This window comes from Cellulosilyticum sp. WCF-2 (assembly GCF_003990395.1).
GTDB classification, from domain to species: domain Bacteria; phylum Bacillota; class Clostridia; order Lachnospirales; family Cellulosilyticaceae; genus Cellulosilyticum; species Cellulosilyticum lentocellum.
This window is the reverse complement of record NZ_CP034675.1, coordinates 1,770,583-2,001,268: the sequence shown is the minus strand read 5'-3', so window position 1 is coordinate 2,001,268 and position 230,686 is coordinate 1,770,583. Positions and strand designations below refer to the sequence as shown.

Sequence of the window (230,686 nt, the reverse complement as noted above, 5' to 3'; positions counted from 1 at the left end):
AATCCATGACATAGCACTTGCATATCCCATCTTATAGTGTTTGAAGGTATTATCATAGATAAGCATTGGTAAGAGGTATGTTCCTTTTTGTGGATCCCCTGATGTAATTAAATATGGTGCATTGAATTCCTGGAAGGCGCTTACCAACTGCATGATAAAGTTAAAGAAGATGATTGGTGTAATCATTGGTATAGTAATCTGGAAGAAGTTTCTCCAAGGACCTGAACCATCCACAGCGGCTGCTTCATAAAGATCTCCTGGCACTTCTTTAAGTGCTGATAAGAAGATAACCATGGTTGAACCGAATTCCCATACACGAAGTAATACAATTGTAAATAGTGCTGGTGTTGCTTGACCGAACCAACTGATTGGGTCTACACCTACAACACCTAATACTTGGTTAACAAGACCATCTGTTGCAAATAAGAATTTCCAAAGAATGGCAATCGCTACGTTTGAACCTAAAATAGATGGAATGTAGTATGCTGTTCTAAAGAAATTAATCCCTTTAATATTCATATTAAGAATAAAAGCAACAAATAATGAGAATGCTAATTTAAGTGGCACTACTAATACCACGTATTTAGCTGTTACACCTAAAGCTTTAAGGAATTGTCTATTTCCAAAGAGCTTAGTAAAGTTATCAAAACCTATCCATGTTGGTGCATCCATTAGATTGTAATCTGTAAAACTTAAGTAAAAAGATGCTATAATTGGATATAATGTAAATACTAAAAATCCAATAAGCCAAGGCATAATATAGAGAAGTCCGATATAATTCTTCTTATTGAACTTCTTTTTAGCAGTACTTTTCATAAGTCCCCCCTCATTTTATACTGGGCAAGTTAAGCTTGCCCTATTTTTTTATTACTATTGTGCAATTGCATCTAAAATATCAGTCATTTCTTCAAACATTTCAGCTGCCGCTTCTTCAGTTGATTTGGTACCATAAGATACATGCTCAACTGCTGTTTTGTAAGCTTCTTTCATTTCTGAGTTTTCCATATAAATACTCATGATAATTGGATCACAGTTTTCAATTTGAGTTGTTCCTTCAAAAGCAACGCCATCAAGTTCTCCAGTTGATGCAAGTGCTTCTTTAGCAGCTGAAGATGCTGGTATACCTCTTGTTGTCCCAAGAATTTGTGCTGCTTCTGAGTCATTTAATAAATAATTTAAGAATGTTGCTGCATGAGCTGGATATTTTGTATCTTTATTAATTGCAAATAATAAAGATGGTTTCATAAACCAACCTGTTGACTTGGCATCATCCATCATTAAAAGATCACCAAGAACTAATTCTTGACCTTTTTCTTCTAATGCTTTTTCATATTTACCAATTGAACTACTCCACTCAAGTACACCTGCTACTTTTCCATCTAACCAAGATGGTGTTTGGTAAAGTGGTGTTGTACCAGCTTCGTTTGATCTTTCTTCTTGTGTTCTAATTACTTTTGCATCCTCTAAAGATTTATAGAAGTCAAGCGCTTCTTTAACATCTTCTTGTGTAAATCCAAGTGTGCCATCTTCATTAATGAAAAGACGACCTGTTTTTTGTTGCATATAGACAACACTCATATACCACCCTGGGAAACCTGCTCCTGTATCAAGGTCAAATGGATATAAGCCTTGCGCTGCAAATGCTGAACCTGATGCTAAAAGTTCATCCCATGTTTTAGGAATAGCTACACCAACTTTATCAAAAGTTGTTTTATTGTAATATGTACTTCTTCCTGTTGTAGAAACTGGAATAGCATTTAAAACGCCTTTTCTTCTACCAAATGCTAATACATTTTCATTGAATGTACTAAGGTCTAAATAATCACCTAAACTTTCAAGATTGTAGAAACCGGTTCCATCTGGAGAGAATTTTAATAACCAGTCATAGTTAACTTGAAGAATATCTGCTGCTGTACCACCTGTCATCTGTGTAGTGATTTTTTCAGCATGACCATCCCAACCACCGTATTCAGCTTCAATTGAAATATTGGGATATTTAGCTTTGAAAGCATCAATAGCGGCTAATGTTGCTGTGTGACGATCATCCCCGCCCCACCAGTTAAATCTAAGTGTAACAGAATCAGCTGTTACATCTACTTTTTCCACTGGTGTTTCTGTTTTTGGTGCTTCTGTTTTGGCATTATCACTTCCACAGCCAACTAATGAAGTTGCAAGTAAACATGTTGACATTACCATTGCAAGTGTTCTTTTCATCTTAAATCCTCCTAGTTGTCATTCATTTCGGTCAAGTTCTAGTCATTTCATCTAATGCTAATAACCTATATTGAAATTATATAGCGTTTTTTAACAGTAATCCATACTAAAATTTGTTCTTTTTCTACACTATAATACATATATTGCTATCAATCGACTATTTTTATAGTTACAATCAACAATTTAAAGAATATCTCCCCTATAGATAAATCTAAAGGGGAGCATTGTAAATACTATTGAGCAATTGACTCTAATGTGTCTACTAATTCTTCATACATTGTAGCTGCTGCTTCCTCTGTTGTTGCTGTTCCATAAGAAACGGCTTCTACAGCTTCTTTGTAAATTTCTTTCATTATAGAGTTTTCTAAGTATGGGCTCATAATGATTGGTTGACAGTCTTCGATTTGTTTTGTACCTTCATAAGCAAGACCTTCAAGCTCACCTGCAGCTTGTAATGCTTCTTTTGCTGCTGAAGAAGCTGGAATACCTCTTGTTGTCCCAAGAATAACTGCTGCTTCTGGATCATTTAAGATGTAGTTTAATAATACTGCTGCTGCTTCTGGAGATTTTGTATCTTTATTGATTGCAAATAATAAAGAAGGTTTCATGAACCAACCTGTTGATTGTGCACCATCAAGTGTTAAAAGATTACCAAGAACTAATTCTTGACCTTTTTCTTCTAATGCAGATTCAAATTTACCAATTGAACTTGACCATTCAAGAACACCAGCTACTTTTCCATCTAACCAAGATGGTGTTTGGTAAAGTGGTGTTGTACCAGCTTCATTTGATCTTTGTTCTTGTGTTCTAATTACTTTTGCATCTTCTAAAGATTTGTAGAAATCAAGACCTTCTTTGATATCTTCTTGTGTAAATCCAAGTGTGCCATCTTCATTAATGAAAAGACGACCTGTTTTTTGTTGCATATATACAATTGAGTTATACCATCCTGGGAAACCAGAACCTGTATCTAAGTCATATGGATATAAACCTTGAGCTGAGAATTTCTCACCTAACGCAAGAAGGTCATCCCAAGTTTTTGGAAGTTCTGCTCCAACTTTATCAAATGTTGTTTTGTTGAAGTACATACTTCTACCTGTTGTAGAAACAGGAATTGCATTTAAAATACCTTTTCTTCTACCAAATGTTAATACATCCTCTGAGAATGTACTAAGATCTAAGTAAGAACCCATAGATTCAAGATCTAAGAAACCTGTTCCATCTGGAGAGAATTTGCTTAACCAGTCATAGTTAACTTGAAGAACGTCTGCTGCTGTACCACCTGTCATTTGAGTAGTAATTTTTTCAGCATGGCCATCCCAACCGCCGTATTCACTTTCTACTTTGATGTTTGGATATTTTGCTTCGAATGCTTTAACTGCTTCAAGAGTAGCTGTGTGTCTGTCATCGCCACCCCACCAGTTAAATCTGAGTGTTCCACTTACTGCAGATGGGTCTGCAGCTTCTGCAGATGCTTCTGGACTTGCAGCTGCTTCTGTGCTTGGTGCTGGAGTACTTGATGCCTCTGGTTGTTTTGACTCGTTACTACCACAACCAACTAGTGAAGTTGCTAATAAACAAGTTGACATTGCCATTGCTAATGCTTTTTTCATACTAAATCCTCCTAAAAAATGAATTATTAGTGTGAAAGGTTTTGTGTCCTTTCATTTCAGCTTTTACTACACATGCTTATTTATGTATTCAAAGTACGTACCTTAAGTAAGTAGCTTTGGAGCTGACATATAAACTTAAGTCTTTTTCTAGTTAACTCATTCTGATCTTCACTCTAGTTTCTTGATGTCTTATCTAACTTTTTTTGTTAATTATATAATTATTATATATTTAAAATTATATATCTTATTAAATAAATAACCATACATAATATTGTTCTCTTTGGCATGTTTTTTACATATCTTGTTCTCAAAGTATGATTTTTATGGTGATTTTAAACAACTAACTTCCTTCTATGCTATAATCCTATTGTTAAATACTATGATGACAAGGATGTGTAAACATGATTGTAGCAAAGAATAACCAAGGAGATTTTGATTCAGTGCAAGCTGCTATTGATAGTATTCCAAGCTCTAATACAACTTGGTGTACAATATACGTCAAAAATGGCGTTTACAAGGAAAAAATTCACATTACTTCTCCTTACATTAGACTTATTGGCGAAAGTGCTGATAAAACAATTATTACTTATGATGATTATGCCTATAAGCTTTTTCCTACTGGCGAAAGCTATGGTACCTTCAACTCCTATACCATGTTTGTAGGTACATCTAATTTTCATGCAGAAAATCTTTGTATTGAAAATAGTAGTGGCATAGGTGACAAAGTAGGACAAGCTATTGCTGCTTATGTGGATGGCGATCGTGTGTGTTTTAAAAATTGCCGCTTTATAGGCTATCAAGATACCCTCTTTACAGGCCCATTACCACCCAAGCCTATTGTACCTGGTTCATTTAGAGGTCCCCGTGAAAATGCACCTCTCATTAATGGTAGACAATACTATGAAAACTGTTACATCCAAGGAGATATCGATTTTATCTTCGGCTCTGCTACCGCTTTCTTTTATAGCTGTACCATTTTTTCTAATGATATAGGCAAAAAAGTAAACGGCTATATTACTGCTCCTTCCACACCTGAAGGCCAAGCTTATGGTTATGTCTTTGAAGATTGTAAGATTACTAGTCATTGTCCAAAACACACCGTTTATCTAGGACGACCTTGGAGGCATTTTGCCAAAAGCGTATTTATTAATTGTGATTTAGGAGCTCATATTATCCCTGCAGGTTGGCATAACTGGGATAAGCCTGACAGTGAGAAAGTAAACTTCTTTGGTGAATATAACAACAAAGGCCCAGGATATACTCCTACAGAACGTGTTAATTGGTCTCATTTATTAAGTGACATAGAGGCTAAACATTACTCTCGTCAAAATGTACTAAATGGCAGTGATAATTGGACTCCTTGGAGTTAATTTTAACAAAGTCAAAATTTACTAAAACAATAGAGTGGGACAAACTTTTTTTTATAAATCATAAAAAAAATTTGTCTCACTCTATTGCTTTACTTTCTAAATTATTTAATAAGTTCGGCCATAAAAGCTCTATCTATTTTCGCTTCTATTGGTTTAATTTCTTCTCTTAACACAGTTGTTTCAGGTTTATTCGTTTTTACCCAATCAATGATACGCTTAAAATTCGCTGCATTATCTTGAAGATTCGTTTTTTCTAGTTCGCCTGTTTCATTTAAGCGTGTTCCTTTCATATGAAGCGCGGCTATTTTATCACCAAAGCAGTCAAATGCACGATTCCACAATTTTTCTTGTTCCCCTATATTTTTTGCTGTTAAAAGGTTAACAGGATCGAATATGATTTTTAGACGTTCTGAAGGAATTCTTTCTAATAACTCTTTTGTCAGTTCTGGTGTATTTAAAGTATGAAGTGCAACTGGCTCAATAGCTACATCAAGCCCTATTTCTTCTCCTTTTTTTACAATCTGCTCAACAGAATCTACAAGTCCTTCAAAAGCAATTCTTCTTTCCTCATCTGTACTATCCATGCTAAAGTGAGTTGTTTCTGAACCTATACACCTTGCACCTAAATATTTTGCAAAATCCATGCCTAGTAGGAAACGTTCTACATGTTTCTGCCTTTCTATAGAATCTAAATGACCCAATTCTACATAACAACCAAATACAGGAATAGCTATATCATATTTTTCCATAGCTAATTTAATATCTTTTAATAAACTTTCATCTACATCCTCTAAACTATTAACGCCTTCAATTGCTTTTGGAATAGCTAATTGAATCTCATGAAAACCATCATCACTTATTCTTTTAAAAAGTTCTTCTAATGGTTTCTTACCATAGTCATGTGCTCTCAAACCTATATTCATCTATGCATCCATCCTTTTATATTTCATTAATAAAAAAGCATTACTTTATTTCAGGATTAAGTAATGCTTTTTTTGAGGGTAATTTTTGAGTATAATATGTTAATTTATTTTTAGCCACTTTTAAGCTATGCTTAGGCCATGGCATTTCCTATCCGTTTTATAAAATATAACAAAAATGATTTCTACAAAAATAAACGAGTGAACTAATCTTATCTTAAATCTTTAGTTTGGATGTGGTCCATGTCATCAAAGTTTTGATTTTCACCAACCATTCCCCAAATAAAACTATATGCTTTTGTACCTACACCACTATGGATGCTCCAGCTTGGCGAAATAACCGCATCTTCGTTGTGCATAACGAGATGTCTTGTTTCTTGTGGCTGTCCCATCATATGGAATACGATATCATTTTCTTCCATATTGAAGTATAAGTAAACTTCCATTCTTCTTTCATGTGTATGTGATGGCATAGTATTCCATAAACTACCACTTTGAAGTTCTGTAAGACCCATTGAAAGTTGACAGCTCTTACATACTGCTGGATGAATATATTGATTAAGCGTTCTTACGTTCGCTTCTTCTGGCGTACCTAAATATCTCTTATTAGCATCTTCATAACCAATTTTGTGTAATGGATATACTGCATGTGCTGGTGCGCTGTTGATGTAGAATCTAGCAGGTTTATTGCCATCTACACTTTCAAAAGAAACTTCTTTTGTTTCTTTCCCAATATAAAGACCATCCTTATAATCCATTTCAATACGATTGCCATCTACTACAATAATACCTTTACCACCAATATTGATAACACCCATTTCTCTTCTTTCTAAGAAATAATCGCTACCAAGTTCTTTTGAACCTTCGATAACAAGGGCTTTATTTGTAGGAACAGCTGCACCTACAATAATACGATCTACATGACTATAAAGGAATTTAAGTTCTCCTGGCATGAATAAGTTTTCAATGAGGAAATTTTCTCTCATTTCCTCTGTAGTCATTCTTTTTGCTTCATTAGGACTAATACTATATCTTACTTCCATGTTAAACCTTCCTTTCCTTCTCATCAACTATAGCGTCCTCATCTAAGATGAGGACACTTATTTATTATTAACAAATAACTTCTTCATTCTTAAAACTTACATAGATTATCTAGCTAACCAACCACCATCAACTGCTACTGTGTAGCCATTTACGTAGTTTGATGCTTCTGATGCTAAAAATACTGCTGGACCTTGCATATCTGCTGGTGTTCCCCAACGTCCTGCAGGAATACGATCTAAGATTGCTTCACTTCTATCTTGGTCTGCTCTAAGAGCCGCTGTATTGTTTGTAGCCATATAGCCTGGTGCAATAGCATTTACATTAATGTTGTGCACAGCAAACTCATTTGCCATAGCTCTTGTAATACCCATTACAGCTGATTTAGAAGCTGTGTAAGATGGTACACGAATACCGCCTTGGAATGAAAGCATAGATGCGATGTTAATGATTTTACCGCCATTACCTTGTTCAATGAATTTTCTAGCTACTGCTTGTGAGAAGAAGAATACCGTTTTTAAGTTAATGTTAATAACATCATCCCAGTTTTTCTCAGAGAAATCGATGCAGTCTTCTCTTCTAATAATACCAGCATTATTGACTAAGATATCTACTTTACCGAATTTTTCTACTGCAGTATTAATAATACCTTCGATTGGATCTGTTGACATTAAGTTAGCAACAACACCTACAAATTCTCCACCTTTTTCTTCAATAGCTTTTTGTGTTTCTGGCATTTCTACATAGTCAACACCTACTACTTTTGCACCTGCTTCTGCATATGCAAGAGATATTCCTTGACCTAAACCTGTTGATGCACCTGTTACGATTGCTACTTTTCCTGCTAAGCTAAATTGATCTAAAATCATTTGACTTACCTCCTAAATATGTATTTATTTTTTATAATAAAAGCTTACTTTATAATGTAACACCATCTTTGAAGATAGCTAAATCACGAATACCATTTTCTTCTGTCTTACACTGAATTTCTCCAGACGCTAATGCTAAAATATAGGCATAAAATTCTGTTGAAACCTCTTCCATTGTTCTGCCAAGTAAAAGCTGACCTGCATTAAAGTCAATCCAGTTTTTCTTCTTAGCATATAATTCATTATTACTTGAAATTTTCACAGTTGGTACTGGTGATCCAAATGGTGTCCCTCTACCTGTTGTAAAAAGAACAATATGAGCACCTGAAACAGCAAGGGCTGTTGATGCAACCAGGTCATTACCAGGAGCTTGAAGTAGATTAAGTCCCTTAGTAACAACCGGCTGACCATAAGTAAGAACATCCTCTACCGGTGCACTTCCACCTTTTTGGGTACATCCTAAAGACTTATCTTCAAGTGTTGAAATACCACCTTTTTTATTACCTGGAGATGGATTTTCATAAACCACTTGATCATGTTTAATAAAGTAATTTTTGAAATTGTTAATGAGTGAAACAGTTTTGTCAAACACTTCTTCATTAACACAACGTTTCATAAGAAGCGTTTCAGCCCCAAACATTTCAGGTACTTCAGTAAGAATGGTAGTGCCACCCTCGCTGATTAATTTATCAGATACAGCGCCTACTAATGGATTAGCTGTGATGCCAGAGAATCCATCTGACCCACCACATTTTAATCCGATAACAAGCTCTGAAGCAGGTACATCTTCTCTAGTAAATCCAGAGGCATAATTTACAAGTTCACCAAGGACTTCTAGTGCTACTGCTACTTCATCTTCATGCTCTTGAGAAACAACAAATTTAACACGTTTCTCATCGTAGTCACCAATTACTGCTTTGAGGCCGTCTATGGTGTTGTTTTCACAACCAAGCCCGAGTACTAGTACCGCCCCAGCATTAGGATGATTAATTAAACCAGCTAATGCTTTTTGTGTATTTAAAAGGTCATCACCTAACTGTGAACATCCATAAGGGTGTGTGAAAGTATAAATACCATCAATATTTTCTTTAATTAAACTTTGTGCCTTTTTTTCAATCATTTTAGCAATATCATTCACACAGCCAACTGTTGGAATAATCCATACTTCATTACGAATTCCCACTTTACCATTTGGTCTTTTATAACCTTTGAATGTAGCTGGTGCATGAGCTTCTAATAATTTAACTTCAGGCTCATAGGTATATTCAAGTAAATCACCAAGACCAGTTTTTAGGTTATGGGTATGTACCCATTCCCCCTCACTAATATCAGCTGTTGCTATACCAATTGGATTACCATATTTAATAATTGCTTCACCTTTTTTGATAGGTACAATGGCTTTTTTATGACCAGCTGGAATACCTTCCGCTTCTTTAAGAGCTACCATCACATTATCTTTTTCATTAATTTTAATAAAATCTAACATAGGTTTATTCTCCTATCCTATTAACTCTTCGAGTGCTTTTCTCATACCCACTGCTGCAATTCTTTCTAAGTGAGCTGTAACTGTATCATTGAAGTTTTTATACTCACCTAAATCTTTACCCCAGAATTTTGTATGGGAAGTAAATTCTTTTACAAGCTGTGCTGTTTCTAATTTGCCAACACGGCTAGCAAAGAATTCAAGTACATCAGCATCGTCCATGATACGATATTCTTCTTCACCACGTTTACCAATTAAAGCACCATCTACAAGTTTATTTGAATTGTAGAATGCCATAAGTGCAGCAAATGAGAATGTTAAATATTTAGGAATGCTACCTTTAGCTTCGTAATGATCATGGAAGCTTACAAGGTTTCTAGCTTTCCATTTTGATACCGAATTAAGTGAAATAGCTAGTACACTGTGATCGATAAATGGATTTTCAAAACGCTCAATAACTGAGTTTGTAAAATCTACTACTTCGTCATGTGGAAGATCTACTGTTGGAACAATTTCATCAAATAATAAATGCTCCATATAAGTACGAATGGTTTTATCTTCCATACAACCTCTTACAATATTTTCACCTGCAAGATAACCTGCAAGTACGGTGCCTGTATGACCACCATTTAAGATACGAACTTTACGATCTCTATATGGTTTTAAGTTATTTGTAAATACGACATTGCAGCCTGCTTTATCTAGTGCAAAGCTTTCTGAAATGTCTTTATCACTTTCAATAACCCAAAGACCAAATGGCTCTGCTACGTCTAATAAATCATCTTGATAACCAAGTTCTTCGCAAAGTACTGCTGCTTCTTCTCTTGGATAGCCTGTTACAATACGGTCTACCAAAGTGTTACAGAAAATATTGGCTTCTTTTACCCAAGTGGCAAACGCTTCACCAAGATTCCAAAGTGCAATATAGTTTAAAATACATTCTTTTAATTTTTCTCCGTTTTTCTCAATAAGCTCTACTGGAAGAATTTTTAATCCTTTTGAAAGATCTCCATTAAAGTGTTTGTAGCGATCAAAGAGAAACTTAGTGAGCTTACCTGGATATGTATTAGGAGGTGTTAATTCAAATTCGTCACTCTCGTCATATACAATACCTGCTTCAGTTGTATTAGATACGATAAATTCAAGTGTTTCTACTTTTGATAACGCTTCGTATGCTGCATAATCTTCATTAGCTGCTACACTCTGGCTTACGCAAGTGATAATTCTTTTCTCATTAACTGTTTCACCATTAGCTTTTCCTCTAAGAATAACTGTGTAAACATTATCTTGTGCTTTGAAACGTTCTAAGTTACCAAATGTAATAGGTTTTACAAGGGCAACTGAGCCATCGAAACAACCTTTTTCATTAGCTACATCTATCATTTGTTCTACGAATGCTCTTAAGAAATTACCTTCACCAAATTGAAGTACTTTAAGAGGACGTTCTTTTTTAACAATGCCTTCATTTACTTTTTTCATTTTATACCTCCGTTTTGTAAGCCATTTTGTAAGCTCTTACATTTTTGATTGTAATAATAAATTCCTTAAAAGTCAACAATTAATTAATAATTTATTTATTAGACATTGACTTTGATTTTTAGAGAAACTATAATATTTTTGAAAGCACTTACAGAAAGCAAAGGAGTGATGAAATTTTGAATATTTATGATATTGCCGAACGTGCTGGTGTATCCATTGCCACTGTTTCAAGAGTGCTTAATGGTAGTCCTAATGTAAGCACAAAAACGAAAGCTAAGGTATTAGGTGTTATTGAGGAAGCAGGTTATACACCTAACGTCTTCGCCAGAGGCTTGGGACTTAATACAATGAAAATGATAGGTGTGCTTTGCACTGATGTAGCTGATATCTTCTATGCAAAAGCAGTTTCTGTCATTGAAAACGCACTAAGACAATATGGTTATGATTCCCTTCTTTGTTCTACTGGCAAAAACTTAGAAGATAAACAAAAATACATTGATTTACTTTTAGCAAAACGTGTAGATGCCCTTATTTTAATTGGTTCTATTTTCAAAGAAGAAACCGACAACTCTCATATTGAAAAAGCTGCTGCCAAGGTACCTACTGTTATTATTAATGGTCTTATTGATGTACCTAATACTTATTGCGTGACCTGTGATGAATATCAAGCTATGTATGATCAAGTCATTCACCTAAACAAAAAAGGGTGCCATGATATTCTCTACCTTTATGACGTAGAAAGTTATAGCGGACTTCAAAAGCTAAACGGCTTTAAGGATGCTCTTAAGCACTGTGGTTTTGGTGTAAATCCTAAGCTTATTGCAAAGGTAGATAAAGATATGTCCCAAATTGAAGCCACTGTTATAGAGCTATTAGATGCAGACATCCATTTCTCAGCTATCATTGCTTCAGAAGACCAATTAGCCATAGGTGCTATGCATGCCTTACAAAAGAAAGGTCTTCATATTCCAGAAGATATACCTGTTATTGGTTTTAATAACTCCTTACTTTGCGAGTGCTCTATGCCTAAATTAAGCAGCGTAGATAACATGGTAGAAACCCTATGCAATACCGCAGTTAATGTACTTACTGATGTCTTTGATGGAAAAACTGTTACGAATAAAATGACTCTTTCCGCTAAATTAGTTGAAAGAGATACTTTTAAATTATAAAACCCAATTGTTAAAGGAGACCTATTCATGAAAAACTTTATGGACAAAGATTTTTTACTTTCTAATGAAACAGCAAAAACACTTTATCATGAGGCTGCTGCTTCAATGCCTATTATCGATTACCACTGTCATATCAATCCTCAAGAAATCGCTGAAAACAGAAGCTTCAAAAACATCACTGAAGTATGGCTTGGTGGAGATCACTATAAATGGAGAGCTATGCGTTCAAATGGTGTAGATGAAAAATATATTACTGGCGATGCATCAGATAGAGAAAAGTTCCAAAAATGGGCTGAAACACTTCCAAAAGCTATTGGGAATCCTCTTTATCATTGGACACACCTTGAACTTCGTAAATACTTCGGTTATGAAGGTGTATTAAATGGTGATACTGCTGAAGAAGTTTGGAATCTTTGCAACGAAAAACTTCAATCTGGTTCAATGAACGTAAGAGATATTATCGCTGCTTCTGACGTTAAACTCATCTGTACAACTGATGATCCTGTTGATTCCCTCGAATACCACAAACAAATTGCAGCAGATTCTACTTGCAAAGTTAAAGTCCTTCCAGCTTGGAGACCAGATAAAGCTGTTAATATTGAAAAGGATACTTTTGTATCTTATATTCGCCACCTTGCAGAAGTAAGTGAAATTGCGATTACAAATCTAGAAAGTTTATTTGTTGCATTAAATGTACGTTTAGATTTCTTCCACAAAATGGGTTGCCGCGCTTCTGACCACGGTCTTGATTATGTAGTTTATAACTCTGCTTCTTACGATGAAGTAGATGCTATTCTCAAAAAAGCTTTAGCTGGCGAAAAAGTTACATATGATGAAATGGAAAAATACAAAACAGCACTTTTACTTTTCTTAGGCGAAGCTTATGAAAAACGCGGTTGGGTAATGCAACTTCACTACGGTGCTATTCGTGATAATAACAAAGCTATGTTTGCTAAACTTGGCCCAGATACAGGCTTTGATTGCATCAATACTCGTAACTGTGCTGAAGGAACAGCTGCTTTCCTGAATGCCTTACAAATTCAAAATAAATTACCAAAAACAATCATTTACTCATTAAATCCTAATGACAATGCTTCTATTGGTACTATTCTTGGTTGTTTCCAAGGCTCAGAAGTAGCTGGTAAAATTCAACAAGGTTCTGCTTGGTGGTTCAATGATACAAAACAAGGTATGATTGATCAAATGACAAGCCTTGCTAACCTTTCAGTACTTGGTAACTTCGTTGGTATGCTTACAGACTCAAGAAGCTTCTTATCTTATACAAGACACGATTACTTCAGACGTATCCTTTGTAACTTAATTGGTACATGGGTTGAAAACGGAGAATATCCAGCTGATATGAAAGTCCTTAAAGAAATGGTTCAAGATATTTCATTTAACAATACAAATAAATACTTTGGTTTTAATGCTTAAGAGCTAGTAAACTCCAAGTTTCAACCAACAAAAAAAGTGTTGCGAAAATGCAACGCTTTTTTGTTGGTTGAAACTTGGAGTATCTATGTCACGTGTACAAAAAAATTCCTAATGCATTCTATCGCTTATTTCTCATACAAATAATAATCGTTAATGTTGAATCATTAGATTGTCTATATCACCCTTTAAACAGTTACAACATTTGAATGACATTCTTTATTTCAATTATCTTTTTTATTAGCTAAATGAATAGCATAGCTAATAAGGTTTTTCTCCATACCAACCTTTCCAAATAAACTGGGTGGATAACCAGGCCTTCCATTAATTTCATAAAGCCAAAACCGTTTTTGTTCATCAATACCCACATCAATTCCTAGTTGATCAAATTCTTTATGGGCCTGTTTTTCAAAATGTGCTGCAAGTTCTAGACCAAAGGTTTTAAGTTTCTTTGTCAATTCTTCAACATCTTGCGGAAATTCTTGTTGTAAGAACGTATCAAGAGGAACTCGCTTTCCACCATGATGAATATTGGAAATAATACTTTCACTAGAAGAAATCCTAGCATAAGTGGTAGTATTAACCCATTTGTTATCTCCATTTTTTATGAGATGTATTCTAAGATCAAATGATCGTCCATCACGTGTTTTAGAGTTGATATACGGCTGAACTAAGTACTGTTTTTCTTTAAGTTTCTCAGAAATAATTTGTGATATTTGCTCATAATCATACCTTCGCTTTTTATTATCTATTTCTATAATGTAACTATTAGTTGTTTTTTCAATATAATATACATTTTTGCCTTGACGGCTATTTAAAGGTTTAATAACAACTTTTGGATATTGCTCAAGAAAATGAAATACATCTTTAACAGAAGCTATTTTTTTAGATGGGATAATATATTTCTCGAATAATCCCCCTTTTTTTAATTGATTGTTAATCATCATTTTATCTCCTACCCAAAAAGTAGTATGAGGTATTTCTAGTCTTAACAGCTCGTATAATGCTCTTAAGCTGTGATGTCTCTTAGGAACGTAAGCATTAATCATAACATTTGGAAATGGTCTATTTGCTCTTTTCCATTTTCCATCAACAAGTATATAACCATGAATTTGCCTTTTTTCATAATTAACATCATTAAGTGTGAAATACATAAAATCTGCTCCCAATTCCTTAGCAGCACAAGCATAGTGATATGCTCTTAATAACTTTCTAGGGTGCCTTCTCACATACAAATATCCTATTAAAACCATTATCCTCTCTCCTTTACATATAAAAACTAAAATAATAAGCTTCTAGTCCCATCATATGCCAGACAACCATTCCGTGATATTCACTTTCAACAAATTTACCCACAAAACTAGTAAAAAGGCTGCCTTATCAGTTTTGTGGATAACCATTGAAGATTTTTTAATGAAATCATATTAAATCCTTTTTTTGCGGGGGATAAAGAATAAACTGTATTTTGGAGGTCGCATATTTTGCATTTACTCTGGCTTCCTCTTCTGTACTGCCAGTAGCAATAATATAGGCATAGCGATAACCCATGGACATAGGAGGTTGTACTGTCATACCTTTTTTTGCTCTAATATAAACATGCTGCACTCCAGGACACCTAGTCGCTCTATTTCTACCTATGACTTTTTCTAAAATTCCTTTTTCAGATAAAACGATATAATCGGCAAATACATGTTTTTTAAACCTATAGCTAATATCTGGATCTTGACCAATAGCAAACTTTATGGTTTCTTTCACTACATTAATACCAAAAGCACTGTCTAGTAATTTATTCATTGCACCTCCAGAAATACGAGGATTGATTTCTATAACCTTCCAGTTATTATTTACATAACGCATTTCTAAATGACAGGTACCATTTTTCATGCCATGAAGCTGAAGAATAGTTTCTATAGAAGTATAAAGACTTTCATAGAAATCATGGGTAGGATGAAGTAGTAAATTATAGCCTGTAATAATAAAACGTTTGAAAAAGGTGATTTCTTGTTCAATAATAGCAATAATATGCAGTTTGCCTTCAATCATAAAACATTCCGTTAAATATTGAGGACCATCAATAAATTCCTCAACTAACACTGGAATATCTGGATATTTATCAAATAAACTTTTACTAAACTCTTTAAATTCTAAGATGTTATTAGCTTTAATAACATCTTTTGAGCCTGAAGATAGTGGAGATTTAATGATAGCTGGTAAGATACTTTCTATTTCATCATCCGAGACTGAAGAAGGATTATCAATACATAGAAAATGAGGAGAATAGCTGGTATTAGCAAGGACCTTTCTTGATAGAATTTTATCTTCCATATTTTTGATAGCTTCAGTTGAAAAATGATTAACTCCAAACTCAGTAGCCAACTGACTAGCAAGATGGCAATAAGGATCAACAAAACTAATAATTCCACAAATGTCTAATGATTTGAAACGAAGTAATTTGAGTGCTTTCCTGATATCATCTATATTAGCTAAATCCACCAATCTTATTAAATGTATATCTGGATTGGATTTACGTTCTTTGATAAATTTAATTCTATTTGTTAATAATACTGTATAATATCCTAATTGTTCTGCTGCTTTAATTGCTTCACGACTAGAGCCTGATTTTTGAGAATCTAAAAACACAACTGTTTTCATTGTAATAGGCCTCCTTTTCATATTTATATCTACTAAATACTCTTAAATCATTTAAATTTACAAGCATAAGCCAGTCCTACATTTGTAATACTGGAGGTATTTAGTTGAATCTATGGGTACTGCTGAGTTATTCCTATTCTATATTCTAAAACTACCCCCTGATGAATCCTGTTAATTTGCTTAATATGATTAAGTGTATTTACAACACATCAATACGTCTTTCTACCCCAGCCCTTTATACCTATATTCTCTCTATTTTTAACGAACAGATAAAAATTCTCCAAGAATCAATGATTATAATTTACCTCTTTTAGCTAAGAATATAGCATAGTGAATAAGATTCTTGACAACATCCAATTCTAAATAAAAGGTAGGAGGACAGCCTGGGAGCCAGTTAACTTCATAAATCCAAATTTTTTGCCTATCATCAAGTGCTACATCGATACCAAGTTCATCTAACGATTCACCAAAATACTTTTCTTGAATGGAATCTAAGTGTTCTGCTAATTGAAGAGCAAAGTGTTCGAGATAACATTTAATATCATAGTATGAATCAGGAAACTCTTGCTCTAAGAAAGGAAGAAGATAGTTAGTAGAACCATTACTATTGATATTAGTGACTATCGTTCCATGGGGTGCAAAACGAGGATAAATCGAAGTAATATGCCATTGGTCATTATAATTTTTTTGAACATGTAATCGAATGTCATACACGACATTATCTTTAGTTCTACAATTAATATAGGGCTGGGCTATATAGGCTTTTTCATGAATCTTCGTAGAAATTATTTGGCAAAGCTCATCCAATTCGTATATTGAACTTTCTTTATTCTCTATTACATGATACTCATTACCTTTTGTTTCTATAAACATAATCTCTTGTCCTTTTCGACCATTTACCGGTTTAAACACTATCCTTTCATAAAATTCCAGAAATTCTAAGAAAATTTCAGTAGACTCCATATTTTCTTGTGGAATAAGATAATCACTAAATTCTTTTTCATTCTTTAGCCGCTCATAAACCTTCTTTTTACGTCCAACTGAATAGGAAGTAAAGGGAATCTTCTCTTTGAGTTTATTGATAACTTCTTTTGAGTGATTCAATTTTTCAGGGCATCCTGTGTTGTAAATAACATCTGGGAAGCGACTTTCAGTTTGTAACCATGTTCCATCTTCGTAAATATATCCATTTATTTTTTCATTTACAAAGTCTACACATTTAGGTGAAAAATAAAGTAATGTAGCTCCTTCAGCTTTAGCAACTGCTGCATATGCAAAGGCTTTTTTTACTGCTTCAGGATTCTTACGTTGATGAAGAAAGCCAATCAATATCACTCAGATCATTCCTTTCGTTAATTTGTTAATGTATAGTAATATATTATTCGTTTTATAGACAATCGGTGAGAGAAATATGTTGCTTTTTGTAATAAACCCTAAAATTGTAATCAAACTGTATCACCTTGTTACTAACTGAAAATGCATTCGTAATTTAACACAGAACGAGTACATTAATAAATATCTTATAGAAATTTGAATCCAAGTTCTTTGAATAAAATTTTGACCTCGTAGAATAATAAACATAATAAAACAATGAAAGGCGTGAATATAATGAGTCAATTTAACTTTACTGTATCCTACTTAGATGCTAACGGTCAAAAACATGATCAAGAAATTTATCTAGATAGTCAAGATTACAAAAAACATTATGAACAAAACTATTCAACTCTCATGCAAAACTATCCTCCTGATCAAGCAGAGAAACATATTTTAGCTACTAAAAAGCATTATATAGAGGAAAACCTTGCTCATCAATTTGGCAGCCATACTGCGTTAGAATATGATGTTGCTGAAATGATTGATACATTAGACCGAGATATAAAAGGTGCTTTGTAAAAAACTAGACCCTTTAAACTATCTTTATAGATAGCTTAAAGGGCCTAGTTTTTTGCTCTTTTATATTCAACAGTTCTCATAACAACCTATTTATCTATTAACTACTCTATTTCTTTAATCTTTCAATCTCTAGTCTCTGTTCTTCTATAATTCTTTGATAAGCGACTTCCTTCTCACACCACTCTTTACTAAGTATATTAATAAGAGAGGCCATTTCATCTGCACTGCCTATAATACGATTAAACAAAAGTAAGTTGGATTTAAGAATCTCCGGAATTTCTATATGAGAATATCGTAATCTATGGTCAATTTCTCCATACCCCTCCTCAAAAATAGTTCTTACTTGAATTTCTGCAATCACTCTTTGATTGGTTGGGTAGAACTCCACTAGATAATGTACCGACCTATATCCCGAGGCTCTTGACCTTACTTCTATATCGAGGTTTTTAAAGACATCCACATTGTCTCCCTCTCTTACATTGGCAGTAATTTCAATGACATTCCAAGTACTAACGATGTATTCATGAATTTCCTGCCACTGTTCCTTGAAGATATGAATAACTCTTATACCTATCAAATCATTAATTTCGTCTTTGTAATTCTCTACTGTAAACTGAAATTCTTCTCCATACTTCAGCTTCCTGTCTGCCACTTTTCTAATCACTTTTTCAATCAGTCTATCAGGTTCTTTCATTCTTGATTTAACCGTATGAATACTTTCTTGGGAGCGAAGAATATTAGCAATAAAATCACCATGATTCTGATAAGCATCCATATGAGTAATATAATCTTCATAAATAGACGATAGAGTGGCTATATCTATTTTATTCTCTTCAATCAATTTCAAAGTATAAGGATACTTCAGTAAAAATTCATCTAGATTAAAATCTGTTATCATGGTTATACTCCTTATCATCTTAAGTTATGTAAGCCATAGTATATCCTCTTTTTGTTGATCCTTACAGTGGTTATACTTTTTCTACTATTACTTATATTATATACTTATCAACTCATCTTAATCAAATAGTTTAGAGCTCATTTGTCATTGATATCTATTGATTTTCTCTAAAAGTGAATAGATACACATTTTAACGCTCTTCCCTAATAGCAATTGGCCACGCCAAGCTAATAGCCAATAATTCTTGACCAACATAGTAGGTTAATGAATTTAAGAAATCCCCATATCGAAGCCCCTCTACTCCAAATATCTTAAATAATAAAATACCATCAGAAATTAAAAATAATAAAGCTCCCACTATTGTTAATGTAACAGCCACTTTACTATCTTTATAATATCGCTTAAGAGAAATAGCTTTTACTACCATAAATCCTATAATAAACATATAACCCATTACCAATGGCAACATTCCTTTAAATTCAAATTTACCTATCAATAGGATCATTATCAAAGGTATAAGTAGGATTCCAAAGCACAAAAAATCTTCTTTGCTTATTCCTCTCAAACAAGAAAATGCTATGATATAGCATATATGAGCTACAATAAAACAAGCTACTCCTAATAAAAAATAGTTTCTCCCAGAAAAGGCCAAAAATACATCTCCAAACGTTGAAAGTACAAGACCACCTATTATCCAATAGTGATATACTTTATGATCCAAGTTTCTTTTACTACTTACCATTGCTGTGCCTATAAATAATAAACTCGTAAGTACCTTAAAAATTCTTCTACAAAGTACAGTTCCCATATAAGTGGATATAATGAGTCCACCTAATGATATAATCATGGTACAAAATAAAATATAATGCATAAATATCCCCCATTTGATAATAAAACTTTTTATACTAGCCTATTATTTCTATATCAATTTCTATGCACAGTAGGTAAAATTCATTCAACGATATGCTATACTTTTCTAAAGTTCTTTACATCTATAAACATCTTTACATCATTTGCTTGTTTTGTTCCCCTGTTGTCATATTCTTTACCACCATTTCTCCTGTACTTACTTCATCTTCACCTATAATAACCACATACGGCATCCCCTGTACGTTCGCATAATTAAGCTGTTTTTTAAGATTTCCCTCTTCTAAATAAATTTCTACTACCTTAATGAATTTACGTATCATTTCATTAAAAATTAGTTGATTCTTTGGAGTAAGCTCCATAAAGTCTGGTAAAATAGATGATTAATTTTATTTTTCATAACCTTTCTCTCCTTATATTCAATATTTTTATTAAAAAAGCACCTAGGCTTTTACCTAAGTGCTTTGATGTCCCTTTCATAGGGGTAGAAATTATGAATTTTCCATCTTCACTGCAGATACAAGCCTAACGCAAAATAGACCTGTATCTACCAAATGTATTATTTTAACATTCTTCTTGAGGATAGGAAACACCCCATTCTTTTCTAAGCTGATCCATAATTTCTAATACACGTAGTGTATCTATATGTGGCATTTCTTCACATTCTAGCTTGCCTTCTTTAATTGCTTTAATACAAGCTCTTACCTCATATTCATAGCCTGAAATTTGTTTTGGCATAATAAAGTTCTCAATTTCTTTTCGATCATGAGAAAAAATGCGGATACGTTCACAGTTATTGATATTTTCGACTACCATATAACCTTTATCTCCAGAAATAATACCCTCTCGATTGGTCAAGGCTAAAGTTGTACTATTTAAAATAGCCATTTTACCATCCTTGTATTTAAAAGTAATACTATTTTGCAAATCGACACCTGTATTTGATAAAACTACTGCTGAACTTATACTTTCTATGTCATCACCAAAGGCCATTAGTGCAAAGTTTATAGGATAAATACCAATATCTAATAAAGCACCACCTGCTAAGCTTGGTTCAATAATTCTTGGTTTATCTGCAATGACATAACCTAAATTAGCAGTAAGTGTATGTGGTGTTCCAATGATGCCACTTGCTAATACTTCATTAATACGTTTTCTAGATGGCATATATCTGGTCCAAATAGCTTCTGCTAAAAGTAGCTTCTTTTCTCTTGCTAGACTTATAAGCGCCCTAGCTTCTTTTTCATTAACTGTAAAAGCCTTTTCACATAATACATGCTTGCCATGTTCTAAACAAAGCTTAGCATGCTCATAGTGGTGTGAATGAGGTGTAGCAATATAAACAAGTTCTACTTCTTGATCTTGTACCATTTCTTCATAGGAACCATAAGCTTTTTTAAAGCCATATTCCTCCGCAAACTCTTTGGCACGTGTATAATTTCTGGCTGCTACTGCATAACAGCTTGCCTCTTCCATTTGACCTATTGTTTTAGCCATAACACTTGCAATATTCCCTGCCCCTAAAATAGCAATCTTCATCTCAATCCCTCTTTTCCTGTGTCTTTATTACCGTTTTGGGTGTCACCCTGTTTTTACTATATCGTCTTTTTATCTGTTAAACAATATCCTAAAGATTATATATTTCTTTTTTACGCAAAAGAAGAGATAGATTAAAAATCTACCTCTTCCTCAGCTCCATTAGAATATTGAAGCTTTATTTTACTTTGCTCACCCTTTTTTTCTAACTTTAAACAGCCTAGCTGAGGATAAGTCTGTTTGCTAGTCGTTAAATAATCAAAGCCAAAATTAAGCCACTTATATAAAGAAACTTGATAGGTCCCTGCTGGTGTTTTTTCTAAAACCGCAACTTCATCAGCACCATCTCCTGTTAGATCAATGAACACTAAATCCATTAATTCATTATGAGATAAATAAGAACCAGTCCACTTACGTTCTATAAACTCACCATTCCATGAAAAGAAAAACGGCCTATTCATTACTTCTTTATAATATTTTGTATTTTTATAAACACCTACAAATATGTTCGTATACGCCTCACCTGGTTCTAATTTGCCTGCTCTTAAACTAAAAGGATTTACACTACTTATATCATTTTTGTAAATTAAATACGGAGTTAATAGTTCATTCTCTACCTCTAATGTATAAAACTGCAACTCTCTTCCAAAACTTCTCCCCTTAACCTTAAAAGACTCCTTATTCAGAGTTAATACTAAAAGTTCTTTTTTTCCATCTTGATTCATATCGTAGCAGGTCATATCTAACAAAGGCTCTTCTAGCAAAGTGCTTATAACTTTAGTCGTTGAATTTTCTACATACAACTGATGATTTTTCAAAGTAAGTGTATAACCCTGACCTTCTATATCCACTACTCCGGTTTTTAATATCTCTTTTATTGTAAGACTCTTTACAATAAGCCCAATCGTTACCACTAAAATGATTCCTATCATCAAACAGCTTACCATCTGTTTTTTACTTAACTGTTTTTTACTTAACTGTTTTTTACTTAACTGTTTTTTACTTAACTGTTTTTTCTTATGTAGCTTAATAATCATATAACCCATCTGGTCCTGGTGTTGGATTATCAGGTAACATAGCATCATCCCAAATGACTTCTACACTGGTAGTCGTTACCTTGTTAGGCTCTGTAGATACAAAAGATTTTGTCCATTCAGGTACTAAATCTTTAAGTCCTTCTGTTGGGGTAGTCATTGTAATACTTTCAAAGCCATATTCCTTGTTAATGCTTTTTTCAATTCCTAATAACTTATGCCACTCTTCATCTGTTAATCTTGTATCTGATAGGAATTCATAGTAACTAAAGGTAGCTCCTTGTGCTAAAAAGAGTTTTCCTTTATAAGGACAAATAACATAAATTTCATAAGGCAAACCCGAACCTAATTCTAGATAATTTCCGGCATCTAGAATTGTAGCTACATCAGAAATCACAGCAGATGTATAATTCTCAGTAGTAGCTGCATCAATAGACATATTCATACTTGCTAGCTGAGTACTTACTGAATCTACCATACCTCCAAAAGAACTTAAACGATCATATTCTTCAGCTGTAAAGGTTTCATTTGTTAATTCTTTTTGGGAACAACTTAAAATAATTTTTAAATCTTTCTGGATACGTTCAAGAACTTCTTTCGTCTCATCTCTTAAGAGATTTCTTGAAGATAAGCTAGTCATTGTATTTTCTGTAAGACTTAAAAGCTTAGCATAAACTTCAATATTGGGTTCTACATAAATATAAGGCATATTCTCTGGTGGTCCACCCATTTCTGCTACAGGTTGTTTTGAATAAAGGACTGTATCATGCTTTAACTCAGCGTAGCTACCTAAAGCCGTATGAATACTCTTATCAGTCCACGCTTCATTCCTCATAAAGCACGGCATACCTTCTATCTTTTCAAAAGACTTTGTAGCAGAGGAAATCGCCCATACCCATCCTGAATATAAGTTTGCTTCCCATGCTTTGTTTGAAAGTACTTTACATCTGTCTTGTAGGTTCTTTAGAGTAGGTAAATAATTCTCCCATTTTTCATTTGGCTTATAGTATTTTAATACTAATTCTTCAGAACGTTCACTACCTAATGCTGCTGTCACATCTAAACCTGAAGGTACAGGTCTTAAAAGTGGCTCCATTAAATTTTGCATAATATCAGCATCTATGGTATAACGTTGCCCCATAACACGGAACTGCATCCCTGTAGCTACTCCCTGAGTTATTACTAATTTATTTTGGATCTCAGGGGTCCTTAGACCTTCTATTTCTTTTCTTAATGAAGTTTCCTTTGATGAATCCATAAAACTCAGTAGACCCACCTTTTCACCATACACCTTTTTGATAACTGGCTGTATATCGTATAAGGTTAAATCATCAGCTGCCCCTACATAAATAGAAGTTGCCGTATAAATACGGTCCCAACTTGCAGTAGCTTCTTTTGAATTAAGAATAAGTAAACTCATCATTAAAGAAAGTTGGGTGTTTTCTAAATTAAATTTTCTATTACTGTCAATCATTTCAAAGCCTGCTTGCCCATACCACATCATTGCTTTAAAATAACGAGTTAATCTCTCTGTATTTGTATAATGACCTCTTACTGTATACTGGGTATAATCCAACTTTTTACCTGTAATAGGAGAAGTAGTTAGTTCTTTAGCTGTATTTATTAAATTTACTTCTTCATGTACAAGACTTTGTACTTCATCGGGAAGCTTGGTATTTTCTCCCAAAAGCTTATTAGCTACTCCATAGCAAGCTGTAATCCTCAAAAGCTGTTTCTTAATACTAGCATTCTCCGGATTCTCATATGCAGCCAAACTTTCTTTGAGCATAATACCGGTAAATCGATTAAGTTCCTCATTAAGCTCAGAAGCTTCTAACCCCTTTAGACTTTCGCTATAAAAAATATGATATAAGTTAAGTACCGCATCAGTTGTAATAAATAAGGGTGTCTTGGTATACTGTCCTGCTTCATACACTTGATGCAATTTTAAGTATGGATATTCAGCCTGAGGCTGCATCACTACAAAGCCATTTTCTTTAAGCATTTGTAATTGATTAGAGGTAAAGCCTTCAAATTGATCAAAGTTGATGACATTAGAAAAATCATCTGCTACAGGCATTTGTTCCACCTGTGGTACACACGTAATATCTTTATAATTGTAATCCGCTATGTATTTCTCTGGTAAAGCTGAAAGCTGCATAATTGAACCTGTTTCCGTTACCTTCAAAGCCTCTTTGTTACTCGTACTGGAGTTAACTAGCTCCGAAAACGTTTGAGGTTCCTCCCTAGTGCAACCTAATAGGGATAGAAGCTGTATACTTGTTAAAACTATAGCTCCTATCCGCAAAAGCCAGCGCCTTTTCATAAAAATACCTCCTCATAAAATGCATGATAATTAATTATAACAAATCTTCAAATAATTTGTGTTAATTTTTTATTACATTTATACGAGAATTCATTCATAATATTGAAATAAATATTTACTTATCCTAATCGCATCTCTACCCAATTTTCAGTCACATGTTTAATATACTTCCACCCTCTAGCTTCTAACCATTCCTTTGATACTTTGTTTAAGTCCCATTGCACTACAATCATCCTTTTTCACCTCATCTAGAGGATATCCATTTTTGTCTCTTTTATACGAAGATAAAAGACAAAAAGTGCTAGGAACCCTATTGGTTACACTAGCACTTTTCTTTCATTAGTTCTTTTATTAATTCTTTTATGCGTTTACTTTAGCTACTTCTTTCTCTTTTTTATTTGAAGAGAAAACTCTAATCACAGCTTTACCAATTTCATTGATTACTACTATAAGTGCTGCTGTTAAAATAACCTTGCCCCACATTACAGCACTTAGTGGTACAGCATTAAAGAAATCTGTAAATACTTGTGTGAAGATTAATTGCGCTACTGCTGTAATACTAATTACTTTTAATGCAATTGTATTTGCAAAGAAATGAGGTATAATACTTCCTGAACCAATTTCCCTACAGTTAAAAGCATTAAACAATGCAAAGAATGCAAAAAGACCAAATAATACTGTTTCCATTTCAGATGCACCATTAGGCATTACTGTTGTATCTGCTCCTAATGGATTAAAGATCATTTGAACTAAGATAATAGCAGAGATGATGACTGCATTAGTAATAATTGACTTAAGCATGGTCTTGGTAATAATACTACTGTTTCTGTTAACTGGTTTTCTGCTAAGAACAGAACGTCTTACTGGCTCTAGCCCTAATGCTAATGCAGGAGGTCCATCCATGATAATATTTACCCATAAAAGTTGAATCGTTGTAAATGGCATTGGTTGATCTAAGATTTGAGATATAACGGCAATTAGGAATGCAACAACGTTAACTGTAAGCTGGAACTGAATAAAACGTTGGAAGTTTTCATAAATACCACGTCCCCATTGTATTCCTCTTACAATCGTGCTAAAGCTATCATCTGTTAAAATAATATCTGCAGCATTTTTACTTACTTCAGTACCAGCAATACCCATAGCAATACCTACGTCTGCTTTATGAAGTGCTGGTGCATCATTAATACCATCACCCGTTACACCAACAACTTCTCCATTTTCTTGAAGCGCTGTTACAATTCTCATTTTGGTATCTGGTTTAGAACGTGCTACTATATTAATATTTTTAATTTCTTCACGTAATTCTTCATCTGTTAAAGTATCAATATAAGAAGATTCAACGGCAATTTTGCCACCTTCTAAGAGACCAAGCTCTGCACCAATAGCTTTTGCTGTATTGATATTATCACCTGTAAGCATTTTAGTTGTAATTCCTGCTTTAGCTGCTGTTTTAACAGCTTCAATAACATCCTCTCTAAGTGGATCACGAATACCTACAAAGGCATTGAATACTAACTGCTCTTCCAATAATTTTGGTTCATTAATGGTACCATCTTCTGCAATAGCTCTGCTTACTTCTTCCTCTGTTAAATATTTAAAAGCAAAACCAAGGGCACGCATAGCTTTTACTTGTAATTTTTCAATTCCAGCTAATAATGCTTTTTTCTTTTCTTCTGTAAGTGGTACAATTTCTGTCCCTTCTTGAACAAAAGCACAAGACTCAAGAAGTACTTCTGGTGCACCTTTTACAAGTACTGCACTTTTACCTTCATGCTTAATAACGGTAGACATACGTTTAAGCTTAGAATCAAAAGGTATTTGTGAGTGAATATGTGCATTTTTTCTTTCTTCACGGTAGTCTCTATCACGATAATATAAAAGAAGCGCACACTCTGTAGCACTACCTAAGTATTTAAATTCTTTACCATCTTGCTCAATATCAGCTGTTCCATTTAATAAGCAGTTAAGGTCAAATAAACATGGTGTTCCTTTTGGAGGCTCTGTTACATAAGAACCACCCACATACACTGTTTCTACTGTCATTCGGTTTTGTGTAAGTGTACCTGTTTTATCTGAACAAATAACAGAAATAGAACCTATTGTTTCACAAGCTTCTTTTTTAGTTACTAATGCATTAATCTTAGCCATCTTTTGCATAGTAATAGCAAGTGTCATATTAATCATCGTTGGTAAACCTTCTGGTACAGCTGCTACAATAAGAGCAATACATACAATGAAGGCTGTTTTAATACCATCTACTGAACTTAAGAAACCGGTAATGCTTGAAGTATCAGGTTGCACTGAACCATCCATAATCATTCTTACAGTCATGAAGATGAAGAGTAGACCAGCAATTGCACTTGACACCTTAGAAATCGTAGTCCCTAAATTACCAAGCTTAATTTGAAGTGGTGTTTCACCTGCATCTTCATTAAGGTTTTGTGCAATACGTCCCATCTCAGTATCATCACCAATAGAGGTTACAACAAAGCTCCCTGTACCTTGTGCTACGAAAGTACCACCAAATACCATGTTTCTTTGTTTAGCTGGCACTGGATCTTGAATAATGGTTTCACCTTTATTATTTTGAATACTTTCAAGTTCTACTACAAGGTCTGCTTTTTTACTAACATCGTCGGCTTCACCTGTTAACATATCTTCTCTTACTTTTAAGTTAACATTTTCAATCATACGCCCATCAGCTGGAATCATGTCCCCTGTTGTAATATGAACAATATCACCTGGTACAATATCTGATTTTAAAATAGTGGTGACTTTACCATCTCTAACTACTTTTACTTGAATGTCTTCAGTTAGTTTAGAAAGCGCTTTAGCTGCTTTTTTAGATTTACCTTCTGTTACAATACCAATTGTAATACCCAAAGCTACAGCCACTACGATACCAATAGTATCTGCAAATTCTCCTACAAGGGCACTTATAGCAGCTGCTACAAGCAAGATAATAATCATAGGTTCTGTCAAACTATCTTTAATATTATCCCATAGTGTTTCTTCTTCCCCTGGAGTAAATTCATTTTTGCCATATTTTTCTTGGCGCGCTCTGGCTTCCCCACTGGCAAGCCCATGCTCCGAGTCTACCTTGAGCTCTTCTAATACTCTTTCTGATGTTTCATTGAAGTATTTCATTTGTTTGTGCTCACTCCTTTTAATCCATTGAATTTTTAGATACTTCTATATTTATAGCTTATTCTTATAAAGTTATAATGAAAATGGCGAGACTTATACACTTTTTGAAGTATATAAGTCTCGCCATTCAAGATTAAACCAGAATAAAATTCATGATGTTGATTTAATCACACATTCAGTGCCGACTACTCCCTTATGGAATACGCTATAAATTTCCTTTATTATAGCATTAGTCAAATTCATTCGCAACAACTTTTTATTATTTGTCTATTTATGTTCAAATATTCGTTATCTCAGCTTTCTTTTACATAAGAACAACAATAGTCGCTTACTTCTTTAATAATAAGATCAAAACTACTATTTTTCTCAACTTCAAAGCTAGTACCTTCTCCATAGGTAACAAAACAATCACTATTTGGTAATTTCACATCCATAGAGCCACCTAAAACCTCCATGATTTCTTTATCGCCTGTAGAAAAAGTGTAGTTACCTGGAAGCATTATACCTAATGTCTTTCTCTCTCCATTGGATAAAATAACGGTACGGCTTGTCACTCTCCCTTTGAAATAAACATTTGCTTTCTTAATAATAGTTGTATTTTCAAATTGGCTCATCTTGAATCTCCTTAGTTATTTAAAATAATAAGGCTATTCTAAATTATTATTATCATTTTTTCAATCTAATATTTTCCTTACTCAATTATAGGTAGTTTCTTTATCCATGACTTTAAGCCTTTTTACAGCCACAAAAAAAGCTGCTACGCTTTATGCATAACAGCTCTTTTTGTACTTGATTCTATATTTGTTTAATTACAACAGCTTCTTTGGCACCTGCTTCTACATCACCTATTTTTACAATCTCAACTATTTCATTCTCTTTAAGATTTGGGAAAACAATTGGTGTAATAACAGATGGTACTTTTGCCTTAACATTTTCAAGGTCTACTGTTAAAATCAAGTCACCAGCCTTTACTTCTTGCCCTTGTTCGATATGAGACTCGAAGCCTTCACCGCCTAATTTTACAGTATCTAATCCAAAGTGAATAAGTACCTCATGACCTGTTTCTGTCTCAAAAGTAGCTGCATGTTTTGTTGGAAATACGTTTGTCACTTTACCACTCACTGGTGAGTAAACTTTTCCATCTGTTGGTTCAATGGCAAAACCATCGCCCATCATTTTTTCTGCAAATACTGGATCCGGTACTTCTGTAATAGGCATTAAACGCCCTGTTAATGGCATTTTAATTTCCACTGAAGCACTAGTTCCTTGTGTTTTTTCTTTTACTTCTGCTTTTGTTTCTACTTTTTCATCTTCTTTAGTAGCTATAGCTTCTTTTGCTGCTGCAAGTGCTTCAGCACTTACTTTACCTTCAATAATATCTAGAATATCATTTTTGATAACATCTGATTTTCCACCAAAGATAACTTGAACATTGTCTCCAACTTCCATGACACCTGCCGCACCTAAACTTCTAAGTGCTGCTTTATTTACCTTCTTAATGTCACTAAGACCTACACGAAGACGTGTGATACATGCATCTAAGTTTGTAATATTTTCCTTGCCACCTAAGTATTCAAGTACTTGAATCGCAAGAGCAATTCCTTTTTGATCTCCTGATGCTGTATTCCCATCTTCTTCATCTTCTTCGCGACCAGGTGTTTTAAGATTGAATTTCTTAATACAGAAGTTAAATACTACATAGTAAAGAACAAAGAATACAAGACCTACTAATACAATGTATATCCAGTTAGTTGGTACACCTGCTCCTGCTGGAAGAAGTCCAAATAGTGTAAAGTCAATAAGACCACCAGAGAAAGTCATACCCACAAATACATTAAAGATATCCATTAACATGAATGATAAACCTGCTAAAACAGCATGAGCTGCATATAATACTGGTGCTACGAATAAGAAAGTGAACTCAAGAGGTTCTGTAATCCCTGTAATCATTGCTGTTAATGCACCTGATAAAAGTAAACCACCCACTAATTTTTTCTTAGAAGGAAGGGCATTTTTGTACATTGCTAAAGCTGCACCACTAAGACCGAACATCATGAATGGGAATTTACCAGCCATGAAACGTGAAGTACCTTTTACAACTTCAGCCATAGTTGCTGCATCTGCACCCACTAAACCTGACATATTAGAAAGTTGTGCAAAGTATGCTGTGTTTGCACCATTAACTAACATTGTTGTACCGTCTGCAAGATGCACTGTACCTTCCACGAATCCTGTATACCAGAATGGTGTATAGAATACATGATGAAGACCTACTGGAATAAGGCTTCGTTCAATTGTTCCATATAGGAATGTTCCCATGGCACCTGAATTATTAACAAGATCTGCAATAACTGCAATACCATTTTGAACGACTGGCCATACAAATGATAAAAGTACACCAACGAATAACATGACTACTGAAGTTACAATTGGAACAAATCTAGAACCACCAAAGAAGCCTAGAACTTGTGGTAATTGAATCTTATGATATTTGTTATGTAGCGTCGATGCAATAATACCTGCAATCATACCACCAAATACAGAAAGATTAAGTGTAAATATACCAAGTGTTGTTGTTACATATGAGCTATACTCTGCTGGTATATTGTCTGGAGTTAACACACCTAATGGTGTTACCCCTAAAGATAACATAGTTGAAACAGCTGTATTCATAATTAAGAAACCAACAGCTCCTGCAAGACCAGCTGTTCCTTTATCTGACTTAGCTAATCCTACAGCAATACCAATCGCAAATAACAATGGTAAATTGTCAAATACTGCTCCACCTACTTTTTGCATAACTGTTAATATAGCTGTTACAGCTTCTATATTAACAAAGCTAATAAGACCTTGATAAATAGCTGGTGGATTTTCAAGAGATGCTACGTTAAGTAACGCACCACCTACACCAAGTAAGATCCCTGCTGCTGGTAAAAGTGCAATCGGTAACATGAATGCCTTACCTACACGTTGTAAAAGGCCGAAAACTTTACTTATACCTTTATTTTTCATGTTTGTCTCCTTACTTTTGCTAAGTAACCGTTTTCATGGTCACTTTGCACATGCTTATTTTTATTTTTACCTATTAATTTTATCATTAGCTTCGATTATGTCAACTATTTTTATCTATTTAAACATTATATAGTGCAATTTATACATTGTTTGTTTTATATTTTAGTATGTTATGTACATATAATATTATTTGATTTTTATTTTTTATTTAGCAATATTGCTTATTTTTTCACTTTACCTGTTTGTTTTTTCTAATGCAAACTTACTTTTTTATAAGCCTATTTTTTACTTAATAAAGATGTGAAATATTACATTTAAAAGACGAAATCCTTCATTATTTGTTTTTACTTTTCCTATATTGTATAATATTTTTACCTTGATTTAACTTAAGGTTAACTACATAAGACCTGTTATCTTATTAAGCTAAAGGAGACTATCATTATGAAAAAATTAGGGGTATTTTTTATAACTACCTTATTATCCGCAACTACAATTTTGGCTACTCCTATTAAAATTCAAGTTAATGGAAAAGAAATTCAAAGTAAAGTAGCACCTATTACACAAAATGGTACAACCTTAGTACCTCTTCGTATCATTAGTGAAGAATTAGGAGCCTTCGTGGAATGGTCCCCTGCTACTAATACCATTACCATTTATAGTGACCTGGCTAATTTACAATTAAGCATGGGATCCTTAGAAATGACTAAATTAGACTTCGCTTCTAATTCAGAAACACAAATCACCTTAGCCCTAGCACCTATTCAAATTAATAGCACTACTATGGTTCCCTTGCGTGCTATTTCTGAAGGATTAGGTTGCAATATCAATTATGCTAGTGGTGTCATTGATATCAACTCACCTACTACAACTGTGCAACCTGGAAGCCCTCAATTTACTGAAGAAACAAAGCTTATCATCCAAAACGATTTAACCAATAAATATGGTATCTGCCAAACTGTAGCTGGTGACATTCCTCTCACTTTCAGCCTCACAGTTAATGAAAATAAGCTTAAATACTATCCTTGTGATTTTGAAATAGCCGCCAAGCTTTCAGAACAAGATATAGCACACTTAAAAAACTTAACACTTACAGCTCCAGATACAGCCGTATATGTAAAAAAACAACTACAAAGTCATATGGGGCAGCTTGCTTTAGAATTAATAACTACTTATCCTGAAGCAAAGTTTTGGGGATATTACGATCTATCTCACTACGAAACAACTGATACAAAACAAAAACTTATTACAAGTTTTGCTTGTACTTGGATGAATTATATGCCTGATAAAGATCTTACTTATGCAGGTAGTAAAAAAGGGTTATTTACATGGTTTACAAGTTATGATACGGAAATTTGGTAAAAAAGGGGCTGTCGCGCAATTAATCAATTAGATTAGTTGCACGGCAGTCCCTACTTTTATATAAAATTATAAGGCAGGGGATAATCCCCTGCCTCTGTTGTTATACTAAGTTTATGTGTAACATTGTAAAACAACACAAACAGTATACTGAACTTAGAGGAGCTTATCAACTCCCCCTCCCTATAGATTTTGAAACTGCGATTGCACCAGATGATTCTGTTCGACTCCTTAGCCACATACTGGAGGAATTAAATTATACAAAACTATATCAGGCTTACTCTCACAAAGGGAGAAAACCCGGTGTCGAACCTAGAATTCTCTTTAAAGTAATCGTTTATGCCTTTATGGAAGGCATTTATTCCACACGTGAAATTGAAAAAGCATGTAAAAGAGATATTAACTTTAAGTGGCTTTTACAAGGCTATCCTGCATTAGATCATTCTAACATCGCTAGATTTATCAAAGATTACTTAAGTGATTGTTTGGAAGATCTTTTTTATCAAATGACTCTCCTTTTACACGATATTCATGAGATAAATTTTGAACATCTTTTTATAGATGGCACAAAGATTGAAGCTAATGCTAATAAATATACTTTTGTATGGAAAAAAGTCATTCGCAAAAACGAAGATAAAATGCATGTTAAAATAGTAGACCTTTTTAATCAAATAAATGCTAATTACTTGGTAGATATAGCATTTGATCCTAAAAATGTAGCGACATCCTTATCTAAAGCATTATCATTTCTAAAAACAAAACAATCTGATGAAGGCATTAACTTTGTTCACGGCATAGGCAAAAGAAAAACCCTTTTACAAAAACTTACCGAACAAGCTCAATCATTTTTAGAGAGACAAGAAAAGTATGATAGCTGCAACGCACTGTTTAAAGGCAGAAATAGCTATTCAAAAACAGATACAGATGCGACTTTTATGCATATGAAAGATGACCATATGAGAAATGCACAACTCAAACCTGGTTATAACGTTCAGATTGGTGTTGAAAGTGAGTATATTATCGGCCTGGATATTTATGCTGATCGTAGTGATGTTGCAACATTAATTACTTTTCTAGAAAATCTCCACAGTCATTTAGATGTTCGCTACAAAAATATTATTGCAGATGCAGGTTATGAAAGCGAAGAAAACTATCTTTATCTTGAAGCAAATCATCAAGAGCCTTATATCAAACCTTTGATGTATGAAAAGTGGAAAAAGAAAAGCTTTAAGAATGATATAAGTAAACGAGAAAACATGAGATACATTGAAGATGGAGATTATTATATTTGTGCTGCAAACAAACAGTTAAAAGCACAAGGTGTTATTCACAAAACTTCGACGAATGGCTATGTATCAGAAATAACAACTTATGAGTGTAAAGACTGCACTGGTTGTAGATGTAAAGAAAAATGCACAAAAGCAAAAGGAAATAGACGGTTACAAGTATCTAAAAAGTTTGTGGAAAAACGAGCTATTTCATATGAAAATATAAAATCAGATGTGGGTATTGCACTAAGAATGAATCGTTCTATTCAAGTTGAAGGGGCCTTTGGTGTACTCAAGTGGGATCATAATTTCACTAGATTTTTAAGACGTGGTAAAAATAACGTCAAAACTGAGTTTATGCTCTTATGTTTTGCCTATAACATCAGAAAACTTCACTCGAAAATTCAAAATGAACGATGTGAAAAGCATCTATATCCATTAAAAACAGCCTAAATTTTAGAAGTAATAATTGTAGGTTTATTAAGATGCGCTAAAATAAGAAATATTCATGTACATAGATATAAAATTCCAGTTATATACATAAAAAAGAGTGCCACGAAACTATTTTATAGTTTCGCGACACTCCCTTTTTTGGGGTATTATGATTTAAGTACTATAAGAATTCTACTGCCTCCAATAGCCTTGTACCTGTATGCTTTAATAACCGAATAAAATGAATACTCTTTTATCATATTATATTTCTATTTAGTTAAAATTATAAGCTGTCATAATGGGTTTTCTTTGCTCTACTTGATCCTTAAAATACTCATAAAAGCTTAGTCCTAGAAAGCCCCCTGTTACATTAACTACATTAGTATAACCTAGGTTTTGCAGTGCTAATACTGCATTGTAGCTTCTTTGGCCTGTACGGCAATGAATATAAACTGGCTTGTCTTTAGGAATTTCTTGAGTTCGTTGTCTTAGTTCACTCAGTGGTATATTTTTAGCTTTTTCAAGATGACCTCTTTCATATTCACCTACTTCTCTCACATCGATAAAGATTTGATTTTGTTCTAGCAGTGGTCTTACTTGATCTACTGTTACCTGTTTAAAGTCACCTGCTAATAAATTACTAGCAATATATCCTGCATAATTCACAATATCTTTTGCTGTTCCAAAAGGTGGTGCATAACAAAGCTCTAAATCCTTTAAATCATAAACTGTGGCATTAAACTTCATAGCTGTGGCAATCACATCAATTCGCTTATCTACGTCCCCTTTTCCAATAGCCTGTGCACCTAATATTCTACCTGTTGGCACTTCAAAAAGAAGTTTAAAGTGAAGTGGATTGCTGTCTGGCATAATGCCTACTTTATCATTTAAAATAAAGTGAACTTTATCATAATGAAGCCCTAACTTTTGAGCTTTAATTATGTTTTCATTTAGACCTGTAGAAGCTCCATTATACTCAAAAACCTTAATAGCTGAACTCCCCATATAAGCGCTAGCTTTAATTTCTATGCCATTGATATTATCTGCTACTGCCCTTGCTGCTTTTTGGGCAGGGCCTGCTAAAGTTAAACGTGCTTTTTCACCTGTTAATAGATGATTGACATCAATAGCATCTCCTATGGCATAAATATCATCATCTATGGTTTGATAGCTCTCATTAACTGCAATAGCACCTGTTGGACTCATTTCTAAACCAGCTTCCTGGGCTAACTTACTTTCAGGCCTAACGCCTATTGCCATTACTACCATTTCTGTTGGTATCTTTTCTCCAGAAGCCAATATGACTGTTCTAGCTTCAAAGTGACTTACAGGACTACCTAGTAAAAGCTGAACACCATGGTCCGTAAGCACCTTGTGAAAAACTTGTACCATCTCTTCATCAAAGGGGCGTAAGATTTGTTTTTCTCCTTCTACTAAGGTAATATCATAACCTGCTTCTCTTAGATTTTCTGCTACTTCAATACCTATATAGCCACCACCAATAACTGTTATTGTTTTGACCTTATTTTGCTCTATATGTGATCTGAGTTTTATAATATCTGCTACATTTCTTACTGTAAAAGTAGGAATAGTATCTAATCCCTCAAGCTGCGGAACGATAGGTTTAGCACCTGGTGACAAAATCAATTTATCATAACTTTCTTCATAAGTTTTACCTGTTGAGTGCTGATAAACCTTAACTTTCTTATTAGTTCTATCGATAGCTACAACTTCTTCATTAACCCTCGCTATAATATTATATTGCTTTAAAAACTTTTCCGGATTCATTAAAACCAGCTTACCTGCTGGCTCGACAGTTCTGCTTAAATGATACGGTAAAGCACAGTTTGAAAATGATACATGAGGTCCCTTTTCAAACATAATAATTTGATCCGTTTCACTATGTCTTCTGAGTCTAGCTGCTGCTGAAGCTCCTCCTGCTACACCACCTACAATGACTATTTTTTTACCCATAACATTCACTTCCTTTTCTTATTCTAATAGGTAATTTATTATAAAACTCTACCTAAATTCTATTTCTTCCTTTATAAGCAGCCATACCACCTTTTACATTCACTACGTTATAGCCTTTTTCTTGAAGTGCTTTAACCGTTCTCATACTTCTCATACCGGATTGACACATAATATAATACTTTTCATCTTTATTCAAATAGCGTTCAGGTGTACTTAATAAACTGCCCATTGGAATATGCTGAGCTGTTTTTACCTTACCTGATAACAGTTCGTAACCTTCTCGTATATCTATTAAATGGATATCATCTAACATATCATCCAAATCTTCTGCCCAAATAGTTTCTTTATTATTATTTCTATTAAAAACGGAAAACATATAATCTCCTCCTCATAATCAAATGATATTTTTAACCTTTTCGGTTATTCTATTCTTATTATAAGAATTTCTATTCTTTTTGTATGTAACTAACTCACATAGAAAAAAGCTCTAAGATGTTTTTTAAAGGAAGATACATTTCTCCTTCTTGAATATGTGCTGGCACAACTATTTCTAATGGTTCTTCATTATATAATGCTATTTTTTCACCCTGTTTAAAGCTTAGAATATTGTTCCCACCTGTTAAACTAATTTGTTTTTGTTCTGGCATATAGCTATAATTCAAATTCAGTGCTTGGCAGATTCCCTTAACAGGTACTACCCCTCTACCCAAAATAATTTTTCCTTTTATTTGCTCTTCGTTTATAGTCACTTGCCACTCATGAGAGTTTAAATTAATCATTTCTTTAGCTAACAAAAATGGTATCTCCTTATTAGCCTTCCAAATCTGGTCGTATTCCATTAAAGAAAGCCTTTTACCATTTGCATTTTTTCCTACTTCCAAGGTAAAAGAAGGCTTCTTTAAACTCTGAATAAACCAATCTGTAAATCCACGTCCTCCTCTTGATTGGCTAATAGGCACTAAGCTATACTGTGTTGCATGAGAAAGCATGCGTCCTATTACTAAAGAATGTTTATACAGCTCACCTGTCTGATGATACCACCAATAAATCACTTCCCCAGCACTATGATAAGCTATAGCTGCTTCGAAATCTTGTACTTTACATAGATCTCTCAGTGCTTGTGTTTCCAATTCAGAGAAAGCTTCTGTCCCTGCATATCCGCTAGATCCCGGTGTAGGCTTAGTGGCTATGGTAGCATAGAGGGTTGGATAATTACGATTTAAATCTACACCTCTTCCATTCGCTTTCCATTCTGGTCTAGTACTTAAAGCAATTGTTGCACCATCAGGGTTCACCAAGGGAACAAACCAAATAGATACTGTATTCAACACCGTTCGTACATCTTGCCCATTGATTGTTTGCTTCTCTACGTACGCTTCTGCTAAATAGCTTATTTGATTTAAAATAAGCACTGTTGTTAGAGCCTCTCTTCCATGATGCGTCCCATTAATAAGAATACTCTTTTCTCCTTTTCCTAATTTAAGTGCTTTAATCTCAGTTTGCTTAGTTGTAGAATATCCAATAGTTATTATCTCGGTTATTTCTTCATAATCCTGTGCTATTTGATCTAGTGCCTTATTCGTTTCTGTAGTAATTTGTTCCGAATAAATGGCTTTTAAATCTAATGGATTCCCCTTTAGTGATTGTATTAATAAAAGCATTACCATACAACTTTGCCATAACCTATACTTTTTTCTTCTCATTACTATCCCCCACATAGTCAATAACATTTAATGATTAAGGCACTTTTTAAGAGCTTCTATATCTAATAATTTAAAACTATTTTTATAGAAATCAATTAAATTGTCCTCCTTCATTCTAGCTAATTCTCTACACATAGAAGGACGTGACACATTAAGAAATTCAGCTAGTGCCTCTCTATTAGGTGTAATATTAAAAGCCAGCTTGCCACTCCTTTGTGCTTCTTTTAAAAGATAAGTGGCTAGTTTTTCTCTCATCCCTTTTAATAGTAGGAGTTCCATTTTTATATTAAGCATTTCGTTTTTGTCCCCTAGTACCCTTAACATGTTATGAATGAGTTGTGTGTGAAAAGAACATCCGTTACTACAATTTTCAATCACATATTTATATGGAATTAATATAACAGTTGTTTTTTCTCTTGCTTTAGTAGATACAGGGGCAATTCTTTTAGAAGTACATACGATGGATTCACCAAACATATGCGAAGCTTCTAAGAAAGCTATAATATGACGCTCTCCTGCTATGTTTTCCTTGATAATCTCTATGCAGCCTTCTAGAACAATGCCTATATGACCTACTTCATCTCCTGCATGAAAGAGATATTCTTCTGCTTCATAGGTTACCATTTTAAATGCCAAACAAGATAATAGTTTTTCCAGCTCCTCTTCTTTGATTTGACGGAACAGGGCTGATTGTAATAAACACTCTGCATAGCGCTTAATCATTTTGACTCGTTCTCCTTTAATTCATTATAAATCTATCTTATTACTTTCTTCTTTTTCTTGCACTATCTATTTTAAATTACTCTCAAAAGAACTTTTTACTAGACTGTCCTTAAACTATAACATTTTTCTAATGCTTATAGGGCTTCTTCCTATTCGCTTTAATCACCCTTTTCTTATTATGCTAAAAATCAATAAAAGCTAGTCTTCAACCCTTTATAAGCCGAAGACTAGCTTTTTATATTAACGTAATTTTTCTATTAATGCTTCTACATCTAAACCATGTACTTGACAAGCTTCTTCTAAAGTTTCCATTTGAGAAGATGGGCATCCAAGGCAGTGCATACCAGCTTCCATTAATACCCTTGCATTTTCAGGATTAATCTTTAAGATGTCGCCAATCACCATGTCTTTTGTAATCATCCCTTGAGAAGTCTCAGCCATTTTTGCTTCTTCACCAAAGAACATCTCCATATCTTCTTCTACTGTAGAAATACCACCAATACCAAAGTTTTCTACTAATACTTTAGCTACATTTGGAGAAAGAAAAGCTGGAAGTGTTGGTCCTAAGTGAATTTCTTTTACTCCAAGATAAAGTAATGATAATAATACAATAACTGCTTTTTGTTCATACCAAGCAATGTTATAGATGATTGGTAATTCATTGATATCTGCTAAACCAAATACCTCTTTTAATTTAAGTGCAATAAGAGCTAAAGAATAAGAATCGTTACATTGTCCTGCATCTAATACTCTTGGAATGCCTCCGATATCGCCTAAATCAAGTTTATTATATTTGTATTTTGCACAGCCTGCTGTTAAGATAACTGTATCTTTTGAAAGTGCCTTTGCAAAATCTGTATAGTAATTTCTTTTAGAAGCTCTACCATCACACCCTGCCATTACTACGAACTTTTTAATAGCACCAGATTTTACAGCTTCTACTACTGTATCTGCTAATGCAAATACTTGTTCATGAGCAAAACCACCAATGATTTCTCCTGTTTCAATTTCTGTTGGCGCTTTACATGTTTTTGCTAAAGCAATGATTTCTGAGAAATCTTTTTGGCTACCTGCTTCACCTTCTATATGCTTACAGCCTACATAGCCAGCTGCACCAGTTGTAAACATTCTATCTTTATAAGATGCTTTTGGAGGTACAATACAGTTTGTAGTCATTAAGATAGGTCCATTAAAAGCTTCAAACTCTTCTTTTTGTTTCCACCAAGCATTTCCATAGTTCCCTACTAAGTGGCTATACTTCTTAAGCTGTGGATAATAGTGTGCTGGTAACATTTCAGAGTGAGTATAGACATCTACCCCAGTACCTTCTGTTTGAATTAATAATTGTTCGATATCTGCAAGGTCATGACCCGATACTAAAATACCAGGATTCTTACCTACACCAATATTAACTTTTGTGATTTCTGGGTTACCGTAAGTTGATGTATTAGCTTTATCAAGTAATGCCATTCCATCAACACCTACTTTACCTGTTTCTAATGTTAAAGCTACAAGATCGTCTGCTGTTAATGAATCATCTAGTAATTTCATTAATGTTTCTTGCATAAACGCATCGATTGCTTCATTATCATACCCTAAGGCATTAGCATGTTTAGAATAAGCAGATAAGCCTTTTAAGCCATAAGTAATTAACTCTCTTAATGAACGAATATCTTCATTTTCCGTGGCTAAAACACCTACTTCATCTGATTCAGCTTTTGCTTTTAAAATTTGATTAACTTCACTAGCTTCTTTATTTCCAGATACTAAATTCTTAAGAGAAGCTAAAATGCCTGTTTTGTTTTCCAAGGCAATATCCCAAGTGGCTGCTTCAGATAAATGATCTTTGTTAGTTAACTGCTGCATTAATTCATTTTTCTTTGCTAAAGTTTCTTTTACTCTCGCATAAAATACTTCATCATCAAAGTTTGCATTTGTAATCGTTGTAAATAAGTTAAGTGTGATATAGTGATTTAACTCTTTACTTACTTTTTTTCCTTCTTGACGTAATCTTGTTGTCACTTCAGATATCCCTTTTGTTACATAGATTAGTAAGTCTTGCATATTAGCTAGTTCTGCACTTTTACCACATACCCCTACCTTTGTACATGCTTTGTTTCCTGCTGTCTCTTGACATTGCATACAATACATTTGATTATTCATATTTCTCTCTCCTTTATTTTAACGGATTTTAGCCATTTCTTCGCTGCTGATAACTGTATTATATCTAAAAGCAACATCAAATTACGTAGCTATGGCTACAAATTAAAAATAAAGAAATAAATAATCACCCTCATCGTAACCTCTGCATCTTCTGGACTAAATACACTTACAATAGCTAGTATTGCAAACCACTCATACCATCTCTCTATTACTTTTAACACGTGTCTTGTACCACTAAGCATGTTACTTTTCCTCTCTGTTCAATATCTCTCTCCATTCCACCATTTTCCCAATATAAGTATGATATAAAAATTGAGTTCTCTAAACTATGATTCATATCGAAAAAATCATGTTTCATGCATCGGTCGGTTTTTGCGACGAATTTATGATAACTTGAAGATGTGAAGCAAAAATTCGTAAAGGAGGAACATGATTATGAAAAAACGATTTAGAGCAAGCTTATCACCGATATATCCTTTATTCCCTAGGGCAATGGGATGCTCAGTAACCATAGGATGAAATATCTTTGAATCGTTTGCTGAAGTGGGCTCTACAAAACCACATACATAATAGAATTACCTAGATTAAATTTATGGAAAAGATACTAAGGAGAATTAAGAAATGAGAAAACGTATTTTTAGTGTATTTCTCACGCTATGTATGGTGTGTACCTTGCTGCCAGCCCAGCTTACCTTTGCGGCATGGACTGGATCATGGAATGGAAGTTGGTATGGAACATGGGATGGACAAGCTGCGGAACTTAGTGACAATATTGGCTTTAATTATGGGGTAGGTGGACACTTATTAGTCACCATGCCTACCACTACATCTAGCTGCTATACTTTTGGAACAACCTCGTCAGACGGACTGACCATTACAGAAACTGCCGCAAATACTGACACATTACCTAATTCAGGATGGAACTGGGCGGTTAAAAAAGATGCTGATCAGGGAGGACTTCCTACCTATACCTTAATCCTTAGCGGTGCCAACATTACATCAAAAAGTGGGGATGCTGTAATGATAGGAAAATCCAGCGGTAATACTAAGGTTATGAATTTAAACCTTGTTATAAAGGGAAATAACGAGGTGACAGCTCCCACAACTGCTATTGCCATCTATAACAACAAACGTGTTACTGTTAGTGGGAATGGAAGTCTAACGGTGAATGGAGGAAGTTTAGGCTTTTTTGCAGACTTGACAGATGCCCTTGAGATAGGGGATCAGGTTAAGCTCAATGCCACAGGAGGTACAGGTGCTGGACTTCAGGCTTTGAAAGGTACATTAACTATTTCGACCCGTGGTGAGGGGCAAGCAGTAACAAGGTCCGATACAAAAGATGCAAGAGCAATTAAGGCAAAGACTATTGTAATTGACCCTAATGTAGAACTTTATGAAGGAGATATCGGCTCTTATGATAATTGGGGTGAGTCAATAAAAGCAGCAGATTCACCAGCTAAATGGAAAAGAAAGTATAACTTAGCAACAGACTCTGACAGCTATATCCTTCCCGCTGCACAGGTGGGTTATGGTGCACAATCACCAGTTACAGTGACAATAAGTAATGGCGATGATAAAGTAGCAACAGGGGAGCTCTTAGTTCAGTTTGAGAATGGCGGTGCAAGCAACTTTGAATTAAATAAAACAACTATAAGTGATATTGCAGAAAGTGGAAATACGACAGTGGAAGTAACACCTAAAACAGGACTAGCTGTAGGCACTTATACGGATACACTTCAAATAAAATCTGATGGACGCATAGTCAAAGAGATTCCATTAAACTTCAGTGTGACGCAACAGCTTACCTATACGATTACGGCAACAGCAGGTGTAGGTGGAAGTATTTCACCAGCTGGGAATACTGAAGTTAATAAAGGAGAAAATCAAATCTATAGCATTACGCCAAACAGTGGTTATGCTACTGAGGATGTAAAGGTGGATGGTGTAAGCAAAGGAGCTCTTTCAAGCCATACCTTTAGTGATGTACAAACAAATCATACCATTGAAGCAACCTTTAGTGTGGTACCACAACCTACCTATACGATTACGGCAACAGCAGGTGTAGGTGGAAGTATTTCACCTACTGGGAATACTGAAGTTAATAAAGGAGAAAATCAAATCTATAGCATTACGCCAAACAGTGGTTATGCTACTGAGGATGTAAAGGTGGATGGTGTAAGCAAAGGAGCTCTTTCAAGCCATACCTTTAGTGATGTACAAACAAATCATACCATTGAAGCAACCTTTAGTGTGATACCACAACCTACCTATACGATTACGGCAATAGCAGGTGTAGGTGGAAGTATTTCACCTGCTGGGAATACTGAAGTTAATAAAGGAGCCGATCAAAGCTATAACATTACGCCAAACAGTGGTTATGCTACTGAGGATGTAAAGGTGGATGGTGTAAGCAAAGGAGCTCTTTCAAGCCATACCTTTAGTGATGTACAAGCAAATCATACCATTGAAGCGACCTTTAGTGTGGTACCACAACCCACCTATACGATTACGGCAACAGCAGGTGTAGGTGGAAGTATTTCACCAGCTGGGAATACTGAAGTTAATAAAGGAGAAAATCAAATCTATAGCGTTACGCCAAACAGTGGATTTGCTACTGAGGATGTAAAGGTGGATGGTGTAAGCAAAGGAGCTCTTTCAAGCCATACCTTTAGTGATGTACAAGCAAATCATACCATTGAAGCAACCTTTAAGGCTGTTAGCAGTGGGGGTTCTTCTTCAGGTGGAGGCGGAGGTAGTGCCTATACCCCTAGCTATACGGTCACCACTGATACTTCTAAAACAGAGCATGGTCAACTGGTGTTAGAAAAAGGAAAAGCGACTGCAGGTGAAATAGTAAAACTTACCCCTAAGGCAGAAGCAGGCTATGAAATAGATACACTAGTAGTAAAGGATGAAAAAGGCAACATCATTGAAGTTACTAAAAATGCAGATGGCACCTATTCCTTTAAGATGCCTAGCGGTAATGTAACCGTAGAAACCACCTTTAAGGAAAGTCAAAAGAAACCTGTTGTACCTCCTATGAATGAACAACCTGTAACATGGGTAAATACCTTTAACGATGTTGCAGAAACAAATTGGTATTATGATGCGGTGAAGTTTGTAAATGACAAGAATCTTTTTGAAGGAAACAGTGAAAATAGCTTCGCACCTAAACAATTATTGACAAGAGCTATGGTTTGGACCGTAATAGGCCGTTTAGAAGGTGCAGAGTTATCCGGAATTAATGTATTTGAGGATGCACGTACTTGGGCAATAAAAAGTGAAATCTCAGACGCTAGCAACCCAAGTGGTAATGTGCCAAGAGAGCAATTTGTGACCATGCTTTGGAGGTACTGCGGCTCACCAAAAGCAAATGCTACGTTAGTAGGCTTTAATGATGCCAATGAAATTGACGATTATGCGAAAGAAGCCATGGCATGGGCAGTGGAAAAAGGTATTATAATAGGTAAAGGTAATGGGCTGCTTGCTCCTAATGACAATGTTACAAGAGCAGAAGCTGCTACTATTCTCATGGCTTATTATAAAAAGTATGAAAATAAAAAGCATTCATCTTAAACAACTTAAATTCTAATTTACTTAGATTATTAAAAACTTCTCATGTGTTAACAGAAACAGTGACTTAAAATCACTTTTAGGTCAAACAAAACTTTTACCTTATGTCCCCTAGGGGCATAAGGTTTTTTTGTAAGCATTACAACAAATAAATAATTGCATCTGATTAGAGACTATACTCATCTTCAGAGTATAAAGTGTATTTACGAAAAGACGTATCATAAAAATATCTCCAACCACAAACTATGGATGGAGATGTAAAAGTTTTTATGGTTTCACCAGACTATTTGACAGGAGGCGGTTCAAACTTCAAACTGACCCGAAAGTCCTCGCATAAAATAACAAAACCCCTCTAAAAACATGCTAATAAGCACGCTAGAGGGGCTTTCCTATGTAAGAATTTGAAAAACATTGAGATTACGTACAGAGAAGGGGACTCGAACCCCCACGCCCTTGCGGGCACTAGAACCTGAATCTAGCGCGTCTGCCATTCCGCCACCTCTGCTTAAAAATAGATGATTTGTCCATCTCTTATTGTAATCACTTTATCTTTATTTTTCAATATAAATTTATACTAGCTAAATAGCTATCTGGTATGGTGCCTAGGCGCCAATAAGAAATGCCCCTGATGCCTAGTAGCTTTGCTAAATCTTCTTTAGCTTCGATACTTCTTGTATTTTCATACCAAATGATATTTCTAACGCCATCTGCTTCATAAATAGCATAAGGATTTTGAGCTATTTCATCATAATAGCTGACTGTTCCTGGTGTATTTAAACGTGTTTCAATCTGAGTATATGTAGGTGTATAGGCAAATGTGTGAATAACCTCTTGATTTTTCATTTGCCACTGCGTACTGGCAAAACTAATTTGAAGTACTAGCTTACTTTTATCTGCAACTGCTGTAGTTGCTTCCCTTAAGGTAGCATAAACTTCATCAATAGGTGTCATAGGTGTCATTACTATTCCTTGCTTTTGTTCATTAACATTTAAGCTTTTAGCTCCATAATCATGTGCCATTAAAATGACACGATCTGCTACTTCTCCAATGCCTTTATAATCATAGCCTTTAAAATAAGTAGTGGGCTGAACAGCCACCATTAAACTTTTTCCTTCTGCTGCTAATGCTATTTTTAGCTCTTTTAAGAAAGTCACATAAGGTGCTTTTAAATCTGCACTTCGTAGCTGTTCAAAGTCAATAGTTAAACCATCAAAACCTCTTTCTACACCATCTTTTTCAATCTTCTTTGTTAAGTTAACTAATGACCTAATCATTTCAGCTCTTTGGGTAGAATCATTAAGTAATTCTCTTATTTGTCCACCTTGGTCTTCGTAATAAACCATTAAGTAGGTCGCTACACCATTAGCTTTTGCTTCGTCTAAAGGTACTTCAAATCCTAAAGGGACTTTAAAATCACCTATTCCATCCGTTACTACAGAAATTTGCTTGTTGGCATCTACAATAACTTCTGACCATCCAAAACTAATCGCATCATAATTTTTAATAAGTGCCATTTGACTGCTAGAACTAATGGCATAAAAAGCATGTTCAAACTGCATATCTGCTTTAATAAGTGCTTCTAAACGGCTTAATATACTTTCAGCTGCTGAGACGCTTAATCCTATTTTAGGCCCGAAGGTCTCACTTCCTGTTCCATTCATTAGACCTAGTGTCTTAACTAAATTAATTTCTCCTTGATGAGTTGTAACATCCTTAAATAACTTTTGCTCTTCATAGTCTTTAGCAACACCCGATAGGCCTAAAGCTTTTACAAGATATACAGCTGCTTCTTCTCTTGTTAGATTTCCTTTTATCTGAGCTGTTTCTTTATAATTAACCTCTAACGTTTGTAAGTGGTTTATAAAAGACTCCTTCTGCATCACAGGATTTTGGATAACAGTACCACCATAGCTTGTTGTTACCAAAAATGTGCCTAATAAAAAACTCACTAGCCATTTCTTATATTTTCTCATTAGTTATCCCCTTTCTCTTCTTCTACCTTTACTATTTTCTTTTTTATTGTATCACGCTTTGACTTATCTAAATATTAAAATTTTATAACTTTAAAAGTTAATGTAAAACTTATCCATTTTTCATCAAATATTAATTTTAATTTTCTGGAAACATGTTATAATAATTTTAACTATTATATAGAAGGAGAAATGTTTTATGTCTAAAGGAAGTTATAGTCCTCATCAATCAAGTATTGCCAACATGGATGCTAACATAATGGCCATTCTTACTTATGCTCTCCCTGTAATTGCTGCTTACTTACCAATCGTTTGGAGAATAGCTTGGCTCATTCCTATCCTTATTTTCTTTATGGAAAAGAAAAGTAACCTTGTTAAATTCCACGCTATGCAATCTGTTGTCCTTTATGTGGTTAGGGTGATTGTCATCAGCATCTTACATGTTATTCCACTCTTGGGTGGTTTAGCTAGTTTTATCGTAGGCATTATCTTTACTTTAATTGCCATCGTTGCCGTTATTGGGGCTTTCAATTATGAAGAGTTCCGTATTCCTTTTATCGGGGATTTTGTGGCACGATTAATTAAATAACCCATTTATCGTATCAATCAAAAACATCAGTTTAATCGTAATCTAAAAAAGGATTGCCCAAAATGGCAATCCTTTTTTAGATTATTTTTCTGTAACCTTGAAGGCTTGTATGGTATGATTAAGCTTTTCCATACGTTCTATTAAGGCTTCTGAGAAAACAGTTAACTGATTCATACTTTCTTGCTGATGTATACTTAGGCTATTCACTTCTTGTGTAGTGGCTGCTGCTTCCTGAGTAACATCCCTAATACGTCCTACCTGCTGCATCACATTTACTTTTGTGCCTTCCATACTATCTACTTGGGTACCAACTTGTAAAAGTTCATTACTCATATGTTGTAAAATATCAATAATACTATAGAATACCTCATAGGTTTCTTTAACCACCTTTTCCTGCGTATTAAAGGTAACTCTGGATTCCTCTACTAAGCTTAAAGTCTCTGACATATGATTTTCCATAGTTGTTAGTGTCTGTCTTACTTCACCTACAGATTGCTTAGACTGATCTGCTAATCTTCTTACTTCCTTCGCCACTACAGAAAAACCTTTTCCAGCTTCTCCGGCTCTAGCTGCTTCAATAGAAGCATTTAAAGCAAGTAAATTAGTTTCCTCACTAATATTTTCTACCATCTGCATAATATGATTAATATTTTTATTAAGTATATTAAGTGCATTCATACTAAGCCCAATTTCTTCTGCCACATTTAATGAATCTGACATCGTAGTATTTAGAGCTTTCATAGTGTCAGAGGCTTTTTCTATCATGGTAGTTGCCCCTGCTGTACTAGCTATAATGTCTGATGTTTTCTGCTTAACCGTATAGATATGCTGAGCTAATTCATTCATAGAACCATTGGTTTTTTGAGTATCTTGAGCTTGTTTCATAGTCCCTTCTGCTAAATCTGAAATGCCTATTGTAAGCTGCTCAATGTTATTAACTGTCTCAAAGATTGTATTTTGTAAAGAATGACTACTTCCTAGGGTATCTGTTACAACATGCTGCGTTTGCTTTAAAAGTTCGCCAGTCTGACGCATCATTTCATTAAAACTATGACATAGTTGTCCTACTTCATCCTTCTTATAACCACTCATTTGTACAGTAAAATCACCTTTCTCGGCTTTCTGCATTAAATTAACAAGCTTAAGGATTGGCTTTGAAAAACTTCTAGCAAAAATATTACCTATGATAAAAGTTAATATAATAATGCCTATTATAAGTAATGCTAATAAAATATTAGCTGACTCTAACTCTGAAGTAAGCGAATTCATAGGAACTTCTACAATGAATTGCCAACCATTATTAATCGGTGCACAAGTTACTAAACGACCATTAATCGGCTCACTCATGGCCTCTGTTATACCCGATGCTATCTGAGCAATATCTTCAGGAATGATGATCTGTTCTTCCTTACTACAAAATAAGATTTTTTGACTTTGATCGGCTAAATAAATAGTCGCACCATCTATCATTTTCATCTCTTGTATAGCAGCTTTAATATTGGCAAGATTAACAACTACAGCTAATGTATAGGTATTAGCACCTTTTTTAGGAATCTTATAGTTATTTGTAAGTAACACCTTATCTTCTGGTAAATTCATATGAGTTATCCATGAAAATGTATTCACCTTATCTTCTTCAATAAAACTGCTGAACTCTTCTGTTGAAAAGTAATCGCTTCTTTTGGTAACGTTTCCATTTTGGGACAAAAATAAAATCTCATCTAAATCACTATTTAGGGCATTTATTCTAAGCAATTGTGCTTGAATCTCATTTTTTGCTTTTACTTGTGTCCCTAGGTCTGTGCTAAAATAATTTTCCACTAACCCACTGTCACTTAACTGAGTTACTGCTATCCCATCTACTGCTTGCTCTATGCTTGACACAAAGTTCTCTACATTTAAAACTGATTGTTTAACGAGTTCTGTACTAAGCTGTATACTATTATGTCTTAAAGCTGATTTCGCCACATTGCTGTATATACCCCCAAGTATAAATACTGCCATTAAAGATATACACAAGCAAAATACTATGAGCCTCGTTTTAATAGATAAGTTTCTTCTTATTGTACTAGTTGGCTTAAATGATTGTTTCTTTCTAGTTTGAAAGGTTAACTGCCTTTTTTTTGAATTAGTTCCTAACCTCTGACCTCTTCTCATTAAATACCCCCTCTTAAAACCACTTCACCTCATTATAGCATATCTTTAATCTTTTTTAAATAATCCAAATATTATTAGCAGTAATCTCTACTCTAAATACAAAAATAAGAGCCTATTATGTTAATTCTAGGCTCTTATCTTGTGTACTTATTTTTCTATCGCCGCTGCAATTTCATTGACCATAGTCATTGTCGATGTAAAGCCACCACCAGCTGTATACCATACAGTTGGATCAAGATAAATGATACGGTCATTTTCACTTGCTGCTGTTTTTTTAATAAGTTCATTATCAAATAGTGCTGGGGCTGACCCTTCTCCTGCTACAACAGCACTACGGTCTACTACAAATAAGTAGTCTGGATTTTGCTCTAAAATATATTCGAAGGAAGCATTTTGACCATGAGTAGATACTTCAATTGTTTCATCTACTGGTTTAATACCAAATTCATTATGAATGATACCAAATCTAGAACCTTTTCCATAAACACTAAAAGCATCACCATTAGCTAAAGCTATTAAAGCATTAACATCTTTTTCTGCCGCTTTGGCTGATACTTCTGCCACTGCATCTTTAATTTCTTTAACCTTTGCTGTTACTTCTTCTTCCTTACCGAAGATTTCACCTAAATAATTCATATTTGTTTCAAAAGAAGTCAGGTAATCTGCATTGTCTACTGCCAAATTAACAGTTGGTGCAATTTTACTAAGCTCTTCATAGTAATCTGCTTGTCTGCCACCAATAATAATAAGCTCTGGTTCTATTTCATAAATCTTTTCCATATCTAATTCTTTAAGTGAACCTACATTTGTATAAAGACTTTCATCTTCTAGGTGTGCTAAGTAGCTTGGTAAACTTCCACTTAGAGGTAGACCTGCTGGTGTAATCTCTAGAGCATCTAATGCATCTAAAATCCCTAATTCAAGTACCACAATATTTTTTGGATTCTTTGGTACTTCTGTTTCACCTAAAGCATGAACCACCTTAACTGTTGTTGCTTCTTGGCCTTCTTCTGGCGTTGCTGATGCTTCTGTGTTCACTGGTACTTCTGTATTGACTGCTCCAGTACCTTCATTTGTAGTAGTTTGGCCACACCCTGTTATAGTAATAGCTGCTGCTGTCATTAGTGTTAATAATAATTTCTTGCTCATTATTGATTCTCCTTTTATTTGATTTGTAATTATTTAGCTAGCTAATTTTATATGTCATCGCTGATAGAAATGAAAGGGATACCCGTCCTCACTATGTACCTATGAAAATGGGAGGGGTACTTATCCTCAGTGTATTGCTACTAAGATGAGAAGCAGAACGCCAGAGGGCAGGCATCCCTTTCATCTCTTTCAACAAATGTAGTTTAAATAATTTTCATTCTCATTTATATCTCATAAATGTTCCTCTACTTTTTAGTAGAGGGCATCCTTTTTTATTTATTAAAAATACACACAGATATTCTGATTATTAATGCTTTGTACATGAAATGGCATGTCATAAATTCCTTCTAAAACACCTGCCCTAATAATATCTTCTGTGTAACCTTCTTTTTCTACTATCCCATTTTTAAGTGCCACAATATAATCTGAGTAGCAAGAAGCAAAGTTAATATCATGAATAACAATGATAACAGTTTTCCCCAACTCATCAACTAGCTTTCTTAAGATCTTCATGATCTCTGCAGAATGTTTCATATCTAAATTGTTAAGTGGTTCATCTAGTAATATATATTCACTATTTTGTGCTATAACCATGGCAATGTATGCTCTCTGTCTTTGACCACCACTTAGCTCATCTAAATAACGGTGCTGAAGATCAGTGAGCTGCATATATCCTAGTGCTTCATCAATTTGTCTTTCATCTTCTTCGTTTAGATTTCCTCCCGAATGTGGAAATCTACCAAAGCTCACAAGCTCACGAATAGTAAGACGCATATTAATATGGTTAGTTTGTTTTAAGATAGCTAGCTTTTTTGCTAGTTCTTTTTGATCCCATTCTAAAACATCTTTACCATCTATCATAACTAAGCCGCTATCTCTCTTCATCAGTCTACTCATAATAGAAAGAACTGTACTTTTTCCAGCTCCATTTGGACCAATGAAAGAGGTAATCTTACCTTGTGGAATATTAATAGATACATCATCTACTACCTTTTTCCCACTATAGGCTTTTGAAATATTCTTTACATGAATCATCTCGCACGTCCTTTCATTAATAAATAGATAAAATAAACACCGCCAACAAAGTTAATAATAATTCCTACGCTTACACCAAAGTTTAAAACACGCTCCGCTATCAGTTGTCCACCTACAAGAGCGACAATACTTAAGAGCCAAATAGCTATTGTTAAGTGTTTATGCTGGTAGGACTTAATAAAATACCTAGCAATATTAACAACCAATAAACCTAGGAAAGTAATGGGACCTACTAATGCTGTTGCTGCTGCTGTCAAGAGTACCACTACAACGAGCATTCGCCTTACTGTTTTTTCATAATCTACACCTAAGTTAATTGCTTGATCTCTACCAAGTGCCATAACGTCTAATACTTTTAGAAACTTAAAACTGTAAAGGAAAGCACCTCCTATTAAAAGTGTTGCTGCTCCTAATACTGCTGTATTAATTTGATTAAAACTAGCCTGTGATTTATCTTGAATAGTTAAAAAGTCTGTTGGATCTGTTAAAACTTGCATGAAGGTCGTAAAGCTTTCAAACAAAGTCCCTACTACAACACCTACTAAGAGCAAGTAAAAAATATTACCACTTTTATTTTTAAATACAATTTTATAGAATAAAACAGAAACAATTAACATTAAAACAAGTGTCAATCCAAAATGAAGTTTTGCATTAGTAATCCATTTGCTAGTTGCTCCTAACGCAAAAACAATAACGGTATTAACTAACATATATAAAGAATCTAATCCTAATATACTAGGTGTTAAAATATGATTGTTTGTTACTGTTTGAAAAATAAGAGAAGAAAAACCAATGGCACCACCTACTAACACAATGGCATAAAGCTTAGGAATTCTTCTACCTAGTGCATAAGAAAAACTTTTTGGAGAAAGTCCTATCAATAAAAAGGCAGCCATCAAAATGATACTTAAAATCACTAGAAGCAGTATTCTTCTTCGGTCTGCTTTGATCATCTTACCCTGCATATTCTGCCCTCCTTAAAATCATCACCAAGAAGATCACACCACCAATAACCCCTACCATCATGCCAATGGAAACTTCAAATGGATAAATAATAAGTCGTCCTAATATATCACATATTAGCAAAAAGATAGGTCCTATAAGTGCGGTATGATAAAGTGCATTTTTTAAGTGATCTCCCATATATAAGGTAACTAAGTTGGGAATAATAAGTCCTAGAAAAGGGATATTCCCAACCGTAATCAAAGTGACTGCCGTAATCATCGCTACAATACCAAGTCCAATATTCATAACCGCCTTATAATTAAGACCTAAATTAGCAGCAAAATCTTCACCCATACCTACAATAGTAAATTGATTGGCATAAAGAAAACCTATTATTACCACCGGAATGCTTAAATATAGCATCTCATAGTTACCTGACATAATCACAGATAAATTACCTTCCATAAAAGAAGTGATATTTTGTACTAAATCATATTTATATGAAAAATAAGCTGTAATAGAGCCTATTACTTTACCTAGCATCATTCCAACTAAAGGTACAAAAATGATGTTTTTAAGTTGAATACGTCTCATCATCGTCATAAAAACTAACGTACCACCTAATGCAAATATAAAAGCAACTATCATCCTGGTCATTTGGCTCGTACTACCTAGCCACATCATACTAACAAGCACTCCTAATTTAGCAAAGTCCGTAGTAGCTGCTGTAGTAGGTGATACAAATTTATTTCTACTAATCTGTTGCATAATAAGCCCACTTACACTTAATCCCACTCCAGCTACAATAATAGCAATGAGTCTAGGCAATCGACTTATAAGCAAGAGCTGTACTTTATCTGGTTTTAATGCTAATAAATCATTTATATGAAGACTACTTACCCCTACAAATAATGAACCTATTGAAAGTCCAATAAGTAGCACAGTCAAATAGCGTTTCTTAATATACTTCTCCACTTTCTGTCTCCTTTGACACTATATAAACCCTGTGTTATACTAAATAAATATCTGCTTTTGATAAACATTATCATTTATTAATTAATCTTATCAACTATATGATTAGTTGTCTTACACGATATTTAGGTTTATTTAAAAATATTAATATGAATTGTAAACGTACTTGAAAGGAGACTCATGTGCTATATACCGAACTTGAAAATGTAATGGAAAATTTTTATTTATGTAGTCATTTAGCTTTATGTGCCATCAATAAGAATAATCATGTATTTCTGAGTATGGGGCATACTATTCCTCATCCTTTAGAACAAAGTCTTTCAAAAGAAACTCTGGCCACTTTACAAGAACGCTTATCTCAAGATTCTCTGATTCATCATGTTCTAGAAGATGGCAGAACCTTTACCATCTGTGCTATTAACCCCAAGTATTTAGAACTTGGATGCTTTGTAATTGGCCCTTATACAACGGATATTCATTTAAAAAATGTCCTTCCCTTTAAACCTGCTCATTGTATGGTGCATCTTATTGATTTACTCTATGCCATTGGTAGTTCGTTTACCCAAACCCACGAAGAAGTGGAAGAAGAATATAACTATCATGTTTCTAAAGCTAAAGACTATATTGAAATACATTATGCTGAACCTATTACGCTAGATGCCTTAGCATCTTATCTAGGTCTTCACAAAAGTTATTTTTGTACTATTTTTAAAAAAGCTACCAAGCAATCTTTTTGTAGCTACACTAATATGGTACGAGTAGAAAAAAGTAAAGACCTTTTAAAAGAAGGAACAGATTCAATCTTAGAAATTGCTTTATCTGTGGGTTTTAGTAGTGCGAGCTATTTCAATACTACTTTTAAGAAACTAGTGGGCATGACACCCATTGAATACCGTAATCAAAATATATAAACAAGTAACTCCTGTTGATTAATCACTCCCTTTAAAATATAAAAATTAGACTACTAAAGTAGCATCTCAATTCATATATAAAATCGCAGAGGATACTTTGATTTAAAGCATCCTCTGCGATTCTGTGCACATCCTTAACAATACCAATTAATTTTAGCTGGATTTTTCTCATTTTCTACAGCAATAGCACGCAATGCTGCTTCCATTTTAGTACATTCCTCAGATGCAATTTGCTCATAAACCTCTGCCTTCTCATCAATACCAACACGATCATATGCAATAGCCGCACAACCATAAAATGCAAGACTCAATGACTGAGTCGTTGTATGTATTGTAGTTGCTGCCTGTGCAACAGCCCTAGCAGCTGCTTGTGCCGCTTGATTTTCTTCTGCTTCTCTTGCTGCTGCACGAGCCTCTAAGATTAGTTTCTTAACCATGGGTAATTTAACTTTACCATCAAGCCAGTCATTTGAGGCATTTATCGCATCTCGTAAACGATTATCGTTTGGGTAAGCTTTTTCATAAATAGAAAGTATATGTTCTTCAGCATAATCGATACACCACTTGGCAATAGTGGTCTTACTTTGTGTTTCAATGAGATGCATAAGAGAAATAATATAGGGTGAATCCACACTTCCAAGCATTTTTCGTGGTTTAGGCATTTCATGACTCCTTCTCTTTTTTATCTTATTTTTGTATATGAATATGCTTAGTCTAGCATACTCATATATAATGCTACAATCACTAAAAACAATAACAATATCAAACCATCTTCTCTTTAAAATGGTTAAAGCGTGGCTCTGCCTTTTATTGATATATTTTCATATAATGGCATTAGTCAAGGCGTTATAACGCTATAATTAATTTTTTTAATAGGAAGGTGACAAAATGAAAGTCGGCATTATAATGGGCGGAATCTCTTCAGAGAAGGAAGTCTCCCTTAAAAGTGGTGAAGAAGTATTAAAACATATTAATAAAACTAAATATGAGGCTATTCCTATTGTACTTCATTCAAAAAAAGAGGCTATAGATAAGCTCAGTGGCATCGATTTTGCCTTTTTAGCACTACATGGTCGCTTTGGAGAAGATGGCACTATTCAAGCGCTTTTAGAAACCTTAGATATTCCTTATAGTGGCTGCCGCGTCTTAACGAGTGCACTATGTATGAATAAACATTTAACTAAAAAACTTCTTGCTTCAGAAAATATCACTACACCTAAAGGTATACTCATTAAAGCCAGTGAACCATTAAATTCAAGTATAGCGAGCACCTTAAACTACCCGCTTATTGTTAAACCTAATACTGGCGGTTCTAGCATTGGAACCTGTAAAGTAGAAAATAAAACTGATTTATTGTCAGCTATTGATGAAGCCTTCAAATATGATGAAGAACTATTGATTGAAGAATATATAGCCGGTGAAGAAATTACTTCTTTTGTCTTAGATGGTGAAGTCTTTCCTACGGTTTGTATTAAACCTCGGTTTGGTCAGTTTTTTGATTATAATTCTAAATATACTATTAATGGTGCTCTTGAAGAAATTGCGCTCCTACCTTCAATCCTTCAAGATAAGGTGACACAGATTTCAGAAAAAATATGGGCTTTATTTAGCTGTAAAAGCTATTGCCGAATTGATTTCATTATTAAAAACGAAACTATCTATGTGTTAGAAATTAACACACTTCCCGGTCTCACAGAAACAAGCTTAATTCCTCAAAGTGCTAAGGCTAAAGGAATAGATTTTACCACGCTTATTGACGCTATCATTAGAACTTCTATGATTTAGTAATAGGATTAAAATTCTTTATTAGAAATTCTACTTCTTACCTTCATATATTAAGGTTAAAAATAAGATGTTAAATAAGAGTCTACAACAAAGAAGTAGCTTATCTAGCGAATGAAATGAAGTGCCTACGTCAAGTACATGTAGCAATAATGAAAATCTGTATGTCGTCAATCTCAATATATGATTGGCGATATTTCTATACCATTTTATTTTTTACGTAATCTCTATATTCAAGTGGCGACATACAGCTTATTCATAGTGAACCACCTGATCCTATAAATATTAGTCATGACAAAAATATCCTTTTAGCTTCACACTAAAAGGATATTTTTCAGTTTATTTATTTAAATCAATTTCAAAACTAGTTTTAAAGAGCTGAATAGCTTCACCACTAATATAAACCTTGTCTTCTTTTAGCTCACAATAAAAAGTTCCTACCCTTTTAGATAGCTGCTTATCTAGTAACTGATTTTTCCCCAATATTTTAGCCCAATAAGGTACTAAAGTACAATGAGAAGAGCCTGTTGCCGGATCTTCAAATACACCACACCCTGGTGCAAAATATCTGGATACAAAGTCTACTTCATTCCCCTTTGCCGTTACTATGATACCAAAAACATCTAAACGATTAACAAGACCTACATCTGGTTTTAAGTTCGTAATCTCCTCCTCTGTTTCATAAACGACCATCACGTCTCTTGATTCATAAAAAGCTATAGGATTACCCCCTAAGGCTTTGATAATATCTGTTCTTGGAGTGATCGCCCTTCCCTCTCTTACTGGAAAACTTAAAGTAAAGCGTTCCTTATTCCTTGTGACAATAATCTCACCACTTTGTGACTTAAAAGTAATTTGTTTCTTTCCTTGTTCTACTTCATTAAATAAAACATACGCTGTTCCTAAAGTAGCATGTCCACATAAGTCGATTTCTACCTCTGGCGTAAACCAACGAATCTGATAGCACTCACCTTCCTTATAACAAAATGCGGTCTCTGACAAATTATTTTCCATTGCTATTTTTTGCATTAATGCTTCTTTTAAGGGCTTTTCCGTCAGGCAAACTGCAACAGGATTTCCTTTAAAAAGCTCATTAGTAAACGTATCTACTTGATACATGGTAATCTTCATACGAACACCTTTCTTTATCCTCATTTTGGTAATTATTTTATTTCTTATTAGGGAATCGGATTTTTGACTACATATACATAAGTGTAAAAACAAAATAAATAACTTCCCACGGCATAATTACCACAGCTTCAACTTGAGGAACTGACCGGGTCAGCCAAGTCTCAATCTATTGTTATAGGTACCTCTGGACTTAAGGAAAATGTTCACTTGTGCGCTGCAAGGAAGGCGCCATTTATAAGTTGTTTTTAATGTTTTTATACCTCGCATTACCCAAAATAAAGTTTTAAACCAGAGTCTTAAGGTCTTAGCTTCCTAGCATAGGGTGCACCGGCCAAGACTTTTAGGAGCTCCTCACTCATTGGTTTGGCTTTCATAGCTAGTCTTAGTAGGCACTACGCTATAGCGCATACGTGCTGAGGAGCCATTTTGCGCTTTGCCTAAGGTCTACTTAGCTAGTCACGAAAGTTCATTTCAAGAGTCTGGAATCCAAAATAGCTTTTCAAGTATTGATACTACTTGGAGAGCTATTTTTGTTGTCTTTAACTACTATCAATAAAATGAAGTCATCATTCTATTTTAAATTTCCATTCCTTCCCGTCTATCTTCTTCTCTTTTTAGCTTCCTCTGCACCTTACTAAGCATACCGATTCTTTTAAGTGCTCCTAAGAAGATAAATGCCACTGTGCCTCCAATCAGTGTTCCTCCAATAAAAGAGGGAACATAAAACAGCCAAGTCAGCCCTGTCCTACCCCAAATATAAGTCATAACCGGATAAGATACTATGGCCCCAATGATACCTGTTCCAACAACTTCTCCAATAACAGCTGCTAATACTTTACCTTTTGAAAGTTTATAAAAAACACCTGATAAAGCAGCCCCAAATACAGCTCCTGTTAAAGCTAAAGGTGGAATTCCCATAAAAAGCATACGAATGATTCCTATAAGTAAAGCACATAGAAAAGCATCTGTTGGCCCCAATAACACAGCACATACCACATTAATAAAGTGAGCCATTGGACACATACCCTCTACTCTTAAAATCGGTGAAATGACTACGCCAACAGCAATTAATATAGCAAGCATCACCATTCTTAATATAGCATTTTTTGTTTTCATTTTTTTACCTCTTTCTTTTGATTTATTTAAGTGCTAGAGACCTTATACCTTCTTTGGCTATTGTCCTAACTCTCTAAACCTCAAAAAACCAAGATAATCTTAGGTACAATTAAACAGCCTCTATGCAGCACTAGCTTCATTTAGTCGGTCGAAACTTAAAAGCTTCCTCTCACCTCGAAACACGAGTTCCCTAGCTATTTAATTGTCCTTCTGAAAACAAATGCAAGGTGCTCCCCTTCCATTTGCTAGTCTTCCTCATCTTTTCAGACCTATTTCCCTATATAAAAATTTAAAATGAATAATAAGTTATGCACTGATTATTTGTTTCTTCACTCTCAACACCTAATATTTCATTATTCATTCTTACTCTTCATGTAATTCCACTGTTTTACCTTCTATGATGCGATTGGTTGTTCTAACAGCACACATTTTACCGCACATAGAACAACTGTGTTTTTCAGCTGGTGGCATACTTTCAAAGTAATCCCTAGCCTTATCTCCATCAAAAGCTACTTCGAACATTTCTTCCCAATCTAACTTTTGTCTTGCTTCTGCCATCTTGTTATCTAAATCTCTTGCATGTGGTAAGCCCTTAGCAATATCTGCTGCATGCGCTGCAATTTTACTTGCTATGATTCCTTCTTTAACATCACTTACATCCGGTAATCTTAGGTGTTCAGCTGGTGTCACATAACACAAGAAATCAGCACCACTGGCTGCTGCTATAGCACCACCGATGGCTGAAGTAATATGGTCATAACCGGGGAAGATATCTGTTACTAATGGTCCTAATACATAAAAAGGTGCATTATGACATAGACGTTTTTGTAGTTTCATATTGGCCTCTATTTCGTTCATTGCCATATGACCTGGGCCTTCTACCATAACCTGCACGTCTTTTGCCCATGCTCTCTTAGTTAGATAGCCAAGTTCAATAAGCTCTCCGATTTGTCCTGCATCTGAACTATCTTCTAGACATCCTGGCCTTAAGGCATCTCCAAGACTAATGGTAACATCATAACGTCTTAAAATTTCTAATACGTCATCATAATATTCATAAAATGGATTTTCATTTCCTGTCATCTCCATCCAAGCAAACAAGAGAGAACCACCTCTAGAAACAATATTCATCTTACGTCCTTCACGTTTAAAAGCTTCTACTGTACGTCTATTAATCCCTGCATGAATCGTCATAAAGTCAACACCCTCTTTGGCATGAGCTTCTACGACCTTTAAGAAATCCTGTGGTGTAATATGTACTAAATCTTTTTCCAAGTACCCAATAGCATCATACATAGGTACTGTACCAATCATAGCTGTAGACATCTCAATAAGTTGCTTACGAAAGGTATTTGTTTTCCCATAATTACTAAGATCCATAATAGCTTCCACACCAAACTTAAGTGCCACCTTCACCTTTTCAAATTCTACTTCATAGTTTTTGCAATCTCCTGATATCCCCAAATTGACATTGATCTTGGTTTTAAGACCCGTACCAATTCCCTCTGGAGAAAGAGATTTGTGATAAATGTTGCATGGGATAGCCACTTCACCTTTTGCTACTAAGGCCCTAAGCTTTTCTACTTCCATATACTCTTTTTTAGCTACAATCTCCATTTCCTTAGTGATTATACCTTTTTTTGCGGCTTCCATTTGTGTATGATATTTCATGTAATCTCTCCTTTTTAAAGGGAGTTTCTCTGTAACCTTACATATCCATTTGAAACTTTATTTGTAGAGCTAATAGCCCTTTAACTAAAAAATGTTTCACCTTCTTAGCTTAAAATAAAGACAGGATATGCTGGCTTCGGCATATCCTGTTACTTACACTTCTTTCGAAGTGCTATCCTCGAATATTTCCCTACGTCAGCATGATCTGAATCAGGTTATGGGTCGAAACTTTAGTTTCCTCTCAGCCTGTCGCACAGACTCCCCTTTTTCTTATTTTATGTATTATTTAAATATTAATTTCATACAAGCAAATCATATCAGAATATTTCTTCTAAATCAACCTTTATTTCTTAAGATAAATATAATCTGAAAGCCTTACGCTCCCTAGACGTATACTCATTACTATAAGCGCTTCTTCAATAATGGTTTCTATACTTGTTAGGCGTTCTATTTCTAACACATCCACATATTCTAGCTGAATACGATAATAGCGCTTTATTTCTGTCTCTAAAAGTAATTTAAGCTTATAACTACTAATATTTCCTCTTTGATAAGCTAACTCTGCTTTTTTAAGCGTATGATAAAGAAGCGGTGCTAATCGCCTTTCTTCTGGCTCTAATAAAGTATTTCTACTTCCTATAATAAGTCCATCTGCTTCTCTCTCGGTAGGTAAGACTCTTATTTCACAAACATAGTGAAAATCACGTATAAGCTGACTAAGTAGGGCTTTTTTTTGAAAATCCTTTTCACTGATATAGTAACGCTGTGGTCTAATACAACTTAGTAGTAAATTTGCCGTAGTTAAAAAGCTTTGATAATACTTAGGATGTATTTGACCCTCAAGACGATTCATAAGTGGTGTATAGATACTTACATAAGTACTACTACCATTAGGATAAAGTCCTTCATAACTTGGACAAAAGAAAAAGTCTACTCCTGCTTTACTAGCTATTTCCTGATCTTCCTCCACCTGTCTAGGATAGAGCTTATAAGCTTCTTCAGAAGAAAACTCATGTGAATGCAAGAAACTACTTACTATAATATATTCATTTTCAGCTCTTGCTGCTTTTATCAAAGCTATATGCCCTTCATGTAAAGCACCCTTTGTCATAATAAGGCCTATAGACCTCCTACCTATGCGATCGAGCTTAGCTGTCATAGCTTCTAATGATGTCATAATATCCATGGTCCATCCTCCTTACCTCATAAGTATTCGCCCTCATTATAACACAACTCACCTATTAGTTTGTATTTCACTTCTATTACAAGTTTCTAAAAAGATTATTTATTGTTATAAACAATCTTTTTAATCGTTTCTACTGAAAGATTATATTCCTCTGCTAATACGTCAATAGCTATTTTACTAGCGAATTTTATACGAATTTCTTCATTTCGCTTATCATAAAAAGCTTTAGCACCTGAACCTTCTCCCCACTTTTTGCGAGCTTTGTATTTAGGTATATAAAGAGCTTCTCCTGAAGTATACTTTTGTACTTCTCTCAGAAGTTGATCAGGCAAAATATCAGCGGCATTTTTGTATTTCACTGCACATCGCCCTTTCTTAATTCATATGATTTAAAAATGCCTCTAAGGTATCATAAATTCGTATTTTTACTCCATGTGCTTTTATTTCAGATACAATATATGCTTCAATCTCATCTAACCTTTCTTTAAAAATGGATAGGTCATTTGGATTAAATACCCCTAGCAAATCCATTTCCTTAAGTCCAAAATCCTTTTGAATACAATCAAATTCACGCTGAAAATGATATCCCCAAGAAAAACTATTAAATGGGTCATTTTTTTCACAATAATAGCCAATACGTCTAAAAGTATAACGCCCTTCTTCATACCATGCAGCCAAATCCTGAAACTCACACTCTTCTTCTTTTATTACTCTTGTATCTTTACTTGAAAAAAAGTCCCTTGTCATCTTGATGAGCTCATAACTTAATGTTTTTATTACCTCTACTTGTTCAGCTTTAATCAACTGCTCATATAACCCTATGAAATGCACAGGTACTTGCTTAAAATCTTTTAATGTTGAAATGATATCTTGTGGGCCATTTTTCATATAAGTCCCATTGCTTGTTGCTATCGCTTCGACTAAATATTGGCTTATAAAACCTGCTCCCTTTCTCACATGGCATAAGGACTCCTCAAATGCCATAGTTTTATAAAGTTCCATGGCACTATTAATCTTTTCTAAAGCCTTATTAAAAGTAAAACTGTGGTCTGCTAAGTGGTCTTTTAATGCCTGTTGTAATTGAATAAAGCGTGCTTTGTCTTTCTCATTCCTGGCATATAAAATAATACCATCAGCAAGGCAAGTGGTTAAACTTTCATTTACTTCAGCGAGGCCTTCTACTCTTTCCCATGACATAGGAAATAAATCATAGCCAATTTCATTAATGATGAAGGTTTGTGCTAAAGAATAGCCTTTATCGGTAGCTGGAATGAAAAAGTTAAAAGCCACCTCTTCCCCATCTTCTGGTATACGCCATCCTTTATGACCTACTAATATACTGATATCTTCTGGGTACTTGGTTTCAATTTCATGAATCGCCCAATCTATTAATGGTCTAGATAAATATTTCATTTTCTTCCTCCCTGTTATTTATTAAATCAAATCAGTCGACTGCTTATATACTGATTATAAAGTCAGACTAATTTGTATTCCATCCCCAGTATTTTTCTAATTATTTTATACCTATTGGTAGTATTTTAATGAGGCCTACCTACCAAGTAAGAAAATGAAAATGTACCTCTCTATTGGCTAAGAAAGGTTTCTTATATAAAAGCACTAACTTTTCTAAAAAAGTTAGTGCTTTTATATGAGCCCCTATGTATCAACTATTATCATTTATTTATATTCTTCTAAAAGCTCTTCTAAAATGATGCATGCATCTTTTACATAATCACTACACATATCATAATGGCTACCTGATTTATTTTCTAATAAATCACGACATACTGTACTTCCTTGTTTTTCTTTGAAGCGTTTTGCAAAATCTTTTACCATGGTAAAGGTCTTAAGTCTTGCTTCTCCATCTTCAGCTTTAGTTCTACCATATAAAAGGCTAATCACCATGTAGGCACCTGTTACAGCTCCACATTCACCTCTCATACCACCCATACCACCACCAAAAGCTTGTGATACTTTAAGGGCCATTTCATAATCCATACCTAAATCTTTAGCATAAGCTGCAAATACAGCTTGTGAACAAGAAAAACCTTCTTTAAAAAGGGCTAATGCTTCATCTACCTTACTGTTCATGATCTATCTCCTTTATTTATGTACTTTATTTGCTTTCTATAATAGCCTAAGTATTTATAAAGCTATTATATACTAACTCTCTTTAGTTTTGAATCTTTAATTCCTATTGCAGTACACAGCATTTCCTCTATAGAGATATCAATTTTAAATTTTTTTATTTAAATTGATTGTTTAACCTACTCACTATATAATAATCTTAATATTCTATATATTTTTATCATTTATAAGGAGACTACTTATGAAAACTAAAGCTCAAAAGGAATTTCTAAAGCAACGTCGCCAATATGAAAAACACCTTAAAGAAAAAGCAAAAAATGATGAACTTTCTTTACCTGAAAAATTAGAGTGGCAACAAATGTCACGAAATAACTATAGAGAGAAACTCTTTAGGGATTCTAAAATTGATATTCCTTCCTTAGTTATTTGGAGATTTTGGCCACATATTTTTATTGTACTTACTATTATTGTAGGAATTATTGGTCGTTGGATTTCCGGACTTATTAGTCCTGCTTCTGATTCAACAAAATACCCTGATTATAGCTATGAGGTTATTCAAGAAGGCAGAAGTACTTATGTGGTTAATTCTAGCTACAATAAGGTTTATCATGCCATCTTAGAAATTTCTGATTCAGGAAATTACCTTTATGATACCTATAATGAAGCCCAATCTACTTATGAAACAACTGATTCTTTTGATATTGATACCCTCTATGAGATTGAAACCTTTTACTATGAACCCTATGACTTTCTCAGAGATAGTCTCTTTAGTGATTTAGATGAGCTACATCAAAACATCTTAAAACTTGCTAAAACTGAATATAGCGATATCCCCTTAGACTCTGCTGATTTAAAAACACTAAAAGCCGCTATCGAGACTTCCAAGACTAACTTTGATGAAGAAATCACCCTTGCCATGGCTGATTTAATGAAAACTACTTTGAACGAAACAAAATAGGATATAGGTTATGGAGTTTATTTTTCCATAGCCTATATCCTATTTTACTCTTTAAATGAGCCTATTACTTAACCTAATAAAATCTTATCAATTGCTTGAAGTTCCTCTGCTGTAAAGTCTAATTTTTGAATAGCCCCTACATTTTCTTTAATCTGAGAAAGCTTGCTAGCTCCTATAATAACAGAAGTCACATGACCTCTAAGTGTCCATGCTAAAGCCATCTGAGATAAACTTTGACCACGGCTTTCTGCTAAGTCATTAAGTGCTTTTGTTTTCTTTAAAAGCTCATCTGTAATCCCCTCTTTATTTAAGAAAGGACTTGTTCCTGCTGCTCTTGAATCCGCTGGAATACCATTAAAATATTTATTAGTTAAACGGCCTTGTGCTAAAGGTGAAAATGCAATAGCACCCACTTGCTCTTGTTCTAACACATCTATAACCTTTTCATTATGACGTTCTAACATATTATAAAACATCTGATGAATCAGGCACCTTACCCCTGCCTCTTTCATAAGTTTAATCATTGTTCTAGTATCTTCTGCATTGTAATTAGAAATCCCTACATATAAGGCTTTCCCTTGATCTAAAATACTTTTTAATGCTTCTACTGTTTCTTCCATTGGTGTTTCTGGATCTCTTCTATGATGATAGAAAATATCTACATAATCTAAGTTCATTCGTTTTAAGCTTTGATCTAAAGAAGAAATTAAATATTTCTTTGAACCACCATCTCCATATGGTCCTTCCCACATACCATAGCCTGCTTTAGTAGAAATCACAAGTTCATCTCTGTATGGCTTAAGGTCTGTACGCATCACCTCTCCAAAGTTGCTTTCTGCCGAGCCTGCACTTGGACCATAATTATTTGCTAGATCAAAATGCGTAATACCCATATCAAAAGCTCCAAAAAGCATTTCCTTTACATTGGCTAAACTATTTTCATCTCCAAAATTATGCCATAACCCTAAAGTAATAGCCGGAAGTAACAAGCCACTTTTCCCACAACGATTATATTTCATTTCTTGGTATCTATTTTTATCTGCTACATAACTCATAAAATGCCTCCTTATATGTACTCCTTATTTATTACTCTTTTATGATAACATAATTTTTGAACTACATATTAAATATAGCAAAATATAATAAAAACCACATGAATTTTATAAGAATCTACAAGATTAATTCCACTATCTTTAAACACATCTATACACATACTTCTCCCATCTCTTTCGATCTCATACGCATCTAAGAAAATAGGTTTAAAATATTACTTTGTATCATTTTACGTCACTTTTTTATACATCTTAGTCATTTTTTTGCATTCTCATTGTGTTTTTATTATTTAAATTAGATAATAAAAGTGTAAATTTTTTGTCCTTATTGGTCATTATTTTGTGCTTGTTATTATTAGTTAATGAAAGGAGGATTTATTTACTGTTAAGCGCAAAAAATTTATCTATATTAATAAGGGGGTTAGTTATAATGATTCATTCCAAAAAAGCAGTTCTTAAGTTTTTACTTTCTATTCTTATCTCACTTACTATGATTTTTCCTAACTTATTTGCAGCCAGCTTATCTACTTCATTGGTTGGTAACGTTCCCATTACTTCTACTGATGATGATCCCTATTTTACTTGGGATAATGCTACTGTTTATTTTACCATGACAGACCGTTTCTATAATGGTAATACCTCTAATGATACTAGCTATGGGCGTGTCAAAGTAGATGCTACTGGTAAAAATATCGGTACTTTTCATGGTGGAGATGTTGCAGGACTTACTAAGAAACTAAAAGAAGGCTACTTCAAAAATCTAGGTGTTAATGCTATTTGGATGACTGCACCTTATGAGCAAATGCATGGCTACGTCGGTGGTGGTAATAGTGGTGACTTTGCACACTATGCTTATCATGGGTACTATGCACTTGACTATACCATGATGGATAAAAATATGGGAACAGTTGCTGAAATGAGAGAATTCGTTGATGAAGCGCACTCACAAGGTATTCGTGTTATCTTAGACATTGTTATGAATCACCCTGGTTATCTAAGCATGAAAGATATGACAGAGTATGATATTATGCCAACCAATCATAGTAAATCTGAGCTACTTAATTGGTCACCTAGTAATGGGCAAACTTGGCATAGCTATCATGACCTATTCCTTGATTACACTGGACACAATGACGCCTGGGCAAAATGGTGGAGTTCTGGTTGGATTCGTGCTGGTGTAGCTGGCTATACTGCTGGAGATAATTCAGAGCTTCGTATGAACCTGGCAGGTTTACCAGACTTTAAAACAGAAGTAACTAGCAATCAAGGTTTAGCACCTATTTTAAAAACAAAATGGTCACAAGAAACTTCTGGTTATGATAACTGGATTGTTCCTGCTGCTAAAAGCTTAAGAACTGATTTAGGCGTTGCTCCTACTGAGTATAATATTAAATGGTTAGCTGCTTGGGTGCGTGAATTTGGTATTGATGGATTCAGAGTTGATACAGCAAAACACGTAGAACCATTCCGCTGGGGACAATTAAAGGATGCTTGTAATACAGCACTTAAAGAGTGGCGTGTTGCTAATCCAACTAAAGCTGGTGCTAATTGGGATGATGATTTCTGGATGACTGGTGAAGTATATAATACTGGTGTAGAATATAAAGCTGAATACTTCGAAACCGGTAAATTTGACTCACTTATTAACTTCTTCTTCCCTAAAGATGGCAATCTAAATACTATTAATAATACTTATCAAGATATTGCAAGTAAAGTTAATACAAAGGATAATTGGAATGTCCTTAGTTATATTTCATCTCATGACGAAGGCTTAACTAGGGCTAATATGACTAATTTAGGTACAGCTTTACTTTTATCTCCTGGAGGTGTTCAAATCTTTTATGGTGATGAAACCAATAGACCTGGCAGCGAAACGTGCTCTGATAAGGATCAACCAAGTCGTTCTGACATGAACTGGTCAAGTGTGAATCAATCAACACTTAATCACTGGCAAATCATTGGTACCTTTAGAAAGAACCACCCTTCTATAGGCGCTGGTACTCATACTGTTATTAGTTCTTCTCCTTATGTATTTAGTCGCACCTATAATAAAGAAGGTATCTCTGATAAAGTCGTTGTAGCATTAAATGCAACTGGTAGTACAACAATTAATGTATCTTCTATCTTTAAAGATGGAACACCAGTAAGAGATGCTTATACCGGCGCAAAAGCAACTGTAGCTAATGGCTCTGTTACCTTTACTGCTGGCTCAGCAGGTGTTATCCTGATTGAACAAAATGGCGAAGAACCACTTACACCAGTTGTTACATTAACTCCTGGAAACGTTGCCGACACAACTAAATATTATACGGATACTTTAGATGTAAAGGTAGCTTTACAAAATGTCACTGAAGCTACTTGCATGATTAATGGTAATGAAGTTTATACTGTTAAGAATGGGGATATCATTACTATTGGTAAGGGAGAAGCCCTAGAGACAACAACTAAAATTACTGTTTCAGCTATTAATGCACTAGGTACTTACTCACAAACTTATTCTTATTTAAAAACTGAACGTAAACCAGTCACGGTTCATTTTTATAAGCCAGCTGATTGGTCTACCCCATCCCTCTACTATTATAATGATGTACTTTCATTAACTGGACCTAAATGGCCTGGTGTTACTATGAATAGCGAAGGAGATAACTGGTATAGTTATACACTTCCAGCCGAATACGAAACAGCTCAGGTTATATTTAATACGAATAATGGTACTACACAAATTCCAGATAAAGAAAAACCTGGTTTTGTCGTAGAAGGCGAAATGTGGTATAAAGATGGTGTCTGGACCTCAACCAATCCGGATGGCAAGCCTTCTGTTACGTTAACGCCTGGAAACAGTAGTACAACTACAACTTATACAAGTAGTACACTTTCCATTAAAGTAATACTTAAAAATGTAATAAGTGCTACCTGCCAAATCGATAATGGTGAAGCTTTTTCAGTAGCTTCTGGTGAAAGCTTCGAAATAGGTAAAGATGTAGCTACTGGTACAATAACTTCTATTAAAGTAAAAGCAGAAAATGAGCAAGGTCTATTTAATGGAACATTTACGTATAAAAAAGAAACGGTGATCCCACCAACAGACATTACTGTTCATTTCTATAAACCTTCTAGCTGGGGTATACCAAATCTTTACTATTATGAAACAGAAAGCAAAACTGGGCCTAAATGGCCTGGTGAAGCTATGACCAGTGAAGGAGATGGTTGGTACAGCTATACAATCAAAGACTGGACCTCCGCTTACGTTTTATTTAATAGTAATGATCAGCAGATTCCTGGAGCTAAAGAGCCTGGTATAAATGTTTCTAAAGAAGTCTGGTACAAAGATGGTGTCCTTTATACTTCAAAGCCTGAAGAAGCTAAACTCACTGTTCATTTTTATAAACCTTCTGGTTGGAGTACACCAAACCTTTATTACTATGAAACAGAAACCAAAACTGGACCTAAATGGCCTGGTGAAGCTATGACTACTGAAGGGAACAATTGGTATAGTTATACCATTACAGGTTCTTCAGCTGTACGTACCATCTTTAATAGCAACGGTCAACAAATCCCCGGTGCTAATGAGCCTGGTATAGAAGTTTCAAAAGAAATTTGGTACAAAGATGGTATGCTTTATACTTCAAAACCTGAAGAAAAGGTTATAACTGTTCATTTCTATAATCCTTCTGGTTGGGGCACACCAAACCTTTATTACTATGAAACAGAAAGCAAAACTGGTCCTAAATGGCCTGGTGAGGCTATGACTGCTGAAGGGAATAATTGGTACACCTATACTATACCAAGTGAAATTGCCGTGAAAGTACTGTTTAACAGTAATAATCAACAAATTCCTACTGCTAATCAACCTGGTTTCGAGGCAAATGGTGAAATGTGGTATAAAGACGGCACTTGGACTTCTAGTAAGCCTAATTAATCATCTAGAGACTTTTTACTTCAATCTAAAAGGCTATTTAAGGGACAGCTTCCTATCCCTTAAATAGCCTTTATTAGTCTGTTTATTCTTCTATTACTTCTTCTTGTTTTTCTACAATGGCAAGTGCTAACTCATCTAATTGTTTTTGGTCTACTACATCTGGTGCATTTGTCATTAAACAACTTGCATCTTTTACTTTAGGGAAGGCAATAACATCACGGATGCTATCAGCCTTACACATAAGCATAATCATACGGTCAAGACCAAATGCAAGTCCGCCGTGTGGTGGCACACCATATTTGAAAGCATTTAATAAGAAGCCAAAGCGTTCTTCTGCTTGTTCGTCTGTGAAGCCTAAAAGGTTAAACATTCTTTTTTGAACGTCATTTTGGTAAATACGGATACTTCCACCACCAAGTTCACAACCATTTAATGCAAGGTCATAAGCTTTTGCTCTTACAGCTCCTGGATTTGTTTCCATCATTTCTAAATCTTCATCCATTGGCATAGTGAATGGATGGTGCATTGCTACGAATCTGCCTGCTTCTTCATCATACTCAAGAAGTGGGAATTCTGTAATCCATACGAATCTAAATTCATCTTGATTGATAAGGTCAAGTCTTCTAGCTACTTCAAGTCTTAAAGCCCCAAGTGCAGCAAACACTACTGATGGTTTGTCAGCTACAACTAAGATTAAGTCATCCTTATCAACGCTCATTTTTTCTTTAATTGCAGCAAGTGTCTCTTCACTTAAGAATTTAGCAAATGAAGATTTTTCTTCTCCATCTGTTTTTATTTGATGCCAAGCTACACCTTTTGCACCAAAGTCCTGTCCATATTTAACTAAAGCATCAATTTGTTTACGGCCTAAGTCTCCCATACCTTTTGCATTGATAGCTCTTACTGTCCCACCATTTGCAATAGCATTTTCAAATACAGCAAAACCACAGCCTTTTACTACTTCTGTAAGGTCCTGAAGTTCTACTCCAAAACGAAGATCTGGTTTATCAGACCCAAAACGATCCATAGCTTCCTTATAAGTCATTTTTTGAATTGGAAGTTGTACATCCACATCTAAGGCTTCTTTAAATACAGTTTGAATTAATCTTTCATTAACAGCCATAACATCCTCTGGCTCTACGAAAGAAAGTTCCATATCGATTTGTGTAAACTCTGGTTGTCTGTCTGCACGCAGGTCTTCATCACGGAAGCATTTCGCAATTTGGAAGTAACGGTCAAAACCAGATACCATTAATAACTGTTTAAATAACTGTGGTGATTGAGGTAACGCATAGAAGTTACCTGGGTGCACACGTGATGGTACTAAATAATCACGAGCACCTTCTGGTGTTGATTTTTGCATAATTGGTGTTTCAATTTCAAGGAAACCTTCTGTTTCAAGGAAACGTCTTACACTTTGTGTTACCTTACTACGAAGAATAAGATTTTTTTGCATATCTGGTCTTCTAAGGTCAAGGTAACGATATTTTAAACGAAGTTCTTCTTTTGTATCAATGTCTTCTAGGATTTCAAAAGGTGTTGTTTCTGCTTCTGAAAGAATACGAAGTTCTTTAACATCTATTTCGATATCACCCGTTTGCATTGACTTATTAGCATCAGCACCACGAGATACTACTATCCCACGAGCTGCAATTACATATTCACTTCTAAGTGTTTCAGCTTTTTCAAAAAGCTCTTTCTCTGTATTTTCATTAAAAGATAATTGTAAAAGGCCTGAACGATCACGAAGTGTGATAAATAAAATTTGACCTAAATTTCTTCTTCTTTGTACCCATCCCATGACAATAACTTCTTGGCCTACATTAGCAGCACTAAGTTCTGTACAACGATGAGTTCTTTTTAAACCATGCATTGATTCTGACATATTCTAATCCTCCTATGTTATTGGTAAAAATAAACAATTAATAATGAAGCATTAATAATTGTTTATTAAAATGACTTTCAATAATTGTTCTTTATTCTTCATTTTCATTCTTCACTATTATTTCTTGATGATATTGCTAAACATTTGAACGAATTGGCTCATTGGTACTGTTACACTATCCCCTGATTCCATTTCTTTAAGCTGAATTTCGCCATTTTCAAGCTCACTTTCTCCAATGATAGCTGAGTAGCGCGCATTAATTTTGTTAGCAAACTTCATTTGAGCTTTGATGCTTCTTTGAAGATGGTCACTTTCTGCACTAATACCTTCTTGACGAAGTGCATTAACGAGTTTGAATGCTTCCATCATGGCTTCATCACCGCGATAACCAATAAAAAGATCACGCATTGCTGGCGCTAATGGTGCATTATTTTCTGCATCTCTTACAATAATAAGACGCTCCATCCCTGCTCCAAAGCCTACCGCAGGTACGTGTTTACCACCTATTTCATCTACTAAACGGTCATAACGGCCACCACCACATACCGTACCTTGTGCTCCGATATCATTAGAGATAAATTCAAATACAGTTTTAGTATAGTAGTCAAGGCCACGAACAATACCCGGGTCTACTACAAATGGAATTTCCATAGCAGTTAAAAGCTTTTGAAGGGTTTCAAAGTGTGCACGGCACTCTTCACCTAAGTTTTCAAGTACAGTTGGTGCACCTTTTAAGTGCTCTTGACACTGTGGATTTTTACAATCTAGTACACGAAGTGGATTTTTATCCATTCTTTCCTGGCAAAGTTCACAAAGGTGTTCTTTCTTTGTGTTTAAGAAAGCTTTTAAACTCTCGTTATATTTCTTTCTACATTCTGGGCCACCAAGAGAGTTAATATGAAGCTCTACTTTATTAATGCCTAAACGTTTTAGTAATGTATGACCAATAGCAATAACCTCTGCATCTGCTGTTGGCGAGTCTGTACCAAACATTTCTACTCCAAATTGGTGGAACTGTCTTTGACGACCTGCTTGTGGTCTTTCATAACGGAAAGTTGGAGAAATATAATAAAGCTTTGTAGGTTGTGTATCAGCAAACATACTATGCTCTAAGAAAGCACGTACAACTGCTGCTGTACTTTCTGGTTTAAGGGTAATACGGTTTTCTCCTTTGTCAACGAAGGAATACATTTCCTTATTAACAATATCTGTTGTTTCACCTACTCCTCTTGCAAAAAGGTCTGTAAACTCAAACATTGGTGTTCTAATTTGGTTAAAGCCAAAATCATCACATAAATTTCTAATGATTTCTTCTACATCCAACCATTTTCTCATTTCTTCTCCGTAAATATCTTTTGTTCCTTTAAGGGCACGAAGTTCCATAAGTTACTCCTTTCTGTTTTCACATCTTAAATAGTATTTACTATAATTATTTACATAAGCGGCTATTTTTTAACACATATTTATTATACACCTTCAGAAAATTTTTCCTTTTTAGGGCAATAAAAAACGCCCCTGACATAATTGTCAGGGACGATATAACCGTGTTGCCACCCTGTTTCAAAGACCTTAAGTCTTTGCTCTTCATTAGCCGATAACGGGGCTTAAACGTTACTCCCTACTACTATTTCAAGAGTTCTCTCCGAGATGTCTTCTAATCTCATGTAAGCTCTCAGCTAAATGCTTACTCTCTGGAGTTAAGATTATACTTCTTCTCATCATAGATGTATTTGTATTATCTTATATTTTATCAAAGTTTCCCTTTTAGTCAAGCCTTAAAATTCATAGCTTATTTAAATACTAAACGGTCAACGGCATCTACTAATTCATGGATAGATGGTTTACTAATTTGTGCATCTGCCCCTACTGCTTCTCCCTTATGATAAAGCTCATCTGAAATAAGAGAAGAGAAAATAATAACAGGTAATTCGCATAATATATTATCTTCTTTAATTCTACGAGTTACTGTATGCCCATCTAGAATTGGCATTTCTATATCTGTAATTAAGAGATCCACCTCTTTTTTAAAGCCAGCACCTTGTTCTTGCTTAAGTTTACTTAATGCATCTAGTACTTCTTGGCCATTATCAAAGCTATGAATATTCGTATATCCTGCAGATTCTAGTACAGATTGTAATAAAGTTCTTATGGTTTTTGAATCATCTGCCATATAAATTTTTTTGCTAGTTCTTTCTGATTTTTTAACAATTTCCTTTTGACCTCTTATATATGGGTTTTCTTCTTTAGAAATATCAGTAATAATCTTTTCAAAGTCTAACATTAATAAAATGCCTTCTTCAGTTAAAATATTTCCTACAGATAATGAACCTCTTAATAATTGATCAGGCTTTGTAATATCTGACCACTTCACACGACGAATACCTTCTATGCTATCTACAGCGAACATTACTTGTTTTCTATTAAACTCACATACAAGCGCCATTTTTTTATTTGTAACTTCAGTTGGTTTTTTATCTAATATGTAACTTAAATCAATAACAGTCATTACTTTATCTCTTACATTAGTAATACCTAAGATATTTTGACTGCTATCAGTTGAAGGCCTTACATCATTTAATTGTATAATCTCTCTTGCTTTAAGTACATTAATACAGTAGCGATTATTATTAACTAAAAAAACAATAACTTCTAATTCTCCAGTTCCTACATCTAATAAAACTGATTCTTTCATGGTTTCACTTCCTCATCCTTTAATCATAACTATAACCTAGTTGTTTTTACCTTCATCAAAACAGCATTATTCATCTATTCTTTATAATTTAAATTATACTTTAATTAATTGTTTATTTCAATTAATCTTCTGCAATTCTTGTCAATTTATTCTATAAAAAGCATTGAGCTCCCCTCACACAAAAGCCTCTATCACTTATTGATGTTAGAAATACAACAAAATTATAATCATTTTTAAATAATAAAAAAACATATCAAACACTTTATAAGGTGCTTGATATGTTTTTCATTATTCCTATCAACTAAAAAACCTTTTATATTAGTAAGAACCACCATCTGTTACTTTTTGCCCTGTAACAATAGCAATGCTTTTGCTTACGCCCAGTCTTGTAGCGCCAGCTTCAATCATAGCGTTTGCAGTCTCTGCATCACTAATACCACCTGAAGCTTTTACTTGTATTTGATTACCTGCTGTTTGTTTCATTAATTTAACATCTTCTAAAGTGGCACCGCCTGTTCCAAAACCAGTTGAGGTCTTAACGAAATCAGCCCCAGCTGCCATAACAATTTCTGTTGCTTTTATAATTTCTTCTTTTGTTAAATAACAAGTTTCAATAATAACCTTCACAATTGTCTTTGGATCTGCTGCTTTAGCTGCTTTTACAACCTCTTCAATATCAAATTGAACATAGTCATATTTTTCATCCTTAAGGGCTCCTATATTAATAACCGTATCAATATCGCTTGCTCCATTTACAACTGCTTCTTTTGCTTGAAACGCTTTAGTAGCCGCTGTTTCATTACCAAGAGGGAAGCCTACTACTGTTGTAATACCTATGTCTGTTCCTTCTAACAAATCTGCTGCTATAGGTACATAACAAGTAGGCACACATACTGTCTTAAATTGATAAGCTATGGCTTCTTCGCAAATAGCTTTAATTTCAGCTTCTGTGGCAGTTGCTCTTAAAAGAGTGTGGTCAATTGTTTGTGAAATGTTCATTATTTTAGTCCTTCTTTCTTATAAGTAAAACCTTATTTTAAGCTTATCTTATCATATTTTGCTTTACTCTGACAACTATTCCCATTAGGATAATATTTACTTTTTGGAAATCACACTATTTCTATTTTTTAGTCCAAAATTTATTTTTTATTTTGCATATAATAAAGACCTCGTCCATATATATGTAGTAGGACATCTTATTTTAAAAAGGAGGGTCATTAATGTCTAGTCCTAAATTCATGGTTATCAAACTCAAAGATCTTAGAATTCCAATCCTCATTTTCTTAGTTGTCATTGCTTTATTTGTTTTCTTACTAATAAAGAATAAGACAACACAAACTTTTGCTCCGTCTGATACTTATCAAGATGGTAAATACATAGCTGGCATCACATTATCTGATGCCCAAATGGATTTAGTAGTAGAAGTAAAAGATCATACTATTTCTTCTGTAGCTTTATCTGGCTTAGATGAATCATCAACTACGCTTTATAAAGATCTAGTATCTGGTATTGATTATGTAAATACTTATATTACTACTACCCAATCCTTAGAGCTACCTTCTAATGCTAATACTTCTTCTGCAACTAATATGTTAATGGATGCAGTTAAAGTAGCATTATCAGACAATGACAACGCTTCTATTACCTCTACTTATGAAAAACTGGATTTAACACCTTCAGCTGCTTCAACTGGAGATAATGCTGAAGAAGATATTTTTGTTGATGAATTCGCAGACGATACTCTATTAGATAACACAGCTACTACAGATAATATGGTAGTTCCAGACAATGCTGAAGCTGCTACTTCTAACAATGCTGATACTAACACTAGTGTCGATGCCAATGTTAGTAATGATACGACAGCTAGTACCAACTAATTCTTAACCTTTTAGTAAATTTATCTAATAAAAAAGCGAACTTAATGGTTCGCTTTTTATTATTCTTATATTTCGCTTTATTATTCCTACGCTTTATTATATTTTTTACTCATTTCTTGTCATTTATTGTTGTTAATATAGCACTTTTTACTTTTCTTGTTACAACCTCCCCCTTTTCTAGTATTTTATGACTATTATTTAGTTTTCCAAATTATGTTTGTGTTAAAATAGTTATGACGACTTAAGGGAGGTTTAATCTATGAAAAAAACTAAGCGTCTTAACTACACTTTTTCTATTAAATATAAACTTATTATTATGTTTATATGTTTTGCACTACTTCCTTTGTTTATTCTAGCTATTGTTTTTACTTCTGCTTCTAAAAATGCACTGAGTGCTACTAGTAGTAAACTCACCTTAGAGCTCGTTAAACAAGCCGCTAGTAATTTAGACACCTATACTAAGGATGTAGAAAAAAATGTTACACAATTTACTATTTCTGATTTATCTCAAAGTGGTTTATTAAGAGATTATCACTCAGGTGATGTTAGAAAACAAACTAATGCCCTTGAAAAGATTCAATCACAAATCGTCTATTTTCAAGAACTGGACCATAATGTTTCTAATGTTTATATCACTTCAACTAAAACAAAACTTCCTATTGGTAAAATTCCTTATTTAACTGAAGATGAAATCAAATTATTAGGAGAGACTGCCCAAACGGGAAGCTTTACTTGGACTGCTACAGAAAATACACCAAATGATCATATGGTAGTTTTCCAAACCTATACTGACTTTGATCATAATGCTCAATATACAGTATATGTAGATGTTAACTTAAAGAGTATTTTTGATTATTTAGGTAATATGACACTTCTAGATAATTCTCTCATCTTCCTTGTAGATGAGAATAATGAAGTGCTTTATACTTCCAATGATAGTGTCTCTCACTTAAATGACTCTATTACTAACAATCTTTCTAGTGAGTCCACCTTAGGTTCTTTTAACCAGACAATCGATTTATCAAACTATTTATTCTCATATGCTAGTCTTTCTAATGGTTGGAAGGTCATTGTACAAGCACCTGAAAAATCCTTAACTTCACAACTTAATACAGCTATTGTCATGGTTATTATTCTTGTTATTATTACTATTTTACTTGCAATTGGTCTTGGTTATCTATTAGCCAAGCGTCTTTCAAATCCAATTATTCACCTAATGGGATTGATGAAAAAAGCTGAGAACGGCGACTTGACGGTTATCGCTCCTGAAAAAGGCCGTGATGAAACAACCCAACTATGTAAGAGCTTTAATCTTATGATTGCTAATATGAGCAAACTTATTAACCAAACTCAGCAGGTTATTGTACATACCTTAGATACGAGTAAAATTCTTTCACGTTCTACTTCAGAATCTGTAGAAACCTTTACTCAACTTGCTGCTTCTATTTCTGATATTGCAGAGGGTACTACTCTCCAAGCTATGGATGCACAAGAAAGTAATACAGGTATGATTACACTTGCTGAAAGTATGCAAACTGTTACCAATAAAACTAATCACCTTTTAGAAAATACTGAGGGTGCTAAAACAATGATGGAAACTGCTGCAACAACTATGGATACTCTTACTGCTACTATGACTAATTCTATGCAAATGTCTTCTCATATCCGCGAAAGTATGAATGAATTAAAAACTCTCAATCAAAATATAGAAGACATTATGAAACTCGTAGACAATATCAGTGAAGAAACTAACTTACTTGCCCTTAATGCTAGTATTGAGGCTGCCAGAGTTGGTGAAGCTGGTAAAGGCTTTGCAGTAGTTGCTAATGAGGTTCGTAATCTAGCTGATCAATCTAAGCATTCTACCCTCAATGTACGTGATACGTTAAATACCATTGCTAATAAAATGAATGAAACTACTCAATTAGTAGAACAGTCAAATACCATCATTAAAGACCAATCAACTGTTGTTTCTGAAACTTATCAGCTTTTCTTTAATATTATTGACATTCTTAAACAAATGAATAGTGAGCTTAAAGATATTAACTCTAGTATCAATAGCATGCAGTCTTTAAAAGAAACAATGGTTACACAAATTAACAGTATTGCTACTATTACTCAAGAGTCAGCTGCTTCTACTGAGGAAGTAAGTAGTTTAACAACTACTCAACAAACTGTTATTTCTGACCTGTCTGATTTAGCAAATTCCTTAAAAAATAATATGGAGACACTTAATCAAGCTATTCAAACCTTCAGGGTCTAGTAGATTATACTAATCAAAAAAGTAGTGCACCACATGAAGCAATGTCATTAAGTTAAGATGACGAAAAAAGATCTCTATACCAATCAAATGGTATAGGGATCTTTTTTTGAAAAAGTAGTTGACAAGACAAAGAAAATGTGTGGCCGCTCTCACTACTGATTGAATAAAGAGGTAGTGAGAGCGGCCCTTGTAATTAAAGGAAACTTAGTTACAAGGAGGACACATATGAAACCCAAACAAATTAAAAAGCTTTTAGTAGATGAAATCCAAAAGTTAGCTGACAATCCGCAAGATTATTGTACCAATCCAGGTAGTGATTTTTTACGCAAAAGAAAATTGCCCATGAATAAAATTTTAGCTGGAATTATTGGAATGGGAAGTGGGAGCCTTACAAACGAATTATTAGATCTATTTGGTGCATCTGCAGATACACCCACTTCTTCTGCGTTTGTTCAGCAGAGGAAAAAGATAAAGCCCGAAGCGTTTAAGAAGATATTTGACGGCTTTTCAAGTAAACTTATAGATAACTTTAATGAAGATATGCCCATACTTGCTGTTGATGGGTCTGATGTACAGATTCCTACCAATCCTGATGATTTAAATTCATTTCATTCTGGAAAAGATGGAAGAAAATCATATAATCTTCTGCATATAAATGCGTTGTATAATATAAATTATTCTATTTATCATGATGTGATAATACAAAAATCTAAAGAAAAGAATGAACATAACGCTCTACAAGAAATGGTTGATCGTTCTGAAATTCCTAAAGCACTCGTGATAGCTGATAGAGGTTATGAATCTTTCAACAGCATGGCTCACATTCAAGAAAAAGGATGGTTCTTTCTTATTCGTGTCAAAGATGGAATTAATGGTATAAAGAATGGATTGGATTTACCCAAAACAGACTGTTTTGATATTGATATTTCTTTAAAACTTACAAGAAAGAAAACGAATGCAGTCAAAGAACTTTTCAAAGACAAAAATCATTATCGAAGTGTTTCTTCAGCCCAACCGTTTGATTATTTACCACTTAAAAACAAGAAATCTGAACCTGCTAAATTCTATGAATTACACTTCCGAATAGTGAGATTTCCTATTTCAGAAACTTCCTATGAAACAATAGTTACAAATCTAAATAGTGAAAAGTATCCTCCTGATGAGGTAAAAAAACTGTATGCTTCTCGTTGGGGGATTGAAACATCTTTTCGAGATTTGAAATATACGATTGGAATGTTAGATTTTCATTCAAAAAAGGTGATGTGTATCCAACAAGAAATCTATGCACATATGATAATGTATAACTTTGCAGAAATGATTACCTCCCACGTAGTCATTGAAAAAAAGCAAAGAAAGCATACATATAAAGCAAATTTCTCAGTTGCAGTGCATATGTGTAGGTTATTCTATCATGGAAAAGCAACATCACCTGATGTAGAAGCCATAATTGCAAAAAATCTCATTCCTATAAGACCTGATAGGCATAGGGAACGAAACTTAATTGTTAAGATTTTTCATGGCTTCCTTTATAGAGTAGCATAAATCTTTGTAAAAGAATATAAATTTTGAGTCAGATGCAAATCTGTCTATTTGTGGTACCTGGAAATAGAAAAAGAAGCTGAAGAAATAAATCTTCAACTTCTTTTCCTAGGGATGCGTTTCTATCACAATGTTAACTTAATGACATTGCCACATGAAGTGCACTACTTTTTATTTATCATTAATTATTTTGTATTTCTTTGCTCAATAAAAGCTTTAATAACAGCTACACTACCTTCTATTCCTAACATACCACTATCTATACATAGTTTATAGTTAAAGCTATTTCCCCATTTTTCACCTGAATAATAATGATAGTAATTAGCTCTTGTTTTATCTATCTTATTTAACTGCGCTTCTGCTTTTTCTGGTGGTAATTGATATTCTTTTATAGCGCGTTCTAAACGAACAGGTAGATCTGCATGAATAAATATATTAACTACACTCTCATCATCTCTTAAAATGTAATCTGCACATCTTCCTACAATAACACAAGACCCTTCATTGGCAAGAGATTTGATGACTTCAGTTTGTGCTATAAATAACTTATCATTAATAGGGAGATCTAGGGTAGGTGGTACGTGATTGCCAAACATATAAGCTCCTGTTACCACAGAATATAACAAACTACTTGCTGCTGTTTCATCTATTTTGTCAAACACTTCCTTACTCATACCACTTTGCTTTGCGGCCATTTCTGTAACTTCTTTGTTATAAAAGGGAATGCCTAAATCTTTAGCCAACTTTTCACCGATTGCCCTACCGCCACTTCCATATTGTCTATCAATGGTAATAATCACTTTTTTGCTCATGGCCATTCCTCCATTCAACTACTTCTTCATTTAATATGCATTAGATGATTGCAGTAGCATTTATACTTTGTAGAATCTACTTTACATTATTATAAAACATTTTTCCAAAATAATCAAATTTGTACTCTATTGTATATTGTATTCTTGCCTATTTAACCCTCTACACAAACTCAATAAATAGTAAGAGGCTGACATGAAATAATGCTTCAACACAAGATGTGCTCTAGCCATTCAATTACTAGATACACCATCTTATATTTGATATCATGTTTCACGTCAGCCTCTTATCTTTATTTTTCTATTTCATTAATAGAAGCATGAATAACATATTCACCTGTTAAGCTGTAATAAATCCACTCTGCTATATTGGTAATATGATCTGCTATTCTTTCTAAATACTTAATAATCATAATGTAATGAAGTCCACTTCTAATAAACTCCTTATCAGCTACCATTTCATCCCTTATTTCTTTCCAAACCTTCCAGAAAGCTTCATCAATCTTATCATCTGCTTTACAAATATCTTTGATATCCTCTATGTTTTTAGTTGCAAAAGTATTTAAGGCTCCTGTTAACATCTCTTTAGCAGCAACAGCCATTTTTTCAATATGGCGTTGGTAGTTAACTTCCTCACTCCATTTATCCTCTTTAAGCTTAATGCTATATTTACAAATATCACAGCATTGATCTGCTATTCTTTCTATATCCGTTACAATCTTAACCACTGATAAGATAAAACGAAGATCTCTTGCAATAGGTTGTTGATGGGCAATAAGTATGGCACATTCTTTTTCTATCTCAAGTTGTATTAAATCTACCTTGTCATCACTATCAATTACTTTTTGTGCTAATGTATGGTCACCATGAATCAAAGAATTAAGTGTATCACTAATCATTTCTTCTGCAGCATGGCCCATTTCAATAATACGTTTGTTTAATCCTTGTAACTGCTCTTCATATACTATTCTAGATGGCATTTTCCTTCTCCTTTACTGATTGCTCTCTGTTTTTTATTAGTGGCTTAGCCAAATCTACCCGTAATATAGTCTTCTGTCTTTTTATGAGCTGGCATATTAAAGATTTTGTGTGTATCATCCACCTCAATTAATTCCCCTAGTAAAAAGAAGGCTGTACGGTCAGAAATTCTTGCTGCCTGTTGCATATTATGCGTTACGATTACAATTGTGTATTGTTTTTTTAGTTCACTAATTAAATCTTCTATTTTAGAAGTAGAAATAGGATCAAGAGCAGAGGTTGGCTCGTCCATTAATAATATTTCTGGACGCATAGCGATGGAACGTGCTATACAAATTCTTTGCTGTTGTCCCCCAGACAAGCTAATGGCATTTTTCTTAAGCTTATCTTTTACTTCGTCCCAAATGGCTGCTTTCTTTAAGCTATCTTCTACAATTTCATCTAATTCTGATTTTTTCTTAATACCTTGCATACGTGGTCCATAAGAAATATTATCATAAATGCTCATTGGGAATGGATTAGGCTTCTGAAATACCATACCTACTTTTTTTCTAAGTTCAATCGTATCCATACCAAAGATTTCTTGACCACGATAAGTAATAGACCCTTCTACCTTAGGTGCTGCAGCCAAATCACTCATACGGTTAAAGATACGTAATAAAGTAGATTTACCACAACCTGAAGGCCCAATAAAAGCAAGTACTTCATTTTCGATAATATCTAAGTTAATATTTTTTAAAGCTTTAAAGTCACCATAATAGAATGATAAATCTTTAATACTCATAATTGTTTCCATAGTCTTTCTCCTCTATGATTTGACTTTACTTAATTTATATCCAATAAAGTAAGTAAGTAAATTTAAAAGTAAAATTGTAATCAGCAGTACAACAGCTGTGCCGTAAGCTTCGTCGAAAGAAATACCTTCTTTAGCCAATAAATATAAGTGAACAGCTAAAGTTCTACCTGATTCCATCGGGCTTTCTGGAAAACGATACATCGTTCCTGCTGTTAAATAAATGGCTGCTGTTTCTCCTACGATTCTTCCTGTCCCTAAAACAACACCTGTTAAAATACCAGATAAAGCATTAGGGAGTACTACTTTAATAATGGTTTTAAACTTAGAGGCTCCTAAGGCAAGTGAACCTTCTCTATAGCTTACAGGTACAGTCTTTAGTGCTTCTTCTGTCGTTTTTACAATAGTAGGTAATACCATCATAGACACAGTAAGTGAACCCGCCATAATAGAGATGCCTAATTTACATTGTGTTAAGAAGAAAGCCATCCCGAATAAACCAAATATAATCGAAGGAACAGCTGCCAAACTTTCTGTTGCAAAACGAATGGCATTTACGAACTTGCCTGGCTTTGCATACTCATTTAAGTAGATAGCGGCTCCAATACCAATGGGCCCTGAAATAAGAAGTCCAATAGCTACCATGTATAACGTTGAAACAATTGGAGGAACTAGTTTGCCAAAGTCAATATGCGCTATACCTTTAAACACAATGTAGCCTATAATCCAACCTAACATAATAATAGTTATGGATGAAATTGCAAGTAATATAACTTTTATCAGACTTTCCTTATGTTTTCTTTGCATTATCTAGCTCTCCTTTCTGCCCTTCGAATAAACTGCGTAAGTACTAAATTAATTGCCATAATCAGTACGAAAAGCACCATCCCTGTTGCAAATAGTGCTTGCTGGTGAATGCCTGTTGCATATCCCATTTCCATTGCAATATTAGCGGTTAGTGTTCTTACTGGATCCATAATACTACTTGGGATAAGTACAGAGTTACCTGCTACTAAGATAACAGCCATAGTCTCGCCTAACGCTCTACCTATACCTAGTACAATTCCTGCCATAATACCAGATTTAGCTGCACCTAATTGTACTTTGAAAATATATTGAAATTTAGAAGCCCCTAATCCTAAGGCCCCTTCCTTATATTCATTTGGAACAGCTCTAAGACTTACTTCTGTCATTCTTATCACTGTAGGTAGTAGCATAACTGCTAAAATCAGCATTGCTGCTAATAAACTACTACCACCACCTATACCCCCAAAAAGGTCATTCAGGATGGGTACAATTACCATCAGACCAAAGAATCCATAGATAACAGATGGTATACCAGCAAGTAAGTCAATTGCCGCTGAAAACACCTTAGCCACTTTTTGTGGTAAGACTTCTACTAAAACAATTGCTGTACTCACACCAACTACAACCCCTATAAGAGTTGCACCTAATGTAGCATATAAACTTGCTACTAACATTGGATAAATACCAAATATTTTTCCTGATGGATTCCACTTCTTACCGAATAGGAAATCCCAAATACTCACTTCTTTAAAGAAAGGTACTCCTCCTACTATAATATATACTGCCATAAATCCAACTACTAAAATCATGATGGCTGCACATAACCAAAACACTCTTTTCATTAATTTATCCATGTACTTCATCTACCTTTACTCGTTTATAGATTACTATTGATTAATTGGAATATATTTTTCTGCTATAACGCTTTGACCTTCTGCTCCAACGATATAATCTAACAAAGCTTTTGCCTCATCACTTGTATTATTTGATGTTAAAAGAAGTAATGGTCTTGAAATCATATATTCATTCGCTAAAACTGTTTCAGCACTTGGCATCACACCATCTACTTCTACTAGTTTTACTGTTTCATTCCTATAACCTAAAGAAATATAGCCAATTGCATTTTCTTTGGAAGCTACTGTGGCCATAATACTACCTGTACCTTCACTTACCAAAGCTCTGTCAATAATAGTAGAAGCTTTATCAGTTGTTAAAAGACCTAATAATTCTTCAAAGGCCCCTCTTGTACCTGAACCTGCTTCTCTTGTTACCACAATAATATTCTCATCTTTACCACCTACTTGACTCCAGTTAGTGATTTTACCTTCATAAATATCTTTAATTTGCTCTTTTGTTAAATTCGTCACTTCATTAGTTGTATTAACTACAACTGCAATGGCATCATGAGCAATAACTGTCTCTGTTAAATCAAGTCCTTTTTCTTCTTCACTTAGTTCACGTGAACTCATACCCATATCTGCAGTCCCATCTGCTACAGCTTTAATGCCTGCTGATGAACCATTTCCTTGTACTTCAATATTAGCATCTGGCACGGTTTCTTTATATTTTTCTGCTAATTGTTCCATCGGTTCTGATACTGTTGTAGAACCTACAATTGAAACTTTAGGTCCTTTTGAACTACTGCTGCCACAACCTGTAAGCGCCATAGTCCCAATCATTACCCCTGCTATACATAGAAGTAATTTCTTTTTCATAGCTATATGCCTCCTAAAAATAATATATATCTTAGCCAATAATGTTTTGTAAATTTGTATCCCTATATTACGCCCCTAATGTTTAATTTATGTTGGAACAATGTTAAATCTATGTTAAATAGGCCTAGGCTTACCCACCCTAGACCTACTTCATTCATTTATTTAGTTATTGGGGATAATAACAATTTATAAGATATTTTAGGAGTAAATATTTTGAAACATTAGCAATGTTTAAGTATATTAGCGTATTGCTTTATTAGTTGTTACTTTGTTTAAATATTATTGAATCATTACTTCTCTATTTTTTATGTCCATATTAGCTTATCTACTTCAACTCTTAAGCTATTCATTACACTACTATTTTATAGAGATATACTTATCACTCATAATCTTTTGACCTTCGTCACTTACGATGAAATCAATTACTTCTTGTGCTTCTGCTTTGATACTTGGTTGTGCTACTAAGATAAGAGGTCTTGAAATAGTATAGCTACCTGCTTTTACATTATCTACTGTACATTCTACGCCATCAATTGCCACTGCTTTTACTGTATCATCAAGGTACCCTTCTGAAACGAATCCGATAGCAGCATCCTTTGTTGCTACTGTAGCCATAACTGCACCTGTACCTTCTGAAACTAAAGCTGTTTCTACAATAGTTGAAGCTTTGTTTTCATCTAATAATTTAAGAATTTCTTCAAAAGCACCTCTTGTACCTGAGCCTGCTTCTCTTGTTACTACGATAATATCTTTATCTACGCCACCAACTTCGCTCCAGTTAGTAATTTTTCCTTCAAAGATATCTTTAACTTGATCCTTTGTAAGATCTGCTACACCATTGCTTGGATTAACTACTACTGCAATTCCATCATAAGCAATTACTGTTTCTACAAGTCCTGAGCCTTTTTCTTCTTCACTAAGTTCTCTAGATGCCATCCCAATATCTGCTGTTCCATCAATAGCAGCTTTAATACCTGCTGATGAGCCATTTCCTTGTACTTCAATATTGTCTGAAGACCCAGTAGCTTTATAAGCTTCTACTAATTTTTCCATTGGTTCAGCTATGGTTGTAGAACCTACGATTGATATTTTTACACCTTTTCTTGTTGCATCTGCTGAACTAGCTTCTGGGCTAGCTTCTGCTGATGTAGCTGGTGTAGTACTGGCTTCATTTGTTTTATTTTCATTTCCTGTGTTAGCTGAGCATCCTGCAAACATCATAGTTCCTAATGTTAGAGCCGCAAAGCAAGCTAAAAATTTTCTTTTCATTTTTAATTCCCTCCTGGAAAGCTATAGGTATTATAGCTGTTTTTGTTTTTGTTTTTTCTGTACATCGATATGATATTATTACAATGTTCAATTAATATTTGGTTTAGGTTAAGAATTTGTTAAATAATATTTTTAAGCTCAATGATCCCTTCTTCATCACTTACTAATTGATTCTACTTACTTGGTATACAGCTTATCTATATTGGTGTACAATAAGAATACGAAATGAGTATTTTTAGAGGAGAACATTATGAAAACATTTGAACTAATTGCTACTTCTACCTTCGGACTTGAAGCCATGGTACGAAAAGAAGTAGAAGATTTAGGTTATGAAATAAATGCTGTGCAAGATGGCAAGGTTGTTTATACTGGAGATTCAGAAGCTATTGTGCTTTCTAACTTATGGCTTCGCAGTGCTGACCGTGTACTTATTAAAATGGGAGAATTCAAGGCCACTACTTTCGTAGAACTTTTTGATAAAGTTACTGCACTTCCTTGGGAAGCTTGGATTACACCAGATGCTAAATTTACTGTTAATGGTAAGTCTGTTAAGTCGAAGCTTTTTAGTATCTCAGACTGTCAAGCCATTACTAAAAAGGCAATTGTTAAACGCCTTAGTGAGAAATATAAAATGGATTGGTTTCCTGAAACAGGGCCTTCTTATACGGTACAAGTTTCTATTTTAAAAGATGTGGCTACCTTAACTATTGATACAACTGGCCGTGAAGGTCTTCATAAGCGTGGCTACCGCGTAAGCAATGTAGAGGCCCCTCTTAAAGAAACCATGGCAGCTGCCCTCTTGCAAATTAGCTACTGGCAAAAAGGACGTATGCTTTACGACCCTTGTTGTGGTTCAGGTACTTTCGCTATTGAAGCTGCTATGTTAGCTAAAAACATTGCCCCTGGCCTTAACAGGCAATTTGCTTCTTCTTTCTGGCCACAAGTACCTAAAACACTTTGGGACGAGCTTCGTCAGGAAGCGAGAGAAGCCATTGATCAAAAAGGTAATCCTATTATCTACGCTTCTGATATTGATAGAAATGTCATTAATAAAGCTAGAGAAAATGCGGAAGCTGCTGGTGTTGGTGAATATATTCAGTTCTTTGCCAAGCCTATCCACAAAGCTACCTTGCCACATGGTGATTATGGCATTGTCATTGCTAACCCTCCGTATGGTGAGCGTATTAGTAATCTGTCACAAATTGAACAAATCCATCGTGAGCTTCGTCGCTTAATCGATAGCAATCCAACTTGGTCGCTTTATGCTATTACCTCTGTGGATACCTTTGAACGTGATTATGGTAAAAAAGCTAATAAAAAACGCAAATTATTTAATGGTAATTTAAAGGTTGATTTCTATCAATACTTTGGTCCAAAACCTCCAAAGGATGGAGAAAACTTTAAAGAAATATCTAATAACTAACAAAAAAGTGCAAATATAATCGGCTAGTTGCGCTTTACATTTGCACTTACAAATATCAAAAGGAGCTGTTGCACATTTTATTGCAACAGCTCCTTTGCTTATATGGCTTATCTTATTATTTTTCTTTCCTTAACTTCTCCTATTACTCTCACTTTTCGATGAAGACATTGTCTTATGATTATCTCACTCATCTTCCTTATTCAATATAAGACGAAAACATGTCCCTTCTCCTAATTCACTACTGACTTCAATCTTAATTTCATAAAGCTTTGCAATATGCTTAACTATAGAGAGCCCCAGGCCAGTTCCACCACTTTGTCTTGAACGACCTTTATCTACTCTGTAGAAGCGCTCAAAAATATGTGGAATACTTTCCTCTGGGATGCCAATACCACTGTCTCTAATGGTAATGATTTGCTGCCTACTATTTTCCTGAGTTGTAATAATAATAGCACCATTGTCTGTATATCTTACTGCATTTCCTAATAAATTCATCATCATTTGAGTCAAGTGGTCCTCACTCATATTTTTAATGACTAAAGATTGCTCCTCATTAAATACTATTTTAACAGATTTTTTATCAGCTTGTTCTTGAAGCAAACTCATGCAATTTTCAATGACACTTGCAACCTTCACATCACCGTATTCTTGTTTATCCATATTTTCGATTTCAGATAGTAATAATATATCTTGGATTAAGCGATAAAGCCTTTTGGTCTCAATGTCAATAATATTTAAAAAGCGATAAGCGACTTCTTTATTTTCTATAGCTCCAGCTTGTAAGGTCTCCACAAAACCTTGAATACTTGTTAAAGGAGTCTTTAACTCATGAGAAACATTACTTACAAATTGATACTTCATTTCTTCTAATCCTCTAAGCTGCGTTACATCTTTTATCAGCAATAAATATTCATATACTTTACCAGATCTACCTACAGCTACCATCGTAATATAGACAATGTATTCTCCTATCTTTAATTCAATCACTTGCATTTTATTAGTTTTAAGCCCTTCAGTAACAAGTTTAACGAACTGTTCTTCTCTTAGTAAATGCGTAATGTGGCAATTGTTAGGTATATTTCCTTTTAACCCTAGTAGCTTTCTAGCCAATTCATTAGTTTCATCAATATACCCCTTTTTATCAATAACAATAATGCCTTCTTCTAAAGAAGAAAACATACTTTCTAATTTAGCTTTTTGATGCCTTAGTTTTCTGATAGTTCCACTTAATTCATCTCCCATATAGTCAAAAGCATGGGCTAGATTTTGTAGTTCTTCTATATCATAATCTCTTAGTTGATGTGTATATTGGTCCTCTTTAAACTTTTTAGCATCCTCAGTTAAAGCTTCAATAGGGTCTGTAATCTTTTTAATAGCACCTTTTAAAACCACATAAAGAACAAAGCTTATGATGCCTGCTATCACAAAAATGTGGTAAATCATACGATTCACCTCACCTGCTGCTAAACTGATTCCAGCTTCATTCATTAGTCTACTACCCATTAAGGTGGCTTCCGCCGCCACTGTAATAACAAGTATCCAAATAGCCGTTAAAGTAGGCCAAATGATTTTATTTTTCATGCGCTACTCCTTTACAAACCTATACCCTACGCCACGAACAGTTTCAATATACTCTCCTATGCCATAGGCTTCAAACTTAGCTCTTAGATAACGAATATGTACATCTACTGTACGTGTTTCACCATAATAATCATATCCCCATACTTTATCCAGAATAACTTCCCTTGTTAAAACCTTTCCTTTGTTACTCATAAGTAACTTAAGAATTTCAAATTCTTTGTAGGTAAGTTCTATGGGTTCATCTTTAAAAGTAAGTAAATGGCTTTCTATATCTAACTTTAAGTCCTGATGTACTAAAAAATGATCTTCCTCTGTTTTTTTAGTCGGCACTTCATTTCTATCAGCTCGGCGCAGTATAGCTTTTACTCTAGCCACTAACTCTCTTACACTGAATGGCTTGGTAATATAATCATCTGCTCCTAGCTCTAATCCCAATATTTTATCAATTTCTTCTGCTTTAGCGCTCACCAATAAAACAGGTACACACCCTAACTGTTCATGATTTCTAAAGATATTAAGTGCAGTGATACCATCCATGCCAGGAAGCATAATATCTAATAAAATTAAATCAATAGGGCTTTCCCCTATACTTTTTTGCATTGCTTCGACACTTGTATAAGTAGATACTATAAAACCATTTGCTTCTAAATTATATTTGATGAGTTCTAAAATATGTTCTTCATCATCAATTACAACAATATGTTTCTTATTCATTATCTCACCCTTTTATAATCATTTTAAGCATTATTGGCTAATATACTTTCTTTTACTATATTACAAGCTGCAAAAATTATAAAGTAAAATTTACATACACTTTTTTATTTTTGTCTGGATATACTAAGCTATATAAAAAGAAATTTTACTTGAAATGACTTTAAGGGGGATCTTATTATGCCAACATTACTGACTAAACAAGAACTAGAAAATCACCTCTATGAATTTCATCAGCTACTTCAAAACTTTGATTATTCTTGTATCAAAAATGTTACCTTTCTTAACTTAGATGCCTTTTTTGCTTATATGGAAAATGTAGAAGGCAATCCTTTTGAAAAACATTATGAAGCACTTCAAAAAAAATTAGATGCCCTCCAACCTTATTTACCCTTTGTTTCTTCTAATAGGGCCAATGAATTTTTAGAGGCTCTTAGTCATACTCAAAATGACGATGAAGTAAAACAAATAAAAGTGAACTATACCAAAATTTTAAGAGATGATTTTATTAAATTTTCTAGAACTGTCACGACAGATGAAGGCTGGAATCATGTCATTAATACGTGTGAAGAAATTAGGCTTAGAAAAGAAGAAATGCTCCTTGCACTTCATTAACTTCTATAAGATAATATAAGTCATAAACTTATATTATCTTTTTTGTTATTTTTACTTAAGTAAGGAGATTTTATGCAAAAACAACGTTATAGAACTCTTAATACCTTTTTACGAGAAAAACATGGTACTAAGGTGATTAAACTTTCCATAGATGGTGGTTTTACTTGTCCTAATAGAGATGGTCGTATTTCTTCTAAAGGCTGCTTATTTTGTAGCGAACGTGGTAGTGGTGACTTTACTTTTTCAGATGAACATTATATTACCAAACAACTTTCTATGGCTACTGGATTACTTTCAGCTAAATGGGGAAATGCCACGAAATATATTGCTTATTTCCAGGCTTTTACTAATACCTATGCACCTTTAGAGGAGCTTAAGCAAAAATATGAAGAAGCCCTTGCTTTTCCTGGTGTCGTTGGACTTGCTATTGCCACTAGACCAGATTGCTTAACTGACGAAATCATTGCTTATCTAGGTGAACTAAGTACGCGTACACATCTATGGGTTGAACTGGGCTTACAAACTATTCATGAACCCACTGCTAAGCTCATTAACCGAGGTTATTCTTTAGACATATTTTATACAGTCGTTCAAAAACTAGCTACTTATTCTATAGAAACTGTTGTCCATCTTATTTTAGGGCTTCCTCATGAGACCAAATCCGATATGCTAGCTTCTGCTAGATATCTATGTCATTTACCATTGCAAGGTATTAAGCTGCATATGCTGCATATTTTAGATAATTCCCCCTTAGGCCACTATTACGAAGCTCATCCTTTTCCACTTCTGACAGAAGAAGAGTATATAGCGCTTTTAGGTGATATTATTACCTTGTTACCTCCCGACTTTGTTATTCACCGCTTAACAGGAGATGGTCCCAAAGAACATCTAATTGGTCCTCTTTGGACTAAAAATAAGCGTCATGTCCTTAATGGTATTACACGCTACTTGAATAAGCATGACATCTATCAAGGTAAATATTTAAACAAATATTGAGTTTACCCCACTTTTAAGATACAATAATAGTAAAAAGTGTGAGGAGGCAAGTTGTGAATATTAATCATGAAGACTTTACAGTCAATAAACTCATCGTACTCTATCTTTTATCGCAAGTAAAAATGCCTCTTTCTTTATCTCAAATGACACAAATAATTCTTGAAAGAGGCTACACAGACTACTTTTCGCTTCAGCAATACTTAACTGAGTTAGAAACTTCTAAGTTTATTACCATCTCCAAACAAAGTAATGCATCTTACTTTGAGATTAGTTCTAAGGGAGAAGAGGCTTTAGAATTTTTCGCTTCCCGTATTCCTGAATTCATAAGAAAAGAGTTAGATCTATTTATAGAAAACAACTGGAGAAAATTCAAAAGTGAATTAGATATTCATGCTGAATATACTCCTAATAAAACCAATGATTATATGGTTCATTGTAAGGTGACAGAAAATCACTCAACACTCATTGATTTAAATATAAGTGTTGGCTCTAAGAAACAAGCTATTGAACTCTGTAACAAGTGGAAGACAAATGCCACTGAACTTTATGGTGAAATTCTGCAATTGCTTTCAAAATAAAAGAGTAGCTAAGTTATTCCCTTAGCTACTCTTTTATTTTGCTTTTTTCTATCAACCATACTTTATTTATACGTTTCTGTTATCATACTCAATATTAAATTAAACCCTATTACTTTTAGTAAGATTTTATCTTTATTTTAGAAGAAAAGGCAAAAAATAAAAAACCTCTGAGCATCAACTACAATGGGCTTCAAAGGATTATTTTTAATTGGCTTATTCAATAAAAATCGGGGTGACAGGACTCGAACCTGCGGCCTCCTGATCCCAAATCAGGCGCTCTAGCCAAACTGAGCCACACCCCGTAAGAGCGCGAAACGGGACTCGAACCCGCGACCCTCTCCTTGGCAAGGAGATGCTCTACCAACTGAGCCATTCGCGCATAATCTCCATCGTCTTGTTATCCGACGAAGATTATATTATCATATTTTAATTTTAGTGTCAACCTATTTAAATCTGAAAACACACTATTTTTATTCATAATTCTCAATTGCCGCTATTTGTTTATCTATATGCCTTTTTAATTCTTTTGCATAAGTATATCGAGGTGTTACATTTCCAAAAAAAGTTTTAAGAACCTCATCAATATGACTCTGCTTTAGATCTTTATTAGGATCTTCTTCTTTTTGTTCAAGGAATACTTTATTGTCTTCTAAATGATTTGCCCCATAGTAAACTTGCTGTACCTCTTTTTCAATAGCTGATACTACCGTCATTGGCTTCGCTCTTGCTTCTACTTCTTTACTGTTAGCAAGCTCTTCTTCATTTAGTACATTTTCTACTACTACCTCTGTTATTGCTTCCTGATAACCTTCTAATTCTTTTTCTTCCGCTAAAAGTTCATTAATCTCAGCAGCTATTTCTTCTTGTAATGTGTTAATGGTCTCTTGATCCTTATTTGCAATAACTTCCCTATTTGGTAAGATTCCTGTAATTTCTTCTTTTTGTTTGTCTATAGGTATACTTTCAAAAGGAATACCTTCTTTATTTTCTACTGCTTCTATTACTTGGTCCCTATTAATAGTTCTAGGCGGTAATTCTATTTCTTGTATTTTTAAAGTACTGGCAATTTGCTCTAATTTTTGTGCTTTTGCAGCATTTATTGGTTTTCTAGGTGGTACCTGCTTTACTTCCTCTGCCTCTCCTTCATCGGTCTTAGTTAAGAACTGTCCCATGGTATGTAAGGTATTATAAATATCCTGTGTTACCTTAAGCTTAGGCTCTTTTGCACGTACCGACTTTGTACGATTTTCTCTAATTCTTTTAGTATGTGGAAATTCTAAGTCTGCAAATAAATCTTTCTTTGGAGTTGTCTGAAGAGAGTTACGTAGTTCAATTTCATCATCATCATCATCTAGCATAGATAATTCAAGCTTGCCTTGCTTTAAATAATATTTATCAGATTTATTCATGATTATCCCCCCATTATAAATCTCTAGTAACTCTTTGCTAGTTCATCTCTTGGATTTCCTCAATAATCTTCCAGAGTTCTTCTTTCCCTTGCTTTGTTTCTGAAGAAAAGCCTACTAATTTATCTTCTGGCATTAAGTTAAGACCTTTTCTAATCATAGATAGGTGCTTTTGAACTTGGCTTCTTTTAATCTTATCCATCTTAGTGGCTACTACAATCACTTCATTATGGTAATGCTTAATCCAGTCATACATCATTTTATCATTATTGCCTACCTCATGTCTAATATCAATTAATAAAATGATCTTCTTTAATTGTTCTCTTTTTTCTAAATAACCTTCAATGAGTTTTCCCCAACGTTCTCTATCTGTCTTAGAGACTTTTGCATATCCATATCCAGGCAAATCTACAAACATATACGTATCTTGCACATTATAAAAATTAATGGTCTGTGTTTTTCCTGGTTGTGAACTTGTTCTTGCTAATGCTTTACGGTTAAGCATAGCATTTAACAATGAAGATTTTCCTACATTAGATTTACCTGCAAAGGCAATCTCTGGCATATCATGTACTGGAAATTGAGACGAAAGTCCCGCTGTTATAATCATTTCTGCTTTTGTTACATTCATTTGATTTCTCCTATAAGCTTATGCAAAAACATATTGTAGCACTTCATCCATTGTATGAACAAAACTAATTTTCAAACCTTCTACAATATGATTTTCTAGCTCTTCTACATTCTTTTTGTTTTGGTCTGGCACAATAACATGCTTAATCTTTGCACGTTTTGCTGCTAATAATTTCTCTTTTAACCCACCAATAGGTACAACTCTACCTCTGATTGTAATTTCTCCTGTCATTGCTAAATCAGCTTTAACCGGCTTATTTGTCAGTGCTGAAATCATCGCTGTAGCCATGGTAATTCCTGCTGATGGTCCATCTTTAGGTACTGCGCCTTCAGGAATGTGGATATGTAAATCATTTTTTACATAAAAATCTTCTGCTATACCTAGTTCATTCACTTTAGAACGAATATAGCTCATAGCTGCCTTGGCAGACTCCTTCATTACATTTCCCATCTGTCCTGTGAGTTCAAGCTGCCCTTTACCAGGCATACAATTAACTTCAATAGATAATGTATCTCCACCAACGCTAGTCCAAGCTAGTCCCCTTACAATACCTACTTCGGGTTCCTTATTCTTAAGTTCATAATCGAAACTAGAGCTTCCTAAATACTCTCCAAGTTTTTTAGGGGTTATTTGTATACTAGCTATATCTTGCTCAACAATTTCTCTAGCCGCTTTTCTACACACTTTAGCCAACATTCTCTCTAAACCTCTTACACCTGCTTCTTTTGTATAATGTTCAATTAAATACAGGATATTTGTTCTTGAAAATTTAATTTGCTTTTTATCTAAATGGTGTGCTTTCAGCTGATTTGGCAGTAGATATTTCATTGCAATCTCTAGTTTTTCAAGGCTTGTATAACTTCCCACCTCTATAATTTCCATACGATCTAATAATGGCTTTGGAACTGTCGATAAACTATTAGCTGTTGCTACAAACAAAACCTTAGACAAGTCTAATGGCAATTCTAAATAATGATCTTTAAAACTATTATTTTGTTTACTATCTAAGATTTCGAGTAAGGCTGCAGCTGGGTCACCTTTAAAATCACTAGCCATTTTATCAATCTCATCTAAAAGAATAAGTGGATTCATAGACTTAGCTTCAGAAATACCATAAACAAAACGTCCTGGTATGGCACCTACATAAGTTCTTCTATGTCCTCTTATTTCAGCTTCATCTCTCACACCCCCTAAAGAAATACGTACATCATTCCTTCCAGTAGCATGTGCAATTGATTTAGCTATGGATGTCTTACCTACCCCCGGTGGTCCAACTAAACATAAAATAGGTGCTGGAGACTCTTCAGACAAGCTTCTAACGGCTAAATATTCTAAAACTCTTTCCTTAACCTTTTCAAGTCCATAATGTTCTTTATCTAGGATTTCTGCTGCTTTCTTTAACTGAATATTTTCCTTAGTATAATGATTCCAAGGAATATCCAAGACAGTCTCTATATAAGTTCTAATATTTCCGTTATCAGGTGAACTAGCCGGTGTATTCTTTAAGCGTCTTATTTCTTTTTCTATTTTTTCTTTAACGAACTCTGGAGTATTCTTTAACTGTTCATTATATTTATCAATATCTCCTTGAATACCGTCTTTATCACCTAACTGTTCTTGGATAATCTTAACTTGCTCTCTTAAAAAATATTCTTTTTGAGACTGATCTATATTTTGTTTCACTTTATTAAAAATTTCTTTTTGTAGTGTTAATATTTCTATTTCAGCTTCTAATATGGTAATGATCTTAAACATACGTTTTTTTATATCTAGACACTCCAAAATAGCTTGCTTCTTCTCTACCTCTAAAACAATATGACCAATAATAATGTCCATCATTTCAATACTATTCTTAAGCCCCAGTATACCATATAAGACCTCATCTGTAATACGTGGATTAATAGAAGCATACTTTTCAAATAACTCTGCAATTGTACGTATAAGTGCTTGTTCTTCTTTATCAGCTTCTATAAGCTTATCTTTTATAACCTCTACATCTGCACTCATATAAGTTTCATCTTGCAACGTTAAAATTTTCGCCCTAGCAGTTCCTTTGACAAGCACTTTAAGCTGATCTTCTCCTACCTTAACTGTTTGCTTAATTTCTACTAGGGTTCCAATTTCATATAAATCTTCTCGTTTTGGCTCATCTACATCTGCATCTCTTTGTGAAACAGCTAAAATCATTTCATTTTGTTTCATCGCTTCTTCAATAGCTTTTAATGATTTTTCTCTGCCTACATCAAAATGCATAACCATTTCTGGAAATATTGTCACTCCTCTTAAAGGAAGTACTGGTATATCTTTAATTTCTTTTTTCATCGCTCCACCCTCTAAATTGCCACTTACGTGTTAATCACTACGCATGTAATATTTCATTGGCTTTTTCAATAATCTCTTTATCAAATAAGGTACTAATAACCTCATCTATATCTTCAACAGGAATAATTTCTATATCTATTGTATCAAACACTTTTTGAATATTATCCTTAGGAATAAATACTTTCTTTACGCCAGCTTCCCTAGCTGCCAATAACTTTTCATAAACACCACCTACAGGACAAACCTTACCTTGTATAGATATCTCTCCAGTCATAGCAATATTCCCAGGTATAGCCTTATCAAAAAGTGCTGAATACAACACTGTAAATATAGCAATACCTGCTGATGGTCCATCAATTGGAATTCCCGAGGTAAAATTAAGATGCATTAAATATTCCTTTGTATTAACATTATAGCGCATTTTTAAAACCGTGAGTACATTTTCTACAGAATTTGACGCCATACTTTTTCTTTTAGAACTGCTTTGTTTCATATGCAGTTCTTCTTCTTCTATAATGCCAGTTACTTTAATCTCTGCCTGCTCTATTCCTGTTTTCTTAGTAACAGCTTCTATGCCTAAGACCATACCTCTATTAATCCCCATGACACCTAAACCATTTACTTTCCCTACTGCAGCTTTAGGATCTACTTTCTTTACAAGTCTAGGTACATACCTACCTGTTTGAATAACCCATTCCACATCTTTTTCCAAGATTTCTATTCGTCCTTCTTGATGTACTAAACTAAAAGAAGTCTGCAACATATTAACTGCATCCCTTCCATTATAAGCATACTGTCCTATAAGTTCCTTTGCTTCTCCTACAATGGTCATTTTTTCACGTGCTGCTACATTGTCTACAATGGCCCTAATATCATCATAACTTAAGTCTTTAAAGAAAATCTCTGTACACCTCGAACGTAATGCTGGTGGTATATCTTCCGGATTCCTAGTGGTAGCTCCAATTAATCTAAAATCTGCAGGTAAACCATTTTTAAATACATCATGAATATCTTTAGGAATATTTTCATCACTTTCAGAGTAATACGAGCTCTCCAAAAACACTTTTCTATCCTCTAGAACTTTTAAAAGCTTATTCATTTGCACTTGATGCAGTTCTCCAATTTCATCTATAAATAAAACGCCACCATGTGCCTTTGTGACTGCCCCAGGTTTAGGTTGAGGTACTCCTGCTGGACCATAAGCACCTGCTCCTTGATAAATAGGATCATGAACAGATCCCATTAGCGGGTCAGCAATACTTCTTTCATCAAAACGCAGTGTCGTTGCATCAATCTCTATAAACTTAGCATTTCTTTTAAATGGTGATCCAGGTGATTCCTTGGCAATATCCAATGCAATTCTAGCTGCCGCTGTTTTTCCTATTCCAGGAGAACCATAAATTAAAATATGTTGTGGACTAGGTCCACATAAAGCAATTTTTAAAGCTTGCAATCCATCTGCTTGCCCTATAATATCCTTTTCACTTTTCGGCCTTACCTTTTCAGACAATGGAGGTGTCAATGCAACTTTTCTTAGAGCTTGCATCTTCTCCCATTTTACTAAAGAATCTTTATAAATATTAGATTTAGATGTTGTTTGACTTTTAAGCTGTAGTAAGAAATACATCCCAATTACACACGAAAAAAATAATTGAACCCCAATTAATATACCTGATAACATACAGTATCCTCCTGCTTACTTTTTTCTACTTTACAAGTATTGCCAACAGTTACAAAAAGGATACCTATAAATCTATCATTCATTTAAGAGATCAGGGATAAGTTAGGATGTTACTATCTCATTAATAAGGGGCTATTGCACATAAATGCAACAGCCCCTTATTATATTTTCATGAACACAGCTTAAGCTGATTCATTATTAGCTTTTTTATTCTTTTCTTTTGGTTTAACTTTATCATTATAAACCAATGTAGGTTCTTTGCCTTCTTTAATCACATCTGCATGAATAATAATTTTTTCTAAAGCATCTCCCATAGAAGGTGCATCATACATAATATTTCTCATCATAGTTTCAAAGATGGCACGTAATCCTCTAGCTCCAGTTTCTCTTTCAATAGCTAATTCTGCTACAGCTACTAAAGCTTCTTCTTCAAACTCTAACTTAATACCATCTAGTTCAAAAAGATGCTCGTATTGTTTTGTAAGCGCATTCTTAGGCTCTGTTAGAATTTTAATAAGTGCTTCTTTGTCTAAATTATTAAGAGATACAATGGATGGAATACGTCCTACAAATTCAGGAATAAGTCCAAATTTAACAAGGTCTTGAGGTTCGATTTGTTTAAAGAGTTCGCCTATGCTTTTCTCTTTCTTACTCACAATATTGGCACCAAAGCCCATGCTCTTTTGTCCTACTCTACGTTCAATGATTTTATCAAGCCCATCAAAGGCTCCACCACAGATAAATAGAATATTAGTTGTATCAATTTGAATAAATTCTTGGTGTGGATGTTTTCTACCGCCTTGAGGTGGTACAGAAGCTACTGTTCCCTCTATGATTTTAAGAAGTGCTTGCTGTACACCTTCTCCACTTACATCTCTAGTAATAGATGGATTTTCAGATTTTCTAGAAATCTTGTCAATCTCATCTATATAAATAATACCCAATTGTGCTTTTTCCACATCATAATTAGCTGCTTGAATAAGCTTAAGTAGAATATTTTCTACATCTTCGCCTACATAGCCTGCTTCTGTAAGAGAGGTGGCATCAGCTACAGCAAAGGGTACATTTAACATTTTAGCAAGGGTTTGTGCTAAAAGTGTTTTACCTGTTCCTGTAGGTCCTAAAAGTAAAATATTACTCTTTTGTACTTCTACATCGTTACTCTTACTTTGTTTATAAATACGTTTATAATGATTGTATACTGCTACTGCTAAAGCTTTTTTAGCATCTTCTTGACCAATAACATACTCATCAAGATGCGCCTTAATTTCTTTTGGCTTTGGCATATCTACCATATCATCATCTTCGTAACCAGCTTCAAGCTCCTCTTCTATAATTTCAGAGCATAACTCAATACATTCATCACAGATATAAACATTTGGACCTGCAATAAGTCTTTTTACCTGTTCTTGTGTTTTACCACAAAATGAACATCTTAGCTGTTTTGTATCATCAAACTTTGTTGGCATTCTGCACCTCCTTTGGGAACTATTTTGATGTAATAATATCGTCTATAAGGCCATATTCTTTTGCTTCTTCAGCAGTTTTCCAGTTGTCCCTTTCAACGTCATTATTAATACGTTCAATAGGTTGCCCTGTAAACTCTGATAACATACGGTTCATACGCTCTTTTGTTTTAATGATGTGCTGCGCTGTAATTTGAATGTCAGTTGCTTGACCTTTTGCTCCACCAAGTGGTTGGTGAATCATAACTTCTGCATTAGGAAGCGCAAAACGTTTACCTTTTGTTCCTCCTGCAAGTAAGAATGCACCCATGCTCGCTGCCATACCCATACAAATCGTTGACACATCACACTTAATATATTGCATTGTATCATAAATAGCCATACCATCTGTTATAGAGCCACCTGGACTATTAATGTAAAACATAATGTCTTTATCAGGATCTTCAGCTTCTAAAAACAATAGTTGTGCCACAATAAGGTTAGCTGTAACGTTGTTAACCTCATCACCTAAAATAATGATACGATCTTTTAATAGACGAGAGTAAATATCATATGAACGTTCTCCTCTATTGGTTTGTTCTATAACCATTGGGACTAAACTCATTCTAGTAGCCTCCTTCTCTCTTTTAGGATATATACCTAATCTTCCTATTTTTCCACTTTTTCTGCAGACTCTGTAATCACCTTAACTGCTTTTTGAACTTTAATATCTGCTGTTAAAGCATCTTGCTCATAGTTAGCAAAAGATTTCTTAAGTTCTTCATATGGCATTTGGTACATAGCTGCAATTGTTTTTAATTCTTCATCGATGTCTTCTTCAGAAACAGTAACACCTTCTACTTCAGCAACTTTTTCAAGAACTAAACGAGTTTTAATTTGGTGCTCCGCATCTTTAGCAAAGTTTTCTCTGAATGCATCCATACTTTGACCTGTGAATTGTAAATATTGTTCTAATTGTAAACCTTGAGAAGCCATACGGTTTGAGAAGTTTTTAACGTTTCTGTCTACTTGCTCTTCAACCATAGCTGCTGGTACTTCTAATGTAGCATTTGCTACTGCATTTTCTACAGCTTGTTGTTCAAAAATGTTTTTATTATTTGTCTCTTTGTCTTTAAGAAGTTTTGCCTTAAGATCTTCTTTGTATTCAGCTAATGTTTCAAATTCTGAAATATCAGCTGCAAAATCATCATTAATTTCTGGTAATTCATTTACTTTAATACCTTTAATAGCTACTTTAAATAATGCTGGTTTGCTAGCAAGTTCTGCTACATGGTATTCAGCTGGGAATGTTACATTAACTTCTACTTCTTCACCAATGTTTTTACCAATTAATTGATCTTCAAAATTATCGATGAATGATTTAGAACCAATTACTAAATCATAATCTGTTCCTTTTCCACCTTCAAATGCAGCACCATCTACAAAACCTTCAAAGTCGATTGTTACTTTATCTTGAGGCATAACTGCTCTATCTTCAACTGTGATTTCACGAGCATTTTTTTGTGCTTCTTTATTAACTGCTTCGTTTACTTCTTCATCTGTTACTTCTGTTTTTTCTACTTCAACTTTTAAGTTTTTGTATTCACCAAGTGTTACTTCTGGTTTTACAGTAATAATTGCTGTATACTTCATACCATCTTTTGACATTTCAGTTACTTCTAATCCATTTGGACTAATACGTGCTGCAATATCAATTTTGTTTTCTTCGATTGCTGCAAATAATGTTTCATCAATTAAGATGTCTGCTGCTTTATTGAAGAATACTTCAACACCATACATTTTTTCAATCATCGCACGAGGCACTTTCCCTTTACGGAAGCCTTGAATATTGAAGTCTTTTTTCATTGCTTCATAAGCCTTATCAATTGCCGCTGTAACCTTAGCACCTTCTACTTCTACTGTAAGTTTAACCTCACTTTTTTCCATTGTTTCTACTTGTGTGTTCATTAAAATTTATCCTCCTTAAGGTTTCCCTGCTTTGTAGTGTCATTGCATAAATATAGCATTTTAAACTAACATTTCGTTATTATATCATATCCTTGGTAAAAAATCCATATCGCATTTTCGAATATTTTCTTGATAGTCAACTATATTTTGCATATTTTTCCATGCTTTCATACATGCTTTTCTACTTTTATTCCAAGTATTACAACTAGCCTTATATAGGCCTCTTACCTTATAATTGGGTTATGTAATAACTTTGTAATATAGATTTCACATTAGGAAGGATTTTAAACGATGAATCATTATACAAGTAGCTGCGTCACACTTCAAAGCTTTGACCAGACCTATACAAATTCCATACGTCCTAAACTTGAAGCTATTGATCTTTTTTTAAAATCAAGTGAAGCACCTTATGCCAGCACGGAAGTAGCTTCTGTTCTTGGTGTAGAACATGCTGAATTATTAAACACTATGAATGAAAATAACATTGTAGAACTAAATCGCCTTACCTTTTTTCATGTGATTTTCTATTTATCAAGTGATATTTGTAAATTAATCACTAAGCAGTGGAAATATCATAATTGTAAAGCCTATAGTGCTCAAATGATTTCAGATATTTATAAGTTAAATATACATAAAGTAACCAGTGCTTTTGAAGAAATAGGTACTGAACTCATTACTGATGTAGAACTTATGGAAGTGTTTAAGCGTATTCACACCACTGTTTTTTAGTAGTATAAGCATTTTTAATACTTTTAAAGAAATATTTAGTTTTTCTTAACAACATTTAAAAGGTATATCACTTAGTAGCGATATACCTTTTTTTTTTACCCTTATTTATCTGCAATCAACATACCTTTTTTTACTTCTCCTGCTACTATTTCACCCTTTATTATTTCTAATAACTTAAATGCGAATGAAATAGAATAGCCAGCTCCTTTTCCTGTTACCACATGGTTACTTAAGACTACTCCCTCTTCCGAATACTGGCAGCCTATAAGCTCATTCTCATATCCTGGATAGCATGTTGCCGTTTCTCCTTTTAGTAATCCATGCTTTCCTAAAATACTAGGCGCTGCACAAATTGCTGCTATCCATTTATGCTGTTCTTTAAAACATCTGAGTTGTTCTATAAGCATGCTATTTTCTTCTAGATGATTAATACCTGGTACACCACCCGGTAATACAATCATATCAACTTTTGTATGATCTACTTCATCGATAGTTTTATCCATATTAACGCTAATACCACGTGAACTTACCACAGTCTTTCCACTAACACCCACCATAGTAACTTCTACTTTTCCTCTTCTTAATATATCTACTACTGATAATGCTTCTATCTCTTCATAGCCTGTACCAAAATAAACTGCTACTCTCATATTTTCCTCCTTTAATATCAATTTTTTAATTACGAACAGTCTAGCTTACTTAAAAAGATTATTTTTATCTTATAAGTTCATATCACATTCGTACTTTCGTTATTATAACTTAAGTATAAGGGGTAAAAAATAAACTTGCCAGTTATTATCTAATTTTTTTACTTATCTCATCAGAAATAATGTTATTATCTGATTTTCTACCACTATCCTATTGGTAAAATCATTTGAAATAGTTTATTAAGCTATTTTGAAATAATCACCTAATTTGCCTTATACACATAGTATATGCTTGTAATACCCTTATTTTCTATATGTAAATTTGATTTTAGAACAGTGGAAGTTGTATGTCCAATAGCTACGGAAGAAAATATACACCCGAAAAACATTCTATGAATCACTGTAGTTCGGCGCTTCTGAATCAGGTATTGATGTCGGTGATGGTATTAATGATACTATCACTATGGACTCTAGTAATTTGAATGGTATGAACACAGCCTTTAGTATGCCAAGTGCTGGTACTATTAAGGCTCTATCAACATACTTTTCTGTTACAGGTAATTTACCAGTGCAACCATTATAGCTCAAATCTATATATCTACAACACCAAATAAAGTATTTTCACCTGTTGCAAATGGCTTTATTGAGCTAGCACCAGACATCGCTTCAAATAATCTTATAGCTCATAAGATTAACTCTACCTTTAATATAAGTGTAACAGCTAAAACACGTATAATGGTTATTTTCTTCGCTATAGTACCATCAGGTCAAAAGGGTGGAAATAACATCATTGGTTATGCAAGTGCTGGTCTTTTACTAGAATAGAAACCTAAGTCTTTCAGCTAAACTATTTTAGTATGAGGTACCTTTCATAGAGGTACCTCTTATCCATTTATTACTGATTCAAAAATTGCTCTTGAAAAAAATCAACTTGCCAGCTACTTTTATGGAGTTCACTTAAATACTTTAATCCCATAGCTCCATACTGTTTCACTAACCCATTAAAATTTACAGTAATATCATCCGCCACCTCTAGGCGTTGCATGGCTATAGCATGATAAACAACTGATTGATAATTTACTTTTGGATACCACTTTGCCTTTGTTCCATAATAATAGTAATAACCTAATAACAGACTATCATCCTCAAAGCAATGCTTACCTTCTAGAAATCTTAAATCATATCCTCCTACTTCCTCAAGAATATGACTCACGTGAATACAGGGATGCGTAAATCCATGAACAATCTTATTACTTGTTAAATTTCTTAAAAACTTCTGCATTTCCGTACCATCTCTAGGTATCTCCCTTATGATATTGCCACTGAACTTCATATCTCCACTTTTATCAATAATACCACAGCTAATCATGGGTTCCTCATGAGTTCTTAAGTATCCTACTAAAGCTTCTTCCCATAAAGGTGAAAAAATCATATCTAAATGCAATTCACTTATATATTTTGTTTCTCTCCTATGCGTCCATATGTATTCAAAACAGCGCTGACGCCCTACTGGAATGCCTACATTCTTTCCTTCTCCAATGATAATAAAATTGAGCTTAAATTTCTCTAGAAACTTCTCTAGCTCCTGGTTAGATAAGTACCCTTGATTATAAATAATAACTGTTTTATACTTTGCTTCTTCTAATGAAAAAAGACAAGTCATGGCTAACTCTTGATCTTCTGATAAATGCTCGTTTCTAAATAAAAGTAGTAAAGTATGCACCAATTCCTCTTTTGCTTGAGTCTTAGTTACCTTTTTCTGTGCCAATTCTAAGCATTTATCTTGTATTAGCTTCAAATTGTTCTTTATACGCTGATTATTAGGATTAATTATATTGGCTTCTTTTGCATATACTAACGCTTTATCATACATACCTAAGTAATATGCTCCCAAGGCTGCTAAATCATAGGGAGTCTCATTCCATGCATAGCCCATGTTAATATAACATTTTGACTTCTCTTTGATTTTTAATGCTTCATTGGCCATCATAAAAACTGTTATCCATTCTTCTTTTAAATAAGCATATTGAGCCATTTCTACGTAAGCCTCTCTCATATAAGGTACCTCTGCAATAGCTCGGTAATACCAAGCCTCTGCTTCTTTACCCTCACCTAAGTTTCCATAGCTAGTTGCTATCCATCTCATTGCCGCACATCTTTCTTCTTTCCAAACTGCTGACTTTAATTGTAAATATCTTATTAGTGTATCTATACACTGCTGCGATTTTTCTTTGTACATATATTCCCTACCTAAATAGTAGGTCATCCTATCATCTTCCGGACTTTCTTCTATTGCCATCTCCAAAAGTTCTAGATAAGAGTCTCTAGATTTAGTTGAATCAGGATAATGGTTAAGAACCATCCCTTCTATAAAAACTTCCCTATATGGTTCTTTACCTACATATTCTAAAACTTCATGCACAGGATATACCCATCTAAAATGCTGCCTATCATGTACTTTAAAATAGGTAAACTGGCTATTTGGTGTACCATCTGGATTTAAATTCCAATTATACAGGTATTTACCTTGATGAATGCCTTTTTGCCACGTACTTTCTAATGTTTCTCTCCATCCTGGTACTAGCATTTCATCCAAATCCGTACAGACACAAATATCTACATTCTCCGGAAGATGTTCTAAAGAAATATTTCTAGCCACATCAAAACGCCAAGGGATAATCTCTTCTTTATAAACTACAGCTCCCTTAGTTTCTAATATTTCTACTGTTTTATCCGTTGACCCTGTATCTGTAACAACAATAATATCAGCCTCACTCATAGAGTTCATCCATGCTTCAGCAAATTTTTCTTCATTTTTACATATTGCATAAACTCCCACTTTAAAATGTCTCATTCTACTCCTCCTTCCTTATAATTTGGCTTTAATAAGTTTTTTATTATTTTCTAATCTTGAGTCGTTAGGTAATAACTCACACGCTTTTATAGCATGTTCATAAGATTTTTCATAAAGACCTAAGTAATAACAAGAAATAGCTGCGTAATCTTCTAATATATATCCCCAGCTCTCAGGTTCAACTAAATAACTTCCAGACCTTTCTTTTATTTCTAATCCTTTTTCTGTTACAAAAAATAATAATTCCCAATTTTCTTCACTGTACGCCAACTTTGCCATATATACATAAGGTTCTCTTACATATGGGCACTCCGCTATAGCCCGATAAAGCCATACTTTTGCTTCTGACATATTCTCCATTGCTTTATAACTATTAGAAATAAAACGCATAGAAGCTGACCTTTCCTCATCCCAAGTAGCTGTTGGTAACGACAGATGCCTCTTTAAAATCTCTATACAAGCATCATATTGGCTATAATACATATACTCTCGCCCTAGCCAAAAAATTGTACGATCATCCATAGGGTTTTCTTCTGCTGATAATTCCAATAAAGCTAAGTATTGACTCCTAGGTTTAGTTAAGTCTGGATAATGATTTAACACAATATCATAAATAGCTACTGACTGATCTGGTTCTTCTCCAATATACTCAAGTACCTCATGTACAGGATGAATCCACCTAAAATTATTCCTAGCATGTATTTTTTCCATTACAAATTGTTTATCAGGACTACTATCCGCTTTATATGACCATGTAAATCTATATTTTGCTCTTGTATAAAAAGGTCGCCAGACTTCTTCTAGTTTTTTTCTCCATCCTTTTTCAAATACTTCATCTAAGTCGTTGGATACACAAATATCTACATCTATAGGCACATAGTCTAAGGCCTTATTTCGAGCCACATCAAATCTCCATGGCTCTATCTTATCTTCATAAACAATCGCCCCTCTTTTACGCAATTTACCAACCGTCTCATCCGTAGAACCAGTGTCCAAAACAACTACTAAATCTGCTTCACTTACAGCATCCATCCACCGCTCAACAAACTGCTCTTCATCTTTACTAATCGCATAAACACATACCTTATATTTTCCCATTATTCACCTCTTTACTAAATATAGCCATATAATTCTTTCATCCTGTTTTATCTTATTCTCTTATATATATATGACATAGCTTTAATCTAAAACGTATTAATAAGAAATCTTTACTTATTTGCTTTAATATGCCTTCTTATAACAACCTCTCAATTAATTCATACGCTCTATTTTTCTAAATAACATGCTTTTATATTTCTAATATGGTAATATAATATATAGTAAGGTTTAATTAAGGGGGTAATTAATTTTGGAAATTGAACGTAAATTTTTAGTGCAAGACTATCCTTCACTTGAAGCATACTCAAGCGAAAAAATAACACAGGCATACATTTCAACCGATCCTGTTATAAGGCTTCGTGAGATGGGAAACCAATATTTTCTTACAGTTAAATCCCAAGGGCATATGATACGAGAAGAATTTGAAATGCCCATCACCAAAGAGCAATATGATTCTCTTTATAAAAAAGTAGATAGCTCGCCTATTAAAAAAACAAGGTATTTTATTCCTTTAGAAAATCAATTAACAGCTGAGTTAGATATTTATCAAGGTCACTTAGATGGCTTATGCACCGTAGAAGTTGAATTTACTTCCGTAGCCGCTGCTGATTCTTTCAAAGCTCCTCAGTGGTTTGGAAAAGACATCACCTTAGATAATCGCTATAAAAACAATAATTTAGCTACCTACGGAGTTCCTACAGAAAAATAGGAATTTGTTTTATTATTTATTAGGGATTGTCTTTCCTAGCTACATATATCTTTATATAAAAATGAAGTTTTTAAACTAGAGTCTTAGAGGTTTGATTCCTAGCAAAAAGGTGCACCCATCAAATCCTTAAGAGCCCCTCCTCTTGGTTAAGCTTTAATAATTGCTATTTAGTAGTCTCATGAAGCGCCGACAATACTGAGGAGCTTTGCTATGTCTTTCATAAGGTTACTTGTAGCAATTATTAATTAAGTTTCCTCCAAGAGCTAGATAAACAAAAGAAGCCGAACTAAGTATATTTTATTTACTTAGTTCGGCTTCTTTTATAATGTATTTCTACCTTCTTTTTATTTCTCTCACAAACACAAAAAAGCCAGTATAGATGCTATCATCTACACTGGCTTTTTTATACAGGGCTAGGAGGATTCGAACCTCCGTCTGCAGGAATCAAAATCCTGTGCCTTACCGCTTGGCGATAACCCTATATACCGTATCCACAGGGATTCGAACCCCGGACCCACGCCTTAGAAGGGCGTTGCTCTATCCAGCTGAGCTATGGATACATAAGAGCGGGTGATGGGAATCGAACCCACGTAGTCAGCTTGGAAGGCTGAAGTTCTACCATTGAACTACACCCGCATATACTATGCATATTTATTTAATGATGCGGGCGAAGGGAGTCGAACCCTTACACCTCGCGGCGCTAGATCCTAAGTCTAGTGCGTCTGCCAATTCCGCCACGCCCGCATATTAAAACCTTAACTATTGAGTTAAGAATGAGCCACCCGGGAATCGAACCCGGGACAACTTGATTAAAAGTCAAGTGCTCTACCGACTGAGCTAGTGACCCAAACCATAGGACAAATGTCCTAACAGGGCTAGGAGGATTTGAACCTCCGAATGCAGGAATCAAAATCCTGTGCCTTACCGCTTGGCGATAACCCTACATTATTATGTACGTTTGTCCATAATAAAAGGTGGGTAATGGGGCTCGAACCCACGACACCTGGAACCACAATCCAGTGCTACTACCAACTGAGCTATACCCACCATACCGTATCCACAGGGATTCGAACCCCGGACCCACGCCTTAGAAGGGCGTTGCTCTATCCAGCTGAGCTATGGATACACAAGAGCGGGTGATGGGAATCGAACCCACGTAGTCAGCTTGGAAGGCTGAAGTTCTACCATTGAACTACACCCGCATATCATATGCTTCATTTTGTCAGTTTTTAGAGTTCCCTCCTCGACTGACAAAATGTATTATACCTAACTTCTTTGCATACGTCAACACCTTTTATGTTTTTTTTTATTTTTTTTACCTTACCCTATATCTATTACTTATAGGATGTATAATGACATTCTCATTCTCAATTATTTGCATGATATTTGCTTCTTTGATTTGCCCACCCTTAACTTCTACAATAGCATAAGAAGGGTATTTTCCATCTCTAGGCTGCGTCATACTCCCTGGGTTTAATAGAAGTACATCTTCTTTTCTCTCTATATGAGCACAATGAGAATGACCACATACTGCTACCTGTGCTTCATGGGCTATGGCATCAATAATAAGATCATCATATTCTCCCCATTTTACACCATACCTGTGCCCATGAGTCATATAAAAGGATATACCTTCTATAGTTACCACTTCACTGTATGCACCTCCAAAGCCAACATCACAATTACCATACACATAATGTATCTCTACACCAGGATAGTATTTTTGTAATAGCCTTGCATCACTAACATAATCTCCACAATGCAATACAGTACCCACACCTAGAGGAATTGTGCGTTCTAATATCATTTTTACATTTTCAATCTTTCCATGAGTATCACTTATTATTAGTACTTTCATTTACTCACCTACAGCACTTTTAATAATTCTTTTTTCATAGCTTTAAGTGCTTTGGCACGATGACTAATTTGATTCTTCTCCTCCATAGAGAGCATGGCTGTAGAAGTCCCTAATTCTTCTACGTAAAAAATAGGGTCATATCCGAATCCATTAGTGCCCTTCGCTTCATAACCAATATAGCCTTCTAATACACCTGTTGTCGTTATTGTAGCTTCATTCTTACGACTCATAGCAATACTACAAACGAATCTTGCTGTTCGTTCTTCTTTAGCTACATCTTGTAATTTTTCTAATATCATTTGATTTTTTATTTCATATGATGTATCTTTCCCTAAATACCTAGCAGAATATACACCCGGTTCCTTATTTAAATAATCAATTTCTAGCCCTGAATCATCTGCAATTACAATAGCATTTGGTTCAAGCGCAGCTATTGCTTCTGACTTAATGATGGCATTCGCTTCAAAGGTCGTACCATTTTCTTCGATATCTATATCTATCCCTGCTTCTCCCATAGTTTTTACTTCAACTTGTAGATCAGCTAACATCTCTTTTATTTCTTTTACTTTTCCTTTATTTTGAGTTGCTACTATAATTGTTTTCATCATTTACTCCTAACGGCATCATTTCTTGTGTCTCTGAAATAAGTATATCTACATCCAATAAAAGAATCATTTGATCTGCTTTTTTGATAATTCCTTGTATACAACTTACTTCTTTTTTTCCTAATATAGTTGATGATTCTTCTATATGCATGGTTTCTACTGTTAATATCTCTGATACACTATCTACAATAAACCCAACCCTATTATCCTTTAGATTCATTAAAATCAGTTTTGAATGACTTAAGTTTTCGTGTAATGGCAGGTTTAGTCTTTTTCGTAAATTGAATATGGTAAATACAACACCTCTGACATTGATAATCCCCTCTATATAATCGGGCACCTCTGGTACAGGCCTTATTGATTCATAATTTTGTATTTCTAACACCTTTATTATATCCATACCAAACTCATGTTCTAATAATTTGAAAACGACAATCTGCTTACTCTCCATAAGACATTCCCCCTGAATATCAATCTTTTTGATGAATCCATCCTAAATAAGCATTCATAAAGCGGTCTATATCTCCATCCATAACGGCTGAAGTATTTCCTGTTTCCTCACTCGTCCTATGGTCCTTTACCATATTATAAGGATGAAAAACATAGGATCTAATTTGACTTCCCCAAGCGATATCTTTTTTTTCTCCTCGTATACCATCTATTCTATCCATGCGCTCCTCTTGTTCTTTTTCATAGAGTTTTGCTTTTAGCATTTGCATAGCTCTTTCTCTATTTTGAATCTGTGAACGTTCATTTTGACATTGTACTACGATATTAGTTGGTAAATGAGTAATACGCACAGCTGAATCTGTTGTATTAACATGTTGTCCACCTGCTCCTGTCGAACGATACGTATCTATACGTAAGTCTTCTGGCCTAATATCAATTTCTATTTCATCTGTAATCTCAGGTATAACATCGCACGAAGCAAAGGAAGTATGTCTTCTTCCAGAAGAATCAAAAGGTGATATACGTACCAGACGATGAATCCCCTTCTCTGATTTTAAATAACCATAAGCATTTTCACCACTTATTTGAATGGTTACCGACTTAATACCGGCTTCATCTCCATCGAGATAATCAAGGACTTCCACCTTAAAACCTTTTCTGTCAGCCCATCTTGTATACATTCTAAAAAGCATAGCTACCCAGTCGCATGCCTCTGTTCCACCTGCTCCTGGATGGAGTTCTAATATGGCATTATTACGGTCATACTCCTGATCTAACAATGTGGCGGTAAGCATTTCGCTGTAATCTTCTTCAAAAGTTTTTGCACATGCTTTTGCTTCCTCCGCCAATCCAAGATCCTCGTCCTCATTAGCCATTTCTATAAGCACCAAAATATCTTCAAAACTACCACATAATTTATCGTATTTTTCTATACGATCTTTATAGCTTTTAAGTTGTTGTAGTACACTTTGCGCTCTTTCTATGTCGTTCCAAAAAGCATTGTCCATAGACATCTCTTCTAACTCACTAGCTTTAACTTTGCATCCTTCAATGTCAAAGACGGTTCCCCATTTCAACTAATTTCACTTTATACGGTTGCAAACTTATCTGCAATTGTTCCATTTCTAACATCCTATCACTCCTTTTGTATTTATCATAGCTTCTTTATGTCTCTTTGTTCAACTATTTTCATTCATAAAAGCTAATTTCATAAAAAGAAACAGCTTAAATAGGTTTAAGCTGTTTCTTTTGGTAATAGCGGGAACAGGACTTGAACCTGTGACCTTCGGGTTATGAGCCCGACGAGCTGCCAACTGCTCCATCCCGCGTTATTCTTCTAATAACAAAGCAACACTATATGCTCTGTTAATTTAAGTATAATCCATGTATCATTTTTGTCAAGGCTATTTCTTTTCTCGAAAGACAATTGTATCCTCTTCTACCATACCCAGTTGATCTGTTGCTACCTTTTCAATATACTCTTTAGAGTTAATATCTGTCACTTCTTTTTGTAGTGCCTCTAGCTTATCTTGTTGAACAGCTACTTTTTCTCTTGTTACTTCTAACTCTTTATCAACTTTTTGGTTCAATACCCTAAGATTTTGTCCACTTACAAACAAGCCCACTACTCCTAGGGTAGTGACGATAAATGCAATTCTTAAAATGATTACTTTTTGTTTTCTCATTTGTATCCCTGCTTTTATATAAAATTAAAATTTATTTTGTATCCTTCTTACTTATTATAATATAAAAGCTATTAGCCTTTGTAAATCATATTTTTTGATTTTTTAAAAAACGTTCTGTTTTTTTATCTGCCTCTTGTTGATATTTCTTCCTGGCAATCGCCCGTCTTTTAAGTTTTTGATAGTATTTCATCTGATTGTGTTTATTTTGTATGTAATTTAAAGGAACATTAATCAGCCTTATAGTTCCTCTAACAGGGATAAGGATTAGATGGTAAAGCTTCCTAAGTACTGCTTTTACATAATTAATAATCCTAGTCATAATTCCCATAAAAACAATGCTAAAGGTTAGGAAATACAGAGTTGCTCCTAAAATAATACCAATAAAGATATAAGGTCTTATATCTGCATAATTACATATATAAAGCATATAGAACCCAGTAAAACCACAAAAAATCCAGTATAGCATATCTTCTAGCTGTACAAAGAAATTAGGGTGCTTTATAATTTTTCTCACAATTCTTACTAGGTCAAATATAATCCCCATCATAATCCCTATTTCGATAGAAGTGATAAAGAGCCTGGTTTGACTGCTTACAATTTGATTCATAACATCACCGACTTATTTAAATAATTTCGACATAATCGTGCCCTTTTTCTTACCTTGGCTTTGATTATCATGATAAATAAGTTCATCAACTGTTCCTTCTACAATCACCTCTCCATCATCAATATTCATCTTAATGATATGGAGCCCGTCTCCTTTAATCTCCAGATACCCTTTACCCGTTTCTAATTCTATAACTTCTTCATCAAAAGAAAAAACTTCTGTTACGCCTGTAATAGATAGCTTTTCTCTATCTGATAAAGTAAGCATGTGCTTTCGTCCCATTTTTTCTTCCATTTTTATCATCCTTTCATCTTATAGCCTTCTATAACTATTTATATGAAAGGAAATGATATTTATTACAAAATACGGTACAAGTTATCTGTTTCTTCTTTTTTTACATGTTCCTTAATTTCTAACACTTCATACTTAGCGGTCTGCGTCCCAAAACGAATCTCTATAACATCACCTATCTTTACATCAGTTCCTGGTTTTGCAAGCTTATCATTAACCATCACTCTTCCACTATCACATGCTTCTTGAGCAATAGTTCTTCTTTTAATGATACGACTAATCTTTAAGTATTTATCTATACGCATCTTATCCTCCATTTGAAAAAAAAAAATCTACACTAACAGTGTAGATTTTTATATATTAGTTACCTTTAACAACATCTTTTAAAGCTTTACCAGGTTTGAATTTAGGTGCTTTTCCACCTGGGATTGGCATTTCTTCATTTGTTTTTGGATTTCTACCTACACGTGGTTTACGCTCTGTAACTTCAAATGTTCCAAAACCAACTAATTGAATTTTTCCCCCAGCTTGAAGTTCTTCCATTACAACATCTTCAAAAGCCTTAAGTGCTTTTTCAGCATCTTTTTTGCTAATTTCTGCTTTTGCAGACATAGCAGCTACTAATTCAGATTTGTTCATTATTTGTTCCTCCTCTATTCATGTTTCTAACATGGATATATGTATTGAAAATTTTAGGTTCAATCTTTTGGAACCCTTGAATTTTCAATATATCTAAATCTATTTATAAACTTTTCCATTGATTTTGTCAAGGCAAATTCCGCATTTATCTCAAAAAAAGTGGATAATTTTACTACAGCAAACAGGATTTCGCCTATTTTTTCTTCATTTTGTACAATATCACCTTGTTTTACAGTATCTTTTATGCAATTCAACCTATCAATTAACCCTTCTAATTCCTGTAAAATATCCCTATTTATAGCTCCACTTTTTATTGCTTTCTTTTGTACTTTTTGAGTTTTAACTAAAGCGGGAAGTGTCTTAGCTACTCGGTCCATAGATTCCACCAAGCTTGTCTCATTTTTTTCTTTTTGCTTAAGTTCTTCCCAATTAGCCAATACCTCCTCGGAATTTTCCACCTTCGTATCCTTAAAAACATGAGGATGTCTATAAATTAATTTATGCGCTAAGTCATGGATTACCTCTTCTAAAGTAAATTCACCATCTTCTTTTGCAATTTGTGTATGCATCAGCACTTGCAATAGTACATCTCCCAATTCTTCTCTCATTAAAGGTATATCATTATTTTGTAAAGCTTCCATAAGCTCATAGCTTTCTTCTAATAAGCAGGGAATAAGAGATTCATGCGTTTGTTCTCTATCCCAAGGACATCCACCCTCACCTCTTAGTTTTTCAATAATTGCTACCAAATCCTCATAGCTATATAATGACTCCATTACTCTCCTCCTTGGCAGTTAAAATGCTTATTTCTTTATTTTATCACACCAATTCCCTCCGTACTATAAAGAAAACTTCTCATTTATCTCTTACATTAATCTCAAATATACTCTTTATACCTCTTAGTAACTATTAAGGATGACTCTTTCCTTACTTCTTAAAAATATCATTAACAGTTATTAAAAACAAAAGCCAGCAACTTAATCAATGATTATTAAGGTTGCTGGCTTTTATTTTATTGTTCCATCTGTTTACCTATAAAGCCAGAAGCAGAATAAGCTAATTTTTCTTCTACTTCACCCATAGCATTATTTTTATTAGCTGAAAGAAAGATAACTGCTCCTATAGCATCACCTTCACAAATAATAGGTGAAATCACTTCTGAATAATAGCTTTCTGTAGTTCCTTCTAGAAGAATAGGTACAAATTTTGCATCATCTTTAGTTGCTTTGAAAATAGAGCGTCCTTGAATAATTTTTTCTAAATGACTACTAATACTTTTATCTAAAAATTCTTTTTTAGAACCACCGGCCACAGCAATAACTTGATCTTTATCAGCAATACAGGTGATATGTCCTGTTGCTTGTGCTAAGGCATCCGCATATTCTTTTACAAAAGAGCTCAGTTCACCAACCGGAGAATACTTTTTCAAAATAACTTGCCCTTCATTGTCTGTAAAGATTTCTAAAGGATCTCCTTCTCTAATACGTAATGTGCGTCTAATCTCTTTAGGGATAACGACACGACCTAAGTCATCTATTCGTCTAACGATGCCTGTTGCTTTCAAAAGAAACAACCTCCTTAACAATGTCAAATTGATGATATATAGCTTTAACTATAATTTACAATTATTATGCTACATATTTTGGGATTCTATGCATGATACTCCTTGCTTTCGCTTTATATAATAAATTATTACCAATATCATCAAAACTCATTCAAAAAAAGAATCAAATCATAAAAATGATTTGATTCTTTTAAGATTCTTCACCGAGATTCATAATATGAATATTTTCGTAAGACTCTGTCTTTTCTACTTTGTAAGTTGCACTAAGTTCTGACAACTCATGATTCACAAAATCCTGCTGAATTTTTCTAATAGCAGCTTCTTTCATTGTTACTTCATCCATATCATTAAGCTCTTCTACTTTTACAATTTCATAACCCATACTCGTTTCAATAAGCTTAGGATAAACTGCTCCTATTTTTGCTTCATTAAATACTACCTCTTCTAGACTTTCTTCCATTTCTCCTTTTTTGAAAGTATACTGTCCATCATTTGTACTTACAGCAGCATCTTCTGAATACTTTCTAGCAAGTATCGTTAAATCTTCACCATTTAATGCTTGATTTAAGACATCTTCTGCTCTTTTTTTTGCCTCCGCATCCTTATCAGAAGGTAATGTATTACCCTGTTCATCTTTATTCTTAATGAGCACATGAGTAATAGTCGCACTTGATGTAAATTCACCTTCTTCTTCAAGCACTTTCATAGCTTCTTTAAGTTCCTCTTCATTAGGAATATAGGTTCCACCTAATTGACTAACAACCTTTTCTTCTAACTTTCCATATTCTAAGAACTTCTCATAATCTTTTTGCTTAATGCCATAATTTGTTACAAATTCTTTATTTGTCTCTACATAATTTTTAGCAGATTCCTTAATGGCACTCTTTTCTTCCTTTGTAAGCTTATTAATACCTGCTTCTTCTGCTTTTTGTTTTACGGCTACATAATAGGTTATGGATTTAAGAGCTCTTTCCTTTGCAAACTCCTCTGGTGTTTTTCCTTCTATAGGATCAACATCCCATATGTTAGGTAAAATACTCTCTAGACCGCGCTGTGTTGACCATAAGAAAATACGATATAAGGGCTCTGATACCTTTTCACTATTAACAGTGGCTACTATTGTTTCTTTGGCGCAACCAGTTAATCCAAAAGCCATAATACTTGCTAATACTAGCATAATTAAGGTTCTACTGATGCTCTTCACGCTACTCTCTCCTTATACAGTTCCTTTTTCTCTTTGTAAACTATTATAGCTTATAATCATTCACTCTTCAATTTTTTGAGCAGATGTAATATATTTTTAATATTACTAAGTAGTTCTTTTTTCCCTGCTTCTTCTAGATTCGCTTTAAAAGCAGGTTCCTTGCCTCCTACGAATTTTAGATTTCTACCATACTCTTTAAGTATTTCAGGTACTTTTTCAGCATTAAGAGGTGCATTTTCTTTAAACTTAAAGGTTACATGTTTATTGTTCTCAGATACTAAAATAATATATAAATCATGTGCCATAGCTTTGATAAGGGCAATGTCTAATAAATTATATACAGCCACTGGGATGTTTCCATAACGGTCTTCAATTTCTTCTTGAACATCTAAATAGTCTGTTTCATTTTTAATCGAAGCAATCTTCTTATAAATATCCAACTTTTGTATTTCATCAGGAATATAACTACCTGGAATATAAGCATTCAACTTAATTTCTATAGTTGTTTCATATTCTTCCGCTACTTCTTCCCCTCTTTCTTCACTCACTACTTCCGCTAACATTTTGCAGTACAAATCGTATCCAATAGACTCCATATGCCCATGTTGCTGAGCACCTAATAAATTGCCTGCCCCTCTAATTTCTAAGTCTCTCATTGCAATTTTAAAACCAGCTCCAAGTTCAGTAAACTGCTTAATGGCCTGAAGACGCTTCTCAGCTACTTCTTTTAGCACCTTATCTTTTTGATACATCAAATAAGCATACCCCATACGACTTGAGCGCCCAACACGTCCACGAAGTTGATACAACTGACTCAGCCCCATACGATCTGCATGATTCATAATAATTGTATTCGCATTAGAAATATCCAAACCCGTTTCAATAATAGTAGTACATACTAAAACGTCAATTTCACCTTCTATAAAGCGTAACATAATTTGCTCCAGTTCTCGTTCGCTCATTTGTCCATGAGCAAATGCCACTCTTGCTTTAGGAATTAGCTCTTGAATAGCATGTGCCTTTTCTTCTATGTCTTTGACTTGATTATGAAGGAAATAAACCTGTCCTCCTCTAGCTAACTCTCTATTAATGGCATCCTTAATAAAGTCTTCACTATACTCAATCACATAGGTTTGTACAGGTTTTCTTTCAACCGGAGCTTCTTCTAAAACACTCATATCCCTAATCCCTATTAAACTCATGTGAAGGGTTCTCGGAATAGGTGTTGCTGTTAAATTCATTACATCAACTTGTGTACGAAGCTGTTTAAGTTTTTCTTTGTGAGTTACACCGAAGCGTTGCTCTTCATCAATGATTACAAGCCCCAAGTCTTTAAACTGTACATCCTTGGATAACAATCTATGGGTCCCGACGATAATATCTACTTTTCCACTTGCTAGGCCTTCTAAGCTTTTCTTAATTTGCTTAGGCGTTCTAAAACGTGAAAGCAATTCTATGGTAATAGGATAGTCTGCCATACGTTCTGCAAAACGCTGATAATGTTGCTGAGCTAAAATAGTAGTTGGTACAAGATATGCCACTTGCTTGCTATTTTGTACTGCTTTAAAAGCAGCACGGATAGCCACTTCTGTTTTCCCATATCCTACATCTCCACAAATAAGACGGTCCATGATTTTGTCACTTTCCATATCTTTTTTAACATCTTCAATAGCTTCTAGTTGATCACCAGTTTCTTCATAAGGAAACATAGCTTCAAATTCTTTTTGCCAAATCGTATCTTCTTCATAACAAAATCCTCTTGAATATTGTCTTTGGCTATAAAGCTTAACAAGCTCTTTAGCTATATTTTGAATAGCTCCTTTGACTTTTGCTTTAGATTTTTTCCACTCAGATCCACCTAGTTTACTAAGTTTAGGCGCCTTACCTTCTGAACCTACATACTTTTGGACCATATCCATTTGATTGATATTAACGTACAATACATTGTTGTCTGCATATTCTATTTTTAAATTGTCTCTACTAATACCTTCAATAACAATTTGCTCGACCCCTTTAAATACACCGATACCATGTTGTTCATGTACAACATAATCTCCAGGTGCAAGTTCCAAAAAGCTTTGTATTTTAGCACCACTGTGTTTTTTCTTGGATTTTTTGGTTTTCTTATCTTTTCCAAATAAATCTTTATCAGCCACTATATAAAGGCCTAAATCCTCATAATAAAAACCTTTCTCTAAAACACCCTTGTAAATTAGAATTTGCCCCTTCTTAACTTCCTCTTCACTATTTTCACTATAACTCGCAATGACTCCTCTTTCTTCTAGCTCACTCATAAGACGTAAGGATTTTGCTTTAACACCTGATAAAATAATAACTCTTTTATTATCTTTCTTCCATTCCTTTAAATCCTTCTCTAGGAGTTCAAGATTTTTATATAAAGTATTATTCTCATGCACTTTCAGGGATAGCGTATAAGCAACATCAAAAGTCGCCACTTCTGCATTAAAGTTCATGAGAAAAAGTTTAGTAAAGGTTTCCATTCGCACAATTAAATGCTCATACTCAAAAATAAGCTGAATTTGTTTGGGTAAAATATGCCCGTATTCAAGGCGATCTTTCATACTCATACCGTATTCTTCTAGTACCCGTTCACATCTTGCCTTTGTTTTAACTGGTTCATCAATAATGAGAAGTGTTTCTTTAGGTAAGTAATCTAAAATAGATACTAATTTTAGCGAAGTATATGGTATATACAACTCTAATCCTCGGGGACTAATATCATTTTGAATTTGATCTATTGCCTCTCCCACTTGTTCCTCTATCTTAAGTGCGCTTTCCTTTTTACCGGCTTGTCTTAACGCTTTAGTAGTCTTTTTCAGGTCTTCTTTAATCGCTGGAATAGCTTCTTTTAAAAGGTCTAAATGAAAAATAATTTCCTGATTAGGCACAATACGTAGTGCCTCTACCTTTTGAATAGAGCGTTGTGTTTGCACGTTAAAGTTCCTTATAGAGTCGACTTCATCATCCCAAAGTTCAATTCTATAAGGTTCTTCATCAATAGGTGTATAAATGTCTATAATACCGCCACGAATGGCAAATTGTCCCATTCCTTCTACTCGCCCAACTCGTTCATAGCCCATTTGCACTAATTCACGTTCTAAACGGCTAATGTTAATGCATTCTCCCGCTTGTACAATCTTTGTATAAGATTCCCATGTTTCTTTAGGGGACAAAGGATTAAGTAGGGCCTCAATAGGAATGATAAACACTGCCTTTTCTCCTTTTTGTAAGGCCTCAATCACTTTAATACGCTGGGAAGTAATATCCATACTGTGCACATCTGCGTTATAAAACAAGATATCTCTTGCGGGATAAATATACACTTTTTCTTTACCGTCTAAAGCCATCATATCTTCTGAAATTTGCTTGGTACTTGGCTCATCATAAGTGATAATTACAAGTGGCTTTTCAGTGAAGCAACCTATGCCATATGAAAAATGACCTTTGCAGGCATCTATCATGTTTACAACCTTGACATTTTCACCGTACTCCAGATGCTCTAAAAGCTGTGACATTCCCTGCACTTCTTTTAAAGGTTCTATAAGTCCTTTATGTTTATATCCCAATTTAATCACCGTCTTACTTTTAAGTTATACTTATTCATTGCTTTATCAATGCCATCCGTTACAAACATAGTTGTAGCATCTACAGCATCCTTAAATCTAGGCCCTATTATTTTAAGATCATCTTCTGAAAATCTACCTAATACATAATTAGCCAAGTCCCAACCTGCTGGTTTTTCACCAACACCAAACTTAAGCCTTGAGAAATCTTGTGTACCTATGTGTGCAATAATACTTTTAATCCCATTATGCCCACCAGCACTACCATTTTTACGCAGGCGTAGTTGTCCTACTTCTAAAGAAACATCATCAAAAATAACAAATACCTCTTCATTGGTTATTTTATGAAAGTCCATACAAGCCCTTACAGCTTCGCCACTTAAATTCATATAGGTTTGAGGCTTCATTAAGATAACACGCTCACCTTTAATATTAGCTTCCCCAATTAAAGCTTTATATTTACTTTTCGTTACTTGTATATTATACGCTTCTGCTAAGCTATCTATCACTTCAAAACCAATATTATGTCTTGTGGCTGCATATTGCAGGCCTGGATTTCCTAGTCCTACTATTAATTTCATTTTTTCCCACCTATCTTTTATAACTACCAATATATCTTTATAACTTGCTATATCATATTTAAATGTGGCAGTTTTTTATAGTTTATCTGTATTTCTATCATATCATTCTTTTTTCAAATGTATAACAACAATATTATATATTACAATTTACTTTATGCAAATAAAAAACATCTTGGCTAGGAGGGAGGATTATCTCCGGCCAAGATGCTTTTTAGCTTAGCAAATTACTTTTTAGTAAATGATATACTAGTCTCTTTGCTAGTTATTGCTTTAATGTCATCATAGTAAATACTTCCTGTTAACTTATAAGTATCTGCATCTGCTCCTTCTGGCAAAATGGTATTGCACCATAATCCAAAGCCTTCAATCTTAGTTGAATCAAATACAGCATTTGCATCATCTCTACCTACAAAGCTACTAAATGGTATAGTTACTAAGATAGGTCCTGTAGCCTTGTTATATGCTTCATAGTCATTTAAGTATACCTCAAATACATTGCCACCTGATGTCACTTGAATAACAACCTTTTTATTCTTTCCATCTGGAATAGTCCATAACTGTAATGCATTTTGCTTAGACCAATCTACATTATTGAGACTCTTTGTAACACCAATATAACCGCCTGCTACAAGGTTATACTTAAATTCCAGTCCATATTTTCCTGCATACTTCTTATCACTTAAGCTTGGTGCCAATGTACAACCGGTTCCTTTTCCTATACTCCAACTTGTATTTAGAACTTCATTATCTCCATAGTAATCATCGAAAGTATCTACTACTGTAGGTACATAAACAGGTTCTGGCATATTGAATTTACCATTTATTTTACTGATTTCTTTACCCTCTACAGTGAGGTTGATTGTCCCTGTAGTTTCACCTACTTTTTTAAGCTCTGCTTTTGTTAATTCTGACACATAAGCTCCAGAGGCATCTTTAGTTGCAGCTAAGGTTTTAACTACTTTTCCTGCCTTGTTTTTAATTGTAAAGTTAACTTTAGCTGTATCAATGACATTATTAACACTTGCTTTAATTGTTGTAGTATCTAATATACGACTACCTGATGTAGGATAAGTAATATATCCTGTTACATTAGTATTGTCCTTAACTTTTACAGAAAGCTTATTTAAATCTCCTACTTGTGCTGCAAATACAGATTTACTATTATTATAAAAATCAATAAAGTTATCTAGCATTTCATGTCCCTTCATGCTAGCTTCCGTCTTTTCTGTCACATATGGTGTATAATAACCACTGTTTGTTCCAAAGTTTGCCCATAGCAAGAAATAAGATGCCGAAGATGGTGCTATAGCTTCTAGCACTTCATTATACCAATCTTTCCTCTCATTTCCACCTTTAAGTAATACTTCATTTCCATTAGAAATACCTGTTTCTGTTACAGCGAACAATTTATTATGTTGTTGAGCAAATTGTTCTACAACAATAAGTTGCTTTTTAAAATTAGCAATAAAACTATCTCCTTCTGCTGGATATTGATGATACATATCAAAACCTACCATATCAACATAGTCATCTCCAGGATAGCGTTTTGCATAGTCAGTCACACTCTCTGCCTCTGATCCTGGTCCATATACATAGAGAATGTTATGTATCTGTTTTGTATCACGTAAATAGTCTACAGTATATTTATATAAGTTTTTGTAGGCCTCTTCATCACAGAAGGCTGCTCCCCACCAGAACCAACTGCCTGTATTTTCGTGGAAAGGACGTAGTAATATAGGTGTATCTCCCATTTCTTCCGCATAAGCTGCAATCATATCAAGATAAGCATTAAATAAATAATTGAGCTTTCCACCTGGCATAATCTTTTGAACAACATCCCCACTGGTAACCCATGAACCATCCACATTATTGCCTTCACTCAAGAAGTCTGCTTTTGTCCAATCTAGCGTGCCATCTTTCCCTGGTTTATTAGCTATACGGTCAGCAATAATAGTAAAGTTAGGCATGTGTGCTGAAACAGTTATAATAGCACCTTCTGCTACTGCCTCCTTATTCATTTTAGCGCATGCTTCTATACGTTGTTGACTAGTCATGCTTGTAGGGTACTGATTTTCAAGTCCACCAGGAAACTCATTTCCAGCTAAAGACAAAGTATCAATTCCCACTACAGCAGAAATAGAGCCTGTCACATCTTTTGTATCTGAATTACTTAATTTCTTATTGCCTGCTTTATGATGTGTATCATTTTGATGACCATACAATACACTATCCGATTTGCCTACGGCTTCTAAATAAGCATATAATTGAGCTACTGAATCTACTGCCTTGTCATCTACCAATTTAACTTCCTTAGATGTATTCATCTGCTTACCATTTGAAACAATAGAATTGGCATTAACCTTAATAGCTGTTTGAGTTTTCACTTTTTGTGTTGCTTCTACAATCACAGGTTCTGTAATAGCAGCTTTACCATTAGTAAGTTTGACATTATCTAGATAAATCTTACCTTTATAATCACAATTACTAGCAGCTAAACAAGGTACTACTGCTTTTAAACCTTTTATTTGTTCAATCTCTTTTCCAAATGAAATGGAAACATTAGCACTTTTATAACCATTTCCCATTGAAGTAAATGCGCTTACTGCAATTTCTGGAATTGTTTCACACTGAGTCCAAGTCCAATCATTCCCCATTTTAGCTACAGCTTGTGCTTTAAATACACCTGTAAAAGTACTTTTTTCTGGAATAATCAAATCAAAACTCAAGGTTGCTCCAGCATTAATTTGGTCAGCATACTCATAATATAAGTCTTGTTGAAAAACAGTAAGCCATGAGTTATTAATATCACCTTCCAATTCAAATCCTAATGCTTTGTTCCCTCCTATGTCCTCTGCTGATGCTTCTTTTTCAAAATCATTCTCATAAATCATTGCGCTTTCCCCTGATGCACCAAATACTTGAGCTGTAGGTAAGATTGGCACTATCATAGTCGCTGCCATAAGAGATGCCCATACCCTTTTTAACTTCTTATTATGCATTTAAAATACCCCCTTCTATATGTTTAAATGCATTATATCACATATTATTAGTTAGAAAAATATATTTTTAAATATATTTTTCTAAATTATTTAGTATTTTTTACTTATCAAATTTTAAATTGTAAGGTTTTTTTAATTTAATTAGTAAATTATTTTATATTTAAAGCACTATTTATGTACATTTTTTGAATATAGATATTTCTTAGCGCACCTCCCCCTCCTCATAGATTTTTTTTGCTCTACACTCTTTTTTATTACTGCCCCGCTCATTTTAACTAATATTATACTTTATTTACAATAAACATTAGTTTTTTTAACCTTAAATTTTATTAGTTAGCTATTAATTCTATCGCATTTAGATAGATTCTATGTAACGCTCCTTATTGCTGTCCTTTTATCTATATCAGTTCAAAATATGTTATATACAATACAAAATAATACTTTTTGTTAATAAAAAAAGAGATAATCCATAAAAGGACTACCTCTCTTTACTCTAATCAAATAATTTAGATACTGATAAATCTTCGTGTATGCGTCTGATTGCATCTGCAAAAATTGGAGCAACTGAAATCTCTTTAATTTTTGCAATTCTTTTCTCTTCTGGTATAGCAATTGTATTAAGCACTACTAATTCTTCAATAGCAGAAGCTTCTATTCTTTCTAACGCAGGACCTGAAAGCACACCATGTGTACAACAAGCATATACAGCTGTTGCCCCTCTTTCTTTAAGTGCATTTGCAGCATTGCAAATAGTTCCTGCTGTATCAATCATATCGTCAATTAAGAGAACACGTTTACCATTAACATCACCAATGATATTCATAATTTCAGATACATTTGCTTTTGGTCTTCTCTTATCAATAATCGCTAAAGGTATATCGAGTTTAGTAGCAAAAGATCTGACTCTACCCACACTACCTAAGTCTGGTGATACAGCCACTACATCTTCTGTTTGATCACCAAATTTATCCGCATAGTATTTAGTTAAAAGTGGCATACCTACTAAATGATCTACTGGAATGTTAAAGAACCCTTGAATTTGTGAGCAGTGTAAGTCCATTGTAAGTACTCTGTCAGCACCAGCTGTTTGCAGAATATCTGCTACAAGTTTTGAACTAATTGGATCTCTAGCTCTTGTTTTTCTATCTTGTCTTGCATAACCATAGTATGGGATAACTGCCGTAATACGCCCTGCTGAAGCACGTTTCATGGCATCAATCATAATAAGCAATTCCATAAGATGTTCATTAGCTGGAGTAGAAGTTGGTTGGATAATATAAACATCGGTACCACGTACTTTCTCGTCAATTTTAACGCTTATTTCTCCATCACTAAATTTCATAACCTCTGATTTACCAAGTGTAACGTCTAATCCTTGTGCGATTTCCTTAGCAAGCTGGGGGTGAGCATTACAAGTAAACACTTTAATATCAGTGTAATTTCTAATCATTTGATTGAGTCCTCCTTCAATAATCGACCATGTATTCCGCAAAATATTATATCATATTGTATACAGGATGCAAAGCATACAAACCATTTTAATGACAATTAACAATTTTTTCTTGTTTTTTTACTTATTTTTGTCGCTTTTTTGCTACCCAGTTTTCCTTGTTTTCTTGTTTTGCTCTAGCTATAGCTAAGCTATCTTTAGGAACAGTTTTAGTAATAGTAGACCCTGCCGCTGTATAAGCATTATCTTCCACAGTTACAGGCGATACTAAATTTGTGTTACATCCTATAAAAGCATTGTCTCCAATTATTGTACGATGCTTTTTCTGCCCATCATAATTAACAACTACACTGCCACAGCCAAAGTTGACATTTTTACCTACATCAGCATCTCCTACATAAGTCAGATGAGATATTTTAGTCCCATCACCAATATTAGCATTTTTAATTTCTACAAAATCCCCTACCTTAATGTTTTTACCGATATGAGAATTTGGTCTAATATAAGCAAAAGGTCCTACATGTGTTCCTTCATCTACAAAACTATCTGTTATAACGCTAATTTCTACCTCAACCTGATCTGCTAGAGTAGTATTTTTTAATTTGGAATGATAACCAATACGGCACCCTTCTCCAATAGCAGTTTTTCCTTCTAGCATACAGCCTGGTTCAATAATGGTATCTTTGCCAATAATAACATCTGACTCAATATAAGTGCTCATCGGATCAATGAAGGTAACACCATTTGCCATATGCTTTTCATTAATACGTTTCTTCATCACCTCTGTTACAGCTGCTAGTTGAACTCTTGAATTAACACCTGCAATGTCATCAGCTTCCCTTGTAGCAATAGCATTTACCTTGTGGCCATCTTTTAATAGTATTTCGATTGTATCAGTTAAATAATACTCGTTTTGTACATTATTATTCGTAAGTTTAGATAAAGCATATTTTAGAAGTTTCGCGTCAAAAGCATACATACCACCATTAATCTCTTTGATTGCTTTTTCTTCTTCAGTAGCATCTTTTTGTTCAACAATTTTTACCAAATTGCCATTAGTATCTCTTACAATACGGCCATAGCCTGTTGGGTCATCCATCATAGCCGAAAGTACTGTAATCACATTATTATTATGATGATGAAAATCTAACATATCTTGTAAAGTTTCCTCAGTAACTAACGGCGTATCCCCACATAAAATAAGTACTTCATCAGCACTTTCAATAAAGTCCATAGCTTGCATAACAGCATGCCCTGTTCCTAATTGCTCTTTTTGAAGTACATAGCTTACATCTTCCCCTAATGCATTTTTAACATCTTCTGCTTTATGTCCTACAATTAAACAAACCTCTTCTACTCCTACTGCTTTTGCTGCTAATATAGGATATTCCACTAGGCTTTTTCCAAACACTTTATGAAGTACTTTTGAACCATTTGATTTCATACGTGTGCCTTGACCAGCCGCTAGAATTAATGCCTTTGTTTTCATTTAAAATCTTCCTTTCACGTTTCTACTTCTAAGCTATTCTCTCACTTTATAATCATTTATGCAACAAAAAAATGTCCTAAAAGCATAACCTTTAGGACACTCTTCATATGTAATTATTCTTCAGCAGTTAAATCGCTATCATCAGCAATAGCAACCTCATCTGATAATAATACCATTTCATATTTTTCTAACACTTGATTTTGAATACGATCTCTTGTTTCTGAATTAATAGGATGAGCAATATCTCTGAACTCCCCATCTAAAGTCTTACGGCTTGGCATTGCAATAAAGCGTCCTTTATCCCCTTCAATTACTTTGATATCATGAACAACAAATTCATTATCAAAAGTAACAGACACAACTGCTTTCATTTTGCCATCCTTATTGATTTTTCTTACTCTAATATCTGTGATTTCCATTAGCAAATCCTCCCTGTTATTAACTAGTGCCATGTTGGCTATCCTATTAATATTGTATTATTATTTGAATTATATGATATTTTTAAGAAATAGTCAATATTTTTTTATTTTGACTTATAATTCCATCATGCATAAGGCATTTACAACATATACTAGTAACTTAATCACTTTTTTTTAGCGTTATTAAACAATATTTCTTTTTTCCAAAAGAATAATATTGTCTTTTGTTCCAATTACTTTCTGTCCATCAGATACAAAAACTTGTTTATCTAGAATAGCATTTTCAATGATACATCCCTTACCAATGGTAGCTCCTTCCATAATGATAGAGTCTTTAACCTTTGTCCCTTCACCAATAAATACTTTTCTAAAAAGTACAGAGTTTTCTACCTGCCCATTAATAATATCACCTCCACTAACAATGCTATTAAGCACTTTAGCTTGTACATTAAACTTTGTTGGTGGCTCATCTTTAGCTTTTGTATAAATATAAGGGTAGGTATTAAAGAATAGATTTCTTACTTCAGGTGTCAAGAAATCCATATTAATGCGATAGAATTCATTAATATCTCTTATTCTCCTCCAATAGCCTTCAAAGTGATAACCATAAATTTTAAGCTTTTTACGGTAACGAATGATAATATCACTTACTAAATTGTATCTTCCTTCTACTTCCAGTTGTTCTAGAAGTTTAATGAGTAATTCTCTACTCATTACATATACCCCTAAGGAAACGGTAGTAAACTGTGGGTTAAGTGGTTTTTCTTCAAAGTCGATCATTTGTTTATTTTCATCTAACCCAATAACACCATAGTCTTCTACATTATACGTATTCATATCCTTATATGCGATTGTAATGTCCGCATTACGTTGTTCATGATACTTAATAATCTTTTCATAATCCATCTTATAAATTTGTTCCCCTGAAGTAATAACAACATACGGCTCATTACTTTTCTTTAGGAAATCAATGTTTTGGAAAATAGAATCTGCTGTTCCTCTAAAACCATAGGTTTCTTGATTAAGCATGGTCGGTGTGAATAAAAAAAGTCCTGTCTTTTTTCTACCAAAATCCCACCATTTAGATGAACCAATATGATCCGCCAATGATCTCGCACTATATTGAGAAATAACTGCTACTTTTTTAATCCCTGAATTACTTAGGTTACTTAAAGCAAAGTCAATTGCTCTATAAGAACCACCAATAGGCATAGCTGCAACATTTCTTTGTTTGGTTAATACCCCTAGTGAATTCCTTTTTCCACCCGCTAATATGATTCCGATAGCTCTCATGTTTTCCCCTCCTACACAATAAGTGAATGTCCGCTTTCTAATTCGCCGTTTACATAGTGTTCTTGTAGTGTATGACCACCAACTTCACAGTTCTTACCAATCTTAACATTGTCAGGAATAACTGTGTTATCACCTATAGCTGTTATACCGCTATAATAAATATGCGGTTTGGTAACATGTGGGACAGCTTCTCCTACTCCTATATATGTATTCTCACCTATTTCTGACTTTTCAGAAACCACACAGTGATCTAAATTAGCCCCTTTTCTTACTATTGTTTCTCCCATAACAATAGAATTTTTAACAACAGCACCTTCTTCAATAATAACTCTTGGTCCTAGTACAGAATTATAAACTTGACCATAGACTTCACAGCCTTCTGCTACAAGTGATTGCTCTAATATAGCATCGACTCCTATATATTGTGGTAATTGATGTTCTATATTCGTATAAATTTTCCAAAACTCATCATAAAGATTAAAAACAGGCACGGTTTCAGTTAATTCCATATTTGCTTTCCAGTAAGCTTCAATAGTACCAATATCCCTCCAATAATCATTGAAACGATAGGCAAATACATTTTTCTCCCCATTAATCATCTCTGGAATAATATGTTTTCCAAAATCGCTATGCTCATGGATAGTATTATCTTTTATAAGTGCTTCCTTAAGTACCTTCCATGTAAAAATATAAATACCCATAGAAGCCAAAGTACTTTTTGGTTGTTTAGGCTTTTCTTCGAATTCCACAATACGCCCTGTTTCATCTGTATTCATAATACCAAATTGATCAGCAATTTCTAAAGGTACATCAATAACTGCAATAGTGGCATCTGAATTATTTTTCTTATGTTCCTCAAGCATAGCACTATAATCCATCTTATAAACATGGTCACCAGACAGAACCAATATATACTCCGGATTATATTCATCTATATAACGAATATTGTGATAAATTGCATTAGCTGTTCCTGAATACCACGAACCTTCATTTCCCGTTTTTAAGAAAGGTGGTAGTACAGTTACACCACCATTTCTTCTATCTAGATCCCAAGGAATACCTATTCCTATATGCTTAGTTAGAAGTAATGGTTCATATTGAGTAAGCACCCCTACCGTATCAATGCCTGAGTTGATACAGTTACTAAGTGGGAAATCTATTATTCTATATTTTCCACCGAACATAACAGCAGGCTTTGCAATCTGTTTTGTCAGAATGCCCAACCTGCTTCCTTGTCCCCCTGCTAATAACATAGCAATCATTTCTTTCTTATTCATGCAATCCCTCCTACCTTTTGTATGCCGAGTTTATTCTTGAATAATTTCTTGCCTATTACGTATTAGCATTGTACCATTTTCCCATTTTTTTTACAATATTATATCAATATATATTTTTAAAAATTTAACAAAAATATCTGATTTTTTTCTACTTGACTTCTACTCTACATTATAAATATCTACAACCTTATTATTCTCATCCACTGTATCTAACCATAATAGTGTTTTAAAATCTTCTACCACCTTTTTCTCAGGATTTTTAGTAGCCATTAAAACACCTATCCCTACCATTTCTGCTTCAAATTCTTGCATTAAATCAATAATTCCTTTTGCAGTTCCTCCTGCTTTCATAAAGTCATCAATAAACAGTACTTTTGAACCTTTTTTAATTGCTTTTGTAGAAAGGCACATGGTTTTTATACGATGATTACTTCCTGTAATGTAATTCATATGAATAACAGTTCCATCTGTTAACTTACTTTGATTGCGTACCACTACCATTGGTTTATTTAAAATCATCGCTGTCATCAAAGCAATAGGGATTCCCTTTGTTTCTACCGTGATAATATAATCTACTTCCACATCCTTAAATAAGCTTGCTAAAGCTCTTCCAATATTTTTAGAAATAGTTGGAGAGTATAATAAGTCATTTGTATAAATGTACCCTCCTGGAATAATTCTTTCCGAATGATTAATCATTTCACAAAGTTCATTAGTGAACTCCCTAATCTGCTCTTTAGTCATTAATGGATTATAGTATACCCCCCCTGCTGCACCTGATATTGTTTCTATATTTCCTAAATCATATTGTGCAAAGATATCTTTAACTACATCAAGATCTTCACTTATAGTAGATTTAGCACAGTCAAATATATTGCAAAAATGAGTAAGTGTAAAAATTTTGTTAGGGTTATTAGTCAGGATATTTGTAATCACACTAATACGATCATGCTTTTGTACTTTTCTCATTATATTTCTCCTTTTCTAAGCTAAATTGCTTTCTTCTATTATAAACACAAAACCGAATATTTAAAAGCATTACATGAAAAACATTCACCTTTCAAAAAAAATTTGTTTATTATTTTATTCTTGGTATATAATTATAAAATAATATGATGCATAATATGATATAAGGCATCATTTTTAAAGAATAATAATTTATTCATTGAAAGGACTAATACTATGTCAAACATCAATTCTTTAATAGGTAAGAAGAAAATACATTTTATCGGCATCGGTGGCATTAGCATGAGCGGGCTAGCTGAAATTGTTCATTATAAAGGTTATGAGGTAACAGGCTCTGATATGAAGGCCTCAATAACAACTAAACACCTTGAAGATTTAGGCCTTACTATTTATTACGGCCATGATAAAAATAATATTGCTGATGATGTAGATCTTATCGTTTATACTGCTGCTATCCATGAAGATAATCCAGAGCTTCAGTTAGCTCATGAAAAACATATTACAACTATTACACGTTCTAAATTCTTAGGCATTCTTATGAAGCACTTTGATATTCCCATTTGCGTATCTGGTACTCATGGTAAAACAACTACCACATCTATGTTAGCTCATGGATTAATGGCTGCTGACCTTGACCCCACTATTACAGTAGGTGGTATTTTAAAAGCTATTCACGGAAATATTCGCATTGGGCAATCACCTTACTTTTTGACTGAAGCTTGCGAATACTGTGATAGTTTCTTAGACTTTTTCCCTCAAATAGGTATTATTCTTAATATAGAAGAAGACCATATGGACTACTTCAAAGATATTAATCAAATCCGTCGTTCTTTCCAGAAATTTTCAAGTAAAATTCCAAGCAACGGTTTCCTTGCTATTAACGGAAAAGTTCCAAATCTAGATGAGTTTACGGCTCCTCTTTCATGTAAAACAGAAACCTTTGGTATTGGTAGTCATTATAATTGGACTGCTGAAAATATTGCTTTTAACGATAAAGCTTGTGCTAGCTTTGATGTTTATTATAACGAGACCTTTATGACACATTTAGACCTTCATGTTCCAGGGCAACATAATATTTTAAACGCTTTAGCTGTTTGCAGTGTCTATCATTTTCTTGGTCTTGAACTTCATTTATTAGGAAAAGGACTTGAGGCATTCACAGGTGCTGATCAACGTTTTGAAATTAAAGGTAAAATTAATGATATTACCATTGTAGATGATTATGCCCACCATCCAACTGAAATTGCTGCTACTTTAGAAGTAGCAAAAGCTTATCCTCACAATCACCTATATGTTGTTTTTCAACCTCATACTTATACAAGAACAAAAGCTTTCCTTGATGACTTCGCTGCAGTCTTAAGTTCCGCTGAAAATGTTATTATTACAGATATTTATGCTGCCAGGGAAAAAAATCCTGGGGATATCTCTGCAGAAGATATCATCAAAAAAATCAACAAAAAAGGCAAGAATGCTCTTTACATGAAAGACTTTGAACAAATCGCTAACTACTTAAACGAGCATACTGTCCCAAATGATTTAGTCATTACCATGGGGGCTGGAAATGTGAATCAAATAGCAGGCCTTTTATTAAACAAATAGTTATCAACAAAACCGCCTGACGATTATCCACACCCTGTGTGAATAATCGTCAGAGTTATCAACAAAAATCACTTAAAATCTCCACAGCCCTACGGAGATTTTATTTTTTTGCTTATCATATTTTCTTCATTTTGTGCTATAATACTAACACATCAAATAAATACTTATGAAGGAGGTGTCCCTATGGCATATATTAAATATAAAGTAGCCAAACAACCTTTCGTACATGTTCCTTATTGGTTCATTTCTGACTATATGCCTAAGGCACTTAGTGGTTATACTAAAGTTTATCTTTATTTACTAGCTATCTTTTCAGATACTTCTGCCCCTCCTCTTTCTCTAGAAGAGGTAAGTAACCATCTTGATATGCTTTACTCTGAAGTACTACAAGCACTTAAATACTGGAATGACCAAGGTGTAATTTGCTTTTCTGAACTCTCTCTAGATGAATTTGATTTAGAATTCTACTTTGAAAAACCTAAAGCAAAAGAGGACTCACCTGCCCTTCCTATTTCTAAAACCATTATTAGACAAACTAGACCGGAATATCGTACTGAGGAAATTAATCTTTACTTAGAAGATAGCCCTGCTGTGCTTAAGCTCTTTAAAGTAGCCGAAGAATATTTAGGCAGACTCCTTACTATCACAGATCAAAAGATACTTTTCAGCCTCTATGATTGGTTACATATGCCCTTTGACCTTATTGAGTTTCTCATCGAACATTGTGCTTCCAATAACCATAGAGCCATTCACTATATTGAAAAAGTAGCTATAAGTTGGGTAGATGAAGGCATTACTACGGTAGCTGCTGCTAAAGAAAAGGTAGCCATGGATAAACGATATTTTAAAATTTTAAATAGCTTAGGTGCATCTAAAAGTACTCTTACTTCTGCTGAACGTAATTGTATGAATAAGTGGTTTGATACTTATCATTTTAATATGGATATTATTTTAGAAGCTTGCAAACGAACTGTTATGCAGACCAATAAACCTAGTTTAAACTATGCAGATTCAATACTAACTTCTTGGTATACAGATAAGGTAAAATCTCTTGAAGATATTAAAGCTTTAGACAAAGCCCACGAAAGTAAAAAGGCTTTAAACACACCAACCTCTTCGATTACACCTATCTCAAACAAGGTATCTCAATTTAACAATATGTATTCACATGATTGGGATTTTGATGAGCTAGAGAAATTGCAACGTGAACATATCACACGAAAGCTAAATGGAGGAAACTAACATGACCAATAAGGAATTATATTATAAACAGCTCCTAAGGCAATATGATCTTAAACGTTCAGCGGCTCACCAAGCTAAATTAAAACGCACTGCTGAAATTTATGAGAAAATCCCTCGCATAAAAAAAATTGATGAAACTTTAAATGATAGTGGTGTTAAATTAGTGCGTAGTATGCTATCACCTCAGGGTAGTCAGTCTATCGAAGATTTTAGAAGTCATACAGATGAGCTTATTCGCACAAAAAAAATGCTTCTAGTAGAAGCAGGCTATACACCTCATTACTTAGAGCCTCACTATGATTGTGAGGAATGTAAAGATACAGGCTTTGTAGGTAATAAACCTTGTAATTGTTTTCGCCAAGCACTGATTAATATTGCTTATGAACAATCTAACTTAAAGCACATTTTAAACATCGAAAACTTTGATCATTTCACTTTAGATTATTACTCTAAAGAAATAGATCCTAAAGCTGGCACTTCGCCTTATAATAATATGTATGAAAACCAACAAGTTTGTGCGGGGCTTATTGAAAAATTTGAAACCGAAAAACAAAATCTTTTACTCTATGGTCCAACGGGTCTAGGTAAAACCTTTTTATGTAACTGTATTGCTAAAGAACTTCTCGATCAAGGTTATACTGTACTTTATTTTACCGCACCACAGTTATTTAAACTTTTTGAGGAATCTCGTTTTCATAGAGAAGACATGCAAGAGGCTTCAAAGGAGACCCTAAATACCCTATTTGATGTAGATTTGCTTATCATTGATGATTTAGGAACGGAATCAGTTACCACTTTAACCATAAGTGATTTATTTAACGTTATCAATAGTCGTTATTTAAACCAGACCTCTACAATCATTTCTACCAACCTTACACCAAAAGAATGGAAAGATCGTTATTCAGAACGAATCGTCTCTAGAGTATTTGGCAATTATGAACCTCTTAAATTTATCGGTACTGACATTCGTATGGTAAAGAAATATGGTAAAACCCATAAAAAATAATTCCTATTTATGAAGGAGGAAGTATTTAAAGCTACTGGCTTTAAGTACTTCCTCTTTTTTATATCTATCTTTAATGATATTTTGGACGACTTCTTAATATACATATTTATATAGCATGACTAGGAGGTTATTATGTTTCATACTATTAGTCTTTCAAAATCTGACCCAACCCCTTTATATATACAATTAGCTTCAGAACTTGCTAAACTTATTCAAGGTAATTTTCTAACTCAAGGAATGAAACTTCCTACAATCCGCTTTTTGTCTAAGCAACTTTGTATTAATCGTGATACTGTGGTGAGTGCTTATAAACTTTTAGAAAATCAAGGTCTTGTAGAAAGTCACATTGGAAAAGGAACTTATATCAGCACCCATCCTATATCTACAACAACCACTTTACCACTAGATTCCATTTCTCAAATCTGCTGTAGTCATATTGGTGTACCTAAAACCTTTTTTCCTTCTTCTCTTTGCTTAGATTTAGCTACTGAAATTGTCAAAAAAGAGAATTGGGAAGCTTTCAACGACCCTCTTTATAGAGAAAGGCATCTTCTTAAAAGTACTGTTTCTAATTTTTTAAAACAACTAGGTATTCCTCATCACTATGCTCAAGTACGTATTATTAAAACCATGGATCAATTCTTACTAGATCTATTTAAAGATTCTCCTAAAACAGGCATTTGTGTTGAAGCCATTAGAGACTTATCTTGGTCCTGCTATCTTCGCTCTTTAGGTGCCAAGATTTATGAAACGCCACTCACAGCCGAAGGTATAGACTTAAACATCCTTGAAAAGCATTTACATACTGGTAATATTGCTTATATTTTTATTACATCCCAACTTCAAAACCCTACCGGACTCTGTTATGGAAAAAACTGCAAAAACCAGCTTATTGAACTAGCTAAGAGATATAACTGTACCATTATAGATGACATAACTTACGCTTCCTTTATGTATGATTCTTCCGTTCCTTTTTACGAGGACGATGCACCTATTATCTACATTCATCAGTTTTCTAAGCTTTACTTGCCTTATATGAACTATACTTTTGCCATCTTACCTCTCTCTTTTATTAAAAGATTAAGAGATCCTATTGAATGCAGCTTCAATGAACGTTTATTACGTCACTATCTTAGCTCATCTGAATTAAAAACGATTGAGCATACTATTCTTATGGCTTATAAGGAGCACTATGCACTACTTTCAGATGCCTTAAAGCAACTACCAATTCGTTTAACTACCCATAATGGTGGTGCTTTCTTTTGGCTTCGTGTTCCTATAAAGCAGTATGATATCCTTTGTCAATACTTACTTGAACATGAAATCATTATTTCTCCTGGTGACTTATTTTCTACAACTTCTTTGAAAGGTTATTTTCGTCTATCTATTACCCACTTGGATTCCTCCCAAATCTATCAAGTTATTCACGTCCTTAAAAACTTTTTTATTACGTTATAATATTATATTATGAGACAATAAATAAAGGAGCATAGTGATTATGCTCCTTTATTTATTGTCTCATAATACCTAACAATTCCTAGATAAATACTCCATGCCACTCTATCTTGATAGGTCTCACTATTCAAAAGCTTTTCTTCCTCTGGATTGGTTAAAAACCCACATTCTACTATTACAGCTGGAATAAGAGTTGCCCTTAATACATAATAATTAGTATTACTTTTTACTTCTCGTTTATTCTGAGGGTCTGCATATTCTTTTATACTCTTTTGTATGGCTTCTGCTAATGCTTTTCCTTTTTCCGATTGACTGTTATAAAAAATTTGTGCTCCTTTTACACTAGGTTGAGTAAAAGAATTTTGATGTATACTAACTAATATATCTCCTCCTTCAGCTAATTTCTTTCTTTCTACCATATCCTTGCTCTTGTATTTAACACCATCCATACCATCCACATCATCATCAGTTGTTCTCGTCATAATGACAACTGCACCTGCTTGCTCTAAATAATCTCTAAGTTTTAAAGAAATTTGTAAATTTAAATCCTTTTCATCTGCTCCATTTATACCCGGTTTCCCTGGATCAAACCCTCCATGTCCTGGATCAACAATAATAATCTTAGATGCAATAGAAAGCCCAGAGGTTTCTATTGCTGTTGTGGCAAATTTAAAGTAAGAGGCAATAGCAATAATTCCTACTAAAGCACCCATGAATAATGGTACTTTTATTTTTATCATCTTGACACCCCCTAATGCTCTTTTCTATTTTTATGGATGTTGACAACTCTCTAATAGCATATGCAAAGAAAGGGTTGTCAATTCATATTATAGAATTAACCTACTGATTTTTATTATTTTTCTTCTTGTAAAAACTGCTTAAAGGCTGATTCTAGTCTATTGATATCTGAATGATGATAACAAAAATGGCCAGAATCACCTAGTATTATTATTTTACTGGTAACCAATTGTTGCTGTATCAACCTTATAACTCTCACTGGTACAAACTCATCTTTTTTTGATTGAATTACAAGAACAGGCTTTTTGATTTTGTTTAATTGCTTTTTGATATATGAAATTAAAATGAAAAGATCTATATATCTTGGAATCCACTTAATATACGTCCAGCTTTTTGTTTTTCCTACACCTATAGCTCTACACTCAGCAATAACATAAGGCTCTTTTTCAGAAAGTCTCCCCGTAGCGATTTTAATGGCCCCTTTAATAACTCTATACTTTAATTCAATAGCTAATGGCAGTGCAAAAAGTACTAAAGATTTTATTTTTCCCGGGAAATGCACTGCATATCCTATAGCTAATAAACTCCCCATGGAATGTCCAACTAAAATAATATATTTATACTCCCTTTCCATCTGTTGGACCTGCTTATTAACATAGTCGACCCATTGATTCAAATGTACTTTTGCAAATGTTTCACCTGTTTCTCCATGTCCTGGTAACAATAAAATTAGAACTGAATATCCTTCTTTATACGCTATAGACCCTAAATTTCTAAATTGCATATTGCCTTCTAGTATCCCATGAATAAAAATAACTACAGTATCTGAAAACGGTCTTTTCTTATAATATTCTTTTTGATGCCTGTGTAATGTCCATCTATCAATATAGTGCATGCTTTTATTCCTTTTATCTCTTTTAGTCAAAAAAAGCAAAGACTTTTTTATAAGCCTTTGCTTTTTTTCACTTTCCTATTCTTTTTATTATTTAACTTGTCCAAGTACATCCCATATATCAGCACTCTCTAAGCCTAATTTCCACGCACCGTAGCCTGCAAGTTCATATTTCTCCATAATTGCTATCCGTTTACTAATCGAACTATAATCTTCAATCCATAATTTATAGGTTGTCTGATCTTTTTCTACTTCAGCATAATTTTGCCCGCTTATGGAATCTAGTTGTGGGATAACTCCCCATTTATCCACTAACTGTTTTGCTGAAGTCATACCATATGGTGTTGATGATAGACCTTCACTTGTTTCTGTCCATAGTCTTGTGTAGAAAGGTATTCCTAACACTAACTTTTCCTTTGGTACTTCTTTTAGTGTATTTTGAATACCCTCATCTACCCAACTAATTTCTGATACAGATCCAGCTGTCTCTGAACCAGACCAATGTTGATCATATGCCATAACAATAAAGTAATCACTTGCTGCTGAGACTTTTTCTCTTTCATAATGCCCTGACCAATTTGATGGCATATATACGTCTACACTAACAATAAGACCTTCTGCTTTAAGCTGAGGATAAAGTTCTCTCATAAACTGTACCCATACTGCGCTAGTTTCATTCTGTATATTTTCAATATCAACATTAATACCATCAAATCCATATAACTTGGATTTATCAATAATCTGCTGAATAACATATTGACGTTTTTTACTACTTGAAAGAATTTCCTTAGTTAAGCCTGTATTAGTAAAGCTGTGGCTTATAATGGGCCATACTTGAAGTCCTCTATCATGGGCTGATTTAACATATTCCTTTGTCCCTCTATCTACTAATGCACCTGTTTCATCTCCAAATTCAAACCAAGTAGGCGAAATAACATTTAACTTATCTACATTAGCATATTTAGCAGAAGCCCAATTTCCTACATTGGCATTTGTCATTTGATCCCATGCTAGCTTAACAGTTTCTCCTAGTGGATTAATTGGCCAAGCTTCTACATCCGTTACTGCCTGAGCCTCTATAGTTTCTTTATGTTTTAAATGAGAAGAAGGTATATAACCAATAATGCCACTTTCACTTCTCACCCTAGCAAATCCATCTTCCTCGGCATAAAGAATAACCTTCTCACCTTTTCCTAAGTTTTCTACTACTGTTGATTTTTTTCTAGGATGTGTACGTAAGCTTGTTTTTCTTGAAATAGTAGCTTGCTCTTGCTCTTCTCTATCATCATAAGCTATAAATAATCGCCCATCTTTGCCTACTTCTATCCTTACTTTAAAAAAGTCTTCTAATAAATTAGCCGATACATAAAGCTCACCATCCTTTTCTGTCAATGGATAAGTCCCTTGTATACCTGCAAAACTAATTTTATTCTCTTGCTCTGGATAAAGCTTAACTACTTCTCTCACGTTTGTTAAAGTCATTACTTTTTCCGCTTCATCATAAAAAATAATATCACTTACATAAGTATTAGCAAAGGTATATGAAACATATATTTGATCATTTATAGTTATAACTGGTTCTTTTAAATTGATTCGTTCATCTTTATATACCAAGTTATTAGTATTATTCTTAAATTCATCAAAATATGTCAATGGGTCTACTAATTCCCCTACTGTTTGCACTCTATTTACAGTAAAATAAGCAGTTACGACTAACGCTACTGCTATTAATCCTAATATGATTTTTTTTAGCATCAATCTATCCTCCTCTAACTTCTATAGTATAACATATATTTCATTTTTCTACGTATTTCTGACCAAATTGTAATAAATATTATTTTATTGATTCTCTAATCAGCTTATGTTTATTTAATTATTTGACTATTCTTTATTAATCTATTATGCTTAAACTAACAATTCATTTAATATAAAGGAGCTGAAATGATTGAAATATAATAAGCGTCTTTTATTAACACCTCTTATTTTGTTATTAGCTACTGTTTTACTCGTAGGTTGTAGTTCCCCTATAGCTGCCAACTTCATCGCCCTTGATTTTTATGAGCTTATTGTTAAACAAAATGATAAGCCTATTATAGAAGTAGGTCTTTCTGAGGAAGTGGCCAAAACAACTACTACTCATATAACAACTACATTAAAACAAAATATTCAATCAGCCCTTACTACAGAAGATGGCGTTATGATCGATGAAACACAATTAAAAGATCTAACAGAAGCTTACTTATCAGCTTTACATCAGCTTAATGCTACCGCTATCGTTACTTCATCTGAGAACTCTAAAAAGTGTACTGTAAAACTATCAACCTCCTATCTTGACCACAAAGCCATTGACGATGTTGCTGTAAAGACTGCCTTAAAAACTATTGATATTAGTACCTACAAAGATGAAAACCTTTATTTACAAGATTTAACCAATACTTACATAGATGAATTGATAAAAGGCTATAAATCATCTAGCCCATCTACGGATGTTCATACACAAAGCTTTGAATTTAAACTAGAAAATAAAATATGGATACCTGTAGATTATGCCCATTTTCTTTCTTCTATTTGCACGATGATTACCTCTGATGATTCTATTTAAGATATTTTAAAGCAAATAACAATAAAAAGAGCTATATCCTAGAGATTAGTTTTATTAATCTCTAGGATATAGCTCTTTCTTACATTATCTGTCATCTTTATACTTAATGATTAATCTCTACTTCCAAATATTCTTACTAAACTAATAAAGATATTAATAAAGTCTAGATATAAGGTTAAAGCACCTAAAATACTTGCATTAGCTAATGCACCATTTGAATCTGCTTGTGCATAAGCATATTGTTTAATTTTCTGAGTATCCCAACCAATTAACCCAATAAAGATAAATACAGTTACATACATTAATGCCATTGTATAACCTGGTGTATTAATGAAGAAGCCTACAAACGTCGCAATAACAAGACCAAACAGTGCCATTACAAATAAACTACCAATCTTAGAAAGATCAGTCTTAGTAACGTAACCATAAATAGTCATAACGGCAAATACACCTGCAGTTACTAAAAACGCATAACCTATGGTTCCTATCTCATATAAAACAAATATAGATGATAAGGTAATACCATTAAGTACTGAATAAACAACAAACCAACCTTTTGCCGCTAAACTACTCATTTTATGTGCTCTTGCACTTAGGGCAATAACTACCACAACTTCTGCAATTGCAAATAACCAATAGCTTCTAATAACTGAATATAGCATATTTACATTACTTGCAACGTATAGTCCTGTAGCAGCAGTTATAAGTAATGCAACTGTCATCCAGCTATATACCCCTAACATGGTTTTCTTCACGGCAGCTTCTCTATTGCTTTGATCATAATAGGTTGTAAAATCTCTATTCATTCCATCTGAATTCATATGTTCTCCTCCTTAAATAACTTATTTCTTTTTATTATAAACCATTTTTTTACTATTTCAAATAACATTATCGCCTATTTTGAAAATTTACTCATTTCATTATAAATCTTTCTTATTAGTTTATCTAATATATGTGATTATATCATGAAGATAATTATATCCAATATTTTTCAATTTATGACATAAGTATCAAAAAGGATAAGGCCTACTGCATAGGCCTTATCCTCTCCTTTTCATCCTTATTTATTAATAACAATGTTTTGATCTCTATTAGGACCTACACCAACCATTGTAATTTTACAACCAATAAGTTCTTCTATACGAGTAAGATATTTTTTTACACTCTCAGGTAACGCTTCATATGAACGAATATGAGAAATATCTCCCCATCCTTCCATTTCTTCATATACTGGTTTACAAAGTTCTAAGTCTTCAAGACTTGCTGGGAAGTATTTAATAATCTCACCATTAAATTCATATCCAACACAAATTTTAACTATATCTAAATCTTTTAGAACATCTATTTTATTAAGTGCAATTTCTGTTAATCCACTTGTCCTTACTGCAAATTCTCCAATAACAGCATCAAACCAACCACAACGTCTTGGGCGACCTGTTACTGTTCCAAATTCATGACCTTCTTCTCTAATACGGTCACCTATTTCATCATGTAGTTCTGTAGGGAAAGGTCCCTTACCTACACGAGTAATATAGCCTTTCATAACCCCAATACAGCTATCAATCATAGTTGGTCCAATTCCAGCACCAATACAAGCACCACCAGTTACAGGATGAGATGATGTAACATATGGATAAGTTCCTAAATCAAGGTCAAGAAGTGTTCCTTGAGCCCCTTCAAATAAAACCTCTTTACCTGCTTTAATCGCTTCATAAACGCTTACAGTTGTATCTTCTACAAATGGTTTTAATCTTTCTGCGTATTTTTTATAAGTTGAAATAATTTCTTCTGCATCAAATTGCTCTTCTTGATGATATACATATTTAAGCATATCATTTTTAACAGCAACATTAGCTCTTACCTTTTCTGCAAACACTTCTTCATGATAAAGGTCACATACACGTACTCCTGAACGCTCTGCTTTATCCATATAACATGGACCAATTCCCTTCATCGTTGTTCCTATATCTTTACCATCCTTTGCCTGGATAGATTCTTTTGCACGATCTAATGCTTTATGGTATGGCATAACAAGGTGTGCTCTAGAGCTTATTCTTAAAGTGCTTACATCAATCCCTTTAGCTAATAAACCATCTACTTCTCCTAAAATACCTTCTGGATCAATAACAACACCATTGGCTACAATACATTTTTTTCCTGTATATAATATTCCTGAAGGAATTAGTTGGAATTTATAGACCTCTCCATCTACTGCTACTGTATGTCCTGCATTATTACCTCCTTGGCAACGTACAACCACATCTGCCTTTTCAGATAAAATATCTATAATTTTTGCTTTTCCTTCATCGCCCCATTGTGCGCCGATAATGACTTTAGTTGGCATTGCTTACACACCCTTTCCATATTCTAAACATTTTTTTACATTTTACAATTGAAACATGACTATCATAACAAATATTACTTAGAAAATCAATATGAACTCGAATATTTCTTGTCCCATTTAAGAAAATGTTCGATATACTTATTTTTATTTCCTTATTATAGGCTGGGTTCTATTTCATTATTGACATTCCCTAAGTATATTGCTATCTTTATTTTATCCTGTCCCTAATAAGGTATGATATTACTGAATTTTCCACAGGAATTTGTAATAAATTTATTTTTAGTTATTCACACTATAATTATACATTTTTAGTACATCAAGCTAATACTCACTATGAATAAAGGAGAATCTATGGATAAAAAAATATATATTTTCGGACATAAAAATCCTGATACAGATTCTATATGCGCCTGTATCTCATACGCACATCTAAAACGTGCACTTGGTAACCAAAACGTTGAGGCAGTTCGTCTCGGTAAAATTAGTAAAGAAACACAGTTTGCTTTAGATTATTTTGGTGTTAAAGCACCTCGTTTACTTGAAAATATTAAACCTCAAGTAAGTGATATGAATTTTTATAATGTACCTTCTGTTTATGTTGTCGATTCAGTAAAAAAGGCTTGGGATGTCATGACTGAAAATGGACGTCAAATGATTCCTGTTTTATATCACGACCATAAGCTAGCTGGTGTTATTTCTGTATCTGATATTGCTAAAACTTATATCGGTTTAACAGATGGATGCGTTCTTAAAAATCATAAAACACCATTTATTAATGTTGCTTCTGTTTTAGATGGAAAAGTTATAACTGGTTCTTATCCTCATGCTTATGTTTTAGGAGATGTTTATACAACTGCTTCTATTGATGATCATACAGTACTTGCGGATACAGATATCATTATTACTGGTCCAAGTAGCGATCGTATTCAAAAGGCTTTAAATTCTGGAGCTGGCGCAGTTATTATTACAGATCAAAACATGGACAACCTTAAATTAGAGCTTCCTCCAAATTTAAGTTGCGCTGTTATCTGTACTCCTTATTCTTTCTTTAAAACTATTAAGATGGTTTCACAAAGCATCTCTGTAAAAAATATTTTAAAGAAAGATGATATCACTTACTTTGAAACCGACGATTACTTAGATGAGGTTAAGCAAGTGATGCTTAATACTTCTTATCGTCACTTCCCTATCTTAGATCAAGAAGGATTAGTTAAAGGCCTTATTTCTAAACGTCATCTCTTAGATATCCAAAAGAAAAAGGTTATCTTAGTTGATCATAATGAACGAAGCCAAAGTGCTGATGGGATTGAGCAAGCAGAAATTCTAGAAATTATTGACCATCATCGTATTGCTAATATTGATACTGGTAATCCTCTTTTCCTTCGTGCAGAGCCTGTAGGATGTACTAATACCATTATTGGTAAAATGTTTGAAGAGAAAAATATTATGCCTCCTAAAGAGATTGCAGGTATTATGCTTAGTGCTATTCTATCTGATACACTTATCTTTAAATCTCCAACTTGTACACCGGATGATGTTCGTATAGCTAAAAGACTAGCAGAGATTGCTGAAGTGGATCTATATGCTTATGGTGCGGAGTTACTTGCAGCAGGTACTTCTTTAGAAGGTACTTCTCCAGCGGAACTGCTTAATATTGATAGAAAAGCTTTCACTGTTGGTAAATATAACATTAGTGTAGCACAAGTTAATACTGGTGATTTCAAAAGCTTATTCAAAATTAAAGATCAAATTCTAGAAGAAATGCACCATTTAGAAGAAAAAGAAAATCTTGACCTCTGCTTATTAATGGTAACCGATATTGTAGTAGGCGGAACTGAGCTTATGGTAACAGGTCGTGAAAAGCGTTTAGCAGAAGCCCTATTTGGTTTAGACCCTACAGATGATAGCATCTTCCTTAAAGACGTCTTCTCTCGTAAAAAACAAATTGTGCCTAAACTCATGGGACTCTCTTAATTTTAAGAATAAAAGTTGAAAACAAATCACATTCTACTTATAATATAAGAAGGATACAAGATTTGTATTACTATCAGGTTTAAAATAAATATGAAATGCTTATAAAAGAAAGGAGTTTTGACATGGCAAAACAAATTACAAAAGATATGGTTATTGGAGAAATCCTACAAGTAAACCAAGGTGTTATTCCTATTTTAATGAATGCAGGTATGCACTGCCTTGGCTGTCCATCATCTCAAATGGAATCTCTTGCTGATGCATGTATGGTTCATGGCATTGATTCTGATGAATTAGTAGCTGAACTTAATGCGTTTCTTGCAACTGTAGAATAAATAAACAAATAAATGAGAAAGCCATCCTAATTAAGGATGGCTTTCTCATTTATTTCTATAAATATTTTCTTTAAAACATGGCATCCTAATCATGTAGTTAATATTTTACTATATTATTAGGAGGCTTATCTATGAAAAAAAATCCAAGTATCGGTTGTACAGTAAGCTCTTGTCAATATCATGCTGAGTCAGAAAACTATTGTACGCTACAGCAAATTATGGTTGGAACTCATGAAGCACATCCTACTCAAGTTGAATGTACTGACTGTGAATCCTTTGAACCTAAGGCTTAACTTCTAATCATTCTACGCAAATCAAAAGGTACTTTTTAAAGTATTAATACTTTAAAAAGTACCTTTTGATTTTTAAAGATATTTAGTAAGTACATCTATAGCATGGAGATAAATCATTACTTTACCATGTTCTTTAAGAAAACTTTCGTTAAGATCTGTAGATGGACATTTACTACCAAATTCTTCCAGTAAACTTGATAATGCTTCACCCTTTACATTGGCTTTTTTATTCTTGCCAAATACTAAAAAGTATTTATCATTATATTTATATAAAGAGTTATCTCCAACAAACATTGGTTGTACGCGATGTGCAGCCATACATGCACTATCAAATTCATTAAATAAAAACGTTAACTGCTTACTACTACTTACAGGTCCCTGGGTCTCAGGTTGCTCAGTGTCTCTTCCCATTAATGCTAAATCCGTTAATCTATCTTCCTCTGGTTCTTTAAAAGTTCTATGGGTAGGCCTTTCGCCAATAGCTTCTAATTTTTGCTCTATTTGCGATGGATCCTCAACTTTAGTAACAACAATCATAATGCTATCCGTAGATAGAGGCACTGCTTCTATCATTAATGGCACATTGTCTGTTTCAAAACCAAAATCTTCATAAGCTCTTGCCATCATATCTTTAAATAAGGCTTGGGCTTTTTTAGAACCATAGGCTAATTCACTAAGCTTCAGATTCCTATCTATAAGATCTGAGTGATTTAAAGTGACCTGAATTTGAGTATCGCTTATCTTTTCTATTTTCATTCAAATCACATCCTTTCTAGATGAATTGCTTTGTTAACATATATAATATCTTATTCACTAAGTATAATGGAGATGATTATAAGTGTAAAGAGTTTAATAACTTAAAATAAATTAAGCCTTTACTTATTCTTACTATTCACCATTCCTATCTTAATTATAGTATAAAAAACATAAAAAAACTATACTTCTATCATCTTAATTATTATTGATTATTCTCAATAATATTTTATGACCAAATATTTCTGCTATAATTCTCTATTCTTTGTAATTTTTTTAACAATAAAATTCTTGACGTGTATACAGTATACATTGTATAATACATTCGTATTAATCAAATGATTAATGTTTATTATTTATTTTTTCGACTACATTGTGTAATTGTAACTTTCTCAAATTAACCTTAAGGAGATGATTATTAATGTTTGAACAATGGAATGGTTTCGAAGCAGGTATTTGGTCTAAAGAAGTTGATGTAAGAGATTTCATTCAAAAAAACTACACACCATATGAAGGTGATAGCTCTTTCTTACAAGGTCCAACAGAAGCTACAACAGCTCTTTGGAAACAAGTACTTGAGCTTATGGAAGAAGAAAGAAGAAAAGGTATATTAGATGTTGAAACAAAAGTACCTTCTACACTTACTTCTCATGGTGCTGGTTATTTAAATAAAGATCTTGAAAAAATTGTAGGTCTTCAATCTGATAAACCACTTAAAAGAAATATTATGCCAAATGGTGGTGTACGTACAGTTAAAAATGCACTTAAATCCTATGGTTATGAATTAGATCCTCAAACAGAAGAAATTTTCTCTAAATATCGTAAAACTCATAATGAAGCTGTATTCTCAGCTTATACTCCTGATATGAGAGCTGCTCGTCACAGTCATATTATCACCGGTCTTCCAGATGCTTATGGTCGTGGACGTATTATTGGTGATTATCGTCGTGTTGCTTTATACGGTATTGATTTCTTAGTAAAAGAAAAACAAGAACAAATGAATCAATTAAATGTAACACCTATGACAGAAACTGTTGTACGTGACCGTGAAGAAACAGCAGAACAAATTATCGCACTTAAAGATCTTGCAAAAATGGCTGCAAATTATGGCTTTGATATTACAAAACCAGCAAAAGATACACAAGAAGCTATCCAATGGTTATACTTTGGCTACCTTGGTGCTATCAAACAACAAGATGGTGCTGCTATGTCAATCGGCCGTACATCTACATTCCTTGATATCTATGCTGAAAGAGACCTTAAAAATGGTACATATACAGAATCAGAAATCCAAGAATTCATTGATCATTTCGTAATGAAACTTCGTATGGTTCGTTTCCTTCGTATTCCTGAATATAATGAATTATTCTCTGGAGACCCAGCTTGGGTAACAGAATCTCTTGGTGGTATGGGTATAGATGGACGTACACTTGTAACTAAAAATACTTTCCGCGTACTTCATACATTAGTTAACCTTGGTCCATCACCAGAACCAAACTTAACAGTACTTTGGTCAACACACTTACCAGAAGCTTTCAAAAAATTCTGTTCAGATGTTTCTATCAAAACAAGTTCTATTCAATATGAAAATGATGATATGATGAGAGCATTCTGGGGCGATGACTACGGTATTGCATGCTGTGTATCTGCTATGAGAATTGGTAAACAAATGCAATTCTTTGGTGCTCGTGCTAACCTTGCTAAAACATTACTTTACGCTATCAATGGTGGCCGTGATGAAATGACTGGCGAACAAATTGCTCCTAAATATCAACCAATCACATCTGAATACCTTGACTTCGATGAAGTAATGGAAAAATTCGATGTTATGATGGACTGGATTGCTAGAGTTTATGTAGATACATTAAATGTTATTCATTATATGCATGACAAATATTGCTATGAATCATTAGAGATGGCACTTCATGATAAAGATATCGTTCGTACATTTGCTACAGGTATCGCTGGTCTCTCAGTAGTTGCTGACTCTTTATCAGCTATTAAATATGCTAAAGTTAAAGTAATCAGAGATGAAACTGGTCTTGCTACAGATTATGAAATCGAGGGTGAATATCCAGCATATGGTAACAATGATGATCGCGCTGATGATTTAGCTGTAATGGTTGTTTCTAAATTCATGAATAAGATTAGAAAACTTTACACATATAGAAATTCAATGCCAACAACATCTGTTCTTACTATTACATCAAACGTTGTATATGGTAAGAAAACAGGTAACACACCAGACGGACGTAAAAAAGGTCAACCACTTGCTCCTGGTGCTAACCCAATGCACGGAAGAGATGTTAAAGGTGCTTTAGCTTCTCTTGCTTCAGTTGCTAAACTTCCATATAGAGATTCTTTAGATGGTATTTCTAATACATTTTCTATCGTACCAAGTGCTCTTGGTAAAACATCTGAAGAACAAATTACAAACCTTACTGGTCTTCTTGATGGATACTTCACTCAAAATCCACACCATGTAAATGTTAACGTGCTCCAACGTGAAACATTATTAGATGCTATGGATCATCCAGAAAACTATCCTCAACTTACAGTTCGTGTTTCTGGATACGCTGTTCGTTTCGTTCGTTTAACAAGAGAACAACAATTAGACATTATTAATAGAACATTCCATGAACGTTTCTAGATTTTCATTTTATTATTTATACATAAAGAGGGTATTTACATCCTCTTTATGTATACCTTATAATAAAAAAGCAGTCTAATTTATTTTATAATATAAAAATGATCAGGAGGAATCAGTCATGAAAGGTAGAATTCACTCAATAGAAACTTGTGGAGCCGTAGATGGACCAGGTCTTCGTTATATCGTCTTTACACAAGGATGTCCTCTTAGATGCAAATATTGTCATAATCCAGATACTTGGAAGCTACAAGATGGCAACGAAGCCGACACTGAGGAACTTATTACAGATATATTAAAATACAAAAGTTTTATGAAAGCATCTAATGGTGGGGTTACTGTTAGTGGTGGAGAACCTTTCTTACAAGCCGACTTCGTAAGAGATCTTTTCATAAAATGTAAAGAAAATGGCTTGCATACTACTATCGACACTTCTGGTTATGTAGATATTGAAAAAGCCGATCCTGTTTTAGATTATACAGATTTAGTTCTTTTAGATATTAAGAGCTATAACCAAAATATTTATAAAAATTTAACAGGTGTCCCTTTAGATCGTACCTTGGCTTTAGCCAAACATTTAGAGAAACGTGGTATTCCTATTTGGATTCGTTATGTACTTGTTCCTAATCTTACAGATAATGAAGAGGATATCGAGGCACTGGCTACTTTCTTAGAAACATTGACTAATGTAGAACGTATTGATATTCTTCCTTTCCATAAAATGGGTGAATACAAGTGGGAACAACTTGGCTATGAATATGAATTAACCGACACAATAGAACCAAACATTGATGCTACTAATAAAGCCGCTGATATCTTTAGAAAACATCATTTACCTATTATTTAATTCTGTAAATTCTCGTAAAAATAGACACGTTAAATGACGTGTCTATTTTTATTTTATGCTTATTAATATGGCTCATTACTTATATAAAATACCAAATCTATCTTAATTATTATAATTCTGCTGTTTGGTTTTTCTCTTTAAAAAATCTATTCCAGAACGAAGCCTTTGTTTTTTTGGGATCTTCTTTATCCTCACTCATTTCTCTTCTCATTTTCTGTACTTCCCTCATGGCCTCATCTAGCTTTTTATAATACTCCTCATTTTTATTAGTTTGTAGTACCTTAAGTTCTGCTATTTTTTCCTCAACCGCTACATCTACTTCTTTTTTTATTGTTTCTTTCATTTCCCATTTTGATTGATCACTATATTCTACTAAAGCTTGCATAAACATCTCTTTCATCATTAATGAGAATTGCTTTACCTTACCATCTTCCATATCTGTGATATCTACTTCTAGTGTCTCTTGCCGTTTTAGAGCTGTTACAGGTGCTATTTGAATACTACTTAGCTGCTCATAGGTTTCTCTTGTCTCAGCATTAGAGTCATGTACAATTCCTTCTATAGCCTTTAATTGCAGCCCTTGCTCCCTCATATCCTGGATCTTTTTAAACATTTCTACATTTTCCATACTATAAACTCTATGGCCTTTGCTATTTCTTTTAATTGTCAAATTAAGTTCTTTCTCATAAAATCTTAAAACGTAAGGTTCTGTTGCTAGCATCTCTGCCACATCCTTAACCGTCAAAAAATCTTTTTCCTGTAACATATCCTCACCCCATCATTTGTAGCCTTTTGAAGATATTATACCATATTTTTACAGTATTTCAATTGTTTAATAGTAAAATTATTAAAATTCATATTATTTACCCAATTATCTTCTGATATGATAATAGATCTAACCATCTATTAAACTTATTTCCTACCTCTTTATAATGTGCACACTTAATATATCCACATTTTTCAAATAAAGCTATACTCCCTGCATTTTCACCACAAATTAACGCAACTAATGTATGTAATTCTTTTTCTTTTGCACGCTCTTCAATAAATGTAATAGCTCTTTTTCCAATTCCTCTTCCTTCATAACCATTTTTAAGATAAATTGTTATCTCTGCAGTTTGATTAAACGCCTCTCTCGTCTTATATTGAGTTAAAATAACATAACCACATATATCTTCTTCTGCTTTAATAATATAACTCTCATACTTTGGATTTTTAAACAACACTAACTCTGACATCTCTTGAGTTGTTATTTCTTTCTTATGAAAGGTAGCTGTTGAGTTGTTTATATAATATAAATATATTTCTCTTACAGCCTCTACATGTTCTTCTGTGATTTTTTCAAATTTATAATTACTCATTTGCATTCCTCTCTCTACTACTCTATAATTAACTTCTGTTCTCCATTAGGACTCACTTCCTATGTTTGAGGTTAGCGCTTGTGACACTATTCTCACTTTAACACCCGAGGATGTCTTTTTATATCCTAAACGCCTGCATAGCTGGCGATTAGATTTTTTATTTAAATTTCACACTCATTCTTCACTACCAATACTCTAATAAAAAACACTTTATAAAATAACATTAACAATGCTTACTTTATAAAGTGCTTATATATCCTATTTAACATTAGTGTTGCATGTTAGCAAATTTCGTATATTGTCCTAACCAAACTAATTCCACTGTCCCAGTTGGACCATTTCTTTGCTTAGCAATAATAACTTCTCCCACATTTTTCTTTTCTGTATCTGGATGATAGTACTCATCCCTATATAAGAACATTACAACGTCTGCATCCTGCTCGATTGCTCCAGATTCACGTAAATCTGATAACATAGGTCTGTGATCAGTTCTAGTTTCACAAGCACGTGATAGCTGCGATAGGGCAATAACAGGTGCATTCATTTCTCTTGCTAATGCCTTTAAAGAACGAGAGATATCCGATATTTCTTGTTGCCTTGATGATCCATCACCTGTTCCACTCATTAATTGTAAGTAGTCAATCATAATAAGGTCTAATCCTTTTTCCATCTTTAACCTACGGCATTTCGCTCTCATCTCCATGACATTAATTCCTGCTGTATCATCAATGAAGATTCTAGAATTAGCTATGTTTGGGATGCTTTGAGCGAGTTTATCCCAGTCATCCTTTTCAAGTGCTCCTGTTCTTGCTTTTTGTGAATCAACCATGGCTTCTGCACACAGCATACGGCTTACTAGCTGATCCTTTGACATTTCCAGGCTAAAAACTGCTACACTTTTCTTATTCTTAATCCCTGCCGTCTGAATAATATTAAGAGCAAATGCTGTTTTCCCCATTGAAGGCCTTGCTGCCACTAATACTAAATCTGATGGTTGAAGTCCAGCTGTACGATGGTCTAAATCAATAAATCCCGTTTCAATTCCAGTGATTCCTCCTTGACTTTTATGGGCCTCTTCAATTTTTTCGATAGAAGTTAATACAATCTCATCAATTCCTGTAAAATCCTCTGTTTTCTTATTTTGAAGAATTTCAAAAATTTGCTTTTCTGCAAATCCCATAATATTATCTAACGGCTCTTCACCTTCAAAACTTTTAGCTGATATCTCATTACTCGCTTTAATAAGTCTTCTAAGTGTTGCTTTTTCCTCCACAATTTTTGCATATTGTTTAATATGTGCTGAAGTAGGTACAGAGCTTGCCAGCTCAGCAATATAACTTAAGCCTCCAATTTGCTCTAATACACCTTTCTGAACTAGTTTATCTTGAATGGTAATAAGGTCTATTGGATTACCTGTGGTATATAACTCCATAATTGCTGCATAAATTTGTGCATGATCTGGTCTATAAAAATCATCGGGCCTCAATATTTCACTTGCAACAATAACCGCATCATGATCCATAATCATTGACCCTATAACAGATTGTTCAGCTTCAATGCTATGTGGAGGAATCCTCATGTTTTGTATTTGCTCCATAGCCACCGTTCTCCTATTCCTTTTATGCTAGTTTGTATCTATATGTTCTACGCCCCAACAACCATTACTTGAACTGTAGCGACAACTTTGGCATGCAATTTAATAACTACTTTTTGTCCACCTAAACCTTTAATAGCTTCTTTAAGTTGAATTTTCTTCTTATCTATCTTAACGCCAAACTCTTTTTCAATTGTTTCTGCAATCTCCTTGGATGTTACAGAACCAAATACTTTGCCACCCTCGCCTGTTTTTACTAACAATTTTACTTCTTTATCATTTATTTTATCTGCAATAGCTTGTGCTTCATCTAATTCTTGTTGCTTACGTTTATCTTCGGATTTTTGCTCTAACATTCTCTGATTTAGATTTACTGCATTCGCCTCTACTGCCAATCCTTTTGGAAATAATGCATTACGTGCATATCCATCTTTAACCTCTAATACTTCGCCTTTTTTACCAACTTTTTTTACATCCTGTGTTAATATTACTTTCATTTTGTTTCTCCTTCCTCAAAGTACTTATTGATTGCATCCTTTAAATAAATTTTTGCTTCGTGGATTGTAGTATCTTTAAGCTGAGCTCCAGCAATACCCAGATGTCCACCTCCACCTAGAAGCTCCATAATGCGTTGTACATTAGTATCTGCTAGTGCCCTAGCACTAATAAGTACACAATTATCCACCATTGTTAATACAAAAGATGCCACTATCCCTTTTATGTTTAAAAGTTCATCTGCTACTTGTGCTGCAATAATACTTGCATTTGCAACTTGTCCATTTACTTCTGATATAGCCATATTATCATTCCAAATTTCAGCATTTTGTATAGCCATAGCACGTATCTTATATGTTTGCATATCATTTTGGAAAAGAAGCCTTACCCTGCTACTGTCAGCACCATTTCTTCTTAAAAATGCAGCTGCCTCAAAAGTTCTTACACCTGCTTTAAATACAAAATTCTTAGTATCAATTGTTATACCTGCCAAAAGTGCATCAGCTTCAATAGGTGTTAATTTGACTTTATCTGTTAGATAATTAAGGATTTCTGCTATCATTTCACAGGTAGATGAAATAAAAGGTTCTAAATAAGTTAAAACTGCATCTTCAATATAATCTGTACTTTTTCTATGGTGATCAAATACCACGACCTTCTCTGCTTTATCTAGAAGTTCAGGATATTCTAAATAACTACGGCGGTGAGTATCTACAATGACTAATAAAGTATCTCTCTTTATCTCTTTTTCCGCTTCTTCATGGCTAATAAATAAGTCTTCGTATTCTTTGGATTGTACTATTCTATCATATAATCCTTTAACTGCAAAGGTTGGACCATCCAAAATAATATGTGCTTTCTTACCCATAATAGAAGCTGCTCGATATACACCTATAGCAGCACCTAGGCAATCCATATCAATTCCTTTATGCCCCATGATATAAATCTTATCCGCTTCATGAAGTAGTTCCTTAAAGGCATATGCTTTCAATCTAACCTTTACTCGTGCACTCTTTTCTACTTCCTTAGTTTTTCCACCATAAAATGTATACTTGTCATTATTTTTAATAATTGCTTGATCTCCACCTCTACCTTGTGCTAAATCAAAGGCTATCCTAGCATCTTCTTTAGAACTCAATAATGATTTTAAGTTAAATCCTATTCCTAAACTTACAGTGACAGGGAGTTCATTTCCAACTTGAATATTACGCATTTCATCTAGAATATCAAACTTAGTTTCTTTCATACGTTCTAATTCTCTTTTATTAAAAACCATAATATACTTGTCACGTTCTATTCTAGCAATAACAACTTCCCTTTCTTTAAACCACAAATTAATCTTTCTATCAATAATAGCTAATAGCATAGGACGTCTTACTTCTTCTATGCTATGTGAAATCTCATCAATATTATCAATGCATAAATACCCCATCATACAGCGTTCTTCTTGAATTTGATTCTTAAGCTTTTCATTCTCTGTGTAATCTAAAAAATAAACAATTTGCTTATTTATTTGATCATTTTCTCCACGATGAAAATTCTCCACTAAAATTCTGTAAGTATTCCCCTCCAAATGAAAATGCTTATCACTAATTTGCTTATTGGTAACCCATTCTCCTAATTTTAAGTCTGGTAATATTGTTTTGATATTCTTTCCTAAAAGTTCTTTATCCTTACAAATCTTTTTAAAAGCTATATTAACCCATTTAATTGTCCCGATTTCTTCAATTATAACTACTGGTATTTCTACATTTGAAAACATACTATCTTTAATAACAGTTATTTCATCTACTTCTTTTTCAACTTGTAGCTTAACATAACGACAAACTTCTCGTTCACTGAATATACTAACGATTAAAAGAATAGCATAAATAAGTAAGCTTAATATAGCTTGTGGTGTACTAAATACTCGTGATAGTTGAGTAATCAGTCCTATAGTCACTAAAGCTTGCGTAAATCTAAAAATGACCATGGCATACGAAAAATTCTTTTTTCTCTTGCTTTTCATTTTATTTTCCTTTCCTCATTTAAACTACAATTTTAACCTTTCTATAGTTAAATATGGTATCTAAACATCCAAAAAACATAACTAAATATGGTGATATTGAAAGTAGTAAAAATATAGCAACACAGCCTATGATCTTTATTCCTTTATTAATTTTAGCCCTACTTAATATTCCCACTAATGCAAGCGCTCCTGTAATCTGAAACAACGTCATTAAGAAAAATGCCACATTTAGTCCTAATATACTCCATCTAGCACCTTCATTTCCATTTGAAGCAATAGCAATCATTGAAATAAATAAAATTAGTACTGCCATCTTAGATAGTCTAAAACTAAGAAGTTCTTTCAATGATGGAAAGCTTTTATTTTTACGTCTAAGAATTGTATTAACTATAATAACTAAAAACCCTGTAGATATAAGTAACTGTAATATAATTAAAGCACTATATACTGACTGCATAGCATCTACTATAGAGTTTATCAGCTGTTTCATCTCTAAACCTAACTCCGCTATATTACTAGTAGTAAGACTTGGATTTTGCATAATTAACCATTCCTGAATAGTATCTAATGAAACACCATTTATACTATCTAAAATACTTGCATATTGAGCTTGAAAATCTATCCCTAGATACTTCATTAATACGAAGAAGCCTAAAACTACTACCGATAGGCTTAAAGTAGCATACATAATAATATTGGGCAATGGAAATTCTTCTTTGTAAAAATATAACACTACATATGTTGGAATACATGCACTTATTAAGTAGACTAATATACAAATTAAGTTACTCGTAGTTAGATATATTCCTAAAACAATTACAAATTGAAAGACTATATGCTGCTCTTTACTCAATTTATTTTTTATAAAATAAACAATTAATGGCACCGCAATAATAGGAAACAGTGCCAATCCTACCGCATAATATACTCCTACTATACCTAATAATATATATATTGCGATTAAGCATATTCTACTTATTATGCTCTTTGCATTTGAATCCATAAAATTGTGCCTCCTTTATTCTGCTCAAATACCATGAATTAATGTTTTTTTATTATACCACATAAAAGGTCCTGAATTCTAGTGTCTGTATAATTCTATGCTAAACTCCTATTATTCATATTACATTTGTTTACAACAAAAAACCACTGCCGAAGCAGTGGTGTGTGCATATTGGTGTGTGCTTATTTATCTCTCTAAGTTTATAACGTTCATTAACTTTTAGTCTTGTGTATATGGTAAAAGTGCGATGTGTCTTGCACGTTTAATAGCAACTGTAAGTTTACGTTGCGCTTTCGCAGAGTTACCTGTAATTCTTCTAGGAAGAATTTTACCTCTTTCAGAAATAAATTTCTTTAAAGTGTTAATATCTTTATAGTTAATTTTTTTGATATTATCACCAGCAAATTGATTTATTTTACGTCTTCTACGATTGTGTCTTTTTTGCATTGCCATTGTGTATTCCCTCCTTCTTTAATTAGTATTAATTAAAATGGTAAATCGTCATCTTCATCAAAATTAGTAGGTGTAAACCCACTTGCTATATTTCCTGAAGAAGGATTTGGTGTAGGTACACTTGTAGGAGTATCCATCATTACACCACGTGATTCAGCAGAAGATCTACTTTCTGCAAAATGTTGCTCTTCAGCCACTACATCTACTGATGTATGTTTAACTTTTTGTGCATCCTCCCAAGTATTAACTTGTAGTCTACCAACAATTGCAACCATTTGACCTTTTTTAAAGTATTTTTCTGCAAATTCACCTGCTTTACCAAATGAAACTATATTAAAAAAGTCTACATCTGGTTCACCAGGTTTGGCAAATTGTCTTCTTACAGCAATTCCGTATCTTGCTACTGCAACCGGATTCGCTGATTGTGAATAACGTACTTCTGGGTCTCTCGTTAGACGTCCCATTAATATAACTTTGTTCATACTCCGACCCCTTTCTTCAGGTAATTACTATTTTTCATCAAGAGATACGATTAAATAACGAAGAACAGTTTCCATGATACGAACTCTGCTTTCAATTTCAGCTGGAACTGAAGTTTCAGCTTGGAATTGGATAAAGTAGTAGAAACCTTCTTTTTGCTTGTTGATTTCATAAGCAAGTTTTCTTTTGCCCCAATCGTCAACGTTTGTGATTTCTCCTCCAAAACGTACGATAAGATCTTTCACTTTTTCAAGTGTAGCTACTTTTTCTTCTTCGCTTAATGTTGAGAATAACACAACTGATAATTCATAATTTCTCATTACAGCACCTCCTTTTGGACTTTGGCCCCACGTCATAATGCGTAGAGCAAGGATTACATTACAGTATAATATATTATCATACTTTTATATATATGACAAGCCTTTTTTCTAATTTTAACAATACAATATCTTACATTTATCTGTCTAGGTCCTATTAAATTTTTCTCTTCACACTCTTTTCAAATTTTTCCCTTGAAATCATTATTAAATGATTACATGCAGAGCACCTTAATTTAAAATCTGCACCTATACGAAGGATTTCCCATTTATTACTGCCACATGGATGAGGCTTTTTCATTTCAACTAAGTCGCCTGTTTGATAACTCACTTTTTGTCCTCCTCTTAATATATAATCTTATTTTAATATTATTATACATTTTTTATTAAATAAATCCTACAGTAATCTAACTACTAAAAAAAGGCCTAGAATTCTTCTTTTCTAGAATCCTAGGCCTTTTCAAGGCGGCAACCAGATTTGAACTGGTGATGAAGGTGTTGCAGACCTCTGCCTTACCACTTGGCTATGCCGCCATATATTTAGTATATGCACTAATAACGTGATATAATACAATGTTTTAAATAACAAAAACTCCCCGAGTAGGGTTCGAACCTACGACCCTCCGGTTAACAGCCGGATGCTCTGCCGCTGAGCTATCGAGGATTAGTAAGTATTTAACTTATTTAAGGCGGCAACCAGATTTGAACTGGTGATGAAGGTGTTGCAGACCTCTGCCTTACCACTTGGCTATGCCGCCATAAAATGACCCGTACGAGAATCGAACTCGTGTTACCGCCGTGAAAGGGCGGTGTCTTGACCGCTTGACCAACGGGCCTTATTTAAACTCCCCGAGTAGGGTTCGAACCTACGACCCTCCGGTTAACAGCCGGATGCTCTGCCGCTGAGCTATCGAGGATTATTTCTTTTACTCTCTTGAGCACTTATGAAGTATATCATATCTATTGACTTATGTCAACACCTTTATACTTCCAAAACTAAACACAATTTTTTATTCAACCTTTATTATCTAGGTCAAACCCTCGAACCGTTAGTATTGGTCACCTCAATGTATTACTACACTTACAGCTCCAACCTATCTACCTCATAGTCTCTAAGGGGTCTTACTCCTTTCGGATGGGAAATCTTATCTTGTGGTCTGCTTCACGCTTAGATGCCTTCAGCGTTTATCAGATCCAGACTTGGCTACTCTGCTATGCCTTTGGTAAGACAACAGATGCACCAGTGGTCCGTCCATCCCGGTCCTCTCGTACTAAGGACAGCTCCACTCAAATTTCCTGCGCCCACGACGGATAGGGACCGAACTGTCTCACGACGTTCTGAACCCAGCTCGCGTACCGCTTTAATGGGCGAACAGCCCAACCCTTGGAACCTGCTTCAGCTCCAGGATGCGATGAGCCGACATCGAGGTGCCAAACCTCCCCGTCGATGTGAACTCTTGGGGGAGATAAGCCTGTTATCCCCGGGGTAGCTTTTATCCGTTGAGCGATGGCAATCCCACTTTCATACCACCGGATCACTAAGTCCTACTTTCGTACCTGCTCCACCCGTCGGTGTCGCAGTCAAGCAACCTTATGCCTTTGCACTCTTCGAATGGTTTCCGACCATTCTGAGGTTACCTTTGAGCGCCTCCGTTACTCTTTAGGAGGCGACCGCCCCAGTCAAACTGTCCACCTGACATTGTCCCAGACCCGGGTAACGGGCCATGGTTAGAAGTTAAGTATTACAAGAGAGGTATCCCACCGGCGACTCCACCTAGACTGGCGTCCAGATTTCTCAGTCTCCCTCCTATCCTGTACATGTAATACCCAACCTCAGTATCAAGCTACAGTAAAGCTCCACGGGGTCTTTCCGTCCTGTCGCGGGTAACCAGCATCTTCACTGGTACTACAATTTCACCGGGTGCGCTGTCGAGACAGTGCCCAAATCATTACGCCTTTCGTGCGGGTCAGAACTTACCTGACAAGGAATTTCGCTACCTTAGGACCGTTATAGTTACGGCCGCCGTTTACTGGGGCTTAAGTTCAAAGCTTCGTCCTTAGACTAACCTCTCCCCTTAACCTTCCAGCACCGGGCAGGCGTCAGCCCTTATACATCACCTTTCGGTTTAGCAAAGACCTGTGTTTTTGTTAAACAGTTGCTTGGGCCTATTCTCTGCGGCCTACCTAAGTAGGCACCCCTTCTCCCTAAGTTACGGGGTCATTTTGCCGAGTTCCTTAACAACGCTTCTCCCGTCGGCCTTAGGATTCTCTCCTCATCCACCTGTGTCGGTTTACGGTACGGGTACCTATCACGCAATAGCAGCTTTTCTCGGCAGTGTGGATTCAGCAACTTCTCTACTTTTATTTCGATCCCCATCACACTTCATCCTCGCCTAACGGATTTGCCTGTTAGGTGCGACTTTGTGCTTGGCCCAGGATACCATTCCTGGGTTTGCTTATCCTCCTGCGTCCCTGCAGTTCTGATAATAGGTAGTACTGGAATATGAACCAGTTGTCCATCGACTACGACTTTCGTCCTCGCCTTAGGTCCCGACTTACCCAGAGCAGATCAGCTTTACTCTGGAAACCTTGGATATTCGGCCTACAAGATTCTCACTTGTATCTCGCTACTCATTCCGGCATTCTCACTTGTAATTACTCCACAGCTCCTTACGGTACTGCTTCTGCGTCGTTACAACGCTCCTCTACCAATCCACTATTGTGAATTCCATAGCTTCGGTGGTGTGTTTTAGCCCGGACATTTTCGGCGCAAGATCTCTCGACTAGTGAGCTATTACGCACTCTTTGAATGAGTGGCTGCTTCTAAGCCAACATCCTAGTTGTCTTCGAAATCTCACATCCTTTTCCACTTAACACACACTTGGGGACCTTAGCTGATGGTCTGGACTGTTTTCCTTTTGACCACGTGTCTTATCACTCGTAGTCTGACTGCTGACGGTATCTTGATGGCATTCTTAGTTTGATATGCTTCGGTAAGCTTGTGGGCCCCTAGGCAATTCAGTGCTTTACCTCCATTAGACTCCTATCAACGCTAGCCCTAAAGCTATTTCGAGGAGAACCAGCTATCTCCGGGTTCGATTGGAATTTCTCCGCTACCCACACGTCATCTCCACCTTTTTCAACAGATGTGAGTTCGGACCTCCATTACCTTTTACGGTAACTTCATCCTGCACATGGGTAGGTCACCCGGTTTCGGGTCTACTAACAATGACTATTTTGGCGCCCTATTCAGACTTGGTTTCCCTTCGGCTTCGTACCTCCTGGTACTTAACCTTGCCACAGCTAGTAACTCGCCGGACCGTTCTACAAAAAGTACGCGGTTGCGCATCATATGGCGCTTCCACTGCTTGTAAACATAGAGTTTCAGGTTCTCTTTCACTCCCCTCCCGGGGTTCTTTTCACCTTTCCTTCACAGTACTATGCGCTATCGGTCACCGAGGAGTATTTAGGCTTGGGGGGTGGTCCCCCCGGCTTCCCACAAGGTTTCTCGTGTCTCGTGGTACTCTGGATACTGCTAGGCTTCACTTGGATTTCGCTTACGGGATTATCACCCTCTTTGATGAGACTTTCCAGACTCTTCAGCTATCCGCATTCTTGCCATGACGCAGTCCTCAACCCCAGATTACAAGTAATCTGGTTTGGCCTGTTTCCCTTTCGCTCGCCGCTACTTAGGAAATCGATGTTTCTTTCTCCTCCTGAAGGTACTTAGATGTTTCAGTTCCCTTCGTTCCCTTCCTATAGTTATGGATTGGCTATAGGATGACAGAGGTTTGCTCTGCCAGGTTTCCCCATTCGGATATCTACGGATCAAAGTTTATTTGCAACTCCCCGTAGCTTTTCGCAGCTTATCACGTCCTTCATCGGCTCTCGGTGCCAAGGCATCCACTCTACGCTCTTAGTAGCTTGACCTATAATGATTAACTTTCGTTAATCGGTCGTTTGTGCCTTGTTAATCAACTTTCGTTGAATACAAAGAATATTTATTATCGGTTAAATTGTAGATTTTACACCCTGACAAACATTTTTGCACTAATGTGCGTGTACATTTATCGTTAGGCGCAAGTTATATTGCTATAACTTACAAATCTATTTTAAATTGTGTTTAGTTTTCAAAGTACAAATTGTCCTATTGTAAGGACAGTGGAGATTAAGGGATTCGAACCCTTGACCCCCTGCGTGCAAGGCAGGTGCTCTCCCAACTGAGCTAAACCCCCATATGGTGTTTTTTATTATTGAGTTAATCCTATCATCACTTCTTAAAAGTGAATAGGCCCGAGTGGACTCGAACCACCGACCTCACGCTTATCAGGCGTGCGCTCTAACCACCTGAGCTACGAGCCTATAAAATGTGGCAACCACTTACTCTCCCAGTCAGTCTCCCGACAAGTACCATCAGCCGCTTAGGTCTTAACCTACGTGTTCGGAATGGAAACGGGTGTTTCCCCTAAGCGCATCATCACCACAAATTTATTAGAATTCAATTTCACACTAGATCTTAAGCAACACCTCACCGCCGTTTCACTTCGGTTCGGTGCTTTGATAGTTACATCTAGCGATGAACTCTCAAAGCAAAACAGTAACTATTAAACCTTCGATTTCTATCCTTAGAAAGGAGGTGATCCAGCCGCACCTTCCGATACGGCTACCTTGTTACGACTTCACCCCAGTTATTGGTTTTGCCTTAGACGGCTCCCTCCCCGAAGGGTTGGGTCACCGGCGTTGGGCCCCCCCAACTCCCATGGTGTGACGGGCGGTGTGTACAAGACCCGGGAACGTATTCACCGCGACATTCTGATTCGCGATTACTAGCGATTCCAACTTCATGTAGTCGAGTTGCAGACTACAATCCGAACTGGGACTGCTTTTTTGAGGTTTGCTGACTCTCGCGAGATCGCTTCCCTTTGTAGCAGCCATTGTAGCACGTGTGTAGCCCTAAACATAAGGGGCATGATGATTTGACGTCATCCCCACCTTCCTCCAAGTTATCCCTGGCAGTCTCTCTAGAGTGCCCAACTTAATGCTGGCTACTAAAGATAGGGGTTGCGCTCGTTGCGGGACTTAACCCAACATCTCACGACACGAGCTGACGACAACCATGCACCACCTGTCACTTCTGCTCTAGCAAGCTAGAGAAAGAGGCATTACCCTCTAGTCAAAAGGATGTCAAGTTTAGGTAAGGTTCTTCGCGTTGCTTCGAATTAAACCACATGCTCCACCGCTTGTGCGGGTCCCCGTCAATTCCTTTGAGTTTCAATCTTGCGATCGTACTTCCCAGGTGGAATGCTTAATGTGTTAACTTCGGCACCGAGACCCGTAAGCCCCGACACCTAGCATTCATCGTTTACAGCGTGGACTACCAGGGTATCTAATCCTGTTTGCTCCCCACGCTTTCGTGCCTCAGCGTCAGTTATGGTCCAGAAAGCCGCCTTCGCTACTGGTGTTCCTCCGAATCTCTACGCATTTCACCGCTACACTCGGAATTCCACTTTCCTCTCCCACACTCTAGTTCATCAGTTTCAGAAGCAGCTTAGAGGTTGAGCCCCTAAATTTCACTTCTGACTTAACAAACCGCCTACGCACCCTTTACACCCAGTAAATCCGGATAACGCTCGCTCCCTACGTATTACCGCGGCTGCTGGCACGTAGTTAGCCGGAGCTTCTTAGTCAGGTACCGTCATTTTTTCTTCCCTGCTGATAGAAGTTTACAATCCGAAGACCTTCTTCCTTCACGCGGCGTCGCTGCATCAGGCTTGCGCCCATTGTGCAATATTCCCCACTGCTGCCTCCCGTAGGAGTTTGGGCCGTGTCTCAGTCCCAATGTGGCCGTTCACCCTCTCAGGCCGGCTATGGATCGTCGCCTTGGTGGGCTGTTATCTCACCAACTAGCTAATCCAACGCGGGTCCATCCTATGCCGATAAAATCTTTACTATAACAATCATGCGATTGTCCATAGTTTATGCGGTATTAGCGTTCGTTTCCAAACGTTATCCCCCTGCATAGGGCAGGTTACCCACGCGTTACTCACCCGTCCGCCACTAAGTTCTAGGAGCAAGCTCCTATCACTTCGTTCGACTTGCATGTGTTAAGCACGCCGCCAGCGTTCATCCTGAGCCAGGATCAAACTCTCATATAAAAGTTTGTCCGTGTAGTATTTCTACTACTGACTATTTTACTTAGTACAAGTTGTACTGATTCTCATCTCTTATTAGAGACGTAATGAATCGACTGGTTTATAGTTACTATTTTGTTTTCAAAGTTCATTTGTCGACGCCGACTTTCCTCAGCGACGTATATTATATTATCATGTCATTTTACTAGTGTCAACTACTTTCTACCATTTTTTTATCCTTTATTTTTATGTTTTTAAATAAGACTTGTGATAAAGTAATAAGTTATTTTATCGCAAGTCTTATTTAAAAATTAATTATTTTAGACCGTATTCCTACACGGCTCTATTTATATATGAAACAAATAATTATATACCATAATTATTAAGTTATTTTCATACAACCATTTCGATAAATAACTTGATTGTATTTCTAAATAAATACTTTGTATACTAGGTATCTCAATCAAGATTGGAATAATAAGCCCAACGATAGATAACATTAAAATCCCCTTAATAATCCCTAAACATAGCCCCCCTTGTTTATTAAATGTTGAAATAATGGGTAAATGCTCGATAATTCCTGATAAAAGTTTAATAACTGTGGTTAATATTATCTTTAGAACTACCCATGTTAAAAATAGTGCTAGCATCCCCATAAGCATTTGAGTAACATAAAGACTTATATACTCTTTAATATTAGTAGCACCCAATAAGTCATACATAGCTGTATTGTTATTATTTTTAACCTGTTCAACAAGTATATCCGGCATCCATGTAATATTTTTCGTAATAGCATCTCCCTGTGATTGTAAGCCTCCACCAAATGAAATATCTTCTACCTTCTTACTAATAGTCTGATAAATCCACGTATAAACTGGTGTTATCCTTAATAACATCGTCATCATAGGATAAACAATAAAAGATAATACTAATGCTATAATTGAAGTTCCAAATGTCAAAATTGACTTTATAAAGCCTCTTTTATAGCCTATTATGCCAAAAATACTTACTACGATAATAACACTCAAATCTAGCATTTCTATTTTCTCTCCTTCTTTGGGGTAAGTAAAATAACTTTTTCTTTATTTATGGCAATACCTCTCTTCAAAGTAGTAGAATAAATCACCTTACTAACATCTAGAGTAGGACTATATTCAAAAATCAAGTTTCCTAATCTGTCATATCCCTTAAAGATTCCCTCACTTTTATAAACTACTCCACTTGAATCTGAATAAAAACTTTCGGCTCCTTCTTTTAACTGTAATTTAAATATTTCTTGACCTTTCGAATTCAAATAAATTAATTGATCCTGGCGATGAATAATATTTTGAGCTGGTTTTTCACTTATAATAAGAGGGAGGTACCCATCACCGTATTTACTCATTTCCATTATATATGGAGTAAATACTGAATATAAATTGCTCTTTGTTGTTTGTTCGTTCCCTTCGGTATCATACCATGTTACCTTTTTATCGCCTACACTTACTAAAGTATTCTCATTTATAAATTCAAGAGCATAGATAAGATTATCTTTTTGCTTTATTCCATATTTAATATTATCTAGTTGTTCTGTCTGTTTATCAGTAACATCAATTCCTATTAGTGTTGATACTACTTGTGGCTCATTTATATTTATGTAGCTGACAAGAAGCAAGTTGCTATTAGGAGATATTTCGGCTACTATTGGATAGCCATCATTTTCTATAAAGCTTGTCCTTTTGCATATAAATTTACCGCTCTTATCGTAAGCAGTTACAGTATGAGATTTTTCACTTTCTTCTATAGTTACCATACTTCCTTCTTGATTGACAGAAAAATAAATGATTGGATTAGTTGTAGTTATTTCAGTCTGTCTTCCTTTATCATTAAATAAAATAACACTTTTTCCATCTTTGCTTCCTACTGCAATATACGGTGTCCTCTGCTTAACAATAATGCTATTTAAACTTAATGTATCTGACCAAATTTCTTGCTTATCAAAATCATATGCTGTAATTCCATCTGTAGTTATCTTATAAATTTGTTTGTTATTTACTCCAACATACGTTTTCTCTTTAGTATCTAATGTTAATATAGTGTCACTTTCTATCAAGGTTGCTTGTCCTTCATTATGTATATTAATCCATCCCTGAAGCTCTGCTATGTAAACAAAGATTCCCATAACAATAATGAGTAGTATGATATTTGTAATTTTAAACCGACGTTTTTTAATAACATCTGTCATTCTGTTTCCTCCTCTATTAAATCCCTTCTTTTATCATACAACACATAGAATTTTTTTCAAAGAAAGATTTAAAAATGAACATAATAAAAGGCCCAACATTTTACTTAGTGTAGCAGAAACTTTTATATTTCTATTTCTCCTTTTTAAGCTATTATGTTGTAGCCCTTTATTTCTAAATCATTGTCCTATATAATATTTGATATTTCTTTGCTGCATCATCCCAAGAAAAGTCTTTTTTCATTCCATTAATTTGCATTTGTCTGAAATGTTCTTTTTCATTGCTATAAAACCATTGAGCCTCTTCTATTTTTTTATACATCCAATATCCTGAGCATTCCTCAAATTCAAATCCGGTTCCCTCTCTAGTTTCCATATTATAATGAATAACTGTATCTTTTAATCCACCTGTTTTTCTAACAATAGGTACCGTCCCATATCTCATAGCAATAAGCTGCCCTAAACCACAGGGTTCAAATAAAGAGGGCATTAAAAACACGTCGCTAGCAGCATATATCTTTTGTGCTAAAGCCTCGTTAAAAGTTAGAAATACATTGGCTCTTCCTTGATACTTATATGCAAAATGTTTAAACATATCCTCATACTCTTTTTCACCTGTTCCTAGAATAACAAATTGAACATTAAGTTGCATAATTTTATCCATAACCCACATATTATAGATTTGTTCTTTCATTAAATCAAACCCTTTTTGGTCCGTAATCCTAGACACCACACCAATCAACATTGCATCTGTTTGTTCTAATCCATATTCTTTTTGAAAAGCTACCTTGTTCTTTTTCTTTTTATCCAATGTGCTCTCTGTATAATTCTCATATATATACTTATCTGTTTCCGGGTTATATATATCATAATCTATGCCATTTAAGATGCCTTGAATTTTATAATAAAGCTTCTGCCCTAATAAACGATCTAATCCACATCCATACTCATTAGTTTTAATTTCTTCTGCATAAGTAGGGCTAACTGTTGTAATTTTGTCCGAATAAAGTAAACCTGCCTTCATATAACTCACAGCACCATGATATTCGATACGCTCTGGTGTCATATAGTCATTTGTTAACTCTAAAACATCCAAGGCTTCTCTGCCAAATAGACCTTGATATTTTATATTATGTATTGTATATACTGTTCTAACTTTTAAAAAAAATGTGTCTCTACTGTACATCTCCTTTAAAAATAAACAAATCGGACCTGTTTGCCAATCGTTGCATTGAATAATATCTGGCATAAAGTCTATATATCTGAGCATTTCTAATACACCTTTGCAAAAGAACGCAAAACGTTCATAATCATCTTGATATCCATATAGTTCTGGTCTTGAAAAATAGGTATCACTTTTTAAGAAGTAAGTCGGTACAATTTGGTCATCATAATAAATACCGACACCTTGAATACGCCAACCTAGATATACATCATAGCTTGTTAAAAAATGTTTATCATGTTCAAAAAATTTATTTCTTATAGATTGATAGTATGGCATTACCACTCTTGCATCCACACCTTGTTCTCTAAGTTTCTTTGGTAATGCTCCAATAACATCTGCTAATCCACCTGTTTTTGCATAAGGAGCAACTTCGGATGATACAAATAAACATTTAAGTGTAGCGTCTTTCACTTTTATTCCTCCGATTCTAAAAATGATATACTTATATATTATCATACACTTATTTTTGTTTATTTGCACACAATTATTTGTTTTTTTACTATTTTTGCGTTATTTCTGCTTATAAATAGGTAACTTTAATTCTTGTCCTACATATATTTGATCTGTATTTTCAATATTATTAATTCTAGCTATATCTATTGATTTTTTAGCTTCCCCATACTTTTTATAACTAATGTCTGCTAGGGTATCACCTACTTGTACTACGTATACTTCGTAATCTTGGTTTTCCGCCAAAGAAGTTGATTGATTTTCTTGTTTATTCTCGTTTATTCCTGTACTTTGCTGTGTTTCTTCAGCTTCTTCTTTTACCTGTTCATCCATAATTCCAGTATCTGAAACTTTTAAATTTGTCTCGTTTCCTATAGTTGCCGGTGTAATTGCTAAATTGATATCTTCACTAGTCATTTGATTCATTGTTGCATCACTATTTGCCACTACTGTATCTGCTAATCTTTTATTATCATTCATTTTTACAATAGCAGCTGTTAATGCAATCAAAACGACGCTTGCTATCATAACTGTAAAATTTAAATTTTTACGTTGAGTATATTCAGTCTTTCTTATCTTACCTATTTCTCTAAATTGATTAACAACTGCATCTCTCATTTCCTCTTTCGCTCCATTATTAAATGGATGATCCAACATATACTGTTGCATTGCTTCATTTCGTTCGTAATACATACAGTATCCTGTCTGTTCTTTTAATTCTTCGTCTTCATAGACAAAAGCAGTTTCTATCTTATTTATAGCATCCACTAATAAGCAAATACTTCCACTCCCCTCAAATACACTTTTATGTTCCCTTACTTCTTTCATCGTTAACATAGTTCCATATCCAGGTTGCATATGCATCCAGCCAATAATATCTTGATCTTTAAAATAGCACTTTCTCTTCTGCTCTATATCTTCTAGGACATTACCATCTATCCATTCACTATCTTCTGCTAGCAGCTCCATGTTAATAGGAATAATACCTCTTACAACAGCTTCTTTACTCTCTCCATAGATCTCTCCTATTAATATTGCTGAACTTTCCTTTGCTAAATCAGCCTTTGCTAATTGATAAATATATGTATATACATAATCTTCAATGAAGATGTGATATTTACAATCCATCTCTCCAATTATCTTGAGATTATCTAACTTTTCATGATTTTTTTTGTTACTGCTAATAGCAATAATCTTACTATCTTCATTAACTTCTTCTATATTTTCTTGGCTTGTACCATACCTTAGTAATTCTTCTCTTTCCTCTAACATATCTACAGATTTCTGTAAGTTCATCTTTCTCCCATGGTCTTGTTTTCCTTGGTTCTTTCTTGGTCTATAACTCATTTTTCCCACTTAAATCACCTTCCATTTTTATCCATTTTTATTTATATCATACTATACAGAAGGTTAATATTTTAATGTTTGTTGTCGATGATTTCACTTTTTTTATTGCCATATATAACATTTATTTTTTGCTTTTTGATATTTTATTCAAGAATTCATTATTTTTCTTAATTATATAGACCATATTTTGTATAAATTGTGTGATTACTACAGATAACTTATATGTAAATAAATCCCATATGAATTGGTAAATAAATCACAACAAAATTGGAAGACTATAAAGAGATTTAGAAAGTGGTGATATATTTATGGATTTAGGTTATAAACGTAGTTCCATCTACATTAATGTTAACGAAGAAAATCCTCTTAGTTTATTTTGTAAGCACTTTTCCTCTTACCTATCACTTTATTTACCTCTTCATCACAATGAGCTTGTAATTGTCTGTATCGGTACAGATAGAGCTACTGGTGATAGTTTAGGTCCCCTTGTTGGCTATAAGCTTAAAGAACTTTCTTATGAACAAGTCACCCTATATGGTACTTTGAACGATCCCGTCCATGCTAAAAACTTAGAAGAGACTTTAGAAACTATAATAAAAGACCACCCCAGAGCTTTGGTGGTGGCCATAGATGCTTGTTTAGGTGCTGCTGAAAATGTTGGTTGCCTTACACTAGGTGAAGGCTCCATTAAGCCTGGCGCAGGCGTAAAAAAGGATTTACCTCCTATAGGACATATCCATATCACTGGTATCGTTAACTTTAGCAGCTTAATGAATATGGTCATACTTCAAAATACCAGATTATCACTTGTCATGAAAATGGCTGATACCATTGCTTCTGGTATAAAGTATTGCTTATGGAGATATTATCAAGATTAAAGATCTAGCTTTAAGTCATTATCTCTAATCCAATTTTTCTTTCTCATTATCTCTGCAAATATCCAAGTAAGTATTGCAGGTAAAACAAAACAGATAAGTGCAATCTCTATTAATAATATGATATTATTAGTTCCTTTTTCTAACATGGTTTGCCACATTAATAGTGGACCTACAAGTCCTGAAGTTCCCATTCCTGATCCAGTTGCAATATTTTCTAATTTAAATACGACTGTTGATAGAGGTCCTGTAATTGCACTTGCTAAAATAGGCGGAATCCATACCTTAGGATTTTTAATAATATTAGGCATTTGTAACATAGAAGTTCCTAGTCCCTGTGCTACAAGTCCATTTACTTTATTTTCTCTGTAACTCATTACAGCAAAGCCTATCATTTGAGCTGCGCAGCCTGCTGTTGCTGCCCCACCGGCAATCCCTGATAAATCTAAAATGACACCAATGGCTGCAGAGCTAATAGGCAAAGTTAAAAATATCCCCATTACCACTGATACGACTATTCCCATCAAAAAGGGTTGTAATTGCACTGCTACTTTAATAAGTTCACTTAAAAGAGTTGTAAAAGCAGATAAAGAGGTTCCTATCTTATACGCTACAAAGCAACCTGATATAATTGTTACCGCTGGTGTTAATAAAATGTCTAGCTTGGTTCTTCCTGATACAAGGCGTCCAATCTCTATTCCAATAACAGCTGCAACAAATGCCCCCATTGGATCTCCTGGGCCTGATAATAAAATACCACTTTCTGTTATAATCGCTCCCGCTACTAATTTAGCACCATACGCACCTACTAAACCATTTAAAATACTAGAATACATAACAAGTTTGCTTGCCTGTAATTGATGTGCAACACCTACAGCAATTCCTACTCCCGTCATAACTGTTGCTAATGCCCCTAATTGCATTAAAAATTGTCCTATCCATATATTGGGCATAAATGAGCCTATTTGCTTAATAATAGTCCCTATAAGTAGGGTAGAGAAAAGTCCTAGTGCCATACCACTTAGGCCTTTTATTAGATACCTATCCACAAACTTTTTTCCATATGTACGCCACGTTTTTATATTATCCATTATTTTTCTCCCTTATCTTGCATTTTACATACAATATATCATGTGTCATGTCACCAGTCAATTAGCCTTGTCTTTTAACATAAAAAGAACATCATTTGTAGATGATGTTCTTTTTATGTTAACTATGAATGTGTCACTAAATACCCTTTAGTATTTAATTCCTCTTCTATAATATCTAATTCATCTTTACTACTAGCTTCAATAGTATGCATATGCATACCGTCAGTTAAACTTAACAGCGTGCTAGCCTTTGTCTCTTTTAGCTTTTCCACAAACTGCTTAACCTCTCTACGCGTTTTTATCATTAAGCCTGCAACTACTTCTCCATAGACAGGATGCATAATAATCACATTTCTTACACGCCCACCATTATCAATAATAGTATTAAGTTCATCCTCAGCTTCATCATGTGTATGCTTAACCCATATTACCCGTTGTAACATGTTAGATGCATCTTGATTAAGAATATACCCTCTTGCAGTAGCCAATATATCATATCCACTTGCACGAAGTAATGCCACATCTTGAACGATAACTTGTCTACTTACTTTAAAATGCTTAGATAAGTATGTTCCACTTATAGGTTTTGTTTCTCTTTCTAATAATTTTAGTATTTCTTCCCTTCTTTGTTCTCCATCCATTGATTACACCCTTCTCTGAACTTATGTTTTAGTTCTATAATCAAATTATAGCAGATAAGTACTAGGGTTGCAAAACATCCTATTCTATAAATAAGTCCCTGGAAACTCAAATTAAACATTTCCACTCATTACTACAATAAATTGTTATTTTCCTATATTCAACTATGAAAAATGATATTTTTCATTCAAGGAAAGCCTTATAAATGAGCTTATATGGCTTCATTTATAAGGCTTTCTTTGATTTATCTATAATATTATTTATTAAGTCTCGCTAAAAGTGTTTCTCTAAGTGATTCAAATCCTTTTTTGCCTAAAAGTGCAAACATATTTTTCTTATATTCTTCTACACCTGGTTGATCAAATGGATTAACTCCTAATAAATAACCACTAATACCACAGGCTTTTTCAAAGAAGTAAATAAGTTGTCCCATATGGTAAGCATCAATAGCTGGTAAGTTAACAACCATATTAGGTACTCCACCATCTACGTGAGCAAGAATAGTTCCTTCATATGCTTTTTTATTAACAAAATCCATTGTTTTTCCAGCTAAATAATTAAGACCATCTAAATCAGATACTTCTTCTTCAAGTACAACATCTTTTCTTGCATTTTCTACATTTATAACTGTTTCGAATAACATTCTTTGACCATCTTGAATATATTGACCTAAAGAGTGAAGATCTGTAGAAAAGTTAACTGATGAAGGATAAAGACCTTTTTGATCCTTGCCTTCACTTTCTCCGTATAATTGTTTCCACCATTCACCGAAATATTGTAAACAAGGTTCATAGTTAACAATAATTTCTGTTGATTTCCCTTTTCTAAGAAGTGCATTTCTTACAGCTGCATATTGGTAGCAAGCATTTTCTTCTAAATTTGGTGTTGCAAACTCGACTCTAGCATCTGCTGCACCTTTCATTAATTCATCAATATCAATCCCTGCTGCTGCAATAGGTAAAAGTCCTACTGGTGTTAAAACGGAGAAGCGACCACCTACATCATCTGGAATAACAAAGGTTTCGTATCCTTCTTCTTTTGCAAGTGTTAATAGAGCTCCTCTTGCTTTGTCTGTTGTTGCAAAGATACGACTTTTAGCTGCTTCTTTTCCATACTTTTCTTCCATAAATTTTTTGAATACACGGAAAGCAATTGCTGGTTCTGTTGTTGTTCCTGATTTTGAAATAACATTAACGCTTACTTCTTTGCCTTCACATACATCTAAAAGGTCCTTTAAGTAAGTTCCAGAAATATTATTTCCTACATAATAAATTTCAGGTGATTTTCTTTGGTCTTTGCTTAATGCATTGTAGAAGGTATGACTTAAAGCATCAATACATGCTCTAGCACCTAAATATGAACCACCAATACCAATTACAATAAGTACGTCTGAATCTTTTTGGATCTTTTCTGCTGCTGCTTTAATACGTGCAAATTCATTTTTGTCATAATCTACTGGTAAATCAATCCAACCAAGAAAATCGTTACCAGCTCCTGTTTTGTCATGTAGCATTTTATGTGCGGTTTCCACATGTTCTTTGAAATATGCTACTTCATGTGCTTGTACTCCTGTTTTAGAGTAGTCAACAGTAATTTTACTCATGAGTTAAACCTCCTAATTTTCGACAGGTTAATTTATTTTTTAACTATTTCATTATAATTCAATTTATCTTTGAATGAAATAGTTAATATTATTCTAGCTACCAAAATTTTTATGATATAATATAACTATTATAAGCACTTTAGTTAATATTTATTATTATAGCTCTCCTCTATAAACATCTTAACTAAATCCCCCCCCATAAATTGATTAATTTATAGGGGGATAGTGTATCTTTTTTATTCTGTATTTTATATCATCAATCACTTAGATGATTAATAAACATAGCAATGTCTTTTTCTGTTAACCTTTCCTTTGATTTTACTTGAGGGACACTTATTTCTTTTTCTTGTTTTTTCTTATTGCAATTTTTTATTGGCTTAGTGTCAAAATCTTTTTTTTGAGCTTTCTTTAATAAAATAAGTTCTTTAGCTTGTCCCTCTTCTAACATTCTTTCATCCTTATTGTTACTTACTTTAGTTTTATTATTTGTTTGAAGAGGATATGTATTTAAAATATAATCTTCTACTAATACAATCATTGCTTCTTTCTTTTCTTCTAGTGCCTTTACAATAATAAATATTTCTACGCCTATTGCTAGTAGTATACTAGAAATAATGACAATTATACCTTCTAAAGAAGTATTAATATTATTGATGAACCCAATGGCCATTTCTAGTATAATAATCCCCCACATAATGTACTTTGCCTTATTAGCTACATTATTTACTCCTATAAAAGTGAATTTACCTATATATTCTTTAAGCAAACTACTTTTTATCATACTATATAAGTCTGTCACTTGATCTTCTTCATTAACGTACTTTTCATGGCGATCTAGAATATCAGCAATAAATGCCACACTCTGCTTTGTTCGATATGCTCTTTTACTTGTATAAATTTGGATACTCTTTTCTATTTCCTTATATTTTTTCTCAAGCATCATATGGCATAAAACAATAATAAATATGATAGCTATTTCAAACAACAATAAGAATATTAACATTTTTTCATCTCCCTTTATCTTATTTACATATTTTAACATTTTTAAAATATTTTGTATATCATTAATTTAATTCTCATACATTTGCTTTTTGCTTAGTCGCTATTAAGTATAAAAAAACAACTAACACAAAATGGTCAGTTGTTTTTTTATACTTAATCATTATTATATGCTATTTATTATTTAATTAATCTTAGTTAGGTAGTAATATCTAGCATCTACATCAATATTACTACTTCCAGTTTGTTCCTTTGCCACATTTCTTCCATCAATAGTAATATAGGTTTTTATGCCGTAGGTTATAGTTGCAGTAAGTTTCTTATTTTGTTCTGCTACAACTGCAGTCTCTACGTTTTCTACAATATATTTATTTACATCTTTGGTCAATGTATTAGGTAACAAAATTCTAATTTTGTATTCTCCATAATTCAACAATCCTGCAGGGTATTTAATTATCATTTTCTTATTCACATTATCTAAAATTATATTTGTAGAAATAGAATTATTGAGTTCATTAGTTAGTGTACTATCATAAGTATATTTAGGTGTTACTGTATCTGTTTCTAGTCCATCTCGTTTATATACCATAAAACGTATACTTTCAGCTCGTGATAAATCAAATGGTGTAATGTCAGTAGCTGCTTTATTGAAATCTATTTCTGCTTGACCTCTTAAAAATTCATCTAGTAGTGGCTTAGTTACTGAAGTATCTTCTTCTAACTTGGTTACAAAATCAATATTAGTTGTAGAAAAAGGAATGATTTTACTTCCGTTGAGTGTCATTGCATTTACGATTGCAGCAGCAAATTTCTTTTCTACGAACTTCATTTTTATGATTGTTAGATTGGGATCACTTGTATCCCTAGCAAATTCTTCTGCATAATAAGTTTTACCTGTTGCAGCATCTACTATCTCCATATAATAGTCCGTTGCTACTCCTAGCTTTTGTGATCCTATGTCTTTTAGATAGCCATAAATTGTACCATTTGAATAATTATCAGGATGTAACTTTAAACTAGGGTCAGAATTACTTCTGATAGAAAAATCTAGTCCTGTTCCTATTTTAGTAACTCCATCCTCTTTATAACATTCAAATGCATATACCTTTAAATTGGGAATGCTATTAGTAACATCAAGCTCACCAATCTTATTATTACTCATAAATACTTCTGATTTTAATGTAACTTTTGAATGTCCTGTATCACGGTTATAACCTCCGCCAAGTGCACTAATAATACTTCCATTATAATTTGCCGCACCAACATAAAGCTCACTTTCAATTGTTATTTTATTCGTACCATGTGAACCTTCTTTACCTGTTCCAATACCAGCAGCTCCACCTGAACCATATGCATGTTGAACTTGCGTATTCTTTATATAAATCTCTTGAAAGCCACGAGAAAGACCTCCGCCTATACCTGCTGCTCCTCCTGAGCCTTGTGCCAATCCAATGATTCCATCCAACAGCTTAATAACTTCATTTCCAGTTCCTTCACACCCTGTTCCTATACCTGCTGCTCCCAATCCACCTATTGCTTCTTGAATAAACGGATCATTATCTACAGGTGTTTCCTCTCCAATAACTATCAGACTACATCCTCTTTCACTACCGCCACCAATTCCTGCTCCTCCTTTAGATGAACCGTCATCAGAACCATATGCTTTTATGATTCCACCTGTTATGGTAACACTTTCAACAGCTCCCTGAGCTCCTGCTCCAATCCCGGCTCCTCCTAGCCTACCTCTAGCTTCAACTTCTCCGCCTTTTATTAATACCTTAAAACCTTTGCCCCCATTATCTTGTGAACCACCACCGATGCCTGCTCCTCTATCTCCACCTTGTGCCTTCACGGTTCCTCCCTCAATGATAATGTTTGTTGCATCAGCTGCCTTCATATATGCAGTACCAATCCCCGCTCCTCCACTTCCTCCTTGAGCGTTGATTATTCCATCTTCAATAATGATATCTTGTTGCTCCGTTGAAGCACTCTCACCAGCCCCAATTCCAGCTGCTAGATTTCCACCTCTAACGTTAATGGTTCCACCTTTAATGACAATTTTTCCGTTTCCTTGCTTTATGGTGTTATAATTACTTCCACCAATTCCAGCCGAACTATTCCCTGCCTGTATTGTCAAGGTTTCTGAATTTGTAGGTGCATCAATTTCTAATGTATTACCCGTATATACGGCTATTCCATTTGCCCCAGTACTTACTATACTATTCTCACCTTCTATGATTAAAGTTGTAATAGAAGTATTTCTTGTTACATCTATTCCATTACCACTTACACTCATTTTTAAATCTTGTATCGTAAGATTTAAAGGTGTTGTTCTTGTTTGTACGACAATAGATAGCCCGCTATATATCTTGCTTGCATTACCTTTAATGGTTATATTGCTTATACTACTTGGTATTTCAATACTCTTATTTCCAGTACTGGTATCTAAACTAGATATATCTAAAATCTTATTGTTTATAGTCGCTAAATAAGCCGCATCTATAGTGCTCCATCCTACTGGGACTATTTCTTCCTTTACTGCAGCTCCTGTATTTTTACCTACAGTTGTGCTATTTCCCTCTGCCAAGATAGGCACTGTGGCAAATGCCATACTAGCACATACTGCATAGACCAATACCCCTTTAAATAGTTTTCTTTTCATACGCTCCGCTCCTTTTAATTATTTTTAATTTGCGATTATAAATATCCACTCTATCTTTTATATTCTTACGAACACATGTAGTCTAATTATATTTTATTATATTTTTCTAACTTTTTCAAATATTGATTATGTATTATCTTGCTGATTCGTCTTAGATTTTAATTACCTTTTATAAGTTCCACCTTGTCTTGGTGTAAATAATTGTCCCCTGTTAGTTATTTGAATGCAATTTATTACACCATCTCTCTTCTGTCCTATCTTTAGTGCTTCTTTCATTAATTCTTTGATTTCAAATCTTGCCTATAAGCAATAAAAAAGGACTAAACTTCATGAAATGTGAACTCCCCTCAATAAGCTAGACCTAAAAGTCTAACTTATTGGGGCACATTATCATGAGCAAGGTTTAGTCCTTTTTTATTGCTTTATTCTTATATTTCCTACCATTAAATCTATGATATTTTATGCAAGGTGTTTTAAGATCCCTTCAATCATCTTACTAGCATTTTTAGCTGCTACATCTACAAATTCTTCGAAGTTAACATCTGCACTTTGGTCTGCTTTATCAGAAATAGCTCTGATAATAACAAATGGTACTTGATTTAAGAAACAAGTATGTGCAATCGCTGCGCCTTCCATTTCTGCACAATATGCTGTAAAAGTAGAATAGATATCTTCTTTTACTTTCATGCTACACACAAATTGGTCACCACTAGCTACTCTTCCTACATATACTTTACCTGCACCTTTAAGCTTTTCTGCAGCTTTTTGAGCGGCTTCAATGAGCTTTTGGTCAGCTTCAAAGTAAGTTTTTTTCATACGTGGAATTTCCCCTCTAGGATTTCCTACTGCTGAAGCATCCATATCGTGCTCTACCGTATCACTAGAAATAACAATATCTCCAATGTTGAGTTCTGGATAAAGACCACCTGCTACTCCTGTATTAATAATGTATTCTGCATGGAATATATCTACTAAAACCTGTGTACATACAGCTGCATTTACTTTACCAATGCCACATCTTACAAGTACAATCTCTTTTTCTCCTACTGTTCCTACGTAGAAAGTCATACCTGCTATTTCTTTTTGCTCTTTAACTTCCATTTTTCTTTTAAGAGATATAATCTCTTCATCCATTGCACCTATAATTCCTATCAACCTTGTATCTCCTTCCACTAAATCGGCTTTTTCATTTAGCATATAATTTATCTTTTCTTTCGTTATAATCTTAAGCTAAATAAGATACTTTGGCAACTGCTTCTCTTTTATTAATTAGATTATGAAATTAATGCCTATCCTTTTAACCTCATAGTTTTTAACAAAATATACTTTGTATATGCCATATATAGGGACATCGTAACTTTTTCTAATAACTTCATTAATTCTGTTTCCTAATAAAATTCAACTAAAGTGTGTATAAAATAGCACAAGCTATTTATATGAATTAATTTGCATTCTTTATTATCAATTAATGTTATATCTTATATAACACCTTGGTATAATATGCTCTCCTTTAATGAAATTATTTCTTAAGCATTGTCTTACTTTAGTTTTCCCAATTGAGCAAGTAGAACTGGCCTCATTTTTTGCCATACCTTTTCTACATTCTCTCCTTCATTTCCCTGCATATCCCAGCCTGCCTTAATATCATCATAATAATCAATTCCCACATCGATCATAACCTGTAACCAGTTATATACCTTCTGTACACTTACTTGATTAGGGTCATAATTAATCGTCAATATACCTTTATCATAATCTACATCAATATTATTAATACCTGGCATTAACGTTATAGCTTTCTGAGCATAGGTCTCATATCTCTTATATTCATCTTCTACTTTTTTAATCTGTGCCACATAAATTTGAAGTTTACCTGGAGTATTGGATACGACTTCTAACTTAATCATATTTTTTATAAATTGTTTTTTTATTCCTAACATATCAAGGCTCCTTTCTTTATAGTTACCTTATGTCATTTCACTTAAGTTTAGACGTATTTCCTCCAATTTTTAAATGGGCACATTCTCCAATATCCTCGAAAACAGTTCTTCCTCCTTGTGTTACCTTAACTTCTATTTTTGAATCTATACACTCATAAACATCCCTAATAAGATGTCCCATTGGCGATGCTATTAGTGGAACATCTTCTTTGCCAAAAACTTTAAGGTCAATTACCTTTGATTTTTCTGTGATAATCAAATGAATATAACCTTTGTAGCGATATAATTTGGCAATATGAGCCCCGGTATAATTAGCATAAATTTCTGTTTTATCATTAAAATAAAAGGGCATAGCAAAAGCAGTATAATAATTCAAAAAAATCGGCATTCTAGCCACTCCTACCATCATGGCAGCATCATGTTTTTGAAAATGATTACACTGCATCCAAAGCCATACATTTGGAAAACTTTTTCCCCAATCCTTGTCTAAAGCTCCTCTTCCTTCATCAAAACTAATTTCTTTATTGTTAAAATTAATTTCTCCCATAATAATATGGGTTAAAGATAATACCTCGTGATAAGAATTTAAAAAAGGCAGCCATTTAATAGGACCCATTAATCCCGGTCTCCAGAATTTTGTTTCTAACTGCTTTCCTTGGGAGAAAATAATCTTCCCGTTTAATTGAAATTTCTCTTCATCTAAATCTAATTGAATAAAGTCTCTTGATAAAACATTATTTTCAATAGTTATACTATCACTAGTATAGCTAAATGCTTCAATAGGGTATTTTACAATACGATTCAAATGCGGTATATTGCTACCTATTTGTATAAAAGCGTATTTTTCTTTTCCTTGTAGTAAAACGCCTAGAACTATACTCAGCATATGTTGTTTTGAGGCATCTACTAAATAGACATGCCATCTTTCAAAGTAATCGGTTTTCTTTAAACTTCCATAAAAAAATTCTTCTTTATTTATAATTCCCATAGTAGCACCTCTTTTTTTCATACTACTATAGTTTTGTCATTTCATTATAAGAATATACTTTTATTTGTCATTGCTTTTAGCAGGATCTTTCTTAGATAAAACGCTATAATTATCTTTAAAAAATTGGTTAAGTCGTTGCATAGAAGCAATCAGTACCTCATTGTCTTGATCTGATAAATTATCTGTCATTGTTCTTACCATTTTTTCATGAAAAGCCTCATGAACACGATAAGCTAATTTTCCCTTTTTAGAGAGTCTTATTTCCACATAACGTCTATCTGTTTCTGACCTTTCCCTTAAAACATATTCTTTCTTAACCAAACGATTAATAGAAGTAGTCAACGTTCCCACTGTGATACCTATTTGACTCGCTACTTCTGTCATTGTTCTATCCTCTAAGCCTATGGCTTCTAAAACATGCATTTCTGTAATAGATAAATCACTAAAGTGTCCATTTTTTAGAGATTCTTTCTCTATATTAAGTATGTCATTAAATAATTCTACTAATAGCTCATTTACAATCTTAATCGAACCTTCCATCTTTCCCTCCGTCGCTCCTTTGACTTCATTTATAAAGCCTTGATAAAGAAAGTTTAAAAGGGTGAACTTATCTTGTCAAGCACTGCTTATAAATTTCTATTTTTTTGTCAATAATTGTTATAGGAGGTGCACAATGAAACTTACTCACGTAGAAGCTTCTAGAAAACTTATTCGTAAGTTTTGGGGGCTTTATATTTTAAACTGCACAGATATACTTTTTACTTATACCTTTTTAAAAACCGGAGGCTTTTACGAAGCTAATCCATTTATGCGTTCTATTGTTACTAATCCTTACTTGTGTTTACTTATAAAAGTTATTTTGCCTGGCATAGCTATACTCTTCTTAGTTCACTACTTAGAGCATAATACAAAACCACTTGCTCATATTTGTCAATGGGCTGCCAATTTTATCATTTTGGTGTATTTTCTTATCAACACCCTGCATATTTACTACTTTTTTACAATCATCTCCTAGAATTTAGCTTGCTTAGCTTTGTAGCCTCATATATACTTATTTTAATATTAACTATAAAATGTGACTTGTTTCAAAGGAACAAATAAAATTCAGTGAGGTACATTATGATTGTCTTTAATTTAATTCGCGGTATGTTTATGGCATTTGCCGATAGTGTTCCAGGTGTTTCAGGAGGTACTATTGCATTTGTTATGGGATTTTATAATCAGTTTATTGATTCTATTAACGCCCTTACATCTCGTTCTTCTAAAGAAGAGAAAAAAGAAGCACTTATTTTTTTATTAAAAATAGGTATAGGCTGGGCAGTAGGTATGATTATATCTATTCTTTTTATTGCTTCTATATTTGATACTTATATTTATCATGTTAGTTCTTTATTCCTTGGCTTTATCATATTTTCCATTCCACTTATTTATAAGGAAGAAAAAGAAACTATCAAAGAAAATACTAAACATGTAATCTATTTACTTCTTGGTATCATTATCGTAGCACTTATTACCTATTTTAACCCTGTTTCAGGTGGTAGTGGGGCTGAAATAAGTAGTAATCAATTTTCTTTCGGCTTAGGCGTATATGCTTTTATTGCAGGTATGATTGCTATCTCTGCTATGGTTTTACCAGGTATTTCAGGTTCTACTTTACTATTAATATTTGGACTATACTCGACTATTATCACAGGTGTAAAAGACATTTTACATTTTAATTTTGCTTCACTTCCTTTAATTATTGTTTTTGGTATAGGTGTATTAGTCGGTATTGTTAGCGTTGTCCGTATTATAAGTAAGCTACTCAAAACTAAACGTTCACAACTTATCTATTTTATTTTTGGTTTAATGATTGGCTCTCTTTATGCTGTTGTTATGGGGCCAACTACTTTAGATATTCCTAAAGCACCCATGTCATTATCCACCTTTAATATTATTTTCTTTATTATAGGCGCGCTTATTATCTTCGGTTTAGAAAAACTTAAAACTATTATGCAGCACTAAATCTTATTGGCTCATTTTTATTATTATTCCTTATAAAATTAAATAAAATCACCATTTACTATTTGTAGTGGTGATTTTATTTAGAAATTTTAGAGAAAAGCTATTCTGTTTACATATAGCTTATTGAAGTAGTTGTTCTCTGGTTCCTACTTCCTATATACAGCATTAGTTTTCCTTTATCCAAAGTCATAAGATGATAGGCCTTAAACATGTAACAAATCTTATGAACTCCTCACTGGTTAATTCTTTGTAAAACACCCTTACATTTACTTTACTAATAGCCTCCAGGTTTTGAGGAGTAACTTAGAAGCTAAATAGCCTAGTAAATAGGGACTAATCGCAAATAATAGACCAGTTTGGAAATATAAATAGGCTTAAACTCTAGAAAAAGAGTTTAAGCCTATTTATACTGCTTTTAATTATTTTATTTCTTGTTTAACTGCTGCACCTACAAAATCTTTGAATAATGGATGAGGTCTATTTGGTCTTGATAAAAATTCTGGATGGAACTGTGCTCCTACGAACCATGGATGCTCTTCAATCTCAACGATTTCTACTAATCTATCATCAGGAGATGTTCCTGTTATTTTTAAACCTTTGCTTGTTAAAAGGTTTCTATATTCATTGTTATATTCATAGCGGTGACGGTGTCTTTCTTCTATTTGTTTTACACCATATGCAGCATATGAATTACTGTTTTCTTTAAGTACACATGGATAAGCTCCAAGTCTCATTGTACCACCTAAATCTTCAATATCTTTTTGATCTGGCATAAGATCAATAACTGGATATTTTGTATTTGGTGCTAACTCTGAGCTATGAGCCCCTTCAAGTCCTGCTACATGTCTTGCAAATTCAATTACTGCACATTGCATACCTAAGCAAATCCCAAAGAAAGGTACTTTATTTTCTCTCGCATAACGTACTGCTTCAATCTTACCTTCTACACCTCTATCTCCAAAGCCTCCTGGTACTAAAATACCTTGTACATCTTTGAAAATTTCAGCCGCATTATCTTTTGTTACTGTTTCTGCATTAATCCAATCAATGTCAATTTCTGTACCATGATAAATTCCTGCATGATGTAATGATTCTACAATTGAAAGATAAGCATCATGTAATTCTACATATTTACCTACTAAAGCAATCTTAGTTACTTTATCTCTATTTCTTTCTTTTTCGATCATTGCTTTCCATTCTGTTAAATCCGGCTGTGGACAATCCATTCCTAATTTTTTACATACAATTTTAGCAAGACCTTCTTCTTCTAACATTAAAGGTACTTGATAAAGTGTCTCTGCATCTAAATTTTGTACAACACAATCCTTATCTACATTACAGAATAATGCCATCTTATATTTCATATCTTCTGAAATAGGATGCTCACTGCGACATACTATAATATCTGGTTGAATACCTATAGAAAGTAACTCTTTTACAGAATGTTGAGTAGGCTTTGTTTTCATTTCCCCTGATTTAGCAAGGTATGGAATAAGTGTTACATGAATGTATAATACATTTTCTCTACCCACATCTGTGGCTACTTGTCTAATTGATTCTAGGAAAGGTAAACTTTCGATATCTCCAACTGTCCCACCAATCTCTGTTATAACAACATCAGATGGCTCGCCAGTATTACCTACACGGTACACACAATCTTTGATCATATTTGTAATATGAGGAATAACTTGTACTGTTGCACCTAAGTAGTCCCCTTTACGTTCTTTGTTAAGAACAGACCAATAGATTTTACCTGTAGTTACATTGCTGTACTTATTTAATTTTTCATCAATAAATCTTTCATAATGCCCTAAGTCTAAATCTGTTTCACTGCCATCGTTTGTTACGAATACTTCTCCATGTTGGTAGGGGCTCATAGTACCGGGGTCTATATTAATATAAGGATCAAATTTTTGAATAGTAACTTTCTTTCCTCTTGCCTTTAACAATCTTCCTAAGCACGCTGCTGTAATCCCTTTGCCTAAGCCAGAAACTACTCCGCCTGTAACAAAAATATATTTTGTAGACATCTTTTTCACCTCAACCGTATATTATATTTCTCACACTAACCTTATTATTTTATTATTATAAAACATTTGTGTCAAGTAATGTAGTCCTATGTTATTTTATTTTAGAATTTGTTTTATTCATTTTTTTATCCTTGTTTTTAAAAACTGATAGTAACTGGAAATTTACTTTGTAAGCTCAACACAAAATTCCCCCATTGCAGAGGGGGAATTTTCACATTTTCTATATCAAACTCATACCTAAATATTATTTACCACTTAAAATCTTGTAACTATTTAATTCTTTTAATGTATCCATTAAATCTGCATATATTCCTGTTAATGCTTTAATAGACTGAGTCGCTGTTACTAACACTTGGTCTGTCTCCTTTAACTCTAAAGAAGCCGTCTTTACACAATCAAAGTTAGTCACTGCACTTTGCGCCTTACTTTGTTTAATGCTACTTTCTACTTCACTCATATACCCTGTCATTGTCTCAATTTCATTTTTAAGTAAATCTGTATTAGTTTTACTATCTTGAATATTTCTGTCTACTTCTTGAATTTCTGTCGTTATTTTTTCAATTCCTATAGTTGTTGCTTCCACTTCTTCACTCGTTTTCATAGAAGCATTCTCTAAATCGCCTAAAAACTGTGTCATATGATCTAGTAGTTCTTTAGTACCATCAGATAGCTTTCTAATCTCCTCTGCAACTACAGCAAAGCCCTTGCCAGCCTCTCCTGCTCTAGCTGCCTCAATAGAGGCATTAAGTGCTAATAAATTAGTTTGTTCTGCAATTGATGCAATACCCGAAATATTACTTGTAACATTCTGAGCTGTTTCTATAAATGTCTTAACCTGTTTCTTCATGGACTTTCCAGTTGCATTAATCTCTGTAATAGTTCCTGTTATAACAACCAAGAGCTGTTCCATATGCTTTGTACGTTCAACAGATGCCTGTATCTTAGCATTCATCTCTTTAACTAATTCCGTCATACCTTGTGATTTTTCAGAGATTATTTCACATTGAGTATTTCTAGAATTACATTCTGCTACTAATGAGTTTTCCAATCCTGATAATTCATTAATATGCTTATTGATGAATTGTCTACTTTCATCAACTTGATGAACTATATGGCTTACTTGCTCATCAAAACCTTCTATTCCTTTAGTCATATTTTGAAGTTTCTTCTTAATAGCAATTATCTCTTCTACTGTTTCTGCTTTTAGAAGTGCTTTTTTACTATTGTTAATTTCTTCTAGTAAGATTTCTAGTTCCCCTTCTGATAGCTTTCTCATCATTTCCACGTTTTGCTTATTATTAAACATGCTCATCCCCACCTTCTAATACTTTTTATCTATTGATATTTTTGTATTTCTAACATAATCTTTTGTATGCCACTAAGCTTCGTTGCCTCTCTCATCTTATTTATATAATTATGACGGTGTTCATATACTTCATTAAGCATCTTACATAAACTTTCTCTATTAAGTTCTTCTTCAAATAGTACCTCACAATAGCCTTTTTTCTTCATTGCCTCCGCATTGAGGATTTGATCACCTCTACTTGCTGCTGCTGAAAGTGGGACAAGAAGACTTGGAATATTAAGTGCAATAATTTCTGCTATTGCATTAGCACCAGCTCTTGAAAGCATAAAGTCCGCTGCCTTTAATAAATGTGCTAATTCCTCTCCTACATATTCAAACTGTTTATAACCTTGCTTATTTAAGAGGCTTTCATCTAGATTATTCTTACCACAAATATGAATTACATTGAACTTAGTTACTATGTCAGGTAAAGCTTCTCTTAGTACTTCGTTAATCTTTCTCGCCCCTAAGCTCCCCCCCATCATTAATAAGGTTGGCTTATCATCTTTAAAACCACAAAGCTCTCTAGCAATCTTTTTATCACCTTTAAATAATTCTTCTCTAATAGGTGAACCTGTGTAAACACCTTTATCTCCAACATATTTTAATGTTTCTTCAAAGTTAACACAAATTGTTTTAGCTTTCTTAATAGCAATTTTATTTGCAAGTCCTGGTGTCATATCAGATTCATGAATGATAACCGGAATTTTAAGTTTGTGCGCAGCTAGTACCACTGGCACTGTTACATAACCACCTTTTGAAAATACCACCTGAGGTTTAATTTCCTTTAACAACTTGCAAGCATCAAAATAGCCTTTTATTACTTTAAAAGGATCTTTTAAGTTTTCTACTGATAAATAGCGTCGTAACTTACCTGAGGCTATGCCGTAATAAGGTATATTAGCTTTTGTGACTAAGTCTTTTTCAATGCCTTGATGACTCCCGATATATTTAATATCCCATCCGGCTTTTTTAAGACTTGGTATTAATGCTAAATTTGGTGTCACATGACCTGCTGTGCCCCCACCTGTAAGTACAATTGTTTTCAACTTTTAGTCCTCCTTTATTTACTTGCCATTTCTATAACAGCTTTTGCTACAGCATCTGCTACACCTGGTGTAAATGGCTGTGGTAAAATATTTTCTTCATTTAATTCTCCGTCACTTACCATACCTGCAATAGCTACGGCTGCTGCAATTTTCATATCTTCTGTAATTTGCCCAGCTCTTGCCATAAGTGCACCTTTAAAAATCCCCGGGAATACAAGTACATTGTTAACTTGGTTTGGAAAATCTGAACGCCCTGTACCTACTACTCTAGCACCTGCTGCTTTTGCTAAATCTGGCATAATCTCTGGTACTGGATTAGCCATAGCAAATACAACTGCATCATGATTCATACTTTTAATCATTTCCTCAGAAACAATCCCAGGCGCTGAAACGCCTACAAATACATCTGCACCTTCAAGAGCTACTTTCAAGTCGCCTCTTAATCCTCTTGGATTCGTTACTTTTGCAAGCTCAGTTTGTGCCCAGTTCATCCAGTCTTCTTTTATTTCTAGTATGCCCATTCTATCTACTACTGTAACATCTTTAAAACCATAATGTAAAAGAAGTTTAGTAATAGCAATCCCAGCTGAACCTGCACCATTAACAACTACTTTAACTTCTTCCTTTTCTTTACCTGCCACCTTAAGTCCATTGATAATCCCTGCTAATACAACAATAGCTGTACCATGTTGATCATCATGAAATACCGGAATATCTAATTCTTTCTTAAGGGCTTCTTCTATTTCAAAGCATCTTGGTGCTGAAATATCTTCAAGGTTAATACCACCGAAGGTAGGTGCGATTTGTTTTACAAATTGAATAATTTCTTTAGTATCTTTTGTATCAATACAAATAGGAATTGCATTGATTCCTGCAAATTCCTTAAAAAGCACCGCTTTTCCTTCCATAACTGGCATTGCTGCCTCAGGTCCAATATCACCTAAACCAAGTACTGCTGTTCCATCCGATATAACAGCAACGGTATTACCTTTCATTGTATATTTATAAACATTTTCTTTATCTGCTGCAATCTCTTTACATGGTTCTGCTACACCTGGTGTATAACATATAGATAGTGCCTCTCTACTATCTACTTTAGCCTTAGAAGTAACTTCCAACTTCCCTTGCCATTTCTCATGCATCTCTAAAGCTTGTTCTCTTAGGTTCATTGTTCTATCTCCTTCTTCCATCCCTTACCTTTAATCATAAAAGGTAGTCTTAGTACCTCCTCCAGTTTGCTTGGCTAACCACAAAAAACTTAGCTCACAAGAACATCTTCCTATCTAGTAATCATCAGTGCTTACTATACTATATATGTTGCTTATGAGCCTTCTTTCATTTTTAGGGTGCCTCTGTTTTCTAGCGGGTACCTTTTATTTATTTTCCTATTATTTTAATAATACTTTTGATTATTTATGAAGTCAATAATTATCCCTTTTATTTATGGTTTATTATTTGATAATTCGGCAATACTTTATAAGAGAAAATAAGGGTAGCATTGCTTTTACATAGCAGATATGTTAAAGTCTTATGTGTACAAAAAGGAAAGGAGCCCTTACATATGTGTGGTTTTTGCGGCTTTGTAGATACAAATATTGAAAACAAAGAATTAGTACTCACAAATATGATGGATAGCATTGCCCATCGTGGTCCAGATAGCTCTGGAAAGTTTAGTGATGCGCATATTAATATGGGATTTAGACGGCTGAGTTTTCTAGACTTAGAAGCAGGTGCTCAACCTCTTTATAATGAAAACGAACGTTTTGTTCTTACATTTAATGGTGAGATTTATAACTATAAAGACATTAGAGAAAAGCTTATTGAAAAAGGACATGTTTTTAAAACTAATACTGACTCTGAAGTTTTAGTTCATGGTTATGAAGAATATGGTACAAGCCTTTTATCTCACCTTCGAGGTATGTTTGCCTTCGCTATTTGGGATAGAGAAGAAAATACACTTTTTGGTGCAAGAGATTTCTTCGGTATTAAACCTTTTTATTATACTCAAACTGAAGATGGCTTTATTTATGCTTCTGAAATCAAAGCAATATTACAACACCCTAGCGTAAAAAAAGAGCTTAATGAAGAAGCTTTGGAAACCTATTTGACTTTCCAATACTCAGCACTTCCAGAAACCTTCTTCAAAGGTATTTTCAAATTACCACCAGCTCACTATTTCGTTATTAAAAATGGTGAAATGACAACAACACGTTATTGGGAACCTATTTTTAATGAAACTGATGGTACTTTAGAAAACTATGTTGATGCCATTGATGCTCAAATGAAAGAGTCTATCGAAGCTCATAAAATTAGTGATGTAGAAGTAGGATCTTTCTTATCTAGTGGCGTAGATTCTAGTTATGTAGCTAGTTGCTTTGGCGGAGATCATACTTTTACAGTTGGTTTTGCTAATGAAAAGTATAATGAAATCAGCTATGCTGAAGAGCTTTCTAAGGAAATTCACATTCCTAATACGAATAAGGTTATTACACCAGAAGAATATTGGGATGTACTTCCTAAAGTTCAATACTTCATGGATGAACCTTTAGCTGACCCTGCTGCTGTTGCTTTATACTTTGTATGTCAATTAGCTAGCCAAACGGTTAAAGGTGTTCTTTCTGGAGAAGGTGCAGATGAATTTTTCGGTGGATACAATATCTATAAAGAACCTCTTGATTCTGCAAGCTATCGCAAGTTACCAAAAGGTCTCCGTAAATGTTTTGCAAGTATCGCCAAAGCCTTACCTTTTAACTTCAAAGGTAAAAACTTCTTGATTCGTGCAAGCAAGGATATTGAAGAACGCTTCCTTGGAAATGCTTATATGTTCTCAGAAGAAGAACGTAAAAAACTTCTTAAAGTAAAAACATCTGCTATTAATCCATTTGAAATGGTTAAGCCTATCTATGATAAAGTAAAAGATAAAGATGATATTACAAAAATGCAATATGTGGACATGCATATGTGGCTTGCAGGAGATATTCTCCTTAAAGCTGATAAAATGAGTATGGCTCACTCTTTAGAGGTGCGTGTACCATTCTTAGATCGCAAAGTATTTGAAGTTGCTTCTAAAGTACCTGTTAAATATCGTGTCAATAAAGAAAACACCAAATATGCTATGCGCTTAGCAGCTAAACGTAATTTACCACCAGCTGTTGCTAATAAAAAGAAACTTGGTTTCCCTGTTCCTATTCGCGTATGGCTTAAAGAAGATAAATATTATCATATTGTAAAAGAAGCCTTTACTTCTGAAGTAGCAAATAAGTACTTTAACACCAACGAATTAGCGGCCTTATTAGAAGGCCATAGAGCTGGTAAAGCTGATAATAGCCGTAAAATTTGGACTGTATTTATGTTTTTAACTTGGTACAATGTCTATTTTCAAAATGAAGCATAAAAAGGAGGGAATCCATTACATAGTGGATTCCCTCCTTTTTGCTTATTTTAACTCAAGCTCACATTAACATTATTTATTGGCATCCTCAAACTAAGCCACTTAGTTATTTAACTGCTTGAATGCATTTTAAAACTGCTTCTAATTCTTCTAAAGTTGTTGCACTATTAGCACTCTTGTTTAAAGTAATACCATCCCCTGCCTTCCTAGGCACTAGATGTAGATGGAAGTGATATACACTTTGTCCTGCTACCTCACCATTGTTTTGAACGATATTCATACCTTCTGCATCCACAGCTAGCTTGATTCTAGTAGCCATCTCTTTAGCTAAAGGATAAAGTGCCTGAGCTACTTCTTCTGGCAACTCAAATATATCTTTATAATGCTCCTTAGGTATAATGAGTGCATGTCCCGGTGCTGCTGGAAAACGATCCAAAATCACTTTAAACAACTTATCCTCATAAATTGTAAAGGATGGAATATCTCCTTTTATAATCTTACAAAAAATACAATCTTCTTTCATCACATATACCTCTTTCCCATAGGATTATAAAGTCTTAAACACCTGATCTAGTTTTGGTAAAATAGCAAAATTGCCTTTTACCTTTAACTTCCCTAGCATAAAAGCTTTTTGATAAGTAATCTTCTTAGTCAAAATTGACTGAAGCACTTCCTCACTTAAAATCATTTCAACAGTAGGACTTCCGTCTATTTCCTCTTTAAACCAACAGTCCCCATCCTTAATAATAATATAGCCTTCTTCCTCTATGTCTGTTATATGGTATCTTAATATTAAATCTAATTCTTTATCAAATTGCGCTATGAAATAGTGTGGAATCTGTTGTAAGCGTTTACTATTAGCATTGGCCCCTAAAAATTGAGGAGGTCTCGTATAAACACCTGTGCTAAATTCCTTAAATCCCTCTTCATCTACTTCTCTTTGAAGTAAATTAGCTATTTCTTTTATAGTCTGCTCTTTTGTAGATAAATTAATAATGTGCTCTGACTCATCTCTTTTTTCTACATCAGTATCAATCTCTGTGCTCACCTGTTTCTTATTAGCTTCTTCTCGTATTAAATCTGCAAAGCTTCTTATTTCTACTGGTTTTTCTTTCTCTATTTCAGTTGTTACCGACGGTTCTTCTTGAATAAGATGACTTAAATTTCCTTTCTTCATCCCATAAAAAATGAAGCGCTCACTCGATATAACATTCATACGTTCCTGTTTAACTAAACGATAAAAATCTTCTACCTCTCGTTCTAATCGCTCTTGCATCTGAGTCATATCCGTCTGTTTATTAAAAAATAATTTTCCACCATCTGTGCCTCCCAGAATATTCCAACACCTTAGCATCAAATTCGCAGCTTCTTGTTCACCTAACCATCCACTATAGGTAACAGCCAATAGTGGTTTATTAAAATGGTAATCTTCATATAATGTAGCCGAATCAAAAAAACTTTGCATTGCACCATGCATACTTAGCATAGGAACCATAGTCATCGCAATAACACCTTTACTCTCAGCAATAGTCTGCATTACCTTTTCTATTTCTTTGTTTTTCTTCCCATCAAAGTAGGGTAATTTATTAAGCTCTATCTTATGTACTTCAACATCTAACTCCTTTAAAACTTTCAGTATGATGTTTAAGCTATATATTAATGGTTCTGGGGTACACTGGGCAAGTAATAAGGTGATTTTCATAGTGCACTTCCTTTCTTTTGTATAAACAGCTTATTTTAAGGCCCATAATAAAGCTTCCAGCTCCTTATGAACCTTAGAAATATCCCTTGATATGTTTTTATTATACGCATATTAATATAGAGATTTCAATAAAATTATATGGTTTATATTATTCTCCAAAGGTAGTTCATCATAATACTAGAAATTCCTGTGCTTGTGGTAGATAATAAAATTTTAATTCTTCTACCTCCCAATAAACATAAAATAATTTACGTTTAATAACAGCATGTAGTATATCTCCTACTCGTAAATATTTATAAGTAGGATACTCTAGTAGCAGTTTATATGGTTTACTTTGTCCCAATTTATTTAAAATAACTTGTCCCCCTTCTTTGCATTCTTGAACTTCAAAAACGGCTTGTTCATACGTAGTAGCAATGTCTGTATAATTATTTTTTTTCTTCTTTTCTTTGTATTTGTCTAATGCAATAATAATAGGATTAACCGAGACAACTGGGTCTTTAGTCATTTTCAAAAGCATATTTTTGGCCTTATATACTCTCATATATTCTTGTCCATAGCTTTCCAAAATAGTAGGAGTCTCTACCTCCTCTTGTTTATTTCTTTTCTTTATATAATAATATATATCATGTATCGTATAAATAATCTGATAAGCTTCTACATCACTCAAATACTTTTTGTTACGAGGTAACCAATAGAGCAATAACTTATCGAGCATCTGCCTATCTAAATCTTCTTCTCGTATATCTAAACCACTATTAGTAATGTATTTACAAAAAATCTCAATTCCTGCTTTTTGGATATCATAGATATAAGAGTTTTTTTTAATATCTTGTACATATTCTTCAATACGTTCTAATAAATGCATATACTCCTCCATAGGTATAATCGTTATCATTCGTTGTTATAGTGTATACACATGCTATAGCTTTTATACCTATATCTGGAAATATGTTTTATTTAATTCAATTATATTTTGCAAAAAAAGAACTCTATAGTCACCTATAGAGCATAAAGGGATTGATATGTTATACTTACGTCAAATCAACTGGATATATTTTTTTCCACACCTATATCCACATTTATATTAACACATCTGTGAATAACTGTCAATATTTTATTCCTTATATTTACAAGCTTCTATAGTTAAAAAAATATATTATCCACATTATTAACATCTTTTCAGATTATTTTTCTACATGTGTTATCACCATATTTATTAAACTTATCCACAAATTATCAACACACCTATATCACCATTGATATAATATACATTGTAATAATCCCTGGAATTCCAAGTAGACTTGCAACGCCCATAGTTAACAGATTAATACCTATAGCATAAGTCGGTAATAATCCATTAATACAATAAATAATGATAAAACCTGCCACTCCATTAATAATAAAATTAAAAATCTGTTTTCCAAATAGTATCCATACTAAAATAGCAATACATATTCCTATACATATAAAAATCACTAAATCCCCATTCATTGACTTCCTCCATGTATGCTTCTAAGCTTGTATATTTTATTAATATGCCTATTTTATTAATTTAGACTATTTACGGTATAACGTTTTTAATTTTTTTATTAGGTAAGTATATTTGGCTTCTGTGGCCTTATAGGAATAGCTATAATAATCTACCAGATCTGGATCTACTACATTTTCAAATCCTTCTAAAGTTGCTGCTAATTCTTTTTGCACATCACAAATTTCCTTTTCTATAGCCTTATTTTCTTCATGTTGCACTTTTTTATTGTTATTATCCTTATTCATTAGGCACCTCCTTTATTTAAGTATGACCTAACGCCTATAGCCTTATACACACTCATAAAAATAAAAACCAGATTACTTTAAAGTGTAATCTGGTTTTTATTTTTATGAGTTAAGAAGTTGTAATACTTGTTGTGGTCGTTGATTAGCTTGTGCTAACATAGCTGTCGCTGCTTGAGAAATAACATTATATTGTGTGTAGTAAGCCATTTCCTCTGCCATATCCGCATCTTGTATACGTGATAACGACGATGTCATATTCTCTTCGCTCACCTGAAGATTCGCTGTAGTATGCTCTAACCTATTTTGATATGCGCCTAATCTACCTCTCATTAAAGATGTTTCCGTTATGGCTGCGTCTATTCTTGCTACCGGATTACTGGTATTATCAAATGTTAAAAAGCTTTGACTTACCTTTCCTAAACTACCACTTTTGATAGTAGTCATGGTTGTATCATCACCAATAGGTAATGAATCCGCGCTTATTTGTTGTCCTGCTACATCATTACCAACTTTAAATATTAACTTTTCTCCTGCTTTTACTGTAACAGCCTCTGTTGTTCCATCCTGGGTAATATCAAAGTTTACATCTTCTTTTAGTTTAATACTTACGACACTACCAGCTTTTAATTTTATATCTCCTGAAGAAAAATCTACCACTTGTCCATCTATACTTACTTCACTGCCCGCTGGAATATTAAATGCTCCCGGTGAAGTTAACCCACTTTGTACTCTATCCATGCTAACACCCGTTAAATTGACTAATACATTGGCTAAATTAATACCATCTCCATTAATATCCATACATTGGTCTTTATTTGCTCCTATATGTAATGAAAACTTATCATAACTTCCATCCAAAAGGTTCATCTTATTAAATTGTGAACGTTGTTGCATAGATTCCATTTCTTCTATTAACTGATTAATCTCATTGATAGCTGACTCTTTATCTTCCGCACTATAAGTTCCATTTGAAGCTTGTACAGTAAGCTCTTTCATTCTTTGAAGCATACTATGCACTTCATTCAACGTTCCTTCAGCTGTTTGAATCATTGAGATACCATCCATCGCATTACGATTAGCTTGCTCTAATCCTTTTACTTGTGTACTCAATTTTTTAGAGATTGCCATTCCTGCTGCATCGTCAGCAGAACTATTAATTCGTAATCCTGAAGATAAACGTTCCATCACTTTAGCTGTTGTGTTATTAGCTTTTGATAAACTTGTTAAAGTTCTAATAGCTGACATATTGGTATTAATTTTCATTTTTCCACATCCTTTTATGTAATTATGCTTTAAATCCCCTGTTGGGCTGTTTCATACTTAACTCATTTAAATCATTAGGACCGTAGGTAAGCCCTGCATACACGACTTCTGCATTATCTATACATGGAGAGGATAGCTTTTCTTCTTGTGTCGCTTGCTTAAAACCCTCATAAATCTTACTTATAATCTTATATGCTTCTTCTATAGGTTCCGCAGTTTTTGCATTTACTAATAAACCTTGTACATAAACATAAATTCTAAATAATTCTTTTGATAGGTCGAATTCAAAATTAAGGTCTCCAACTAGCATTTGTATAATCTCAATAGATTTTTTTAATTTCTTTTCTCGTTCTTCCCCTGTATTTCCCTCTGCTGCTTTTATATTTTCTAGCAGTATTTCATAGGTAATACAAAGTAATTCTCCCCTTGAAGCATTAGCTATGGTAGATACTGTAATCATTATTTTCGCTCCTATCTGTCTCTTCAAAATAGCTGATAAATTGCTTTACTACATCTAATATATCGTCTTTTTTTCTAGTTTCCTTAGCCTGCTTTTCCTTATTCTTACTTATGTTAGACTGCTGCATAGCATCCTCCCCTATATCATTTCCTCAAAGTTGCTATCACCTCTTTTTAAAGGTATTGCACTCATCTTATCAGGCTCTACTTCCGTAGCATAAGCCGTATATTCTACGTTATATCCAATTTGTGTTAAGAGATTCATTAATGTTTCACCATGAGCTTCTAGTTTATTGGTAACACTTTCAGTTTCTCCCTCTACTTTATAACCTAGATGATCATCTTTTATTTCTATGTATGCTTTGACCATCCCAAGATTTTTTGTTTGATAGCTAATAATAGCTTTGGTATGTTGCCCTGATTCTACAGAGTGATGTGCATCCTTATGAACATAAAGATTAACTAATCTTTGCTCTCCATTGATCACAAACGGAATCTGATATAATCCTTCTTTATCTATTAATTGTCGTTGCAAATGACTTGCTTCCTCTAATTGCTTATACTGCTTATACTTAAGTAGGTCGCCTGACAAAGTGGCTACTTCTTGTTCTTTCTTTGCCGTTTCTTCTAATTTCAAAAGCTCATCTTCTATCTCATCTAAATGCTCTGGTAATTCGTCTTTTAACATACCTGCTTCATTCAGTAAATCTCCATACACCGTAGGTTCATGAGTTATTTTGTCCATCCAATAAATATTAGATAAGGTTAAAGGAACTTTTTGTTCTATCATCTTTTCAATAACCTCTGGTTCTACATTTTGTACAGCTTCTAATTTATCTAGAAAACTCTTTGGCAAGGTTGATAATCCTTCAAAACTTCCCACTTCTTTTTTAAATTGCTCTTTAATATAGGGATATAATAATGCGCTCATCTTACTTAGTTTATTGATATTACCTTCTGACACAGGTAGTTCCATTTCTTCTAATTGCTTAATAAGCTGAGCTGCTTTACTCGTTTGTTCACTCTGCTCATTGATTAAATTCTTGGCTGATTGTTTATTATATTGTAAATTCTCTAACTCCCCAAAATCATCATCGATATTTACTTCAATATGATTCTTGTCTTGTATGTAGCGGGTAGCCTCTTGTAATTTTTCTATAGTAAGCGGTAAATCATTTTTAAACAAGTATCCTATCACTTCTTCTTTATGCTTTGTTACACCTTGTAAAATACGATATAATCCAATCATTACTTCCTTTTGTTCACTATTTATTTGCTTTTGTTCTTGTAATGCTACAATTGTTTCTGCTGTACTTACCTTTAGACCTTCTAACTTTTCCTTACTCATCCATGTTAACAAAGTATCTACTGATGCATAATAAGGATTCATTCCTTCTTTAATAAAAGCTGCTGCTTGGATAGGTGTCATGTCTTCTAGAAAGGTAGTAAGTTTAGTAACAATACTTAACACTGAGGTTATATTCTCAGAACTTACTTCCATTCCATTTGTAATAAGTGCTTTTGCAGCCTGAATTGTTTCAGCTGTTACCTCTATATTTTGCCCTTCTAAAAGGCTTTCAATTTGGCCTTCTACTTTCTTAATAGTTTCTCCAAACCTTTTTTCTACTGGTGTTTCATTTTCACTATAAGCATTTAAAGCACTTTTTACCTCTGCTAAAACAGCTGTTTCTTGACTGTTTAATTCGATATGAATCGTCTCCATAGGATAACGTTTCATGTCTATAACAGTATCTAAAACTTCCGTAGTTGCTGTTATATTAGCTTCGTTTACTTCTAGGCCTACTTGGTTAAGTGCAGCAATCACTTTTTGTTCTTGTAACTGCTGAAGCTCTTTTGCAACAACACTCAGTTCTGCACTTTCTAACGGTAACTTTTCACTTATTTTCTGAGCTGCCTCTAAAGTAAGCTTTGCTCTAATTTGATTAATTTGATCTTTAATTTCAGTCACTGCTTGGTCCATATTAATGACTTCTTGATTCTGCATCGTTCCATCTGACAATACTGATTCAGCTTCTGCCGACTTAACATTTTGTACTTCTACAGCTGATGGTCTTGCTGCTTGCTGCTCCTTTAATATGGCTTCTGTGTTTTTATAAATACTTTCTCTTAAATTAGTAATATTAACGTCTTTACCCTCTTCAATAAGCTTTTCGATATGCTCATCTGTAACCATGCCTAAATCATCTGTAATACGATCTATCTGATAAGGCTCATATTGCACTGCATTGTCCTGGAGTAACTCACGATCTCCAGAAGCTTCCGCCTGAGGTTCCAAGGCAGCTACTGCTGCTTTCATATTTTGAAGCTTTAATACATCTTGCTTACTAACATCCATCCCACAACTCATTAGCGCCTTAGCTGCCCAAGTATTTCCTTCGTTATTAGGAAGTCCGTTCATTTGGAGCACACTAGCTATATCTGATTTACTAAAATTTGTGCTTACTTTCTTTAAATTTCCTTTAAAATTATTGGTATATAAATTATTAATAGTGATAGGTTCTTTACTTATTAAAGTATTTAAGTACATTGAATCGTTAGCTTGTTGAATAACACTGATTTTATCACTTACCTTTTTAGATTCGCTTTCCTGTTTCTTCGTATCTTCACTTTCTTCCTTGGACATATGACTATTTTCCAGTCCTCTATAAGCCTTTGAATCATCAATTAATAAAGATTCTAAATTAAATCCTCTTTTATGTAGTTCATAAATATCTTCTTCTCTTAAATCAAATTGATTCTTTAGTTGACTTAAAAGTTCATTATCTACTTGCTTTGTATCTTCTTCTGTATAAGTATAGCTTTTAATCTGCTCTATCACTTCTTGAAGATTAAAACGTTTAGGCTCTGATGATTTTTCATTATTCTCAACTACCCCCTGCATACCAATTGGGGTATAAGTGCTATAACCTAATTCCTTTATTCCTTGGATCATATATCCACCTCACCTTTGTGCTACTTATATAGTATGTCGTCACTAGAGCGCAAAATCTTTAATCTTGTAACTACATAGTAAATCAATGTACATACTATAGTCGCACTTACTAAACCTAGTAGATATGTTGTACCTCCTAAATAATAATAAGGCACCATCAAGTAAGACAAATATTTAAACCATGTTTGCATACTACTCATATCTACTACAATGGGACAAAATAAAATAGCTGCAATAATACAAATGGGAATCATCGAAAACCACAATTCACTACTAGAAACAAGCTCACTCACCAATAACACTAAGGCGGCCAAGCATAGAATATAAGCTATTAATAACCCTACTTCTTCTCCTAAATCTAAATAAATGATTTCTTTTCCACTTAGTTTAATAATAATAAGTGCTAGGATTCCTACTATCGTTTGTAATGAAATATGCGCACCAACAAGCGGTAAATCAGGATTCAACTTACCTTTTCCTATAGTGCAAAAGCGGCTATAAATTTTCCCTTTTCTGTCTTCAATTAATCTAACTCCCATGAGCAAACTACTCATCATTAAAAATATCGCCATCAACCCTTTCGCTATCCTTAATATACCTTCTCTTTTTTGCACAGTTGCACCAATGACCTTCGAGTCTCCTTGAACAAAAACAATTTGCATTAACTCGCCATCGGCATAATAATCTTCCACCTGCTGATGAATCCAATTTTTTAAATCTATCTCTACTTGCATATAAGATTTACCTTTTAATGTCATGTATGCAATATCTTCTGCCACAAGACGATATATCGTCGCTGTTACTACTTCTTGAAGGGGTCCTTGAGCCATAGTAGCCGGAGAAGTAATGACTGTTATTGCCTTTTCAAAACTCATATTCTCCTTTTGTTCATCAATAATAGGCTTAATAACAAATCCACATTCAACTTCATTAGTAGCTACAGCTTTTTCTAAAATCTCCACTGTATCATACTTTATAAAGTTAATCCCCTTGTCTTCCAGTAAAATATCCGAAATACGATTTCCTAAGATACTATCACTCCAAAGACCTGCTTTTAGGCTTCCTTCATCTATGTATGCTTTACCATAACTCACAATCAAACTCATTAAAATAGGTAAAATGATGAGTACTACCATATATGCTTTATCTCTTAAAAGTTCTTTTAATTTTAGTCTAAGGGCCACACAGTAAAATCTCATCCTCTCACCCCTCTTCTTCTAAGCATACCAATACCTACCATTAAGCATGCCGCAATCATTATGACTACTTTTATATATGCTATCGGCTCACATGCAACACCTACTAAAGGCTTTAACAGTTCTAACGCATAATCATTATACGTAAATCTCCCCATTTCATTAATTGCTTCTGGCAAATAGGCTGCTGGAATAATCCCTCCAGATAAAAATGTCATAACCGCTACAATGACAAATATAAATAAGCTATAAGCTTCTTTTCCTTTGAGCACCATACCTATTATCACACTTACACTTGCCAAACTAATAGCTCCTAATATAATGCCAAATAATCCTTGAATTGAAAAATGCCAATCGATTTCTAAACCAATCATCCTCGATAGCACAGCTACACTCCCCAGAATAATGCCGCCAGCTACTAAGTTAAATAAGCTTAAGCTAATTACTTTACTCACTATTAATTTTTCGGGTTTTAATCGAACCACACTATATCTCATTAAGTTTTCCTTCTTATTAAGAGGCTCTATAACCTCCATAATTAGTATTAAACTTAAAAGCATCATAGCTATAAAGCCTGATAAAATATAGTGTTCTAACGGTGCCATATTTTTGGTAGCTACTACTTCTTGTTCTTCAAACAACTGATGACGTCCTAACATTTCTTTAGCAAAAATAATATTAATTTCTTGCATTAATTTTTCAAAGCTAATACCATCATCTGTGCCAAAAGTTTCATAAGCATCTAAAGTTGTATAAATACCTACTTGAGCTGCAGATAGGAGTTTAGCTGCTGCTGAAATCAATTCATCTGCTACTATGCTTTCTAATAAAGTACCATCTTTTTTCTCAATCGTGAGGGGTGTATTCACCCCATTCATAATATCCTCTACAAAATGCTCTGGAATAGTAATAATGGCGGTTACTTGGCCTCGTGATAACTTCTCTTTAGCTTCTTCTTTAGGTAACACTTCAATATCGCACAGCTTTGTGACAGTCTCCATTTGATTAACTGTATCAATAATCATATCCGTCCACTTAGAAGCTTCTAAATCTACAATAGCCAATGTAAAGGGCTGCACATTTTTATTAGCATAAAGTATCTGACTTCCTGCCATGCCAATTGCTAAACATAAAATAGACATTTGCATAGCAAAAAACAATAACTTTTTATAGTGTACTGCTAATACCTTAAGGTCTGTTTTTATACTAATCCTTAACTGTCTCATGCTAGTAACCTATATACCATTTCATCGAAAGTACTACACTCTTTATTCTCTGTTCTTAATTCAGCTAACTTAGCTTCTTTAATAATGGTCCCCTCTTTTAAAATACAAACTCTGTCACAAAGTCGTTCTATCTCATCTCCAGAGTGACTGGTGTAAATAATCGTTTTTCCTTTTTGTTTAAGCTCCAATAAGTAATCAATGACCTCATTTTTATAAATTATGTCTAAAGCACTACAAGGTTCATCTAAAACGATATACTGAGGATCATCTATTAGTGCAATTCCTATATTTACACGTTTCTTCATTCCACCTGATAAATGCTTTACCTTTTCTTTTAACATATCTTCTAGACCTAATACTTCTTTAAAATAAGCTGTATGCAAGATTTCATTTATATGCTTATTGTGAGCTGCAGCCCAAAACTCCAAATTATCTTTTACTGTTAATTCTTCCATTAATGCATTATCTTGTGGTACATAGCCAATTTTCCCTTGAATAGATCTTTCTCCATTAGTTGGTTTGAGTGCACCTACCATAATAGATAATAAAGTAGATTTCCCTGAACCATTAGGTCCTATAATGCCCAAACACTCACCTTCTTCTATCTTTAAATCTACTCCCTTTAAGACTTGCTTCTTACCATAATTCTTTTTTATACCTTTCATCTTCAACATACGTTTCCCCACCTTTAATCATTTTACAAAAAAGGCTGTTGCATTACCTATGCATCAGCCCTCCTATAACCTATTTTGATTTACTGAAAAGAATATATTATATCAAGTACGCTAAGCTTAATTAATACCTTGCCAACTTTATGAATTAGCATTATTTTCATTCCATGTTATTACTTTTAAATTCATGATGCCATTAGCCTCTATCTCTTCTTCATATTTATCTTCTAACTTAAGTTGCATTTCTTTTAAAGCAGCTTTAGTGATATCTTGATCTACATCCCCTGCATAATTAAGTGCATCACGACGTGCAAGTCTCATAATAAGTTCTTCCCAAAATACACGTGTTTCATATTCGTCTATATATCCATTAAAATCTTCATCTTCATATTCACGAGTTGGTATATATTCGCTGTACTCTTCATCGTACTCTGCAATATTTTCTAATCCATATTCTTTAGCCTTAGATAAAAAGAATTGTTCCATATTGGCATATTCCTCAATTTTTTCTTCTTGACTTCTCATACTGTTAATAAGAATATTCCCAGCATATACCATATCTAAAAGCACCTTGAATTCTTCTTTTGTGCATTCAATTTTCATTTTTATTTCCTCCAACTTTTCTTGCTAAATATTATTCTTCTAGTCTACAAAAGTTATTAGCTGTTGTCTAGCCTAAATACCCTCATCTATCAGGCATACTTCTCCTCCTGTAACCTTTCCTCTAATTGATTTGGCATCAGTGGTTTACTAAAGAAATAGCCTTGTATAAAATCACAACCTTTTTCTTTTAAAATAGATAACTGCTCTTCACTTTCTACTCCTTCTGCTACTACGAGAATATCAAGTGTGTGTGCCATTCCAATAATACTATCAACTATTTCAGATAAAACTCTGCTTGTTGTGATTTCATCTATAAACGATTTATCAATCTTTAAAATATCTAGTGGAATGCTACGCAAATAATTAAGGGACGAATAGCCTGTTCCAAAGTCATCTAGCGCTAATTTAATTCCCATCTTCTTAATCTCACGGAATAAGTTTATACTTTTTTCCACATTTTCCATAAAAACAGATTCTGTCACTTCTAACTTAATAAATTCAGGTGGAATTTTAGCATTTTGTACCATCAACTTAAGTTTATCAATAAAATTTCTATCCTTCATTTGTAATGAAGATACATTAATGGTTATACTTAAGCTTTCATATCCAACTAATCTATAATAACTTAATTCTCTTAAAGCATTTTCTATAACCCAATCACCTGTGGGAATAATAAGTCCCGTTTCTTCTGCAACAGGAATAAACTCACCTGGTGATATAAAACCTAACTCATCATCCTTTAACCTTAATAAGGCTTCTGCCGCCACTGTTTTTCCAGTCTTAAGCTCTATTATAGGCTGGTATTGTAAATAAAGCGTATTCTTTCCTATCGCTTCTCTAAGAGCACCTTCTACTAAAAGCTTTCTATCCAATGACTTTGACATATCTGGAGCATAGAAGCTATAGCTGTTTTTACCATTATCTTTCGCTTTATACATGGCTGTATCTGCATTTTTAAGAAGTATATCCCCGCTTGTCCCATCTAACGGATACAAAGCAATACCGATACTACATGTAATGTGAATATCTTTTCCATCAATACGAATTGGATCTTGAAATATATTAAGAATAGAATATACCATTTCCTGAATTTCACCTAAGTCAGAAACACTGGTTTTAAAGATAACGAACTCATCTCCTCCAAAACGACTTATGAAAGAATCTTGTGGAATAATATGTCTAAGTACTTTCGCTACGTAATTTAGCAGTTTGTCTCCCATCTCATGGCCTAATGTGTCATTAATTTTCTTGAAATCATCAAGATCTATAAATAAGAGAGCTGCATCTTTAATAGCTTCACCAGGTGAGAGCCACGTCTCTAAACTCTCCATAAAGGTCTGCTTATTTAAGCATCCTGTTAAAACATCAAAAAATGCTAATTTTCTAACACGCTCCTCATTAGCCTTATTATCTGTAATATCCGTTAATATACCAATCAACTTATCTAATTTGCCATTTTCACTTCGAACAACATGTCCTTTACATAATAGCCACCTATGTTCATTCTTCATATAAAGTTCTTGACTAAAACTATCGGTCCTTCCTTCTATACACCCTTTCAGCACTAACATAAATACTTCTATATGATGAGGCTCTAACGTATTCTTAATAACATTAAAAATTTTAATGTTATTACTACTATACCCCACTAATTCTTCCCACTTCTCTGTAGCAAAAAAAGTCTTGGTTTTAACATTATACTCCCAAATCACTTCTTCAATGGCATTTAGGGTCGTTTTATATCGTTTCTCGCTAATCAGAAGCGCTTCTTTACTCCTTGTTAATTCCTCAATGTTATTTTTCAATTCGGCTTGAGTGGCAGATAATTCTTCACATACATGATTCAAATCACTATGACTTTCTCCTAGACTTTTTAGCATTTGATTATAATGCTTCGAAAGAACACCAATTTCATCATTGCCTGCATAAGAACAAATCTGACCAAAATCACCATCTGACGCATGACTTATTATTGTAGTGAGTTGATCTATTGGCCTTGTAATCTTCTTAGAAATCTGCATACTTGCTATACTTACGATAATAACAAGTACAATAATACTCATAATAATGAGTAAAAATTCTATTACTGCTTGTTTTTCTATCTCTTTTACGTTTTGAACAACACAGATAATCCAATCTATATCTCCTACAATATAAAAAGAACCATATTTTTCTTGTCCTTTATATGTATAAACACCTGCACCATGATTTTCTTCTTTATCATAAGCCTCTTTAATCATCTGCCTCATCCCATCACTCACTAAAGCCTCCCCTTCTTTAATAATATCCGGGTGAGCAATAAAATTTAGCTTTTCATCCAATATGTAAGCATAGCCTGTTTGTTCAATTTTAATATTCTTACTAAAATCACTAAACCAATTATTAAATATAACTTGGCACACTGCTCCGATAACTTCATCGTATTCATTTTTTACCGGTACAGTGATATTAATAACCTTACCACTTTCCGTATTAGAAAATAAAATGTCCGAAAAAACAGTTTCGCCTTCTAATACGTTTTCGTACATCTCCTGATCTTTTAAAGTAATCTGTTCCGATTGCTCATTACTATCAATAAAGATGTTTCCCTCTTTATCAATCAAAAAAGCCTCATATATATCTTCATTTGTACATACTTGTTTCAAAAGTTCTTTAGCCTTCTCTACCTTCAAGCTACTCATCCTAGTAGCGTTACTTTCTTTTTCATTTAATGCATCTATAATACGCTCATCTGTGGCTAATACTTGTACACGGTACTCTTTAGCTTTTATTAATGCCTCTAAAGCTCTTCCTTCAGAAGTAGCTAATTGTTTAATATTATTTTCACTTCTCCTAATCAGATTATTAGCCGAATATAGATAGATAACAACAGCTAAAATAAGTAGCGGCACACAAATTAAACTTATCATTATTAAAGGTAATTTTTTCTTAATTTGCATCAGACCACTCCTTACACTATTTTTTATAGTATAACATACAGAAAAGTAATATAAAATGAAAAATACATTTTATTAAAATATTCTAACTTAAAAACACCTTATTTATTTAGTTAATTAAATGCAAAAAGAGATTATTAAGTTTTCTCCTTAATAATCTCTTTTCACTACATTTCACGTCTACCTTCTAACGCTCTGGTAAGTGTAATTTCATCTACATACTCCAAATCTCCACCTACTGGTACACCATGAGCTATACGGGTAATTTTTATACCAAGGGGCTTTAATAACTTACTAATATACATAGCTGTTGCCTCGCCCTCAATATTAGGATTAGTGGCAATAATCACTTCTTCGATGGCTTCCTTTTGGATACGCTCTAAAAGCTCTTTAATCTTGATATCACTAGGACCTACTCCCATCATAGGCGAAATAGCACCATGTAGTATATGATACAGCCCTTTAAATTCCTTCGTTTTTTCATAAGCTGCCATATCTCTCGGGTCTTCTACCACCATAATTTGACCATTAGCCCTATTAGAATCCTTACAAATAGGACAAAGCTTATCATCTGTAATCGTACAGCATTTCTCACAATAGTTAATATGCTTTTTAGCAGCTACTAAAGTATTTGCTAAATGTTCAACTTTTTCTACAGGCATACTAATAATATGAAAAGCCAAACGTTGAGCAGATTTACTTCCTATTCCCGGCAATCTTGATAACTCTTCTATAAGAGCTACCATCTTATCTCCATAATAGCCAGCCACTAGAATAATCCTCCAGTTGGTAAACCTCCTGTAAGTTTGCCCATTTCTTTTTGACTAAGTTCATCTGCCTGACGAACAGCTTCATTTACTGCAACAAGTACTAAGTCTTCTAATGTTTCTACATCATCTGGATCTACTACATCTGGGTTAATTTTTATAGATTTGATTTCTTTTTTACCAGTAATCACAACTTCTACCATACCACCCCCTGCTGTTGCAGTAAGTTCTTTGGTTTCAAGAGCAGCTTGTGCTTCTTCCATTTGTTTTTGCATTTTTTGTGCTTGTTTCATAAGTTGTTGCATATTAGGCATACCGCCACCAAAATTTTTCATTCTTTCTTCCTCCTAAATAACACTATATTATGGTATCTATTTTACCTTATTTAACTTCAATATTAAAGTTTATTTTTGATTGTACGTTTCTTAACACCTTGGAAATATCTTGAACCTCTTCTGAAAGCTTAGGGCTAGAACCATATGTTTCAATAGATTTATTAGCATAATCATCGGCTGATATAGTTCTTACTTTCACTTCTTTACCTGCCACTTGATTAATAGCCTCTTTAATTTCATCCAGATACTTATTGACCCCAGCTTCCATTCCTTTGCGATATACAATATAAAGGAGGTCACCTTCTATATAGCCAGCTTCAGCTGTAGCATAAACCGTTCTAGCTGCTGATGTAGTCCCTAGCTTACTTACAATTTGAGGCCACTTATCTCTTAAACTCTTCACCTCTTCTGGAACAGCTTCTGGTAGTTTATGTGGCACTATCTCTTTTTTAGGAGCTGCTTGTACCACTTGTACTGGAGACGCTACCGAAAGACCTTCTTGCATTAATTTCTCTAATTTTTCTTCAAGTAATTGTACTTTTGTCATCATTCCTTCTGGAGAGCTATCCATCTGTACTTCACTCAGTTTAAGAAGTGCCACTTCTAATAAAATCCTAGGAGATACTGACGTACGCATTTCATACTCTAATCCACTTAAATGCTTCATATAGCGCATGAGTTCATTAGTACTTATATCACTCGCTTGCTTTTTAAGTGCCTCAATATACTCTAAGCTATAATCCAGTACTTCTACTCCACCCTTAGTTGTTTTGGCAACTAAAAGGTTACGGCTATGCTCTAGTAAATCACTTACAAACTGCCTCATACTTCTGCCTTGTCTATTAACCTCTTCACAAAGTTCTAAAACCTTTGTAGCGTCTTTACCTGCAATAGCATCAATCATTTCAAACAGTATATTACTATCTACAGCTCCAACTAGATATAATACTTTATCTAACGTAATTGTTTCACCAAAATAAAATGAAATACTTTGCTCTAAAATACTAAGTGCATCACGCATACCACCATCAGCCAACCTTGCAATATAAGCCAGTGCTTTTTCCTCTATGTCAATTTTCTCTGTTTGCATATAGCTAATAAGTGTTTCTTCAATTTCTTTAGCTGAAATACGTTTAAAATCAAAACGTTGACATCTAGATAAAATAGTAACCGGAATTTTTTGTGGATCAGTTGTTGCTAAGATAAAAATGACATGAGCTGGAGGTTCTTCTAATGTCTTTAAGAGAGCATTAAAAGCACCTGTAGAGAGCATATGTACCTCATCAATAATATATACTTTATACTTGCCCACAGCTGGTGTATATTTAACCTCTTCATTAATTTCACGAATATTATCTACACCATTATGTGAAGCCGCATCTATTTCTATAATATTAATACCTGCACCATCACTTATCCTCTTACAAGTTTCACATTTACCACAAGCAGAACCATTCACTGGCTCCTCACAGTTAACTGCCCTAGCAAAAATTTTAGCAATAGAGGTTTTTCCCGTCCCTCTACTTCCTGAAAACAGATAAGCATGAGCCACACGATGTGAATTTATTTGGTTTTTAAGTGTACGCACAATATGCCCCTGTCCTACTACGTCATCAAAAATATAGGGTCTGTACTTCCTATATAAAGCTAAGTAACTCATGTTTTCTCCTTTCTTTATTGACTACCAAATTTTCATTATGTCTTATTATACCACAATTTAAAGTGTTCTAATACAAGAAGTAGCTTTTTAACCACGGAGCCAAGTTCCTTTTTTTACCATTTGCCATAATATATATAGTATCACTTTAATGATTGAGGTTGTTTACTATGTTAGAATCTGCTTTACTTGTTACTTCACTTTGCATAGATGCCTGCATTGCTAGTTTTGCTTATGGTACCAATAAAATTAAAATTCCAGTCCTTTCTGGTTTGATCCTCACAGGAATTTCTACCCTATTTCTAATTATCTCTATCAGTCTTGGCTCTATTATTAAAGGGTTCATTCCTGCAAACTTAACTAGTTTCATTTGCTTTGGCATTTTATTTATTTTAGGTTTTATGCGACTTTTCGAAGGTCTACTCAAGCAATATTTAAATAAAAAAGCAATTTCACCAGGAAATATCGAGCTTACCCTTCTTAATTTCAAATTAGTACTTAACGTTTATGCAGACTCAACTCTTGCCGATATTGACCATTCTCAAACATTAAACGCTAAAGAAGCTCTTTACCTGGGTATTGCTCTTTCCCTAGATAGCTTAGTGGTAGGTTTTGGTGTAGCCTTAGCCTCTATTAACCTTTTACAAATTATAGTTCTATCAGTCCTTTTTAACTCAGCAGCCATTATACTAGGTGGAATTTTAGGACGTAAATGCGCAGAAAAACTTAGCATAGATCTTTCTTGGCTAGGTGGCGCTACACTTATCTTACTTGCGCTATTAAAAATTTTTTAATCATTATCTCTTAAGGAGTACTACTATTTTTGTAGTAGCGCTCCTTTTTAGTAGCTGTGGAACACTTAACTTCTATAAAGGAATATGAACATTAGATCTTCTTTTTATTCATATGTTAAATAAATATTCATACTGAATTTTTAATGAAATATTATATCCATCCTATAATCTATTATTAAACACCTGTATTGCTAGATTAAATAAATTGTGATATATTTTATTTAATCAAAATATGTATATTTTATGATATTAATTTAACGGAGGTACTCCTGTGAGTTTTTTAGATAGTATTTCCCCTAATCACACTTCTAGCAATTTTAATATAATATCTCTGAATATTAACACACATTTATTAGGTTGCTGCAATAGATTAAGCGTAGTTATTATTGAAAAAGGCATTGGATCAGTCTTGATTAATGAACAAGTCGTTTCTATAACTAGTCCCATGATTATCTGTTTAAATGAAACTGAAAGGCTTCATTTTACCTCTGCCTCAAATCTTATTGGTAAAGTAATTTCATTTCATCCGAATGCTATTAAAGATTACTTTACACTAGAAAATATTAGAACGTTAGATCATTCCTTCTCTGTAGAAGATATTAGATATATTATGAGTTTATCTATTTTCTTTAAAAGGTCTAAAAATTATACTGGGCACCTCTCAACTTCTGAACCAGTTTTAAAACATTTGAATAAATTGTTAGAAACTATTTCAGCTACTGCAGAGCAACCCGTCCTTTTATCACTACGATTATCGGAATTCTTAACTTATATTGAACGTTTGGTAAAAACATATTCGATTTTATCGGAATCACTTATTGCTGAAACTTCTTTTGAAGTTAAAGATGTTCTTTTATATCTACATAATAATTATAAACAAAAGATTACCATCCCCGATTTAAGCAGATATTTCCATGTCAATCGCACTACTCTTAGCGATCGTTTTTTCGAGGCTACTGGTGAAACTATCATTACCTACTTAAACAAGCATCGCATTAATCTTTCTGCCATTTTGCTTAGAGAGTCAACACTATCCATCTCGGATATCGCAGATGAGGTTGGATTTAATGATACTGCTTATTTTGCTAAATTGTTTAGAAAGTATATGCATCATACGCCTTCTGGATACAGACAGAGATATTATGCTCTTTCACAATTACATAAGGTTGACGAAAAAGCTGAGTTTTAGGACTAAAACTCAGCTTTTTCTTTATTTTGCATACAAAAAAAGACTAAGCTCTTTTGCTTAATCCTCTTACTTCATATTTATAATTGAATCCGTGCACTTCGCTTCGACAAAAAGCCATATACGTTACCTTAACAGTTAACTCAGACTAGGCAACCTCACGGCACATAAGCGATCTTACTTAGTGCTGCTTCCTTCCGGACCTGACACGGTTCATAAGTGCTTATTGCGTAAGACCCAATCCTCATCGCCACTTATTAAGGGCAGACTATACAAATTCCTGCCTCAGACGAAGCATCACCCTTGCTATAGCGGGTTGCAAGTACAGGGCACCGCTACCTCCCCGGCTAGCACGGAAATTTTTTGACAAGTATCTGTCACAGGTATTAGTATACCTTCTTTCATGCTATATGTCAACGTCTCTCTTTTTCATTTTCTTAAGCTAAAGCTGCTTTTATTTTCTCATAATGTTTTTCTGATACATTTTTCATTACTTGAACAATAGCTCCCATAATTAAACCTGCATTAAAGTGTGCTTCATCAGCAGGGAAAAACATAGATACAACAACACATTGATCCTTTGTTAATACATATTTTACGGTTGGTAATTCTAAATTGCATTCATTTAAGCAGTCAAGAATTGCTGCGTTTCTTTCCTCAGGTATTTCATTCATGAGTAATGATTGCACACCTAAGTAGACTGTATCATTAATAGTAATAACTACTTGTTTTTTATCTTCTCCCATCGGATAAATACTTCTAAAGAAAATAGTATCATCTTTTTCTTCTTCCTTAAACATATTAACTGTTTGTGTTTCAATCATAAAATCTCTAAGCATTCTTGCTTTCTTGTGTCTTGGATTTGCTGCCATAATTCCCCTCCGATAATTTTATTTTTTTTGTCTCATCTGCTTAAAATAGTTTTTTAGTAACTGACTTGCTTCTTCTTCACAAACACCTTCTACTACTTCACAACGATGATTGAGCTCATCCATCTGCAATATATTTAATACAGAGCCGCCAAAGCCAGCTTTAGGACTACGTGCCCCAAAAACCACTCTAGGCAGCCTAGCTTGTACAATAGCACCGCTACACATAGGACAAGGCTCTAAAGTAATGTAAATAGTACACTCTTCAAGTCTCCAATCCTTTATATGCTTACAAGCCTCATTAATAGCCATTACTTCTGCATGAGCTAAGGCATTTTTATCTGTATTTCTTCTATTATGCCCTCTCCCTATAACCTGCTCCTTGTAAACAATAACAGCTCCTATAGGTGCTTCATCTAGGGTAAATGCCTTTTCAGCTTCTATTAATGCTTGTTTCATAAACTCAATATCTTTTTCCATAGTATCTCCTCTTCTAAAAACCATTTTCAATGATCTCTAGGTACTTTAAATTATATATTTAATTTGCTATTGTTTCCATAGTTATTTTCAACAAGTATAATTTTTTGTATTATGTTACATCCTACTTTATATCATAGACAGGTGGTGACCCCATGATTTTATCAACTGACTTAGAAAAAAACATACAAATGTTTCGTGAATCTCTACCTTTAGGAGAAAGCTTTGATGTCTTAGAACGCAAAATTACTGTTCACGAAACTACTTTTTATCTGTACTATTTAGATGGTTTTGCAAAGGATACTAACTTAGAATATGTTCGTCGTGATATGACTAATCTCTCTGCTGAAACCTTCAAAACTATTCAGTCTGCCAAAGAGCTTTCTGAAAAGGCAATTAGTTCTATCGAGGTATCTACTGATAACAATATAGATAATCTTATCATTGCTGTTCTTTCCGGGCAAACTGTTTTACTCGGTCCCCATTATGCAGAAGGCCTCATTATTGACCTTCGTACTTATCCTGCCCGCGGTACTGAAGAACCTGCTAAAGAAAAAGTATTACGAGGCTCTCATGATGGGTTTGTTGAAACATTAATATCTAACACAGCTTTAATCCGTAGACGCATCCGTGACCCTCATTTGGTCTTCGAAATGGAAAATATAGGTGATGTATCTAGAACAGATGTTGTTGTTGGTTACATGCGTAATAAAGTGGACAAAAAAACGCTTTATAAAATCAAACAAACTATTAAAACACTTAATGTTGATGCTTTAACTATGGGTGATCAAAGTCTAGTAGAATCTGTACATTCTTACTCTTGGTTTAATCCTTTTCCTAAAGTTCGTTACACAGAAAGGCCTGATGTAGCCGCTGCTCACCTCATGGAAGGAAAGGTAATTATTCTTGTTGACAATACACCTACCGCACTTATTTTACCAACCAATATATTTGATTTCATGCAATCTGTGGATGATTATTATTTACCGGTTCTAACTGGTAATTATTTAAGGCTTATTAGGTATCTTGTATTTATTACTAATCTTCTTATTAGCCCCCTCTTCGTTCTCCTAACAGACAATCCAGGATGGATACAAGGTAGGGCTGCTGAATTCTTATTGCCTGATGTACCTTATGTGATTCCTATTTTCCTTCAATTTGTCATATTAGAAATCGCACTAGATGGACTTAATCTAGCTTCACTTAATACACCGAGTGCTTTGGGCACCTCTTTATCTATTATTGGCGGACTTATTTTAGGTGACTTTGCTGTAGATACTGGTTGGTTTATCCCGCATACTATTTTATATACAGCCGTTATCGCGCTTTCTAGCTTTACCCAAACAAGTATAGAACTTACCTATGCTTTTAAGTTTTCCAGATTACTACTTATTATTTTAACAGGATTGCTAGGTACTACTGGTTTCATCATTGCTTTAGTTATTATTATTACAGTCATTGCATGTACGAAAACCTTTACTAATGAGCCCTACCTATATCCTCTCATTCCTTTTAACGGGAATGCTCTTTACCACTTACTTTTTAGAACTAGAATCTGTACCAAACAATCCATTGGTAATAAGAAAACAAATTAATTAGCAAAAGCCTTTTATAGTGTTTCACATAACACACTATAAAAGGCTTTTGCTAATTAAAGGTAATTTACTACCAATGGAAAATAATAGGTTTTACTACTATACGCCATATATTTCCCCCAAGAAGTTAACAATAACATCACTATGGAAAATAATACAAGAAACAGTTCAACTAAACAAATACTTTTCAGACGATTAGCATCTGAATGAGCAATTTGTATTCCTGCTAAATACTGTAAATACACACCTAATAACTGTGCTCCAATAAAAGCAGTTATAGATAACATAGGTATTCTGCTACACATATTGGCCAAAATAACCCAAATATGTATATATACAGACAAATTGATAACTTTGAAAAAAGATATTTCCCCTTTTGCAAGCCAAAATATTACTTTAAGAAATATAACAAATATTAGTATGGATGCAATAACTTCTGCGAACATAATAATTGAAAAAGTATTTCCCCTTAAAAGCTTACTACAAATACTAAGTATTGCTGCAACTAATAACTGCATTATATCTATTTGATTATTACTTGCTATTTTATTTATTACACTTTTAGGACAAATCAAGGTGAATAGATAAAGCCTATGCTCCATCATCTTTGAGTCGTCCTGCCTTTTATTCTCTTTATTCATTTTCCCCCAACTTCCTAATGTTCTGTTTTGCTCTTCATTACACTTCTCTATTCGCTCTAGAAGTAAAACTATCTTTATCCTATCTATTTAACCTTTATTCCGTTTTAGAGTCTTCTATCTCCACAGTGATTTTCAAATCCCCAAGTCCAAATAATGTTTTTATCTCCACTACTTTTTCATTTAGCTTCTTCGTAAGATTATCTCTTTCTACTGCTATCCCCTTTAAGGCCTCTTGATTATCGTCATATCCCATTTTTTCTTTAATAGCACTTACTTCATCCTCTAACTGATTAATTGTCTGCTGCAGCGCTGTTCTTACTTCTACTTTTTGACTTCTTTCTCCTTGTAACGTTGCTATATCACTTAATTCCCTACTAGAAACTTCTACATAATAAGGGTATTCATTACCTTTATTATTTACCTTGGTTCCTTTTAAGTAAATGTCTACATAATAGACTCCTTCAGATAAAAAGCTTGTCTCAGAAAGCTTTACAATATACTTTTGCCCTGATGGTTTATAGTTACCAAAAATGCCTTTCTTAGGAATGGAAGCTTCATATTCATTATTACCTGTTCCTGAAGATTTTTCAATATAAAGCGCCATATAAGCATAGTCAGTTAAATCTCCTAATTGACTATCTATACCACTAATTTCATTATTCAAAGTTGCTAGTTCGCCTTGTTTGCTTTCTATATCTTTTAAACTCTGTTCTATTTGAACTTCTACAGCTTCTTTTTTATTCTTAAGATCAACTTCCCTTGTATCTAATTCTTTATATTGATTACGTACTAGGTAAATTTCACTATATAAATTATTAAACTTAGTATAGGTTCCATCATCCAGAATTTGGGTTTTATTTAAAAATTCAACCCATACTCTTAACTGTTCACCTTCTATTGATTGGCCTTTTAAAGATTTGAAAATATTTTCTTTAGCATTTTCTGAATTTAACTTACTAAAAATAGTAGCCTTTTTAAGTTCGTTCTCTTCTCCTGTTAAAGCCAGAATCGGATACAAATCAAATTGAAACTTTTCAAATGGTAGTGTCTTAGGATATATACTTAAAATCTTATACATATGATCTATAAAAGTGGTATCTACCTTTGCCACCGCTCCATAATACATGACAAGGCCTTGTTCTAAATCACTAGTTTCCATTCTTTTTATATAATTTTGTATACTTGAATGATCTAAATTCTCCATAAGTGTTTGCATTAAGACATCTGTTGTCGGTATAAATAAATTCTTTTTATTATAGCCTTCAATAACTTCTAATTTTTTCTCTGACGTAAACCGTTCAAAGTAGGTTTCAAAAAATTGACGACTTTCTTCTGACATTTCTTTTTGTTTTAATAAATACTCTATTCCTTGTGAAAAATACCAATCTGCTTGGGCATCACTATTTTTCACACTATCCTCTAAAATACTGATAATTCCCGTTGTATTGCCTTGCATTTTATAAGTCATAAATTGTAACACATGAAGATTAGCAGTAATTAGTCCTATAAGTACTGCTACAATAAGACCTGCCAATAATACCCATTTATATCGATTAAACTCTTCTTTTATTCTTTCCATTTTTTACTCCTTATATCACTAATCCTTTGATTGTTCCTAGCATTATACTATTTTTTCTTTTATTATACAATTCCTCTTTAATTAGCTAGCGAGCTTGTCGATTTAACTCTATTATAGAGGATTCTATGTCGTAACGCAAAATATTTTATTATTATTACAAATCTTATGTCCTTATTTAGATACCCCCATAGCCTTGTTTTTAAGTTCTTACTGCTATATGCTTATTATGTTCTGTTTTACTATATCCTTTCTCCAAGTATGGTTAATGCCGTGCATTACCATACTTTTTTTATGTCTTGTATCTATATTTCAAAAAACGTATATTTATACATGAAAATACTTGTTTTTTATGTGTTTAGCCGATATAATAATGCATAATAATAGTTGACATAATTTTTTCAGAAAGGTTTTTACAAATATGCACTCAACAAAAAAACAGCAGTCGAAACATTATTTATCAGCGCTTTTTAAATTTATAATACCTTCCCTAATAGGGATCTTCCTGTTTATGATTCCTCTTCCTAAAGATGGTTCTATCACTATTCCTATTGCCATCTTATCTACAGGACTTCAAGAATTATTGGGCCATCATACGCCTATTATTTTAGTGGTTGTTACTGGCATTTCTGCACTAGGAAGCCTTATTACTTATCTTTTTAAACCTAAATTGATTATGGGAAGTAATCTTCTTAATTCACTTTTTAACACCACTTGGGTTTGGCTTAGTTTAAGAGTCTTAGCCTTTGCTTTTATTAGTATCATTACTATGCAAGTATCTGGTTTTAATTTTCCACCTTTTATGCTTCCTTTAGTAGAAGTCATAACTTCTTCAGATACCGGTAGCCTTGTACTAGCAGATTTACTCCCTGTACTTTTCTCAATTTTTCTATTTGCAGGATTATTTTTGCCACTTTTACTAGATTTCGGCCTACTTGAATTTATAGGCTCTCTTTTAGTAAAAGTCATGCGTCCTGTATTTGGACTTCCAGGACGTTCTGCCATTGACTGTATTGCCTCTTGGTTGGGCGATGGTACTATCGGTGTATTACTGACTAGCAAACAATATGAAGAAGGTTTCTATACAAAAAGGGAAGCTGCTGTTATTGGTACTACCTTTTCTCTTGTATCAATTACCTTTAGTTTGGTTGTTATTAATACAGTTAAATTAGGACATCTTTTTGTTCCTTTCTATTTAACTGTCACGGTAGCTAGTTTGGTGGCTGCTATCATCATGCCTAAACTCCCACCACTTTCCTTAAAAAAAGATATATTATATGATGGTTCTACACCAGAAGCTTCAACTGAGGAAACAACACACCTAATTGCTCATGGTTTTAAGAATGCACTCCAAAAAGCTGAAAAACAAACCTTTAAACAATCAATTGTAATAGATGGCTTTAAGAATGTACTTGATATGTGGTTTGGTGTCATCCCCGTAGTTATGGCTGTAGGTACATTAGCACTTATTTTAGCCACTTATACACCTCTTTTCCAAATACTTGGCATACCCTTTACACCACTTTTGAATGTACTTGGTGTACCTGAAGCAGCTGCCGCTGCTCAAACTTTAGTAGCTGGATTTGCTGATATGCTCCTTCCATCTATTTTAGCCTCTTCTATAGAAAGTGATATGACAAGATTTATTGTAGCAAGTGTCTCCGTCACTCAACTTATTTATCTCTCTGAAGTTGGTGCTCTTTTATTAGGTTCTAAAATACCTGTTAAGTTTTGGGAATTATTCATCATCTTTATTGAACGTACACTTATCACGCTACCAATTATTTCATTGATTGCTCATCTTATATTTTAATATTAATTAAAAATAAACTAAGTTTACCACGAACTTAGTTTATTTTTAATTAAATAGATTTTTATAAAAGATAATTACTAATATTTACTTTGTTAAATTCTATTTCTATTATTGACCCTAATTCTCCTCTTATGTTAGGATAATTCATGTGGTAGTTTACTTTTTTATGTATACTTGTTATTTTTTTACATTTTATCATATAAGAGAATCCTTTATGAATAAAAAATTAAAGCACATCTTTATACTGCCGTAGCTACTATTCTAGTTTTATCTAACTTAAGTGTTACATACGCTTCAAGTATACTTATTAATTAGAATCTTAAATCTTTCTACAAGTTCAAGTACAAGTAGCTTTACTAATAGAAATCTGTATTGGAGCAGATATTCTTAAAAATGAAAGTTACTTTATTCCTAAAAACATGGTAACAAGAGCTGATATGGCTACTATGTTTGCCAAAATTATTCCCCTAGATACTTCTAAGTAGTAACATACTTTAGATGATATATACACTTTATCAAAATAAGCTCTAGTCTATTAAATATTTGACTAGAGCTTATTTTTCTTACCTTGTTTTCTCATAACTTTATCATCTTATAGTATTTTAGTTCATAAAAAAAGAAGATCCCTATAAATAGTGATCTTCTTTCTATTTTTAGTTACTTGAAACAATTCCTCTACCTGCATCTAGGCTTACAACCGAACCTGTTTTAAGAATATCTGTTGCATTTGTCGCACCAGTAATGACTGGAATATCAATAGCAAGTCCAACAATTGCAGCATGTGAGTTAACACCATCTTCTTCTGTAATAATACCAGCTGCTCTTCTTAATAATGGTAGCATCTCATTTGTAGTTTCTGGAATAACAAGGATATCCCCTTCAATAAATTTCTCATTAGCTTCTTCTTCTGTTTTACATACGCAAAGATTACCACATACTTGTTTTGAACCAACACCTACACCTGAAACTAAAATATGTCCGATGACATCTACCTTAATCATATTAGTTGTACCGGTTACGCCTACTGGTAAGCCACTTGTGATAACAACTAATTCCCCTTTATTAACCATACCTGTGTGTTCTGCTACAGTTAATGCTTCTTCAAATAATTCATCTGCATTTTGTTTTTCTTCCATTAAAAGTGGTTTTACACCCCACATTAAACTCATGTGACGGTATACACTTGTTGAAGTTGTGCAACCCAAGATAGGTGATACTGGTCTATATTTAGAAATCATTCTAGCTGTTCTACCTGACTTAGTTACAGTTACAATAGCTGCTGCACCAAGGTCATGTGCTGTTGTACAAGTAGCATGTGAGATCGCACTAGTTACATTATTAGTTGCTGTACTACCTCTTTCTTTAAAACGTTTTACATAATCAATATCTGACTCTGTTTTTAAAGCAATTCTCGCCATCGTTTGTACTGATTCAACAGGATATGCACCTGCTGCTGTTTCACCAGATAACATAATAGCACTTGTACCATCGTAGATTGCATTAGCAACATCACTAATTTCGGCTCTTGTAGCTCTAGGATTTTTCATCATGGAATCTAACATTTGTGTAGCAGTAATAACTTGTTTACCTGCTGCAACCGTTTTCTTAATAATCATTTTCTGGATAGATGGTACTTCTTCTCCTGGAATTTCAACCCCCATATCTCCACGGGCTACCATAATTCCATCAGATACACGAATAATTTCATCAATATTATCTACCCCTTCTTGATTCTCAATTTTAGAGATAATATTAATTGTATGACAATTATATTCTTCAAGAATTCTTCTGATTTGAAGAACATCTTCGGCGCATCTTACAAAAGAAGCTGCAATAAAGTCATAACCTGTTTGAATTCCAAAGATGATATCAGATCGATCTTTTTCACTTAAGTATGGCATAGAAAGTCTAGTATCTGGTAAGTTAACACCTTTATTGTTTGATACATCACCATTATTCATAATTTTACAAACAATATCACTGCCGTCTACTACTTTTTCCACCATTAACTCAATAAGACCATCATCAAGTAATATTCTTGAACCTTCTTTTACATCATTTGGTAAATTCTTGTATGTGATAGAAACAATTTCATTTGTTCCTAGAATATCTCTACTTGTAAGTGTAAATTGTTCACCTTTTTTAAGAGAAACTTTTCCTTCTGCAAATTGACAAACTCTTACTTCTGGTCCTTTTGTATCAAGTAAAACTGCTATTGGTAAATCTAATTCTTTTCTAAGTTTATCTACACGGTCAAAATTTTCTTTATGACTTTCGTGAGTGCCATGTGAGAAGTTGAATCTAGCAACATCCATCCCTTCTAGCATTAATCTCTTTAGTATTTTGTCATCCTTTGTTGATGGACCTAATGTACATACAATTTTAGTTTTTCTCATATTAGTATCTCTAGTCTCCTTTAAGATTTTGCTTCGTAATATGCTTACACGACAATTTTCGTACTTATTATAACATATTCTGCATCAAATTACATAGAATATCCTATAATAAATGTTAACATTTCTTCCAAATAAATCACATTTTTAAGTATTTTATTTGACTTATCGCTATTATTGATTGATTTTTCCCTAATTATTACATTTAACTAAGTATTTTAGAATTACTTTAATAATAGTATCTTACTTCTAAATAGTATTATGACTCTCATACGGATTATTTCTATGGTTAAATCATATTAAACTTATTCCCTACATGACTACATCTAATATCATATAAAACAACCTTGAAAAATTCCTAATATAGTCATTTTACAAGGTTGTTATTCTTAACTCATTATAGTTGTAGTATAAACATAATTATATAATATGCCATGCCTTATTTCATCTGTTAAAATATTAAAGACTGCATCCCTGTAAGAATTATCTGGTAAACCTGACATAATCGTACGATATCTTCTAACAGCTTCCGTCTCACCTTTTAATGCTTTAATAATCCCCTCAGTAAAATTAGCAGGTGGAACAAATTCTTCCTCCATCGGCATAGGCGCTTCATTTCCTGTTAATTGCTTATACATACTTTTAAAAATCTTATTATGCATTTGTTCATCTTCTTTAATCCCAGTTATAGTTTTTATAATATCTTGCCTAGCTTTTTCACCTATATTATTGGGAACGTTATTAATAAGCCATTCATAAAACATTGCATCAGATTTTTCATTTTCAATTGAACTTCCAATTAAACTAATGGCGTTTGCTAATTGTTCTCCCGTAGGATAACTTTGCCTCATCCACATATACATCATCCTAAATAATAAATTCACTATATCTTATGCTAAATATTTAAACAGAGTTCATTAATTTTACATTTATTTTACATTTATCTTTTCCTACATTCTTCCTTTTCCTTGTATGAATCCTCACTTTTTGTTTATACTATGTTTGTACTTACTTATATAAAAGGAGGCTATGACATGAAAGCTGTTGTAGATAAAGATACTTGTATTGGTTGTGGACTTTGCCCATCTATCTGTCCTGATGTATTTAGCATGGATGATGAAGATGGTAAGGCTGTTGCTATTTCAGGGGATGTGCCTGAAGAATTAGAAGATGATGCTAGCGAAGCTGCTGCTTCTTGCCCTGTTGAAGCAATTACTGCTGAATAATTTAATCAAGAGGTGCTATCATACAAGAAGTCAAACTTGTTCATATGATAACACCTCCTTTATTTTTTATTTAAATCAAATCTATTCTACTATTATTCAATATGATGATTTTCCGCTATCTTTTTTTCATCATGAATAACACCTTTTAAATGAAGCGCTCTTGTTTTAAGCCTTAAGGAAATACTTTTGTCCAAAATAACATAACTAATCCATTGCATTGCTTTATCATATTCCTTAAACCTTCGATAAATATCTGCAATAATGTATGCTGTCGTTAATTCTCCCAGTTCAAATATTGGAAAACGCTCATTATTATAAGCATTTTCAAATCCCGTTAAAGCATGACTTAGAAATAGCTTCTCTTGCTCTGCATCTTTTAATTCTCTATAAATCCACGCTAACTTTAAACATATATAAGCTTTTTCTCCATCTTTAGCTTTTTTTACAAAACTATTAAGGAGTGCTAATTTATATCTGGATATAGCTGATTTTGCATCTATAATAGGCTCATAATGATAAGTTTTGTAAACCGAACTGATTTTCTCCCTAATCCATCTTATTTGACTCGTCGTTAAAGTGCTAAAATTTTTACTAAGAGCAGCATAACCGCAGGTTTCACATACAATACATTCATAAAAAATAGGATTAGCGATATCATACTCTGGCTTTAAGTCTAAATCTGAATTAACTAATCTATTTTTACCTGAACGAATAGCTTTTGTTTTAAATTCTGTTTTACACACAGGGCATACATAAGTTTTATCATATAAAACTTCTTCTAATGTAACTCTTTTCCCCTTCTTATTTTCAATTTCATTAGAGACTTCTTTTTCGGGAAAAAGTTCTATTTTCTCTAGATTTTCAAACCCCATGTCTTTTAATTCTTCAAATATATTAATCACTTAATCACTACCTATCTCGTTTTCTCAGGGCTAGGCTGACAGCTACTTTTCACAATTCTTCTTATACTCCAAAGGACTAATTCCAACATACTTTTTAAACTTACTATGAAAATAGTCAATATGTTTATATCCTACTGCCTTAGCAATTTCATACACTTTCATTTCTTTATGACGAAGCAATTCCTTTGCCCTGTTTATTCTTAGCTGATCAATATAAACATTAAAGCTTTGTCCCGTATAATTCTTAAAGCTTTTTCCTAAGTAAGCGCTATTATAATTAAATAACTCTGCTAACAATTCTAGTTTTAGTTCCTTATTATAGTTGTTTTCTATGTAATAAATAATCTTTTTCATATTATTTTCAGGACTGCTTACTTTAAACTCTTGTACAATAATACGTAACTGTTCCTCTATATATTCTATAACATCTTCTACATCTCTACAATGATAAATTACTTCTATTATTTGTTCTCCACTAGGTAGAAGCTTTCCTACTTCTTGATTTGCCTCCATTGTCTTTGTCCCAGTCTTAACTAAGATATTACTAAATACTGAAATAACTTTATCTTTTCTTACGCTTTCACTTTGCAGTTGCAATTTGAGTTCTTCTAGTACTTGTTTAATCTTAATCATATCTCCAACTTGCAATAATCGGTAAATCTGCTCACTAACATGCTCCACATTTATTATTCTGCTCTGTTCACTCTCCTTAGCATACCTATCAATACGCTTAGAAGTTAAAAGCCTTTCATTTGGATACAAAAACTTCTTATCCAAAAGTTCTTTAACTAAAGTATAACTCTCACCTATCTCCTGTATCTTGATCAGTGAAGTATCTAAAGCCATTTTGCATGTAATCTGATACCTCTTTGCTAATTTTTCTTGCAAGGTATCAATAACCTCATCTATATATCCTTGTTCTTTATTTTGAATAATGATTAGGAGATATTTCTCAACAATAAGTGTTTTCACAGCTAAGCGTGCTTCTAGATAATCCTTTATTTGCTCTTCTATTAAACTTACTGTTTCCTTCTTGTCTTCTATATCTACAAGCAGTAATTGATAATTTTCATTTTTTTCTTTCAACTCATTGTACTTATCCTGCTCCATTATACTCAATGAACTTCCTAATAATAAGTGAGTTAATAAACTTTTAATAACATAAGTCTCACTTACATCTAATTTTTGAGTAATTTCTTTCTCCTTTAGAATTTTATCTTTAATTTTTTCAATCATTTCAATTAATTCATCTTCATCTATTGGTTTTAGAATATAAGCTTCTACGCCTAGGCCCATGGCTCTTTTAGCATACGTAAAATCTGAATAGCCTGTTGTAATAATAAACTTTCCTTTAAATCCTCTTTTTTTAGCTTCTTCAATAACTTCTATCCCCATTAAACCTGGCATTCTAATATCTATTAAAACCAAATCTGGATTCAATATCATTATTTTCTCTAAGCCATCTTGTCCATCTATGCCCTCACCACATATGTCAAAACCTTCTGCTTCCCAAGGAATAATTTTTTTTAATCCTTCCCTTACATTAGGTTCATCATCAATAATAAGCACCTTCATGTCTACCCCTCCTGCATTTTTGGTAAAACAATTGTTACTGTTGTTCCCTGATCCTCTATGCTTTCAATTGTAATACCATACATATCACCATAGTATAGTTTGATTCTTTCATTTATATTTTTCAGGCCTACTCTATTTCTTTCTTCTATTTGTTCACCATGTAAACTTCTCTGAATTTGCTGTAACCTTTCCTTGCTTATTCCTAAGCCATTATCAGAAATAGCTATTTTTAAACAATGATTCTGTTCTTTTATACTACAAACAATTTTTCCACTTCCTTGCTTAGCTTCAAGTCCATGTATAAATGCATTTTCTACAATAGGCTGTAATAATAATGGTAATAAGTAGTACTTTTCACTCTCTATTTCATTCTCAATATGATAACTAATTCTTTCACCAAATCTAAACTTCTGAATGGTTAAATAGGCTTCTATCATTTCTAATTCTGAAGCTAAACTCACACTACGATCGGACACTTCCAGATTTCTTCTAAGAAGCTTAGATAGTTTTTTTACCACGCCAGCAAGTTCTGTTTCTCCATTGCAATAGGCTTTCATACGAATGGTTTCTAATGTATTATATAAAAAGTGAGGATTAATCTGGCTAGATAGCATTTCAAACTGCATTTCCTTTTGCTTTCTTTTTAGTTCCTCTTTTTGCACTTTAGCAGAATAATTTTCTTCTATAAGTTGTTTAACGCTCTCTACTGTTTGACAAATATCTTCATAAAGCTCTCCGATTTCATCATTCCCCTCAATGCTCTTTCTAATATTAAAATCACCTAGACTAACCTTATGCATTTCTTTTCTCACTAAAATGATACGGTTTGAAAACCCCTTAGAAAATATCAAAATGAGTATTCCTGACAAACCTAAGCTAATCATTATCATCGCCAAACTCGTCCTAACAATTTTTAGCGTCTCACCTGTAATACTATTAACAGACATACTCATGCATATCTCAACTTGACTATTAAACGTTTTAGCCGGTGTAAAGCTAGTAAAAATAATGTATTCTGCACCTGTGTCATTACTCACCTTAATCTTATAATTCTTATTTTGTTCTACCTGCAACTCTCGTAAGTGGTCAAGTTGTTCATATAGAGGATCACTATTACCGGATGTTGTTACCACCTGTCCATTAATAGTAATCATTGTATCGTAGGGTTCATCTTTAATAATTCTATTAATCTTTTCTGGATCGAAATTAATAACTAATACACCTAATAAATTTTTCTGTTTATCTCTTAGTGCTCGTATCAAGCTCATATAGTATTGTTTCCTTATTTCATCATATTTAAGATGCCATTCCATCTGACTATCTCTTGCTAAAGCCGCTTGATACCAATCGGATCGCTTAATATCCTCTGTTGCTCTTACAAATTGAGAATTATTTAGTAATGTAAGGTTATCATTGTAAATACGAATACTACTAATTTCTTCATAATGCATAAGGTATGTAGATATAATAGTTAAGTCCTTATAGGTATTTACAATCTGAGCACTGTCTTCAAACTGTGTCTTTAAAACTTGAGCAATTTTTCCGTCTACATAAATACTCTCTGCTACAGAATTAGCAATCTTTATTTTTTCATTTAAACGTTCTTTAATACGTTCAATATTAACACATGCTTCATTGATAGCCCTATCTACAACCATATTACACATGAGTGTTGTCAACTGTACACCTATGATTAATATAGGTATAAGAATAACAATGACATAAATCCCTATGAGTTGTTTTTTGACTTTCATATTTCTATTAAAGGTTAATATCTTCTTTATGATCCTCATAGTAACTCCCCTATCCTTGTTATCCATTATATTATAGCATTTTTTATACTAATAAAAAAATTTAATTTTTATATAAGATGTTGCAGAATACTTTTCACAAAAAAGGTGCCTATAAGCTTTTATATAAGTATAAAACGCTATAAGCACCTCTTTCTTTATAAATAACAAATAATCTGGTTCTCTGCTATATGTGGTACGATGTGAATACCATCACTTTCTATAGTAAAACTTCCACCTTCTAATTTTTCTATAGCCATTATACCCTTTAATATGATGCTAAAAGCTTTGTTATTTCCTTTAAATGAAATATTCACTGTCTGATTTGCCTTAAGTACACTAACGTCTAATTCTACTTCTTCATTCATATTAATAACCTGAGTTGACGCTACCTTACCTTCTATTAGACCATATGCTGCTATTTGTACCCCTTCTCTATAGTCATAGTCTGGCTTTAATGAATTATTACCTATAGCAATTAAACTGTTAGGACGAACAAGCATAGGTATACTCTTATAGCTATGCTTTTCATTAATCCACTTGCCGCCTTGAACACATTCTCCTGTTAAAAAGTTAGTCCAGTTGCCTTCTGGTACATAATACTGTGCTAATCCTTCTTCATTAAAAATAGGAGCAATTAAAATATTTTCGCCTAGCATATATTGTTTATCTAAGTATGCACAAGTTGGATTCTCTTCAAATTCAACAACCATAGCTCTCATTGTAGAAACACCTGTTTTAGCAGTTTTAGATGCTGCATTAAATAAATACGGCATTAAAGTACATTTTAACTCTGAAAAATATCTAACAACTTCTACGGCTTCTTCATCATACAGCCAAGGTACACGATAAGAGGTGCTACCATGCAAACGACTATGAGAAGAGAGTAGTCCAAATGCTGCCCAACGCTTGTAAACATCTGCTGTAGAGGTACTTTCAAATCCTCCTATGTCATGACTCCAGAAACCAAAGCCTGAAAGACATAGAGATAAACCTCCTCTCAAGCTTTCTGCCATAGACTCATAGTCAGCTGTGCAATCACCTCCCCAGTGAACAGGGAATTGTTGCCCTCCAGCTGTTGCTGAACGAGCAAATAATACGGCTTCTTTTTCTCCCTTTTTTCCCTTGAGAATATCAAATACTACTTTATTATAAAGTTGTGTATAATAGTTATGCATTTTATCTGGATTACTACCATCAAAATACATAACATTCTGGGTAGGGATTCTTTCACCAAAATCTGTTTTAAAACAATCCACTCCCATTTCTAGAAGAGCTGCTAGTTTTTCTTTAAACCATGTACAAGCTGCTGGATTAGTAAAATCTACAATGCCCATACCTGGTTGCCACATATCCCACTGCCATACAGAACCATCCTTACGTTTAAGTAAATAGCCTTTTTCCATTGCTTCATCAAATAAACTAGAAGCCTGCGCTATATATGGATTAATCCATACACATACTTTTAGGCCTTTTTCCTTAATACGTTTAATCATCCCCACTGGATCTGGAAATACTTCATCATCCCAAGTAAAATCACACCAGTTAAAGCCCTTCATCCAAAAGCAATCAAAATGGAAAACATGGAGAGGCACTTGCCTATCGGCCATACCATCTATAAATCCCATGACAGTCGCTTCATCATAATTAGTTGTAAAAGATGTTGTGAGCCACAAACCAAATGACCAAGCTGGTGGAAGGGCTGGCTTTCCTGTTAAACTAGTATAGTTACGTAGAACTTCTTTCATATTCTCGCCCGCAATAAGGAAGTATTCTAAACTTTCACCTGGTACACTAAACTGTACCTTTGTTACTTTCTCAGAGCCCACCTCAAAGGAAACTCTTTCAGGATGGTTAACAAATACACCATAATCTTTATTGCTAAGATAAAAAGGGATAGCTTTATAGGATTGTTCCGTACTAGTACCACCATCTTCATTCCAAGTCTCTACTGTTTGACCATTTTTAATAAAAGGTGTGAAGCGTTCTCCTAAACCATAAATGAGCTCTCCTACAGATAAGCTCAGTTGTTCTCTCATAAAAGTACTGCTCAAGTCTTCATTCATGAATTCTGCATCATAATTTTTAATATAAGCTGTTGATTTAAAATTACTTGAAGTGAGTTTCTTGCCTTTTCTATAAAAGCTCATCTTCCATTGCTCTTTATCTTCAATAACAAGACTCAACTCACCATTTCTGATTTCAACTTTCCCTTCACTTTGGAACATTTCTAAATCAATTTCTTCTGATGCATAGATCTCAAAATAGGGTCCTATCTTATTAATGCCTTTATAATGTTCTACCTGAATTTTAAAAACATCTTTCATTGGAGCTGAAATAGTATAAGTCAGCACTGGCCCACCTAAAGTATCTCCTCTTTGTTTGATTTTCTTGGAGGGCGCAAAAACTTCTATTCGTTTCCCTTTTTTGCATGTCTGATAAATTTCTTGTGGACTATAACTTTCAATTCCTTCTTTATTAAGCCAACAACCATTACTAAATCTCATCGCTTTTCTCCTTTTGTCTATAAAATTGTGATATAGCACAAGCTTGGCAAAATTACTTTACCAAGCTTATGCTTTACTGCTATTTATTTTAGAGGGAGACTTAGTTACCCCAGAAACGAATCTTTTCTTGGGTTAACTTAGTCATTTCTGCATTAGCATCTTGTACACCAATCTCATCAAGCTTAGCTAAGATTGTATCCCACGCTGCATCAAAGTCTGCTGGTTTTCCAAGAATAGCTTGTGTCACAGCTTGTTGAATATAATCCTGTGATTTTTGATTAAATACTTGTAAATTACCATCTGATGGAATATTAAACTGCCATGCTTGACCATGTTTAGAAACACCAAGCTCTTCTGGAGTTGGGAAGAAATCTGTCCATAATTCTTTACCATAAGCTTTAAGTGTTTCTTTCTCTGTTGCTGTCATTTGTTCAATAATCGTTTCTTTATTATCTAATGTAAATCTGTTACCTGTTGAATCTATGCCTCCATTACCTTGTTGTGGGAATGGATAAACATATTTAGTAACACCTGTTTTCTTAGTAAAGTCTTTATCTGATATTCTTGCAGCTGCCATTTCTGGTGTTAATTGTCTCTTGCCATTTGCATCATAAGTATAGTTTTCACCTTCTAATCCCCAGTTAATAAGGATTTGAGCTTCTTCTGAACACATCCAATCTAAGAATTCAAAAGCTTTTTCTTGGTTTGGACTAGATGAGCAAATACCAATACCATGACCACCACTAAAACCATAGTCTTTCGTTACAGCTGGTTTAAACTCCTCTGATACAGTTACAGCAAGTGGAGCCGTTGTTCTTTCTTCCATACCTGCAGCAACAAGTGCTTTTTTAGATTCACCAGTTCCCCATTCAGGAGTAGCTGTTCCAAGTACACGACCAGATGCAAGTTTTGCAAAATATACATCTTCTTGTTGTGTAAAAGATTCTGGATCTAGTAATCCAATATCATTCATATGGTTAAGCCATTTCATATAATCTTTTACACCTGGTGCAAGATATTTATAGATAGCTGTTTGTGCATTATCATCGATTGCCCATTCACCATCATCTGGAATACCAGAAGCAGCAGATGCTACATTTCCTACTGTAATAAGCCATCTCCAGTCACTTCCCATAAGGGTAAGACCGATGGTATCTTGACCATTAATTTGTGGATACTTATCTTTATAAGCTTTGATTGCTTCCTCATATTGTGCAATTGTTTTAATCTCTGGATAACCTTGATCTTTTAATACAGCATGTTGAATTTGCATAACACCATCTGTTTTCCAAGCTGCTGTATGAACACCATAGGTACCCATTGTATAAATATTAGGGTCAGCTTCTGAATATTTTAACCTCTGAATCATATCTCCGTAAAGTGCTTTTGTATTAGCACCTTTTTCTTCAATGAAATCATTTAATGGGATAAGTGCTCCTGCATCTACAAGAAGTCCTGTATCACCTTTTGCAAAAATCATATCAGGATAATCACCACTAGCAATCATCAATGGAATAGCTTGCTCATCACCACCGACAGCATGCTCAATTTCCAAGGTAACACCTGTTAATTCTTTGATTTTTTCAGCAACTGGATCAGTAAATTCAATATCTTCTGTGATGTCTTTCATAAAAATCTTTAAAGTAACTGGTGTACGGTCTTCTAAGCCTACAAAACCACTTTCATCCGCTGATGCGCTAGGTGATGCTTCCGTACTTGCTTCTGGACTTGCTACTGTTTCCTTCCCACCATTACCACCACAGCCTGTTAACATGCTTCCAAACAAACTCATTGCCGCTAATAAACACACAAATTTTCTTTTTTTCATTTTTTCATCCCCTCAAAATAAAATTTACTTAATATAATACATTAACTTTTTACAGCTCCTACAGTCATACCAGATACAAAGTAGCGTTGTAAGAATGGATAAACGCAAACAATAGGTACGGTTGTGATAACTGTAATAGCCATCTTTATAGATTCTGGATTAGTCGTAACTTTTTTGAGTCCCTGGGTGTTGATATCTGCTGCTTTTACTCCTGCTGCAGCATTATCTAGTACTTTCATGAGTTCATATTGTAGTGTAGTTAAATAATCTTTTTTAGCATATAAATATGTATCAAACCAACTATTCCATTGTCCCACTGCAACAAATAAGGCAACGGTTGCAATAGCCGGCATACATAGTGGGAATATAATCTTCCAGAAGATTACTAAATCATTTGCCCCATCTATCTTGGCTGATTCTTGTAATTCAAAAGGCAAATTATCCATGAAAGATCTTAGAACAATAACATTAAATGCATTAATGAGCATTGGCCAAACATATACTGAAAACTTATTAATTAACCCTAGGTTTCTAATAACCATATACTCTGGAATAAGCCCCCCACTTACATACATTGTAAGAACGAAAAGTACGGATATAGGCTTTCTAAACATATAATCTGTTCGGCTCAATGTATAAGCTAACATTGTGGTACAAAGCACACCTGCTATAGTTCCTATAACCGTTCTTAAAACGGAATTGATAAAACCAGTAATAAGCTTGCTATTAGATTCAAAAATGCTAATGTAATTTTGGAATGTAAACTTTCTTGGTATAATATGTATACCACCTCTTACAGTATCTGTTGCATCATTAAATGAAATGGCTACTACTTGTAAGAAAGGGTATATGGTGATAATTAAAACAATAGTCATTAATAATGTAACTATAGCATCAAATATTGTTATCTTCTTTAATTTAGCTAGCACACTCTTCCCCTCCTTTTAAATGAGCCTTCCTTCGCCACTTTTCTTAGCCAAGGTATTTGCAATGAAAATAAGTACGATACCAACAACCGACTTAAACATACCAATGGCTGTACCATAGGAGTATCTTACCATTCCAATTCCATAATCTAAGGCATATTTATCAAGTACTAAAGATTTAGCTGCTACTGTATTGTTTCCTAATAAGTATTGCTTTTCAAAACCAATATTAATTAAGTTTCCTATAGACATAATTAATAAGATAATTGCTGTTGCTTTAATGCCTGGCAGTGTAATGTTTTTAATTTGTTGCCATCTATTAGCACCATCGACTTTAGCCGCCTCATAAAGCTGCATGTCTATACCTGTAATAGCTGCCAAATAAATGATTGCATTCCAACCTGTTTCTTTCCAAAGGTCCGATGCTGTAACAATACCCCAAAACATAGATGGCTTAGCCAAAAAGTTAATCGGTGTATTAATAATATGTAAATTCATCAGTATTTCATTAATAGTTCCCGTAGGCGCTAAAATTTGACCTACAATATTAGCGACTACTACCCACGATACAAAGTGAGGTAAATAAGAAATGGTTTGAATCAGTCGTTTAAATTTAAGTGATCTTAACTCATTAAGTAATAGCGCGAAGCTAATTGAAAATATGGTACTAAATACAATAGCTAGAATACTCATTCCCAAGGTATTTTGTAGAGCTTGATAAAATTGTTCTTCTTTAAATAGCACCTTGAAATGTTTAAGCCCTACCCACGGTGATTTAGTAATACCTAATTGTGGCTTATAATCCTGAAAAGCCATGGCCCAACCTGTTAAAGGTAAATACTTAAAAATAATAACCCATATTACAAAGGGTGCAGACATTGCAATTAAGTATTTTTGTTCTTTCATTCTTGACCATACAGTCATTTTTTTAATGGTTCCTGCATTTTTGTTTGTTTTAACTAAAATATTACTCACTCCCCTCTGTAAGCTATGCATTTTGTTGTATATATCTATATTAATATAAGTAATTCATTAAATATACCTCTAAAAATACAGCTATTTGAGGGTAAAAATTGCACCTTTTCATATACATTTTAAATAAACTTTAAAAAGTTGGTTAAATCATTTGCAAGCCCTTATAAATTCTAGCGTTTCTCCCTGCTTAACCTTACATAATAAAATCTCATCTTCTACTTCTTTTTTACCCTTTAGTACGATCTTATCTTTGGATTTTACCTTTATTTCTCCATCTCTACCTATATGTAATTTTGCACTTACCAAATGCCCATCTTCCCAGTCTATATCTACCGTCACTTTCCCTTTGGCACATAATCCTGTTACTTTACCATTTGGTATTCCTTTAGGTAAAGCTGGCAATAACTCAATATAATCCTTTTCTCCTTGTAATAGCAGTTCACTTATTCCGGCTGCTGCCCCAAAGTTACCATCAATCTGAAAAGGCGGATGATTATCTAACAAATTAATCAGTGTAGAACATTTAAGTAATTCCTTTATATTGCTATAAGCCAAGTCTCCCTCTTTTAGCCTTGCCCACAAATTGATAATCCATGCCCTACTCCAACCCGTATGACCTCCACCATAGCTTAGACGCCTTTCTAAAGTTTTCTTGGCTGCCTTCGCCCATTCTGGTGTATCTTCTTTAGTAATTTGGTGGCCTGGATATAGTGCAAATAATTGTGAAATATGTCTATGCCCTGGCTCTACCTCCTCATGATCCTCTCTCCATTCCATAATCTGACCATACTTACCGATTTGTATAGGAGGTAATTTTTTTCTCATCTCTTTAAAACATTGAATTTCTTCTTCCGCTTCTCCTACTAACTGACCTGCTTCAATAATTGCAGTAAATAATTCAAATAATATTTGACTATCCATACTTGGTCCTATACACACAGTTCCTTGTTCCCCTGAAGGTAAGCGATAAGTATTTTCAGGAGATGTAGAGGGGCCTGTTACCAGATAGCCATTTTCATCCATCATCAAGTAGTCTTTAAAGAAGTCTCCTGCTCCTTTAAGAAGATGATACTTTTCTTTTAAGAATACTTGATCCAAAGTATACTCATAATGCTCCCATATATGTAACACTAACCAAGCTGCTCCCATAGGCCAGATAGTTGCTGGCATCCACATATCTTGCGGTGCCGCATCTCCCCAAATATCCGTATTATGATGCGCCATAAAGCCTCTACAACCATACATCTGCTCTGCTGTTTTCTCTCCATGTATTCTTACCTTCTCTAGGTGTTCAACTAAAGGCAAATGACATTCTGATAAATGGCATTTTTCTGCCAACCAATAATTCATCTCTGTATTAATATTAATGGTATACTTACTGTCCCATGGGGGTAACCATTCTCCATTCCAAATACCTTGTAGAGTAGCAGGCAACCCACCTTCCCTACTACAACTAATTAACAAATAACGTCCATACTGAAAATACATGGCTATTAAATCTAAATCTTCTCCACCCTTTTTTATTCTTTCAAGGCGTTCATCTGTAGGTAAATGATTTAATGATTCTCCTCTTAAATCCAAAAATAGGCGTTTGTATAGACTTTTATAATCTGCCACGTGCCTTGCTTTTAACTCCTCATATCCTTTCTGTGTTGCTTTTTTCAAACGTTCTTCACAAATACTCCTTGGATTACTGTCTTTATAATCTGTAGTTGCTGTCACTAAAATAATGACTTCATTACAACCTTTTGCATAAAGACGTTGTCCTATGTTTTGTGCAGTTCCTCCATTAGGTATAAGCTTCATCATAAAATGATATCCTATTCCTTCACTAGAACAAGGACCACTTGAACCATACAAGCTCATGCCATCTTT

The 230,686-nt window shown here is 34.0% G+C and carries 189 protein-coding genes, 20 tRNA genes, 3 rRNA genes, 1 other RNA gene, 1 riboswitch and 1 other annotated feature (2 of these 215 running past the window's edge); of the genes, 40 read left to right on the top strand and 173 right to left on the bottom strand.

Going from position 1 to position 230,686, the window contains the following annotated elements; genetic code table 11:
• The 3 genes from EKH84_RS08805 to EKH84_RS08795 all read right to left on the bottom strand — a co-directional run.
• Positions 1 to 816: the 5' portion of a carbohydrate ABC transporter permease gene (locus tag EKH84_RS08805; RefSeq protein ID WP_127065988.1), read on the bottom strand. 90 nt of this gene lie to the left of the window's left edge; the window shows 816 of its 906 coding nt (coding positions 1-816); it begins with the start codon at positions 814 to 816; its stop codon lies beyond the left edge, outside the window.
• A 54-nt stretch (positions 817 to 870) separates the two neighbouring features.
• A complete protein-coding gene (locus tag EKH84_RS08800) occupies positions 871 to 2,214 on the bottom strand; it encodes an ABC transporter substrate-binding protein (RefSeq protein ID WP_127065987.1) in 1,344 nt (447 codons plus the stop codon).
• 233 nt (positions 2,215 to 2,447) lie between these two features.
• Positions 2,448 to 3,827 (bottom strand): ABC transporter substrate-binding protein, encoded by a 1,380-nt coding sequence (locus tag EKH84_RS08795; protein WP_127065986.1) that lies wholly within the window; start codon positions 3,825 to 3,827, stop codon positions 2,448 to 2,450.
• Positions 3,828 to 4,228: 401 nt separating this feature from the next.
• On the opposite strand from EKH84_RS08795, the gene EKH84_RS08790 reads away from it, so the two are divergent.
• A complete protein-coding gene (locus EKH84_RS08790; RefSeq protein ID WP_127065985.1) occupies positions 4,229 to 5,197 on the top strand; it encodes a pectinesterase family protein in 969 nt (322 codons plus the stop codon).
• A gap of 101 nt (positions 5,198 to 5,298) precedes the next feature.
• Here the strand turns inward: EKH84_RS08790 and EKH84_RS08785 are convergent, their stop codons facing one another.
• The 5 genes from EKH84_RS08785 to EKH84_RS08765 all read right to left on the bottom strand — a co-directional run bounded on the left by EKH84_RS08785 (position 5,299) and on the right by EKH84_RS08765 (position 10,989).
• Complete coding sequence (locus EKH84_RS08785; RefSeq protein ID WP_127065984.1) at positions 5,299 to 6,120, bottom strand: sugar phosphate isomerase/epimerase family protein; 822 nt, start codon at positions 6,118 to 6,120, stop codon at positions 5,299 to 5,301.
• A 209-nt stretch (positions 6,121 to 6,329) separates the two neighbouring features.
• Entirely contained in the window at positions 6,330 to 7,160 is an 831-nt protein-coding gene (gene kduI, locus EKH84_RS08780; protein WP_127065983.1) for a 5-dehydro-4-deoxy-D-glucuronate isomerase, read from the bottom strand.
• 105 nt (positions 7,161 to 7,265) lie between these two features.
• Positions 7,266 to 8,027: a 2-dehydro-3-deoxy-D-gluconate 5-dehydrogenase KduD gene (gene kduD / locus EKH84_RS08775; protein WP_127065982.1), complete on the bottom strand. Its 762-nt coding sequence runs from the start codon at positions 8,025 to 8,027 to the stop codon at positions 7,266 to 7,268.
• 49 nt (positions 8,028 to 8,076) lie between these two features.
• Positions 8,077 to 9,513 carry a UxaA family hydrolase gene (locus tag EKH84_RS08770; RefSeq protein ID WP_013656244.1) on the bottom strand — a complete coding sequence of 479 codons (1,437 nt, stop codon included), beginning with the start codon at positions 9,511 to 9,513 and terminating at the stop codon, positions 8,077 to 8,079.
• A 12-nt stretch (positions 9,514 to 9,525) separates the two neighbouring features.
• Positions 9,526 to 10,989 carry a tagaturonate reductase gene (locus EKH84_RS08765; RefSeq protein ID WP_127065981.1) on the bottom strand — a complete coding sequence of 488 codons (1,464 nt, stop codon included), beginning with the start codon at positions 10,987 to 10,989 and terminating at the stop codon, positions 9,526 to 9,528.
• Between the two features lie 176 nt (positions 10,990 to 11,165).
• On the opposite strand from EKH84_RS08765, the gene EKH84_RS08760 reads away from it, so the two are divergent.
• Both EKH84_RS08760 and uxaC read left to right on the top strand, forming a co-directional pair.
• Positions 11,166 to 12,161, top strand: a complete 996-nt coding sequence (locus EKH84_RS08760) for a LacI family DNA-binding transcriptional regulator (protein WP_127065980.1) — start codon at positions 11,166 to 11,168, stop codon at positions 12,159 to 12,161.
• 27 nt (positions 12,162 to 12,188) lie between these two features.
• Positions 12,189 to 13,595: a glucuronate isomerase gene (gene uxaC / locus EKH84_RS08755; protein WP_127065979.1), complete on the top strand. Its 1,407-nt coding sequence runs from the start codon at positions 12,189 to 12,191 to the stop codon at positions 13,593 to 13,595.
• Between the two features lie 221 nt (positions 13,596 to 13,816).
• On the opposite strand, the gene EKH84_RS08750 is transcribed toward uxaC, so the two are convergent.
• The 3 genes from EKH84_RS08750 to EKH84_RS08740 all read right to left on the bottom strand — a co-directional run bounded on the left by EKH84_RS08750 (position 13,817) and on the right by EKH84_RS08740 (position 17,579).
• Positions 13,817 to 14,845 carry a YheC/YheD family endospore coat-associated protein gene (locus EKH84_RS08750; RefSeq protein WP_127065978.1) on the bottom strand — a complete coding sequence of 343 codons (1,029 nt, stop codon included), beginning with the start codon at positions 14,843 to 14,845 and terminating at the stop codon, positions 13,817 to 13,819.
• 166 nt (positions 14,846 to 15,011) lie between these two features.
• Positions 15,012 to 16,244, bottom strand: a complete 1,233-nt coding sequence (locus EKH84_RS08745; protein WP_127065977.1) for an ATP-grasp domain-containing protein — start codon at positions 16,242 to 16,244, stop codon at positions 15,012 to 15,014.
• A 294-nt stretch (positions 16,245 to 16,538) separates the two neighbouring features.
• On the bottom strand, positions 16,539 to 17,579 hold the full coding sequence (locus tag EKH84_RS08740) for a YheC/YheD family endospore coat-associated protein (RefSeq protein ID WP_127065976.1): 1,041 nt from the start codon (positions 17,577 to 17,579) through the stop codon (positions 16,539 to 16,541).
• Positions 17,580 to 17,852: 273 nt separating this feature from the next.
• Between EKH84_RS08740 and EKH84_RS08735 the strand changes: the two genes are divergently transcribed.
• On the top strand, positions 17,853 to 18,137 hold the full coding sequence (locus tag EKH84_RS08735; protein ID WP_127065975.1) for a hypothetical protein: 285 nt from the start codon (positions 17,853 to 17,855) through the stop codon (positions 18,135 to 18,137).
• 106 nt (positions 18,138 to 18,243) lie between these two features.
• On the opposite strand, the gene EKH84_RS08730 is transcribed toward EKH84_RS08735, so the two are convergent.
• The 9 genes from EKH84_RS08730 to EKH84_RS08690 form a co-directional block, all read right to left on the bottom strand.
• Complete coding sequence (locus tag EKH84_RS08730; protein ID WP_127065974.1) at positions 18,244 to 19,035, bottom strand: RelA/SpoT domain-containing protein; 792 nt, start codon at positions 19,033 to 19,035, stop codon at positions 18,244 to 18,246.
• A gap of 190 nt (positions 19,036 to 19,225) precedes the next feature.
• Positions 19,226 to 19,906, bottom strand: a complete 681-nt coding sequence (locus EKH84_RS08725) for a lysoplasmalogenase (RefSeq protein ID WP_127065973.1) — start codon at positions 19,904 to 19,906, stop codon at positions 19,226 to 19,228.
• Positions 19,907 to 20,039: 133 nt separating this feature from the next.
• The gene (locus tag EKH84_RS08720; protein ID WP_127065972.1) at positions 20,040 to 20,264 is read right to left on the bottom strand and encodes a His/Gly/Thr/Pro-type tRNA ligase C-terminal domain-containing protein; all 225 of its coding nucleotides are present in this window, start codon (positions 20,262 to 20,264) and stop codon (positions 20,040 to 20,042) included.
• Positions 20,265 to 20,466: 202 nt separating this feature from the next.
• Positions 20,467 to 21,441, bottom strand: coding sequence for a Gfo/Idh/MocA family protein (locus EKH84_RS08715; protein WP_127065971.1), 975 nt, complete (start codon positions 21,439 to 21,441; stop codon positions 20,467 to 20,469).
• Positions 21,442 to 21,572: 131 nt separating this feature from the next.
• Complete coding sequence (locus tag EKH84_RS08710; protein ID WP_127065970.1) at positions 21,573 to 22,475, bottom strand: hypothetical protein; 903 nt, start codon at positions 22,473 to 22,475, stop codon at positions 21,573 to 21,575.
• Positions 22,465 to 24,798: a DUF3160 domain-containing protein gene (locus EKH84_RS08705; protein ID WP_127065969.1), complete on the bottom strand. Its 2,334-nt coding sequence runs from the start codon at positions 24,796 to 24,798 to the stop codon at positions 22,465 to 22,467. The genes EKH84_RS08710 and EKH84_RS08705 overlap by 11 nt, the downstream gene beginning before the upstream one ends.
• A gap of 360 nt (positions 24,799 to 25,158) precedes the next feature.
• On the bottom strand, positions 25,159 to 27,948 hold the full coding sequence (locus EKH84_RS08700; protein WP_127065968.1) for a calcium-translocating P-type ATPase, PMCA-type: 2,790 nt from the start codon (positions 27,946 to 27,948) through the stop codon (positions 25,159 to 25,161).
• 293 nt (positions 27,949 to 28,241) lie between these two features.
• Positions 28,242 to 28,562, bottom strand: a complete 321-nt coding sequence (gene ppnP / locus EKH84_RS08695) for a pyrimidine/purine nucleoside phosphorylase (protein WP_127065967.1) — start codon at positions 28,560 to 28,562, stop codon at positions 28,242 to 28,244.
• A 181-nt stretch (positions 28,563 to 28,743) separates the two neighbouring features.
• Positions 28,744 to 30,960, bottom strand: coding sequence for a PTS transporter subunit IIABC (locus EKH84_RS08690; protein WP_127065966.1), 2,217 nt, complete (start codon positions 30,958 to 30,960; stop codon positions 28,744 to 28,746).
• Between the two features lie 441 nt (positions 30,961 to 31,401).
• Between EKH84_RS08690 and EKH84_RS08685 the strand changes: the two genes are divergently transcribed.
• Together EKH84_RS08685 and EKH84_RS08680 are read left to right on the top strand one after the other, a co-directional pair.
• Positions 31,402 to 32,319: a copper amine oxidase N-terminal domain-containing protein gene (locus EKH84_RS08685; RefSeq protein WP_127065965.1), complete on the top strand. Its 918-nt coding sequence runs from the start codon at positions 31,402 to 31,404 to the stop codon at positions 32,317 to 32,319.
• Between the two features lie 113 nt (positions 32,320 to 32,432).
• Positions 32,433 to 34,037, top strand: coding sequence for an IS1182 family transposase (locus tag EKH84_RS08680; RefSeq protein ID WP_127064629.1), 1,605 nt, complete (start codon positions 32,433 to 32,435; stop codon positions 34,035 to 34,037).
• A 252-nt stretch (positions 34,038 to 34,289) separates the two neighbouring features.
• Here the strand turns inward: EKH84_RS08680 and EKH84_RS08675 are convergent, their stop codons facing one another.
• The 6 genes from EKH84_RS08675 to EKH84_RS21965 all read right to left on the bottom strand — a co-directional run bounded on the left by EKH84_RS08675 (position 34,290) and on the right by EKH84_RS21965 (position 40,821).
• A complete protein-coding gene (locus EKH84_RS08675; RefSeq protein ID WP_127065964.1) occupies positions 34,290 to 35,990 on the bottom strand; it encodes an FAD-dependent oxidoreductase in 1,701 nt (566 codons plus the stop codon).
• A gap of 52 nt (positions 35,991 to 36,042) precedes the next feature.
• Positions 36,043 to 36,366: a rhodanese-like domain-containing protein gene (locus tag EKH84_RS08670; RefSeq protein ID WP_127065963.1), complete on the bottom strand. Its 324-nt coding sequence runs from the start codon at positions 36,364 to 36,366 to the stop codon at positions 36,043 to 36,045.
• 94 nt (positions 36,367 to 36,460) lie between these two features.
• A complete protein-coding gene (locus EKH84_RS08665) occupies positions 36,461 to 37,693 on the bottom strand; it encodes a M14 family zinc carboxypeptidase (RefSeq protein ID WP_190283546.1) in 1,233 nt (410 codons plus the stop codon).
• A gap of 27 nt (positions 37,694 to 37,720) precedes the next feature.
• A complete protein-coding gene (locus EKH84_RS08660) occupies positions 37,721 to 38,416 on the bottom strand; it encodes a Crp/Fnr family transcriptional regulator (RefSeq protein WP_127065961.1) in 696 nt (231 codons plus the stop codon).
• 240 nt (positions 38,417 to 38,656) lie between these two features.
• The gene (hcp, locus tag EKH84_RS08655; RefSeq protein WP_127065960.1) at positions 38,657 to 40,579 is read right to left on the bottom strand and encodes a hydroxylamine reductase; all 1,923 of its coding nucleotides are present in this window, start codon (positions 40,577 to 40,579) and stop codon (positions 38,657 to 38,659) included.
• 95 nt (positions 40,580 to 40,674) lie between these two features.
• Entirely contained in the window at positions 40,675 to 40,821 is a 147-nt protein-coding gene (locus tag EKH84_RS21965; RefSeq protein ID WP_190283545.1) for a hypothetical protein, read from the bottom strand.
• A 379-nt stretch (positions 40,822 to 41,200) separates the two neighbouring features.
• Between EKH84_RS21965 and EKH84_RS08650 the strand changes: the two genes are divergently transcribed.
• Positions 41,201 to 44,155, top strand: coding sequence for an S-layer homology domain-containing protein (locus tag EKH84_RS08650; RefSeq protein ID WP_127065959.1), 2,955 nt, complete (start codon positions 41,201 to 41,203; stop codon positions 44,153 to 44,155).
• A 419-nt stretch (positions 44,156 to 44,574) separates the two neighbouring features.
• On the opposite strand, the gene EKH84_RS08645 is transcribed toward EKH84_RS08650, so the two are convergent.
• Positions 44,575 to 44,657, bottom strand: a tRNA-Leu gene (locus EKH84_RS08645).
• 53 nt (positions 44,658 to 44,710) lie between these two features.
• Positions 44,711 to 46,126, bottom strand: a complete 1,416-nt coding sequence (locus EKH84_RS08640) for a glycosyl hydrolase family 18 protein (RefSeq protein WP_127065958.1) — start codon at positions 46,124 to 46,126, stop codon at positions 44,711 to 44,713.
• A gap of 196 nt (positions 46,127 to 46,322) precedes the next feature.
• Between EKH84_RS08640 and EKH84_RS08635 the strand changes: the two genes are divergently transcribed.
• On the top strand, positions 46,323 to 46,712 hold the full coding sequence (locus EKH84_RS08635) for a DUF4870 domain-containing protein (protein ID WP_013656197.1): 390 nt from the start codon (positions 46,323 to 46,325) through the stop codon (positions 46,710 to 46,712).
• Between the two features lie 81 nt (positions 46,713 to 46,793).
• Here the strand turns inward: EKH84_RS08635 and EKH84_RS08630 are convergent, their stop codons facing one another.
• The 5 genes from EKH84_RS08630 to EKH84_RS08610 all read right to left on the bottom strand — a co-directional run bounded on the left by EKH84_RS08630 (position 46,794) and on the right by EKH84_RS08610 (position 52,973).
• Positions 46,794 to 48,869 carry a methyl-accepting chemotaxis protein gene (locus EKH84_RS08630; protein ID WP_127065957.1) on the bottom strand — a complete coding sequence of 692 codons (2,076 nt, stop codon included), beginning with the start codon at positions 48,867 to 48,869 and terminating at the stop codon, positions 46,794 to 46,796.
• A gap of 147 nt (positions 48,870 to 49,016) precedes the next feature.
• A complete protein-coding gene (locus tag EKH84_RS08625; protein ID WP_127065956.1) occupies positions 49,017 to 50,018 on the bottom strand; it encodes a siderophore ABC transporter substrate-binding protein in 1,002 nt (333 codons plus the stop codon).
• 279 nt (positions 50,019 to 50,297) lie between these two features.
• A complete protein-coding gene (locus EKH84_RS08620; protein WP_013656194.1) occupies positions 50,298 to 51,053 on the bottom strand; it encodes an iron ABC transporter ATP-binding protein in 756 nt (251 codons plus the stop codon).
• The gene (locus EKH84_RS08615; protein ID WP_013656193.1) at positions 51,050 to 52,018 is read right to left on the bottom strand and encodes an iron chelate uptake ABC transporter family permease subunit; all 969 of its coding nucleotides are present in this window, start codon (positions 52,016 to 52,018) and stop codon (positions 51,050 to 51,052) included. The genes EKH84_RS08620 and EKH84_RS08615 overlap by 4 nt, the downstream gene beginning before the upstream one ends.
• Positions 52,008 to 52,973, bottom strand: coding sequence for an ABC transporter permease (locus EKH84_RS08610; RefSeq protein ID WP_013656192.1), 966 nt, complete (start codon positions 52,971 to 52,973; stop codon positions 52,008 to 52,010). The genes EKH84_RS08615 and EKH84_RS08610 overlap by 11 nt, the downstream gene beginning before the upstream one ends.
• Before the next feature lie 179 nt (positions 52,974 to 53,152).
• On the opposite strand from EKH84_RS08610, the gene EKH84_RS08605 reads away from it, so the two are divergent.
• Positions 53,153 to 53,881, top strand: coding sequence for a helix-turn-helix transcriptional regulator (locus EKH84_RS08605; protein ID WP_013656191.1), 729 nt, complete (start codon positions 53,153 to 53,155; stop codon positions 53,879 to 53,881).
• A 134-nt stretch (positions 53,882 to 54,015) separates the two neighbouring features.
• Here the strand turns inward: EKH84_RS08605 and EKH84_RS08600 are convergent, their stop codons facing one another.
• A complete protein-coding gene (locus EKH84_RS08600) occupies positions 54,016 to 54,543 on the bottom strand; it encodes a putative immunity protein (RefSeq protein ID WP_127065955.1) in 528 nt (175 codons plus the stop codon).
• A 226-nt stretch (positions 54,544 to 54,769) separates the two neighbouring features.
• Between EKH84_RS08600 and EKH84_RS08595 the strand changes: the two genes are divergently transcribed.
• Positions 54,770 to 55,666, top strand: coding sequence for a D-alanine--D-alanine ligase (locus tag EKH84_RS08595; RefSeq protein ID WP_127065954.1), 897 nt, complete (start codon positions 54,770 to 54,772; stop codon positions 55,664 to 55,666).
• A 336-nt stretch (positions 55,667 to 56,002) separates the two neighbouring features.
• Here the strand turns inward: EKH84_RS08595 and EKH84_RS08590 are convergent, their stop codons facing one another.
• The 7 genes from EKH84_RS08590 to EKH84_RS08560 all read right to left on the bottom strand — a co-directional run bounded on the left by EKH84_RS08590 (position 56,003) and on the right by EKH84_RS08560 (position 62,858).
• The gene (locus tag EKH84_RS08590; protein ID WP_127065953.1) at positions 56,003 to 56,794 is read right to left on the bottom strand and encodes a PhzF family phenazine biosynthesis protein; all 792 of its coding nucleotides are present in this window, start codon (positions 56,792 to 56,794) and stop codon (positions 56,003 to 56,005) included.
• A 576-nt stretch (positions 56,795 to 57,370) separates the two neighbouring features.
• Positions 57,371 to 57,910 carry an energy coupling factor transporter S component ThiW gene (gene thiW, locus EKH84_RS08585; RefSeq protein ID WP_127065952.1) on the bottom strand — a complete coding sequence of 180 codons (540 nt, stop codon included), beginning with the start codon at positions 57,908 to 57,910 and terminating at the stop codon, positions 57,371 to 57,373.
• A gap of 363 nt (positions 57,911 to 58,273) precedes the next feature.
• The gene (thiC, locus tag EKH84_RS08580; protein WP_127065951.1) at positions 58,274 to 59,581 is read right to left on the bottom strand and encodes a phosphomethylpyrimidine synthase ThiC; all 1,308 of its coding nucleotides are present in this window, start codon (positions 59,579 to 59,581) and stop codon (positions 58,274 to 58,276) included.
• 168 nt (positions 59,582 to 59,749) lie between these two features.
• Positions 59,750 to 59,856, bottom strand: a riboswitch (TPP riboswitch).
• A 68-nt stretch (positions 59,857 to 59,924) separates the two neighbouring features.
• The gene (locus tag EKH84_RS08575; protein ID WP_127065950.1) at positions 59,925 to 60,767 is read right to left on the bottom strand and encodes a 4-phosphopantoate--beta-alanine ligase; all 843 of its coding nucleotides are present in this window, start codon (positions 60,765 to 60,767) and stop codon (positions 59,925 to 59,927) included.
• A gap of 95 nt (positions 60,768 to 60,862) precedes the next feature.
• Entirely contained in the window at positions 60,863 to 61,126 is a 264-nt protein-coding gene (locus EKH84_RS08570) for a CD3324 family protein (RefSeq protein ID WP_013656184.1), read from the bottom strand.
• A gap of 16 nt (positions 61,127 to 61,142) precedes the next feature.
• Complete coding sequence (locus EKH84_RS08565; RefSeq protein WP_127065949.1) at positions 61,143 to 62,180, bottom strand: hypothetical protein; 1,038 nt, start codon at positions 62,178 to 62,180, stop codon at positions 61,143 to 61,145.
• A 264-nt stretch (positions 62,181 to 62,444) separates the two neighbouring features.
• Positions 62,445 to 62,858, bottom strand: coding sequence for a C-GCAxxG-C-C family protein (locus EKH84_RS08560; RefSeq protein ID WP_127065948.1), 414 nt, complete (start codon positions 62,856 to 62,858; stop codon positions 62,445 to 62,447).
• A 238-nt stretch (positions 62,859 to 63,096) separates the two neighbouring features.
• Here EKH84_RS08560 and EKH84_RS08555 point away from each other — a divergent pair, with 238 nt between their 5' ends.
• A complete protein-coding gene (locus EKH84_RS08555; protein ID WP_127065947.1) occupies positions 63,097 to 63,813 on the top strand; it encodes a hypothetical protein in 717 nt (238 codons plus the stop codon).
• A 68-nt stretch (positions 63,814 to 63,881) separates the two neighbouring features.
• Here the strand turns inward: EKH84_RS08555 and EKH84_RS08550 are convergent, their stop codons facing one another.
• Entirely contained in the window at positions 63,882 to 64,868 is a 987-nt protein-coding gene (locus EKH84_RS08550) for an aldo/keto reductase (protein ID WP_013656179.1), read from the bottom strand.
• A gap of 427 nt (positions 64,869 to 65,295) precedes the next feature.
• Here EKH84_RS08550 and EKH84_RS08545 point away from each other — a divergent pair, with 427 nt between their 5' ends.
• Positions 65,296 to 68,784: a starch-binding protein gene (locus tag EKH84_RS08545; RefSeq protein WP_127065946.1), complete on the top strand. Its 3,489-nt coding sequence runs from the start codon at positions 65,296 to 65,298 to the stop codon at positions 68,782 to 68,784.
• 82 nt (positions 68,785 to 68,866) lie between these two features.
• Here the strand turns inward: EKH84_RS08545 and aspS are convergent, their stop codons facing one another.
• The 4 genes from aspS to deoC all read right to left on the bottom strand — a co-directional run bounded on the left by aspS (position 68,867) and on the right by deoC (position 74,360).
• The gene (gene aspS / locus EKH84_RS08540; protein ID WP_127065945.1) at positions 68,867 to 70,669 is read right to left on the bottom strand and encodes an aspartate--tRNA ligase; all 1,803 of its coding nucleotides are present in this window, start codon (positions 70,667 to 70,669) and stop codon (positions 68,867 to 68,869) included.
• A 117-nt stretch (positions 70,670 to 70,786) separates the two neighbouring features.
• Positions 70,787 to 72,052, bottom strand: a complete 1,266-nt coding sequence (gene hisS / locus EKH84_RS08535; protein ID WP_127065944.1) for a histidine--tRNA ligase — start codon at positions 72,050 to 72,052, stop codon at positions 70,787 to 70,789.
• Positions 72,053 to 72,195: 143 nt separating this feature from the next.
• Positions 72,196 to 72,400, bottom strand: a binding site (T-box leader).
• A 58-nt stretch (positions 72,401 to 72,458) separates the two neighbouring features.
• Complete coding sequence (locus EKH84_RS08530) at positions 72,459 to 73,361, bottom strand: chemotaxis protein (RefSeq protein ID WP_127065943.1); 903 nt, start codon at positions 73,359 to 73,361, stop codon at positions 72,459 to 72,461.
• Positions 73,362 to 73,679: 318 nt separating this feature from the next.
• The gene (gene deoC, locus EKH84_RS08525; protein ID WP_127065942.1) at positions 73,680 to 74,360 is read right to left on the bottom strand and encodes a deoxyribose-phosphate aldolase; all 681 of its coding nucleotides are present in this window, start codon (positions 74,358 to 74,360) and stop codon (positions 73,680 to 73,682) included.
• Between the two features lie 221 nt (positions 74,361 to 74,581).
• On the opposite strand from deoC, the gene EKH84_RS08520 reads away from it, so the two are divergent.
• The 3 genes from EKH84_RS08520 to EKH84_RS08510 all read left to right on the top strand — a co-directional run bounded on the left by EKH84_RS08520 (position 74,582) and on the right by EKH84_RS08510 (position 79,043).
• Positions 74,582 to 75,238, top strand: a complete 657-nt coding sequence (locus tag EKH84_RS08520) for a hypothetical protein (protein ID WP_127065941.1) — start codon at positions 74,582 to 74,584, stop codon at positions 75,236 to 75,238.
• A 259-nt stretch (positions 75,239 to 75,497) separates the two neighbouring features.
• Complete coding sequence (locus EKH84_RS08515; protein ID WP_127065940.1) at positions 75,498 to 77,501, top strand: methyl-accepting chemotaxis protein; 2,004 nt, start codon at positions 75,498 to 75,500, stop codon at positions 77,499 to 77,501.
• A gap of 225 nt (positions 77,502 to 77,726) precedes the next feature.
• Positions 77,727 to 79,043 (top strand): IS4 family transposase, encoded by a 1,317-nt coding sequence (locus EKH84_RS08510; RefSeq protein WP_127065015.1) that lies wholly within the window; start codon positions 77,727 to 77,729, stop codon positions 79,041 to 79,043.
• Between the two features lie 182 nt (positions 79,044 to 79,225).
• Here EKH84_RS08510 and EKH84_RS08505 read toward each other — a convergent pair whose 3' ends face one another.
• The 7 genes from EKH84_RS08505 to EKH84_RS08475 all read right to left on the bottom strand — a co-directional run bounded on the left by EKH84_RS08505 (position 79,226) and on the right by EKH84_RS08475 (position 85,411).
• Positions 79,226 to 79,852 carry a cytidylate kinase-like family protein gene (locus tag EKH84_RS08505; protein WP_127065939.1) on the bottom strand — a complete coding sequence of 209 codons (627 nt, stop codon included), beginning with the start codon at positions 79,850 to 79,852 and terminating at the stop codon, positions 79,226 to 79,228.
• 290 nt (positions 79,853 to 80,142) lie between these two features.
• Entirely contained in the window at positions 80,143 to 80,829 is a 687-nt protein-coding gene (gene phoU / locus EKH84_RS08500; protein WP_013656169.1) for a phosphate signaling complex protein PhoU, read from the bottom strand.
• A gap of 44 nt (positions 80,830 to 80,873) precedes the next feature.
• Positions 80,874 to 81,623: a phosphate ABC transporter ATP-binding protein PstB gene (pstB, locus tag EKH84_RS08495; RefSeq protein WP_013656168.1), complete on the bottom strand. Its 750-nt coding sequence runs from the start codon at positions 81,621 to 81,623 to the stop codon at positions 80,874 to 80,876.
• Between the two features lie 12 nt (positions 81,624 to 81,635).
• Positions 81,636 to 82,427, bottom strand: a complete 792-nt coding sequence (pstA, locus tag EKH84_RS08490; protein ID WP_013656167.1) for a phosphate ABC transporter permease PstA — start codon at positions 82,425 to 82,427, stop codon at positions 81,636 to 81,638.
• Entirely contained in the window at positions 82,427 to 83,290 is an 864-nt protein-coding gene (gene pstC, locus EKH84_RS08485; protein ID WP_013656166.1) for a phosphate ABC transporter permease subunit PstC, read from the bottom strand. Before pstC ends, pstA begins: the two co-directional genes overlap by 1 nt.
• A 24-nt stretch (positions 83,291 to 83,314) precedes the next feature.
• Positions 83,315 to 84,142, bottom strand: a complete 828-nt coding sequence (locus tag EKH84_RS08480; RefSeq protein WP_127065938.1) for a phosphate ABC transporter substrate-binding protein — start codon at positions 84,140 to 84,142, stop codon at positions 83,315 to 83,317.
• A 357-nt stretch (positions 84,143 to 84,499) separates the two neighbouring features.
• Positions 84,500 to 85,411, bottom strand: coding sequence for a phosphate ABC transporter substrate-binding protein (locus EKH84_RS08475; protein ID WP_127065937.1), 912 nt, complete (start codon positions 85,409 to 85,411; stop codon positions 84,500 to 84,502).
• Between the two features lie 250 nt (positions 85,412 to 85,661).
• Between EKH84_RS08475 and EKH84_RS08470 the strand changes: the two genes are divergently transcribed.
• The gene (locus EKH84_RS08470; RefSeq protein ID WP_013656163.1) at positions 85,662 to 86,834 is read left to right on the top strand and encodes a THUMP domain-containing class I SAM-dependent RNA methyltransferase; all 1,173 of its coding nucleotides are present in this window, start codon (positions 85,662 to 85,664) and stop codon (positions 86,832 to 86,834) included.
• Between the two features lie 183 nt (positions 86,835 to 87,017).
• Here EKH84_RS08470 and EKH84_RS08465 read toward each other — a convergent pair whose 3' ends face one another.
• Together EKH84_RS08465 and EKH84_RS08460 are read right to left on the bottom strand one after the other, a co-directional pair.
• Positions 87,018 to 88,415, bottom strand: a complete 1,398-nt coding sequence (locus tag EKH84_RS08465) for a HAMP domain-containing sensor histidine kinase (protein ID WP_127065936.1) — start codon at positions 88,413 to 88,415, stop codon at positions 87,018 to 87,020.
• Positions 88,416 to 88,418: 3 nt separating this feature from the next.
• Positions 88,419 to 89,129, bottom strand: a complete 711-nt coding sequence (locus tag EKH84_RS08460) for a response regulator transcription factor (protein WP_013656161.1) — start codon at positions 89,127 to 89,129, stop codon at positions 88,419 to 88,421.
• Positions 89,130 to 89,306: 177 nt separating this feature from the next.
• Between EKH84_RS08460 and EKH84_RS08455 the strand changes: the two genes are divergently transcribed.
• From EKH84_RS08455 to EKH84_RS08445, 3 genes are all read left to right on the top strand, one after another.
• Complete coding sequence (locus tag EKH84_RS08455; RefSeq protein ID WP_013656160.1) at positions 89,307 to 89,741, top strand: hypothetical protein; 435 nt, start codon at positions 89,307 to 89,309, stop codon at positions 89,739 to 89,741.
• Between the two features lie 72 nt (positions 89,742 to 89,813).
• On the top strand, positions 89,814 to 90,737 hold the full coding sequence (locus EKH84_RS08450) for a TIGR01212 family radical SAM protein (RefSeq protein ID WP_127065935.1): 924 nt from the start codon (positions 89,814 to 89,816) through the stop codon (positions 90,735 to 90,737).
• A 53-nt stretch (positions 90,738 to 90,790) separates the two neighbouring features.
• The gene (locus EKH84_RS08445; RefSeq protein WP_013656158.1) at positions 90,791 to 91,315 is read left to right on the top strand and encodes a DUF4364 family protein; all 525 of its coding nucleotides are present in this window, start codon (positions 90,791 to 90,793) and stop codon (positions 91,313 to 91,315) included.
• Between the two features lie 227 nt (positions 91,316 to 91,542).
• On the opposite strand, the gene EKH84_RS08440 is transcribed toward EKH84_RS08445, so the two are convergent.
• From EKH84_RS08440 to tig, 9 genes are all read right to left on the bottom strand, one after another.
• A tRNA-Pro gene (locus EKH84_RS08440) sits at positions 91,543 to 91,617 on the bottom strand.
• A gap of 4 nt (positions 91,618 to 91,621) precedes the next feature.
• A tRNA-Gly gene (locus tag EKH84_RS08435) sits at positions 91,622 to 91,694 on the bottom strand.
• A gap of 91 nt (positions 91,695 to 91,785) precedes the next feature.
• Positions 91,786 to 92,724: a hypothetical protein gene (locus EKH84_RS08430; protein WP_127065934.1), complete on the bottom strand. Its 939-nt coding sequence runs from the start codon at positions 92,722 to 92,724 to the stop codon at positions 91,786 to 91,788.
• 37 nt (positions 92,725 to 92,761) lie between these two features.
• Positions 92,762 to 93,352, bottom strand: a complete 591-nt coding sequence (yihA, locus tag EKH84_RS08425) for a ribosome biogenesis GTP-binding protein YihA/YsxC (protein ID WP_013656156.1) — start codon at positions 93,350 to 93,352, stop codon at positions 92,762 to 92,764.
• A gap of 18 nt (positions 93,353 to 93,370) precedes the next feature.
• Positions 93,371 to 95,674, bottom strand: a complete 2,304-nt coding sequence (lon, locus tag EKH84_RS08420) for an endopeptidase La (protein WP_127065933.1) — start codon at positions 95,672 to 95,674, stop codon at positions 93,371 to 93,373.
• A gap of 37 nt (positions 95,675 to 95,711) precedes the next feature.
• Entirely contained in the window at positions 95,712 to 97,355 is a 1,644-nt protein-coding gene (lonB, locus tag EKH84_RS08415; protein WP_013656154.1) for an ATP-dependent protease LonB, read from the bottom strand.
• A gap of 182 nt (positions 97,356 to 97,537) precedes the next feature.
• Positions 97,538 to 98,824, bottom strand: coding sequence for an ATP-dependent Clp protease ATP-binding subunit ClpX (gene clpX / locus EKH84_RS08410; protein WP_013656153.1), 1,287 nt, complete (start codon positions 98,822 to 98,824; stop codon positions 97,538 to 97,540).
• Positions 98,825 to 98,843: 19 nt separating this feature from the next.
• Positions 98,844 to 99,458 carry an ATP-dependent Clp endopeptidase proteolytic subunit ClpP gene (clpP, locus tag EKH84_RS08405; RefSeq protein ID WP_256372395.1) on the bottom strand — a complete coding sequence of 205 codons (615 nt, stop codon included), beginning with the start codon at positions 99,456 to 99,458 and terminating at the stop codon, positions 98,844 to 98,846.
• An 11-nt stretch (positions 99,459 to 99,469) separates the two neighbouring features.
• Entirely contained in the window at positions 99,470 to 100,768 is a 1,299-nt protein-coding gene (gene tig, locus EKH84_RS08400) for a trigger factor (protein ID WP_013656151.1), read from the bottom strand.
• A 291-nt stretch (positions 100,769 to 101,059) separates the two neighbouring features.
• Between tig and EKH84_RS08395 the strand changes: the two genes are divergently transcribed.
• The gene (locus tag EKH84_RS08395; RefSeq protein ID WP_127065932.1) at positions 101,060 to 101,497 is read left to right on the top strand and encodes a hypothetical protein; all 438 of its coding nucleotides are present in this window, start codon (positions 101,060 to 101,062) and stop codon (positions 101,495 to 101,497) included.
• A 101-nt stretch (positions 101,498 to 101,598) separates the two neighbouring features.
• On the opposite strand, the gene EKH84_RS08390 is transcribed toward EKH84_RS08395, so the two are convergent.
• From EKH84_RS08390 to EKH84_RS08380, 3 genes are all read right to left on the bottom strand, one after another.
• Entirely contained in the window at positions 101,599 to 102,147 is a 549-nt protein-coding gene (locus EKH84_RS08390) for a DJ-1 family glyoxalase III (protein ID WP_013656149.1), read from the bottom strand.
• Between the two features lie 892 nt (positions 102,148 to 103,039).
• On the bottom strand, positions 103,040 to 104,998 hold the full coding sequence (locus EKH84_RS21960) for a hypothetical protein (protein ID WP_190283544.1): 1,959 nt from the start codon (positions 104,996 to 104,998) through the stop codon (positions 103,040 to 103,042).
• 15 nt (positions 104,999 to 105,013) lie between these two features.
• Complete coding sequence (locus EKH84_RS08380; RefSeq protein WP_013656147.1) at positions 105,014 to 106,096, bottom strand: glycosyl transferase family 2; 1,083 nt, start codon at positions 106,094 to 106,096, stop codon at positions 105,014 to 105,016.
• Positions 106,097 to 106,346: 250 nt separating this feature from the next.
• Here EKH84_RS08380 and EKH84_RS08375 point away from each other — a divergent pair, with 250 nt between their 5' ends.
• Positions 106,347 to 106,805 carry a CYTH domain-containing protein gene (locus tag EKH84_RS08375; protein WP_013656146.1) on the top strand — a complete coding sequence of 153 codons (459 nt, stop codon included), beginning with the start codon at positions 106,347 to 106,349 and terminating at the stop codon, positions 106,803 to 106,805.
• Positions 106,806 to 107,213: 408 nt separating this feature from the next.
• Here the strand turns inward: EKH84_RS08375 and EKH84_RS08370 are convergent.
• From EKH84_RS08370 to purR, 31 genes are all read right to left on the bottom strand, one after another.
• A tRNA-Gln gene (locus EKH84_RS08370) sits at positions 107,214 to 107,285 on the bottom strand.
• 6 nt (positions 107,286 to 107,291) lie between these two features.
• Positions 107,292 to 107,365 (bottom strand) — tRNA-Arg (locus tag EKH84_RS08365).
• Between the two features lie 5 nt (positions 107,366 to 107,370).
• Positions 107,371 to 107,441 (bottom strand) — tRNA-Gly (locus EKH84_RS08360).
• A gap of 26 nt (positions 107,442 to 107,467) precedes the next feature.
• A tRNA-Leu gene (locus EKH84_RS08355) sits at positions 107,468 to 107,549 on the bottom strand.
• A gap of 30 nt (positions 107,550 to 107,579) precedes the next feature.
• Positions 107,580 to 107,652, bottom strand: a tRNA-Lys gene (locus EKH84_RS08350).
• A 23-nt stretch (positions 107,653 to 107,675) separates the two neighbouring features.
• Positions 107,676 to 107,747, bottom strand: a tRNA-Gln gene (locus tag EKH84_RS08345).
• Positions 107,748 to 107,778: 31 nt separating this feature from the next.
• Positions 107,779 to 107,852 (bottom strand) — tRNA-His (locus tag EKH84_RS08340).
• Between the two features lie 5 nt (positions 107,853 to 107,857).
• Positions 107,858 to 107,931, bottom strand: a tRNA-Arg gene (locus tag EKH84_RS08335).
• A gap of 5 nt (positions 107,932 to 107,936) precedes the next feature.
• Positions 107,937 to 108,007: transfer RNA gene (locus tag EKH84_RS08330), tRNA-Gly, on the bottom strand.
• Positions 108,008 to 108,120: 113 nt separating this feature from the next.
• Positions 108,121 to 108,663 carry a metallophosphoesterase family protein gene (locus EKH84_RS08325; RefSeq protein ID WP_127065931.1) on the bottom strand — a complete coding sequence of 181 codons (543 nt, stop codon included), beginning with the start codon at positions 108,661 to 108,663 and terminating at the stop codon, positions 108,121 to 108,123.
• Between the two features lie 8 nt (positions 108,664 to 108,671).
• On the bottom strand, positions 108,672 to 109,268 hold the full coding sequence (locus EKH84_RS08320) for an XTP/dITP diphosphatase (protein WP_013656144.1): 597 nt from the start codon (positions 109,266 to 109,268) through the stop codon (positions 108,672 to 108,674).
• A complete protein-coding gene (locus tag EKH84_RS08315; RefSeq protein ID WP_127065930.1) occupies positions 109,237 to 109,719 on the bottom strand; it encodes a chemotaxis protein CheW in 483 nt (160 codons plus the stop codon). The genes EKH84_RS08320 and EKH84_RS08315 overlap by 32 nt, the downstream gene beginning before the upstream one ends.
• 19 nt (positions 109,720 to 109,738) lie before the next feature.
• Positions 109,739 to 110,849, bottom strand: a protein-coding gene (prfB, locus tag EKH84_RS08310) for a peptide chain release factor 2 (RefSeq protein ID WP_190283543.1) whose coding sequence is annotated in 2 segments (ribosomal slippage) — positions 109,739 to 110,773 and positions 110,775 to 110,849 — 1,110 coding nt in all. Because the reading frame shifts where the segments join, the coding sequence is not laid out codon by codon here.
• A gap of 124 nt (positions 110,850 to 110,973) precedes the next feature.
• Positions 110,974 to 111,046: transfer RNA gene (locus tag EKH84_RS08305), tRNA-Met, on the bottom strand.
• A 75-nt stretch (positions 111,047 to 111,121) separates the two neighbouring features.
• On the bottom strand, positions 111,122 to 111,403 hold the full coding sequence (locus EKH84_RS08300; RefSeq protein ID WP_127065928.1) for an FtsB family cell division protein: 282 nt from the start codon (positions 111,401 to 111,403) through the stop codon (positions 111,122 to 111,124).
• Positions 111,404 to 111,488: 85 nt separating this feature from the next.
• Complete coding sequence (gene yabQ / locus EKH84_RS08295; protein WP_127065927.1) at positions 111,489 to 112,010, bottom strand: spore cortex biosynthesis protein YabQ; 522 nt, start codon at positions 112,008 to 112,010, stop codon at positions 111,489 to 111,491.
• A gap of 12 nt (positions 112,011 to 112,022) precedes the next feature.
• A complete protein-coding gene (gene yabP / locus EKH84_RS08290; protein WP_127065926.1) occupies positions 112,023 to 112,304 on the bottom strand; it encodes a sporulation protein YabP in 282 nt (93 codons plus the stop codon).
• Positions 112,305 to 112,366: 62 nt separating this feature from the next.
• Positions 112,367 to 112,606, bottom strand: a complete 240-nt coding sequence (locus EKH84_RS08285) for an RNA-binding S4 domain-containing protein (protein WP_013656138.1) — start codon at positions 112,604 to 112,606, stop codon at positions 112,367 to 112,369.
• Between the two features lie 55 nt (positions 112,607 to 112,661).
• Positions 112,662 to 112,940 (bottom strand): HU family DNA-binding protein, encoded by a 279-nt coding sequence (locus tag EKH84_RS08280; RefSeq protein ID WP_013656137.1) that lies wholly within the window; start codon positions 112,938 to 112,940, stop codon positions 112,662 to 112,664.
• Between the two features lie 59 nt (positions 112,941 to 112,999).
• Positions 113,000 to 113,716, bottom strand: a complete 717-nt coding sequence (gene mazG, locus EKH84_RS08275; protein ID WP_127065925.1) for a nucleoside triphosphate pyrophosphohydrolase — start codon at positions 113,714 to 113,716, stop codon at positions 113,000 to 113,002.
• A 236-nt stretch (positions 113,717 to 113,952) separates the two neighbouring features.
• Positions 113,953 to 114,504, bottom strand: a complete 552-nt coding sequence (spoVT, locus tag EKH84_RS08270; protein WP_013656135.1) for a stage V sporulation protein T — start codon at positions 114,502 to 114,504, stop codon at positions 113,953 to 113,955.
• 190 nt (positions 114,505 to 114,694) lie between these two features.
• The gene (locus EKH84_RS08265) at positions 114,695 to 115,708 is read right to left on the bottom strand and encodes a peptidylprolyl isomerase (protein WP_127065924.1); all 1,014 of its coding nucleotides are present in this window, start codon (positions 115,706 to 115,708) and stop codon (positions 114,695 to 114,697) included.
• 56 nt (positions 115,709 to 115,764) lie between these two features.
• Complete coding sequence (mfd, locus tag EKH84_RS08260) at positions 115,765 to 119,244, bottom strand: transcription-repair coupling factor (RefSeq protein WP_190283582.1); 3,480 nt, start codon at positions 119,242 to 119,244, stop codon at positions 115,765 to 115,767.
• A 56-nt stretch (positions 119,245 to 119,300) separates the two neighbouring features.
• Positions 119,301 to 119,873 carry an aminoacyl-tRNA hydrolase gene (pth, locus tag EKH84_RS08255; protein ID WP_013656132.1) on the bottom strand — a complete coding sequence of 191 codons (573 nt, stop codon included), beginning with the start codon at positions 119,871 to 119,873 and terminating at the stop codon, positions 119,301 to 119,303.
• A 224-nt stretch (positions 119,874 to 120,097) separates the two neighbouring features.
• Positions 120,098 to 122,872 (bottom strand): glycoside hydrolase family 26 protein, encoded by a 2,775-nt coding sequence (locus EKH84_RS08250; protein ID WP_127065922.1) that lies wholly within the window; start codon positions 122,870 to 122,872, stop codon positions 120,098 to 120,100.
• 493 nt (positions 122,873 to 123,365) lie between these two features.
• Positions 123,366 to 124,322, bottom strand: coding sequence for a ribose-phosphate diphosphokinase (locus tag EKH84_RS08245; RefSeq protein WP_013656130.1), 957 nt, complete (start codon positions 124,320 to 124,322; stop codon positions 123,366 to 123,368).
• A gap of 124 nt (positions 124,323 to 124,446) precedes the next feature.
• On the bottom strand, positions 124,447 to 125,811 hold the full coding sequence (gene glmU, locus EKH84_RS08240; protein ID WP_127065921.1) for a bifunctional UDP-N-acetylglucosamine diphosphorylase/glucosamine-1-phosphate N-acetyltransferase GlmU: 1,365 nt from the start codon (positions 125,809 to 125,811) through the stop codon (positions 124,447 to 124,449).
• A 113-nt stretch (positions 125,812 to 125,924) separates the two neighbouring features.
• Complete coding sequence (spoVG, locus tag EKH84_RS08235) at positions 125,925 to 126,230, bottom strand: septation regulator SpoVG (RefSeq protein WP_013656128.1); 306 nt, start codon at positions 126,228 to 126,230, stop codon at positions 125,925 to 125,927.
• Between the two features lie 183 nt (positions 126,231 to 126,413).
• A complete protein-coding gene (gene glgD, locus EKH84_RS08230; protein ID WP_013656127.1) occupies positions 126,414 to 127,523 on the bottom strand; it encodes a glucose-1-phosphate adenylyltransferase subunit GlgD in 1,110 nt (369 codons plus the stop codon).
• Positions 127,524 to 127,534: 11 nt separating this feature from the next.
• Positions 127,535 to 128,800 carry a glucose-1-phosphate adenylyltransferase gene (locus EKH84_RS08225; protein WP_013656126.1) on the bottom strand — a complete coding sequence of 422 codons (1,266 nt, stop codon included), beginning with the start codon at positions 128,798 to 128,800 and terminating at the stop codon, positions 127,535 to 127,537.
• A 159-nt stretch (positions 128,801 to 128,959) separates the two neighbouring features.
• Entirely contained in the window at positions 128,960 to 129,769 is an 810-nt protein-coding gene (gene purR / locus EKH84_RS08220; protein ID WP_013656125.1) for a pur operon repressor, read from the bottom strand.
• A gap of 213 nt (positions 129,770 to 129,982) precedes the next feature.
• Here purR and murC point away from each other — a divergent pair, with 213 nt between their 5' ends.
• From murC to EKH84_RS08200, 4 genes are all read left to right on the top strand, one after another.
• Positions 129,983 to 131,365, top strand: coding sequence for a UDP-N-acetylmuramate--L-alanine ligase (murC, locus tag EKH84_RS08215; RefSeq protein ID WP_127065920.1), 1,383 nt, complete (start codon positions 129,983 to 129,985; stop codon positions 131,363 to 131,365).
• Between the two features lie 183 nt (positions 131,366 to 131,548).
• The gene (locus EKH84_RS08210) at positions 131,549 to 132,607 is read left to right on the top strand and encodes a DnaD domain protein (protein ID WP_127065919.1); all 1,059 of its coding nucleotides are present in this window, start codon (positions 131,549 to 131,551) and stop codon (positions 132,605 to 132,607) included.
• Between the two features lies 1 nt (position 132,608).
• Positions 132,609 to 133,613 carry an ATP-binding protein gene (locus tag EKH84_RS08205; protein ID WP_190283542.1) on the top strand — a complete coding sequence of 335 codons (1,005 nt, stop codon included), beginning with the start codon at positions 132,609 to 132,611 and terminating at the stop codon, positions 133,611 to 133,613.
• Positions 133,614 to 133,745: 132 nt separating this feature from the next.
• A complete protein-coding gene (locus tag EKH84_RS08200) occupies positions 133,746 to 135,071 on the top strand; it encodes an aminotransferase-like domain-containing protein (protein ID WP_127065917.1) in 1,326 nt (441 codons plus the stop codon).
• Between the two features lie 38 nt (positions 135,072 to 135,109).
• On the opposite strand, the gene EKH84_RS08195 is transcribed toward EKH84_RS08200, so the two are convergent.
• The 3 genes from EKH84_RS08195 to EKH84_RS08185 form a co-directional block, all read right to left on the bottom strand.
• The gene (locus EKH84_RS08195) at positions 135,110 to 135,808 is read right to left on the bottom strand and encodes an N-acetylmuramoyl-L-alanine amidase (protein ID WP_127065916.1); all 699 of its coding nucleotides are present in this window, start codon (positions 135,806 to 135,808) and stop codon (positions 135,110 to 135,112) included.
• A 113-nt stretch (positions 135,809 to 135,921) separates the two neighbouring features.
• Complete coding sequence (locus tag EKH84_RS08190) at positions 135,922 to 136,701, bottom strand: alpha/beta hydrolase (RefSeq protein WP_127065915.1); 780 nt, start codon at positions 136,699 to 136,701, stop codon at positions 135,922 to 135,924.
• Between the two features lie 87 nt (positions 136,702 to 136,788).
• A complete protein-coding gene (locus EKH84_RS08185) occupies positions 136,789 to 138,453 on the bottom strand; it encodes a glycosyl hydrolase family 18 protein (RefSeq protein WP_127065914.1) in 1,665 nt (554 codons plus the stop codon).
• Between the two features lie 190 nt (positions 138,454 to 138,643).
• Between EKH84_RS08185 and EKH84_RS08180 the strand changes: the two genes are divergently transcribed.
• On the top strand, positions 138,644 to 139,300 hold the full coding sequence (locus EKH84_RS08180) for a hypothetical protein (protein WP_013656117.1): 657 nt from the start codon (positions 138,644 to 138,646) through the stop codon (positions 139,298 to 139,300).
• A 110-nt stretch (positions 139,301 to 139,410) separates the two neighbouring features.
• On the opposite strand, the gene EKH84_RS08175 is transcribed toward EKH84_RS08180, so the two are convergent.
• Together EKH84_RS08175 and EKH84_RS08170 are read right to left on the bottom strand one after the other, a co-directional pair.
• The gene (locus tag EKH84_RS08175) at positions 139,411 to 140,121 is read right to left on the bottom strand and encodes a Bax inhibitor-1/YccA family protein (protein ID WP_127065913.1); all 711 of its coding nucleotides are present in this window, start codon (positions 140,119 to 140,121) and stop codon (positions 139,411 to 139,413) included.
• Positions 140,122 to 140,360: 239 nt separating this feature from the next.
• Positions 140,361 to 141,644, bottom strand: a complete 1,284-nt coding sequence (locus tag EKH84_RS08170) for an adenylosuccinate synthase (protein WP_127065912.1) — start codon at positions 141,642 to 141,644, stop codon at positions 140,361 to 140,363.
• A 351-nt stretch (positions 141,645 to 141,995) separates the two neighbouring features.
• Between EKH84_RS08170 and EKH84_RS08165 the strand changes: the two genes are divergently transcribed.
• From EKH84_RS08165 to EKH84_RS08155, 3 genes are all read left to right on the top strand, one after another.
• Positions 141,996 to 143,618: a putative manganese-dependent inorganic diphosphatase gene (locus EKH84_RS08165; protein WP_013656114.1), complete on the top strand. Its 1,623-nt coding sequence runs from the start codon at positions 141,996 to 141,998 to the stop codon at positions 143,616 to 143,618.
• 122 nt (positions 143,619 to 143,740) lie between these two features.
• Positions 143,741 to 143,950, top strand: coding sequence for a DUF1858 domain-containing protein (locus EKH84_RS08160; RefSeq protein ID WP_127065911.1), 210 nt, complete (start codon positions 143,741 to 143,743; stop codon positions 143,948 to 143,950).
• 131 nt (positions 143,951 to 144,081) lie between these two features.
• Positions 144,082 to 144,243, top strand: a complete 162-nt coding sequence (locus tag EKH84_RS08155; protein WP_013656112.1) for a DUF1540 domain-containing protein — start codon at positions 144,082 to 144,084, stop codon at positions 144,241 to 144,243.
• A 72-nt stretch (positions 144,244 to 144,315) separates the two neighbouring features.
• On the opposite strand, the gene EKH84_RS08150 is transcribed toward EKH84_RS08155, so the two are convergent.
• On the bottom strand, positions 144,316 to 144,999 hold the full coding sequence (locus EKH84_RS08150) for an adaptor protein MecA (protein ID WP_013656111.1): 684 nt from the start codon (positions 144,997 to 144,999) through the stop codon (positions 144,316 to 144,318).
• Between the two features lie 418 nt (positions 145,000 to 145,417).
• Here EKH84_RS08150 and pflB point away from each other — a divergent pair, with 418 nt between their 5' ends.
• Together pflB and pflA are read left to right on the top strand one after the other, a co-directional pair.
• Positions 145,418 to 147,646 carry a formate C-acetyltransferase gene (gene pflB, locus EKH84_RS08145; RefSeq protein WP_127065910.1) on the top strand — a complete coding sequence of 743 codons (2,229 nt, stop codon included), beginning with the start codon at positions 145,418 to 145,420 and terminating at the stop codon, positions 147,644 to 147,646.
• 118 nt (positions 147,647 to 147,764) lie between these two features.
• Positions 147,765 to 148,490 carry a pyruvate formate-lyase-activating protein gene (gene pflA / locus EKH84_RS08140; protein ID WP_127065909.1) on the top strand — a complete coding sequence of 242 codons (726 nt, stop codon included), beginning with the start codon at positions 147,765 to 147,767 and terminating at the stop codon, positions 148,488 to 148,490.
• 109 nt (positions 148,491 to 148,599) lie between these two features.
• Here pflA and EKH84_RS08135 read toward each other — a convergent pair whose 3' ends face one another.
• From EKH84_RS08135 to EKH84_RS08020, 24 genes are all read right to left on the bottom strand, one after another.
• Positions 148,600 to 149,256 (bottom strand): helix-turn-helix domain-containing protein, encoded by a 657-nt coding sequence (locus EKH84_RS08135; RefSeq protein WP_127065908.1) that lies wholly within the window; start codon positions 149,254 to 149,256, stop codon positions 148,600 to 148,602.
• Between the two features lie 97 nt (positions 149,257 to 149,353).
• Entirely contained in the window at positions 149,354 to 149,851 is a 498-nt protein-coding gene (locus tag EKH84_RS08130; protein WP_127065907.1) for a GNAT family N-acetyltransferase, read from the bottom strand.
• Positions 149,852 to 150,119: 268 nt separating this feature from the next.
• On the bottom strand, positions 150,120 to 151,448 hold the full coding sequence (gene dnaB / locus EKH84_RS08125) for a replicative DNA helicase (protein ID WP_013656106.1): 1,329 nt from the start codon (positions 151,446 to 151,448) through the stop codon (positions 150,120 to 150,122).
• Between the two features lie 47 nt (positions 151,449 to 151,495).
• Positions 151,496 to 151,942, bottom strand: a complete 447-nt coding sequence (gene rplI, locus EKH84_RS08120; protein ID WP_013656105.1) for a 50S ribosomal protein L9 — start codon at positions 151,940 to 151,942, stop codon at positions 151,496 to 151,498.
• The gene (locus tag EKH84_RS08115; protein ID WP_013656104.1) at positions 151,939 to 153,948 is read right to left on the bottom strand and encodes a DHH family phosphoesterase; all 2,010 of its coding nucleotides are present in this window, start codon (positions 153,946 to 153,948) and stop codon (positions 151,939 to 151,941) included. Before EKH84_RS08115 ends, rplI begins: the two co-directional genes overlap by 4 nt.
• 19 nt (positions 153,949 to 153,967) lie before the next feature.
• The gene (locus EKH84_RS08110) at positions 153,968 to 154,951 is read right to left on the bottom strand and encodes a DUF2232 domain-containing protein (RefSeq protein WP_127065906.1); all 984 of its coding nucleotides are present in this window, start codon (positions 154,949 to 154,951) and stop codon (positions 153,968 to 153,970) included.
• 219 nt (positions 154,952 to 155,170) lie between these two features.
• Entirely contained in the window at positions 155,171 to 155,404 is a 234-nt protein-coding gene (gene rpsR, locus EKH84_RS08105) for a 30S ribosomal protein S18 (protein ID WP_013656102.1), read from the bottom strand.
• Between the two features lie 32 nt (positions 155,405 to 155,436).
• Positions 155,437 to 155,886: a single-stranded DNA-binding protein gene (locus EKH84_RS08100; RefSeq protein ID WP_127065905.1), complete on the bottom strand. Its 450-nt coding sequence runs from the start codon at positions 155,884 to 155,886 to the stop codon at positions 155,437 to 155,439.
• 27 nt (positions 155,887 to 155,913) lie between these two features.
• Entirely contained in the window at positions 155,914 to 156,204 is a 291-nt protein-coding gene (rpsF, locus tag EKH84_RS08095; protein ID WP_013656100.1) for a 30S ribosomal protein S6, read from the bottom strand.
• A gap of 154 nt (positions 156,205 to 156,358) precedes the next feature.
• Positions 156,359 to 156,532 carry a DUF951 domain-containing protein gene (locus EKH84_RS08090; RefSeq protein WP_013656099.1) on the bottom strand — a complete coding sequence of 58 codons (174 nt, stop codon included), beginning with the start codon at positions 156,530 to 156,532 and terminating at the stop codon, positions 156,359 to 156,361.
• A 132-nt stretch (positions 156,533 to 156,664) separates the two neighbouring features.
• A tRNA-Cys gene (locus tag EKH84_RS08085) sits at positions 156,665 to 156,735 on the bottom strand.
• Positions 156,736 to 156,793: 58 nt separating this feature from the next.
• A tRNA-Asn gene (locus tag EKH84_RS08080) sits at positions 156,794 to 156,865 on the bottom strand.
• A gap of 23 nt (positions 156,866 to 156,888) precedes the next feature.
• Positions 156,889 to 156,959, bottom strand: a tRNA-Cys gene (locus EKH84_RS08075).
• A 6-nt stretch (positions 156,960 to 156,965) separates the two neighbouring features.
• Positions 156,966 to 157,037: transfer RNA gene (locus tag EKH84_RS08070), tRNA-Glu, on the bottom strand.
• A 9-nt stretch (positions 157,038 to 157,046) separates the two neighbouring features.
• Positions 157,047 to 157,118: transfer RNA gene (locus EKH84_RS08065), tRNA-Asn, on the bottom strand.
• Positions 157,119 to 157,230: 112 nt separating this feature from the next.
• Positions 157,231 to 160,131 (bottom strand): 23S ribosomal RNA (locus tag EKH84_RS08060).
• Positions 160,132 to 160,363: 232 nt separating this feature from the next.
• A tRNA-Ala gene (locus EKH84_RS08055) sits at positions 160,364 to 160,436 on the bottom strand.
• A 53-nt stretch (positions 160,437 to 160,489) separates the two neighbouring features.
• Positions 160,490 to 160,563, bottom strand: a tRNA-Ile gene (locus tag EKH84_RS08050).
• 5 nt (positions 160,564 to 160,568) lie between these two features.
• A 5S ribosomal RNA gene (rrf, locus tag EKH84_RS08045) occupies positions 160,569 to 160,686 on the bottom strand.
• A gap of 144 nt (positions 160,687 to 160,830) precedes the next feature.
• Positions 160,831 to 162,356 (bottom strand): 16S ribosomal RNA (locus EKH84_RS08040).
• Together the 16S, 23S and 5S rRNA genes with 7 tRNA genes alongside form the textbook arrangement of a ribosomal RNA operon.
• 323 nt (positions 162,357 to 162,679) lie before the next feature.
• Complete coding sequence (locus tag EKH84_RS08035; protein WP_013656098.1) at positions 162,680 to 163,369, bottom strand: CvpA family protein; 690 nt, start codon at positions 163,367 to 163,369, stop codon at positions 162,680 to 162,682.
• Positions 163,370 to 163,371: 2 nt separating this feature from the next.
• On the bottom strand, positions 163,372 to 164,556 hold the full coding sequence (locus EKH84_RS08030) for a DUF5711 family protein (RefSeq protein ID WP_127065904.1): 1,185 nt from the start codon (positions 164,554 to 164,556) through the stop codon (positions 163,372 to 163,374).
• Positions 164,557 to 164,728: 172 nt separating this feature from the next.
• Positions 164,729 to 166,189 (bottom strand): glycogen synthase, encoded by a 1,461-nt coding sequence (locus tag EKH84_RS08025; RefSeq protein WP_127065903.1) that lies wholly within the window; start codon positions 166,187 to 166,189, stop codon positions 164,729 to 164,731.
• Positions 166,190 to 166,288: 99 nt separating this feature from the next.
• The gene (locus EKH84_RS08020; protein ID WP_190283541.1) at positions 166,289 to 167,575 is read right to left on the bottom strand and encodes a LysM peptidoglycan-binding domain-containing protein; all 1,287 of its coding nucleotides are present in this window, start codon (positions 167,573 to 167,575) and stop codon (positions 166,289 to 166,291) included.
• A gap of 308 nt (positions 167,576 to 167,883) precedes the next feature.
• Here EKH84_RS08020 and yyaC point away from each other — a divergent pair, with 308 nt between their 5' ends.
• Positions 167,884 to 168,453 (top strand): spore protease YyaC, encoded by a 570-nt coding sequence (gene yyaC / locus EKH84_RS08015; RefSeq protein WP_127065901.1) that lies wholly within the window; start codon positions 167,884 to 167,886, stop codon positions 168,451 to 168,453.
• On the opposite strand, the gene EKH84_RS08010 is transcribed toward yyaC, so the two are convergent.
• The 9 genes from EKH84_RS08010 to EKH84_RS07970 all read right to left on the bottom strand — a co-directional run bounded on the left by EKH84_RS08010 (position 168,450) and on the right by EKH84_RS07970 (position 178,912).
• Complete coding sequence (locus tag EKH84_RS08010; RefSeq protein ID WP_190283540.1) at positions 168,450 to 169,541, bottom strand: PTS transporter subunit IIC; 1,092 nt, start codon at positions 169,539 to 169,541, stop codon at positions 168,450 to 168,452. The two genes, yyaC and EKH84_RS08010, sit on opposite strands and share 4 nt — an antisense overlap.
• Before the next feature lie 122 nt (positions 169,542 to 169,663).
• Positions 169,664 to 170,182: a transcription repressor NadR gene (locus EKH84_RS08005; protein WP_127065900.1), complete on the bottom strand. Its 519-nt coding sequence runs from the start codon at positions 170,180 to 170,182 to the stop codon at positions 169,664 to 169,666.
• A gap of 254 nt (positions 170,183 to 170,436) precedes the next feature.
• Positions 170,437 to 171,783: a glucose-6-phosphate isomerase gene (locus tag EKH84_RS08000; RefSeq protein WP_127065899.1), complete on the bottom strand. Its 1,347-nt coding sequence runs from the start codon at positions 171,781 to 171,783 to the stop codon at positions 170,437 to 170,439.
• A 256-nt stretch (positions 171,784 to 172,039) separates the two neighbouring features.
• Positions 172,040 to 172,786 (bottom strand): hypothetical protein, encoded by a 747-nt coding sequence (locus tag EKH84_RS07995; protein WP_127065898.1) that lies wholly within the window; start codon positions 172,784 to 172,786, stop codon positions 172,040 to 172,042.
• A 180-nt stretch (positions 172,787 to 172,966) separates the two neighbouring features.
• Positions 172,967 to 175,444, bottom strand: a complete 2,478-nt coding sequence (locus tag EKH84_RS07990; protein WP_127065897.1) for a hypothetical protein — start codon at positions 175,442 to 175,444, stop codon at positions 172,967 to 172,969.
• A gap of 459 nt (positions 175,445 to 175,903) precedes the next feature.
• Complete coding sequence (locus tag EKH84_RS07985; protein ID WP_330547595.1) at positions 175,904 to 176,599, bottom strand: 5'-methylthioadenosine/adenosylhomocysteine nucleosidase; 696 nt, start codon at positions 176,597 to 176,599, stop codon at positions 175,904 to 175,906.
• 383 nt (positions 176,600 to 176,982) lie between these two features.
• Positions 176,983 to 177,384 (bottom strand): heavy-metal-associated domain-containing protein, encoded by a 402-nt coding sequence (locus tag EKH84_RS07980; protein ID WP_013656087.1) that lies wholly within the window; start codon positions 177,382 to 177,384, stop codon positions 176,983 to 176,985.
• A 37-nt stretch (positions 177,385 to 177,421) separates the two neighbouring features.
• Positions 177,422 to 178,372, bottom strand: coding sequence for a tocopherol cyclase family protein (locus EKH84_RS07975; RefSeq protein ID WP_190283539.1), 951 nt, complete (start codon positions 178,370 to 178,372; stop codon positions 177,422 to 177,424).
• A gap of 60 nt (positions 178,373 to 178,432) precedes the next feature.
• Positions 178,433 to 178,912: a MarR family winged helix-turn-helix transcriptional regulator gene (locus tag EKH84_RS07970; RefSeq protein WP_013656085.1), complete on the bottom strand. Its 480-nt coding sequence runs from the start codon at positions 178,910 to 178,912 to the stop codon at positions 178,433 to 178,435.
• 133 nt (positions 178,913 to 179,045) lie between these two features.
• Between EKH84_RS07970 and EKH84_RS07965 the strand changes: the two genes are divergently transcribed.
• Together EKH84_RS07965 and EKH84_RS07960 are read left to right on the top strand one after the other, a co-directional pair.
• Positions 179,046 to 179,387 carry a DUF5658 family protein gene (locus EKH84_RS07965; RefSeq protein WP_127065894.1) on the top strand — a complete coding sequence of 114 codons (342 nt, stop codon included), beginning with the start codon at positions 179,046 to 179,048 and terminating at the stop codon, positions 179,385 to 179,387.
• Positions 179,388 to 179,491: 104 nt separating this feature from the next.
• Positions 179,492 to 180,376, top strand: a complete 885-nt coding sequence (locus EKH84_RS07960; protein WP_127065893.1) for a DUF368 domain-containing protein — start codon at positions 179,492 to 179,494, stop codon at positions 180,374 to 180,376.
• A 419-nt stretch (positions 180,377 to 180,795) separates the two neighbouring features.
• On the opposite strand, the gene EKH84_RS07955 is transcribed toward EKH84_RS07960, so the two are convergent.
• From EKH84_RS07955 to EKH84_RS07940, 4 genes are all read right to left on the bottom strand, one after another.
• Positions 180,796 to 182,406, bottom strand: a complete 1,611-nt coding sequence (locus EKH84_RS07955; RefSeq protein WP_013656082.1) for a CTP synthase — start codon at positions 182,404 to 182,406, stop codon at positions 180,796 to 180,798.
• Positions 182,407 to 182,650: 244 nt separating this feature from the next.
• On the bottom strand, positions 182,651 to 183,712 hold the full coding sequence (locus EKH84_RS07950; RefSeq protein WP_050794668.1) for a methyl-accepting chemotaxis protein: 1,062 nt from the start codon (positions 183,710 to 183,712) through the stop codon (positions 182,651 to 182,653).
• 29 nt (positions 183,713 to 183,741) lie between these two features.
• Entirely contained in the window at positions 183,742 to 184,800 is a 1,059-nt protein-coding gene (locus EKH84_RS07945) for an undecaprenyldiphospho-muramoylpentapeptide beta-N-acetylglucosaminyltransferase (RefSeq protein WP_127065892.1), read from the bottom strand.
• 14 nt (positions 184,801 to 184,814) lie between these two features.
• Positions 184,815 to 185,969, bottom strand: a complete 1,155-nt coding sequence (locus EKH84_RS07940; RefSeq protein WP_013656079.1) for an NAD(P)-dependent malic enzyme — start codon at positions 185,967 to 185,969, stop codon at positions 184,815 to 184,817.
• A 392-nt stretch (positions 185,970 to 186,361) separates the two neighbouring features.
• On the opposite strand from EKH84_RS07940, the gene asnB reads away from it, so the two are divergent.
• Positions 186,362 to 188,194 carry an asparagine synthase (glutamine-hydrolyzing) gene (gene asnB / locus EKH84_RS07935; RefSeq protein ID WP_127065891.1) on the top strand — a complete coding sequence of 611 codons (1,833 nt, stop codon included), beginning with the start codon at positions 186,362 to 186,364 and terminating at the stop codon, positions 188,192 to 188,194.
• Positions 188,195 to 188,297: 103 nt separating this feature from the next.
• Here asnB and EKH84_RS07930 read toward each other — a convergent pair whose 3' ends face one another.
• The 17 genes from EKH84_RS07930 to dnaX form a co-directional block, all read right to left on the bottom strand.
• Entirely contained in the window at positions 188,298 to 188,714 is a 417-nt protein-coding gene (locus EKH84_RS07930) for an HIT family protein (RefSeq protein WP_013656077.1), read from the bottom strand.
• A 24-nt stretch (positions 188,715 to 188,738) separates the two neighbouring features.
• A complete protein-coding gene (locus EKH84_RS07925; protein WP_127065889.1) occupies positions 188,739 to 189,893 on the bottom strand; it encodes an SCP2 sterol-binding domain-containing protein in 1,155 nt (384 codons plus the stop codon).
• A gap of 169 nt (positions 189,894 to 190,062) precedes the next feature.
• Positions 190,063 to 190,761: a hypothetical protein gene (locus EKH84_RS07920; protein ID WP_127065888.1), complete on the bottom strand. Its 699-nt coding sequence runs from the start codon at positions 190,759 to 190,761 to the stop codon at positions 190,063 to 190,065.
• Between the two features lie 380 nt (positions 190,762 to 191,141).
• Positions 191,142 to 191,387, bottom strand: coding sequence for a pro-sigmaK processing inhibitor BofA family protein (locus tag EKH84_RS07915; RefSeq protein WP_127065887.1), 246 nt, complete (start codon positions 191,385 to 191,387; stop codon positions 191,142 to 191,144).
• Between the two features lie 66 nt (positions 191,388 to 191,453).
• Positions 191,454 to 191,672 carry a DUF2508 family protein gene (locus EKH84_RS07910; protein ID WP_127065886.1) on the bottom strand — a complete coding sequence of 73 codons (219 nt, stop codon included), beginning with the start codon at positions 191,670 to 191,672 and terminating at the stop codon, positions 191,454 to 191,456.
• A gap of 102 nt (positions 191,673 to 191,774) precedes the next feature.
• The gene (locus tag EKH84_RS22475; RefSeq protein ID WP_243118654.1) at positions 191,775 to 192,935 is read right to left on the bottom strand and encodes a flagellin N-terminal helical domain-containing protein; all 1,161 of its coding nucleotides are present in this window, start codon (positions 192,933 to 192,935) and stop codon (positions 191,775 to 191,777) included.
• A gap of 22 nt (positions 192,936 to 192,957) precedes the next feature.
• Positions 192,958 to 193,395 carry a flagellar protein FliS gene (locus EKH84_RS07895; RefSeq protein WP_127065885.1) on the bottom strand — a complete coding sequence of 146 codons (438 nt, stop codon included), beginning with the start codon at positions 193,393 to 193,395 and terminating at the stop codon, positions 192,958 to 192,960.
• Entirely contained in the window at positions 193,370 to 193,522 is a 153-nt protein-coding gene (locus EKH84_RS21955; RefSeq protein WP_190283538.1) for a hypothetical protein, read from the bottom strand. Before EKH84_RS21955 ends, EKH84_RS07895 begins: the two co-directional genes overlap by 26 nt.
• A gap of 11 nt (positions 193,523 to 193,533) precedes the next feature.
• Complete coding sequence (locus tag EKH84_RS07890) at positions 193,534 to 196,347, bottom strand: DUF6240 domain-containing protein (protein WP_127065884.1); 2,814 nt, start codon at positions 196,345 to 196,347, stop codon at positions 193,534 to 193,536.
• Between the two features lie 20 nt (positions 196,348 to 196,367).
• Positions 196,368 to 197,546 carry an ABC transporter permease gene (locus EKH84_RS07885; protein WP_127065883.1) on the bottom strand — a complete coding sequence of 393 codons (1,179 nt, stop codon included), beginning with the start codon at positions 197,544 to 197,546 and terminating at the stop codon, positions 196,368 to 196,370.
• A complete protein-coding gene (locus tag EKH84_RS07880; protein ID WP_127065882.1) occupies positions 197,543 to 198,769 on the bottom strand; it encodes an ABC transporter permease in 1,227 nt (408 codons plus the stop codon). Before EKH84_RS07880 ends, EKH84_RS07885 begins: the two co-directional genes overlap by 4 nt.
• Positions 198,766 to 199,443, bottom strand: coding sequence for an ABC transporter ATP-binding protein (locus EKH84_RS07875; protein ID WP_127065881.1), 678 nt, complete (start codon positions 199,441 to 199,443; stop codon positions 198,766 to 198,768). The genes EKH84_RS07880 and EKH84_RS07875 overlap by 4 nt, the downstream gene beginning before the upstream one ends.
• Positions 199,444 to 199,581: 138 nt before the next feature.
• Entirely contained in the window at positions 199,582 to 200,043 is a 462-nt protein-coding gene (locus tag EKH84_RS07870) for a hypothetical protein (RefSeq protein ID WP_127065880.1), read from the bottom strand.
• A gap of 89 nt (positions 200,044 to 200,132) precedes the next feature.
• Positions 200,133 to 202,982, bottom strand: coding sequence for an EAL domain-containing protein (locus EKH84_RS07865; RefSeq protein WP_127065879.1), 2,850 nt, complete (start codon positions 202,980 to 202,982; stop codon positions 200,133 to 200,135).
• 164 nt (positions 202,983 to 203,146) lie between these two features.
• Positions 203,147 to 203,725, bottom strand: a complete 579-nt coding sequence (gene recR / locus EKH84_RS07860) for a recombination mediator RecR (RefSeq protein WP_041713446.1) — start codon at positions 203,723 to 203,725, stop codon at positions 203,147 to 203,149.
• Between the two features lie 23 nt (positions 203,726 to 203,748).
• On the bottom strand, positions 203,749 to 204,081 hold the full coding sequence (locus tag EKH84_RS07855) for a YbaB/EbfC family nucleoid-associated protein (protein WP_013656062.1): 333 nt from the start codon (positions 204,079 to 204,081) through the stop codon (positions 203,749 to 203,751).
• Positions 204,082 to 204,127: 46 nt separating this feature from the next.
• Positions 204,128 to 205,741, bottom strand: a complete 1,614-nt coding sequence (gene dnaX, locus EKH84_RS07850; RefSeq protein WP_127065878.1) for a DNA polymerase III subunit gamma/tau — start codon at positions 205,739 to 205,741, stop codon at positions 204,128 to 204,130.
• 167 nt (positions 205,742 to 205,908) lie between these two features.
• On the opposite strand from dnaX, the gene EKH84_RS07845 reads away from it, so the two are divergent.
• Both EKH84_RS07845 and EKH84_RS07840 read left to right on the top strand, forming a co-directional pair.
• Positions 205,909 to 206,532: a manganese efflux pump gene (locus EKH84_RS07845; protein ID WP_127065877.1), complete on the top strand. Its 624-nt coding sequence runs from the start codon at positions 205,909 to 205,911 to the stop codon at positions 206,530 to 206,532.
• Between the two features lie 271 nt (positions 206,533 to 206,803).
• A complete protein-coding gene (locus EKH84_RS07840) occupies positions 206,804 to 207,721 on the top strand; it encodes an AraC family transcriptional regulator (RefSeq protein ID WP_127065876.1) in 918 nt (305 codons plus the stop codon).
• 89 nt (positions 207,722 to 207,810) lie between these two features.
• Here EKH84_RS07840 and ffs read toward each other — a convergent pair.
• The 3 genes from ffs to tadA all read right to left on the bottom strand — a co-directional run bounded on the left by ffs (position 207,811) and on the right by tadA (position 209,067).
• An RNA gene (ffs, locus tag EKH84_RS07835) (signal recognition particle sRNA large type) lies at positions 207,811 to 208,074 on the bottom strand.
• A gap of 81 nt (positions 208,075 to 208,155) precedes the next feature.
• Positions 208,156 to 208,590, bottom strand: coding sequence for a hypothetical protein (locus tag EKH84_RS07830; protein WP_013656058.1), 435 nt, complete (start codon positions 208,588 to 208,590; stop codon positions 208,156 to 208,158).
• 18 nt (positions 208,591 to 208,608) lie between these two features.
• Positions 208,609 to 209,067 (bottom strand): tRNA adenosine(34) deaminase TadA, encoded by a 459-nt coding sequence (tadA, locus tag EKH84_RS07825; protein ID WP_127065875.1) that lies wholly within the window; start codon positions 209,065 to 209,067, stop codon positions 208,609 to 208,611.
• Between the two features lie 152 nt (positions 209,068 to 209,219).
• Here tadA and EKH84_RS07820 point away from each other — a divergent pair, with 152 nt between their 5' ends.
• Positions 209,220 to 210,659, top strand: a complete 1,440-nt coding sequence (locus EKH84_RS07820; protein ID WP_127065874.1) for a spore germination protein — start codon at positions 209,220 to 209,222, stop codon at positions 210,657 to 210,659.
• Positions 210,660 to 210,715: 56 nt separating this feature from the next.
• Here EKH84_RS07820 and EKH84_RS07815 read toward each other — a convergent pair whose 3' ends face one another.
• Both EKH84_RS07815 and EKH84_RS07810 read right to left on the bottom strand, forming a co-directional pair.
• A complete protein-coding gene (locus EKH84_RS07815) occupies positions 210,716 to 211,300 on the bottom strand; it encodes a hypothetical protein (RefSeq protein WP_127065873.1) in 585 nt (194 codons plus the stop codon).
• Between the two features lie 94 nt (positions 211,301 to 211,394).
• Positions 211,395 to 212,879, bottom strand: coding sequence for a hypothetical protein (locus EKH84_RS07810; protein WP_127065872.1), 1,485 nt, complete (start codon positions 212,877 to 212,879; stop codon positions 211,395 to 211,397).
• Positions 212,880 to 213,387: 508 nt separating this feature from the next.
• Between EKH84_RS07810 and EKH84_RS07805 the strand changes: the two genes are divergently transcribed.
• On the top strand, positions 213,388 to 214,689 hold the full coding sequence (locus EKH84_RS07805) for a YjiH family protein (RefSeq protein ID WP_330547594.1): 1,302 nt from the start codon (positions 213,388 to 213,390) through the stop codon (positions 214,687 to 214,689).
• Between the two features lie 653 nt (positions 214,690 to 215,342).
• Here the strand turns inward: EKH84_RS07805 and pyk are convergent.
• Positions 215,343 to 217,085 carry a pyruvate kinase gene (gene pyk, locus EKH84_RS07800; RefSeq protein ID WP_127065870.1) on the bottom strand — a complete coding sequence of 581 codons (1,743 nt, stop codon included), beginning with the start codon at positions 217,083 to 217,085 and terminating at the stop codon, positions 215,343 to 215,345.
• A gap of 386 nt (positions 217,086 to 217,471) precedes the next feature.
• Positions 217,472 to 217,939 carry a ferritin family protein gene (locus tag EKH84_RS07795; RefSeq protein WP_190283537.1) on the bottom strand — a complete coding sequence of 156 codons (468 nt, stop codon included), beginning with the start codon at positions 217,937 to 217,939 and terminating at the stop codon, positions 217,472 to 217,474.
• Positions 217,940 to 218,116: 177 nt separating this feature from the next.
• Between EKH84_RS07795 and EKH84_RS07790 the strand changes: the two genes are divergently transcribed.
• Entirely contained in the window at positions 218,117 to 218,308 is a 192-nt protein-coding gene (locus tag EKH84_RS07790; protein ID WP_127065868.1) for a ferredoxin, read from the top strand.
• 92 nt (positions 218,309 to 218,400) lie between these two features.
• Here EKH84_RS07790 and EKH84_RS07785 read toward each other — a convergent pair whose 3' ends face one another.
• From EKH84_RS07785 to EKH84_RS07750, 8 genes are all read right to left on the bottom strand, one after another.
• Positions 218,401 to 219,210, bottom strand: a complete 810-nt coding sequence (locus EKH84_RS07785) for a DUF2225 domain-containing protein (protein ID WP_127065867.1) — start codon at positions 219,208 to 219,210, stop codon at positions 218,401 to 218,403.
• Positions 219,211 to 219,252: 42 nt separating this feature from the next.
• Positions 219,253 to 220,785, bottom strand: coding sequence for a response regulator transcription factor (locus tag EKH84_RS07780; RefSeq protein WP_127065866.1), 1,533 nt, complete (start codon positions 220,783 to 220,785; stop codon positions 219,253 to 219,255).
• Positions 220,786 to 220,787: 2 nt separating this feature from the next.
• Complete coding sequence (locus tag EKH84_RS07775; RefSeq protein WP_190283536.1) at positions 220,788 to 222,578, bottom strand: sensor histidine kinase; 1,791 nt, start codon at positions 222,576 to 222,578, stop codon at positions 220,788 to 220,790.
• 155 nt (positions 222,579 to 222,733) lie between these two features.
• Positions 222,734 to 225,082 (bottom strand): alpha-xylosidase, encoded by a 2,349-nt coding sequence (gene yicI, locus EKH84_RS07770; protein WP_127065864.1) that lies wholly within the window; start codon positions 225,080 to 225,082, stop codon positions 222,734 to 222,736.
• Positions 225,083 to 225,182: 100 nt separating this feature from the next.
• On the bottom strand, positions 225,183 to 226,910 hold the full coding sequence (locus EKH84_RS07765) for an ABC transporter substrate-binding protein (RefSeq protein ID WP_127065863.1): 1,728 nt from the start codon (positions 226,908 to 226,910) through the stop codon (positions 225,183 to 225,185).
• 41 nt (positions 226,911 to 226,951) lie between these two features.
• Entirely contained in the window at positions 226,952 to 227,839 is an 888-nt protein-coding gene (locus tag EKH84_RS07760) for a carbohydrate ABC transporter permease (RefSeq protein WP_207669764.1), read from the bottom strand.
• A gap of 15 nt (positions 227,840 to 227,854) precedes the next feature.
• Positions 227,855 to 228,811 carry an ABC transporter permease gene (locus EKH84_RS07755; protein ID WP_330547593.1) on the bottom strand — a complete coding sequence of 319 codons (957 nt, stop codon included), beginning with the start codon at positions 228,809 to 228,811 and terminating at the stop codon, positions 227,855 to 227,857.
• Between the two features lie 147 nt (positions 228,812 to 228,958).
• On the bottom strand, positions 228,959 to 230,686 hold the 3' portion of the coding sequence (locus EKH84_RS07750; RefSeq protein WP_127065862.1) for a glycoside hydrolase family 95 protein. The gene runs 543 nt beyond the window's last position; only the last 1,728 of its 2,271 coding nucleotides appear in the window; its start codon lies beyond the right edge, outside the window; its stop codon occupies positions 228,959 to 228,961.

Coding starts and splice junctions, on each gene's coding strand:
- EKH84_RS08670 (WP_127065963.1), bottom strand. CDS start 36,366: ATGTTTTCCGTTTTTAATAGAAATAATAATAAAGAAACTATTTGGGCA.
- tadA (WP_127065875.1), bottom strand. CDS start 209,067: ATGGAAAAAGATATTGAGTTTATGAAACAAGCATTAATAGAAGCTGAA.
- EKH84_RS08730 (WP_127065974.1), bottom strand. CDS start 19,035: ATGATAACAGATTTTAATCTAGATGAATTTTTACTGAAGTATCCTTAT.
- EKH84_RS07820 (WP_127065874.1), top strand. CDS start 209,220: ATGATTTTATCAACTGACTTAGAAAAAAACATACAAATGTTTCGTGAA.
- EKH84_RS08510 (WP_127065015.1), top strand. CDS start 77,727: ATGAAACCCAAACAAATTAAAAAGCTTTTAGTAGATGAAATCCAAAAG.
- EKH84_RS08190 (WP_127065915.1), bottom strand. CDS start 136,701: ATGCACTATATTGATAGATGGACATTACACAGGCATCAAAAAGAATAT.
- EKH84_RS07930 (WP_013656077.1), bottom strand. CDS start 188,714: ATGAAAGAAGATTGTATTTTTTGTAAGATTATAAAAGGAGATATTCCA.
- rpsF (WP_013656100.1), bottom strand. CDS start 156,204: ATGAGAAATTATGAATTATCAGTTGTGTTATTCTCAACATTAAGCGAA.
- yabP (WP_127065926.1), bottom strand. CDS start 112,304: ATGGAAGAAAAAATGGGACGAAAGCACATGCTTACTTTATCAGATAGA.
- deoC (WP_127065942.1), bottom strand. CDS start 74,360: ATGAACATTTCACAAACAATTGACCACACTCTTTTAAGAGCAACTGCC.
- thiC (WP_127065951.1), bottom strand. CDS start 59,581: ATGAAATATCATACACAAATGGAAGCCGCAAAAAAAGGTATAATCACT.
- EKH84_RS08100 (WP_127065905.1), bottom strand. CDS start 155,886: ATGAACAAAGTTATATTAATGGGACGTCTAACGAGAGACCCAGAAGTA.
- EKH84_RS08170 (WP_127065912.1), bottom strand. CDS start 141,644: ATGCCAACTAAAGTCATTATCGGCGCACAATGGGGCGATGAAGGAAAA.
- pth (WP_013656132.1), bottom strand. CDS start 119,873: ATGAAATTAATAGTAGGACTAGGAAATCCAGGCCTGCAATATGCAGCC.
- asnB (WP_127065891.1), top strand. CDS start 186,362: ATGTGTGGTTTTTGCGGCTTTGTAGATACAAATATTGAAAACAAAGAA.
- dnaX (WP_127065878.1), bottom strand. CDS start 205,741: ATGAGTTACTTAGCTTTATATAGGAAGTACAGACCCTATATTTTTGAT.
- EKH84_RS07765 (WP_127065863.1), bottom strand. CDS start 226,910: ATGAAAAAAAGAAAATTTGTGTGTTTATTAGCGGCAATGAGTTTGTTT.
- EKH84_RS08625 (WP_127065956.1), bottom strand. CDS start 50,018: ATGAGCAAGAAATTATTATTAACACTAATGACAGCAGCAGCTATTACT.
- EKH84_RS08520 (WP_127065941.1), top strand. CDS start 74,582: ATGTCTAGTCCTAAATTCATGGTTATCAAACTCAAAGATCTTAGAATT.
- EKH84_RS08720 (WP_127065972.1), bottom strand. CDS start 20,264: ATGGAGCTTACTCCAAAGAATCAACTAATTTTTAATGAAATGATACGT.
- EKH84_RS07950 (WP_050794668.1), bottom strand. CDS start 183,712: ATGTTTAATAATAAGCAAAACGTGGAAATGATGAGAAAGCTATCAGAA.
- EKH84_RS08210 (WP_127065919.1), top strand. CDS start 131,549: ATGGCATATATTAAATATAAAGTAGCCAAACAACCTTTCGTACATGTT.
- EKH84_RS07845 (WP_127065877.1), top strand. CDS start 205,909: ATGTTAGAATCTGCTTTACTTGTTACTTCACTTTGCATAGATGCCTGC.
- EKH84_RS07955 (WP_013656082.1), bottom strand. CDS start 182,406: ATGTCTACAAAATATATTTTTGTTACAGGCGGAGTAGTTTCTGGCTTA.
- yyaC (WP_127065901.1), top strand. CDS start 167,884: ATGGATTTAGGTTATAAACGTAGTTCCATCTACATTAATGTTAACGAA.
- yicI (WP_127065864.1), bottom strand. CDS start 225,082: ATGAGATTTAGTAATGGTTGTTGGCTTAATAAAGAAGGAATTGAAAGT.
- EKH84_RS07780 (WP_127065866.1), bottom strand. CDS start 220,785: ATGAAGGTGCTTATTATTGATGATGAACCTAATGTAAGGGAAGGATTA.
- EKH84_RS08595 (WP_127065954.1), top strand. CDS start 54,770: ATGAAAGTCGGCATTATAATGGGCGGAATCTCTTCAGAGAAGGAAGTC.
- tig (WP_013656151.1), bottom strand. CDS start 100,768: ATGAACACACAAGTAGAAACAATGGAAAAAAGTGAGGTTAAACTTACA.
- EKH84_RS08505 (WP_127065939.1), bottom strand. CDS start 79,852: ATGAGCAAAAAAGTGATTATTACCATTGATAGACAATATGGAAGTGGC.
- EKH84_RS08280 (WP_013656137.1), bottom strand. CDS start 112,940: ATGAACAAATCTGAATTAGTAGCTGCTATGTCTGCAAAAGCAGAAATT.
- kduI (WP_127065983.1), bottom strand. CDS start 7,160: ATGGAAGTAAGATATAGTATTAGTCCTAATGAAGCAAAAAGAATGACT.
- EKH84_RS08300 (WP_127065928.1), bottom strand. CDS start 111,403: ATGAGAAAACAAAAAGTAATCATTTTAAGAATTGCATTTATCGTCACT.
- EKH84_RS07890 (WP_127065884.1), bottom strand. CDS start 196,347: ATGATCCAAGGAATAAAGGAATTAGGTTATAGCACTTATACCCCAATT.
- EKH84_RS07940 (WP_013656079.1), bottom strand. CDS start 185,969: ATGAACCTAAGAGAACAAGCTTTAGAGATGCATGAGAAATGGCAAGGG.
- EKH84_RS08030 (WP_127065904.1), bottom strand. CDS start 164,556: ATGACAGATGTTATTAAAAAACGTCGGTTTAAAATTACAAATATCATA.
- ppnP (WP_127065967.1), bottom strand. CDS start 28,562: ATGAGCCAATTTGAAAATACAACTATTATTAAGAAAGCAAATGTTTAT.
- murC (WP_127065920.1), top strand. CDS start 129,983: ATGTCAAACATCAATTCTTTAATAGGTAAGAAGAAAATACATTTTATC.
- EKH84_RS07790 (WP_127065868.1), top strand. CDS start 218,117: ATGAAAGCTGTTGTAGATAAAGATACTTGTATTGGTTGTGGACTTTGC.
- pstA (WP_013656167.1), bottom strand. CDS start 82,427: ATGCAAAGAAAACATAAGGAAAGTCTGATAAAAGTTATATTACTTGCA.
- EKH84_RS08285 (WP_013656138.1), bottom strand. CDS start 112,606: ATGCGTATAGATAAATACTTAAAGATTAGTCGTATCATTAAAAGAAGA.
- EKH84_RS08245 (WP_013656130.1), bottom strand. CDS start 124,322: ATGATTAGAAATTACACTGATATTAAAGTGTTTACTTGTAATGCTCAC.
- EKH84_RS07885 (WP_127065883.1), bottom strand. CDS start 197,546: ATGAGATTTTACTGTGTGGCCCTTAGACTAAAATTAAAAGAACTTTTA.
- EKH84_RS08470 (WP_013656163.1), top strand. CDS start 85,662: ATGAAAACATTTGAACTAATTGCTACTTCTACCTTCGGACTTGAAGCC.
- EKH84_RS08480 (WP_127065938.1), bottom strand. CDS start 84,142: ATGAAAAAGAAATTACTTCTATGTATAGCAGGGGTAATGATTGGGACT.
- EKH84_RS08165 (WP_013656114.1), top strand. CDS start 141,996: ATGGATAAAAAAATATATATTTTCGGACATAAAAATCCTGATACAGAT.
- mfd (WP_190283582.1), bottom strand. CDS start 119,244: ATGTCACAGCTTTTAGAGCATCTGGAGTACGGTGAAAATGTCAAGGTT.
- EKH84_RS08475 (WP_127065937.1), bottom strand. CDS start 85,411: ATGAAAAGAAAATTTTTAGCTTGCTTTGCGGCTCTAACATTAGGAACT.
- hcp (WP_127065960.1), bottom strand. CDS start 40,579: ATGAATAATCAAATGTATTGTATGCAATGTCAAGAGACAGCAGGAAAC.
- EKH84_RS08660 (WP_127065961.1), bottom strand. CDS start 38,416: ATGATTAAGCGCTATGCAGAGTGTTTATTACAATCAGCCCTGTTCCGT.
- EKH84_RS08195 (WP_127065916.1), bottom strand. CDS start 135,808: ATGATAAAAATAAAAGTACCATTATTCATGGGTGCTTTAGTAGGAATT.
- EKH84_RS08000 (WP_127065899.1), bottom strand. CDS start 171,783: ATGAGTAAAATTACTGTTGACTACTCTAAAACAGGAGTACAAGCACAT.
- EKH84_RS08615 (WP_013656193.1), bottom strand. CDS start 52,018: ATGCAGGGTAAGATGATCAAAGCAGACCGAAGAAGAATACTGCTTCTA.
- EKH84_RS08460 (WP_013656161.1), bottom strand. CDS start 89,129: ATGAATAAGAAACATATTGTTGTAATTGATGATGAAGAACATATTTTA.
- EKH84_RS08455 (WP_013656160.1), top strand. CDS start 89,307: ATGCCAACATTACTGACTAAACAAGAACTAGAAAATCACCTCTATGAA.
- recR (WP_041713446.1), bottom strand. CDS start 203,725: ATGGTAGCTCTTATAGAAGAGTTATCAAGATTGCCGGGAATAGGAAGT.
- rplI (WP_013656105.1), bottom strand. CDS start 151,942: ATGAAAGTAATATTAACACAGGATGTAAAAAAAGTTGGTAAAAAAGGC.
- EKH84_RS07975 (WP_190283539.1), bottom strand. CDS start 178,372: ATGGGAATTATAAATAAAGAAGAATTTTTTTATGGAAGTTTAAAGAAA.
- EKH84_RS08735 (WP_127065975.1), top strand. CDS start 17,853: ATGAGTCAATTTAACTTTACTGTATCCTACTTAGATGCTAACGGTCAA.
- EKH84_RS08160 (WP_127065911.1), top strand. CDS start 143,741: ATGGCAAAACAAATTACAAAAGATATGGTTATTGGAGAAATCCTACAA.
- EKH84_RS07855 (WP_013656062.1), bottom strand. CDS start 204,081: ATGAAAAATTTTGGTGGCGGTATGCCTAATATGCAACAACTTATGAAA.
- lon (WP_127065933.1), bottom strand. CDS start 95,674: ATGAAAAAAGAAATTAAAGATATACCAGTACTTCCTTTAAGAGGAGTG.
- EKH84_RS08325 (WP_127065931.1), bottom strand. CDS start 108,663: ATGAAAGTACTAATAATAAGTGATACTCATGGAAAGATTGAAAATGTA.
- EKH84_RS08200 (WP_127065917.1), top strand. CDS start 133,746: ATGTTTCATACTATTAGTCTTTCAAAATCTGACCCAACCCCTTTATAT.
- EKH84_RS08575 (WP_127065950.1), bottom strand. CDS start 60,767: ATGGATATTATGACATCATTAGAAGCTATGACAGCTAAGCTCGATCGC.
- EKH84_RS08685 (WP_127065965.1), top strand. CDS start 31,402: ATGAAAAAATTAGGGGTATTTTTTATAACTACCTTATTATCCGCAACT.
- EKH84_RS07990 (WP_127065897.1), bottom strand. CDS start 175,444: ATGAAAAGAAAACTATTTAAAGGGGTATTGGTCTATGCAGTATGTGCT.
- pstB (WP_013656168.1), bottom strand. CDS start 81,623: ATGGAAACAATTATGAGTATTAAAGATTTATCATTCTATTATGGTGAC.
- EKH84_RS08390 (WP_013656149.1), bottom strand. CDS start 102,147: ATGAGAGTAGCAGTTTATTTTGGTACAGGCTATGAAGAGATAGAAGCA.
- EKH84_RS07915 (WP_127065887.1), bottom strand. CDS start 191,387: ATGAATGGGGATTTAGTGATTTTTATATGTATAGGAATATGTATTGCT.
- EKH84_RS08680 (WP_127064629.1), top strand. CDS start 32,433: ATGTGTAACATTGTAAAACAACACAAACAGTATACTGAACTTAGAGGA.
- EKH84_RS22475 (WP_243118654.1), bottom strand. CDS start 192,935: ATGAAAATTAATACCAATATGTCAGCTATTAGAACTTTAACAAGTTTA.
- EKH84_RS08110 (WP_127065906.1), bottom strand. CDS start 154,951: ATGGATTCAAATGCAAAGAGCATAATAAGTAGAATATGCTTAATCGCA.
- EKH84_RS21960 (WP_190283544.1), bottom strand. CDS start 104,998: ATGAGACATTTTAAAGTGGGAGTTTATGCAATATGTAAAAATGAAGAA.
- phoU (WP_013656169.1), bottom strand. CDS start 80,829: ATGCCATCTAGAATAGTATATGAAGAGCAGTTACAAGGATTAAACAAA.
- EKH84_RS08395 (WP_127065932.1), top strand. CDS start 101,060: ATGAATCATTATACAAGTAGCTGCGTCACACTTCAAAGCTTTGACCAG.
- EKH84_RS08250 (WP_127065922.1), bottom strand. CDS start 122,872: ATGCATAATAAGAAGTTAAAAAGGGTATGGGCATCTCTTATGGCAGCG.
- purR (WP_013656125.1), bottom strand. CDS start 129,769: ATGAGAAAAGTACAAAAGCATGATCGTATTAGTGTGATTACAAATATC.
- EKH84_RS07925 (WP_127065889.1), bottom strand. CDS start 189,893: ATGAAAATCACCTTATTACTTGCCCAGTGTACCCCAGAACCATTAATA.
- yabQ (WP_127065927.1), bottom strand. CDS start 112,010: ATGAATCAAATTGTAAGCAGTCAAACCAGGCTCTTTATCACTTCTATC.
- pyk (WP_127065870.1), bottom strand. CDS start 217,085: ATGAGAAAAACTAAAATTGTATGTACATTAGGTCCATCAACAAAGGAT.
- EKH84_RS08565 (WP_127065949.1), bottom strand. CDS start 62,180: ATGAAATATTTATCTAGACCATTAATAGATTGGGCGATTCATGAAATT.
- EKH84_RS08175 (WP_127065913.1), bottom strand. CDS start 140,121: ATGAATTCAGATGGAATGAATAGAGATTTTACAACCTATTATGATCAA.
- EKH84_RS08020 (WP_190283541.1), bottom strand. CDS start 167,575: ATGAGTTATAGACCAAGAAAGAACCAAGGAAAACAAGACCATGGGAGA.
- EKH84_RS07965 (WP_127065894.1), top strand. CDS start 179,046: ATGAAACTTACTCACGTAGAAGCTTCTAGAAAACTTATTCGTAAGTTT.
- EKH84_RS08130 (WP_127065907.1), bottom strand. CDS start 149,851: ATGAGTAATTATAAATTTGAAAAAATCACAGAAGAACATGTAGAGGCT.
- EKH84_RS08675 (WP_127065964.1), bottom strand. CDS start 35,990: ATGGGTAAAAAAATAGTCATTGTAGGTGGTGTAGCAGGAGGAGCTTCA.
- EKH84_RS08550 (WP_013656179.1), bottom strand. CDS start 64,868: ATGAGTTATGTAGCAGATAAAAATAGATACCAAGAAATGAAATATAAT.
- EKH84_RS08665 (WP_190283546.1), bottom strand. CDS start 37,693: ATGAGAAGAAAAAAGTATAGGTTATGGCAAAGTTGTATGGTAATGCTT.
- EKH84_RS08785 (WP_127065984.1), bottom strand. CDS start 6,120: ATGAATATAGGTTTGAGAGCACATGACTATGGTAAGAAACCATTAGAA.
- EKH84_RS07995 (WP_127065898.1), bottom strand. CDS start 172,786: ATGTTAATATTCTTATTGTTGTTTGAAATAGCTATCATATTTATTATT.
- EKH84_RS08640 (WP_127065958.1), bottom strand. CDS start 46,126: ATGAGAAAATATAAGAAATGGCTAGTGAGTTTTTTATTAGGCACATTT.
- EKH84_RS07795 (WP_190283537.1), bottom strand. CDS start 217,939: ATGTGGATGAGGCAAAGTTATCCTACGGGAGAACAATTAGCAAACGCC.
- thiW (WP_127065952.1), bottom strand. CDS start 57,910: ATGAAAACAAAAAATGCTATATTAAGAATGGTGATGCTTGCTATATTA.
- uxaC (WP_127065979.1), top strand. CDS start 12,189: ATGAAAAACTTTATGGACAAAGATTTTTTACTTTCTAATGAAACAGCA.
- EKH84_RS08710 (WP_127065970.1), bottom strand. CDS start 22,475: ATGATTATTAAGCTACATAAGAAAAAACAGTTAAGTAAAAAACAGTTA.
- EKH84_RS08465 (WP_127065936.1), bottom strand. CDS start 88,415: ATGAAAAATAAAATCATTTGGCCTACTTTAACGGCTATTTGGATACTT.
- EKH84_RS07875 (WP_127065881.1), bottom strand. CDS start 199,443: ATGTTGAAGATGAAAGGTATAAAAAAGAATTATGGTAAGAAGCAAGTC.
- EKH84_RS08430 (WP_127065934.1), bottom strand. CDS start 92,724: ATGAATAAATCTGATAAATATTATTTAAAGCAAGGCAAGCTTGAATTA.
- EKH84_RS08750 (WP_127065978.1), bottom strand. CDS start 14,845: ATGGTTTTAATAGGATATTTGTATGTGAGAAGGCACCCTAGAAAGTTA.
- EKH84_RS08010 (WP_190283540.1), bottom strand. CDS start 169,541: ATGGATAATATAAAAACGTGGCGTACATATGGAAAAAAGTTTGTGGAT.
- EKH84_RS08600 (WP_127065955.1), bottom strand. CDS start 54,543: ATGCCTAAACCACGAAAAATGCTTGGAAGTGTGGATTCACCCTATATT.
- EKH84_RS07810 (WP_127065872.1), bottom strand. CDS start 212,879: ATGGAAAGAATAAAAGAAGAGTTTAATCGATATAAATGGGTATTATTG.
- EKH84_RS07920 (WP_127065888.1), bottom strand. CDS start 190,761: ATGCATTTATTAGAACGTATTGAAGAATATGTACAAGATATTAAAAAA.
- lonB (WP_013656154.1), bottom strand. CDS start 97,355: ATGTTATCAGGTATATTAATTGGGGTTCAATTATTTTTTTCGTGTGTA.
- EKH84_RS08150 (WP_013656111.1), bottom strand. CDS start 144,999: ATGAAAATAGAAAAGATAAGCGATACTCAAATTCAGGTCACTTTAAAT.
- EKH84_RS08790 (WP_127065985.1), top strand. CDS start 4,229: ATGATTGTAGCAAAGAATAACCAAGGAGATTTTGATTCAGTGCAAGCT.
- EKH84_RS07960 (WP_127065893.1), top strand. CDS start 179,492: ATGATTGTCTTTAATTTAATTCGCGGTATGTTTATGGCATTTGCCGAT.
- clpX (WP_013656153.1), bottom strand. CDS start 98,824: ATGCCAACAAAGTTTGATGATACAAAACAGCTAAGATGTTCATTTTGT.
- EKH84_RS08035 (WP_013656098.1), bottom strand. CDS start 163,369: ATGCTAGATTTGAGTGTTATTATCGTAGTAAGTATTTTTGGCATAATA.
- glmU (WP_127065921.1), bottom strand. CDS start 125,811: ATGAAAACAAAGGCATTAATTCTAGCGGCTGGTCAAGGCACACGTATG.
- EKH84_RS08745 (WP_127065977.1), bottom strand. CDS start 16,244: ATGAAAACAGTTGTGTTTTTAGATTCTCAAAAATCAGGCTCTAGTCGT.
- EKH84_RS08225 (WP_013656126.1), bottom strand. CDS start 128,800: ATGAATAAGAAAGAAATGATTGCTATGTTATTAGCAGGGGGACAAGGA.
- EKH84_RS07970 (WP_013656085.1), bottom strand. CDS start 178,912: ATGGAAGGTTCGATTAAGATTGTAAATGAGCTATTAGTAGAATTATTT.
- pstC (WP_013656166.1), bottom strand. CDS start 83,290: ATGAAGTACATGGATAAATTAATGAAAAGAGTGTTTTGGTTATGTGCA.
- EKH84_RS08530 (WP_127065943.1), bottom strand. CDS start 73,361: ATGAAAGAATCAGTTTTATTAGATGTAGGAACTGGAGAATTAGAAGTT.
- EKH84_RS08450 (WP_127065935.1), top strand. CDS start 89,814: ATGCAAAAACAACGTTATAGAACTCTTAATACCTTTTTACGAGAAAAA.
- EKH84_RS08560 (WP_127065948.1), bottom strand. CDS start 62,858: ATGAACAGTAAGGTAGATGAAGCATTAGCCCTTTTTAAAGAAGGTTTT.
- EKH84_RS08005 (WP_127065900.1), bottom strand. CDS start 170,182: ATGGATGGAGAACAAAGAAGGGAAGAAATACTAAAATTATTAGAAAGA.
- EKH84_RS08765 (WP_127065981.1), bottom strand. CDS start 10,989: ATGAAAAAAGTAAATGAAGGCATTGTTAAAAAAGAACGTCCTCTTAAA.
- EKH84_RS08630 (WP_127065957.1), bottom strand. CDS start 48,869: ATGAGAAGAGGTCAGAGGTTAGGAACTAATTCAAAAAAAAGGCAGTTA.
- EKH84_RS08545 (WP_127065946.1), top strand. CDS start 65,296: ATGATTCATTCCAAAAAAGCAGTTCTTAAGTTTTTACTTTCTATTCTT.
- aspS (WP_127065945.1), bottom strand. CDS start 70,669: ATGTCAGAATCAATGCATGGTTTAAAAAGAACTCATCGTTGTACAGAA.
- glgD (WP_013656127.1), bottom strand. CDS start 127,523: ATGAGAGCTATCGGAATCATATTAGCGGGTGGAAAAAGGAATTCACTA.
- EKH84_RS21955 (WP_190283538.1), bottom strand. CDS start 193,522: ATGCAGCAGTCTAACATAAGTAAGAATAAGGAAAAGCAGGCTAAGGAA.
- EKH84_RS08115 (WP_013656104.1), bottom strand. CDS start 153,948: ATGAAAAGCAAGAGAAAAAAGAATTTTTCGTATGCCATGGTCATTTTT.
- kduD (WP_127065982.1), bottom strand. CDS start 8,027: ATGATTTTAGATCAATTTAGCTTAGCAGGAAAAGTAGCAATCGTAACA.
- pflA (WP_127065909.1), top strand. CDS start 147,765: ATGAAAGGTAGAATTCACTCAATAGAAACTTGTGGAGCCGTAGATGGA.
- pflB (WP_127065910.1), top strand. CDS start 145,418: ATGTTTGAACAATGGAATGGTTTCGAAGCAGGTATTTGGTCTAAAGAA.
- EKH84_RS08635 (WP_013656197.1), top strand. CDS start 46,323: ATGTCTAAAGGAAGTTATAGTCCTCATCAATCAAGTATTGCCAACATG.
- EKH84_RS08770 (WP_013656244.1), bottom strand. CDS start 9,513: ATGTTAGATTTTATTAAAATTAATGAAAAAGATAATGTGATGGTAGCT.
- EKH84_RS08700 (WP_127065968.1), bottom strand. CDS start 27,948: ATGAAATACTTCAATGAAACATCAGAAAGAGTATTAGAAGAGCTCAAG.
- EKH84_RS08555 (WP_127065947.1), top strand. CDS start 63,097: ATGAAAACTAAAGCTCAAAAGGAATTTCTAAAGCAACGTCGCCAATAT.
- yihA (WP_013656156.1), bottom strand. CDS start 93,352: ATGAATGTAACAAAAGCAGAAATGATTATAACAGCGGGACTTTCGTCT.
- EKH84_RS08795 (WP_127065986.1), bottom strand. CDS start 3,827: ATGAAAAAAGCATTAGCAATGGCAATGTCAACTTGTTTATTAGCAACT.
- EKH84_RS08715 (WP_127065971.1), bottom strand. CDS start 21,441: ATGAAGATTGCTATTTTAGGGGCAGGGAATATTGCAAGTGTTATGGCT.
- EKH84_RS07895 (WP_127065885.1), bottom strand. CDS start 193,395: ATGATTACAGTATCTACCATAGCTAATGCTTCAAGGGGAGAATTACTT.
- dnaB (WP_013656106.1), bottom strand. CDS start 151,448: ATGGAGCAAATACAAAACATGAGGATTCCTCCACATAGCATTGAAGCT.
- EKH84_RS07980 (WP_013656087.1), bottom strand. CDS start 177,384: ATGTTAGGAATAAAAAAACAATTTATAAAAAATATGATTAAGTTAGAA.
- EKH84_RS07870 (WP_127065880.1), bottom strand. CDS start 200,043: ATGAAAATTGAATGCACAAAAGAAGAATTCAAGGTGCTTTTAGATATG.
- EKH84_RS08205 (WP_190283542.1), top strand. CDS start 132,609: ATGACCAATAAGGAATTATATTATAAACAGCTCCTAAGGCAATATGAT.
- EKH84_RS08800 (WP_127065987.1), bottom strand. CDS start 2,214: ATGAAAAGAACACTTGCAATGGTAATGTCAACATGTTTACTTGCAACT.
- EKH84_RS08690 (WP_127065966.1), bottom strand. CDS start 30,960: ATGAAAAATAAAGGTATAAGTAAAGTTTTCGGCCTTTTACAACGTGTA.
- EKH84_RS08650 (WP_127065959.1), top strand. CDS start 41,201: ATGAGAAAACGTATTTTTAGTGTATTTCTCACGCTATGTATGGTGTGT.
- EKH84_RS07775 (WP_190283536.1), bottom strand. CDS start 222,578: ATGAGGATCATAAAGAAGATATTAACCTTTAATAGAAATATGAAAGTC.
- EKH84_RS08320 (WP_013656144.1), bottom strand. CDS start 109,268: ATGAAAACAATTATAGTAGCAACTCAAAATAAAGGAAAAGTAAAAGAA.
- EKH84_RS08620 (WP_013656194.1), bottom strand. CDS start 51,053: ATGATTCATGTAAAGAATATTTCAAAAGCCTATAGTGGGAAAAAGGTA.
- hisS (WP_127065944.1), bottom strand. CDS start 72,052: ATGGAACTTCGTGCCCTTAAAGGAACAAAAGATATTTACGGAGAAGAA.
- rpsR (WP_013656102.1), bottom strand. CDS start 155,404: ATGGCAATGCAAAAAAGACACAATCGTAGAAGACGTAAAATAAATCAA.
- spoVG (WP_013656128.1), bottom strand. CDS start 126,230: ATGGAAATCACAGATATTAGAGTAAGAAAAATCAATAAGGATGGCAAA.
- mazG (WP_127065925.1), bottom strand. CDS start 113,716: ATGGAGTCATTATATAGCTATGAGGATTTGGTAGCAATTATTGAAAAA.
- EKH84_RS07880 (WP_127065882.1), bottom strand. CDS start 198,769: ATGAGACAGTTAAGGATTAGTATAAAAACAGACCTTAAGGTATTAGCA.
- EKH84_RS08155 (WP_013656112.1), top strand. CDS start 144,082: ATGAAAAAAAATCCAAGTATCGGTTGTACAGTAAGCTCTTGTCAATAT.
- EKH84_RS08725 (WP_127065973.1), bottom strand. CDS start 19,906: ATGCATTATATTTTATTTTGTACCATGATTATATCATTAGGTGGACTC.
- EKH84_RS08315 (WP_127065930.1), bottom strand. CDS start 109,719: ATGGAGAGTAAGCAGATTGTCGTTTTCAAATTATTAGAACATGAGTTT.
- EKH84_RS07830 (WP_013656058.1), bottom strand. CDS start 208,590: ATGGCAGCAAATCCAAGACACAAGAAAGCAAGAATGCTTAGAGATTTT.
- EKH84_RS07815 (WP_127065873.1), bottom strand. CDS start 211,300: ATGAATAAAGAGAATAAAAGGCAGGACGACTCAAAGATGATGGAGCAT.
- EKH84_RS07865 (WP_127065879.1), bottom strand. CDS start 202,982: ATGCAAATTAAGAAAAAATTACCTTTAATAATGATAAGTTTAATTTGT.
- EKH84_RS07910 (WP_127065886.1), bottom strand. CDS start 191,672: ATGAATAAGGATAATAACAATAAAAAAGTGCAACATGAAGAAAATAAG.
- EKH84_RS08705 (WP_127065969.1), bottom strand. CDS start 24,798: ATGAAAAGGCGCTGGCTTTTGCGGATAGGAGCTATAGTTTTAACAAGT.
- EKH84_RS08135 (WP_127065908.1), bottom strand. CDS start 149,256: ATGTTACAGGAAAAAGATTTTTTGACGGTTAAGGATGTGGCAGAGATG.
- EKH84_RS08590 (WP_127065953.1), bottom strand. CDS start 56,794: ATGAAGATTACCATGTATCAAGTAGATACGTTTACTAATGAGCTTTTT.
- EKH84_RS08185 (WP_127065914.1), bottom strand. CDS start 138,453: ATGCTAAAAAAAATCATATTAGGATTAATAGCAGTAGCGTTAGTCGTA.
- EKH84_RS08515 (WP_127065940.1), top strand. CDS start 75,498: ATGAAAAAAACTAAGCGTCTTAACTACACTTTTTCTATTAAATATAAA.
- EKH84_RS07805 (WP_330547594.1), top strand. CDS start 213,388: ATGATTCCTCTTCCTAAAGATGGTTCTATCACTATTCCTATTGCCATC.
- EKH84_RS08380 (WP_013656147.1), bottom strand. CDS start 106,096: ATGGGAAAATATAAGGTATGTGTTTATGCGATTAGTAAAGATGAAGAG.
- EKH84_RS21965 (WP_190283545.1), bottom strand. CDS start 40,821: ATGCTTAGTGGTACAAGACACGTGTTAAAAGTAATAGAGAGATGGTAT.